186 protein-coding genes, 3 tRNA genes and 3 pseudogenes (2 of these 192 cut by a window edge) are annotated in these 230686 nt (G+C 66.2%); 107 read left to right on the top strand and 85 right to left on the bottom strand.

The window, feature by feature from the left end:
• The 5 genes from ACOOHB_RS09315 to ACOOHB_RS09295 all read right to left on the bottom strand — a co-directional run.
• Positions 1–24 carry the 5' portion of a RidA family protein gene (locus tag ACOOHB_RS09315; RefSeq protein ID WP_420444506.1) on the bottom strand. 363 nt of this gene lie to the left of the window's left edge, so 24 of the gene's 387 nt are visible here — the first part of the coding sequence; it begins with the start codon at positions 22–24; the stop codon falls past the left edge of the window.
• 329 nt (positions 25–353) lie between these two features.
• The gene (locus ACOOHB_RS09310) at positions 354–4625 is read right to left on the bottom strand and encodes a cadherin-like beta sandwich domain-containing protein (RefSeq protein ID WP_420444505.1); all 4272 of its coding nucleotides are present in this window, start codon (positions 4623–4625) and stop codon (positions 354–356) included.
• A gap of 116 nt (positions 4626–4741) precedes the next feature.
• On the bottom strand, positions 4742–4930 hold the full coding sequence (locus ACOOHB_RS09305) for a hypothetical protein (RefSeq protein ID WP_420444504.1): 189 nt from the start codon (positions 4928–4930) through the stop codon (positions 4742–4744).
• 50 nt (positions 4931–4980) lie between these two features.
• A complete protein-coding gene (locus ACOOHB_RS09300; protein ID WP_420444503.1) occupies positions 4981–5268 on the bottom strand; it encodes a DUF1330 domain-containing protein in 288 nt (95 codons plus the stop codon).
• 58 nt (positions 5269–5326) lie between these two features.
• On the bottom strand, positions 5327–6250 hold the full coding sequence (locus ACOOHB_RS09295) for a TauD/TfdA dioxygenase family protein (RefSeq protein WP_420444502.1): 924 nt from the start codon (positions 6248–6250) through the stop codon (positions 5327–5329).
• A gap of 165 nt (positions 6251–6415) precedes the next feature.
• Between ACOOHB_RS09295 and ACOOHB_RS09290 the strand changes: the two genes are divergently transcribed.
• The 3 genes from ACOOHB_RS09290 to ACOOHB_RS09280 all read left to right on the top strand — a co-directional run bounded on the left by ACOOHB_RS09290 (position 6416) and on the right by ACOOHB_RS09280 (position 9541).
• The gene (locus ACOOHB_RS09290; RefSeq protein WP_420444501.1) at positions 6416–7666 is read left to right on the top strand and encodes a mandelate racemase/muconate lactonizing enzyme family protein; all 1251 of its coding nucleotides are present in this window, start codon (positions 6416–6418) and stop codon (positions 7664–7666) included.
• 407 nt (positions 7667–8073) lie between these two features.
• The gene (locus ACOOHB_RS09285; protein WP_420444500.1) at positions 8074–9255 is read left to right on the top strand and encodes an MFS transporter; all 1182 of its coding nucleotides are present in this window, start codon (positions 8074–8076) and stop codon (positions 9253–9255) included.
• Positions 9256–9394: 139 nt separating this feature from the next.
• Positions 9395–9541 carry a hypothetical protein gene (locus ACOOHB_RS09280; protein WP_420444499.1) on the top strand — a complete coding sequence of 49 codons (147 nt, stop codon included), beginning with the start codon at positions 9395–9397 and terminating at the stop codon, positions 9539–9541.
• A 550-nt stretch (positions 9542–10091) separates the two neighbouring features.
• Here the strand turns inward: ACOOHB_RS09280 and ACOOHB_RS09275 are convergent.
• The 5 genes from ACOOHB_RS09275 to ACOOHB_RS09255 form a co-directional block, all read right to left on the bottom strand.
• Positions 10092–10514 (bottom strand): DUF3237 domain-containing protein, encoded by a 423-nt coding sequence (locus tag ACOOHB_RS09275; protein ID WP_419920723.1) that lies wholly within the window; start codon positions 10512–10514, stop codon positions 10092–10094.
• 83 nt (positions 10515–10597) lie between these two features.
• The gene (locus ACOOHB_RS09270; protein ID WP_420444498.1) at positions 10598–11386 is read right to left on the bottom strand and encodes a maleylpyruvate isomerase N-terminal domain-containing protein; all 789 of its coding nucleotides are present in this window, start codon (positions 11384–11386) and stop codon (positions 10598–10600) included.
• A gap of 55 nt (positions 11387–11441) precedes the next feature.
• Positions 11442–12353 (bottom strand): LLM class F420-dependent oxidoreductase, encoded by a 912-nt coding sequence (locus tag ACOOHB_RS09265; RefSeq protein WP_420444497.1) that lies wholly within the window; start codon positions 12351–12353, stop codon positions 11442–11444.
• 47 nt (positions 12354–12400) lie between these two features.
• On the bottom strand, positions 12401–12850 hold the full coding sequence (locus tag ACOOHB_RS09260) for an acyl dehydratase (protein ID WP_420444496.1): 450 nt from the start codon (positions 12848–12850) through the stop codon (positions 12401–12403).
• A 48-nt stretch (positions 12851–12898) separates the two neighbouring features.
• A complete protein-coding gene (locus ACOOHB_RS09255) occupies positions 12899–13390 on the bottom strand; it encodes an FAS1-like dehydratase domain-containing protein (protein WP_420444495.1) in 492 nt (163 codons plus the stop codon).
• Between the two features lie 183 nt (positions 13391–13573).
• On the opposite strand from ACOOHB_RS09255, the gene msrA reads away from it, so the two are divergent.
• Positions 13574–14227, top strand: coding sequence for a peptide-methionine (S)-S-oxide reductase MsrA (gene msrA / locus ACOOHB_RS09250; protein ID WP_420444494.1), 654 nt, complete (start codon positions 13574–13576; stop codon positions 14225–14227).
• Positions 14228–14258: 31 nt separating this feature from the next.
• Here the strand turns inward: msrA and ACOOHB_RS09245 are convergent, their stop codons facing one another.
• Complete coding sequence (locus ACOOHB_RS09245; RefSeq protein WP_420444493.1) at positions 14259–15263, bottom strand: LLM class flavin-dependent oxidoreductase; 1005 nt, start codon at positions 15261–15263, stop codon at positions 14259–14261.
• A gap of 114 nt (positions 15264–15377) precedes the next feature.
• Here ACOOHB_RS09245 and ACOOHB_RS09240 point away from each other — a divergent pair, with 114 nt between their 5' ends.
• A complete protein-coding gene (locus ACOOHB_RS09240) occupies positions 15378–15662 on the top strand; it encodes a hypothetical protein (protein ID WP_420444492.1) in 285 nt (94 codons plus the stop codon).
• A gap of 7 nt (positions 15663–15669) precedes the next feature.
• On the opposite strand, the gene ACOOHB_RS09235 is transcribed toward ACOOHB_RS09240, so the two are convergent.
• The 10 genes from ACOOHB_RS09235 to ACOOHB_RS09190 all read right to left on the bottom strand — a co-directional run bounded on the left by ACOOHB_RS09235 (position 15670) and on the right by ACOOHB_RS09190 (position 25055).
• On the bottom strand, positions 15670–16200 hold the full coding sequence (locus ACOOHB_RS09235; RefSeq protein ID WP_420444491.1) for a phosphatase PAP2 family protein: 531 nt from the start codon (positions 16198–16200) through the stop codon (positions 15670–15672).
• The gene (locus ACOOHB_RS09230) at positions 16200–16604 is read right to left on the bottom strand and encodes a LysM peptidoglycan-binding domain-containing protein (RefSeq protein ID WP_420444490.1); all 405 of its coding nucleotides are present in this window, start codon (positions 16602–16604) and stop codon (positions 16200–16202) included. Before ACOOHB_RS09230 ends, ACOOHB_RS09235 begins: the two co-directional genes overlap by 1 nt.
• Before the next feature lie 44 nt (positions 16605–16648).
• On the bottom strand, positions 16649–16978 hold the full coding sequence (locus ACOOHB_RS09225) for a LysM peptidoglycan-binding domain-containing protein (RefSeq protein ID WP_420444489.1): 330 nt from the start codon (positions 16976–16978) through the stop codon (positions 16649–16651).
• 3 nt (positions 16979–16981) lie between these two features.
• Complete coding sequence (gene map, locus ACOOHB_RS09220) at positions 16982–17983, bottom strand: type I methionyl aminopeptidase (protein ID WP_420444488.1); 1002 nt, start codon at positions 17981–17983, stop codon at positions 16982–16984.
• 106 nt (positions 17984–18089) lie between these two features.
• Entirely contained in the window at positions 18090–19334 is a 1245-nt protein-coding gene (locus tag ACOOHB_RS09215; RefSeq protein ID WP_420444487.1) for a CaiB/BaiF CoA transferase family protein, read from the bottom strand.
• Between the two features lie 29 nt (positions 19335–19363).
• Positions 19364–20161, bottom strand: a complete 798-nt coding sequence (locus tag ACOOHB_RS09210) for an enoyl-CoA hydratase/isomerase family protein (RefSeq protein ID WP_420444486.1) — start codon at positions 20159–20161, stop codon at positions 19364–19366.
• Positions 20162–20172: 11 nt separating this feature from the next.
• A complete protein-coding gene (locus tag ACOOHB_RS09205; protein ID WP_420444485.1) occupies positions 20173–20655 on the bottom strand; it encodes an HIT family protein in 483 nt (160 codons plus the stop codon).
• A gap of 22 nt (positions 20656–20677) precedes the next feature.
• Complete coding sequence (gene coaA, locus ACOOHB_RS09200; protein WP_420444484.1) at positions 20678–21625, bottom strand: type I pantothenate kinase; 948 nt, start codon at positions 21623–21625, stop codon at positions 20678–20680.
• 4 nt (positions 21626–21629) lie between these two features.
• Positions 21630–22910: a geranylgeranyl reductase family protein gene (locus ACOOHB_RS09195; RefSeq protein ID WP_420444483.1), complete on the bottom strand. Its 1281-nt coding sequence runs from the start codon at positions 22908–22910 to the stop codon at positions 21630–21632.
• A 3-nt stretch (positions 22911–22913) separates the two neighbouring features.
• Complete coding sequence (locus ACOOHB_RS09190) at positions 22914–25055, bottom strand: VanW family protein (RefSeq protein WP_420444482.1); 2142 nt, start codon at positions 25053–25055, stop codon at positions 22914–22916.
• Positions 25056–25267: 212 nt separating this feature from the next.
• Here ACOOHB_RS09190 and ACOOHB_RS09185 point away from each other — a divergent pair, with 212 nt between their 5' ends.
• Complete coding sequence (locus ACOOHB_RS09185; RefSeq protein ID WP_420444481.1) at positions 25268–26185, top strand: SDR family oxidoreductase; 918 nt, start codon at positions 25268–25270, stop codon at positions 26183–26185.
• Positions 26186–26253: 68 nt separating this feature from the next.
• Entirely contained in the window at positions 26254–27135 is an 882-nt protein-coding gene (locus tag ACOOHB_RS09180; RefSeq protein WP_420444480.1) for a MaoC/PaaZ C-terminal domain-containing protein, read from the top strand.
• 31 nt (positions 27136–27166) lie between these two features.
• Here the strand turns inward: ACOOHB_RS09180 and nucS are convergent, their stop codons facing one another.
• Positions 27167–27826 (bottom strand): endonuclease NucS, encoded by a 660-nt coding sequence (gene nucS, locus ACOOHB_RS09175; RefSeq protein ID WP_420444479.1) that lies wholly within the window; start codon positions 27824–27826, stop codon positions 27167–27169.
• 4 nt (positions 27827–27830) lie between these two features.
• On the bottom strand, positions 27831–28838 hold the full coding sequence (locus ACOOHB_RS09170; protein WP_420444478.1) for an MBL fold metallo-hydrolase: 1008 nt from the start codon (positions 28836–28838) through the stop codon (positions 27831–27833).
• 348 nt (positions 28839–29186) lie between these two features.
• Here ACOOHB_RS09170 and ACOOHB_RS09165 point away from each other — a divergent pair, with 348 nt between their 5' ends.
• Entirely contained in the window at positions 29187–30986 is a 1800-nt protein-coding gene (locus ACOOHB_RS09165) for a PEP-utilizing enzyme (RefSeq protein ID WP_420444477.1), read from the top strand.
• Between the two features lie 33 nt (positions 30987–31019).
• On the opposite strand, the gene ACOOHB_RS09160 is transcribed toward ACOOHB_RS09165, so the two are convergent.
• Both ACOOHB_RS09160 and ACOOHB_RS09155 read right to left on the bottom strand, forming a co-directional pair.
• The gene (locus tag ACOOHB_RS09160) at positions 31020–31856 is read right to left on the bottom strand and encodes an enoyl-CoA hydratase-related protein (protein ID WP_420444476.1); all 837 of its coding nucleotides are present in this window, start codon (positions 31854–31856) and stop codon (positions 31020–31022) included.
• Positions 31856–32623: a 3'(2'),5'-bisphosphate nucleotidase CysQ gene (locus tag ACOOHB_RS09155; protein WP_420444475.1), complete on the bottom strand. Its 768-nt coding sequence runs from the start codon at positions 32621–32623 to the stop codon at positions 31856–31858. Before ACOOHB_RS09155 ends, ACOOHB_RS09160 begins: the two co-directional genes overlap by 1 nt.
• A gap of 252 nt (positions 32624–32875) precedes the next feature.
• Between ACOOHB_RS09155 and ACOOHB_RS09150 the strand changes: the two genes are divergently transcribed.
• From ACOOHB_RS09150 to ACOOHB_RS09135, 4 genes are all read left to right on the top strand, one after another.
• A complete protein-coding gene (locus ACOOHB_RS09150) occupies positions 32876–34030 on the top strand; it encodes an amino acid ABC transporter substrate-binding protein (RefSeq protein ID WP_420444474.1) in 1155 nt (384 codons plus the stop codon).
• Positions 34031–34199: 169 nt separating this feature from the next.
• On the top strand, positions 34200–35744 hold the full coding sequence (locus ACOOHB_RS09145) for an amino acid ABC transporter permease (RefSeq protein WP_420444473.1): 1545 nt from the start codon (positions 34200–34202) through the stop codon (positions 35742–35744).
• Position 35745: 1 nt separating this feature from the next.
• Positions 35746–37752, top strand: a complete 2007-nt coding sequence (locus tag ACOOHB_RS09140) for an ABC transporter permease subunit (RefSeq protein ID WP_420444472.1) — start codon at positions 35746–35748, stop codon at positions 37750–37752.
• 120 nt (positions 37753–37872) lie between these two features.
• Positions 37873–38595, top strand: a complete 723-nt coding sequence (locus tag ACOOHB_RS09135; RefSeq protein ID WP_420444693.1) for an amino acid ABC transporter ATP-binding protein — start codon at positions 37873–37875, stop codon at positions 38593–38595.
• A gap of 48 nt (positions 38596–38643) precedes the next feature.
• Here the strand turns inward: ACOOHB_RS09135 and ACOOHB_RS09130 are convergent, their stop codons facing one another.
• Positions 38644–38838, bottom strand: coding sequence for a hypothetical protein (locus tag ACOOHB_RS09130; protein WP_420444471.1), 195 nt, complete (start codon positions 38836–38838; stop codon positions 38644–38646).
• Between the two features lie 254 nt (positions 38839–39092).
• Here ACOOHB_RS09130 and ACOOHB_RS09125 point away from each other — a divergent pair, with 254 nt between their 5' ends.
• Genes ACOOHB_RS09125 through ACOOHB_RS09115 form a run of 3 tightly spaced genes read left to right on the top strand, consistent with a single transcriptional unit; the run spans position 39093 to position 42339 of the window.
• The gene (locus tag ACOOHB_RS09125) at positions 39093–39815 is read left to right on the top strand and encodes an HAD-IA family hydrolase (protein WP_420444470.1); all 723 of its coding nucleotides are present in this window, start codon (positions 39093–39095) and stop codon (positions 39813–39815) included.
• Between the two features lie 35 nt (positions 39816–39850).
• A complete protein-coding gene (gene ettA / locus ACOOHB_RS09120; RefSeq protein WP_420444469.1) occupies positions 39851–41542 on the top strand; it encodes an energy-dependent translational throttle protein EttA in 1692 nt (563 codons plus the stop codon).
• A gap of 23 nt (positions 41543–41565) precedes the next feature.
• Entirely contained in the window at positions 41566–42339 is a 774-nt protein-coding gene (locus ACOOHB_RS09115; RefSeq protein ID WP_420444468.1) for an exodeoxyribonuclease III, read from the top strand.
• A 22-nt stretch (positions 42340–42361) separates the two neighbouring features.
• Here the strand turns inward: ACOOHB_RS09115 and ACOOHB_RS09110 are convergent, their stop codons facing one another.
• Positions 42362–44218: an ATP-dependent helicase gene (locus tag ACOOHB_RS09110; protein WP_420444467.1), complete on the bottom strand. Its 1857-nt coding sequence runs from the start codon at positions 44216–44218 to the stop codon at positions 42362–42364.
• Between the two features lie 101 nt (positions 44219–44319).
• Here ACOOHB_RS09110 and ACOOHB_RS09105 point away from each other — a divergent pair, with 101 nt between their 5' ends.
• Genes ACOOHB_RS09105 through ACOOHB_RS09090 form a run of 4 tightly spaced genes read left to right on the top strand, consistent with a single transcriptional unit; the run spans position 44320 to position 47066 of the window.
• Positions 44320–45063: a helical backbone metal receptor gene (locus tag ACOOHB_RS09105; RefSeq protein ID WP_420444466.1), complete on the top strand. Its 744-nt coding sequence runs from the start codon at positions 44320–44322 to the stop codon at positions 45061–45063.
• A gap of 14 nt (positions 45064–45077) precedes the next feature.
• Positions 45078–46229 carry a CaiB/BaiF CoA transferase family protein gene (locus ACOOHB_RS09100; RefSeq protein ID WP_420444465.1) on the top strand — a complete coding sequence of 384 codons (1152 nt, stop codon included), beginning with the start codon at positions 45078–45080 and terminating at the stop codon, positions 46227–46229.
• The gene (locus tag ACOOHB_RS09095) at positions 46216–46698 is read left to right on the top strand and encodes a hypothetical protein (protein ID WP_420444464.1); all 483 of its coding nucleotides are present in this window, start codon (positions 46216–46218) and stop codon (positions 46696–46698) included. The genes ACOOHB_RS09100 and ACOOHB_RS09095 overlap by 14 nt, the downstream gene beginning before the upstream one ends.
• Positions 46695–47066: a hypothetical protein gene (locus ACOOHB_RS09090; RefSeq protein WP_420444463.1), complete on the top strand. Its 372-nt coding sequence runs from the start codon at positions 46695–46697 to the stop codon at positions 47064–47066. The genes ACOOHB_RS09095 and ACOOHB_RS09090 overlap by 4 nt, the downstream gene beginning before the upstream one ends.
• A 46-nt stretch (positions 47067–47112) precedes the next feature.
• On the opposite strand, the pseudogene ACOOHB_RS09085 reads toward ACOOHB_RS09090, so the two are convergent.
• Both ACOOHB_RS09085 and ACOOHB_RS09080 read right to left on the bottom strand, forming a co-directional pair.
• A pseudogene (locus ACOOHB_RS09085) lies at positions 47113–48918 on the bottom strand (phosphoenolpyruvate carboxykinase (GTP)); the annotation flags it as partial.
• 122 nt (positions 48919–49040) lie between these two features.
• Positions 49041–49286, bottom strand: coding sequence for a hypothetical protein (locus ACOOHB_RS09080; RefSeq protein ID WP_420444462.1), 246 nt, complete (start codon positions 49284–49286; stop codon positions 49041–49043).
• A gap of 104 nt (positions 49287–49390) precedes the next feature.
• Here ACOOHB_RS09080 and ACOOHB_RS09075 point away from each other — a divergent pair, with 104 nt between their 5' ends.
• Positions 49391–51277 carry a DAK2 domain-containing protein gene (locus ACOOHB_RS09075; protein ID WP_420444461.1) on the top strand — a complete coding sequence of 629 codons (1887 nt, stop codon included), beginning with the start codon at positions 49391–49393 and terminating at the stop codon, positions 51275–51277.
• On the top strand, positions 51274–53496 hold the full coding sequence (recG, locus tag ACOOHB_RS09070) for an ATP-dependent DNA helicase RecG (protein WP_420444460.1): 2223 nt from the start codon (positions 51274–51276) through the stop codon (positions 53494–53496). Before ACOOHB_RS09075 ends, recG begins: the two co-directional genes overlap by 4 nt.
• An 11-nt stretch (positions 53497–53507) precedes the next feature.
• Here recG and rsmD read toward each other — a convergent pair whose 3' ends face one another.
• On the bottom strand, positions 53508–54053 hold the full coding sequence (gene rsmD / locus ACOOHB_RS09065; RefSeq protein WP_420444459.1) for a 16S rRNA (guanine(966)-N(2))-methyltransferase RsmD: 546 nt from the start codon (positions 54051–54053) through the stop codon (positions 53508–53510).
• A gap of 71 nt (positions 54054–54124) precedes the next feature.
• Between rsmD and ACOOHB_RS09060 the strand changes: the two genes are divergently transcribed.
• The 18 genes from ACOOHB_RS09060 (at position 54125) to ACOOHB_RS08975 (ending at position 68536) form a co-directional block, all read left to right on the top strand.
• A complete protein-coding gene (locus tag ACOOHB_RS09060) occupies positions 54125–54334 on the top strand; it encodes a hypothetical protein (RefSeq protein ID WP_420444458.1) in 210 nt (69 codons plus the stop codon).
• A 116-nt stretch (positions 54335–54450) separates the two neighbouring features.
• Positions 54451–54930 (top strand): pantetheine-phosphate adenylyltransferase, encoded by a 480-nt coding sequence (gene coaD / locus ACOOHB_RS09055; RefSeq protein WP_420444457.1) that lies wholly within the window; start codon positions 54451–54453, stop codon positions 54928–54930.
• A complete protein-coding gene (locus ACOOHB_RS09050; RefSeq protein WP_420444456.1) occupies positions 54927–55673 on the top strand; it encodes a hypothetical protein in 747 nt (248 codons plus the stop codon). The genes coaD and ACOOHB_RS09050 overlap by 4 nt, the downstream gene beginning before the upstream one ends.
• Positions 55670–56245 carry a YceD family protein gene (locus tag ACOOHB_RS09045; RefSeq protein ID WP_420444455.1) on the top strand — a complete coding sequence of 192 codons (576 nt, stop codon included), beginning with the start codon at positions 55670–55672 and terminating at the stop codon, positions 56243–56245. The genes ACOOHB_RS09050 and ACOOHB_RS09045 overlap by 4 nt, the downstream gene beginning before the upstream one ends.
• Positions 56246–56308: 63 nt before the next feature.
• Positions 56309–56599 (top strand): 50S ribosomal protein L32, encoded by a 291-nt coding sequence (gene rpmF / locus ACOOHB_RS09040; RefSeq protein WP_420444454.1) that lies wholly within the window; start codon positions 56309–56311, stop codon positions 56597–56599.
• Positions 56600–56621: 22 nt separating this feature from the next.
• Positions 56622–57614, top strand: a complete 993-nt coding sequence (gene plsX / locus ACOOHB_RS09035; RefSeq protein WP_420444453.1) for a phosphate acyltransferase PlsX — start codon at positions 56622–56624, stop codon at positions 57612–57614.
• 107 nt (positions 57615–57721) lie between these two features.
• Entirely contained in the window at positions 57722–58012 is a 291-nt protein-coding gene (locus tag ACOOHB_RS09030) for an acyl carrier protein (protein WP_420444452.1), read from the top strand.
• Between the two features lies 1 nt (position 58013).
• Entirely contained in the window at positions 58014–58781 is a 768-nt protein-coding gene (gene rnc, locus ACOOHB_RS09025; protein WP_420444451.1) for a ribonuclease III, read from the top strand.
• Complete coding sequence (locus ACOOHB_RS09020) at positions 58774–59604, top strand: DNA-formamidopyrimidine glycosylase family protein (RefSeq protein ID WP_420444450.1); 831 nt, start codon at positions 58774–58776, stop codon at positions 59602–59604. The genes rnc and ACOOHB_RS09020 overlap by 8 nt, the downstream gene beginning before the upstream one ends.
• A 27-nt stretch (positions 59605–59631) precedes the next feature.
• Entirely contained in the window at positions 59632–62781 is a 3150-nt protein-coding gene (locus ACOOHB_RS09015; RefSeq protein ID WP_420444449.1) for a chromosome segregation SMC family protein, read from the top strand.
• A gap of 20 nt (positions 62782–62801) precedes the next feature.
• A complete protein-coding gene (gene ftsY / locus ACOOHB_RS09010; protein WP_420444692.1) occupies positions 62802–63968 on the top strand; it encodes a signal recognition particle-docking protein FtsY in 1167 nt (388 codons plus the stop codon).
• A gap of 3 nt (positions 63969–63971) precedes the next feature.
• The gene (gene ffh, locus ACOOHB_RS09005) at positions 63972–65453 is read left to right on the top strand and encodes a signal recognition particle protein (protein ID WP_420444448.1); all 1482 of its coding nucleotides are present in this window, start codon (positions 63972–63974) and stop codon (positions 65451–65453) included.
• A 165-nt stretch (positions 65454–65618) separates the two neighbouring features.
• Positions 65619–66068 carry a 30S ribosomal protein S16 gene (gene rpsP / locus ACOOHB_RS09000; protein ID WP_420444447.1) on the top strand — a complete coding sequence of 150 codons (450 nt, stop codon included), beginning with the start codon at positions 65619–65621 and terminating at the stop codon, positions 66066–66068.
• Positions 66065–66337, top strand: coding sequence for a KH domain-containing protein (locus ACOOHB_RS08995; RefSeq protein ID WP_420444446.1), 273 nt, complete (start codon positions 66065–66067; stop codon positions 66335–66337). Before rpsP ends, ACOOHB_RS08995 begins: the two co-directional genes overlap by 4 nt.
• Before the next feature lie 37 nt (positions 66338–66374).
• A complete protein-coding gene (gene rimM, locus ACOOHB_RS08990; protein WP_420444445.1) occupies positions 66375–66935 on the top strand; it encodes a ribosome maturation factor RimM in 561 nt (186 codons plus the stop codon).
• 31 nt (positions 66936–66966) lie between these two features.
• A complete protein-coding gene (gene trmD / locus ACOOHB_RS08985; protein ID WP_420444691.1) occupies positions 66967–67701 on the top strand; it encodes a tRNA (guanosine(37)-N1)-methyltransferase TrmD in 735 nt (244 codons plus the stop codon).
• A 99-nt stretch (positions 67702–67800) separates the two neighbouring features.
• Positions 67801–68145 carry a 50S ribosomal protein L19 gene (rplS, locus tag ACOOHB_RS08980; protein ID WP_419553838.1) on the top strand — a complete coding sequence of 115 codons (345 nt, stop codon included), beginning with the start codon at positions 67801–67803 and terminating at the stop codon, positions 68143–68145.
• 46 nt (positions 68146–68191) lie between these two features.
• Complete coding sequence (locus ACOOHB_RS08975) at positions 68192–68536, top strand: YraN family protein (protein ID WP_420444444.1); 345 nt, start codon at positions 68192–68194, stop codon at positions 68534–68536.
• Between the two features lie 12 nt (positions 68537–68548).
• On the opposite strand, the gene ACOOHB_RS08970 is transcribed toward ACOOHB_RS08975, so the two are convergent.
• On the bottom strand, positions 68549–68758 hold the full coding sequence (locus tag ACOOHB_RS08970) for a hypothetical protein (protein ID WP_420444443.1): 210 nt from the start codon (positions 68756–68758) through the stop codon (positions 68549–68551).
• 354 nt (positions 68759–69112) lie between these two features.
• Here ACOOHB_RS08970 and ACOOHB_RS08965 point away from each other — a divergent pair, with 354 nt between their 5' ends.
• The 19 genes and pseudogenes from ACOOHB_RS08965 (at position 69113) to ACOOHB_RS08875 (ending at position 89429) form a co-directional block, all read left to right on the top strand.
• On the top strand, positions 69113–70630 hold the full coding sequence (locus ACOOHB_RS08965) for a YifB family Mg chelatase-like AAA ATPase (RefSeq protein WP_420444442.1): 1518 nt from the start codon (positions 69113–69115) through the stop codon (positions 70628–70630).
• Complete coding sequence (locus ACOOHB_RS08960; RefSeq protein ID WP_420444441.1) at positions 70627–71787, top strand: DNA-processing protein DprA; 1161 nt, start codon at positions 70627–70629, stop codon at positions 71785–71787. Before ACOOHB_RS08965 ends, ACOOHB_RS08960 begins: the two co-directional genes overlap by 4 nt.
• Before the next feature lie 63 nt (positions 71788–71850).
• Positions 71851–72753, top strand: a complete 903-nt coding sequence (locus tag ACOOHB_RS08955; RefSeq protein ID WP_420444440.1) for a tyrosine-type recombinase/integrase — start codon at positions 71851–71853, stop codon at positions 72751–72753.
• Positions 72754–72992: 239 nt separating this feature from the next.
• Positions 72993–73508, top strand: a complete 516-nt coding sequence (locus tag ACOOHB_RS08950; protein ID WP_420444439.1) for a murein hydrolase activator EnvC family protein — start codon at positions 72993–72995, stop codon at positions 73506–73508.
• A gap of 144 nt (positions 73509–73652) precedes the next feature.
• Positions 73653–74684, top strand: a complete 1032-nt coding sequence (rpsB, locus tag ACOOHB_RS08945; protein WP_420444438.1) for a 30S ribosomal protein S2 — start codon at positions 73653–73655, stop codon at positions 74682–74684.
• A 1-nt stretch (position 74685) separates the two neighbouring features.
• Positions 74686–75492 (top strand): translation elongation factor Ts, encoded by an 807-nt coding sequence (gene tsf / locus ACOOHB_RS08940; RefSeq protein WP_420444437.1) that lies wholly within the window; start codon positions 74686–74688, stop codon positions 75490–75492.
• Between the two features lie 20 nt (positions 75493–75512).
• Positions 75513–76268 (top strand): UMP kinase, encoded by a 756-nt coding sequence (gene pyrH, locus ACOOHB_RS08935; protein WP_420444436.1) that lies wholly within the window; start codon positions 75513–75515, stop codon positions 76266–76268.
• A gap of 70 nt (positions 76269–76338) precedes the next feature.
• Positions 76339–76905, top strand: a complete 567-nt coding sequence (frr, locus tag ACOOHB_RS08930) for a ribosome recycling factor (protein WP_420444435.1) — start codon at positions 76339–76341, stop codon at positions 76903–76905.
• Positions 76906–76925: 20 nt separating this feature from the next.
• The gene (locus ACOOHB_RS08925) at positions 76926–78359 is read left to right on the top strand and encodes a phosphatidate cytidylyltransferase (protein ID WP_420444434.1); all 1434 of its coding nucleotides are present in this window, start codon (positions 76926–76928) and stop codon (positions 78357–78359) included.
• A gap of 4 nt (positions 78360–78363) precedes the next feature.
• On the top strand, positions 78364–79518 hold the full coding sequence (gene dxr, locus ACOOHB_RS08920) for a 1-deoxy-D-xylulose-5-phosphate reductoisomerase (protein ID WP_420444433.1): 1155 nt from the start codon (positions 78364–78366) through the stop codon (positions 79516–79518).
• Complete coding sequence (locus ACOOHB_RS08915; RefSeq protein WP_420444432.1) at positions 79515–80756, top strand: M50 family metallopeptidase; 1242 nt, start codon at positions 79515–79517, stop codon at positions 80754–80756. The genes dxr and ACOOHB_RS08915 overlap by 4 nt, the downstream gene beginning before the upstream one ends.
• A 9-nt stretch (positions 80757–80765) precedes the next feature.
• Positions 80766–81983 (top strand): flavodoxin-dependent (E)-4-hydroxy-3-methylbut-2-enyl-diphosphate synthase, encoded by a 1218-nt coding sequence (gene ispG, locus ACOOHB_RS08910; RefSeq protein WP_420444431.1) that lies wholly within the window; start codon positions 80766–80768, stop codon positions 81981–81983.
• A 271-nt stretch (positions 81984–82254) separates the two neighbouring features.
• Positions 82255–82869: a ribosome maturation factor RimP gene (gene rimP / locus ACOOHB_RS08905; RefSeq protein ID WP_420444430.1), complete on the top strand. Its 615-nt coding sequence runs from the start codon at positions 82255–82257 to the stop codon at positions 82867–82869.
• Positions 82866–84107: a transcription termination factor NusA gene (nusA, locus tag ACOOHB_RS08900; RefSeq protein WP_420444429.1), complete on the top strand. Its 1242-nt coding sequence runs from the start codon at positions 82866–82868 to the stop codon at positions 84105–84107. The genes rimP and nusA overlap by 4 nt, the downstream gene beginning before the upstream one ends.
• 87 nt (positions 84108–84194) lie before the next feature.
• Positions 84195–84332, top strand: a pseudogene (locus tag ACOOHB_RS08895) (translation initiation factor IF-2 N-terminal domain-containing protein); the annotation flags it as partial.
• A gap of 534 nt (positions 84333–84866) precedes the next feature.
• Positions 84867–87041: a translation initiation factor IF-2 gene (gene infB, locus ACOOHB_RS08890; RefSeq protein WP_420444690.1), complete on the top strand. Its 2175-nt coding sequence runs from the start codon at positions 84867–84869 to the stop codon at positions 87039–87041.
• 48 nt (positions 87042–87089) lie between these two features.
• Positions 87090–87488, top strand: coding sequence for a ribosome-binding factor A (locus ACOOHB_RS08885; protein WP_420444428.1), 399 nt, complete (start codon positions 87090–87092; stop codon positions 87486–87488).
• 5 nt (positions 87489–87493) lie between these two features.
• Positions 87494–88357: a tRNA pseudouridine(55) synthase TruB gene (gene truB, locus ACOOHB_RS08880; RefSeq protein WP_420444427.1), complete on the top strand. Its 864-nt coding sequence runs from the start codon at positions 87494–87496 to the stop codon at positions 88355–88357.
• Between the two features lie 127 nt (positions 88358–88484).
• Positions 88485–89429: a bifunctional riboflavin kinase/FAD synthetase gene (locus ACOOHB_RS08875; protein ID WP_420444426.1), complete on the top strand. Its 945-nt coding sequence runs from the start codon at positions 88485–88487 to the stop codon at positions 89427–89429.
• Between the two features lie 431 nt (positions 89430–89860).
• Here ACOOHB_RS08875 and ACOOHB_RS08870 read toward each other — a convergent pair whose 3' ends face one another.
• The 6 genes from ACOOHB_RS08870 to ACOOHB_RS08845 all read right to left on the bottom strand — a co-directional run bounded on the left by ACOOHB_RS08870 (position 89861) and on the right by ACOOHB_RS08845 (position 111493).
• The gene (locus ACOOHB_RS08870; RefSeq protein WP_420444425.1) at positions 89861–91534 is read right to left on the bottom strand and encodes a DUF222 domain-containing protein; all 1674 of its coding nucleotides are present in this window, start codon (positions 91532–91534) and stop codon (positions 89861–89863) included.
• A gap of 184 nt (positions 91535–91718) precedes the next feature.
• Positions 91719–92357: a cell wall-binding repeat-containing protein gene (locus ACOOHB_RS08865; protein ID WP_420444424.1), complete on the bottom strand. Its 639-nt coding sequence runs from the start codon at positions 92355–92357 to the stop codon at positions 91719–91721.
• On the bottom strand, positions 92354–97501 hold the full coding sequence (locus tag ACOOHB_RS08860; protein ID WP_420444423.1) for a fibronectin type III domain-containing protein: 5148 nt from the start codon (positions 97499–97501) through the stop codon (positions 92354–92356). The genes ACOOHB_RS08865 and ACOOHB_RS08860 overlap by 4 nt, the downstream gene beginning before the upstream one ends.
• A gap of 331 nt (positions 97502–97832) precedes the next feature.
• Positions 97833–100010 (bottom strand): cell wall-binding repeat-containing protein, encoded by a 2178-nt coding sequence (locus ACOOHB_RS08855; protein ID WP_420444422.1) that lies wholly within the window; start codon positions 100008–100010, stop codon positions 97833–97835.
• 273 nt (positions 100011–100283) lie between these two features.
• Positions 100284–104831, bottom strand: coding sequence for a cadherin domain-containing protein (locus ACOOHB_RS08850; protein ID WP_420444421.1), 4548 nt, complete (start codon positions 104829–104831; stop codon positions 100284–100286).
• Between the two features lie 350 nt (positions 104832–105181).
• A complete protein-coding gene (locus ACOOHB_RS08845; RefSeq protein ID WP_420444420.1) occupies positions 105182–111493 on the bottom strand; it encodes a cell wall-binding repeat-containing protein in 6312 nt (2103 codons plus the stop codon).
• Between the two features lie 359 nt (positions 111494–111852).
• Here ACOOHB_RS08845 and rpsO point away from each other — a divergent pair, with 359 nt between their 5' ends.
• The 15 genes from rpsO (at position 111853) to ACOOHB_RS08770 (ending at position 133256) form a co-directional block, all read left to right on the top strand.
• Complete coding sequence (gene rpsO / locus ACOOHB_RS08840) at positions 111853–112125, top strand: 30S ribosomal protein S15 (protein WP_420444419.1); 273 nt, start codon at positions 111853–111855, stop codon at positions 112123–112125.
• Between the two features lie 143 nt (positions 112126–112268).
• Entirely contained in the window at positions 112269–114791 is a 2523-nt protein-coding gene (locus tag ACOOHB_RS08835) for a polyribonucleotide nucleotidyltransferase (RefSeq protein ID WP_420444418.1), read from the top strand.
• A 94-nt stretch (positions 114792–114885) separates the two neighbouring features.
• Positions 114886–115653, top strand: coding sequence for a 4-hydroxy-tetrahydrodipicolinate reductase (dapB, locus tag ACOOHB_RS08830; RefSeq protein ID WP_420444417.1), 768 nt, complete (start codon positions 114886–114888; stop codon positions 115651–115653).
• 377 nt (positions 115654–116030) lie between these two features.
• The gene (locus tag ACOOHB_RS08825; RefSeq protein ID WP_420444416.1) at positions 116031–116321 is read left to right on the top strand and encodes a hypothetical protein; all 291 of its coding nucleotides are present in this window, start codon (positions 116031–116033) and stop codon (positions 116319–116321) included.
• 251 nt (positions 116322–116572) lie between these two features.
• Positions 116573–117925, top strand: coding sequence for a DEAD/DEAH box helicase (locus tag ACOOHB_RS08820; protein ID WP_420444415.1), 1353 nt, complete (start codon positions 116573–116575; stop codon positions 117923–117925).
• Between the two features lie 38 nt (positions 117926–117963).
• Positions 117964–119808, top strand: a complete 1845-nt coding sequence (locus ACOOHB_RS08815; RefSeq protein ID WP_420444414.1) for a helicase-related protein — start codon at positions 117964–117966, stop codon at positions 119806–119808.
• Positions 119805–121802: a hypothetical protein gene (locus ACOOHB_RS08810; protein ID WP_420444413.1), complete on the top strand. Its 1998-nt coding sequence runs from the start codon at positions 119805–119807 to the stop codon at positions 121800–121802. Before ACOOHB_RS08815 ends, ACOOHB_RS08810 begins: the two co-directional genes overlap by 4 nt.
• A 78-nt stretch (positions 121803–121880) precedes the next feature.
• Positions 121881–122282, top strand: coding sequence for a hypothetical protein (locus ACOOHB_RS08805; protein WP_420444412.1), 402 nt, complete (start codon positions 121881–121883; stop codon positions 122280–122282).
• Positions 122279–123259 carry a hypothetical protein gene (locus ACOOHB_RS08800; protein ID WP_420444411.1) on the top strand — a complete coding sequence of 327 codons (981 nt, stop codon included), beginning with the start codon at positions 122279–122281 and terminating at the stop codon, positions 123257–123259. The genes ACOOHB_RS08805 and ACOOHB_RS08800 overlap by 4 nt, the downstream gene beginning before the upstream one ends.
• Positions 123256–124182: a hypothetical protein gene (locus ACOOHB_RS08795; RefSeq protein WP_420444410.1), complete on the top strand. Its 927-nt coding sequence runs from the start codon at positions 123256–123258 to the stop codon at positions 124180–124182. The genes ACOOHB_RS08800 and ACOOHB_RS08795 overlap by 4 nt, the downstream gene beginning before the upstream one ends.
• Positions 124179–126104, top strand: a complete 1926-nt coding sequence (locus ACOOHB_RS08790; protein WP_420444409.1) for an AAA family ATPase — start codon at positions 124179–124181, stop codon at positions 126102–126104. Before ACOOHB_RS08795 ends, ACOOHB_RS08790 begins: the two co-directional genes overlap by 4 nt.
• Before the next feature lie 100 nt (positions 126105–126204).
• The gene (locus ACOOHB_RS08785) at positions 126205–127662 is read left to right on the top strand and encodes a type I restriction-modification system subunit M (protein ID WP_420444408.1); all 1458 of its coding nucleotides are present in this window, start codon (positions 126205–126207) and stop codon (positions 127660–127662) included.
• Positions 127659–129140 (top strand): type I restriction-modification system subunit M, encoded by a 1482-nt coding sequence (locus ACOOHB_RS08780; protein WP_420444407.1) that lies wholly within the window; start codon positions 127659–127661, stop codon positions 129138–129140. Before ACOOHB_RS08785 ends, ACOOHB_RS08780 begins: the two co-directional genes overlap by 4 nt.
• Before the next feature lie 122 nt (positions 129141–129262).
• On the top strand, positions 129263–130354 hold the full coding sequence (locus ACOOHB_RS08775) for a restriction endonuclease subunit S (RefSeq protein ID WP_420444406.1): 1092 nt from the start codon (positions 129263–129265) through the stop codon (positions 130352–130354).
• Positions 130347–133256, top strand: coding sequence for a type I restriction endonuclease subunit R (locus ACOOHB_RS08770; protein ID WP_420444405.1), 2910 nt, complete (start codon positions 130347–130349; stop codon positions 133254–133256). Before ACOOHB_RS08775 ends, ACOOHB_RS08770 begins: the two co-directional genes overlap by 8 nt.
• A gap of 28 nt (positions 133257–133284) precedes the next feature.
• On the opposite strand, the gene ACOOHB_RS08765 is transcribed toward ACOOHB_RS08770, so the two are convergent.
• The 4 genes from ACOOHB_RS08765 to ACOOHB_RS08750 form a co-directional block, all read right to left on the bottom strand.
• Complete coding sequence (locus ACOOHB_RS08765) at positions 133285–133506, bottom strand: DUF433 domain-containing protein (protein WP_420444404.1); 222 nt, start codon at positions 133504–133506, stop codon at positions 133285–133287.
• Between the two features lie 120 nt (positions 133507–133626).
• A complete protein-coding gene (dapA, locus tag ACOOHB_RS08760) occupies positions 133627–136191 on the bottom strand; it encodes a 4-hydroxy-tetrahydrodipicolinate synthase (RefSeq protein WP_420444403.1) in 2565 nt (854 codons plus the stop codon).
• Positions 136192–136274: 83 nt separating this feature from the next.
• Positions 136275–136952, bottom strand: a complete 678-nt coding sequence (locus tag ACOOHB_RS08755; RefSeq protein ID WP_420444402.1) for a transcriptional regulator — start codon at positions 136950–136952, stop codon at positions 136275–136277.
• A gap of 7 nt (positions 136953–136959) precedes the next feature.
• Positions 136960–138588, bottom strand: coding sequence for a long-chain fatty acid--CoA ligase (locus ACOOHB_RS08750; protein ID WP_420444401.1), 1629 nt, complete (start codon positions 138586–138588; stop codon positions 136960–136962).
• 83 nt (positions 138589–138671) lie between these two features.
• On the opposite strand from ACOOHB_RS08750, the gene ACOOHB_RS08745 reads away from it, so the two are divergent.
• Positions 138672–139439 carry a hypothetical protein gene (locus tag ACOOHB_RS08745; RefSeq protein ID WP_420444400.1) on the top strand — a complete coding sequence of 256 codons (768 nt, stop codon included), beginning with the start codon at positions 138672–138674 and terminating at the stop codon, positions 139437–139439.
• A gap of 56 nt (positions 139440–139495) precedes the next feature.
• Positions 139496–141889, top strand: a complete 2394-nt coding sequence (locus tag ACOOHB_RS08740; RefSeq protein ID WP_420444399.1) for a DNA translocase FtsK 4TM domain-containing protein — start codon at positions 139496–139498, stop codon at positions 141887–141889.
• 13 nt (positions 141890–141902) lie between these two features.
• Here ACOOHB_RS08740 and ACOOHB_RS08735 read toward each other — a convergent pair whose 3' ends face one another.
• Positions 141903–143141 carry a cytochrome P450 gene (locus ACOOHB_RS08735; RefSeq protein WP_420444398.1) on the bottom strand — a complete coding sequence of 413 codons (1239 nt, stop codon included), beginning with the start codon at positions 143139–143141 and terminating at the stop codon, positions 141903–141905.
• 113 nt (positions 143142–143254) lie between these two features.
• Here ACOOHB_RS08735 and ACOOHB_RS08730 point away from each other — a divergent pair, with 113 nt between their 5' ends.
• Positions 143255–144190, top strand: coding sequence for an MBL fold metallo-hydrolase (locus tag ACOOHB_RS08730; protein ID WP_420444397.1), 936 nt, complete (start codon positions 143255–143257; stop codon positions 144188–144190).
• Positions 144191–144278: 88 nt separating this feature from the next.
• Here ACOOHB_RS08730 and ACOOHB_RS08725 read toward each other — a convergent pair whose 3' ends face one another.
• From ACOOHB_RS08725 to ACOOHB_RS08705, 5 genes are all read right to left on the bottom strand, one after another.
• Positions 144279–145202, bottom strand: coding sequence for an SMP-30/gluconolactonase/LRE family protein (locus ACOOHB_RS08725; protein ID WP_420444396.1), 924 nt, complete (start codon positions 145200–145202; stop codon positions 144279–144281).
• Between the two features lie 41 nt (positions 145203–145243).
• Positions 145244–145642: a type II toxin-antitoxin system VapC family toxin gene (locus ACOOHB_RS08720; RefSeq protein ID WP_420444395.1), complete on the bottom strand. Its 399-nt coding sequence runs from the start codon at positions 145640–145642 to the stop codon at positions 145244–145246.
• A complete protein-coding gene (locus tag ACOOHB_RS08715) occupies positions 145639–145902 on the bottom strand; it encodes a hypothetical protein (protein ID WP_420444394.1) in 264 nt (87 codons plus the stop codon). The genes ACOOHB_RS08720 and ACOOHB_RS08715 overlap by 4 nt, the downstream gene beginning before the upstream one ends.
• 90 nt (positions 145903–145992) lie before the next feature.
• Positions 145993–146976, bottom strand: a complete 984-nt coding sequence (locus tag ACOOHB_RS08710; RefSeq protein ID WP_420444393.1) for a hypothetical protein — start codon at positions 146974–146976, stop codon at positions 145993–145995.
• A gap of 4 nt (positions 146977–146980) precedes the next feature.
• Entirely contained in the window at positions 146981–147787 is an 807-nt protein-coding gene (locus ACOOHB_RS08705) for an SDR family NAD(P)-dependent oxidoreductase (RefSeq protein ID WP_420444392.1), read from the bottom strand.
• A gap of 143 nt (positions 147788–147930) precedes the next feature.
• Here ACOOHB_RS08705 and ACOOHB_RS08700 point away from each other — a divergent pair, with 143 nt between their 5' ends.
• Entirely contained in the window at positions 147931–149013 is a 1083-nt protein-coding gene (locus tag ACOOHB_RS08700; protein ID WP_420444391.1) for a DMT family transporter, read from the top strand.
• 199 nt (positions 149014–149212) lie between these two features.
• Entirely contained in the window at positions 149213–150049 is an 837-nt protein-coding gene (locus ACOOHB_RS08695; RefSeq protein WP_420444390.1) for a DUF6159 family protein, read from the top strand.
• A 4-nt stretch (positions 150050–150053) separates the two neighbouring features.
• Here the strand turns inward: ACOOHB_RS08695 and ACOOHB_RS08690 are convergent, their stop codons facing one another.
• The 3 genes from ACOOHB_RS08690 to ACOOHB_RS08680 all read right to left on the bottom strand — a co-directional run bounded on the left by ACOOHB_RS08690 (position 150054) and on the right by ACOOHB_RS08680 (position 153027).
• Positions 150054–150890, bottom strand: coding sequence for an LLM class F420-dependent oxidoreductase (locus ACOOHB_RS08690; protein WP_420444389.1), 837 nt, complete (start codon positions 150888–150890; stop codon positions 150054–150056).
• 70 nt (positions 150891–150960) lie between these two features.
• The gene (locus tag ACOOHB_RS08685; RefSeq protein WP_420444388.1) at positions 150961–152184 is read right to left on the bottom strand and encodes an aminotransferase class III-fold pyridoxal phosphate-dependent enzyme; all 1224 of its coding nucleotides are present in this window, start codon (positions 152182–152184) and stop codon (positions 150961–150963) included.
• Positions 152185–152343: 159 nt separating this feature from the next.
• Positions 152344–153027 (bottom strand): nitroreductase family protein, encoded by a 684-nt coding sequence (locus ACOOHB_RS08680; RefSeq protein ID WP_420444387.1) that lies wholly within the window; start codon positions 153025–153027, stop codon positions 152344–152346.
• A gap of 102 nt (positions 153028–153129) precedes the next feature.
• Between ACOOHB_RS08680 and ACOOHB_RS08675 the strand changes: the two genes are divergently transcribed.
• Positions 153130–154317 carry a CaiB/BaiF CoA transferase family protein gene (locus ACOOHB_RS08675; RefSeq protein ID WP_420444386.1) on the top strand — a complete coding sequence of 396 codons (1188 nt, stop codon included), beginning with the start codon at positions 153130–153132 and terminating at the stop codon, positions 154315–154317.
• 10 nt (positions 154318–154327) lie between these two features.
• Here the strand turns inward: ACOOHB_RS08675 and ACOOHB_RS08670 are convergent, their stop codons facing one another.
• Complete coding sequence (locus ACOOHB_RS08670) at positions 154328–155569, bottom strand: acyl-CoA dehydrogenase family protein (RefSeq protein WP_420444385.1); 1242 nt, start codon at positions 155567–155569, stop codon at positions 154328–154330.
• A 94-nt stretch (positions 155570–155663) separates the two neighbouring features.
• Between ACOOHB_RS08670 and ACOOHB_RS08665 the strand changes: the two genes are divergently transcribed.
• The 4 genes from ACOOHB_RS08665 (at position 155664) to ACOOHB_RS08650 (ending at position 160015) form a co-directional block, all read left to right on the top strand.
• On the top strand, positions 155664–156299 hold the full coding sequence (locus ACOOHB_RS08665) for an NUDIX hydrolase (protein ID WP_420444384.1): 636 nt from the start codon (positions 155664–155666) through the stop codon (positions 156297–156299).
• Between the two features lie 271 nt (positions 156300–156570).
• Entirely contained in the window at positions 156571–157968 is a 1398-nt protein-coding gene (locus ACOOHB_RS08660) for an HNH endonuclease signature motif containing protein (RefSeq protein WP_420444383.1), read from the top strand.
• 297 nt (positions 157969–158265) lie between these two features.
• The gene (locus ACOOHB_RS08655) at positions 158266–159105 is read left to right on the top strand and encodes an SMP-30/gluconolactonase/LRE family protein (RefSeq protein ID WP_420444382.1); all 840 of its coding nucleotides are present in this window, start codon (positions 158266–158268) and stop codon (positions 159103–159105) included.
• A 130-nt stretch (positions 159106–159235) separates the two neighbouring features.
• Positions 159236–160015 (top strand): alpha/beta fold hydrolase, encoded by a 780-nt coding sequence (locus tag ACOOHB_RS08650; protein ID WP_420444381.1) that lies wholly within the window; start codon positions 159236–159238, stop codon positions 160013–160015.
• Between the two features lie 100 nt (positions 160016–160115).
• Here ACOOHB_RS08650 and ACOOHB_RS08645 read toward each other — a convergent pair whose 3' ends face one another.
• Entirely contained in the window at positions 160116–160895 is a 780-nt protein-coding gene (locus ACOOHB_RS08645; protein ID WP_420444380.1) for an SDR family NAD(P)-dependent oxidoreductase, read from the bottom strand.
• Between the two features lie 190 nt (positions 160896–161085).
• Between ACOOHB_RS08645 and ACOOHB_RS08640 the strand changes: the two genes are divergently transcribed.
• Entirely contained in the window at positions 161086–162447 is a 1362-nt protein-coding gene (locus ACOOHB_RS08640; protein WP_420444379.1) for an MFS transporter, read from the top strand.
• Positions 162448–162474: 27 nt separating this feature from the next.
• Here ACOOHB_RS08640 and ACOOHB_RS08635 read toward each other — a convergent pair whose 3' ends face one another.
• Positions 162475–165021, bottom strand: coding sequence for a DNA polymerase (locus ACOOHB_RS08635; RefSeq protein WP_420444378.1), 2547 nt, complete (start codon positions 165019–165021; stop codon positions 162475–162477).
• A 113-nt stretch (positions 165022–165134) separates the two neighbouring features.
• Here ACOOHB_RS08635 and ACOOHB_RS08630 point away from each other — a divergent pair, with 113 nt between their 5' ends.
• Entirely contained in the window at positions 165135–165422 is a 288-nt protein-coding gene (locus ACOOHB_RS08630; protein WP_420444377.1) for a HigA family addiction module antitoxin, read from the top strand.
• Positions 165423–165486: 64 nt separating this feature from the next.
• On the opposite strand, the gene ACOOHB_RS08625 is transcribed toward ACOOHB_RS08630, so the two are convergent.
• The gene (locus ACOOHB_RS08625; protein ID WP_420444376.1) at positions 165487–166560 is read right to left on the bottom strand and encodes an aminotransferase class IV; all 1074 of its coding nucleotides are present in this window, start codon (positions 166558–166560) and stop codon (positions 165487–165489) included.
• Between the two features lie 132 nt (positions 166561–166692).
• Between ACOOHB_RS08625 and pgsA the strand changes: the two genes are divergently transcribed.
• Entirely contained in the window at positions 166693–167292 is a 600-nt protein-coding gene (gene pgsA, locus ACOOHB_RS08620) for a CDP-diacylglycerol--glycerol-3-phosphate 3-phosphatidyltransferase (protein WP_420444375.1), read from the top strand.
• 106 nt (positions 167293–167398) lie between these two features.
• Positions 167399–168862, top strand: coding sequence for a molybdopterin-binding protein (locus ACOOHB_RS08615; protein ID WP_420444374.1), 1464 nt, complete (start codon positions 167399–167401; stop codon positions 168860–168862).
• Between the two features lie 32 nt (positions 168863–168894).
• On the opposite strand, the gene ACOOHB_RS08610 is transcribed toward ACOOHB_RS08615, so the two are convergent.
• Entirely contained in the window at positions 168895–169305 is a 411-nt protein-coding gene (locus ACOOHB_RS08610; protein ID WP_420444373.1) for a PIN domain nuclease, read from the bottom strand.
• Entirely contained in the window at positions 169302–169508 is a 207-nt protein-coding gene (locus ACOOHB_RS08605; RefSeq protein ID WP_420444372.1) for a type II toxin-antitoxin system VapB family antitoxin, read from the bottom strand. The genes ACOOHB_RS08610 and ACOOHB_RS08605 overlap by 4 nt, the downstream gene beginning before the upstream one ends.
• A gap of 95 nt (positions 169509–169603) precedes the next feature.
• Between ACOOHB_RS08605 and ACOOHB_RS08600 the strand changes: the two genes are divergently transcribed.
• Both ACOOHB_RS08600 and ACOOHB_RS08595 read left to right on the top strand, forming a co-directional pair.
• Positions 169604–170506, top strand: coding sequence for a TIGR03560 family F420-dependent LLM class oxidoreductase (locus ACOOHB_RS08600; protein WP_420444371.1), 903 nt, complete (start codon positions 169604–169606; stop codon positions 170504–170506).
• 60 nt (positions 170507–170566) lie between these two features.
• On the top strand, positions 170567–171418 hold the full coding sequence (locus ACOOHB_RS08595) for a TIGR03619 family F420-dependent LLM class oxidoreductase (RefSeq protein ID WP_420444370.1): 852 nt from the start codon (positions 170567–170569) through the stop codon (positions 171416–171418).
• Positions 171419–171447: 29 nt separating this feature from the next.
• On the opposite strand, the gene ACOOHB_RS08590 is transcribed toward ACOOHB_RS08595, so the two are convergent.
• From ACOOHB_RS08590 to ACOOHB_RS08580, 3 genes are read right to left on the bottom strand one after another with little or no spacing between them, the layout of a single operon-like run.
• Complete coding sequence (locus ACOOHB_RS08590; protein ID WP_420444369.1) at positions 171448–172692, bottom strand: CaiB/BaiF CoA transferase family protein; 1245 nt, start codon at positions 172690–172692, stop codon at positions 171448–171450.
• A gap of 41 nt (positions 172693–172733) precedes the next feature.
• Entirely contained in the window at positions 172734–174038 is a 1305-nt protein-coding gene (locus ACOOHB_RS08585) for an MFS transporter (RefSeq protein WP_420444368.1), read from the bottom strand.
• Positions 174039–174049: 11 nt separating this feature from the next.
• Positions 174050–174910: an enoyl-CoA hydratase/isomerase family protein gene (locus ACOOHB_RS08580; RefSeq protein WP_420444367.1), complete on the bottom strand. Its 861-nt coding sequence runs from the start codon at positions 174908–174910 to the stop codon at positions 174050–174052.
• A gap of 336 nt (positions 174911–175246) precedes the next feature.
• Between ACOOHB_RS08580 and recA the strand changes: the two genes are divergently transcribed.
• From recA to miaA, 5 genes are all read left to right on the top strand, one after another.
• A complete protein-coding gene (gene recA / locus ACOOHB_RS08575; RefSeq protein WP_420444366.1) occupies positions 175247–176326 on the top strand; it encodes a recombinase RecA in 1080 nt (359 codons plus the stop codon).
• A 121-nt stretch (positions 176327–176447) separates the two neighbouring features.
• Complete coding sequence (locus tag ACOOHB_RS08570) at positions 176448–178253, top strand: flavin-containing monooxygenase (RefSeq protein ID WP_420444365.1); 1806 nt, start codon at positions 176448–176450, stop codon at positions 178251–178253.
• On the top strand, positions 178247–180010 hold the full coding sequence (locus ACOOHB_RS08565) for an AIPR family protein (RefSeq protein WP_420444364.1): 1764 nt from the start codon (positions 178247–178249) through the stop codon (positions 180008–180010). The genes ACOOHB_RS08570 and ACOOHB_RS08565 overlap by 7 nt, the downstream gene beginning before the upstream one ends.
• Before the next feature lie 196 nt (positions 180011–180206).
• The gene (gene miaB / locus ACOOHB_RS08560; RefSeq protein ID WP_420444363.1) at positions 180207–181673 is read left to right on the top strand and encodes a tRNA (N6-isopentenyl adenosine(37)-C2)-methylthiotransferase MiaB; all 1467 of its coding nucleotides are present in this window, start codon (positions 180207–180209) and stop codon (positions 181671–181673) included.
• On the top strand, positions 181609–182628 hold the full coding sequence (gene miaA, locus ACOOHB_RS08555; protein ID WP_420444362.1) for a tRNA (adenosine(37)-N6)-dimethylallyltransferase MiaA: 1020 nt from the start codon (positions 181609–181611) through the stop codon (positions 182626–182628). The genes miaB and miaA overlap by 65 nt, the downstream gene beginning before the upstream one ends.
• A gap of 42 nt (positions 182629–182670) precedes the next feature.
• Here the strand turns inward: miaA and ACOOHB_RS08550 are convergent, their stop codons facing one another.
• The 11 genes and pseudogenes from ACOOHB_RS08550 to ACOOHB_RS08500 all read right to left on the bottom strand — a co-directional run bounded on the left by ACOOHB_RS08550 (position 182671) and on the right by ACOOHB_RS08500 (position 191202).
• Positions 182671–183825 (bottom strand): aminotransferase class I/II-fold pyridoxal phosphate-dependent enzyme, encoded by a 1155-nt coding sequence (locus ACOOHB_RS08550; protein ID WP_420444361.1) that lies wholly within the window; start codon positions 183823–183825, stop codon positions 182671–182673.
• A 23-nt stretch (positions 183826–183848) separates the two neighbouring features.
• Positions 183849–183950: pseudogene (locus ACOOHB_RS08545) on the bottom strand (type II toxin-antitoxin system RelE family toxin); the annotation flags it as partial.
• A 158-nt stretch (positions 183951–184108) separates the two neighbouring features.
• On the bottom strand, positions 184109–184360 hold the full coding sequence (locus tag ACOOHB_RS08540; RefSeq protein WP_420444360.1) for a type II toxin-antitoxin system Phd/YefM family antitoxin: 252 nt from the start codon (positions 184358–184360) through the stop codon (positions 184109–184111).
• Between the two features lie 23 nt (positions 184361–184383).
• Positions 184384–185637: a GTPase HflX gene (hflX, locus tag ACOOHB_RS08535; protein ID WP_420444359.1), complete on the bottom strand. Its 1254-nt coding sequence runs from the start codon at positions 185635–185637 to the stop codon at positions 184384–184386.
• 119 nt (positions 185638–185756) lie between these two features.
• The gene (locus ACOOHB_RS08530) at positions 185757–186764 is read right to left on the bottom strand and encodes a diaminopimelate epimerase (protein ID WP_420444358.1); all 1008 of its coding nucleotides are present in this window, start codon (positions 186762–186764) and stop codon (positions 185757–185759) included.
• 236 nt (positions 186765–187000) lie between these two features.
• Positions 187001–187960 (bottom strand): SDR family oxidoreductase, encoded by a 960-nt coding sequence (locus ACOOHB_RS08525; RefSeq protein WP_420444357.1) that lies wholly within the window; start codon positions 187958–187960, stop codon positions 187001–187003.
• A 144-nt stretch (positions 187961–188104) separates the two neighbouring features.
• Positions 188105–188181 (bottom strand) — tRNA-Gly (locus tag ACOOHB_RS08520).
• 86 nt (positions 188182–188267) lie between these two features.
• On the bottom strand, positions 188268–188492 hold the full coding sequence (locus ACOOHB_RS08515; RefSeq protein WP_420444356.1) for a hypothetical protein: 225 nt from the start codon (positions 188490–188492) through the stop codon (positions 188268–188270).
• Positions 188489–188698 (bottom strand): hypothetical protein, encoded by a 210-nt coding sequence (locus ACOOHB_RS08510; RefSeq protein ID WP_420444355.1) that lies wholly within the window; start codon positions 188696–188698, stop codon positions 188489–188491. Before ACOOHB_RS08510 ends, ACOOHB_RS08515 begins: the two co-directional genes overlap by 4 nt.
• A complete protein-coding gene (gene metX / locus ACOOHB_RS08505; protein WP_420444354.1) occupies positions 188695–189936 on the bottom strand; it encodes a homoserine O-acetyltransferase MetX in 1242 nt (413 codons plus the stop codon). Before metX ends, ACOOHB_RS08510 begins: the two co-directional genes overlap by 4 nt.
• Before the next feature lie 96 nt (positions 189937–190032).
• The gene (locus tag ACOOHB_RS08500; protein WP_420444353.1) at positions 190033–191202 is read right to left on the bottom strand and encodes a DEAD/DEAH box helicase; all 1170 of its coding nucleotides are present in this window, start codon (positions 191200–191202) and stop codon (positions 190033–190035) included.
• A gap of 156 nt (positions 191203–191358) precedes the next feature.
• Between ACOOHB_RS08500 and ACOOHB_RS08495 the strand changes: the two genes are divergently transcribed.
• Both ACOOHB_RS08495 and ACOOHB_RS08490 read left to right on the top strand, forming a co-directional pair.
• Positions 191359–191429 (top strand) — tRNA-Cys (locus tag ACOOHB_RS08495).
• A 44-nt stretch (positions 191430–191473) separates the two neighbouring features.
• Positions 191474–191547 (top strand) — tRNA-Val (locus tag ACOOHB_RS08490).
• A gap of 208 nt (positions 191548–191755) precedes the next feature.
• On the opposite strand, the gene ACOOHB_RS08485 is transcribed toward ACOOHB_RS08490, so the two are convergent.
• From ACOOHB_RS08485 to ACOOHB_RS08475, 3 genes are read right to left on the bottom strand one after another with little or no spacing between them, the layout of a single operon-like run.
• Entirely contained in the window at positions 191756–193747 is a 1992-nt protein-coding gene (locus ACOOHB_RS08485; protein ID WP_420444352.1) for a hypothetical protein, read from the bottom strand.
• Positions 193744–195033, bottom strand: a complete 1290-nt coding sequence (locus tag ACOOHB_RS08480) for a hypothetical protein (protein ID WP_420444351.1) — start codon at positions 195031–195033, stop codon at positions 193744–193746. Before ACOOHB_RS08480 ends, ACOOHB_RS08485 begins: the two co-directional genes overlap by 4 nt.
• Positions 195033–195293, bottom strand: a complete 261-nt coding sequence (locus tag ACOOHB_RS08475; RefSeq protein WP_420444350.1) for a hypothetical protein — start codon at positions 195291–195293, stop codon at positions 195033–195035. The genes ACOOHB_RS08480 and ACOOHB_RS08475 overlap by 1 nt, the downstream gene beginning before the upstream one ends.
• A gap of 536 nt (positions 195294–195829) precedes the next feature.
• On the opposite strand from ACOOHB_RS08475, the gene ACOOHB_RS08470 reads away from it, so the two are divergent.
• Entirely contained in the window at positions 195830–195958 is a 129-nt protein-coding gene (locus ACOOHB_RS08470) for a hypothetical protein (RefSeq protein WP_420444349.1), read from the top strand.
• Positions 195959–196168: 210 nt separating this feature from the next.
• Entirely contained in the window at positions 196169–197017 is an 849-nt protein-coding gene (locus tag ACOOHB_RS08465) for a hypothetical protein (RefSeq protein ID WP_420444348.1), read from the top strand.
• A 224-nt stretch (positions 197018–197241) separates the two neighbouring features.
• Here ACOOHB_RS08465 and ACOOHB_RS08460 read toward each other — a convergent pair whose 3' ends face one another.
• Complete coding sequence (locus tag ACOOHB_RS08460; RefSeq protein ID WP_420444347.1) at positions 197242–198573, bottom strand: DNA methyltransferase; 1332 nt, start codon at positions 198571–198573, stop codon at positions 197242–197244.
• A 193-nt stretch (positions 198574–198766) separates the two neighbouring features.
• Positions 198767–199831 carry an IS110 family transposase gene (locus ACOOHB_RS08455; protein WP_420444346.1) on the bottom strand — a complete coding sequence of 355 codons (1065 nt, stop codon included), beginning with the start codon at positions 199829–199831 and terminating at the stop codon, positions 198767–198769.
• 294 nt (positions 199832–200125) lie between these two features.
• Between ACOOHB_RS08455 and ACOOHB_RS08450 the strand changes: the two genes are divergently transcribed.
• Complete coding sequence (locus ACOOHB_RS08450; protein ID WP_420444345.1) at positions 200126–200323, top strand: hypothetical protein; 198 nt, start codon at positions 200126–200128, stop codon at positions 200321–200323.
• A gap of 250 nt (positions 200324–200573) precedes the next feature.
• On the opposite strand, the gene ACOOHB_RS08445 is transcribed toward ACOOHB_RS08450, so the two are convergent.
• Both ACOOHB_RS08445 and ACOOHB_RS08440 read right to left on the bottom strand, forming a co-directional pair.
• Entirely contained in the window at positions 200574–203744 is a 3171-nt protein-coding gene (locus ACOOHB_RS08445; protein ID WP_420444344.1) for a cell wall-binding repeat-containing protein, read from the bottom strand.
• 369 nt (positions 203745–204113) lie between these two features.
• Positions 204114–206555 carry a hypothetical protein gene (locus ACOOHB_RS08440; protein WP_420444343.1) on the bottom strand — a complete coding sequence of 814 codons (2442 nt, stop codon included), beginning with the start codon at positions 206553–206555 and terminating at the stop codon, positions 204114–204116.
• 705 nt (positions 206556–207260) lie between these two features.
• Between ACOOHB_RS08440 and ACOOHB_RS08435 the strand changes: the two genes are divergently transcribed.
• The 5 genes from ACOOHB_RS08435 to ACOOHB_RS08415 all read left to right on the top strand — a co-directional run bounded on the left by ACOOHB_RS08435 (position 207261) and on the right by ACOOHB_RS08415 (position 218061).
• Positions 207261–208271, top strand: coding sequence for a transposase (locus ACOOHB_RS08435; protein ID WP_420444342.1), 1011 nt, complete (start codon positions 207261–207263; stop codon positions 208269–208271).
• Positions 208272–208325: 54 nt separating this feature from the next.
• A complete protein-coding gene (locus ACOOHB_RS08430; RefSeq protein WP_420444341.1) occupies positions 208326–209231 on the top strand; it encodes an integrase core domain-containing protein in 906 nt (301 codons plus the stop codon).
• A 198-nt stretch (positions 209232–209429) separates the two neighbouring features.
• A complete protein-coding gene (locus tag ACOOHB_RS08425; protein ID WP_420444340.1) occupies positions 209430–215543 on the top strand; it encodes an Ig-like domain-containing protein in 6114 nt (2037 codons plus the stop codon).
• A gap of 442 nt (positions 215544–215985) precedes the next feature.
• Complete coding sequence (locus ACOOHB_RS08420; RefSeq protein WP_420444339.1) at positions 215986–217038, top strand: transposase; 1053 nt, start codon at positions 215986–215988, stop codon at positions 217036–217038.
• Between the two features lie 54 nt (positions 217039–217092).
• Positions 217093–218061 (top strand): transposase, encoded by a 969-nt coding sequence (locus ACOOHB_RS08415; RefSeq protein ID WP_420444338.1) that lies wholly within the window; start codon positions 217093–217095, stop codon positions 218059–218061.
• Between the two features lie 33 nt (positions 218062–218094).
• Here the strand turns inward: ACOOHB_RS08415 and ACOOHB_RS08410 are convergent, their stop codons facing one another.
• The 5 genes from ACOOHB_RS08410 to ACOOHB_RS08390 all read right to left on the bottom strand — a co-directional run bounded on the left by ACOOHB_RS08410 (position 218095) and on the right by ACOOHB_RS08390 (position 220786).
• On the bottom strand, positions 218095–218487 hold the full coding sequence (locus tag ACOOHB_RS08410) for a VOC family protein (protein WP_420444337.1): 393 nt from the start codon (positions 218485–218487) through the stop codon (positions 218095–218097).
• Positions 218488–218629: 142 nt separating this feature from the next.
• Positions 218630–219262 carry an MFS transporter gene (locus ACOOHB_RS08405; protein ID WP_420444336.1) on the bottom strand — a complete coding sequence of 211 codons (633 nt, stop codon included), beginning with the start codon at positions 219260–219262 and terminating at the stop codon, positions 218630–218632.
• Complete coding sequence (locus tag ACOOHB_RS08400; RefSeq protein ID WP_420444335.1) at positions 219234–219944, bottom strand: MFS transporter; 711 nt, start codon at positions 219942–219944, stop codon at positions 219234–219236. Before ACOOHB_RS08400 ends, ACOOHB_RS08405 begins: the two co-directional genes overlap by 29 nt.
• Positions 219945–219969: 25 nt before the next feature.
• Positions 219970–220380: a protein-L-isoaspartate O-methyltransferase family protein gene (locus ACOOHB_RS08395; RefSeq protein ID WP_420444334.1), complete on the bottom strand. Its 411-nt coding sequence runs from the start codon at positions 220378–220380 to the stop codon at positions 219970–219972.
• Positions 220381–220420: 40 nt separating this feature from the next.
• Positions 220421–220786: a transposase gene (locus tag ACOOHB_RS08390; protein ID WP_420444333.1), complete on the bottom strand. Its 366-nt coding sequence runs from the start codon at positions 220784–220786 to the stop codon at positions 220421–220423.
• Between the two features lie 297 nt (positions 220787–221083).
• Here ACOOHB_RS08390 and ACOOHB_RS08385 point away from each other — a divergent pair, with 297 nt between their 5' ends.
• Positions 221084–221707, top strand: coding sequence for a hypothetical protein (locus ACOOHB_RS08385; protein ID WP_420444332.1), 624 nt, complete (start codon positions 221084–221086; stop codon positions 221705–221707).
• A gap of 593 nt (positions 221708–222300) precedes the next feature.
• Here ACOOHB_RS08385 and ACOOHB_RS08380 read toward each other — a convergent pair.
• A complete protein-coding gene (locus ACOOHB_RS08380; RefSeq protein WP_420444331.1) occupies positions 222301–222504 on the bottom strand; it encodes a hypothetical protein in 204 nt (67 codons plus the stop codon).
• 223 nt (positions 222505–222727) lie between these two features.
• Here ACOOHB_RS08380 and ACOOHB_RS08375 point away from each other — a divergent pair, with 223 nt between their 5' ends.
• Positions 222728–225517, top strand: a complete 2790-nt coding sequence (locus ACOOHB_RS08375) for a SwmB domain-containing protein (protein ID WP_420444330.1) — start codon at positions 222728–222730, stop codon at positions 225515–225517.
• Positions 225518–226052: 535 nt separating this feature from the next.
• Here the strand turns inward: ACOOHB_RS08375 and ACOOHB_RS08370 are convergent.
• The gene (locus ACOOHB_RS08370) at positions 226053–228539 is read right to left on the bottom strand and encodes a SwmB domain-containing protein (RefSeq protein ID WP_420444329.1); all 2487 of its coding nucleotides are present in this window, start codon (positions 228537–228539) and stop codon (positions 226053–226055) included.
• 405 nt (positions 228540–228944) lie between these two features.
• Here ACOOHB_RS08370 and ACOOHB_RS08365 point away from each other — a divergent pair, with 405 nt between their 5' ends.
• A complete protein-coding gene (locus ACOOHB_RS08365; RefSeq protein WP_420444328.1) occupies positions 228945–229586 on the top strand; it encodes an SRPBCC family protein in 642 nt (213 codons plus the stop codon).
• 107 nt (positions 229587–229693) lie between these two features.
• Here ACOOHB_RS08365 and ACOOHB_RS08360 read toward each other — a convergent pair whose 3' ends face one another.
• Positions 229694–230686: the end of a hypothetical protein gene (locus tag ACOOHB_RS08360; protein ID WP_420444327.1), read on the bottom strand. Its footprint extends 2589 nt past the window's final position; 993 of the gene's 3582 nt are visible here — the last part of the coding sequence; its start codon lies off the right edge, out of view; it ends in the stop codon at positions 229694–229696.

Raw genomic sequence — 230686 nt, 5'->3', positions numbered from 1 at the left:
GATCTCAATCGACTTGCGGCCCATGGTTGCTTGCTCCTCTGTGCTGGTTGCTAAGTCTGGCGGCTGGCCTAGGCGCGCCAGCGGATAGGTGGTCAGTGGGGTTGGCGTCGGTTGGGGTGGTCGACGGTCCAGCGCAGCCCGAGGGGCGCGGCGGCTCGATCGCCGTCCAAATGACATCCATCGCCGTCTAGCTCAAAGCGCGCATGATCGACAGGCACCTCCACCACGTCGTTGGTTGAAATCGCACCCGGCATCACAGCCGGACCAACACGACGACCGGTGGAAGGCCGCCTATCCACGCGGCCTGGGAGCTTCGGCGGGCTCTAACTAACAGAGCAAAGACCTCAGGGTTGTCACCCGTCCGGACCGGCCACCGTCACCTCGATGGAGTTCGACAGCCGCTTGCCGAAGAAGCTGCACAGCCCCGACTCGGGAACGCAGGAGGTGCTTGCGGGCAGCGAGATGGTCACCGGACGACGAGAGTCGGTATTTATGCCGATGATCCACAGGTCCGCGCGCCCGTCGACTCGCTTCGCAGTGGTGACCTGGCCGTCAGTGACCTCGAGCGCCGAGTCCCGCAGCCATTTGAAGGACATGCGGATCGCCTCGCTGAATTGGATCTTCACAGTGAACCTGGTGTCGTAGCCCCGGTGCGCTGCGGGCGGGTCGACGAACTGCGCCGTCAGCGGCGTCCCGGGCGGCGCGTCGCCGAAGAACCGCACCCGGTAGGACTTCGCCGCGATCTGGTTGGACTCGACCACGGTGAACCACACGTCGGTGAGGCCGAATTCGTTGAGCTTGACCTGGTGGCCGGCCGTGTCGGGGTCGGCGTCCGCCGCTGACACAGTGACGTTGTGGGCCGGCGTGGTTGCGGCTGGAGTGGCCGACACCGTCACCTCGGCGCCCGGTCGGGCCATCTGGTAGCGGAAATCCTCGGGGTCGAACCCCGCGAGCGCGGTGCCGTCCACGGCGATCGAGGCCAGCCGAGGGCGGGCCACTTGCAAGACGTCGCCCGATACCTGGAATTCGAAGTACCGCTGCCGGTTGCCGTAGTGCTGCACTAACTCGAGGAAGTAGTCACCCTCCTCGAGCGTCGCCTCCAGCACCGGGTCGGGGCTGCAAGCAATGCCGTAGTTGTCGGCGCACCAGGGCTTGTTTGGGAAGTTGACGTGGTAGAACACGTGCTGCAGCTCGGTTCCGTCGGCGGCTCGAAGCACGAAGTGGTGGCTGGTGTCGTAGTCCGTCATCCGGATGGTGACGTCGCCGTCGCTCAGTGCTCGGAATCGATAGAAGCGGGCGTGTCCCCTGTAGAAGAGCGGGGGGTTGGCTTGGGAGTATCCCGAGTAGCGCTGGTAGAGCAGCATGGACTTGCATGCCCGCGTCCACTGGGACTGAGGCTGTTTCCCGTCGCTGGTGTCGAACAGCGGCTCTAGACCGCAGCCCTCGGGCAGTTCCGTCTCCAGGTAGCCGTCATCGTCGAGGATCGGGGCTTGCCGGGTGATCTCGACGGCGTAGGTTTGGGCTGCAGTCCCGTCGACGGAGGTGACGACGACGCCGACCACGGTTTGGGACGGGGCTCCACCGGTGTCGACCGGCGAGAGGTCGACCTGGTGGCCCGCCGTGTCGGGGTCGGCGTCGGCGGGGATCACGTTCACCTCTGCGGCGACGTTGGCGGGCGCGGCCCACACCGTGACCCGGGCGGTGTCGTGGGCCACCTTGGCCTCATATGAGTAGATGGAGTCAACGAAGACGGGGCCGAGGCGGATGTCGACGATCTCGAGGTCGCTCAGGGTGGCGTCCTCGTTGGTCGCGGGCCTGCCCAGGGTGACCACGTAGGTTCGTGTGGTGGCGCCGTCCTCGGCGGTGACCGCCACCAGGATCCGGGTGGCCGCCGCCTCGAGGGTCACTTGGTGGCCCGAGGACCCGGCGTTCGCTGGTTGTTCCGCAGGCGTGACGACGACCGTGGCGCCGTCGTGGGCGGCGGTCGCCGCGATTGTGACCTCGGTCGCGGCGGCGGCGACCACGCCGGTGTAGGCGTATGTGCCGGCCGCGAACGCCGGGCTGAGGGTGACACCGCCGACGCTGAGGGCGCTCAGGTCGGCGTCGTTGGACACGCCGCGGGAAACGTCGACGGTATAGGTCCTGGTAGTCGTGTCGTCGCTCGCAGTGACGGTCACGGTGACCGTGTTGGTGCCCGAACTGAGAGCTACTTGGTGTCCGGTGGTGTTGGTGTCGGCGTCAGCTGGCGTGATGACGGCGGCCGCGTCGGCATCGCTGACGGTGGCGGAAACGGTGGTCCGGGACACGGTGGAGGCCACCGTGACCGAATAGGCGTATGTGCCGGCCGCGAACGCTGGGCTGAGGGTGACGCCGCTGAGGGTGAGCGCGCTGAGGGTGGCGTCCTCTCCCGTTGGTGCTGCCCGGCTGACGCTGATCAGATAGGCGTTGAGCCTGGTGCCGTCGGTTGAGCGCACGATCACTGCCGCGGCGGTCTGCGTGGCTGTCCCGCCAGCTAGCGGCTCAACTAGCGCGACCTGGTGCCCGGCGGTGTCGGGGTCGGCGTCAGCCGGGACGATGATGACGCCCGCGTTTGCTGAAGCGACGCCCGTGACAGTGATTTGGGTGGTGGCGGCCGTCGCCGATGCGGTGTAGTCCGTGGTGGCTGCCGCGAACGTCGCGCCGAGCGTGGCCCCGGTAAGAGTGAGCGACGTCAGCGTCGGCAGCGGAGTGTCAGCGCGCGCCACCGCAAATCTGCCACCACGCTCAAAGGCGCGCTGGAGGCTCGATCCGCCTGCGGTGCCGGCCGCGGCTACGAGCACGACGTAGACCTGCTTGCGTTGACCGTCAGCTGAAGTGACCACAACCAGGATGAGCGTGTCGCCCGTCGATGACAGCTGCGCCTGGTGACCGGCGGTGCCGCCGTCGGCGTCCGCGCTGAGCGCCGCAAGCGCCGGGTCGTCGCTGCGCACGGTGAAGATCTCCACCGTCGAGCCGGGTTCTTCAGCGGTGACCGCCACGGTGGTCTCGGTCGTCGAGGGCATCGCTTGGGTCTCATAGCGAGTCTGCTCGGAGGCGAACGGCACCGGCACGATCGAATCGAGCGTGAGGTCGCTGAGCTGCGGCGGCGCGGGTGTGGCGACCGCGGCCGGGCTGAACGCAATCCAGTATGTGCGATCGGCGCTCCCGTCGGCGGACCGGACCGTGACCGTCATCGTGGTCTGTGTCCCGGCCGCGACCGTCACCTGATGCCCCGCAACGTTCGTATCTGCGTCCGCGGGCGAGATGTCCACCGACGCCGCCGCGTCGCGCGCTAGCACCTCGACGGTCACCTGGGACACGCCCGCGTCCACCTGCGCCGAATACAAAGTGATCTCCGGCAAGAACAGCGGAGCGAGCACAGCGCCGTCCACGCTCAGCGCGGCCAGCTCCACTAAAGCGGCGGGGCCTGCGACGCTCACTGCGATATCCGCGGGCAGGGTGCGACCGTCTGTGGTGCACACCGCCGCCGAGTCAGAACACCCGAGCGCGCCAGCGACGCCCAAGGTCACGTCGCCGTCGCCGTCGGGCTGAACGGTGACGGTCCAGTCTCTGGTCGATCCCGCGCTGACGGCGTTCACCGTGGTGACGGTCCCGCCTGACACCGCCAGCACGCCGTCGCGCAGCGCGGCGGCTGTGGTGTCGACGTCCTCGCCGAATCTCAACCGTGCCTCAAACGCGCCAGTCCCGTCATGAGTGTCGGGCACCCGATGGAAATACGCCCACAGCGGCGCTGCCTCGCGCACACCCATCTCGGCTGCATCAGCTGGGACACGCACTTCGACATCCACGCTGTCCCCGTCGGACCATGGCGAACTCGTAGAGGGCCACCAATAGGCGCCGCGTACCGACAACGCCGGCACCAAACTGTCGGACCCCACGAACTCCCGGCCGCCGATGTCGAGCACGAAATCGGTGCCCATCGCCTGATCGGTCGCAAAGAACACCCCGCCCGGGTGCTCCAACAACACCAACACCCGCGACGACACACCATCAATCTCAAACGACCGCGGCGCCAACGACCCCAACCGCGACCACGTCGAGAATCCCGACATCGCCGGAGCCACCGACCGGTCAGTTCCCACCCCCAATACACCGGACCACACAACCCCGCCAGATCCCGACTCCGGCTCCGTCTCAACTGCGCGCACCACCGGCTCAGGCGTCGCGTACCTCACACGCGCCCTCGCCGAACGCTTTCCCGCCACCGCATCAGACAACGCCACCACCCGATACACGAACAACTCGCCCTCGATCGCAGCAGATGCGTCCACATACGACGTCTCAGACGTTCCCGTGTCAGACACCAGCACCGACAAGGTCCGCTCACCGCGCTCAGGACGACGACGCAGAACCCGATACCCCGACACCGTCGCGTCCGACTCGGGAGCGTCCCAGCTCAACAACACCCCACCCTCGACTGGCGCCGCTGACAAGCCCGACGGCACACCCGGCACTCCAGCAGCACCCACACCAACAGACGGCACCGCTACCAGCACCGACGCCAACACGCCTACCACAGCACCGCAAACACCCACACGACGCCACCCACGCCGCCCGCCGCCGACGCAGCGCACAATCACAGCCATCACGTACCTCCGCGCACCACTGCGACAACAACGTCGCAGCGGCGCAACCCGTAACAATACTTCATATTATCGAATTGTTGGATACTTGGGCTTCCCCCCAAATCGTGGAGGGTTGGTCAGTCGGTGTTGGGGCGCTGCTGTCCGACGTTGCACAGCAATGAGTTGGTGCGCTCGACGGTCCAGCGCAGCCCGAGGAGCGCGGCGGCTGGTTCGCCGTCCAGATGACATCCATCGCCGTCTAGCTCAAAGCGCGCATGATCGACAGGCACCTCCACCACGTCGTTGGTTGAAATCGCACCCGGCATCACAGCCGGACCAACACGACGACCGGTGGAAGGCCGCCTATCGGCGCGGGCTACACGCCCTCGACGACGACCATCTGGAATTCGGCGGCACCGGCCCGGACGTCGCGGGCGTGGCGGTACTTCTCGGAGTCGTAGAACTCCTTCGCCGAGTACATGTCGGGGAATTCCAACACGACCAAGCGCCGGGTCTCCTCGGGGCCCTCGAGGGTCACCGACTCACCGCCTCGCACGATGAATTTCCCGCCGCTCTCGGCGACAGCGGCCGGCGACAGTGCCTTGTATTTCTCGTACTGGTCCGGATCGGTGACGTTGACCCGCGTGATCACGTATGCAGCCACGATGTTCCTTTCGGTGCAGGGGCAGGATCCGCCAGACGACTGCGTGTTGCGTCGTCTGCTAGCCGACCGAGTTCAGGATGGCGTCGCGCCCGTGCTTGAAGCCCGCTGACTCAGGGGTGTGGTTAAGCGCCAGCTCGGATTCGACTTCGCCGGCGATGCGGGAATGCCACATCTTGCGCGGCTGGGACATGTCGAACGGCACACCCTGATGCATGAGGCGGCGGTTGTCCCAGATCACGGCCTCACCTTCGGTCCACGCGTGCTGGTAAATCCGCGGCGGCTGGCAAGCCTCGCGGTTGAGCCGATCCAGCAATGCCACAGACTCGTCCGGGTCCATGCCGACAATGTCGTGGGCGTGGCGGCCGATCAGCAGATTGGGCCGACCGGTGTCGGGGTGGTACTTCACCATCGGCCGGACTGAGATGTCCATGTCGTGGTAGCCGTACATGCCGTAGGTGCCATCGTCCTTCTTGTTCGGCAGCAAGCCCGCCCGACCCTGGCTGTAGTAGAGCGAATGGTGCGTTTCCAGCGTGTGCACCAGCTCGCGGTCTTCATCGGACAGCACCTCATACGCGGCCCGCATGTCGGCCCAGCCGGTGTCGGCGCCGTCTTTGGGCACCAGCTCGGCCGTGAACACGGCGCCTTTGGCCTGCAGCGGCATGTAGGTGCTGTCGTGATGCCAACCCCAATTGCCCTTCAGCGACTTGACGAGTTCGTCGGCGGGCTCGTAGTGGACTTGGCCGTCCTTGCCGACGTTCGAGATTGGCGCCGCGTTGAATTCCAGATTGCCGAAACGCATCGCGAAGGCGTCCTGCTCGTCGTTCGTCAGGAACTGACCCGAGAAAACCAACAGGGCGTATTCCAGCCAGGTCTCGTGCAACGCCTCGAAGGTGACGTCGTCGATGGACCGCAGCTCGATGTCGTGCACCCACGCACCAAACGAGGCATCGAGCGGTTCGATTTTCAGCGTGACAGCCGTCATAGCCGGATCGTACCACCGGGCCCAAAGTGGCTTCAGGGTGTCGATTCAGCCGCTCGAAGCCGGATCACATCAACCGAAGGTGCGTCGACAATCTGGCGAGCGCGCCGCGGGCAGGCAAGACTCTCCCGGGGCCGCTACGCCCCGGAGCACCCGAAGGAGCAGTCCATGGTTGATGTCGCATCGGGCAGTGGTTCCGCCGCCCGGGGGACGACGGTCGAGCGCATCGAAACGCTGTCGTGCGACGCGGCGTGGCGCAACTACTACTTCTTGAAGGTCACCACCGCCGACGGCGTGATCGGCTGGGCCGAGTACGACGAAGGCTTTGCCTCACCCGGCCTCACCACCGCAATCGAGGCCATGGCACCGCTGGTGATCGGCCGATCAGTCTTCGACCACGAGCCCGTCTACCAGTACCTCTTCGCCCGTACCCGCCAAGCGGCGAGCGGCATCATCGGCGAGGCCATCGGTGCCATCGAGAACGCGCTGCTCGACGCCAAGGCCCGCACCCTGGGCGTGCCCTGCTACGACCTGCTGGGCGGCAAGGTGCGAGACCGCATCCGCGTGTACTGGTCGCACTGCGGGACCTGGCGCATCAACCTCCCGCACATCTACGGCAACCGCATCACCGATCTCGACGGCGTGCGGGCGCTCGGCGCCGAGGTTGCCGAACGGGGCTTCACTGCACTGAAGACCAACATCTTCCGCCAGACGCCCGATGGGCTGCGCGGCTGGCTGCCTGGTTTCGGCACGCCGTTCGCGCCCGAGTTGAACGTGTCGCACCAGCTCATCGACGAGATCCGGGCGACCTTGCAAGCCTTCCGGGACGGCGCCGGCGACGACATGGACATCTTGGTTGACCTGAACTTCAACGCCCGCACCGAGGGTTACGCCCGCATCGTGCGCGAGTTGGCCGATTTCGGGCTGTTCTGGATCGAGATCGACTCCGACCATCCCGACGCCATGGCGCACATCCGCTCCAAGGCGGGCTGCACCATCAGCGGGGGAGAGTCCCTGTTCGGCGTGCGCGAGCTGTACCCGTACCTGCAGGCCGGGTCGCTCGACGTGCCGATCATCGACGGCATCTGGAACGGCTTCTGGCAGTCCTCCAAGATGGCCGCAATGGCCGACGGCATGGGCCACAGCGTCGCCCCGCACAACTTCTACGGGCACCTCGCCACGATGATGAACGCCCACTGGGCTGCGGCCACTCCCAACATCATCATCATGGAGACCGACATCGACCGGATTCCGTGGGACGACGAGATCGTCACCGTCGCGCCGAACTATGTCGACAGCCACCTGGTGCTGGGTGATGCGCCCGGCTGGGGAACCGAGCCCATCGAAGAGGCTCTCGCAGCGCATCCTCCTCGGCTCAGCGGTCTGCGCGAGCGCCGCCCCCCGGCGGGCGATGACTGAGGAATCCGCTTCAGCGTCGAACCCCGCACCGCAGGCCTTCCGACTCCGATTTGCTGACGGCGCGCCTCGGGCGACGCCGATGGTCGGGGACCGCCGCGCAGGCGCCGCCGCCCCGCCCCGCATCGAGCGCATTGCGCCTGATCGACCGATCCCGACGCAGACCCCGTCCCCGACGCCGACGCCGACGCGACGCCCACAACCGCAAGACAATGCTGACCAACGCGTCTCGAGTCGAGCACGGCTAGCGCTCGCCACCGGCTCGCTGGCGTTCGTGCTCGGCGCCGTCAACGTCACGGTGACGAACGTTGCGTTCCCCGACATCGTGCGAGCCTTTCCGGGCATCTCCGGGGCGGTCACCGGTTGGATCGTGAGCGGCTACGCCATCGCATTCTGCTTCCACCATCATCGTGGGCGGCCGTCTCGCCGATCGCTATGGCCGCCTCGTGGTGTTCCGAATCGGCGTGCTGGGCCTGTTCGTGTCGTCGATTGCAGCAGGGCTGGCGCCCGGCATCGAGTTGCTTCTCGTTGCCCGAGTAGTGCAGGGGCTGTGCGGGGCGATGACCGTGCCTTCCTCCCTTGCGCTCGTGCTGCCGCAGTTTCCCAAAGCGCGCCAAGCCAGCGTCATCGGAATCTGGGCCTCGGCGGGCATGGCGGCATCGGGCTTGGCTCCTGGCATGGCTGCGGGAATCCTGGAAATCGCGAACTGGCGATGGGTGTACCTCGCAATTGCGCCGATCGCAGCGCTGGCCTTCCTGGGTTCGGTGTGGTTTCTCCAAGAGACAGCGAAACCCGATCGCAGCCGGCCGCTGGACCTGCTGGGCGTCGCAATGGGGAGCAGCGCAGTGTTCCTGATCGTGCTGGCAACCTTGCAGGGGCGTCAATGGGGATGGGGATCGGTCAGCACGCTCGCGTGCTTTGTCGGTGCCGCGGTGCTGCTACCACTTTTCCTCTGGCGCTCGGCCGGCCACGACGAGCCCCTCTTCGATCCACGGCTCTTCCGGGTTCGCAGCTTCGCCGTCGCCAACATGGCGGTGTCGTTGGCGATGGTCGGAGCCTTCACAAGCTGGTTCCTGTGGCCGCAGTACCTGGTGGAGGTCTGGGACTACAGCCGGTGGGCCGTCGGCCTGGCGTTCACCCCGGCCCCGATCATCTCGGCGGTTGTGGCGGTGCTCGGCGGCCGCTGGGCCGACAAGCACGGATTTCGGGGGATGATGGCCCTGGCGTCGCTCATCGCCACCGGCGGCCATCTCTGGCTGCTGTTCTTCCTTGACGAGAACGTGCGTTTCTGGTTTGCGTTCTTCCCCGCAACCGTGTTCTTCGGCCTGGGGATGGGCGTGTTGGCCAGCCACCTGAACTCCGCAGCGCTCGCGGATATCGAGCCGGCCTCCATCGCGACCGCGAACGGCGTGCATCAATCGCTGCGGTACAGCGTCGGCGGCATCGGCGTGGCTGTGTCCATCGCAGTGCTGGGCGGCGCCCACGAGGTGCACCTCTACAACTGGCTGTGGCTGCTGCTCGGCGGCCTGCAAGCGCTCTGCATCCCGCTCATGGGATTTGCCTACCCCCGCAAGCACCCCGCAGCGGCCTGAGCGCCGCTGCCGCCCGCCATCGCGGCACATTCATGGCGCGACCTCCCGCTGGCGCTAGTTTTGTTTGAGAAATACTGATAACCACTGAAAAGTAACAACGAAATCGGGCTGCATCAGTGGTCACTCGAATCGGAGACCGATGACATCGCCGGATGAGCGGTCCACAGGCCCTCAAGTTGTCGATGACGCCAGGCTCATCGCGTTTGTGGACGAGTCGTGCAAGCCGGTGCGGGATCCCTCGACCGGTGCAGCAGATTCCGACCGCTACCACTACGTACTGGCGTAAGCAGTCATGTTCGAGCGAAACTTCTCGAACGCGCGTTGGAGTCACTCTCGGGAAAGTTTGGAGCATCGCAAGTCGTCATCGAGAGCCGGTCGAGGCTGCGATTGGGCCCCAATCAGCTTGACCAGAAGGATCACCAGGTACTGAGGAAGATGCGGGGCCGGGGGCTTGTCGAGCCGATCAACATGGGGCATGCCGACAAGAGTGAGGTCGTGCTGCGGCTGCCCGACCTGCTGGCAGGCGCGCGTACGGACCACCTGTGTGGGGTGGATAGGTCTGCCTTTGCTGCGATCGCGAATCGGGTTCGAGCGGTGGAGCGATGGCCTGAGTCGGCACCGTGATACGCAGAGGCCCCGGAGCTGCCATGCGGCAGCCGGTCCGGGGCGTACTTTCGGCGGGGGCCCTAGGGCTAGCCGCCGACCGCCAACATTATGCACACAGAGTCAGGTCAGGGGCAACCAGGGTTGACCGGCAACGCATCGCCTCTTGAGCGCCCTCATTGGCGGCCGACCTCATCAGGACAGGTGGGTGCTCGCGGCCTGCCGCACGGTGGCTACAGCAGCTCGTACACCTCGTAGACGAGCCCGCCCTCGGGAAACGACCCGATGCCGATCGCCTGAATCTTGTTCAGCCAGGCGTAGTCGCCGTCCATCGACGTCTGGAACGTCGGCGCGGAGCGGGGTGTGCCGTCCTCGACGATCTTGCCTTGGTACTCCATCAAGATGTCGGTGCCGTCGTCGGTGCGGATGGAAATGCGCACGTCGAGATGCATGGTTCCGTCAGCCCAGCGGTACAACCAGTCTCCCGACGGGCCGAGGATCGTGCCATTGATGCGTTCGCCGGTGACGGTGCCGCTGTCGACCGAGGCGATCATGCGGCTGCCGAAGGGACCGCCCTTGATTCGGGTTGCGCTGGACAGGTCGGCATCGATCGCCATGCTGAACAGGTGCCGTACTGGCAGTGAGGTCTCTGGCATCGGTGTGCTCCTTGCTTGTCGAATTGGGGTTGTCGGTTGAGAAATGGATGATGCGGCGGCAGCAACCGCCTCGAGTTACCGAGCTACATCGTGAAGCGCAGGTTGCGGGCGGCGTGCGCTCCGATCTGCTCGTCTCCCGACCAGCTCACGAGACCCGCAGCGATGGGGACCTCAGGGTCGATGCGACCGCAGGTGAGATCCATGAAGGCCATCGAGTCGCAGTGCAGGGTGACCGTCGGGTTCTCGACATGGTCGACTTCGCCGGCGCGGCCATCGACAGCGACGTAGATGTCGCGTTCGATGGCGCCCGTGATCTCGAAGTGCATGGAAGCGCCATCGGCAAGTCCCACCTTCTTGCCGGCGATGTAGCCAACGGACAGGTGGACCTCGGTCATGGCCATCTCGGCGGCGGGACCGCCGTTGTTCGTCGGCAGCCCCAACGGTGTGCGGCAGTCGCGCTCGTGCATCCAGTGGTCGAACTCGCGGATTGCCATGAAGCGGCCGTACGTGCCGGGCCCCACCGGTGTGACTGACCCGCGGGCAAACACCTCGTCGTCAAGCGCTTCAAGCTGCGCCGCCCGTGCAGCCCACGTCTCGTCCGCCAGCGCCACGAGCGCGGGACCCTCCATCGCCATTGCCGCTGTGAAGAAGTCCGCAATCTCGCCAAACGGGTGAGGTGTCTCGACCGACTCGGGGATCCAGCCCGACAGCGCTTGCTCAACCGAGACCTGGTGTGCGAGCACACCCTTGACCGTCCAGTCCGGGCAGTGCGAACCGACATCCCACTGGTCGCCGTCAAGCGAGCCGTAGAGCTCGCGGCAGCTCGCCCAGCACGTCTTCAAGTTGTCGATGATGATTTGTGGATCGCTCATGGTGCCTGTCCTGCAGTGTGTTGTTGGGGTGGTCGTGTCGTGAAGTCTCGGCGCTTCAGCCCGCTTCGGCTCGAATTCGTTCCAGGATCTCGCCCAGCCGCTCGATCATGGCATCCACCGAACGCGCACCGGATTGGAAGATCGCCGTGACGTTCACCGAGGCCCAGTCGAAGCCCATCGCAGCAACGATCGCGGCCCGCTCGCCGATCGCATCCAGGTCTTTGTAGAAGCCCTTGTCGGCGTCGGTACGCGGCGGCGGGGCCAGCATCAGCTGCATGCCGATGGACGCGGGATCTCGGCCGAAGTCCTCTTCGGCTCGACGGCGAATCTCTGCCATGCACTCGAGCGCTCGCTCGTCGCTGACGCCAGACGCCATCCAGCCGTCGCCTTTCTGGGCGGTCCGGCGCAGCGCGGCTGGGCTGTCACCACCGATCCACAGCGGGAGCCCAGCGCCTTGTGGCGATACCGGTTCCATGCCCATGTCATGGCTGTTGTAGTGCTCGCCGGAGAACTCGATGCGGCCGCCGGCCCAGTAGGTCCGCATAAGGTCGATGGCCTCGTCCATGCGCTTGCCGCGCGAGTGAAAGTCTTCCTCGAGAGCGTCGTATTCGGAGTCCTGCCAACCCACGCCGATGCCGAGCCGCACCCGGCCGCCCGACAACGTGTCCAGCGTTGAGATCTGCTTCGCCACCAGCACGGGCTGGCGCTGCGGCAGCACCAGCACCTCGGTCGACAGCGACACCCGCTCGGTCACGGCCGCCACGTTGGCCAGCAGCATTAGCGCTTCGAGGATCGGCATGTTGGCGGGATAGATGGTGTAGCGGCCCTCGCCTGGATGGCCCATCACGACGTGGTCGAATGCAGCGATCTCGTCGTAGCCCAGGTCCTCGATGGCCTTCGCCAGATCGAGCACCCGCTGGGGTCCTTCCCGAAAAACGATCGACGGGAAGTCGACGGCGATCTTCATGCGTGGCTGTCCTCCGGCCCGGGCTCTGTGCTCAATCGGGCCTGTGTTCAATCGGATGCAGGGGGCAGGCGGACCCTAGCTGTCGCCGGCATGAGCAGCCTTCCGTCGGAGGTGTGCTCGGCGATGTCCAACTCCACGACGCCCGACTCCGAATCCACCGATGTGACCGTCCCCGAATACACCAGTTCTTCGCCTGCGAGCGCGCTGGCGCGGTTCTGCCAGGTGACTCCCAGCAGGCGTGCGGTGGGACCGGCCCAGTCGGTCACGTACTGCGTGAGCCAAGCGCCCTGCAAGGGACCGTGCACGATGATGTCCTCGTGCCCTTCGAAGCGGGCATATTCGCGGTCGTAGTGGATGCGATGCGGGTTGTGGCTCGCTGCGCTGTACAGGAAAAGCTGCGCCTCGTCGGGGAACTTGTGCATGGTCGGCAGTGCGTCTCCGACGCTGAGGTCGGCGAGACGGGGTGCTGATGCGCGGTCGCTGTCGAGTGCGCTCATCGTCCGATCCTTTCGTGTTGGATCATCCGGCGATCCATGTTGGTTGGGTCATCTGGCGATGCCGATCATGCGGGAACGGGCGACTTCGTCGCCGAGCTGGTTGACAAAGGTGGTCTCGCGCACATGCAGGACGAAGGGCCCCTTGCGGCCTTCCTTCTGGTCAAGCGCGGCAAGTCGAGTCGTGGCGGTGATCTCGTCGCCGATGCAGACCGGCTCTGCGAAGTCCCATTCCTCACCGCCGAACATCACCCGGTCGACGAGCAGCCGCACGCGGGTGCCATCGGGGTACAGGCCATCTGTGCGCAGGTCCGTCGCGGTTTTGGGCTGCACCACCGCATGGATGACGTAGGTGGGTGGCGCCACCAGCGTCCGGTACCCGCCAGCCTGGGCTGCCACCTCGTCGAAGTAGATCGGATTCTCATCACCAACGGCGAAGGCGTAACGCTGCGCCTCCCGCCGGTCGATGACCACGGTGACCGGCCCCGACAGCACTTCTCCGACGCGAGCCAGCGACTCGGCCGGAATCAGCGATTCGCTCATGTTCCTGACATTAGGTCGCCCGTATGTCGTATCGCCCCGCTGCCCAGCCACCCAGTCACCTCGGGCCGCTGCGCATGAGCCCGGCGGCATCCCAAGTAGCGTTCGGTTTGCAGGGCTTCACGGTCGAAGAACCGACGAACACGGCTTACCGTGAGGCGCCGGGGCGCAGCAGGAGGAACCAGCGTGGCGTTGTGGTCGAGGAAGCTGGAGGTACCGGATGCCGAGGGGGCGCTGCCCGGGCGCAGCCAGACGATGCCGGTGGCCCCAGCGCACGTCGTGCTCGGAACGCCGATGACGTCGCCATTTCCCGAGGGGTTCGGGCACCTCGTGGTCGGCATGGGCTGCTTCTGGGGCGCCGAGCGCATCTTCTGGCAGCTGCCCGGCGTGTACACCACAGCCGTGGGCTACGCCGGCGGGGCCACCCCGAATCCCAGCTACGAAGAGGTGTGCTCGGGCCTGACCGGCCACACCGAAGCCGTGCTGGCTGTGTTCGATCCGGCCATCACCAGTCATGAGGCCATGCTGAAGGCGTTCTGGGAGGGCCACGACCCGACACAGGGCATGCGGCAGGGCAACGACATCGGCACCCAGTACCGCTCGGGCATCTACGTGGCGGACGAAGACGAGCTGGCGCTCGCCACCTCGTCGCGGGACATGTTCCAGGCAGTGCTCGACCGTGCCGTGCTGGGCCGCATCACCACCGAGATCTGCCTGGCCGGGCCCTTCTATTACGCCGAGGACTATCACCAGCAGTACCTGCAGAAGGTCCCGTGGGGCTACTGCGGATTGGGCAGCACCGGCCAGACCTGCCCGGTCGGGGTTGCAACCGCCGACTGAGCAGCCGAGCGCCTGATCGCCCGGTAGACCGTCAATCGAACGCGTTGGCGAACGCTTCCATCGTCTCGTCGGCTACTGCGCGCCTGTCCTCACCCCACGGGAGCGGCATCAGAACCGGGTGCTCCACGCCGGCATCGACATAGGTCCGGGCGAACTCACCGATCTCTGCCGGCGAACCGATGAAGTCGATCGCCTGGATCATCTCGTTCGAGATCGCTGCCAGCGCTCCCTCGCGATCCCGCTCGGACTGGCGGGCGCGTGCCTCGTCCACTTCGTCGCCGAAGCCGGCCGCACGAAAGGCGTTGGCGTAGCCGTCGGCCATTGTGTAGTTGAGCAAGTCGCGCTGGGCCGAGCGCGCCGAGCGTTCCAGGTCGCCAGCGGCGGCGTGCACATAGCAGATGATCTGCGCATCGCCGCCGGCGCGTACCTCCGACACCGTCGCTGGAACGTGCGAGGCCGGCAGGTAGTTGAGCAATACACCGTCCGCCACCTCTCCCGCCAGTCGCAGCATCTGCGGGTTCAGCGCCGCCAGCACGACCTTCGGGCGGCGCTCACCAAGTCGCACTCCTAGGCGGAATCGCCGGACCTGCCAGAAGTCCCCCTCGAATGTGACCGGCTCCCCGCTCAGGCACTCGCGCAGCAGCGCCACGTACTCACGCATCATCGCGATGGGGCGATCCGTCGGCGCCTCGCCGTGCTGGCGGAGGATGCCGGGTGCCGATACACCCAAGCCGACGAGCACGTCGCGATCGTCGCTGAGCGACCCCAGCGTGGCGGCCGTCATGGCCACGACCGTCGGGGCGCGTAGCTGCACCGGAATGATGCCGGTGGCCAGATCGAGACCCGGGGCGGCGTGCGCGACGGCGCCAAGCATGGAGAACGCGTCGGTTCCGGTGGCTTCGACCGTCCAGATTGATGAGTAGCCCTGGGCTTGCGCGGACTGGGCGATGTCGACGATGGCAGCCGGACCCAGCACTCCCAGGCTGCCGAACGTCACGCCCAGGGGCGGGGGCCCTTGTGGTTCAGTCGTGCTCATGGCGGCGCACCGTACCCGCCCCCCGAGCGGGTCGCCGAGTGCTTGAGGGCCGCTCGGAGCAGTTGTGTGACGTGTTGGTGAACTGACGGTGGCGGGCGTCAGGTGCGAGATAGGGTGAGGAACACAACCAGCAGCGACGCCTTAGGAGGCGCCGAGCGCGGGGAGGGATCCGAGATGACCGAGACCACCGAACCGACTCGGACAGCTGAGCCCCGGATCATCTCCGACGCGCTCGAAGTCATCGACAGTGCACTGGGAGACTTCTTCCAACGCGAGTTGGTCTCGTCGGGCGAGATCACCGATGTGCTCCTCGATGTGCGAACGCTGCTGCGTCGCGGTGATGAGGCTGCCGCGGTGGCTGCCATCGGAAAGAGCGATCAAGACGTCGCCCGGGCCTGATCCCCGCTCAGCGCCGCATCAGCCGGGCGGCAATGCGCCCGATTACCTCGCCGACGACCGCCCCGGCAATGACGTCACTCGCATGATGCAGGCGAACGTGTATGCGTGATGTGGCCACGATGGTGGCGAGCAGTCGATAGAGCGGTCCCAGCCGAGACCGGCGCGACAGCACGGCTGCAGCGCAGAACGCAGCCGAGGCGTGCCCCGACGGGAAGCTGGAGGTGATGGGCTGCCGCAACCGGTGGTTCGTCGGGTTCTCGGCGGCTGTACCAGGCCTGCGACGGGCGAACAGCCGCTTGATGCCCTGATTCACGACCAACGATTCGAGCGCTATCAGCGCGCTGAACCGCAGTGCATCGGAGGCCTCCCGGCGTGGCGAGAGTGCCCGAATTGCCCCCAGCACGTGCCACAGCTGGCTGAACTCGCCGACGTCTGAGGCGCCGTACATCATGCGGTCAACCCACTTGCGGCCACGCAGGACTTCCCACCATCGGTCGACGGCATCGTCGAAGCGCGCAATCTGTCGTGCCGCGGTCATCACCCAGATCCCGGAGCGGTGACGGGCGGTGCCGTGGTCGTCGGCAGCAGCGGCGGAAGAATCGGGTCGGTGGCGGGAGCGATCGTGAGCGCCGGACCGGCGTTGGGACCAGGCGGTGGCGGGATCAGCAGGATCTGACCGACGAAGATCTTGGTCGGATCAGCAATGTTGTTCACGCGCACGAGATCGTTGAGGTGAATGCCGTGCCGGTCCGCGATCTGAATCAGCGTGTCGCCACGCACGACGGTGTAGGGCGTCAGCAGCTTCGGCTCTGTGGTCGTCGTCGCCGGTGTCGCCGGTGGGCGAGCCGTCGTGGCGGAGACCTGCGTGCGCGGCTCGCCCGGCAGGAGGGTGCAACCACTCGTCATGCCTGCAGCAGCAAGCGCGACTGCCAGTGCCGTCACGCCTCGTCGCCTTGCTGTGAGAACACCACGCGCCTCCCTCACGGTCAGTTGTCGGCACCGACCACAGTCGGCGGGATGACAAGCTGTTCGCCGATCCGCAGCAACGTGTCTTCCTTGCCGTTCTCTTCCATGAGCGCCCGCACCGAGACGCCGAAGCCGTTGGCGATTTTGCTGAGCGTGTCACCCGGCTGGACGACGTAGATCCGGCGTTGCGGAGGCGGCGGGGCGATCGTCGTGGTCGTGAGCTGCGGACGCAATGTCGTGAGCACGGGAAGCGTCGTCGGGATCGGCTCGCCCTCGGGCTCTGAGCCACAGCCCGCGGCGAGCACCACCGCCGCGCACGCAGCTGCTGCGGTGGCACGCAACCGCCCCATCGCTCAGCCGGCCCGTACGGCCGCAGTGCTCAGTTGCCGGGGCCAGTTGCCCGGTTCGAGCCGAGCGGCGAGATCTGCGGCCATGAAGGGCTGTGGCTCGTCGTCGGCCACGGTCAGCAACTCGGCGCCGCTGGTAGTCACGACCAACGTGTGCTCAAACTGGGCCGTTCGATTGCGATCCGCGGTCATGGCGGTCCAGCCGTCTGGCCACATCTGGGCGCGTGGCGTGCCCATCGTGATCATCGGCTCCACGGTGAAGGTCAAACCCTCAACCAGTTCGGTGCGTGCGCCCGGGTCGTAGTAGTGGGCGATGTTGGGCAGCCGATGGAAGATCTGCCCGATGCCGTGCCCGACGAACTCGCGCACCACGCCGTATCCCGCGGCCTCGGCATGGGATTGGATGGCACGGCCGATATCGCACACCTGGGCTCCGGGCCGCACGGCGGCGATGCCGTGATACATGGCTTCGCGAGTCACCTCCACAAGCCGTCGAGACTCAGCATCGACGTCGCCCACCAGGAACGTCTCGGAGTGATCTCCGTGGACGCCTCCGACGAAGATGGTGACGTCGCAGTTCACGATGTCGCCGTCGCGCAAAGGTCGATCGTCGGGGATTCCGTGGCAGATGATCTCGTTGACCGAGGTGCACAGCGACTTCGGGAAACCGTTGTAGTTGAGTGGGCTCGGGTAACCGCCCTCGGCGATGCAGGTCTCGTGGCACACCTCGTCAAGATGTTCGCTGGTGACACCAGGCGCAACTTGCGCCGCCACGGCTGCCAGCACACGCCGCGCAGCAGAGCCCGCCGATCGCATTGCCTCGATCGTGGCGCTGTCCGAGGGCTCGATGGCGTTCGTGGCCGCTGGGGACCTGCCGCTTCGCGCATAGGGCGGCGTTTCGATATGCGCAGGCACCGCTTTGCGTGGCGAGATCCGGCCGACGACGACCGGCTCGAATCCCGAGGGTCTCATGCGCGCCGCTGGCACCCGACGTTTGCGCCTGCCCATTGTCGTCACGCTACCCGTGAGCCAGTGGTGCTTCGCGAGCGCGCCACCGGGGCTGCGCTTGTCGAACTGGGCGCCCGACTGCTCGGCGAGATCGCCAAGCGCTGTGTCAGCCGTCCTCGGCGAGATCGCCGAGGACCTCGTCGTTGTGCTCGCCGAGCTTGGGTGCGCGCCGGTAGATGCCGGGCGGCGTGGCACTCATGCGAATCGGCGGGGCGATCTGCACGATCGGCCGCCCGGCCGGCTGGTCAACGGCCACCAGCATGTCGCGAGCGGCCACGTGAGGGTCTTCGAACAGGTCGCCGGGGTGATTCACTGGCCCGCAGGGCACTTTGCCGCCGATCGCGGCGAGCACTTCAGCCTTGGTGCGCGACGCTGCCCACTCCGTCAGCGCGCTGATGATTTCCTCCCGGTGGTGGAACCTCGCGCGCAGCGTGCGGGTCTCTTGCGCCCAGGCCCACTCGGGCCGCCCGATGGCGACCGCCAGTTCGCGCCAGTGGTTGTCGGTGGGCGCGCCGATGGCGACTGCGCCATCGGTCGTATCGAATACGTCGAACGGCACGATGTACTGGTTGCGGTTCCCGCTGGGCGGCGTGTCGGGCTGGCCCATCACGCTGTAGCGGGTGACGCCCACTTCGCAGAGGGCCATCACCGCATCGACCATCGACACGTCCACGAACTGGCCCTCACCGGTCCGCTGTGCGTGGAAGAGCGCCGCCAGCACCCCCATGGCGCCGATTGTGCCCGGGTAGGTATCGCCGATGTAGGCACCGACCACGTGGCGGTCGTCGGGGCCGCTGCCAGTGGCTGAGACCATGCCTGACATGGCCTGGGCCACGACGTCGTACGCTGGCCAGTCCACGTAGGGGCTCTCACCCGATCGCGGGTCGCCGAAGCCGCGAATCGCGCCGTACACGAGTCGCGGGTTGCGCTCGTGGAGCACTTCCCAACCCACGCCGAGCGCATCCATCACCCCGGCGCGCATGTTCTCCACGAGCGCGTCGGCAGTGTCGACGAGTTGCATGAACTTCTCGTGGTCGCTGTCGTCGGTGAGATCGAGCACGACGCCGCGCTTGTTGCGGTTGTAGTTGGCGAACCCGGCGCCGAAGTTCCGCTCGGTGTCCTCACGGGTGAAGGGCGCCATCTTGCGGGCAAGTTCACCCCGCGGCGGTTCCACCTTGATGACGTCGGCGCCCAGGTCGGCCAGCATCATCGTCGACCAGGGTCCGGCGAGGGCGTGGGTGCAGTCGATGATGCGCACGCCTTGGAGCGGTCCTGAGTTGCGAGCAGCCATCGGTGCAGCGCGCTCGTGTGCGGTCAGGTGCTCGTTGTCGGGTGGGTCCAGCAGTGCCATGTCGTCGTCCTCTTGGTGCCGCGCTGCGATCAGGCGAAGTTCGGGCGGCGCTTCTCGACGATTGCAGCGTGACCCTCCCGAACGTCGGACCCTGTGAAGCCCAGCATCTCCAGGGCCGCAGACGTGTCGAAGATCGGCCCCGCCATCCGCATCCAGTTGTTGAGGCTGTACTTGGTCCAACGAATCGCGCTCTGGCTGCCCCTGGCAAGCTTGCGGGCAACAGCGAAGGCCTCGTCGAGCACCGCATCGTCATCGGTAACCTTGCTGACGAGGCCCATGGCATCGGCCTCTTCGCCGGTGATGGTGTCGCAGGTCAACAGGTAGTACTTCGACTTGGCCATTCCGCACAGGATCGGCCACACGATCGCCGCATGGTCGCCCGCGGCCACGCCGAGCTTGGTGTGCCCGTCCACGATCCGCGCGCTGCGACCGGCAATGGAGATGTCGGCCATGAGTGCCGCCGCGAGGCCGGCCCCGACCGCCACGCCCTCGATCGCCGACACGATGATCTTGGAGCAGTTGATCATGTTGTAGACGATGTCTCGCGCCTCGCGAAGGGCCCGCTGCCGCGTCTCGAAGTCGTCCATGATGTCCTGGATCATGTCCAGGTCGCCGCCGGCGGAGAACGTGCCGCCCGCTCCCCGGATCACCGCCACCCTCGTGTCGGGATCGGTGTCGATCTCCCGCCACACATCGGCCAGCGCCAAGTGCTTTGGCGCGTCGACTGAGTTCAGACGACCCGGCGTGTCGATCACGATCTCGAGCACGCCGTCGTCGTCAGGGCCCGTGATCTGGAGCGCGGAGAAGGGGGCGTAGCGGTCGTTCATGGAGGCTGACGCTAGTTGCCTTCGCCAGCAGCCGCCCAGGCCCGCGGGTCCGCGGCGCTGAGCATCCGGTAGGCCGATTCGATCTCGCCCGCCGGTGCGAAGATCCGCTCCCACGGGTGCAGCAGCCGGTCCCGCCCATAGCGGGGAATCACATGGACGTGGAAGTGAAACTGCGTCTGGTCTGCTGCGGCACCGTTGTTGTTGAGCAGGTTCACGCCCGCGGGCGCCAGCCGCTCGCGCACCAGGTCCGCCACCCGTCGAACCGAGCGCATTACCTGCGCGGCGTCGTCATCGGTGAGATCCCAGACGTCGGTGATGTGCCGGCGGGGAATGACGAGGCAGTGACCGACGGTCATGGGCAGGCGATCCATGAACGCCACAGCGTGTTCGTCCTCGTAGAAGCGCAAAGCCGGGATGTCGCCGGCCGCGATCGAACAGAACGTGCAGCCCGGCATCCGGTCCGCAGCCGTTTGATCAGGGGTGGTAAAGCTCACCAAGGGACCGGATCGCAGCTGTCTAGTGGTACCGGAGTTCGACGTGGTCGACGACGTGGTCGTGGCCCTTCGCCAGCACCAGGTCGGCACGAGCGCGTGTCGGAAGAATGTTCTCGCGCAGGTTCACGAGGTTGATCGAGCGCCAGATCGTGCGAGCGACGGCATCAGCAGCCGACGGCGGCAGCTCGGCAAACTGAGCGAAATACGCAGACTGCTCGCGGAAAACCGTCTTGCGCAGCTGCTGGAAGCGCTCGACGTACCACTCCTCAAGGTCTTCGGCCTCGGCGTCGACGTAGATGGTGAAGTCGAAGAAGTCCGACACGAACGGCGTGTTCGACGGCGGACCGGTCTGGAGAACGTTCAGACCCTCGACGATGAGGATGTCCGGCTGGTTGATGAGCTGAACCTCATTCGTGACGTCATACAGGATGTGGGAGTACACGGGCGCGGCAACGTCGGGTTCCCCGCTGGAGATCCGCTGGAGGAAGTCCCGCAAGTCGCCACGGCGATAGGACTCCGGGAAGCCCTTGCGCCCGAGAATGCCGCGCGCGGTCAGCTCGGCATTGGGCAACAGGAATCCGTCCGTGGTGACCAGATCTACTTCAGGATGATCCGGCCACGAGGCCAAGACGGCCTGCAGGATGCGTGCAGTGGTGCTCTTGCCCGCGGACACGCTGCCGCCGATGCCGATCAGGTAGGGCCTCGGCGGCAACACCCTTCCGAAGAAGCCCTCGGTGGTGGCGCGAAGTTGGCGCTTCGCTGCAACACGCAAGTTCAACAGGCGCGACAGCGGCAGGAAGATGTCCTGCACCATGTCGTGCGTCACCGGTTCGACGAGACCGGCCAGCGCCTCGAGTTCAGCCTCCGTCAACGACAACGGCGTGGCATCTCGCAGCTTCGCCCACTGCTCGCGGGTGAACCTGCAATGCCGGTCATCGATACCCGGCTCGAGCGTTGCGCCGTCCGTCACCCGCCTAGCTTGGCGAACTTATGGCGTCGACCGCAACCGGTTGGGTTCTGGGACCGTATGCGCCTTGTGGTTTGGCCATGCCCTGGTGCCAGCGCCGAGGCGTCGCGACAGCCGCGCGCGGGTAGTCCTCGAACATCCAACGTGCAAACTGCCTGCGAGTCCAGCCCGACAGATCGACCGCGCCCAGTGCCAGCTCGGCCAGCCGCTCGTGGGCCAGTACGCGGCTGAGGCTTCGCGCCAGTCCGTGGTCCAGGGTGAACTCGGCGTGAGCGTCGCGCACATAGCGCGCGGTCACGCTGTGTGGGGGTCCGCCGCGTGCGATCGCCGACGCCGCCATCCGTCCCATCTGGAGGGCCTGGCCGATACCTTCGCCTGTCAGCGGGTCAGCGGCCGCGGCAGCATCGCCGCACAGCAAGGTGCGCCCTTGCGCGAGCTCAATATCACCCAGCCGCGCAGGAATCGGCCACGCTCGCGTCGGTCCGTCGGTCTCATGGCTCCCGAGCACGCGCGCAATGTGGCAACGCTCGGTGAGGCTCGCCCAGACAGCTGCGATCTCACTGCCGGCGAGTGTTCCCGTGCCGTTGGAAGAGTCCTGGCGGCCGGAGCTTCGCGGCACACCGAAGCCGACATTGACGCGTCCATCGCCGAGCGGGAACGACCAGGCGTAGCCAGGCAGCAGGTCGGGCTCGAACCACACCCACATGTCGCGAGCCGCATCGCCGCTTGCGGTCAGGTAGCCCCGGAACGCATGCCAGTCGCCCCGGTAGCGGTGCGGGCCGATGCCGAGCGCTTTGCGAACACTCGAATAGACACCGTCCGCGGCCACGACGAATCGGGCCTGTGTGTGACTGCCGTCGCTGAGCCGGATCGAGGCCGTGTTCGCTCGCTCGCCGGAGTCCTCGAAGCCATCGAATGCGATGCCGAGGCGGACATCGACTCCTGCGGCTGCAGCGAGTTCGACGAGCGCGGCATCGAGCTCCGTGCGGCGGCACACGGCGGCGAACTGCCCGCGCTCGGCGGGCAGCGGCAGGCGAATGACACGCCCGCGAGGCGTACGCACGTAAGCGGCATCTACACCCATCCACGAGTCCAGCCGTTCGGGCCGCAAGCTGAGACATTCGAGTTCACGCAGCGCGAGCGCTGTGAGGCCGTCCCCGCAGCACTTGTCACGCCCAGGCGCAGCGCGGTCGACGAGCATCACCTCGAGGCCTGCGCGCCGGGCCCACACGGCAGCGGATGCGCCTGCCGGGCCGGCTCCCACGACAAGGACATCGACGTCGGACACGATTCAGGATGCCCTGGGCTCGGCGGTCTCGATGATTCCGTCGTTGTTGCCGGACTGTTCGTCGTCAGAGCCTTCGGGTTCGCCTGGTTCGCCCGTGTCCTCAGGGCCCTCGCCGGGCTCGGTCTCGTCGCCCTCACCGTCGGGGCCCTCGCCCTCGTCGCCCTCGCCCTCGCCCTCGTCGGGTGGGACCAGCGTGGTCAGGTCGACGCCGAGGCAGGGATCGTCGGGATAGCGCGACAGCTCTGAGTCGCGTTCCCCGGGCCGTTCTTCGCACTCGACTGGCAGGCACTCCACGATGGATCCATCCGCGCGCTCGCTGCCGTCATCGACCATTTCAAGCTCGCCCTCGCCGGTGGCCCCCTCAGCGCCCTCTGGCGCCTCTGCGCCTTCGGAGGACCCGGGGGACGCCAGCAGCGGGTCCACGCACTGGCGCGGCACCGAGCGCGTGCCGTCGCAGTCGCGGCCTTCCTCGGGCCGGTAGCGAGCATGGAAGGTGTCATTCACGACGGTGCCGTCTGAGAACACGCGGGTTCGATCCGTGCGCACCCGACGGCAGAAGTCCGGCATGTCCTCTCTGGGTTCACCGATCGTCACTTCGACGTTGCGCGTGGAGTAGAGCTCGACGGTGATGGAGGTGCCGGTGTAGGTCGGCCACACCAGCAGTCCGTACGGCGTGGGATTGGTGAACTTCAGATCAGGCTTGGGATATGAGATCGTCGGGTCCAACCCGAACGGGTAGCGGCTGAGGTACAGCGAGTGCGTCTGGTACTCGTCGATCTCCATGCCTGCCCCGATGAGGGAGTTGAAGATCGTGGTGGCGAACTGCGACACACCGCCGCCGATGTCGTCGACGAGCACGCCCTTGTCGATGAAGCCGCCCTCCACGAAGCCCTTCTCCTCGGTTCGTCTGCCGACGTGGCCGTTGAGCGACAGGCTCTGGCCGGGTTCGACAATCACGCCGCGCACCAGGTCGGCGAAACGGTGGATGTTCTCGACACGGGATTGGCAGCACGAATGCCTCGTGGTGAACGTGCCGACCAGCTCGACGATGCCGAGGGAATCCAGGTATGCGTGCTCCTCGCGGCTCACCGCAGGGCGCGATGGCAGCGCGAGCGGGCCCTCGACACGTGCAACAAGCGCCTGTTCGACCAATGGCCCCACTTCGTCGCCACAGCAGGCGACGCCGCCGTCACTCGCCACCACGGTCGGCACGCCGCTGACGACGATCATGGCGGCAGCGTTGAAGGGTGCCGAGGTTGCGGCGAACACCTCTTCGAGGTACGGCCCGACCGCTGTGTCGTCGAAGATGATCACCGGCGGCGCCGCATTCGGGTCGAGGTTGAGCCAGCCAGCGACCGTTTCGATGGTTAGCTCGTAGGTCACCTCGCCGTACGCCACGACGAGACTGCGCCCGTAGTTCTCATGGGCGGCGTTGACGGCCTGCTGCAGCTCGGATGTGTAGGCGAGCGGTTCGCTCTGTGTCAGCTCGGCAGCGATCTCGATTCGGCTGAACGAGCGGGCTATGCCCTCGAGGACTTGGTCGACGATTGCATCCGCATCCACGACCTGACCGGGCTGGCCGAGGTCGACGGCCAGCGTGTCGTTGACGACGGTGACAGCTGGGGGAGTGGCGGTCACTCCAAGATCGGAGGCGTCGGCCAGCGTGGATCGTGCCTTTGACCGGTCGACGCGGAAGCGGCGCTCGCTGAACTGCGGGTCAGTGGACATCGCGGTCCACGGCTCTTCTGCCGAGCCAGCGACGTCCACCGAAGCAGTTCGCAGTTCCCGGACTGCGTCGTAGGTGACGTCGATCTCCAGCGTGATGCCGAGGTCGGCCACCGTCAGGGCCACCTCGCCGGTGTCGGTGCGCACCACGACCGGAGTGCTCGCCAACTCGGTTGCGAGCATGGCAATGCGAAGTCGCAGCGCATCGGAGCTCACCTCCGATGGCGTGCCTGCGGCCGTCGTCGGAGCCACCACTACGGCGCTGGTTGCGGTGGGTGCATCCGTTGTGACAGGGGCAGTCGGATCGGGCGCATCCGCCGAATTCCTGATGGCAAGCACGGCCGTTCCAAGGATCGACGCAACCAGGATTGCGGCCGCAGTGATGATCGACCAGCGGGGGGCCCACGTCGGCCAGTGCACGACCGATGAGCGTACGTGTCAGTTGCCGCTGCCAAGCGTCAAGCTCGAACACTGCCCGCGGCGTGTCGACGCTCGCCGCGCCTGCAGCGTTCCAACTCTGCGGAATGCACGGCGGGCGTGCGATACTCCGAGCCGCCGGCACTGCAGGGACGGCTGCGCAACGGTGCCGCTTCGCGTCTGCAGCCACACTCACCGAAGGGACTCACAACGTCATGAGCAAGCTGTGCGAAGGTCGGGTCGTCATCGTGACCGGGGGTGCCCGGGGCATCGGGCGCGAGCACTGCCTCATGCTCGCCGAGCATGGGGCGAAGGTGGTTTGCAATGACCTCGGCGGTGCCCGAGACGGCACCGGTGCCGACATCAGTCCTGCCGATGAGGTGGTCTCCGAGATCGAGGCGATGGGCGGAGAGGCCGTCGCCAACGGCGACGATGTATCGGACTGGGAAGGCTCTCAGCGGCTCGTGAACCAGGCCATCGAGACATTCGGCGACCTGCACGGCGTAGTGAACAACGCCGGCATCTTGCGTGACCGCATGCTGGTGAACATGACCGAGGCCGAGTGGGATGCGGTGATCAAGGTTCACCTCAAGGGCACATTCGCACCCGCACGCTGGGCCAGTTCCTACTGGCGGGAGAAGTCGAAGGCAGGCGAAAAGGTCAACGCGTCGATCGTGAACACGACGTCGGTCTCGGGCATCTACGGCAATCCGGGCCAGACCAACTACGGCGCCGCCAAGATGGGCATCGCGGCGTTCACGATCATTGCTGCGCGTGAATTGGCGCGTTACGGCGTTCGGGTCAACGCTGTGGCACCGGGTGCGCTCACGCGCATGACCGTAGACCTGGGCATGGGCGAAGCCTCCGAGGAGGACCAGGCGATGATGCACCCGCGCTACATCGCACCGATCGTGACCTGGCTGTGCTCAGCCGAAGCAGCCGGCGTCACGGGTCGAGTCTTTGAGGCTTCCGGCCGGATGCTGGCGATCGCCGAAGGCTGGGAGCGGGGTCCGAGCGTCGATGCCATCGACGACCCGGCTCAGATCGGCGACGCAGCCCGGCAGCTGGTGCGCGACGCTCGCCTCAACAGCGGCATGAACGGAGCGCCTGCCGACGGCGGCGTGGCCGTCTGAGCCAGCGGCTCCCGCAGACACAGCCGACCAAGAAACTCATCTCGAACTTTTCGGAAAGGACATCGAACATGGGAATCAATCCGGATGCAGTCGGCGCCACCGGTACGCCGACCAAGCGGTCGTGGACCTTCCGCGACTCGCTGCTCTACGCGGTCGGCATCGGTGCAGGCGCGCAGGATCCGTTCGGATCCGAGCTGGAATTCACCACCCACAACTCCAAGGACATCACTCACAAGGCGTTCCCGACTCAGGGCGTCGTCATCGGCTTCGGCGCCGGCGGCGCCATGGCCAACGCTGGTGACCTCGATTGGGGCAAGTTGCTGCACGGCAGTCAGGGGATCACCGTGCACCAGCCAATCCCGACCGAGGGATCGGTCGAGATCACAGATCGCATCGCCGGGATGTGGGACAAGGGTGAGGGCCGTAACGCCATCATCGACACCGAGGCCAGTGCGGTCAACCCTGACACCGGCGATGTCATCTTCGAGTTGCGCTCGTCCGTCGTGATCCGCGGCTCGGGCGGCTTCGGCGGCGAGGCGGGCAGCACGGCGCCGCTGGTTAGTGCACCCGATCGCGACGCCGACTTCGAGGTCGTCTACCAGACGCGCTCCGATCAGGCGCTCACCTATCGACTCAGCGGCGACTACAACCCACTGCACAGCGACCCCTGGTTCGCCACCGAGCTCGCCGGCTTCCCCAAGCCGATCCTGCACGGTCTGTGCACCTACGGCTTCACCGGTCGAGCGTTGTTGCACACCCTGTGTGACGGTGACCCGGCCCGCTTCAGTTCAATGGACTCCCGGTTCTCTGCGCCGGTGTTCCCGGGTGACGAGTTGACCATTCAGGTGTGGGACGACGGCGAGGGCCGCGCGATCTATCGCACGATCTCGGGGCGCGGAACCGACTCCGAGCGCGTCGTCATCGACAACGGTCTGTGCACATACGCCTGAGGGTCGCATCACCGCCCATCGGGCGGCACCTCTAGAACAGTTTCAGTGCGTCGCTGGTGATGCCGCGAAGTTCGTCATAGTCGAGGACGACACAGCGGATGCCCCGGTCGGCCGCGAGCACCCGGGCCTGGGGCTTGATCTCCTGTGCGGCGAAGACGCCGTTCACGGGCGCCAAGCGAGCATCCCGGTTCAGGTACTCGAGGTACCGGCACAGCTGCTCCACGCCGTCAATCTCGCCCCGGCGCTTGATCTCGACAGCCACGGTGCCGCCGTCTGCATCGTGACACAGCAGGTCCACCGGACCGATGTCGGTTGGGTACTCGCGGCGCACCAGCACCGTGCCTTCGGCCAGTGTCTCGGGATGCGCGGCCACCAGCTCCTGAAGGTGGGCTTCGACGCCGTCCCGCTCGAGGCCAGGATCGATGCCCATTTCGTGTGTGGTGTCACTGAACACCTCAGCGATGTGTATTTCGAGGCGCTCGCCCCGGTCGTTCGTGACACGCCACAGATCGGGCTCGCAGACCAGCCGATTGGGCGCGTTCATCCAGTTGAGCGGCTTGAAGGCGCCCCCGTCGGCGTGTATCGCCACGCAGCCGTCGGCCTTCACCATGATCAGTCGCACCGCGGAGGGCAGGTGGGCGTCGAGCCGGCCCGAATAGTCGACCGTGCAGCGTGCGATGACCAGCCGCAACGAACTAAGAGGCTGCAGTCAGCTCGTAGACCGAGGTGAGCTTGGGCTCGCCGCCGTCATCGATCACACGCGCCCGACCGCTCTCGGTGAGATGGAGCATGTGCGCATACACCGAGCTTGCGGCTGGATACCACAGCCGCTTGTCGTAGGCCTCGTACATCTTCGGCACGAAGTCCGCAATGCGGCACGGGCCCGGACGCAGATATTCGATGATCTGGCGTTCCCGATCGCTGCGGTGGGCGATGAACGAGCGCACGTACGCGGTCGGCTCAGGAATGGGCGGACCGTGGGTGGGCCAGTACTGGGTGTGATCGAACTCGAGCAGCTTTGCCAGCGAGTCCAGGTAGTCCTGCATCGATCCGTCGGGCGGCCCCACCACGCTCGTCGCCCAACCCATCACATGGTCGCCTGAGAACAGCGAGTTTTCCTCTAGCAGCTCGTAGCACAGGTGATTCGAGCAATGTCCAGGCGTGTGCACGGCGCGCAGCGTCCAGCCGTCGCCGGCAACGATGTCGCCATCGACCAGCGCCACATCGGGCACGAAATCGGTGTCGGCACCTTCCCGCTTGAGTTCGTCGGGCAGCTCGTCGAACTCGGCCTGGTACTTCTCCTGCTCCCCGGCGCTGATGTAGTCGGAGAAGTCGACGCGGTCGTCGGGATCGAGCTTCCACACGCTCGCGTGCGGTCCATAGCCGTAGCTCAGCGCTCCAGTGGCGGCGACCAGATCACGAGTGAGGGGCGAGTGATCGCTGTGGGTGTGGGTCACCAGTGCGGCGCTGACCGTCTCGCCGGGCTCAAGTGCCCCAAGGACGTCGTCGAGGTGGCTTGCCAGCGGCGGACCGGCGTCGATGACCGCCACCTCGCCGCGGCCGACGATGTATGTGCCGGTGCCGCGATAGGTGAACGGCGTTGGGTTCTTGCAGATGACGCGGCGGATCAGCGGGGATACCTGATCACAGGCGCCGTAGTCAAAGTCGCCGAGTTCCCGGTAGTGCTCGATGGTCACCGGCATCGGCCATTTCTCCTGTGGTTGCTGGCCCATGTGTTGCGTGGGCTTCGGGCGAGCGGGGCAAATCCCGGTCTGGAATGGCAAGGGTAGGCGCGCCGGCCAGCCGACTTGCTGGCGTCGCGCCCCTGGCTGCGAGCGTGCCGCGGCGAAGACGGTACGAAGGCGCCCCTTTCGGCCTAGCATCACATCACGGCCTGGCCGGGCAGCCGCCATGAGGGGGAAGCGGCTGCCCGGCCCGCTCGTTTCCGGCCACGCTGCGTCGCTTCGATCGACGTGGTACGTACCGCGGTGGTGCCGCGCGAGGCTGTGCGGTGCGTTGCGCGCCCACCGAAGGCGCGCGAGGGAGGCGAAATGTCAGGGCAGACAGATGCGAGCGGCGCTTACTTCGTCGGCACCAAACCGTCGGACCGGTTCCCGATCTGGACGCGAGCGAACGTCGGTGAGGTCTTTCCCGACCCGGTGAAGATGAGCACCTTCGACTTCGCCTTCCAGAACGACGAGGGCATCCGCATGTCCGAGCTGGCGTTCCGGGACGCCTACGTGCAAATGGGTGCGTTCACCTACGACGAATTCGACGCCGACGAGTGCGTGTTTCTCGGCGTGTTCGGCGGCTACACGTACCTGAACGCTGCAGTCGGGCGCATCTTCGGTGCCCGAGCACCCGGTATCGACGTAGAGACTGTCGATCGGAACTTCTTCGGCGAACAGCCTGGGATTCCGCCGTACGAGGCGCACCCCGACGATGCCAGCCCTGAAGCCGAGCAGCGCATCGGCGAGACGTTCCTGTTCCTGTTCGCAGCACCAGCGCTGCCGGAGGTCCATGAGGACGAACGCAACATTGCCGAGATCCGCGCGCAGCGGCCTGACTTCTCGCAGATGGGCGATCACGAGATCGCTGACTGGATGATGAATTTCCTCGAGTCGGGCTACGTGGACGGCGCTGGGTTCCGTGAGCTGTTCGCTCGCCACCTGAAGGTGTCGTTCTTGGCAGCTGTGCCGCTGGGCGCGCTCGAGCAGGTGTGCACGGCACTGGGACGACCCGAAGACACGCTCAAGCTGGTGGCGGGATATGGAGACGTCGCCTCAGCTGCGCCGTCAGATGCGATGTGGCTGCTCGGACGGCAGGTGGCGGCTTCGAGCACTCTTGGCGAGTTGTTCGACGGCGGCCCGGCTGGATTGGCCGACCGCCTGAGCGCGGCTGCGCTCCAAGATCCCGATGGCGACGCGGCAGCATTCAGCGGAGCCTTCGCACAATTCCTGTACGACTTCGGCTCGCGGGGTCCTAACGAGTGGGAAATCAGCTGCCCATCGTGGGAGACCAATCCCGACATCGCACTCGCCGCGATCGATCGCATGCGTCTCGCTCCAGCGGACGTAGACCCGGGACGGCGTCGCGCTGAGCTTGCAGCGCAGCGTGAGGCCTTGGGCGCAGAGATCTCAACGGCACTCGCCGGTGATCCGGACACGCAGATGCAATTCGACCTGGCTCGAGGAGCTGCAGCGGTGTACCTGCCGGGGCGTGAGCGCACCAAGACCAACTGCGTGCGCTACGTCAACGAGACCCGCATCGGTTCGCGTGTGCTGGGACGGAGGTTGGTCGAGAGCGGGCTCTTTGCGTCTGAGGTCGACTTCGCCATGCTCCGCTTCAGCGAGATGCACGAGATGATGGACGATCCGGCCGATTGGTCTGACGTCATCGCACAGCGCCAAGCCGCTTGGGATGATGCGAATTCGCGACAGGAGCCCTTCGTCATCGTCGGTGATCCGCCGCCGATGTCGCAGTGGCCGCGCCGTGGGGCCATCACTTTGCCTCAGCTCGCAGCGGGGGAGGTGCTGGCCGGGCTGCCCGGCTGTCCAGGCATCGCTCGTGGACGTGCCCGCGTGGTGCTCGACAGCAGCGACCCGACCGCACTGGGGCCCGGCGATGTACTCGTGGCACCGCTCACCGATCCGTCGTGGACGCCGCTCTTCGTCAGCGCGAGCGCTGTCGTCGTGGACGTCGGCGCTGCGCTCAGCCATTCGGTGATCGTGAGCCGCGAGCTGGGTCTGCCGTGCGTCATCTCCGCGACCGGAGCGACCGGACGCATCCCCGATGGCGCGCTCGTCGAAGTGAACGGTGACACCGGCGTGATCACTGTGCTGGAGGTGTGACATCGAGCGTCACTGTGCTCGAGGTGTGAGCCCTCAGCGGGACTGCCAGTCGGGCAGACGTCGCTCGGTGAGTGCTTGGACACCCTCGAGGTAGTCGGGGCTGGGGATCATCTCGTCGAGCAGTCGATCCGACTCCGCCACGGCGGTACCCACGTCGCGGTGTTGGTCCAGATAGATCTGCCGCTTCGTCGTGGCGAGGGAGCTGGGCGCCACCCGAGCCGCCATGTCATACGCGTACGCGTACACGTGATCCATGAGCTGGGGGCCCTCGAGAATCTCGTTGAACAGACCCCAGCCTTCGGTCTGCGATGCCAGGAACTTGCGGCTGGACAGCAGCAGGTCGTTGGAACGCGTGATGCCGACAAGGCGGGGGAGCACCCATGACAGGCCGTACTCGGCGGGCAGTCCGAGCGGGCCGTGCGCGGTGGTCAGCTTGGCGTCCGCGGCAGCAAAGCGCAGGTCGCAATAGCAGGCCAGCACGAGCCCGGCGCCCGCCGCAGCGCCGTTCACGGCCGCGATGGTCACGGTCTCGAGCGCCATCATGAACGCAAAGTTCTGGTCGAACTGCGGTGCCACGCCATAGCCCGGCATTGCCAGGTCGGGGGCCGTGCCCGGGTCGTAGCCGCCCTTGTCGCCATGACCTTCCAGCGCCTGGGTGTCGGCGCCCACGCAGAAGTCGCGACCCTCGCCGGTGATCACGACGACCCGGACTTGCGCATCTTGCTCCGCCTGTTCCAGCACCCAGCGCAACTCGGTGTGCATCCGGCCGGTCCACGCATTTCGGCGGTGCGGTCGTGACAGCGTCAACGTCGCGACGGGACCGTCGATGGCGTACTTCGTTGCCTTCAGTTCCAAAGCCGGCTCAGACATCAGGCTTCGCCTTCGATCACCTTTCTCAACGCCTCGAGGGCGTCGGTTGCGTACTCGGGGCGGCAGATGAGCAGGTCCGGCAGCCAGGGGTCGGCGAAGTTGTACTCCATCTCCGAACCGTCGCAGCGGCTGGCGTGCAGGCCCGCTGCCCGCGCCACCGCGACCGGGGCGCAGTTGTCCCACTCGAATTGCCCACCCGAATGGGCATAGATGTCGGCCATGCCGAGCACCACCGCCATGGCCTTGGCGCCCGCCGAGCCGAGGGTCATCAACTCGGCGTCGAGGGCTTGGGCAACGATGATTGTTGCCGCCGGCGGGCGCGATCTGCTGACGACCATGCGCGGACGGCCGTTGTGGGGCTCCGGCAACACCGGCTCCGGTTCAGTGCACAGCGTCTGGCCGACCGCGGGCAGTGCCACCGCAGCTGCGGTCGGCACGCCGTTCTCGACCAAGGCGATATGAACAGCCCAGTCGGTGCGGCCCGGTTCGGAGAACTCGCGGGTTCCATCCAGTGGATCCACGATCCAGACGCGGTCTGCGGTGAGCCGATCGGGGTCGTCGTGTCCTTCTTCGGACAGGATCGCATCACCCGGCCGCGCTTGGGACAAGCGGTTCACGATGAACCGGTGGGCCTCGGAGTCGCCGGTGTCGCGGACCTCCCAGGTTCCGGCTCCCGACGAGAAGAGCCGCTCCCGGATCTCCACCAGCAGGGTCCCGGTCTCGGTGGCCACGCTCGCGGCGAGGGCGTGGTCGGTTGACTGGGCCATCGGCCAAGTGTGCCCTCTCGACGCCCCGCCACCACTTGAGACGCCCGCTCGGGAGATGTCCAAGCCCTCTGCGAACCTTGAAGAACTGAATGCTCCTACGACGAATTTCATGTATCAATCTCATGTCTTTTCGTAGACGGTGTCGGGCCGCAATTAGAGGCGGCTAGCCTCGCGGTCCACCGGGTGTGGTTGAGCGCGTAGCAGCGCGTATAGCGCCCGCGTTCTGTACTACCCACGGAGGGAACGTTCCCTATGAATAGACGTATCGCGCCGATTTCCCGGCGATCTGCACTGCGACTCGGCGGCGTGCTTGTTGCGCTCACCCTGGTGGCCGCTGCGTGCGGCTCGGGCGATGACGGCCAAGAAGTCGATGGCGATGAGCCGGCTCCGACGACCGAGGCGGCAGCGCCCGAAACCGAGGTCGCCATGATTCAGGACATAGGCGACTTGCTGGCCACAGTCCAGGAACGCGGAACGCTCAATTGCGGTGTCAGCGGCTCGGCAGTTGCCTTCTCCGAAACGCAGCCTGACGGCAGCACGACCGGCTTCGACGCTGACTACTGCCGTGCAGTAGCAGCAGCGATTCTGGGTGATGCCGACGCTGTCAACTTCGTACCGCTGACCGCGGCCGAGCGGTTCACCGCGGTGGAGACAGGCGACATCGACCTGCTGGTGCGCAACACCACCTGGACCCAGAGCCGGGACACCGACCTCGTGCTCGACTTCGGACCGACGACCTACTACGACGGCCAGCAGGTCATGGCTCGCGTGAGCAGCGGCTTCTCGGCCTCCTCGACGGTGGCGGATCTGGATGGTGCCACGATCTGCACCAACGCCGGCACGACCACCGAGAAGAACATCGCTGACGCGGTTGATGCAGCAGGCATCGAGATCACGCTGTCGACGTTCGAGGACTTCGACATCGTCACCGACAACTTCATCCAAGGTGCGTGCGATGCGGTCACCACTGACGGCTCTGCGCTCGTTGGCCGCAAGGTCAAGCAGGAAGGCGATCAGGACTGGGTGATCTTCCCGGCGACGCCGATCTCGAAGGAGCCGCTGGGTCCTGTCTACCCGCAGAACCAGTCGACCTTCGGCGACGTCGTCAACTGGGCCGTGTACGCCACGATCATCGCTGACGAGAAGGGCATCACGTCGGAGAACATCGACTCGATGCTCTCCGGCGGCAACCTCGACGCCGAAGCGATCCGCATGCTCGGCGGTGAGGGTGAGCTGCAGACCAAGATGGGCCTGACGGCTGACGCGTTCTACAACGTGATCGTCCAAGTCGGGAACTACGACGAGATCTACACCCGCAACCTTGGCCCCGTCGGCTTGAGCCGTGAAGGCTCGGCCAACGCACGCTGGACTGCGGGCGGTCTCATCTACGCTCCGCCTGCCCGCTGATCGTTGAACCTGCCGGCTGGGGAACTCCCCAGTCGTGTGGGTGAGTGAGCACATCTCAAGCGAACGGCCCCCGATCCGACCGGATCGGGGGCCGTCGCGTTTGTCGGTGAGGTAGCGCCAAGGCCCAATAGACCGATGTGAGGGACCTCGTCGCGTAGTGTGGCCTGCGGTGAGCGACCCACGAGCACCGGCCCGTGACGACTCCCTTGCCACGTTGGGGAGCCGTCCGCCGTTCTACAGAGACGCCACTGTCGTGCGCTGGATTGCCCAGGTCGGCACGCTCATCCTGGTCGTGGCAGCGATGTGGTTCCTTGCCACCGAGGCGGGGGACAGCCTGCGCGCCCGTGGCGCGAACATCGACTTCGACTTCATCTCCGACCACATCGGCATCAAGGTCGGCTGGGGGATCGACACCAATCCCGATTCGGGTGGCCGCGCGCTCTGGGTCGGCATGGTGAACACCATCCGCATGGCGGCTGCAGGCATCGCGCTCGCCTCGGTGGTCGGTGTCCTCGTGGGTTTGGCACGACTCTCGTCCAACTGGCCGCTTCGCCGTCTGGCGGGCGTGTACGTGGAAACCCTGCGGAACATTCCGTTGCTGGTTCAGATCCTGGTGTACGCGGCGGTCCTGGCGACGCTCCCGAATGTCACCTTCGGGATGGGGCCGATTCCCGGTTGGGTGCACCTGTCGAACAAGGGCCTGTCGATCCCGCGCGTCTTCGTCGCCGATGGCTTCTACCAGTGGGCCGTCATCTTGGTGATCGGCGCGGTGATCGCCCACTTCGTATTCCGGCGGCTTGCAACCAAGCGAGACATGACCGGCGCGCAGACAAACGCTGGCGCGTGGGCCACCGGAATCGTTGCTGCGTTCGCCATCGTGGGCTGGTGGGTGCATCCCATCTTCGGCTGGTTGGGGAACATCGTGGGCGGTCTGGCCGATGCGGTCGGAGCCATCCCGCAAGGAGTTGTGCAACTCGTCGCTGCAGTCGCTGCCATTGCTGTGGCGGTGTGGTGGATACGCCGCTTTCTGGCTCGGCGCCGAACTCCGGCAGGCCTCACGCGTCTGACCGACGACGACTGGTTCCGCATGATCTTCGCCGTTGTGGCCGCGGCGATTGTCGTGTTCGTCGTCGCAGTTCTGTGGCCTGGACTGTCAAGTTGGGTCGTCAACTCATCGTCCGATGGCCTCGGCGTGCTCGCCGACAAGTTCGGAAACGGCCGAACCGGTCCGCCCATCGATGCACTCCGGCCCGACATCGTGCAGCCAGGCAATTTTGCCAACTACGGACCCGCCGGTCTGAACCTGCCCATCGGTTTCGCGGCCGTCTACTTCGGCGTGGTCTTCTACACAGCAGCGTTCATCGCAGAGATCGTGCGCGGCGGCATCCTGGCAGTGCCCAAAGGCCAGAGCGAAGCGGCACAAGCACTGGGTCTGCGACGCTCGACGTCGTTGCGGCGGGTGATCCTGCCCCAGGCGCTGCGGGTGATCTTGCCCCCAGTGGGCAATCAGTACCTGAACCTCACCAAGAACACGTCGCTGGCGATCGCAGTGGGTTACAGCGATCTCGTCCAGATCGGGCAGACCGTCTACAACCAAACCGGCAAGACGCTGCAGGTCATGGCGGTGTGGATGCTGTTCTATCTGGCGTGTTCGCTGACGATCTCCGCAGTGGTCAACTTCTTCAATATCCGGCTACGGATCGTGGAGCGCTGAGGTGACCGATCCGATGCAGCCCGTCGTTTCTACTCTTCTGGCGGCCGAGCCGGTGGGACCGGCGACGAGCCCGCCTGACCGGCCGAGCCTGCCGCCGGGCCGCTGGATTCGCGAGAACCTCTTTCCCAACGCCCGCAATTCGATTCTCACGGTCGTGGCGGTGCTCATCGCACTGTTCGCATACCGCGGCCTGTTGAATTTCGTCTTTAGCGAGGAGCGCTCCTGGATTGCCGTGCGCACCAACCTGCGCCTCCTGTTCACCCAGGCCTATCCCGAGGACCAGTACGTGCGCATTTGGGTGGTGGTCGGAACGATCATGGTGCTCGCGGGAGTGAGTGCCGGCATCTGGGCGCGCTGGGGCGGCATCACCGTGAAGCGCTTGATGGGCTGGCTGATGTCAGGGGCCATCCTCATCGCGACTGGCGTGGTGCTGCGCGAGCCGAGCGTGCTCACCGATGCAGCGGGCGAGCCGCTGCGCGACGGTTCCGGCGAGCGGGTGCGCGAGTCCTTCGCCTCCGCGTTGGCGGATCGATGGGTGTGGTGGGTCATTGCGCTGGTGCTGTTCGGGATCAGTCTGGCCTTGTGGCAGTCACTCGATGATCTGCGCCGTCGCACGACCGAGGTCCCGGTCTCCTGGCTCATCTTCGGCGTGCCGGGGCTGCTGGTGGCCTCCACCTGGGTGGTTCGCTACGGTCACTACGGATTCACCGAAGGCGAGTTCATCGCTGAGCCCGGCCGCATCGTGGCGATGAGCACAAGGCTGCCCTGGACAGTCATGTGGCTGCTGTTGGTGGGCTGCTTCGCCCTTGGGCGACTCGCACGCGACCGCGCTATCTCGTTGTCACAGACGGCCGCGCACGCCGATGATGCCGAAGACGCCGATGACGCCGCCGCATCGGTGTTGCCGCGCAGATCTTTGGCCAGGACGCGCGCAACGGTCAACCTGATGTGGCTGCTGAGCCCGTTCTTCCTCTATTGGGTTGTCATGCGCGACCCCGAGATCGACTACGCCCATGTGTTTTCGACCATGTTGCCGATGGGGTTGGCGTTCGGGGTAGCGGGCTCGGCGGTGCTGTGGTGGATGACGCGGACCGACGCCGGCGAGACCGGGCGGTTGGCAGCGATTGGCCTGCTTCTGCTGGCCGCGTTCCAGTGGACTGCGGCGTTCTTCGGCTGGTACTCGATGCTGCAGGTTGCACGCATCGGTTTCGTTCTGCTGGCGGTCGCAGGGCTGTTGGCGCCCAACTTCGCAGGCGTTGCCGCCCAACGTCGCAGGCTGGTTGGAGCATGGCTGTTTGTTGTGCTGCTCGTCTTCTACGGCGCCACGGTCATCAACTCGCCGTCCACCGTGGAGACGCCGACCGACATGTTCATCGGGGGGTTCAGCGTCACATTGCTCGTCGCGGTGCTGACGATCATGCTGTCGTTCCCGATCGGTGTGCTACTGGCACTGGCACGAACCTCCCGCCTCCCGATCTTCCGGGTGCTGTCGACGATCTATATCGAGGTGATCCGCGGCGTCCCGCTCATCACGCTGCTGCTGTTCTTCTCCGGTGTGGTACCGCTGTTCTTACCCGACGGCATGGAGCTAGCGGAGCTGGCCGCAGCCATCATCGGCTACACCTTGTTCTCGGCCGCATACCTTGCCGAAAACGTGCGCGGAGGGCTGCAGTCGATCCGCCGCGGGCAGTACGAGGCGGCTGATGCCGTCGGACTGACCACCGTGCAGCGCACCGGCTTCATCGTGCTGCCCCAGTCGCTGCGGGTGTCGATCCCGCCGCTGGTGGGACAGGTCATTGCCACGTTCAAGGAGACGTCGCTGCTCGCCATCATCGGGCTGTTCGACTTCCTGCGAATGGCCAACTCGGTGGTTCCGAACCAGTCGCAGTTCTTGGGTGTTCGACGTGAGGGACTGCTGTTCGTCTCGGCTGTCTATTGGGTTGTCGCGTTCGCAATGTCGAAGTACAGCCAACGGCTCGAGCAGCGAGTGGGGCTGGGCCAGCGATGAGAATGAAGCACCGGCCGACTGGCCGACGATAAGGGGGAGTTGCCCATGAGCTCGAGCGCACAACCGGCCCACGGCGACGCCACCATCGCAGTGTCCGATGAGCTCGCGGCGCGCGACGACATGATCGTGTGCCGCGACGTCGACAAGTGGTTCGGGGACTTCCAGGCCCTCAGCGGCATTACCGCCACGATCAAGGAGCAGGAAATCGTGGTCGTGCTCGGGCCGTCAGGCTCGGGAAAGAGCACCTGGATCAGGTGCATCAACCGGCTGGAGGCCCATCAGAGCGGCCAGATCATCGTGGACGGAATCGAGCTGACCAACGACCTGCGCAACATCGAGAAGATCCGTTCCGAAGTCGGCATGGTATTCCAGCAGTTCAACCTGTTTCCACATCTGACCGTGATGGACAACATCTCAATGGCACCGATCTGGGTGCGCAAGAAGTCGCGGCCCGAGGCCGAGGCACTGGCGGAATCGCTGCTCGAACGAGTCGGCATCCCCGAGCAGGCGCAGAAGTTCCCGGGCCAGTTGTCAGGAGGTCAGCAGCAGCGCGTGGCGATAGCGCGGGCGCTGGCGATGGAGCCCCGCGTGATGCTGTTCGACGAACCCACCTCGGCGCTGGATCCAGAAATGATCAAAGAGGTGCTCGACGTGATGGAAGGGCTGGCGCGCTCGGGCATGACCATGATGGTCGTGACCCACGAGATGGGCTTTGCCCGCGAAGTCGCCGACCGCATCATCTTCATGGAGGGCGGCGAGATCGTCGAGGTGGGCACGCCCCACCATTTCTTCACCGATCCTGCCGAAGATCGCACCAGGCTGTTCTTGAGCCAGGTGCTCTAGCCGCGAAGAGCGGTCTTCGCGGTCTTCTTCTTTGCTGACGTTGCAGGCTCAGCCATCGGGCTCGCCGTAGGGGCTGTCTGCCTCCTCGTAGCACGCCGGGTGGTAGTGCTCGACACGATCCCAACGGTTCTTCACGTAGACGTTGCAGATGATCTGCTCAGCCCGGATGCGCGCCCGGAACTTGATGAGTTCATCGCACACGGCGCAATAGGCCGAATTGCCCGCATCGACGGACCGCGACACCGACCTGCTCTTCAACCGTTTGCGTCTTGGAGCTGGGGCCTGCGTTGGAGTCGATGACGACGTCGTTGTGTCCGTAGCCATGGCGGGACTCTAGCGAACGCTCGCGCGCCCATGGTGGATATTCGCGCGTCTCGCGCGAATATTGGTACGTCGCGCGCGATTTTGGCCAAGCACTCGCGCGCTAAGCGCGAAGTCTCGACCGCCGGCTGTCAGAGGCGCCCGGTGGTGCACAGGCCCAGATAGCGTGCCGGGCCGTGTCCGACCGCCGATCCAGAACCGTCGACACTGCCGAAGTGGCTGCGAGAACTATTGCAGGCGGCCAGTCCGCGCCCGCAGTTGTCGATGCGGTGCTCTTCGACTTCGGCGGTGTCATCACTGAAAGCCCCTTCGAGTCGTTCAACGGCTACGAGGACCGCATTGGTGTGCCTCGCGACACCATCCGGCAGATCAACGCCACCAATCCCGACACCAACGCGTGGGCACGGCTGGAGCGCAGCGAGGTGAGCATCGACGAATTCGCCAGCCTGTTCGAGACCGAGGCTGCCGACCGGGGACACGAGGTGTCGGGCTCACAGGTGCTGGCGTGCCTCAGCGGTGGGCTGCGACCGCAGATGGTGCGCGCACTGGAGATCTTGGCGGAGCGTCTGCCGATCGGCTGCATCACCAACAACGTGCGGGCCGGCCATGGTGCGGGGATGGCCCGGGATGCCGCCACGGCGGCAGCCATAGCGGACGTCATGAAGCTCTTCGGGGTGGTGATCGAATCGTCGGTTGTCGGACTTCGCAAGCCCGATCCGCGCATCTACGAGCTGGCGTGCTCGGAGTTGGGCATCGATCCGGTCCGCACGGCGTACCTGGACGACCTGGGCATCAACTGCAAGCCGGCCGCGGCCATGGGCATGAAGGCGATCAAGGTGACCGATCCCGATGCGGCGCTGCGCGAACTCTCCACGCTCGTGGGCTTCGACCTGCGCTGATGCCTCACTTGTTGACGCGCTGATTGGCTGCTGGCGTGGCTGCCGAGTTCATCTACACGCTGCGCGCCCTCGGGCGCTACTACCCGCCCGACCGCGAGGTTCTGCGCGACGTGACGCTGGCGTTCCTGGGTGGGGCGAAGATCGGTGTGATCGGGCACAACGGCTCGGGCAAGTCGTCGCTGCTGCGAATCATGGCTGGGCTCGACGATGGCTACACCGGTGAGGCCCGCCTGGCCTCGGGAGCCACGGTGGGCCTGCTGCCCCAGGAACCGGAGCTGGATCCAGCGCTCGACGTCGAGGGCAATGTGATGACCGGCGTCGCCCAGACAGCGGCGTTGCTGAGTGCCTATGAGGAGGTCATGGCCGGCTGGGCCGAGCCCGACGCCGACTTCGATGCGCTCGGCGCCCGTCAGGCCGAGCTGGAGGATCGGATTGCGGCCGCCAATGCGTGGGACCTGGACCGGCAGGTTGCCATTGCGATGGACGCGCTGCGCCTGCCACCGCCCGAAGCCGACGTGACGGCCCTGTCGGGTGGGGAACGACGACGCGTCGCCCTGTGCCGGCTGCTGCTGTCGCATCCGGACTTGCTGCTGCTGGACGAGCCGACGAACCATCTCGACGCCGAGTCGGTGGCGTGGCTGGAACGCTTTCTTGCGGACTACTCAGGGACGGTCGTGGCCATCACCCACGACCGCTACTTCCTGGACAACGTCGCAGGCTGGATCCTCGAGATCGACCACGGCCGCACGATGCCCTTCGAGGGCAACTACAGCGCCTGGCTCGAGCACAAGTCGGCCCGGCTGGCCTCCGAACAAAGCGAAGCCGATGCCCGCGCCCGCACCCTCGCGAGCGAGCTGGAGTGGGTGCGGATGTCGCCCCGGGCGCGCCAGGCCAAGAGCAAGGCACGCATCAGCGCATACGAGGATCTGCTGGCCACGCACCAGTCCGCCGCAGACCGGCAGCGTCGGTCTGATCTGCAGATCACCATTCCGATGTCGCGCCGTCTCGGCTCGTCGGTCATCGAAGTGGACGGTCTGGCCAAGGCATTCGGCGACAAGCTGCTGTTCGACGACCTCACCTTCAGCCTGCCGCCGGGCGGCATCGTGGGAGTCATCGGCGCGAACGGTGCGGGCAAGACGACGCTGTTCCGGATGCTGGTGAGTGACGAATCGCCCGACGCCGGATCCATCACGATCGGCGAGACGGTGGACATCGCGTACGTTGACCAGTCGCGGGCACGGCTGGACGACAGCCGGACGGTCTACGAGGAGATCACCGACGGGCACGACACGTTGCGCATCGATGGCGTGGGAGGTGCCCGGGAGGTCAACGGCCGGGCGTTCGTGGCGTCGTTCAACTTCACCGGGGCCGATCAGCAGAAGCGGGTAGGCGAGCTGGCGGGCGGCGAGCGCAACCGGGTGCACCTGGCTCGCACGCTGACCTCGGGCTGCAACGTGCTGCTGCTCGATGAGCCCACCAACGACCTCGACGTGGACACGCTGCGTTCGCTGGAAGCTGCCCTCGAGTCGTTCGGAGGCTGCGCGGTGGTCATCAGCCACGACCGTTGGTTCCTCGACCGGATCGCCACCCATGTGCTGGCGTTCGAAGGCGACAGCGTGGTGCGCTGGTTCGAGGGCAACTTCACCGAGTACGAGACGTTCGCCAAGCGCGAGCTGGGCGCCGACGCGGGCCCGCACCGGATCACCTATAGGCCGCTCGCTCGCTGAGGCGGGCCGTTAGCGTCAGCGGGGTGCGTATCGCGACCTGGAACGTCAACAGCCTGAATGCCCGGCTGGAGCGGGTCGACGAGTGGCTGGACTATGCCGAGCCCGACGTGCTGCTGCTGCAGGAAACCAAGATGTCCGACGAGCAGTTCCCGCACCTGCACTTCCAGGCGCAGGGCTACGCCTCGGTCCACCATGGCGAGGGGCGCTGGAACGGCGTGGCGATCCTGTCAACCGTCGGGATCGAAGACCCGATTGCAGGCTTTGCCGACGGTCGCGAGCCCGACCCCGACGCCCGGATCATCTCGGCCCGCTGCGGCGGTGTGACGGTCAGCACGGTGTATGTGCCCAACGGCCGGGCCGTCGACCACGATCACTACCACTACAAGCTGGATTGGCTGGGGCGCTTGCGGGCACACCTCGAGGCCACCTGCGATCCGGCGGCACCGGTGCTGGTGGGGGGCGATTTCAACGTGTGCCCCGATGACCGCGACGTGTGGGACCCAGACAACCCCGAGCCGCGCACCCACGTCACCGAACGCGAGCGGGCAGCGATCCGCGACGTGTGCGAGTGGGGGCTGCGGGACATCTTCCGCGAGCACTACGACGATGCGGGCCTGTTCAGCTGGTGGGACTACCGCGACGGCGCCTTCTACAAGCGCCATGGCCTGCGCATCGACCTGCTGCTGGGCACCGAGCCGGTGGTGGCGGCCGCCGAGTTCTGCTTGATCGACCGAAATGCACGCAAGGGCACAAAGCCCTCAGACCACACTCCGGTGTTGGTCGACCTCGCTCTGTGAGGCGGCACGCAAGCGGCCCGATTCAGCGCGGCTTGATGGCGTCGAGTGCGGCGCGGGCGGCTCGCACGCGGGACGCGGCGTCGTCGAGCGACAGCGGTGGCGGCTGTGCCGTTGCGTGCTCGATCAGCGCCAGCCAGGGCGACGGACTGCGAAGGCCCCCTGCCGCACCGTGAGCGGAACGGTGCCTCGCCCACGTGATGTGCAGCGTCTCGCTGGCTCGTGAGACGGCGACATAGAAGAGACGCCGTTCTTCTGGATCGTCGCTGCGCAACGGCACCAGCCCGTCCTCAGCACCGGCGATCACGACATGGCGCCATTCGAGGCCCTTGGCGGCGTGAAACGTCGCAAGCGTCACGGCACCGCCGGGCCGGGCGAAGGGATCGATGTCGAAGAGGTCGCCGGTGATCTCGCGGTCGCGCCCGGACAGCAGCCCGATCCAGGTGGCGAAGCCTTTGCCATCGGCACCCATCGAGACATTGCGTCGTCCGGCGGCGCTGCCTTGCTCGTCGAGGTATGCCGCAGCGAGGTCCAGCAATTGCACTTTCGCTGGGTCGCGTGCGGCGGCATCCGCAGAATGCGACTGGCTGCTGGCCTCTTGACGCAGTTCCGCTACGACTGAAGCGAAATCCGAGCCGGAGGCGCGGAGCCCTTCGAGCAACTCGCGCACAGCGGGCTGCTGCAGCGCCGAGCCTCGCTGGCCGCCGATGCGATGCGGGATGCCCCTGGCGCCCAGCGCTGCGGCGATGTCGTGCAGCTGCGCGTTCGTGCGGGCCAGAACGCCGAACGTGCCCCAACGCTTGTTCTGTGCAGTGATCCAGCGGGCGATGCCGGCCGCCTCGGCTGCCTCGTCGTCATAGGCCGTGACCGTGGGAGCGGGCCCGACCTCGTGCGGGCGAGCAGGCTCCTGTCCATGCCCGCCGACGCCGGCGTCGCTGTCGCCATCACCCATTGTGTCGTCGCCCGCCATGACCGACCGCGCTGCTTCGATCAGCGACGGGTGACTGCGGTAGTTCAGTTCCAGCCGTACCACCTCTGCTTCGGGGAAGTGGCGGTCGAATTCCGTGATGTAACGACTGTCGGCGCCGTTCCAGCCGTAGATGGCCTGGTCGGCGTCACCCACTGCGCAGATGTCCGCAGCACCGCTGTACACCGCCTCCGAGCCGCCGAGCCAGGCCCACAACAGGTTCCACTGCAACCGGTTCAAGTCCTGGAATTCGTCGACGAAGAAGTGCCGGTGCAGCCATCGTCGAGCGCTGGCGAAGTGCTCGTCGGTTTGCATCAGCCGAGCGCACTCGGCGAGCAGGTCGTCGAAGTCCAGCAAGCGCCGCCGCGACTTGGTGCGCTCGAAGTGCGCATACAGCTCCGCTGCGGCCTCGGCGCCCCGTCCCAGACGTGCGCGACCGGGACCGTCCCGGTACTCGGCGGCTGAGAGATCGTTGGCCTTGGCCCAGTCGATCTCCCGCAGCGCAACCGCCACGGTGATCGGTGGCCGGGCGCCGAATCGGTCGCGTAGATGCTCCGCGAGGTCGCCGCTCAAATTGGCGCGGCTCGGCAGGATCTTGCGTTCGGATCGACCCCGGTCAATGTCGTACTGGCGGATGTGGGCCAGCGCAATGGAGTGGAAGGTGCCAACCGGACCCATGTCGCCAATGCCCAGGTTTGCCAGCCGCGAGCGCAGCTCGTGTGCAGCTCGCCGAGTGAAAGTGACAGCCACCGCATGGCGCGCTTGAATCGACTCGTCGTCGATTCTTCGGCCGATCCTGTGCGTGAGTACCCGTGTCTTGCCGCTGCCCGGTCCGGCGACCACCAGCAGGGCGCTCGCGGGGGACTCCACCGCAGCGCGCTGCGCAGCGTCGAGCTGGCCTGCTGACGGGTCCACAGGGGCGAACCTAGACCTTCGCCACTCTGCCGTCGGTGCGCATAGGCAGCGCCAATACGCGGCCGTCGGTGCGCATAGGCAGCGCCAATACGCTGCCGACGGTGCGCATAGTCAGCCTGGTTCCGAGCGTGACCGAGACGCTGGCGGCCTGGGGCGCCGACCCGATCGCGTGCACTCGTTTCTGCGAGCGACCCGATCTGGAACATGTCGGTGGGACAAAGAACCCCGACATCGAGGCCATCGCTGAACTGCGACCAGATCTCGTCGTGGCCGATCGTGAGGAGAACCGCTCCGCGGACTATGACGCGCTGGTCGCCAACGGCATCGAGGTTGAAGCCCTGCACGTTGCATCGCTCGACGATGTCGAGCCTGAACTCGGCCGTCTGGCAGCGCGGATCGGCATCGAATGGACGCCCGAGCCGCTCCCGGAGCAGTGTGCGGCGCTCGAGCACCCGTCGGGCCACAGCGTGCGCGTCTTCGTTCCGATCTGGCGCCGGCCGTACATGACGATCGGTGCACGTACCTACGGCGCTTCGTTGCTCGCCTGGTGTGGAGTCGAGGTGGCGTTCTCCGAGAGGGGCACGTACCCGACGCTCGACGCCAAAGACCTGTCCGCGGAGCACTTCGACATCGTGCTGGCACCGACGGAGCCCTATCCGTGGCACCTGCGCCATCTTGACGAACTGGCGAAGATCGCGCCGACGCATGTGATCGACGGTCAGGACCTGTTCTGGTGGGGCACTCGCACGCCCGGTGCGGTCACACGGGTGGCCAAAGCCGTGAAACGGGCGCTGCGGCGCCAAGACCTCCGACAGACAGCGCCAAGTAGCGTGACCGGGGAATGACGAAGGGAATGAACATGGGCACAGGACCCCTGGAAGGTGTGCGAGTCATCGAGCTGCAGGGCATCGGCCCGGGACCCTTCTGCGGGATGATGCTCTCTGACATGGGCGCGGAGGTCATCCGCATCGATCGCTCGGCCACCGTGACCGATCACGACCTCAACACCCCGCCGATCGACGTGCTGGCTCGAGGTCGTGCCTCGATCGGACTCGACCTCAAGCACCCTGACGGCGTCGAAGCGCTGCTGCGGCTGGTGGAGCATTGCGATGCGCTCATCGAGGGATTCCGTCCCGGCGTCATGGAACGGCTCGGCATCGGGCCCGATGAGTGTCTGGCACGTAACCCGCGGCTGGTCTACGGCCGCATGACGGGCTGGGGCCAGGAGGGTCCGTACCACATGGGTGCCGGACACGACATCAACTACATCGCATTGGCGGGAGCGCTCGACCCGATCGGCCGCAAGGGCGAGCCGCCGATCGCCCCGCTGAACCTCGTGGGCGATTTCGGCGGCGGCGGGATGCTGCTGGCGTTCGGGGTGGCCTGCGGCCTTTTCGAAGCGCAGCGCTCCGGCCAGGGCCAGGTGGTGGACGCTGCCATGGTCGACGGCGCCGCAACGCTCATGGCCATGTTCCACTCGATGCGGGCGCTGGGCGTGTGGAACGACGAACGCGGCACCAACTTGCTCGACACCGGCAGTCACTTCTACGACGTGTACGAGTGCGCCGATGGCAACTACATCTCGGTCGGGTCGATCGAGCCGCAGTTCTACGCCGAATTGCTCCGTCTCACCGGTCTCGAGGGGGACCCGGAGTTCGCCAAGCAGAATTCACGCGGCCGGTGGCCTGAGCTCAAAGAGCGGATCGCCGAGGTCTTCAGGTCGAAGACCCGCGACGAGTGGTGCGAGATCATGGATGCCACCGACGTGTGCTTCGCGCCAGTGCTGACGCTGGCAGAGGCCCCGCAGCATCCGCACAACGTCCACCGTGAGGTCTTCTGCGAAGTGGCCGGAGTGATCCAGCCGAGTCCGTCGCCGCGCTTCAGCCGCACCGTCGGGGCCGTACAGGGGCCGCCGGCGCACCCAGGCCAGCACACCGACGGGGTGCTGGCACTTGCCGGCTACGACCCTGACGACATCGCAAAGCTGCGCGACACCGGTGCTGTCGCCTGAGACGGGGGCCGATGCGCCCGCCGCAGCGAGTGCCGGCGAGCCGGAACGCAGGGAGCCGCATGACGCGCCTACGGGGCTCGATCGCAAGCTGGTCCCGCTGTACGAAGAAGCTGCCGCAGTCGCCGACGTGTCTCCGGCGAGTGCCTGCGCGCTAGCGCGCCTGTTGCTGCGCAGCCTCATCCAGTCCCAAGGGCTTCGGGGCCGCCACCTCGTGCGCGACATCGGCGAGCTGGTATCTGCCGGAGCCCCCGTCGGACTGCTGCGTGCGCTCGACGTCATGAAGCTGAGCGACACCGAGGCGCGCCGTCCCGGTGAGCTCAATCTCGCCAATGGCCACGGAGACGCCCAGAACCTGCTGATGTTCATCCACCTGTTCACTCAGCACGTCTCGCCGCTGGAGCGGCGAGACCATCGGCCGCAGTCGCCGCTGGAGCGGCGAGAGCATCGGCCGCAGTCGCCGCCGCAGTGAGCGCCGGGGTCACCTCGACGGTTCACACCGCGCTCGGCTGGGCACTGGTGCTGTCGAACGGCGCTGCGGGGCTCTGGGCGCTCGGCGCGATCCGTTGGGAAACGCTGCGCCACCGCAGTCTGTGGTGGTTCTTGGGGGCCGCTTGGGTCCTGGTCTTCGTCCAGCTCACCGCCGGCGTCGTCCTCATGCGGGTCGCAGCGGTGGAAGCCCCGGCCTTCCATGTGTTCTACGGGGCTTGCTGCGCAGTGGCGGTCGTCTTCGTCTACGCGTACCGCCAGCAGCTGGAACACCGCCGCTACGAGCTGTTCGGCCTCGGTGCGCTGTTCATCATGGGGCTCGCCATCCGGGCCATGTTCCTCGGAAGCTGACGGACCCGAGTACAGCAATCGCCTGCTGTCGCGTCGAGGGGGATCCTCAGACGCCGAGACGTTCCTCGAGCCGATCGAGCTGGCGCCGCATTTCTTTGGGAAGCCGTTCGCCCAGCGCCCGGTAGTGCGTCTCGATCATGTCCATCTCTGCGCGCCAGTCGTCCTCATCGACCGTGAGCAGCGACTTGATCTGCTCGTCCGTCAGGTCGAGTCCGTCGGTGTCGATGGCCTCCGGCGGCGGCACCAGACCGATGGGGGTGGCAATTGCTTCGCCGTGGCCTGCCACACGCTCGAGCACCCACTTGAGCACCCGGGAGTTGTCGCCGAATCCGGGCCAGATGAACTTCCCGTCGGCATCCTTGCGGAACCAGTTGACGTAGAACAGCTTGGGCAGCTGCGCGCCCGGGGTGTTGCCGATGTCGAGCCAGTGCTGGAAGTAGTCGCCGAAGTTGTAGCCGCAGAACGGCAGCATCGCGAACGGATCCCGCCGCACCTCGCCAATGGTCCCCGCCGCGGCAGCCGTCTTCTCCGACGACATCTGGGAACCCAAGAACACCCCGTGCTCCCAGTCCAGCGCCTCGGCCACCAGCGGCACCGTGGTTGCTCGCCGGCCGCCGAACAGGATTGCCGAGATCGGCACGCCGGCCGGATCCTCCCACTCGGGAGCAATGGTGGGGCACTGCGTAGCGGGAGCCGTGAAGCGGGCGTTGGGGTGAGCGGCGGGCGTGCCCACCCCAGGCGACCACTGGTTTCCGCGCCAGTCGATGAGATCGTCGGGCGGCTCAGGCGTCAGGCCCTCCCACCAGACGTCGCCATCGGGGGTCTGAGCCACGTTGGTGAACACGCAGTTGCCCCACATGGTCGCCAAAGCGCTCGGGTTGGTGTCATCACCGGTGCCAGGAGCTACGCCGAAGATGCCTGCCTCGGGATTGATCGCGTGCAACCGCCCGTCGTCGCCGAACTTCATCCAGGCGATGTCGTCGCCGATGGTCTCGATCTTCCAACCCGGCAGGGTGGGAATCATCATGGCCATGTTCGTCTTGCCGCAGGCTGAAGGGAAAGCGGCCGCCACGTACACCGTCTCGCCTTCGGGAGGCGTCACGCCCACGATGAGCATGTGCTCGGCCAGCCAGCCCTGATCGCGCGCCATGGTCGATGCGATCCGCAGGGCGAAGCACTTCTTGCCCAGCAGGGCATTGCCGCCGTAGCCGGAGCCGTAGGACCAGATCTCGCGTGTCTCGGGGAAATGGACGATGTACTTGCGGTCCGCGTCGCAGGGCCACGACACGTCAGGCTGGCCGGGTTCCAGCGGGGCGCCGAGCGAGTGAATGCACGGCACGAACTCGCCGTCTGCGAGCACGTCGAGCGCACCTTGGCCCATGCGGGTCATGATCCGCATGGAGGCCGCTACATAGGGCGAGTCGGTGAGCTGGACACCGATGTGGGCGATATGCGAGCCCAGCGGGCCCATCGAGAACGGAACCACATACATCGTCCGGCCGCGCATCGAGCCGCGGAACAGCTTCAGCACCTCATCTCGCATCTCGTCGGGCGCGCGCCAGTTGTTGTTGGGGCCTGCGTCCAACTCGCGTTCGGTGCAGATGAAGGTGCGATCTTCCACCCGGGCGACATCGCCGGGGTCGGAGCGAGCGAGATAGCTGTTGGGACGTGCTTCGGGATCGAGCGGGATGAGTGTCCCCGACTCCACCATCTGGCCGCACAGCTGCTGGAATTCGGCTTCGGAGCCATCGCACCAGTGGACTGCGTCGGGTCGAAGCACGCGGGCCCAATGATCAACCCAATCGATCAGCTGGCGGTTGGCAGTGGCAGGCAAGTTGTCCTCCGGGTCCGAGTCTCGTACTCGCTTCGCGCTGAGTTGTCGTACTCGCTTCGCGCTGAGTTGTCGTACTCGCTTTGCGCTGAGTTGTCGTACTCGCTTCGCTCATTGGCCAGTGCGGATGCACCGGCCTCAGATCACGCTGTCGGCCCCCCGGTGGTGATCCAGTCAGGTGTTCCCAGGTCCACCTCCGAGCCCAGACGAAGCCGTGTGGCGAGCCCCCGTTCGTCAAGGTCGAAGATCACTCGCTGGCCCTGCCGCACCATCCGAAAGATGGAGCCCTCCAAGGCGTCAAGGGCCAGCTCGTGCTCTAAGCGTGTGACGTCGTCGGTAACGACGCCGACTCCCGATGCAGGGTCGTACGACTTGATGACGCCTTGCACTAGCGCCTCCAGTGGCAGGGAATCTGCAGGACTGGCGTGGCAGCCCGCGCAGCACCCGAAAGCTACCAACCGACTGCTGCGAGCGCGTTGTAGCTTCGGCGGCTATGAGCGAGAGCTGGGGCGGCGCGGCTGCTGCACAGTCTGCAACTCATCCCGCAGCGCGCGTCTTGGACACGAACGCGTTCGTCGAAGCGATTCGCACCTATGGCGAAGCACTCGATCAGCACCGCATCACGATCGATCGCCTCAACGTGTACCCGGTGCCCGACGGCGACACAGGCACCAACATGGCGCTGACGCTTGCAGCGGTCAGCGAGGAGCTGGATCGGGCGGGCTCGCAGCGTGCCGAGGTCTGCCAGGCCATCTCCCACGGAGCTCTCATGGGGGCACGCGGCAACAGCGGCGTCATTGTCAGTCAGCTCCTGCGAGGACTCGCCGCCACGCTGGCTCCCTCCGACGACGAGGGGGCCGAACCGATGATCGATGCCGACCTGCTTGCCCAAGGCTTGGTCGCCGCGAGCGTGGCAGCCGATGGTGCAGTCATGCGTCCGGTCGAGGGCACCATCTTGAGCGTGGCGCGTGCCTCGGCCCACGCCGCTCAGCAGGCCATCGCCACCGACGAAGGCGACAATGGTTTCGAGCGCCTGGTCGGGGTGCTGGAGCAGGCGCGCCGGGCTGGTCAGTCCGCACTCGAGGCGACACCGCAGCAACTGCCGGTGTTGGCCGACGCTGGGGTGGTCGATGCCGGAGCCGCCGGCTATCTGCTGCTGCTCGATGCTCTTCTCAACGTCGTCGACGGGCGACCGCTGCCTGCCGAGGTGGACTTGCCCGCGGAGGTGGCAGCCGTCATCGCACACGGCAACGCCGGCGCGAGCGTGCAGCGCGATGCCGACAATCCGGTAGCCGAACGCCGCGCCGAGATGCACAGCCATCTCGATGCCGGTGACGCTGCCGGCCACGGCGCCTACGACCCATCTGGCACCCGCTACGAGGTGATGTACCTGCTGGCGGCCCCGGACTCCGAGATCGACGCGTTCAAGGCCGCCTGGGACTCCCTCGGCGACTCGATAGTGATGGTCGGCGGCGACGGCCTGTGGAACTGCCACATCCATACCGACGACATCGGTCCCGTCGTCGAGGCAGGGATCGAGGCCGGACGACCGCATCGCATCCAGATCACCGACTTGCACGAGCAGGTCGCCGAACTCGGTGCGCAGGGAGCGCACGCGGGGCACGGTGCGCGCGCTGGGCACAGCGGACACGGTGCCCACGCTGGACACAGCGATCCAGGCGCCAGTGCCGTCGCCGTCGCCACAACCGACGACCGCCCGATGGTGGAATGTGCCGTGGTAGCGGTCTCGCCATCGGCCGGGCTCGACGAGCTCTTCGCCTCGCTGGGCTGCCACGAACTCGTGACCGGGGGACAGACGATGAATCCCTCGACCGCCGAGCTGCTCGCGGCTGTCGAGGCAGCACCGTCGCAGCACGTCGTCGTGCTGCCCAACAACTCCAACATTGTTCCGGTGGCCCGGCAGGTCGGCGAGCACACTTCCAAAACCGTGGAGGTCGTGGCCACGACATCGGTGCCCGCAGGCCTGGCTTCCCTGATCGGCTACGACCCCGGCGTCAGCGCAGACGCCAATGCTGCATCGATGGGCGACGCTGCGGTGGCGGTCACTGCGGGGGAGGTGACCCAAGCCGTGCGCGACACTGCGGCGCCGACCGGTCCTGTCACCGCTGGACAATGGATCGGCCTGGACTCGGACGGCATTGCGGCTGCTGGCGAGACTGCAGCTGATGCTGCCGTTGGCTTGCTCGCACACCTGCTGCAACCCGAGCACGAGATCTTGACGCTGATCGAAGGCGCCGACGCCCAGACCGGAGAAACCGACGAAGTGGTCTCGTGGCTCGCGCAGCACTGGCCCGATGTCGAAGTCGAACGGCACGTCGGCGGCCAAGAGCACTACCCGTATCTGTTCGGCATCGAATGAACGCTCCCCGGCGCGGCCAGCCCATCGGGGGCCGGGCTGAGGGCGCGGTCGGAGCCGATGAGACTGATCCACAGCCCGCGGCGGCGAAGGACCCGCTGACGCTGCGCGAACTGGATGCGATCGACGTCGAGCGACTCAACGGCGTCGGCCCGCACCGCCGCAAGGCCCTGCGCGACGTCGGTGTCGAGTCGGTGTTCGACTTGCTGACCTATTACCCCCGGCGCTATGTCGACCGCACGGCCCAAGCCCCGATCAGCGAGGCAACGGTCGGAGCCGAGATCACCGTCGTGGCCGATGTGGTGTCGACGTCGAGCCGTCGCCTGCGTGGTGGCCGCCAGCTGGTGAACGTCGAAGTCGGCGACGCCAGCGGCTCCATGAGCGTCGTGTTCTTCAACCAGGCGTGGAGGGAGCGTCAGCTCGCCGAGGGTCTCACCGTTGCGCTGTTCGGCAAGGTGGAGAACTACCGGGGGCGCAAGCAGATGACGAATCCTGTGGTCGACCTGCTCGGGGATCGCACCGGCAAGATCGTGCCGGTGTATCCCCAGTCGGAGACCGCGGGCATTGCGACGACCGACGTCGCGAGCTGGGTCGCGGAGGCGCGGCGGCGCTGCTCGCCTCGGGGCATTGCCGATCCATTGCCGAGCTGGCTGCGAACCCGGTTGCGACTCACCGGACGGTCCCGAGCTCTCGCTGACATTCACGAACCAACTTCGATGGCTAATCGCACCACAGCGCGAAATCGTCTCGTGTTCGACGAGTTGCTGCGAGTCCAGCTTGTGCTGCGGAGCCAGCGCTTGGCGCGCGAGGCACACGAGCTCGGCATTGTGCACGACCCATCCGGCAATCTCGTCGATGCGCTCCATCGACGCCTGCCGTACGCCCTGACAGGTGCACAGCAGCGAACGATGGCCGAGATTGACGCCGACGTGAGCACCGTGCGTCCGATGCACCGGCTGTTGCAAGGCGACGTTGGTTCTGGCAAGACGCTGGTAGCGCTGCACGCATTGCTCGTCGCCGTACAGAACAACCATCAAGGCGCGCTCATGGCGCCCACCGAAGTGCTCGCCGAACAGCACTTCATCGCTGTGCGGGCATTGCTCGACGGGTTCGAAGTGCCCGATGGTGCACGACTCGGCGGAACACGGCCGCTGAAGCTGCGCCTGCTCAGTGGTTCGGGCTCGGCAACGCATCGCCGCGAGGTGCTGGTGGAGATAGCGACCGGGGCCGCAGACATCGTTGTCGGAACGCATGCCCTGCTTCAAGAATCAGTGAAGTTCGACTCGCTCAGCGTCGTCGTTGTGGATGAGCAGCACCGGTTCGGCGTGTCGCAGCGTGCCCGGCTCCGCGAGAGCGGGCGCAACGACCTCCGTCTCCCTCACCTGCTGGTCATGACGGCTACACCCATCCCGCGCACCGCCGCGATGACGGTGTACGGCGACCTCGATGTCTCGGTGCTCGACGAACTCCCGCCGGGCCGGACGCCCGTGGTGACTCATTGGGTGCTTGGGCCGCTCGCCGCCGAAGCGATGTGGTCCAGCGTGCGCACCGAGATCGAGGCTGGTCGTCAGGCCTACGTGGTGTGTCCGCTGATCACCGAGAGCGAGAGCCTCGACGCACGCTCGGCCGAGCAGATGCACGCGGAGCTGATGGCGGGCTCTCTCGCCGGCCTGCGGGTCGGCCTGCTGCACGGGCGTATGCCGTCGGCCGACAAGGAATCGGTGATGGCCCGGTTCCGGGCAGGAGATCTCGACGCGCTGGTCGCGACGACGGTCATCGAGGTCGGGATCGACGTGCCGAACGCGACAGTGATGATCGTGCTGTCCGCAGATCGATTCGGCATCGCACAGCTGCACCAATTGAGGGGTCGGGTGGGCCGCGGCAGTCATGCGTCGGCGTGCTATCTGGTGAGCGACGACGATCCGACCCCCACCGCCGTCGAGCGGCTGACTGCGCTCTCCGAGTCATCCGACGGGTTCGAGTTGGCCGAGCGTGATCTCGAATTGCGCGGCGAGGGCACGCTGTTCGACGAACGACAATCGGGACGCAGCGACTTGAAGCTGGCGTCGCTGGCCCGTGACCTGAAATGGGTGCAGGCCGCTCGCGACGCGGCCACTGAACTCGTTCAGGCCGACGGGGATCTTGATGCCCACCCTGCGCTGGTTGATGAGATCGACTGGTTCTCCAGTCGCCGCGATTCCGACTACTTACAGCGCAGTTAGAAGCTGACCGCTCACCCCTCAGTAACAGCCTCGTCGTAACGCAGCAAGACCGTGACGACGGGCGTGCCGTAGCGGCGTACCCGAGAGGTGCGCCAGCGGTGATCGGGAGCGGGCTTGATCTCGTGGCCCGACTCGCACACCAGCACCTGGGCGCTCACCGCACCGAGAAGATCGTTCCAGCCATCGAATCGGTAAGGCGGATCGGCAAATGCCAAGTCCACCGGGTCCCGGGGCCCAGCCAAGAATCTCTGAGCGTCGGATCGAACCACCGTGGCCCGTTCGGTGAGTCCGAGCGCGGCCAGGTTTGCACGAATGGTCCGGCAAGCAGTCGCGTCCGAGTCCACGAACGTGACATGCGTAGCGTTGCGCGACAGTGCCTCGATGCCGAGTGCGCCTGAGCCGGCGAACAGGTCCAGCACGATGGCGCCGTCCGGCGGCTGCAGGCTCACGAGCATGTTGAAGATGGCCTCGCGGGCCCGATCGGAAGTCGGCCGGATCGCATCGCTGCCGGGAGTCTCCAAGCGGCGACCGCCCAACGCCCCGCCGACGACACGCATGGCGTCACCGTAGGCGGCACGCCTACGTTCTGGCAGCAGGCGGCACAACCGGCGCGTGAGACACTGCGGTAATGGCGATCCCCCCGAATGCGCACGGCGATATGGGCGACGTCGAGGTGCCCACAGAGATCATCTGTGTCGACTGCGGCGGGCGCTGCGGCCTCCTGAACCTGCCCGAGCCGGATTGGGGCTTCCAGCCCGGAGATGTCGCCACCTACCGCTGTGCTGACTGCGGCGACCGCTGGGACCTCATCGTCTCCGACGCTGATACATCCGGTTAAGCACATCGGGCTGAGCACTCGCCGCCGGGGGTCCCTCGATTCCCGACCGCAGCGCGGTACGGTCGCCCCACTGGACACGGATCGATCCGGAGGAGCCGTTTTCGGTGGTCATGGCGATGTATCCAGGCTCATTCGATCCTGTGCACAACGGGCATCTTGACGTGATTGCGGCGGCGTCTCGGCTGTTCGATTCGGTCCTTGTGGCGGCCATGCGGAATCCGTCCAAGGCCACGCCCTTGTTCTCTGACGACGAGCGAGTCGCAATGATCACCGAATCGACCGGCTACCTCGGCAACGTCTCGGTGGTGCAGTTCGGAGAACTGGTTGTGGACCTCGCCCAACGCCTTGGTGCCGATGTCATCGTGAAGGGGCTTCGCAGCCAGAGTGACTTCGAGTCTGAACTTCGCATGGCGCACATGAACCACTCAGTCACAGGCGTCGAGACCGTCTTCGTCCCGCCCCGCACTGAGCATCTCTTCATCGCCTCCAACTACATCCGGGAGATCACCAAGTTCGGCGGCGACTGCTCGCATCTGGTCCCGCCCCCGGTAGCCGATCGACTCCGGCAGCGCATAGCGCAGGAGGCAGCCCCATGAGCATCTCTGAGGGTGGCGTCGAGGCGCCGCCGCAACCGTATGCGCACCCGGGAGTGCCACAACCGCGAACCCCGTTCGGGGCGGAAGCTGCGCCTACCGAGGAAACTTCGACGCCGTCGCAGTCTCGCAATCCGGGAACGCTGGCGCCCCGCCGCCCTTCGGTCACGGCTGAGCAGTTCATCCGTGAGGCCATGGAGATCATCGACGCCGCACGGCCGATGCCGCTGTCCACCTCGGTCATGATCAACCGCGACGAGGTAATGACGTTGCTCGAGTCTGCGCTGGCGGCCGTGCCCGACGAGACTCGGCAGGCCCGCTGGCTTCTTCGCGAGCGCGACGAGGTGCTTGCCCAAGCGCGTGTCGACGCCAATCTGGTCATCGACGAAGCACGCAGCCGCGTGGCCCAGATGGTGCAGCGCACCGAGGTCGTGCGCACCGCGGAGCGCCGTGCACGCCAGTTGCTCGACGACGCGCAGATCCAGACCCGTCGTCGCCGCCATGAAGTCGACGAGTACTGCGAGCGGAAGCTCGCGCAATTTGCGAGCGCAGTCGACCAGATCCAGATCGCTGTGCAGGCAGCGCGGCGCAAACTCGGCAAGCGTGTCGCCACGCCGTTGGCGCCCGCATCGCCGAGTGCTCCACCTGTACCAAACGGAGGAGTTGCCGCCGGCACCAGAGCCCCGCTGACGTCCGGCAGCGGTCCCGACACACACCCGGTGGTCTTCGACCAGGATCACACGTGAGCCGCAGGGACCCCAAGCGGTCCCTGTCGGTGCCCCTGCGTCTGGTCGATGACGGGCAGCTCGAGTGGTCTGCGACGGTGACCGCATCGGAACTGGCCGAGCGTGACTCACCAGACACCCTGCGCATTGCCGATGTCGAGGTGCCGCTCGACAGCGACGTACGCGTGAAGCTGGTGCTGGAGCTCATCAGCGGTGAACTCAGCGTTACGGGCCAGCTCACCGCGACCTGGAAGGGTCCGTGCGCCCGTTGCTGGTTACCGCTCGACGGGGAGGTACGGACGACGGTCCGCGAAGTGTTCACCGCTGAACCCCGCGAAGGGGAGCAATACCGACTCGATCCCGAGCACGCCGACCTCGTGCCAATGGTGCGGGAAGCGGTCTTGTTGGAGCTGCCCATCGAGGCGATCCCGTGCCCGCACGCCGATCCATGCCCGAATCTCCCGTCGGTGCTCACACAATTTCACGACGATTCGGCTCACGAAGATTCGGCGCTCGGCGACTCGGCCGAACTCGCAGATCCGCGCTGGGCGGCACTGGAAGCGCTGCGGGGCCACCCAGACGAATCCTCCTGAGGATGCTCACCGGGTCGGCTCGGAGAGCCCTGATGGTTAGGCTGCTTCGATCGCGACCCGCCGATGGCGCCGCAGGGCGGTGCATCACCGTGGGCCGCAATTCTCTCGTCGGCACCAGTGCCGCCCCAGGCTGCGGCAAAGCCCCACAGCCGCCATTGCTCGAGGAGTGCAGCTGTGGCAGTCCCCAAGAAGAAGACATCCAAAAGCAAGACGAGATCGCGTCGCGCAGCAGCGTGGCGGCTCTCAGAACCACCACGGAGCCTGTGTCCTCGGTGCAGCGCCACGAAGCTGCCCCACCGGGTCTGCGGACAATGCGGCTGGTACGGCGGCCGTCAAGCCCTCGACATCGCCTGAACATCGATCGGCGTCGGGGCTGATGACGCTTCCGGTCGCTGTCGACGCCATGGGTGGCGATCATGCGCCCGGCGCGGTCGTCGAGGGGGCGCTGGACGCAGTACGGGAGGGCCTTGACGTCGTCCTCGTGGGGCGTCGCGACGCGATCATTGCGGCCGGGGGGGAATCGCTCGACATCATCGAGGCCTCTGAGGTCATCGAGATGTCCGAGGAGCCGAGCCGCGCCGTGCGGACAAAGAAGGACTCTTCGATCGCCCGCGCTGTCAATGCCGTACGCGACGGCGAGGCCTCGGCGGTGGTCAGCGCCGGAAACACCGGCGCAGTCGCAGCGGCGGCTCTCTTGCGGCTGAGGCGTCTGCCTGGAGTTGCCCGGCCCGCCATCGCGACCGCGTTTCCCGTGCCCGGCGGCGGCACGGAGCGCGTCTTGCTCGACTCAGGCGCCATGGCCGACTGCAATGCCCAATGGCTGCACCAGTTCGCCCGCCTCGGCTCGGCCTATAGCCGCATCCGTTTCGGTGTGGCAGCACCGAGTGTCGGGCTGCTCTCGATCGGCGAGGAGCCCGAGAAGGGCAACCTGCTCGTCAAGGAGACCCACAAGCTGCTCGCGGCCGACAGTGAGATCGATTTCTTCGGCAACATCGAGGGGTGCGACGTCCTCGATGGTCCCGTCGACGTCGTAGTCACTGATGGCTTCACCGGAAATGTGCTGCTGAAGTCCCTCGAGGGCACGGCATCGTTCTTTGTCCGGCAGATTCTTGAACGACTCTCCAAGGGCGGACCAGCGGGTGCCGAAGCGCTCCGTCTGCTTGCGCCGCTCGCCGACGAAATGAGCTCCGACAGCGTCGGGGGCGCGATGCTGCTCGGCGTGCGCGGAGTCTGCGTGATAGCGCACGGCTCGTCGAGCCCCAGAGCGGTGACGAACGCCATCAGGGTCGCTCACCGCATGGTCGAGGCGGACTTGTTGGGCGAGCTCGCAGCCGTCAGCCTCCCATCTCCTTCGGTTGACCGCCGGTAGGCTGACTCGCGCATCCGCAGAACGGATAGCCCGGATAGCCAAGACCTGTCCGTTGTCCCAAGACGACGCCGCAGTGGCATCGGAACGCCCCCGGGGCAGGAGTCGCCATGCCCGCTGAAACTCATGTGCGCCAGAGTCCGCCCGAGCGTGAGGAGGTCTTCGATCTCATTCGCAATCAGCTCGCCGACATCCTGGAGTTGGAACCTTCTCAGGTAGCCGAGTCCGCTTCCTTCGTGGACGACCTCGGTGCAGACTCGCTGGCGCTGATCGAGCTGGTCGAAGCGTTGGAAGAAGAGCTCTCGGATCGCACGGTTGGATTTCGCATCGACGACGAGGACCTCGAAGACCTCAAGACTGTGCGCGATGCCATCGACTACGTGATGGAGCGCGTCGGCTGACGTGGAGATTGCTGTCGCCGAACGTGCCTCCCACGACAGCTTCGCGGAGCGTGTCGGGCATGACTTCACTGACGCCAGCCTTCTGACCGAGGCCCTCTCGCACCGAAGCTGGTGCCACGAGCACAACGGCGCGGCGGACCCTGACCATCACGCCACGTCCAGCGAGCGCTTGGAATTCCTGGGCGACGCCGTCCTTGGGCTCTGCGTCTGCGACGTTGCCATGACCAACTCGCCCGATCTCGGCCCGGGCGAGCTCAGCGCTGTGAGGTCGGCTGTTGTGAGCGCCGAGGCTTTGGCGGACGCCGCCCGAGATTGCGGCCTGGGGTCTGCGCTGCTGCTCGGCCGCGGTGAGGCGGCGAGCGGGGGAGCCGACAAGGCGTCGATCCTGGCTGACGCACTCGAAGCGGTGCTGGGTGCGGTGTATCTCGACGGTGGCCTCGACGCGGCTCGCGGCACCGTGCAACGTCTCCTGGGCCCACGTATTGCGGAGGCAGCTGCCGAACCCGGCGCTGGCGAGGCCAAGACCCGATTCCAGGAACTCGTGGCTCGGTGCTATGGAACCGAACCCACCTACGAAGTGTCGAGTTCCGGTCCCGCGCACAGTCCGCGCTTCGTAGCCGAAGCGCGGATCGACGCAGACGTTTGGGGTCGGGGAGAGGGTCTGACGAAACGAGCCGCGGAGCGTCGAGCAGCACAAGCTGCGTGCCTGCGGTTGATCGCAGGCCGCAGTGACCGACCGACAATTGCGGAGGAGCCCGCCCATGGCTGAATTGCCAGAGATCGAGATTGCTCGGCGCGATCTTGACAAGGAGATCGCGGGCCGCCGGATCAAGATGGTCGATGTCCCCGGCACCAAGAAATCGCTGCCCGCGATGCGTTCGAAGCAGCAGTTTGCCGATCTCCTCGTCGGCAAGAAGATCCTGTCTGTGTCACGAGACGGCACGCTGCTGCTGTTCGACCTCGGCTCAGACGAGGTCATGGTGGTGCGCCTCGGTGCCACTGGCTCGTTGCGACGGGCCACTTCGAGAACGCCGCAGATCCCCGGTACCAAGGTGGTGCTCGGCTTCACCACTGGCGGTCAGTTGCGCGTACTCGACTCGGGTGCCGATGTGACGATGCGCGTGATTGCCAAAGCCCGTTACCACAAGGTGTATTCATCCCAGGGCGACTTGGGATTCGACCCGGTGGACATGCCGATGCCATGGACCGACTTCGCTCTCATGCTGCGAGGTCGTTCTGACAACATTCGGGACCTGCTGCTGGACCCGACGTTCGTCGTGGGGCTGGGGCCGCTGTACTCCGATGAGATACTGCACGCGGCTCGCCTGGGGCATGCGCGCGCTGCGAGGGGGCTGAACACCCAGGAGGTCCGGCGGCTCTACCGCGCCATCGTCGAGACGGTCCACAACTCGATCAAGTACCGCGGCGCCTCGGTCGGGGGCCATCTCGACATTTTCGGCAAGTCTGGGGGCTTCGATTCCTACTTCGAGGTCTATGGGCGGGCAGGCGAGCGATGCCGCAATGGCCGGGGCGACGTCCTCACGGCTGTCATACGGGGTGTGACTCACCACTACTGCGACTATCAGGTGTAGGCGTCCACTTCCGCACATCGAGCTCCTGTGTTCCTCCGCTCCCTGACACTGTCCGGCTTCAAGTCGTTCGCCGAGACCACCACGCTCACATTCGAACCGGGCGTCACCGTGGTGGTGGGTCCCAACGGCAGCGGCAAGTCGAACGTTGTTGATGCCATCGCCTGGGTGCTGGGCGCCCAAGGGCCGCGCACGTTGCGAGGCCAGCGGATGGACGACGTCGTCTTCGCCGGCACAGATCGCCGTATGGCGCTTGGTCGAGCGCAGGTCACTTTGGTTATCGACAACGAATCGCAGACATTGCCGACCCCCACAGCAGAGGTGGCCATCACCCGGACGCTCTTCCGCTCCGGCGACTCCGAGTACGCACTCAACGGGACGCCCTGCAGGCTTCTCGACCTGCAGGAACTGCTGAACGATGCTGGCGTCGGGCGCCAGCAGCACATCATCGTGGCCCAAGGCCAGATCACCGGGGTGCTCGCAGCTCGGCCGGAAGAGCGGCGCGCGCTCATCGAGGAGGCCGCGGGCGTACTCAAGTTCCGCCGCCGCAAGGAGCGGGCTGAGCGGCGGCTGGAAGGCACCGAGGCGAACGTGACGCGCTTGGTCGACCTGCAGCGCGAACTCCGCCGCCAACTGCGGCCGCTCGAACGGCAGGCAGAGGCCGCTCGCCGGCACCGAGAGCTCAGCGCGGAACTGTCTGACCTTCAGCTGTACAACGCTGGGCGCGAGCTGGCGGCGCATCAGCAGGCGCAGAGTGCTTCAGATGCTCGACGGGCCGAATTCGCGGCGCAGCAGGAAGCCACTGCTGCATCGATCAGCGACATCGACGGTGCGATCGACAACGCGCAGTCGCAGCTCGCACAACTGACTTCAGAACCAGCGGACCGGCTCTCGCGTGTGGCATCTCTGTCTGAACGGGCACGCGGCCTCATTGGCCAGACCTACGAGCGGATGCGCTCGGTCGAGCGAGAGCGAAATGTGTTGCTCGATTCCGATGTGGTCGCAACGCTGACTGACGAGCGCACTCGCGTCTCCGCGGAGTTGGCAGACCTTGACGCGGCCGCCGAGGCACCGTCGCAGGGCGACACTGCGAGTGTCCCGACAGGCGAGCAAATCAGCCAGGAACCTGACGCGCCCGAAGCGGCCGCTGAGGAAGCCGACCTGGCAGTCGTCGAGGCCGAGACAGGCGTTGCGGTTGCCGCTGAGGCGCTGGGGTCCGCAGACGAGCGACAGCGTGCGGTGGCGGAGGAGCTGCAGCGCTGGATCGGGCGATCCGAGGCCTTGAACTCCGCAGTGGAAACGGCGCAGGCCCAGTCCGGCATCGCAGCGCTGAATGATGTTGCGGGCCTCTTGGGCGTTCTCGCCGACCTCGTGACCATCGACGAAGGCTGGGAAGCTGCCGCCGAAGCTGCAGCGGACGGCGCATTGGGCGCTGTGGTTGTGAGAGACGACACCGCGGCGGCTGATGCACTCGCCGCGCTTGCCGAGGCCGGTGTGAGCGGGTCGGTGGTCTCGCTCATCGGAGTGCCTGCCCACGACCTCTCGTCCCAGAGTGGCGGCGAACTGCATTCGGAGGCGGAAACGGAGCTCGTTCGGCCGCACGTTCACGTGAGACCTGACGCTCCCGAGTGGAGCCGGCCCGGTTTGGAAACGCTGCTCGATGAGGTGATGGGTTCAGCAGTGCGCGTTCGGGGCGGCTGGGCCAGCGCATTCGAATGCGCAACGCTCGATCGAGACGCAGTATTCGTCACGGCCGGCGGCGACCGATTCGGGCCGGGTCGTTGGCGGATCGGCAGTGCGGGACCGGCAGCGGCCGCCGCGGCACTCGACGAGACGCGCGAGCGCATCAACGAGCTGAAGCGCCAGCACCAGCAGGCCGCCGAGGCCTGGACTTCAGCACACCAGGCGCACCGAGCGGCACTCGATGCGCTCCGAGGCGCCCAGCGCTCGGCCGACGGGCTGCAACGGCAGGTCGCAGCTGCTGCAGCCCGGCGGGCCGCGCAGTCCCAGGCGCGTGAGGCTCGGGCCGAGTCCCAGCTGCAGCGCCGATGGGGCCTTGAGCAACGACTCCGGGCGATCACGGAGCGGCTGGCTGGCCATGAGAACTCTCACGCGGCGGCCGGGGCCCGGCTGGCGCGCGCCGAGGCCATCGTGGCGGCGTTGGATCGGCTCGCACTGCTGCTGTCGGAGAGGCGCCAGCGACTCGACGCTGAGTTCAAACGCTTGCGAGCACGCCACGACGCGCGCACGGAGTTGGTGCGTCAGCTGTCGGACCGCCTCGAAGCGCTCCGGCGCGAGCGCGACGCTGCGTCTGCACGCCAGGAGCAACTTCGCACGGAGTTGGCAGCCCTGGACGTGGCCGATGCCGAGCGGCGAACCAAGCGAGACGCCCTGGTTTCCGTGCTGCGTGCGGATTTTGCTGCGGAGCCGGCAGCGGCGCTCGCAGCACCACCTCCGCCGCTGCCGCAAGGCGTCAGTGCGGGGGCCCACGAGCGGGCATTGCGTGCAGACCTCAATCGCCTGGGGCCGGTGAACCCCTTGGCGTTGTCCGAGTATGAGGCAGCCTCCGAGCGTTTCGAGTTCGTGGCCGCCCAGCTCACTGACGTGCGCAACAGCCGGCGCGAGCTGCACAAGGTGATTCGTGCCATCGACATCGAGATCGTGGCGACGTTTGCGACCGCATTCGAAGATGTCGCTCGGAACTTCGCCGAGCTGTTCGGCATCCTGTTCCCTGGCGGAGTCGGCAAGCTCTCGCTGACCGAGCCCACCGAACTCCTCACGTGCGGTGTGGAGCTTGACGTTCGCCCAGCCGGCAAGCGCATTGGTCGCTTGTCGCTGCTGTCGGGCGGCGAGCGCTCGCTGGTAGCGCTGGCGTATCTCTTTGCGGTGTTCCGCAGCCGTCCGTCGCCTTTCTACGTCCTCGACGAGGTCGAAGCAGCTCTCGATGACGTCAACCTTCAGCGTTTCCTGGATCTCGTGGCGGACTTCCGGCGTGAGTCGCAGCTCATCATCGTGAGCCACCAGCGTCGCACGATGGAGTCGGCTGACGTCCTGTACGGCGTGTCGATGCCGCCGGGAGGCTCCAGCGTGGTCGTGTCGGAGCGGCCCGAGCGCGCTGCGGCGCTCATCGCCGCAGATGGGACCTCTGAGCTCGGAGAGCCCGCAACGACGCCTCGGTAGCCTGCCCGCCAGTGAGCACCATGGCAGTTCTCATCGTCGTCTTGGTCGTTGCGATGGTGCTTCTCGCTTCCGTGCCGTTCGTGCTTCGTGCGATCCAGCGCCGCTCGACTCCTGCGTCGATCCGGACCCCTGAAAAGACGCCTCGGCCATCGGTCCAAGCCGCATACTCCCCGATCACAGGGCTGGCATCATCAGATGAGTCGGTTGCGACAGCCGACGATGAGCCCGAGGGCCCCAAGGCCACCTTTGCCTCGAGTCTGGCCTCCTCCCGCCGGTCGTTGCGTGATCGGCTCACCTCGATCCGGGGACGTCAACCTGACGGAACGACGTGGGAGATCCTGGAAGAAGCGCTGCTCGGGGCCGATGTGGGAGTGGCAACGACGATGGCGACGCTGAAGCGCCTGCGCAGTACCGCTGCCGATCTGGGCATCGTCGACTCGGAGCAACTGGTGAGCGCGCTCGGGGACCAGATGCGCGCATCCCTGGATGCGGATCGTGCGCTGGCCGTGTCGGTCCCAGGGCGCGAAGGCGCGACGCCGGTCTGGCTGTTCGTGGGAGTCAACGGCGTGGGCAAGACCACCACGATCGGCAAGGTGGGAGCCAGGCTCACGGAGGAAGGCCGGAGTGTCGTGATGGCCGCTGGCGACACGTTCCGCGCCGCAGCGACCTCCCAATTGCAGACATGGGCTGATCGGTGCGGGGCTGAGCTGGTCTCAGGCAGCTCGGGCGCAGACCCCAGCTCCGTCGTGCACGATGCCATCACCGCCGCGGCGGCCCGCGATGCGGACGTGGTCCTCGCCGACACCGCCGGCCGGCTGCAGAACCGCAAGAACCTCATGGACGAGCTGGCCAAGGTGCGCCGAGTCGCAGATCGTGAGCCTGGCGCAGTCGCCGAGACACTGCTGGTGATCGATGCCACCACCGGACAGAACGGCTTGAGCCAAGCACGAGCCTTCGCCGAAGCCACCGACGTCACCGGCGTCGTGCTCACCAAGCTGGACGGTTCGGCGAAGGGCGGGATCGTCTTCGCCATCGAAGCTGAGCTGGGACTGCCGGTGAAGCTGGTGGGCCTCGGCGAGGGCGCGCATGACCTCGTCGACTTCGACCCTGACAGCTACGTCGATGCGCTGCTCCCCGCCAGCCCGCAATCAGCATCCCCGCAATCAGCATCCTGGGAGGAGGACTGAGCGATGTTTGACACGCTGACTGACCGCCTGTCCGGCACCCTTCGCACGCTGCGCAGTCGCGGGCGGATGCGCCCTGCCGACGTCGACGAGGCGTTGGCCGAGATCCGGTTGGCGTTGCTCGAAGCCGACGTGAACGTTCGGGTGGTGCGCCGCTTCGTCGAACGGGTCCGCGAGCGCAGCGTCGGCGGCGACGTGACGGCCAGCCTCACGCCCGGCCAGCAGGTCACCAAGATCGTCCACGACGAGCTCATCGACATCTTGGGCGGCAGCCCGCTCAGCGTCCAATTCGCTTCGAAGCCGCCGACAGTCGTGCTGCTGGCTGGGCTCCAGGGCTCTGGCAAGACGACCGCGGCTGCCAAGTTGGCCCAGTGGTGCAAGTCCCAGGGCCGGAACCCGCTGTTGGTCGGAGCCGACCTTCAGCGTCCAGCAGCTGTCGAGCAGCTGCGGACGCTCGCCAGCAGCATCGATGTGGAGGTGTGGAGCGAACCGGGTGACCCTGTCGCCTGCGCAGCTGGGGGCCTGGCGCATGCCCGGCAGGCCGGCCGCGATGTGCTCATCGTGGACACGGCGGGTCGGCTCGCGATCGACGTCGAGCTGATGACCGAGGTGGCCCGTATCTCCGACGCTGTCGGACCTCACTACACGTTCCTCGTGGTCGATTCGATGGTGGGTCAGGACGCTGTTGCCACCGCCGAGGCTTTCCACGCCACGCTCGAAGTCGATGGCATCATCCTGACCAAGCTCGACGGCGATGCTCGTGGCGGTGCGGCGCTGTCGGTCGCTGAGGTCGTCGGCCGCCCGGTGGCATTCGCCTCGGTCGGCGAGAAGATCGACGACTTCGAGCAGTTCCATCCGGATCGAATGGCGAGCCGGATTCTCGGCATGGGCGACGTGCTCACGCTTATCGAGAAGGCGGAACGCGTCTACGAAGAGGACGAGGCGACTGCAGCAGTGCAGCGTCTCGCCGAAGGCACATTCACCCTCGACGACTTCGTGGATCAGCTCAGGCAGCTCCGCAAGATGGGAAACTTGCAGAGCATCGTGCAGATGATGCCGGGCATCTCCGACCAGGTCCGCAATGCCGAGATCGACGACGATCGGATTGCCACCGCCGAGGCCATCGTGCTGTCGATGACGCCAGCCGAGCGAGTGTCGCCGGAGATCATCGACGCTTCTCGCCGGGCTCGCATCGCCGCGGGCAGCGGCACGTCGTCGGCACAGGTCGCGAACCTGCTGAAGCAGTTCACCCAGATGCGCAAGATGATGGGCGGCATGATGGGGTTGGGTTCGAAGCGACGTCCAGCGGGCCGCAAGGCTGCCCGCAAGAAGGGGCGGGGCCCGAGCCGATCAGGGGGCAGCGCCCGTACGAGCGGTGGAGGACGGGTGTCGCCTAAGGGCGCGCCGTCGCTTGGAAAGCTCGACACGAAGACCGCAGGCGGTGCCATTGACTGGGATTCTCTGGACCTGAAGCTGCCTGGCCGCTAAGCGGCGACGATGGCCGCGTCCGTTGCGGGTCCGGGCGGGGGTTGCGAGGCGATGCCCCGTTAGGCTCAGCCGTCGGCGCGGCGCCCATCGGTGCATCAAACCCCTTGTGCTGGTTCGCCCGCCCCCAACGAGCCCCCTTTTCGAAATCACCCAACCGGGAGCAACATGGCCGTACGTCTGCGCCTCAAGCGCACCGGCAAGAAGAAGCAGCCCAGCTATCGCGTCGTCGCTGTCGACAGTCGCAAGCCCCGTGACGGACGTGTGCTGGAGGTCATCGGCACGTACGACCCGCGACAGGAGCCCTCTGCGATCTCGATCGTCAATGAGCGCGCTGTCCACTGGCTCAACCACGGGGCCCAGCCGAGCGAGACGGTCTCCAAGCTGCTGACAATTTCCGGCGCGTGGGACGAATTCCGCTCTCCGGGCTCACCCCAGCCCGCCGACACGGCCACAGAATCGGCCCCTGAAGCTCCAGCGCCGCCGCCGGAGCCCGACTTGGTGCTCGACACCCCTGAGCCGAGCGCGGACGTCCCCCCACAAGATGCGGAGGCGCAAGTCTCGGCAGAACCTGCGGCGTCTGAGCCGAAGACATCCGAACCTGGGGAGGCCCAGTGATCGAGGGCAACACCGGGGCGGACACCGAGACCACCACCGCCGAAGAGGTCCTGCTGTACCTCATTGCCCAGCTCGTCGAGCATCCCGACCAGGTCGAAGTCGAGATTGCCGAGTCGGGATCGAAATTGAGCCTGACGGCAACCGTGAGCTCAGAGGACATCGGTCGGGTCATCGGCAAGCGAGGACGCGTCGCGAACGCCATCCGCACGCTGGTGCGCGCCGCAGCCCACCGCGATGGCGTCCAGGTCGAAGTCGACTTCCGGGACTGAGTCCCGCCGTTCGGAGGCTGAGCCGCAGGGCGAAGCCGTGGCCCGAGCGGCCCGTGAGCGCAGCGAACAAGAGCGGGAGACGACAGGTACCGAAGCAGGCAGGCTCGTCAGTCCGCGCATCCGTTCGGCAGACTTGCTGGAGATCGCAACTATCGGACGCGCACACGGATTGCGCGGCGAGGTTGCCGTGCACCCGGTCACCAACCGATTCGAGCGTTTCGACATCGGTTCGACGCTCGTGACCGCCGCTGGCGAGCTAGTGGTATCGGGCGCCCGCCGTGACGGCAACCGTTGGCTGGTGAGCTTCGACGGCATCGATGACCGTGATTCTGCGGCGGCGCTGACAGGCACGACGTTGTTCGCCGAGCCACTGGAGGATCCCGACGAGCTGTGGGTGCATGAGCTGTGCGGCAGCTCGGTCATCGATCAGCACGGACGCGACGCCGGCGTGGTCACGAGCGTGGTGGCGAATCCGGCAGCGGACCTGCTCGAGCTCGACACGGGCCACCTCGTGCCATTGACGTTCGTCGTGCGCTGCGAACCCGGCACGGTCCACGTGGAGGTACCCGATGGGCTCTTCGAGCTCGACCGGCACTGAGCCCGCTCCGGCACCCAGTCCCGAGATTGGGCTGCGCATCGACGTCTTCTCAATCTTCGCTGCCGAGCTCGATGCAATGTGCCAGCTGAGCGTGCTGGGTCGGGCCCGCAGCCAAGGACTGCTGGATATCCGCTGCTGGGACCTGCGAATGGCGACCACTGACGCCCACCGCACGGTTGACGATGCGCCATTCGGAGGGGGCCCGGGCATGATCCTGATGCCCGAGCCGGTCTTCGCTGCCGTCGAGACGGTCTCGCCGCCGCGGCCATTGCTGCTGCTTGATGCCGGTGGCCGGCGATTCGATCAACCCTTGGCCTCCGAATTGGCGGCATCGGGCGGATTCAGTTTGCTGTGCGGCCGCTACGAGGGAGTTGACGAGCGCATCCGCACCGACCTCGTGGACGGTTCGATCTCCGTCGGCGATGTCGTGCTTGCAGGCGGCGAATTCGCAGCCATGGTCGTCGTCGAGGCCGTTGGGAGGTTGGTGCCCGGCGTGCTCGGCAATGCGGCTTCCAGCGCGGACGAGAGTTTTGCCGCGGGTCTCCTGGAGTATCCCCATTGGACCCGTCCTGCGTCGTTCCGCGGCCTCGAGGCCCCCGAAGTGCTGCGTAGCGGCGACCACGCCCGGGTTCGTCGCTGGCGTCAAGCCATGGCGCTCGTCCGAACCGCACGCGAGCGCCCCGACCTGCTGGCGGTGCGGGGCGTGAGCGACCTCGACAGGGAGCACCTCGCTGAATTCGACCTGGAGCTTGGAGAATCCGGCTGAGCTCATTGCGGCTGCCACGGCACATCGCTGCGGCAATTCCGCGACAGACCACTAGCCTCCAGTGTTCGTCGTCACGCCTTTCACGGGAGTCGGATCGCTATGGGAAGCACCGATCTGGTCGACCAGGCTCGTCTCCGCGACGATCATCCTGACTTTGGCCCCGGTGACACGGTGCGCGTCCACGTGCGGGTCGTCGAGGGCAACCGGCAGCGAACCCAGGTGTTCGAGGGCTATGTGATCGCCCGCCATTCGTCGGGCATCAGCGAGACGTTCACGGTACGCAAGCTCAGCTTCGGCGTGGGGGTTGAGCGGACATTTCCGCTGCACGCTCCCACTATTGCCAAGATCGAGCGCGTGGCCGTGGGCGATGTGCGCAGGGCGAAGCTCTACTACTTGCGCGATCGCGTCGGCAAGGCAGCCCGGATTCCCGAGAAGCGCTTCTAGCGGGCCAGCTTCGATCGCGCTGGCTGGGGCTGGGCGCGATGCGCGTATGACCGCTCGGCGTCAAGCGCTTGGCCGCTACGGCGAGGATCTTGTCGAGCGCTGGTACGTCGAGCGTGGGTACCGCGTTCTGGACCGAAATTGGCGTTGCCCCGCAGGCGAGTTGGATCTTGTCGTCACCGACGGGACACAGCTGGTGGTCTGCGAGGTGAAGACTCGCTCCAGCGATCGCTTCGGGACGGGCTTTGAGGCGATCACCGCTCGCAAGCAACAACAAGTCCGGCGCCTCGCCGCGCACTACGTGCGCCAACGCGGTGGCTGGAAAGGGCCGATGCGTTTCGACGCAGCCGCGGTCATGGGTCGCAACGTCGAGGTGCTCAGCGGGGCGTTCTGACAACCAGGGCGTTCAGCCCACCGGCCGTCGCCGGCCCCGGGCCTGCCAGCATCCCCAATGCCAGTGACGTCGCAGATCGGGGGCATCGATCGGCACTGCGACCACGTGACCCACACCAGCCTCAATGCTGTGAGCGCAGCCGCCGCAGACATACCGCTTGGTTGCCTCATAGGGCTGCACCCGGCGCACTTCGAAACCCGGTACTGGCTCAAGCTTGCGCATCTGGGATCTCAGCCCAACAACGCCCACACCACCAGGCCGGCCGCCACGATCGCAGCTGCGGCCAGGAGCACGTAGTCGAGTCGTGTCGTGCGGTGCTCGCGATACGGGTTGTAGCCCATGAGAGCAGTATCGCCCTCCCAGCGCGGCATCGGCGTGGCGCAGACCGGCAGAAAACCCTTCCTTGGAATGCGCGAGCGTGATCTACGGTCACGAAGAGGTCCACGCGGCAGCGAGCAACACGACTTCGCTGGCGCACCACAGGCCGACTCGATTGTGGCCCCGAGCGGGCTTCCCCGTCAACGCCGGACAGCGCCCTGTGTGGTTGCGTCCGGTCCGAACCGCCTGAGGAGGCCCATGCTGGCTACTGCAACGGCCGCGACGCTTGTCGGCGTCGACGGTCATGTTGTCACCGTCGAGGTACACGTTTCCAACGGTCTGCCGTCGTTCACCATCGTCGGACTCCCTGACGCCGCGTGCCGAGAGGCCCGGGACAGGGTTCGGGCCGCCGTGCTCTCGTCGGGACTCGATTGGCCCGACAGGCGCGTCACGGTGAACCTGGCACCGTCGGGTCTGCGCAAGGGCGGCGCCGTCTTGGACCTGGCGATGGCCGTCGCAGTTTTGGCCGTCACTGAGCAGCTCCCGGCCGAGTCGCTACGCGGAAAGGCATTCCTGGGCGAACTCGGTCTCGACGGCGCAATCCGGGGCGGGGTGGGCGTGCTGCCGCTTGTCGACACGCTTCGTGACCGGGTGGTCGTCGTCGCGTTCGAGTCGTATCACCTCGCTCTCGCTGCGGGTCCCCGCGATGTCCACGCCGTTCAAACGCTGAGCCAGCTGGCGACAGTGCTCGCAGGCCGGGCGCCGTGGCCGGATCCGCCGCCCGATCCGCCTCAACCGCCCTCAGTCCCAGTACCCGATCTCGGTGACGTGATCGGACAGCCACTCGCCCGCCGAGCCATCGAGGTTGCCGCTGCGGGCGGTCACCACCTGCTCATGCTGGGACCACCGGGTGCAGGCAAGACCATGCTGGCTCGACGGCTCGTGGGTCTGCTGCCTGAGCTCAGCCGCCAGTTCGCGATGGAGGCGACGCGCGTCCAATCGGCCGCTGGCTTGCCGTTGCCGACGGGCCTCGCGACCCGCCCCGTACTTCGCAGTCCGCATCACACCGCCACCGTGACTGCACTCATCGGCGGTGGCTCGACGCTCATTCGCCCGGGAGAAATCTCGCTGGCCCATCGCGGCGTGCTGTTCCTCGATGAGCTGGGAGAGTTCGCACCGAGTGTGCTCGACGCCATGCGCCAACCGCTCGAAGAAGGCGTTGTGCGGGTCAGTCGTGCGTCGGGGGCCTGCACCTTTCCCGCCCGGTTCCTGCTGGTGGCTGCCATGAACCCATGCCCATGCGGGCACGCCGGCCGCCCCGGTTCCTGTCGTTGCTCCGACCATGCCCGGCTGAGGTACCTGCGCCGGCTGTCGGGGCCGCTGCTCGACCGCTTTGACCTTCGTGTTCAAGTTCAGCGTCCCGAACCCGATCAGCTGCTCGATGGCGCTCGTGGCGAATCCACCGAGGCAGTCGGCGCACGTGTGACGGCGGCACGTGCCCGGGCCGCTGGCCGCGGCGTGGCGACGAACGCCGAGCTGACCTCCGAGCAGCTGGAGCGTCACGCCCCGATCACTGCGGCCGCCCGGCGAGAACTGCGAACGCGCTTGGCCAAGGGAATGCTCAGTGGCCGGGGATTGCACCGTGTCCGTTGCGTCGTCATGACGTTGTGCGACCTCGACGGCGACGAGCCGGTGGTCGACGCCGAACGCCTGAACGAAGCACTCGCGCTGCGTGCGAGCGTGGGAAGCCTGCACGTTCCCGCGGCAGCCACATGAACCTCGAATCGGCTGATGCCGGCGAGCGGTCAGAGTTGGGAGCGCTGCTCGAGTTGTGCTCCTTGCCCCGAATTGGACCGGCGCGCCTATGGGCCCTTCTCGGCGGCCGCACTGCACTCGATGCCGTCGAGGACCTGCGCTGCGGTCGGGCTGCAACGGTTGCCGCGCTGAGCGCTTGCCGGGGCGTGGACGCAACGTTGATCGCGACGTGGCAGCAGCTCGCGGCCGCAGCGCTTGACCGCGCTGCACGCTGCGAGCAGCCGATCGGGGCGGACCGGCTCGAAACGCACTCGAGAGCGGGCGTCTGGCTGCACGTTCCGGGAATTCACGGCAATGTCGAGCTGTGGGAATCGGAGCCCGAGCCTCCAGCGCTGCTGTTCGGGCAGGGAGCGCCGTTAGAGCCACACCACAGGCGGGTCGGCATCATCGGAACGCGTCGCTGCAGCGCATACGGCCGCACCGTGGCACAGCTGCTCGGAACGGGCCTGGCTGCCCATGGTGTAGCAGTGGTGTCAGGCCTTGCCACTGGCATCGATGGCATCGCGCAGCGAGCGGCGCTGGATGGGGGCGGTCCTGTCATCGGTGTCGTTGGCAGCGGCCTGGATTGCGTGTACCCGGCCGCCAACCGGACGCTGTGGGCGGATGTCGCGCAGAACGGAACGCTGCTCAGCGAGTATCCGCTCGGCACTCCGGCAGTGCCGTGGCATTTTCCCGCTCGCAATCGCATTGTCGCTGCACTGAGCGAGGTACTGGTAGTGGTCGAATCGGGCGCCTCGGGCGGCTCGATGTACACCGTCGACGCTGCAGTTGAACGAGACCGGCCCGTGCTGGCAGTGCCCGGGCCGATCACAAGCGCGACATCAGTCGGCACGAACCGTCTCCTCGCGGACGGATGTGCGCCCGTGTGCGACGTGTCCGATGTCCTGCTGGCTCTGGGCGAACATGCCGGTTCTCCGGCCGGGGCTGCAGTGCCCGCTCCACCCGAAGACAATCTCGACCGTCAGGTTCTGGACGAGCTGATTGGCGGACCCCGCTCGGTCGATGAGCTGGCGTTGCGAGTCGAAGCGACGCTGGCGGAACTGGCATCTTCGCTCGGCCGGCTGCAGTTGTCAGGCTGGGTCACCGAGACGGGCGGATGGTGGGAGAAGTCCAGATGAGACTTCCGCATCGCCGCGATCGCGCTTGCGGACCTATGGGGACTCTTCGGTACTGTGGACTTGGTGGTCCTAGCGCCCCCGGAGTGGCGAGTCGGAGAATTCGTGCTGTCGCTCACTGCGGCATCGGAGTCCACCAAGCGCGCGTATCGGACCGATCTTTGCCAGTTCGCCGATTGGGCCTCCCGAGCCGGCCATGGCAATCCAGGCGACATCAACCGGCGTTGGCTTCGGCGTTACATCGCGTTTCTGACGGTTCGCGGGCTGTCGCGACGGTCCGTGGCCCGCAAGGCATCGGCGTTGAGGCGCTACTACGGCTGGCTGGTGCGCGACGGCGCCATCAACCTCGATCCGACGCTCGGGCTCGCCGCGCCCGCCGGCGCAGGACGCTTGCCGCGCGTGCTCGGCGCAGCCGAAGTGTCCGAGATGCTCGGCGACGGCACGGTGCCCGCAGACCCGACGGAGCTGCGCGATCGGCTCGTGCTCGAGATGCTGTACGGCAGCGGCCTGCGGGTTGGCGAGCTGTGCCAACTCGACCGCGGCGCCTTCCGGCCAGGCGACAGTCACATCAAGGTCATCGGCAAGGGTGCCAAGCATCGGCGTGTGCCGCTCAGCGAGCCGTCCGTGTCATTGCTCACAGCATGGCGGGACGGCCGCAGCGACGAATTCGATGTGCAGCGTCTGCGCAATCGGGCCGATCGCGACCCTGCTGCGCTGTTCGTGAACCTGCGTGGCAACCGGCTCGGTACACGCGACGTTCAGCGGATCCTGGATCGGCGCTCCGTAGTGCCGACCCATCCGCACGCCTTGCGACACACCTACGCCACACACTTGCTCGACGGGGGAGCCGACTTGCGCGTCGTGCAGGAATTGCTCGGCCACCAGCGACTTGCGACGACGCAGATCTATACCCGGGTCAGCAGGGAACGACTGCGAGAGGTGTACGAGTCGGCACACCCGCGCGCGTAGGCACCGCCTTCGAGTTCCTGCTGCACAGCCGGCCCTCGTGGGGTCGGCGCATCAAGCACAGCTGGCCCTCGTGGGGTCGGCGCATCAAGCACAGCTGGCCCTCGTGGGGTCGGCGCATCAAGCACAGCTGGCCCTCGTGGGGTCGGCGCATCAAACGAGGCCTCGGCGGTCGACCGGTGCGCCGCAGCGGCCATCGTTTCGGCACATCAGCTGCGTGCGCTGCTGTGTGCGCTGCTGTCTTGGCCGCCGGAACCGCTCCGGCGTCAGCGCAGGCTGAGTCGGCGCTGACCTACATCTGGCCCGTGCACGGGACCATCGTCGATCACTTCAGGCCGCCAAAGCACGAATACGGATCGGGCAATCGCGGCCTCGAGTTTGCGACCCGGCCCGGCTCATCGTTCTGGGCAGCCGCACGCGGCGTTGTCAGTTTCGCGGGACCCGTGGGAGGCCGGTTGCATGTCACAGTGAGTCACCCTGATGGTCTGCGGGTCTCGTACTCCGGGGTTGCCGACATCGGCGTCAACCGAGGTGAACGGGTGCATCAGGGACAGCTGCTTGGTACCACGGCCGACCGGCTCCACGTCGGCGTGCGCCGGGGTGAGGCCTACCTCGACCCAGCCCTGATCTTCGACGGTGACGCCGGCACGGGCGTGCGACCACCCCTCAGCCGTCCCAGACTCGTGCCCGCGTCAACCTCGGTGTACCGGCTGCAACTGCGCTGGTTACACTCCGGCGCTGGCATTGCGGTGCTCTGAGGCCCAGTCTCCCGGAGGCGGAGTCTCTTCGGAACCGCAGCACCACTACCTATTGACTGACCAGCCGGGGCGACCCCGCGGTCGCCGCTTCCCAAAGCGGCGTCGTCCCCGGCGCAGAGTTTCGAACCGTGGGGAGGAGAACTCATGTCCGCTGTCGTGACCATGTCCGACCTGCTCACAGCCGGCGTCCATTTCGGACACCAAACCCGTCGCTGGAATCCGAAGATGGAACGCTTCTTGTGGGGCGAGCGCAACGGCATCTACATCATCGATCTACGGCAGACGCTGGATCTCCTCGAGAATGCCTACGCGTACGTGCGCGACACCGTGGCGCGAGGTGGAACGATTCTGTTCGTCGGGACCAAGCGCCAAGCGCAGTATCCGATTCAGCGTCACGCCGACGCGTGTGGCATGCCGTACGTGAACCAGCGTTGGCTGGGCGGGATGCTGACCAACTTCCGCACAATCCGCGGCCGTGTCGAGAAGATGCTCGAGTACGAGCGGATGCAGTCAGCCGGTGACTTCAACAACATGCCGAAGAAGGAAGCCCTCCTCCACACTCGCGAACTCACCAAGCTGCAACGCAACCTGAACGGCATACGGGGCATGGACAAACTGCCTGATGCCGTCTTCGTGCTCGATACGCCGAAGGAACACATCGCAGTTGCCGAGGCGGTCCGGCTGAAGCTGCCAGTGGTGGCCGTCGCCGACTCGAACTCCGATCCCGACCCGATCACGTACGTCATCCCGGGCAACGACGACGCCATCCGCTCGACCGAATTGTTGTGCCGGGTCATGGCAGATGCCGCCCGGGAGGGTCGGTACATGGCCGAGCGCAGCGGTGTGACGGTGGCCCCAGCAGGGGAGCGTTCGCCAACCGAAGAAGCGCGTATCGCCGCGCAGCAGGCCGAGGCACAGCGTGCGGCAATGGACGAGGCTGCTGCGCGCGAGGCCCGCATCGCTGCCGACCAAGCCGCCAAGGCGGCGGCCGCCGCGACGGTTCCTGACATGCGCTCCGTGGAGGCTCCTGGGGCACCCCCCGATGCCGCCAGCGACGCCGAGTCCTCCGATGACGCTGCGGCGACCCTCGAGGTCGAGCCTGCCGAACAGACTGCCGCTGAGACTGGCGAATCCGAAACCGTCATCGCGTCAACCGGAACGGAAGGAGCCAGCTGACATGGCTGCGTTCACCGCGAAGGATGTCCAGGCCTTGCGCCAGGCCACCGGCGCCGGGATGATGGATGCAAAGAACGCGCTGACCCGATGCGACGGAGACGCCGAGGCCGCAGCCCAATGGCTGCGTGAGAACGGCATCGCCAAGTCCGCGGCGCGAGCCGGTCGCGACAACAGCGAGGGCGTCGTAGTGGCACGCGTGGTCGACAATGGCAACGGCTCGGTCGGTGCCATCGTCGAATTGCGCTGCGAGACAGACTTCGTGGCCAAGTCCGATGGGTTCTTGTCGATGGCAGATCAGCTGCTGAGCGATGTGATCGCGGGCGGTCCTTCGGCTGTTGCCGATGCGGCCGGAGCGATCGACGACCTCAAGATCACGCTCAAGGAGAACATCGCTATCGGCTCGATCGAGCGCTTCGAGGCACCAGCCGGTTCGTGTATTGACGCCTACGTCCACCAACAGAGCGGCCGTGGCGTCAATGCTGTACTCGTGGAACTCGACGGAGCGACCCCCGAGGTTGCCCACGACGTTGCACTGCACATCGCCAGCAGCCGCCCCACCTATATCCGGCGCTCGGATGTGCCGACCGACGTGCTTGACCGCGAGCGGGCCACGTTCGAGGCCATCAGCCGAAATGAGGGCAAGCCGGAGGCGGCACTGGGAAAGATCGTCGAAGGCCGCCTGACGGGCTATCTGCGCGAGCACACGCTCATGGAGCAGAAGTTCGTGAAGGACGAGAAACGATCGGTAGCCGACGTCGTTGGGTCGGCAACCGTGACGCGTTTCGTCCAGGTCGAGATCGGCCGCTGAGCGCTCCGGTGGCTGCGGCTGTGTCTGACGAGCCGCAGAGGCCCCGTCGTTGGGAAGGCCCGCCGAAGTGGAAGCGGGTAGTGCTCAAGCTGTCTGGCGAAGCTCTGGCCGAACCTGGGGGTCACAACGTGAGCGCCTTGGTGGTCGACGCGCTGGCATCGGAGATTGCCGATGTGTGGGCCTCGTTGGAAGTTGATGTCGCCGTCGTGGTCGGGGGCGGCAACATTTGGCGTGGCATGGCAGGCTCGATTGGCGGCATGGACCGCGCCCAGTCTGACCACATGGGCATGCTCGCCACCGTGATCAATGCGCTTGCGCTGCAAGATGCGCTCGAGCGGCGGGACGTGCCCACCCGGGTGATGACCGCCATCGGGATGGCTCAGATCGCAGAGCCGTACATCAGGCGTCGCGCTGTGCGCCACCTGGAAAAGGGTCGCGTGGTGATCTTCGCGGCAGGTACGGGCAACCCGTTCTTCACAACGGATACCGCTGCGGCGCTGCGTGCCGCGGAAGTCGACGCCGATGTCGTGCTGAAGGGCACCCATTCGGGCGTCGACGGTGTCTACACGGCCGATCCCCAGACGGACCCCGACGCTCAACTCCTCAGCGAGGTCACGTTTCTCGAAGTGCTCTCACGGGAGCTGGCGGTGATGGACTCTGCAGCCATCGCAGTATGCAAGGACAACGCCACTCCCATCGTGGTCTTCGATCTGATGACGCGAGGGAACTTCCGCAGCGTTGTCGAAGGTGAAGCGTTGGGCACGCTGGTGCGTTGATCGGTTCAGCGGCTAGCACTGGGCTTGTGAGTGACGGCGACACTCGAACGGGCCCCGGTACGCTGGTCAGGTGAGCGAATTCGCCGCCGAGATTTGCGGAGACGCTCGCCAACGCATGCGCAGCGCCGTCGAACACGCCCGCGGCAACTTCGGCACGGTCCGGACTGGCCGAGCAACGCCGGCGCTGGTCGAGAAGCTTCAGGTCGACTACTACGGCGCGGCTGTTCCGCTGCAACAGTTGGCGGGATTCTCAGTACCCGAGGCCCGCATGCTGGTCATCCAGCCCTTTGACCGCGTTGCGCTCGACGCCATCTCCAAAGCGATCATGGAGTCTGACCTGGGCATCAACCCATCGAGTGATGGCCATGTGCTGCGCCTCAACTTCCCCCCGCTGACAGAGGATCGGCGCAAGGATCTGGTACGAGTGGTGAAACAGATGGCCGAAGACGGGCGCGTCGCGGTGCGCAACCTGCGTCGCAGTGCTCGCCACGATCTCGATACGCTCGAAAAGGAGAAGGAGATCTCCGCCGACCAGAAGCGCAGCTTCGAACAGGAGCTCGACGCCGCGACTGCGAAGTTCGTCGGAGACATTGATCGGGCGTTGGACGCCAAGGAGCAAGAACTCCTCGAGGTGTGACCGAACAGGTGTGGAGCTAGATGTCCGAGAGCAGCGAGGATCCGCCGACGCACCCTGGTGGGGATCCGAGCGATCCAGCGGCTTCTGATGATCCGCTGGGCGCGACCCGGCCGCTGGTGAACTTCGAGTCGACTGACCCTCCCGCGCCACCAGCTTCGGCTGAGCCTGCGGATCCGCCTGCGCCAGACGCTGCGGCCGCAGAGTCGGCGCGTCGCGGGGGCTCGCGACTGTTTCCGCAGCTGCCCGACGACCCGCGTTTCGCCGGCGAGACGCAAACGCCTACCGATGAACCCGATGCTGCTGGTTATGAGCCGTTGTTCGATTCCCCCGACGATGAGACAGCGCCGCAGATCCCGCGGGCCGATATCGAGCCGACTCCGGCCGAGATGCCGCAAGACACCGGGACTGAGGCCGCTGCCGCATCGGCGCCGGTCGCAACAGCCGCAGCCGCAGCCGCAGCCGAACTACCGTCGGAGGCTGGCGCGGCGACATCTGAACCTGATCGCTTCGCTCAATGGGCCCGGCTCGATGCGTCGGCCTCGCATTGGCGCGAGGGGAGCCAGGACTACGAGGAGCGTGGAGTCGTGAGCGACGAAACCCGAACCGTCTTGCACAACGGCCCCTCTGATGCAGGCCGCAGCGGTCGCAACCTGCCCGCCGCCATCGTCGTCGGATTGGCGTTGGCTGCGCTGTTCTTCGGCGCGCTTCGGCTCGGCGAGGCCGCCACCGTCGCGCTCGTCGTGATTGTCTTGGTTCTGGCCGCAGCGGAGTTCTACCGAGCCGCCCGGCCGCTTGGATACCGCCCGGCGACGCTGGCAGGACTCGCGGGCGTCGCCGGCCTGACCGTCGGGGTGCACCTGCGTGGTGTGGAGGCCTATCCGATCGTGCTGGCCGTGTCCGCAGTGACAATCTTCTGCTGGTTCTTGCTCGGCATCGAGCGGGATCATCCCACTGCGAATTTGGCAATTACCGCGCTCGGTCTGTTGTGGGTGGGCGGATTGGGTTCATTCGCTGCGCTGATCTTGCGCGAACCCAACGGCGACTCGATGCTGATCGGCGCCGTGATCGGGACCGCCGCGTACGACGTCGGCGGCTTTGTCATCGGCCGCACGACCGGCCAGAGCCGGCTTTCACCACGAATCAGCCCCAACAAGACCCACGAAGGGCTCATCGGGGGAATCGTGCTGTCGGTGGTGGTCACCACTCTGGTGCTGAACCGCTTTCCCGGGGTGTTCCCGTGGACCGGAAGCCTGCTTGATGCGTTGTGGCTGAGCCTCGCCGTCGCGCTCGCAGCGCCGCTCGGGGATCTGGCGCAGTCGCTGGTCAAGCGCGATGTGGCCGTGAAGGACATGGGCAATCTGCTGCCCGGTCACGGCGGCGTCTTCGACCGCTTCGACGCGCTGTTGTTTGCATTGCCGGCGGCGTACTTCGTCGGCACATACGTGTTGGGATAGGTCCATGAGCGCGACAACCGTCGCGGTGCTCGGATCGACAGGTTCGATCGGTACCCAGACGCTGGAGGTGATACGCGCCGAGCCGGGCCGGTTCCGGGCCATCGCGCTTGGCGCGAACAGCTCGGTGAGCGAGCTCGCGGCGCAGGCTGCCGAGTTCAAACCGGCTGCCGTCGGCATCGGCGATCCGAGATTGGTTCGGGAGCTGCGGGCTGCGCTGCCTGCTGGCATCGAGGTGCTGGCGGGCCCCGACGCATTCGCCGATCTCGCAGGCCGGGCCGACGTCGTCGTGAACGGCGTCGTGGGTTTCGCGGGCTTGGGCGTCACGCTGGCAACCCTGCGGGCCGGGCGCCGCCTCGCGCTCGCCAACAAGGAGAGCCTCATCGCAGCGGGTCCGCTGGTACAGCCTTTGCGAGCCGTGCCGGGCGCCGAGCTCATTCCGGTCGACAGCGAGCACAGCGCCCTGCACCAGTGCCTCGCTGGCCAAGCGTCGGCGCCGGAGCGTCTGATTCTCACCGGCAGCGGCGGGCCTTTCAGGGGCCGCGGCGCTGAGGCGCTGCGTGAGGTGACAATCGCAGACGCCTTGGCACACCCCACCTGGTCGATGGGACCCAAGATCACCGTCGATTCGTCAACCCTCATGAACAAGGGCCTCGAGGTCATTGAGGCACACGAACTGTTCGGGGTGGATTACGACCAGATCGACGTGGTCATCCAACCCCAGTCGGTGATCCACTCGATGGTGACATTCGCTGACGGCAGCACCGTCGCGCAACTCTCGCTGCCCGACATGCGTCTCCCGATTGGCTATGCCCTGGCCTATCCCGAGCGCATCGGGACACCCTTTGGGGCCGTTGACTGGTCCGCATTGGGGAGCCTCACCTTTGAGCTGCCCGATACCGACACTTTTGGTTGCTTGAACCTTGCCTACGAGGCGGGCCGAACCGGTGGCACCGCCCCGGCGTGGCTCAATGCGGCCAACGAGGAGGCCGTGGCCGCATTCCTGGATGGCCGGCTGCGGTGGCACGAGATCGCCACCGTCATCGACAGCGCGATGCAGCACCATGACGGCGCCGCGGCTGACAGCGTGGATGCCGTGATCGCAGCTGATCGAGCTGGCCGCTGCCGAGCCGCCGACGCAGTGGTGGGAATCCGATCGTGAAGGGCCACATCGACGAGCCAGAACTTCCGGCACCAAGCTCGACGGCGCGCAATGCCGGCGGGATTGCGGCGCTCATGGCGCTGGTGGTGCTGGCTTGGAGCTACCCATTCGCCGTGGGTGCCGCAGCGGTGCTTGCCGGTGTGTTGTTCATGCACGAGCTCGGCCATTACGCGGCCGCTCGTGCCGTCGGGATGAAGGTCACCGACTTCTTTCTGGGCTTCGGCCCCCGTCTGTGGAGCTTCCGACGCGGAGAGACGTCGTTCGGACTGCGCGCACTGCCGCTCGGCGCATATGTGCGCATCATCGGCATGTCGCGCTCCGAACCCGTGGAACCGGGCGACGAGAGCCGGGCCTACCGCACTCAGACCTATCCGCGCCGGTTGTTGGTCGTGAGCGCAGGCTCGCTCATGCATCTGTGCCTTGCGCTCGTCGCGTTCGGAGTGGTGCATGCGGCGCTTGGCGCGCCCGCTCGCGATGGAAACAACTGGCAAGTCGCCGAGGTGATCACACAGCGAGACGGAGTGACATTCCCTGCAGACGCGGCGGGCATCTTGGCCGGCGACCGCATCGTGAATTTGAACGGTGCAGACACCGAGGAATGGGACGTCTTCGTGTCCCAAGTGCAGTCCCGACCCGGCGAGCGAGTGTCGCTGGAGATCGAGCGAGATGGCGTCCTGCGCACCGTTGAGGCAGAGCTGGCAACAGACCCCGGTACTGGGTCAGGGCTCTTGGGTGTTCGGCCCGAGTGGGTCATCGTCTATGAGACGGTCGGTCTGCCGACTGCGGCGGTCCTTGCATTCACCGACCTTGGGCGCTCAATAGTCGACTCTGTACGAGGCATTTGGGGTTTGTTCGCGAATTTTGGCGACGTTGTCGACCGCATCGTGTCGGCGCCCGGTGATCCTTCGGCGAACAGCAACCTGGGCATGCGCCCATTGGGGATCTACGGCATCGTGGACCTGGCGTCGGACACCTCTTGGGGCTGGTCCGAGCGAGCGCTGATGTTCGCCCTGGTGAACGTCTTCCTCGGTGTGTTCAACATGTTGCCGCTGCCGCCGTTCGACGGAGGTCATGTGGCTGTCGCGACCTATGAACGCTGGCGAGAACGCGGGGGTCGCGGCCGATACTTGATCGATCCGAGCAAACTTGCGCCGCTCGCCACCGTCGTGGTCGCCGCACTCGCCCTGCTGGCGGTGGGGCTGCTGTACCTCGATATCGCCAACCCGGTGGATCTGTGAGAGGTGGCCATGACGCTTGAGTCATCCGGCAGTTACGCCCGACGCCACACACGCCAAGTGCACGTCGGCTCGGTCGCCGTCGGGGGTGGGGCACCCATTTCTGTGCAGTCGATGACGACGACGAAGACATCGGACGTTGATGGCACGCTTGCCCAGATCTATGCGCTGGCCGGGGCCGGGGCCGACATCGTCCGCTGCACCGCGAACAACGTTGCGGCTGTGGAGGCGCTTGCGCACATCGTTCCCCGCTCGCCCGTGCCCTTGGTGGCCGATATCCACTTCCAGTACCGGCTCGCACTGGCAGCGCTCGATGCCGGAGTGGCCTGCCTACGGCTGAATCCAGGCAATATCCGCAAGCCTGACCAGATACGCGCCGTGGCGTCTGAGGCCCGAGATCGTGGTGTCCCGATCCGCATCGGCGTGAACGGCGGATCCCTCGATCCCGACATCGAGGCGCGCTATGGCATGACGCCCACCGCGCTGGTGGAATCGGCCAAGCGAGAGCTCGGGTACTTCGAAGAGGTGGGATTCGACGACGTCAAGATCTCGGTGAAAGCCAGCGACGTGACGCTGATGGTGGAGTCCTACCGGATGCTCGCCGACGCGGTCGACTTTCCCTTGCATCTCGGCGTCACCGAGGCTGGACCCCCGCCGGCCGGCCTGGTGAAGAGCACCGCCGGCATAGCGACCCTGCTGAACGAGGGCATCGGCGACACCATTCGCTTCAGCCTGACGGCCGACCCCGTCCAAGAGGCCACTGCCGGCCAGCAGCTGCTCGGGGCGCTGGGACTGCGGGAGCGTTCCGGTACCGATCTTGTTGCCTGCCCTTCGTGCGGCCGGGCGGAGGTGGACGTGATCTCGGTGGCCCAAGAGGCACAAGCAACCTTTGAAGGCTTGGACCTGCCCGTGCAGGTGGCCGTCATGGGTTGCGTGGTGAACGGGCCCGGCGAGGCCCGCAGCGCCGATCTGGGCATAGCGGCAGGCCGCTCGCGCGGTCACCTGTTCGTCAAGGGCCAAGTCGTGGCCGTAGTGCCCGAGGACGAGATGGTCGCGGCGCTGGTGAAGTGGGCCAAGATCGTGGCGGCCGACGGCGTCGAGGCAGCACTTGGGAGAGCCGAGGCCGGCGCAGCAGCAGCAGCAGAAGCTGATCGTGCCGCGCAGGCGAGCGAGCAGGGTGACGATGTCAACCATGCCGCCGAGCGCGTTGCCCTCATTCGGAGCCGCTAGCCGCGCAGCTTGCGGCTGTCACTGACGAGGCTGTTGTCTCCCGCTCTTGTTCGCTGCGCTCACGGGCCGCTCGGGCCCGAGGGCCGCTAGAGGCGCACAAACTCGGCTCCGCGGTCGGGAACCCCAAGGTCGCACTGGTAGCGTTAGGTCCGCAGGACAGTTTCGGCTGGTCGTGGGCTCTGCGCAAGCGCCCTTGCAGTTCGGTTGCAAGCGTTCATTCCGCAGGCACAGCCCCGAGGGCAGCTGGGGCGACGCGGACAGGGAGGTTGCGATGACTCACACCGTTGCGGCCTCGCGCGCCCCCGAAAGTCCTCACCCCTCCGAAATAGCGGAACTCGCTGATCCCGTAGCGACCGAGGTCGGCTGTGCCCTCTACGACGTGCAATGGCGAGGCGGGACTCTGGTCGTGCTGGCTTCTGCCATGGCCGGGGGCGCCATCGGCGTCGAGGCACTCGGCCGACTGAGCCGCAGGCTGTCCGCGGCTCTGGATGCTGCCGACGTGATCGAGGGCCGGTACGTTCTCGAAGTGTCCAGTCCTGGGCTCGAGCGCAGCTTGCGCCGCCCAGAACACTTTGCTGGTGCTGTCGGCGAGCAGGTGGTGATCCGGACCAGTCAATCGCCGCGGCGGCGTATCGTCGGCGAGATTCTGGAATCCGACCCCTCCGGCGTCTCGGTCCGCGTCGTGGAGATTTCCAGTGGTGAGCAGGGCCACACCCAAGCCCGACCGGATGAGATTGGCCAGATCTTGACGGTGCCATTCGACGACATCGCCAAGGCCCGCACGACATTCGAATGGGGTCCGCGCCCGCGGCGCAAGCCTGGATCGCCCAGCGCCCCTCACCCCAAGTCAGGCCCTCGTAGCAAGCCAGGAAGGCAGGGACGATGAACAGCCCCGAGATCATGGAGGCGCTCCAAGCACTCGCCGCCGAGAAGGGCATGAGCACCGAGGTGTTGCTCGAGGCAGTCGCGAACGGCCTCGAATCGGCCTACAAGCGCCGCGAGGGAGCCGCTGAGCAGGCGTACGTCATCATCGACGAGTCCTTCAACATCACGGTCTACGCGCAGGAAGTCGACGAACTCGGAACTGTCTTGCGGGAGTGGGACGACACACCGCACGATCTCGGGCGAATCGTGGCCCAGACCGTCCGGCAGGTCCTGAACCAGCGCATCCGCGAGGTCGAGCGCGACATGAAGTACGACGAGTACGCCGGACGGGAGGGCGACATTGTCACCGGCATCATCCAGCAGAACGATGCTCGGTACACCCTGCTTGACCTCGGTCGCGTCGAGGCATTGCTGCCCCAATCCGAGCAGGTGCCCTACGAGCGGCCAGAGCCGAACAGTCGCCTCAAGGCATACATCGTGGAGGTGCGCAAGACCGCGAAGGGTCCGCAGATCGTCGTGTCGCGCACACACCCGGGACTGATTCGTGAGCTGTTCAAGCTGGAGGTCCCCGAAATCTCCGACGGTGTTGTCGAGCTGAAGGCGTGTGCGCGCGAACCCGGACATCGCACAAAGATCGCCGTGTGGTCGAACGACTCCAACGTCGATCCGGTCGGCGCATGCGTCGGGGCCCGAGGCAGCCGCGTCCGTCAGGTCGTCAACGAGCTGCGGGGCGAGAAGATCGACATTGTCCCGTTCTCCGACGACCTCCACGATTTTGTGGCCAAGGCGCTGTCCCCGGCTCGTGTCCGGGAGGTCCGCTTCCACTCCGAACAGGGTGTGGCGGAGGTCATCGTGCCCGACCACCAGCTGTCGCTGGCGATCGGCCGCGAGGGCCAGAACGCTCGCCTGGCGGCCCGGTTGACCGGCTGGCGGATCGACATCAAGAGCGAAACCCAGATTGCCGAGGAGGAGGCCGGCTACTCAGGAGAGGAATGGGCCGAGGGTGAGTGGGTGACGAACTCGGATACGGGCGAGCAGACCTGGGTTCCTGCTGACGGCGGCGAAGCGATCACAGCGGGCCAGTGGTCCGAGGCAGTCACCGAACAGCAGGAGGTCGACGAGACCGCCGATGGCGTTCCGACCGCCGATGGCGCTCCGATCGGCGATGACGCCGATGAGACCCCTGCAGAGGCCCACACCGACCCCAGTACGCTTCCATCGGACTCGGCGACGCCCTGAGGCCCATGGCCGGTCTCGTCGCGTCCCTGTTCCATTTCCTGAGCCCTGCTGGGCACCGCCTCAACTCCCGAAAGAAAGACCGACCGCTTGCCGAAGAAAGTCCGCGTTCACGAGCTCTCCAAAGAGCTGGGCATCACGCTCACCGAAGTGCTCGACGTATGCGAGTCCCTGGGCATCGGTGTGAAGACGCACTCGTCCAGCATGGAGGATGCTCAGGCTGACCGCGTCCGGCGCAAGGCCGCACGTGAGGGACTGATTCATCAAGAGCCGCAGCCAGGGGCTCGCAGGGCTCGCAAGGCACCTGCGAAGTCCGCCGCTTCGACTGTGCGTGCGCCACAACGTCCAGAGTTCCCAGCGGCGCCCCGATTCACGCCAGCCGCTCGTCCGGTTCGCCCGGCCCGGCCCGCCCCGGCCGAACCGAAACCACCTCCGCAATCTGCGCCCGCACCGGAGCCCGTTCCGCAGACGCCTGAACCCATTCCTGCCGCAGAAGCGCCAGCGCCGACAGAGCCTCGGCCGGCGGCGCCAGCCGAGTCCGCACCACCACTGCCGCGCGAAATGCCTCCTCCGGGCACCCTTCCGCCCGACTTGCCGCCACCGCGGCGTCTGGTCACTTCAAGCGGCCAAGAATCCGCGCGGCCGGTTCTTCCGCCACTTCAGCGACCGGCGGCCAGAACCGACGAACCGGCGGCGCCTTCGAGACCAGTTCCCTCCGACGCGGCCAGCCCGGAACTACCGCCGCCCCCGTCTCGATTGCCGGTGCCTCCGAACGCTGCCGACGGCCGCGCGATTCCGCCCCCGCCGTTGGCGCCTCGCTCGGGTTCGGGCAAGCCGATTCCCCCGCCGCCCGGTCCGCCACGCACCACTCCACGCAGCGGCGGCCCCTATCGCTCGGGTCCCCCTGGCGGGTTCCGCCGTCCAGCGGGCGGTGGCGAGCGTCCCCATGGCGGGCAGCCTGGTGGCGGGCGCCCTCACGCAGGAGCCCCGTCAGCGCCTGGCGGACGCCCAGCAGGTCCGCCCGGTGCACGACCGGGAGGTCCGCGTGGTGCACCACGCGGCGCCCGTGGGCGCCCTCGCCGTCGCCGTCGTCGCCAGCGCGAGGAACTGCAGCCCCAGCAGCTCACCGCCTACACGCCGATCGACGCACCCGTCCCCGAAGGCGAGATCGTCATCGAGCGGGGTTCGACGGCCCAGGAGGTCGCCGCCCGTCTGAATCGCTCCGCAGCCGACATCGTCCGGTTCCTGCTCCAACAGGGCGAGATGGTGACCGCTACGCAATCGCTGAGCGACGACATGATCGAGTTGTTCGCTGTCGAACTCGAAGCCGAAGTGCGCATCACCGAACCCGGCGCCGAGCAGGAAGAGGAGTTGCTGCGGGCCCTCGAGGTCGACCTTTCTGACGTCGACGGGCAGATTCGCCCGCCCGTGGTCACCGTCATGGGTCACGTCGACCACGGCAAGACACTGCTGCTCGACCGCATTCGTTCCTCGAACGTTGTCGATGGCGAGGCGGGTGGCATTACCCAGCACATCGGCGCCTATCAGACCTCTCGCGGCGATCACCGGATCACGTTCATCGACACGCCGGGCCATGAGGCGTTCACGGCGATGCGGGCCCGGGGAGCGCAGGCCACCGACCTCGTCGTGCTGGTCGTGGCGGCTGATGACGGTGTTATGCCGCAGACTGCCGAAGCCATCGACCACGCACGTGCGGCCGATGTGCCGATCATCGTCGCCATCAACAAAATGGACCGTCCCGGCGCCGACGCCGACCGGGTGCGCGCCCAGCTGGCGGAACGGGGCCTCGTGCCCGAGTCCTACGGCGGCGAAGTGATCACCGTTCCCATGTCGGCAATGTCCGGCGAGGGCATCGACGAGCTGCTCGAACAGATCCTGCTTGTCGCAGAACTCGAGGAGCTCACTGCCGAATCATCGGGCCGGGCTGTCGGAATCGTGCTGGAGGCCCATCTCGACCGCGGCCGGGGTCCGGTCGCGACGGTGCTGGTGCAGCGGGGCACCCTGCGCGTCGGCGAACCGATGGTTGCCGGCGCGGCCTGGGGCCGAGTGCGTGCCATGACCGACGATCGCGGTGCTCCGCTCAGCGAGGCGGGTCCATCCACACCAGTGCAGGTGCTCGGTCTCGGCGAGGTTGCACGTGCAGGCGACCTGTTCGTCGTTGCCCCCGACGAGAAGACCGCAGGCAAGGTGGCCGAGACCCGCGAGCATTGGCAGCGCCAGGCCAGCTTGGCCGGCACTGCCGGCGGGAGCGGCGGCGGAGCGAAGCTGGAGGACATCTTCAGGCAGGTGCAGGCTGGCGAGACAGCCACGCTCAACGTCGTGCTCAAGGCCGATGTGCACGGTTCGCTCGAGGCAGTGACCGACAGTCTGCGCAAGCTCGAGCGCAACGACGTGAAGCTCTCCTTCGTCAGCCGTGGCGTCGGCGGGATCAACGAGAACGATGTGCAGCTCGCCGCGGCCTCCGAGGCCACGATTATCGGCTTCAACGTGCGCCCGGACCGCAATGCGCGTCAGACAGCCGAGACCGAGGATGTCGAAGTCCGGCTGTACGAGATCATCTACGACCTCATCGAAGACGTGCAAAACGCCATGGTCGGCCTGCTCGAACCCGAGTTCGAGGAAATCGTGGCGGGCGAGGCGCAGGTGCGCCAGGTCTTCCGCATCTCAGGCGTCGGGCCCGTGGCTGGCTGCGTCGTCGAGCACGGGAACGTGCGCAGCGGCGCCAAGGTCAGGTTCCTGCGCGACGGCACGATCATCTGGAAGGGGTCGGTCAAGTCGTTGCGCCACTTCCAAGACGACGTCGCCGAGGTGTCCGCGGGCATGGAGTGCGGTATCGGTCTGAGCGACTTCACCGACTTGAAGGAAGGCGACGTGATCGAGACGTATACCGAACGCGAGATCGCCCGCGTCGCCTGAGGGAGCAGTCACCCGATGGCTCGTCGCCCCCGCCGTCGGCGACATTCGATGCCGGCTGCGCACCAGTACGAGCGGACCGACCGCGTCGCCCAGTTGGTGCGAAGCGTCGTGGCCTCGGAGATGGAACGGCTCGACGAGGTGTTCGACGGCATTGTGATCACCGGCGTGGACGTTGATCGCGAGCTGACTGCCGCAGTAGTGCACTACGACGTGCGCGATCAGGAATCCGAGGCGGAGGCGGCTGCGGCGTTCGATGAGCATCATCACCGCCTTCAGCGTGCCTTGGGCGACCAGACCAGCTTGAGGCGCACACCAGCGCTCCGCTTTCGCCGGGACCAGGGGCCTATCAACGCCGAGAGGATCGAAGACCTGCTGGCCGGCTTGTCGGGCGAGCCAGATGAGGCGCAGGTCTCCGATTTCGCCGTTGAGCGGGACGAGGAAGCCTGACGGCCATGGCGCGACGCCGTCCAGCGACTGTTCATGGCGCAGTCATCGTTGACAAGCCGCCTGGACCCACCTCCCATGACGTGGTGGACATGCTGCGGCGCCGCTTCGGCGAGCGACGCATCGGCCACGCCGGCACGCTCGACCCGTCCGCAACGGGCGTACTCGTGGTCGGCATCGGCAACGCGACCCGATTGCTGCGATTCGCCACGGCATCTCGCAAGAGCTACGAGTGCGAGATCGTGTTCGGCGTCGAGACCAGCACCCTCGATGCTGCCGGCGAGCCGGTTACGACTTGGCGCATGGACCTGGATCCGACCGATGTTGCCGCTGCAGCTGCGGGCTTCATCGGCACGATCTCGCAGCTGCCGCCGATGGTGTCTGCAGTGCGCGTCGGAGGCCGCCGCTTGCACGAGATCGCCCGCTCAGGGCAGACCGCAGAACGCGCACCACGCGATGTTGAGGTGTATCGCTTCAAAGTGGACCGCACCGACGACCCGCTCGTCTACCGGGCCGTGGTCGACTGTTCTGCCGGCACCTTTGTGAGAACTCTCGGTGCCGACTTGGGCAGTGCGCTGGGAGGCGGGGCGCACATCCGGGCGTTGCGGCGCACGCGCAGCGGCTCATTCACGCTGTCCGAGGCGGGTCCCCCGACCGAGGCCGAACTGCGAACGCCCCTCGAGCTGGTGCGGGATCTGGCGCAGATTCTCATGTCCGATTCAGAGGCAATTCAGGCCAGAAGCGGTGTCCATCTCGTGGACGCTCGCTACGACGGCTCCGGTCCGTGGGTGCTGGTCGACCCCACCGGAGCGCTCGTGGCCGTGCATGAGCGCGTCGACGGGCGACTGCGTGCCACGGTCTTGCCGTCGTGATCCCGCAGTGATCCCGCAGTGATCCCGCAGTGATCCCGCAGTGATCCCGCAGTGATCCCGTAGTGATCCCGCAGTGATCTCTGGGCGGGCGGACTCGCGCGGGCCCGGCGTGAGTAGCGTTGCGCGCATGGAGGTCATCCGCGACTTGGATTGGTGTCCGGTGCTCGAGCACGGCAGTGTCGTGACGGTAGGGGAGTACGACGGCATCCACCGAGGGCACCGCACGGTGATTTCAGAGATGCATCGTTTGGCAGCCGAGCGGGGCTGCGCCACGGCGGTCGTGACCTTCGACCGCCACCCCGCCACCGTGGTGCGGCCAGAATCGGCACCGCTGTTGTTGTGCGATCTCGACTACAAGCTGGAGCTGCTGGCCGAGACCGGCGTCGACTTCACGCTCGTTGTGACCTTCGACAAGAAGCAGTCAGCGGTTCCCGCCGAGCAGTTCGCCCAGCAGATCCTCGTCAACTGCCTGTCTGCGCGAGCCGTGGTGGTAGGTGCCGACTTTCATTTCGGCAAGGGACGGCGAGGCAATATCGAGACGCTGCGACAAGTCGGCGCTGAGTACGGCTACGAGGTGGTCGGACTCCCGCTGGTGAAGCAGATGACCGGCGACGGAGACGTCATCTCGTCCACGTCGATCCGCGAAGCGCTTGCTGCGGGCGATGTGGAGCGAGCGCACCGGCTGCTCGGTCGGCCGTTCGAGGTGCGCGGAGTCGTCACCCTCGGCGACCGTCGCGGCCGCCAGATCGGGGTGCCCACGGCGAACCTGCCCACGACCCCGGATCTGCAGGTTCCTGCTGACGGCGTCTACGCCGCGTGGTACTTGCGTCCTGATGGGTCGCAATACGCTGCCGCAGTCAACATCGGCCGCCGGCCGACGTTCTATGAGTTCGCAGAGCGCTCGCTCATCGAAGCGCACCTGATCGGCTTCCGCGGCGATCTCTACGACGAGACGGCCAAGCTGCGCTTCGTCCGCAGGCTGCGGCCTGAGCGGCGCTTCGACGGCATCGATGAGTTGAAGATCCAGCTCCGCCGCGACATCAATGACGCTGCCAAGTGCCTCGATGCCTGAGTCAGGGTTCGCAGTCGGACTGATCACGGCGTTGCGCCAGCGCAGATAGTCGTGCAGGCGGCGGGCGCAGATATCGCGCAGCGCTGCGAGGGTGTTGGCGGTGGCTTGCGGATGCTCCACGGACACCAACTCACCACACGTATCCGGATGCAGAACGAGTGCCGTGTCAGGCAACGTTTGCGTGGGTGGCCTTGTCTTGAGCCAAGGAGTTCAGCCAAGGGGTTGAGCTAGCCGCTCGCTGACCGCCGAAACGAACTGGGTGGCAGCCTCGCGCCGTAGGTGTGGGTGTCGGTTTGGGTGGGGTCGGTTTGGGTGGGGTCGGTGTGGGTGCGGAGTTTGGTGGTGCGTCGGCGGGTGGCGTCGCCCCTGTCGCCCGCAGCGCTGGCAGCGTCGGCACGGGTGGTGCCGCTGTGGGCAGCGGTTGGTTGCTGTTATGGCGGCTCGGTTTCCTGGGTGTGGGTGTCGGTACCACTGCGGGTGTTGTCGGTGCGGGGCTTGGCGGCCCATTGCCGGGTGGCGTGGTGTTGGTGGAGGCGTTGGTTGTTGTTGTGAAGCTTGTCGTGGCAGTCGCCGCACAGGGCGGCGAGGTTCGGAATATCGGTGGTGCCGTTGTCGGCTTGCCATTCGTCGATGTGGTGGTCGTTGCAACGGTGCATGGGGGCGCGACACAGCACGCAGCCGCGGTCGCGTATGGCGATGGCGAGGCGTTGGGCGACGCTGGCGAGGCGGCGGCTGCGTCCGAGCCATAGCGGTTGTCCGGCTGTGTTGAACAGTGCGCCGCTGATGCGTGTGTCGGGTGAGAGCTGGTTGAGGATCGAAGGGGGCACCGGTCCCGCGCCGAGCATGTCGCAGCGTCCGTCGGGCTTGGTGCCGTCGATGACGCCGATCTCGGCGACGATGATGAGCTGGTTGGGTGCCTGGGCGGCCCGCCACCGCTCGATCGAACGTCCCACCGGCCGCTCCACGACAGCATTGTTGGCGTGGTCGGGTCCGGCGCGGTCGTCGCCTCGGTCCGGTTCGGCATCGCCGTGGTGACGGTGGCCGGTAATGCTGAGGATGTCGTGGTCGGCATTGCTGGTGTGGTCGGGTGCAGTGTTGGGGGTTTGGGCTGCGGGGTGTTCGATGGTGGCCAGGGCGTTGCGGTCGGTGAGCATCTCGAAGACGCTGTCAGCGAGGCGCTGGCGGTTGTCGCGCACTTGGCGCGGGGTTCCGTCGCGTCCACCGTCGAGACGCCACAGAGCGTCGTTGTAATTCTCGACTGCTTGTTGCACCAATGCGAAACTGACCGGGTCGAACTTCGCGTTGAGGACCCCCATGCCGGTGCGCTCGTCGATGAACAGTGCCGCGCTGCGCTCACGGCGCTGACGGTCCAGCACCGTGCGCACGGAATCGGGATCGTGACGGGCCGCGAAGTCTTGGGCGTCGCGGCGCAGCACCTCGGGCGCGACTTGCGCGGCGGCTTCGAGCAGCTCGACGGCGGTGTCGACAGCTTCGGGGCTGGTGCGCCGCGCAGCGTCGGCGAGCACCTCGACGTGCTCTGGCGTCAGATCGCCCACCGACAGTCCGCGTGCCACATTGGGCATCCGGGCGAGCTGCTCGCTGACCTCGACGGTGCGCTTGGCGTTGCGGGAGCCAAGACGCGCCTGGTCGCGCAGCGCTGTGTGGCCTGACCCGGCGCGTTTGGCTTCCAGCGCAGCGGTCGCGCCCAAGAGCAGCGCCTGGGTCACCGACCGTAAACGCGCCGTTGCGGCGATGACCTGGTTCAGCGTCTCGCTGCTCTCGCCGCACAACGACACCCGCGACGCTTCAGCGACCACCTCACGAGCCCCGCACAACACCGACAGCACCGACCCGCCCCCCAACAACGGCACGGCTGGCGGCAGCAGCTCGGCAGGGGGCACCGAAGCGGCCGGCGACCGCAGCTCGCTCAGCGATGGTGGCTCGGATGGTGGGACCGGAACGACCCCCAACAGCGGCACGGTCGGCGACAGCAGCTCGGCAGGAGACGTCGACACCGTCGACACCGTCATAGCCAGGTCGCTCTCCGGCATCAAGCCTGAGGGCACTCCGGCCGTCAGATCGCTGCAATCGTTCGTGCGCTTCATGACAATCACTGTAAACAGGCGGTGTTACACGAAAGCCTCGTGCGAGCCACCGACAGCCGCCTTCGAGACCGCCATTGCCAGCTTCACCGCCAGCGCCCAAGCGCTGCGAGGCATCACGACACCTCCCCCGAGCGACAACGCAAACGTTTGAGGACCCGGAACTAGAGCGTGCCGGAGCGGCCAATCACTGGTTTGCGAGGGTGCGTCGTGCGGCGCGGGCGGCGGTCTCGGTGCGGGTGCTGCCGGTGATGCGCCGGATGTCGGCGCTGTCGGGTGCGGTTTGGGTGATGGCAGTCCGCACCTCGTTGCTGACTGCGGCGCGTCCGCCCACGATGATGACCTGGCCGGCCCGGTAGTCGCGGATCAGCGCCGCGGTCGCCTCGGGCAAGGTGCCTTGTGCGGTGTAGGCGACTGCGGAGTTCTCCGTCGCGGCTGCCAATGCCGCTGCGACGCCGACATCGGGCGCGGACCAGCCGTTCGCGATCACCAAGGTGACCCCGTCGGGAGCTGCGGCGGGGTTGCCCAGCACCCGCCGTGCCCTCTGAGCGGCTGTGGCGACGCGGTCGGCGCCGGTGAGCCGCGAGATGCTCGCATCGCCGCCTGCTGCTGCGGCGATCGCGTCGTGCACCTGCGAGCTGATGGCAGCGGTGCCCCCGATCAGGATCACTCGTGCGACCTGGTAGTCAGCCAGCAGCGCGGCGGTCGCGTCGGGCAGCACATCGTGCTGGGTGTAGAGCACCGCAGCACGCCCGCTGCGCGCAGCCAATGCGGTGGCTGCGCCGATGTCAGGCGGCGACCAGCCGTTGGCCACCACCAGCGTCACGCGGCCCGCTGTCGACGGCGCGCCCAGGATGCGGCGTGCAGTGGCTGCTGCGCTGCGGTGTCGGAACGGCCCTCGCCGGTGATGCGCGAGATGCCCGATTCCGACGACGCGGCACGGATCTGGGTGCGGACGTCACGCGACACCGCTGCGGTGCCGCCCACGATGATCACCTCTGCAGGCAGCGCCTCGCGCAGCAGCGCTCGGGTCTGCTCGGAGAGTTCGTCGCCTGCGGTGTAGAGCACCACCGCACCCGAGGTGCGCGCCGCGAGCACCGACGCTGCGCCCACATCGGCCGGACTCCACCCGTTGGCCACCACAAACGTCGCAACACCCACATCAAAATCACCGCCACCGCCACCGCCCGAACTGCCACCGACACCGCCGCCACCGCCGAGACTCAGCGATGACGGGCGAACGGACCCCGGCGTGCCCGTCCTGCTGGCGGACCAGGGGCCGGCCCCGACGGTGCTGACCGCTCTGACCTGCACGTCGTACTTCACCGAGTTCATGAAGTCGGTGAAGCGCGTGGCCTCGTTCATCCGGTATTGCAGGAGGTCGCCGGGAATCCAGATGCCGGTCCTCTTCGTCCAGTTGGCGTCGGCCTTGTCCGGCGCGTCGCTGCGGATGTAGCGCAGGTCGTAGGAGGTGATGTCGAACCCGCCGTCCCGCGCCGGGGCGGTCCAGGCGATCGACAGGGCGAGGACGCCGGGGGTCACCGCGCCGATGGACGGCATGCCGGGCGCCGTCTGCGCGGTGCCGGTCTCCACCGGGGACCATGGCCCCCCGTCGACGGCGTTCACCGCCCGCACCTGCACGTCGTAGGCGACCCCGTTGGTCAGGCTGCGGAGGGTGTACTCCAGGTCGCCGGAGCGCCAGACGCGGGCCTTCACCGTCCAGTTGGTGTCGGCCTTGTCCGGCGCGTCGCTGGGGATGTGGCGCACGTCGTAGAACGTGACCGCGGACCCGCCGTCATCGGAGGGGGCGGACCAGTCGATGGTGAGCGTCCTGTCGCCGTGGGTCACGCTGTCGATGGCGGGGGCTGCGGGTCTCGTCCGAGGTGTGCCGGAGACGGTGGCGGACCAAGGACTCTCGCGGACGGCGTTGACGGCCCGCACCTGCACGTCGTAGGCGTCGCCGTTGATCAGACTGTCGAGGGTGTACTCCAGGTCGCCGGAGCGCCAGACGCGGGCCTTCACCGTCCAGTTGGCGTCGGCCTTGTTGGGCGCGTCGCTGCGGAGGTAGCGCGCGTCGTAGGACGTGACCGCGGACCCGCCGTCATCGGCCGGGGACGACCACGACACGGCCAGGGCGCGGTCGCCGGGCGTGACCCGATCGATGGTCGGGGCACCGGGCGCCGTCTGGGGAGTGGCGGAGGCTGCGGCCGACCAGGAGCCGTTCCCGACGTCGGTGACCGCCCGCAGCCGCACGTCGTACCGGACGCCGTTGATCAGGCTCTCGAGGGTGTACTCCCGGTCGCCGGCGGTCCAGACGCCGTCCCGCTCCGTCCAGTTGTCGTCGGCCTTGTTGGGCGCGTCGCTGCGGATGTAGCCCAGGTCGTAGGAGCCGATGGTGTCGCCGCCGGTGTCGGACGGGGCGGACCAGCCGATCGTGAGCGTCCCGTCGCCGTGGGTCACGCTGTCGATGGTGGGGGCTTCGGGAATCGTCTGGAGCGTGCCGAAGACGGTGGCGGACCACCGGCCGTCCCCGGCGACGTTGACGGCCCGCACCTGCACGTCGTAGCCGACGCCGCTGGTCAGGCTGCCGAGGGTGTGCTTCAGGGCACCGGAGCTCCAGACGCTGCTGTTCACCGTCCAGTTGTCGTCGGCCTTGTCCGGCGCGTCGCTGCTGATGTAGCGCAGGTCGTAGTCGGTGATCGGGCTGCCCCCGGTGTCGTCCGGGGCGGACCAGGCCATCGTGAGCGCCTGGTCGCCGGGAGTCACCGAGTCGATGGTGGGGGCGCCGGGCGTCGTCCGCGGCGTGCCGGAGAGGGTGCCGGACCAGGGTCCCGCCCCCGCGACGGTCACCGCCCGCACCTGCACGTCGTAGTCCACGCCGTTGGTCAGGCCGCTCCGAGTGTGCTCCAGGGCGCCGGAGGTCCAGACGCTGCTGTTCACCGTCCAGTTGTCGTCGGCCTTGTCGGGGGCGTCGCTGCGGATGTAGCGCAGGTCGTAGGAGGTGACGGCGAACCCGCCGTCTCGGACCGGGGCGGTCCAGGCGAGCGACAGGGCGCGGTCGCCGGGGGTCGCCGCGTCGATGAACGGCATGCTGGGCACCGTCTGCGCGGTGCCGGTCCTCACCGGGGACCATGGCCCCTCGTCGACGGCGTTCACCGCCCGCACCTGCACGTCGTAGTCCACGCCGTTGGTCAGGCCGAAGAGGTCGTACAGCCGCGCGCCGGAGGTCCAGACGCGTCTGTTCACCGTCCAGTTGTCGTCGTCGGACTTGTCCGGCTCGTCGCTGCGGATGTAGCGCAGGTCGTAGGACGTGACGCCGGACCCGCCGTCGTCGGCCGGGGACGACCAGGCCACCGTGAGCTTCTCGTCGCCCGGCGTCACCGAGCTGACGGCCGGCGCGCCGGGGATGGTCTTCGGCGTGCCCGAGACCGGGTCGGAATAGCGGCCCCAGTCGCTCGTCAGCACGCCGTACCGGTTCCGCCCCCGGACCTCGACCTGGTACCAGCGCCCGTTGACCAGGCCGTCGATGGTGTATTGCAGGGGATTGGTCCCGGTGATGTTGCGGACGTACTCCCAATCGTTGCTGTCCGGCCACGGCTCTGCGATGCGGCGGAAGGAGTAGCGCACTTCATAGCCGGTGATCTCGTCGTCGCCGCCGTCGGTCCAGGCGACCGTGAGCGTGCCGTCGCCCTCGGTCACCGAGTCGATCGTGAGTTCGACGGGCTGGCGCCGGGGGATCAGGGTCAGGCTGGACCAGGGGCCGGCGCCGATCCGGTTGCGGGCCCGCACCTGGATCTTGTACTCGACGTGGGAGGTCAGGTTCCCGACCGACCTGATGTTGGTCTGCGCCGGCCCGCCAAGGATCTCCCGAGCGTCCTGCGAATGCTTGACGACGTTGGTGGGATCGCTGGTGGGGTGGTGGTGGATGTCGTAGGAGGTGACGGTGTGCCCGCCGTTGTCGGTGGGGCCTGTCCACTCGATGTAGATGCTGCTCTCGTGGGTCATGGTTCGTTTCAGGCTTCCCACCGCGGCCGGGGCCCTGCCGGGGGAATGGGCCGGCACTGTCACTGTCGGCGGGCTCGTTCTGCCTGCGGAGCTGACCGAGTAGGCGTCTACCGAGTACCGAACGCCGTTCTGCAGTCCGGTGATGGCGTATTCCAGGGTTCCGGACGCGATGAGGCCGCTGGTCGTCCATTCGCTGAAGTCGTCCCACTCCGGATCGTCCAACCGTATGTAGCTCACCTTGTAGCCGGCCACGGTGACCTCCGCCTTGGCCGGGGCGGTGGTCCACTCGACCGTGAGCGTGCCGTTGCTGGGGGTCACCGAGATGTTTCCGGGCGGGTTGGGCCTCTCGTGCTTGGGTTGCAGGGTCACGACGAGGGACCAGGGGCCGTCCCCGCCGCGGTTGGCCGCCCGCACCTGCACCCGGTAGTTGACGCCGCTCGTCAGGCCCCTGATCGTGTACTCCAAGTCGCCGGTCCGGTCGTCCACCTGGAGCCAGTTGGCGTCCGCCATGTCCGGCGCGTCGCTGCGGATGTAGCGCAGGTCGTAGTGGGTGGGGGGCGCCCCGCCGTCGTCGGCGGGGGGTCGCCAGGACACCCAGAGCTGGTTGGGCGTCTCCTCCGAGAATTCCCTGAGGCCGGTAGCGCCCGGGGGGTCGGGGTCCGTGTTGTTGACGGTCGCGGACCAGGACCCCGCGCCGGCGGAGTTGTCCGCCCTCAGCTGGAAGTCGTACTCGACGCCGTCGGTCAGTCCCTCGACCGTGTACTCCAGTGCGCCGGAGGTCCAGACGCCGCTGATCACGGTCCAGTTGGTGTCGGCCTTGTCCGGCGCGTCGCTGCGGATGCGGCGCAGGTCGTAGCCGGTGATGTCGGCGCCGCCGTCGTTCGACGGGGCGGACCACCTGACGTGCACGTTGGCGCCGTCGGAGGTCGCCCGGTCGATGGTGGGCGCGCCGGGCGCCACCGGGGTGCTTCCGGCGATGCCGGTCCGGGGGTCGCTCCAGTCGGACCATCCGCTGGCGCCCTCGCCATTGACCGCCTGAAGGCCCAGCCGGTACCGGACGCCGTTGGTCAGCCCGCTGAGGGTGTACTCCAGGTCGCCGGAGGTCCAGATGCCGGGCGCCTCGCTCCAGAAGAACAGGAAGTTGTTGACCACCAGGTCGTTCTGTACGTACCGGAGGTTGTAGCCGGTGATTTCCGAGCCCCCGTCGCTGGAGGGGGCCGACCACGTGATGGCGAGCGATCCGTCGCCCGGGGTCACCGTGTCGATGGAGGGTATGCGGGGAGGCCCCACGGGGGTTCTGGTCTGGCGTTGGGACCAGGTGCCGTCGCCCGCGGCGTTGACCGCCCGCACCTGCACGTGGTACGCGACGCCGTTGGTCAGGCCCTCGATCTTGTAGCTGCTGGCCGTCCTGCTGAAGTCCTCCCGCAACGTCCAGTTGTCGTCGTCGGAGTCGTCGGCGTCGCTGCGGATGTAACGCAGGTCGTAGGAGGTGATGTAGGACCCGCCGTCGCTCGCCGGGCTCGACCATGTGATGGTGATCCGGCCGCTGCGGGCGGACGCCGACCACAGGTTGGGGGCGGTCGGGACGGTGGCGGGCGTGGCCGTGACGGTGGCGGACCAGGCACCGCTGCCATCGTCGTTGACCGCCCTGGCCTGCACGTCGTAGGAGGTGCCGTTCGTCAGCCCGCTGAGGGTGAACTCCAGAGCGCCGGCACCGGTGGTCCACACGCTGATCTCGACCGTCCAGTTGGCATCGTCGGAGTCGTCGGAGTCGCTGTGGATGTAGCGCAGGTCGTAGGAGGCGATGTCGGACCCGCCGTTGCTCGCGGGAGCGGTCCAGGCAACGGTCAGCGCCTGGTCGCCGACGGTCAGCGACTCTATGGCCGGATCCCCGGGGATCGCGGCATCGTTCGGCGTCTGCGCCGAAGCCGGCGACACCAAACCCGCGAATGCCGCAACCAGCACAAACAGACCGAGCAGCCTCGGCCGGAGCGACCCGACGACACCTGGGGCGTCGGTCCTACGCGGTTGCGGCTGCGGGCCCGTTCCAACGGAGGGGGGGGGCATCAATCAGCCGGCTATGCCGTCCGAGAACGGGAAAGCCCGTCCCTTGCATCTGTGCAGCCGATGGAGCGGGACTGTGATGCAGCTGAGCCGTCGTTGTCATGAACACCATACATATATGTATGTCTATCAACTACGCACGCCAAAACAGATGGCTGCGAACAGGGGGCGGTGCCGCGGGGCAGCGCTGGGCGGGCGGCGCTGCGGGCCGGTCAGGTCGAGGCCGTTGTGCTCAGGAGTCCGCGAGGATGCGTCGAGCCGCGCGCGCGGCGGTGGCGGTGCGGGTCGCGCCGGTGATGCGGCGGATGTCGGCGCTGTCGGGTGCGGTCTGGGTGATGGCAGTCCGCACCTCGTCGGTGACTGCGGCGCGGCCGCCCACGATGATGACTTGGCCGGGTCGGTAGTCGCGGATCAGCGCCGCGGTCGCTTCGGGCAAGGTGCCTTGTGCGGTGTAGGCGACTGCGGAGTTCTCCGTCGCGGCTGCCAGCGCGGCTGCGACGCCGACATCGGGCGCGGACCAGCCGTTCGCGATCACCAAGGTGACGTCGTCGGGAGCCGCCGCGGGGTTGCCCAGCACCCGCCGCGCCGTCGCAGCGGCAGTGGCGACGCGGTCGGTGCCCGTCAGCCGCGAGATGCTCGCATCGCCGCCCGCCGCCGCGGCGATCGCGTCGCGGGTCTCGTCGCTGATCGCGGCGGTGCCTCCGATGACGATCACCCGCGCAACGTCGTAGTCGCGCAGCAGCGCCGCGGTCGCGTCGGGCAGCACATCGTGCTGGGTGTAGAGCACCGCAGCACGCCCGCTGCGCGCAGCCAATGCGGTGGCTGCGCCGATGTCAGGCGGCGACCAGCCGTTGGCCACCACCAGCGTCACGCGGCCCGCTGTCGACGGCGCGCCCAAGATGCGGCGTGCAGTGGCTGCTGCGGTGTCGGAACGGCCCTCGCCGGTGATGCGCGAGATGCCCGATTCCGACGACGCGGCACGGATCTGGGTGCGGACGTCACGCGACACCGCTGCGGTGCCGCCCACGATGATCACCTCTGCAGGCAGCGCCTCGCGCAGCAGCGCTCGGGTCTGCTCGGAGAGTTCGTCGCCTGCGGTGTAGAGCACCACCGCACCCGAGGTGCGCGCCGCGAGCACCGCCGCCACCCCCACATCAGCAGCACTCCACCCATTGGCCACCACAAACGTCGCAACACCCACATCAAAATCACCGCCACCGCCACCACCACTCGAGCCGGAAGTGCCCGAGAAACCGCCGCCCGAGGAGGGCTGCGGACGGACTTCGCTGGCGTCGGTGACGGTGACCGTCACGGCCAGGCGACTGGTGTTGACACCGTCGGTCGCCTCCACGGTGACGTGGTGCTCGTTGTCGCCGGGGTCCGCTGCGTCGAACTCGGGCGGGTTCTTGAAGCTCAGCACGCCACCGTCGAGGCTGAAGTGTTCTGCGTCGGGGCCGTCGAGGCTCCAGCCGACCGTGACATTCTCGGGATCGTCTGGGGTGTAGGTCGCGACAGCCCGGCGCTGTGCGGGAACGCTCACCTCTGCAGGCCCAGTGATCGTCGGCGCCTCGTTGACGTCGTCGACATTGACGGCGACGCTCAGCGTCCCTTCGGACCCACCGTCGTCGGTGGCCTTGACGACTACCGCGTAGCTGTTGTCCCGGTCCCGGGAGGCCGGCTTGTCGTAGTCGGGCGGTGTCTTGAAGCTCAGCTCGCCGCCGCCGACGGTGAACAGCGCTGCGTCAGGGCCGGCGAGATCCCAGCTCACGGTGTCGCCGATGTCGGGATCGCTCTGGGTGAACGTGGCCACGGTTCCGGTGTCGTTCTCGGTGAACCTCACGATCTGCACACCGGACACCACCGGCGCCTCGTTCACGTCGTACACCTCGACATCCACCTGGGTCGTGGCCGCGACGCCTGAGGGATCCTCGGCGGTGACGAACACAGTGTGGTTGCCGGCGGTCTCATGGTCCAGCGCGGCGGTGGTCAGCAGCTGGCCTGTGTCGGGCACGATCGCGAACGGGGCCCCGGCGATGGGGGTCGCCGAGTAGGTGAGGGTGTCGAGATCGGGGTCGGTCGCGGTGACAGGCTCGCCCACCTGGCTGCCCACGGCGGCGTCCTCGGCCACCCGGCGCGTGACCGTCCCGTCGAACACGGGCGGCTCATTCATGACAGGGGCGGCCAGCACCTGATTCTGCGACACGGCCCGTGCCGACTTGGCAGGTCCGTGCTCGTCGCTGTAGGACGCCCGTGCCTGCAGGTACCGGCCGACATCGCTGCCGGCCGGCGTATACGAACTCGACACCGCAGCGTCGATTGCACTCCATTGCTGCTTGTCCGGCGACGCATACCACTGCCAGCTCACCGACGATCCCACCACCACGTCGGGATCTGACAGTGACGCCGCCAAGGGCTCACGCCTCTTGGGGCTGCACCGCGGACAGCCCCGACACCGCCCCTGGCTCTTCGGTCATTGCCGACCGTCACCGACATGGCGAGTCGACGCCGCCAGATCGGGCCATCAGACGACCTCCACCGTGACCTCGTAGACATTGTCTCTGTCAGCGGAAGCCGTCGCCTCGAAATCGGGCGGGTCCTTGAAGCTCAGATCGACCATCGGAGATCATCGAAAAGCAGCCATATCGTCACCCAGCAACAGACGCCAGCCCACATCGAGTCGCCCTCAGGATCGGTCGCCGTGATAGGTCGCGAACGACGTCCAGAGTCTGTCCTCCGGGACGGTCACGGTGCCGGGCCCGTCGATCTCAGGCGCCTCGTTGACGTTCGACACGTTCACCGACACGGCCAGTGTCCCGGTCAAGTCGCCATCTGAGGCTTCCACGACGAGCTCATAGACGTGTCTGCCCTGCGTGTCCGCTATCGACTCGAAGTCCGGGGGCGTCAAGAACCTCAGCACGCCCCCGTCGATCGAGAAGAGGCTCGCATCGGATCCCGAGCCCGACAACGACCAGTCGTCCGCCGTGTCGCCGTCATCGGGGTCGTCGGCGGTGAACACGCCGACAGCCACAGCCGCATCGGTGTTCTCCACGACGCTCAGCACCGTGTCGCCAGTCACCGACGGCGCCTCGTTGACGTCGGTGACGGTGATCACGATGTCGATCGGGGTGCTCACGCCGGACGGGTTCGTGGCGATCACCGTCACCGTGTAGCTGTCGCCGGTCTCGTGGTCGAGCGGAGCGGCGGTGCGCAGCTGACCCGTCGAGGCCATGATCTCGAACAAGGACCAGTCGGACCCGCCCAACGAATAGGTGACTGTCGCCCCGTCGGGATCGGTCGCAGTGACAGGGTCGCCGATGTTCTGCCCAGCAGCGGTGTTCTCATCCACGCTGCGCATGCCGGTCTCGTCGTCCGCGAACTGCGGAGCACTAGCGATGACGTGCGCGGCGGGCACCCCCGACAGCGTCCGCCCATCAGCAGTGCACACACCACCCGACCCGCCCGACCCGCACGCCTGGCCGGCCACCAGGCCGAACGTGATCTTGCCGAAACCGGTGGGCGTCAGCGTGAAGATGTAGGCGTTCGCCGCCTCGCCCGCCACCACATGAGGGCTCACGTCCGTCACCGTCGCCCCCGCCACGCTGACCGACGCCGTAGCAGCCGCGGGATCCACCACCGGCTGATTGAACGCCACCACCACCTTCGGCCGATCGTCCGGACCCCGCGTCCCAACCGACGTATGACTGCTGGCCGGGAACACCGCCGCCAGCGGCTCGGGCACCGCGAACAGCACTACCGGATGGGCCGGAACGGCCCGATACGTAGGCGAGGGGAAGGTGAGCGAGAACTTCTCCTGACCGGTGTCCGGATCGACCTGGGTCACCTTCTCGTCGGGGATCTCCGCGTCCGGGGCGTTGCGCCGGGCGCGGCCCCAGCTGATCAGCCAGTCCCCGTTGGTCGTCGGATCGACGTGGCCGTGGGAGTTGCCGAGGTACTGGCGGGCGCCGTGAAGCGTGTGATCGCGTACGAAGACCGCTTCGCCGTTGTCGAAGTCGAGCGCGTACTCGACGGCGCGGCTGTAGTAGTTGTCGTCGGTGCGGCTCACGAACTCGGTGGTCCAGGGGTTGACCAGGCAGTGGACGCCGTTGTCGAAGAGGATGAGGTTGCCGTTGGGCAGGACCGACACGCCGTGCTGCGCGCAGAACTCGCCGGCAGGGTCGCCGACGATGGCCATGGGCGCGGGGCCGCCGTCGCGGGCTTCCCACTCCTCGGCGGTCAGGTTGCTGCGGCCCACCCTCCAGGCCACCTTGTGGTCCTCGGCGTGGTTCGGGTCGATGGCCAGCACCTTCGAGCATCCCCGGAACGAGCCGATGATGAGCCCGTCCGCCATCTGCAACGAGTTGAGGTGGGCGTAGCTGCGGTGATTCTCTCCCCCCGCGAACCGGTGCTGGGTGCAATCCTCGAGGGGCATGATCCCCCATGAGTTCCACGTGAACACCGGCCGGCCGGCCGGCGTGACGATCTGGACGGCCGCGTCGCTGATGCCCTGCGGCTGGTCCTCTTCGATCTCGGGGTGCTCGAACGTCAGGTGGCTGAGATCGCGGTTTGTGCGCTCGTAGGCGATCAGCAGGTAGTTCCCGTTCTCCAGGACGCGGAAGTCGTGGGGGTCGGTGATCGACGTCAGCGGGGCGACTGTAGTCGCGGTGTCGATCGGCTCCAGCGCCTGGTTCAGGACCGTGTACTTCTCTTGGCCGTGGACGTTTATGTAGTACGTGTATCGGTACTCGGGTTCCTCCCCTGCCTCGCTGGTTGCCGCCTGGACCCGGTCGACCCGGAAGTAGTTCCAGATTGGCTGCCTGACGTCGCGGTGGAACCTGGGAACGGCGTTGTTGTCCAGCATCGAGATCGTGCTGCCCCCGAGCGGGATCAGGATGAGATCTTCGATGATGCCTTCCGCGCCCGCGGTCTTGCTCACCTCCACTTGCCAAAGATTGCCGACGAGGCAGTGCACGACGTAGGTGGTGGCGGCGCCGTCGGCGGTGGTGAGGGTGACATGCACGTCGCTCTCCCGGCTGACCGGCACCGTTGCGGCGGTTCCGCTGGCGGTCTGAGTGCCGTTGACCGCGATCCGCACGCCCGACGCGGCGGCCGGGGTCACGGTCATGGTGTCGCCGCTCGGGGCGCAGCCGACGGCGTAGTGGAGGGTGTCGGCGCTGAAGGCGGGATGCAGCGCGCGATCCGGGTTGGCCGTCGAGTCGTTCGTGGTGGCCGCCAGGCCGGTCAGCAGGCTCGCTGTGACCACTTCGTAGGTGAGAGCGGTGGCCGTCCTGCCCGCGCCGTGTCGGTCCTCATAGGTCGCTGTGGCTCGCAGGAACGTCCCGGTGTCCGCGGCCGCCGGTGTGTATGTGCTCGACGTGGCTCCTGCGATGACTGCCCAGGCGTTCGGGCGTATCGAGCGTTCCCAGACATATGTCGGTGTGCCGGTCACGCCGTCGGGGTCGCTCAAGGCGGTGGTCAGCGCTGTTCCCATCTGGGGGCGCGTGGAGGACAAAGCGAGCGTTCCGGCTTCGTCGGTGTCGGTGACGGTGACGGACACGTTCTTGGTCACGGTGGTGTTCGATCCCAACACCGAGGCGGTGAGGGTCACGGTGTATTCGTTGTCGGTGTCGTTGTCGGCTGGCGACTCGAAGTCGGGCGGTTTCGTGAAGAGGTTCGGCGAGACAGGATCGATGTGAAATCTGAGCGCGCCGGCAGGATCGTCGATGCTGAAGTGGGCTGCGTCGTCCCCCGACAGCGACCACGCGATGCCGTCGCGGTCTTGGGCCGAGGACGCGGTGTAGGTGGCGACGCGGCCTGCGTCGTTCTCGGCGTGGTCGACGCTCGCCGCTCCGGTCACCGCTGAGGCCAGCTCGGCGACGTTGGTCACCTCGATGGTCACCGTGGTGTCGGTGGTGCCGTCGGAGTCCGTAGCAGTGACGGTCACCTCATAGCTGGACTTGGTCTCGTGGTCGAGAGCGGCCTTGGTCTGGAGCTGTCCGGTGGCGGCGACGATGTCGAACGACGCCGCGTCGGTGCCGCCCAGCGTGTAGGCGACTGTGCCGCCGAGCGCGACCGGCGCGCCGATGTCGGTGCCCGCGGCGGTGTTTTCGGCCACGCTGCGCACCGTTGGCCCCGCCGACTGCAGCGTGAATGTCAGTGTCGCGATCGGCTCGGTCGTGAACGGGCCGGTTCCCCGCAGGCTCTCGATGGTTCCTTGGGGGTCGGTCGAGACACTGGGGGAGAGCGAGAAGTCGGTTCCGTCCTCGGTGCCGGCGTCCCACGGATACAGGTTCACCTTGTGCGAGCGCAGCCAGCGGCCCTGGCTGTCAACCAGCGGCAACCCTGCGACGCCCACGAACCAGTCATGGCTGGGGGCGATCATCGTGACCAGCGTCATCCGCGGGTACTCCGTTGTCAGGGCGGCCGTCAGGCTGTGCGAGCCTGTGGGGGAGATGTTGTTTGTGGTGCCGAGCCGCCATGGGGATGCGTCCGGTACAGCGGCCAGGATCTCGTCGCGCAGGCCCGTCACGCGACCCTCTTCCGCCATCGCCTCCACCCCGGCGCTGGCAGTGCCCCCGCTTTCGAGGAACGCCACGTTCGCGTTGTGGACGGCGCCGACCAGGTGAGAGAAATGCGCACCCGCGGGAACGCCGTCGGGTGTGACGGTGCTGGTCCATGCACCCGTGAAGGTCACCTTGTACTGCGCGACCGGCGCGTGCGCGGGAACCGGATCGCTGGCTCGCGGGCTCAGCGAGGTGTCCTGCTCGGTCCGGGTGACGATCACGGTGTAGGTCTCGGTGGTGGTGGTGTCCTGTGCCGTCACCTTGACCTTGACGACGGTGTCGCCCACCGGCAGGTCCACCTGGTGCCCTTCAGCGGTGTCAGCGTCAGCGAGCGGCTGGTCGCTGGCATCGAGGAACGACACCGTGGCGCTGTCGTCGCTCTTGGCCGCAGTGACGCTGACACGCGTGACGGCATAGCCGACGCTGGCCGTGTACATCGTCGTGTCGCTTGCGAACGCCGGCGACAGCGTTCCGGGGCTCAGCGCCAAAGCACTGAGCGAAGCATTACTGCTCGGCGTCTGCGCCGATGCCGGCGACACCAGGCTCAAGAACGCCGCCAAGAGCACAGACAGGACCAGCAGCGCCGACCGCAGCGTTTCGACGGCGTTCTTCTCGCCGGTCTTGCTGAGCGGCAGATGCTGCCGGCTGGTTCCGTCGGTCGGCCGCGGCATCACTCAGCCGGCCATGCCGCAGCAGACCCCCCCCCCCCCCCTCCGTCAATACACAGTCGGCGGTGCGAGGCGTCGACGTATCGGGAGTTCATCGGCATGTTGCAAATACATGTGTGTATGTCTATCGGTCATATATGCGAAAACCTAGACAATCGAGCAAGCGTCGGGCGCGGGATTGTCCAACGACGTTTTGGCTTGAGGCCCCACGAGAGGGGGGTGGCACCGCCCCGGGGCGGTGGAGTTCCGGGGCGGTGCCTGACGACAGCGCTGGGTGGAGCAGCGCTGCCGTCGGATGTGGCTACGGCGTCTGCAAGATTTGGCACGACGCAGTCAGCGCGACTGTTCTGTGCTCAGAGGTTTGCGAGGATGCGCCGTGCCGCGCGGACGGCGGTCTCGATGCGGGTGCTGCCGGTGATGCGCCGCACGCTGGCGCTGCCGGGTGCGGTTTCGGTGATCGCCGCCCGCACGTCGTTGGTGACTGCTGCGCTGCCGCCCACGATGATTACCTGGCTGGGCCGGTAGTCGGTAATGAGCGCTGCGGTCGCCTCAGGCAGCGTTCCTTGCGAGGTGTATGCGACAGCGGAGTTCTCAGTAGCCGCTGCCAATGCGGCCGCAACGCCGACATCAGGAGCGGACCAGCCGTTCGCGATCACCAAGGTGACGCCGTCGGGCGCGGCGGCGGGGTTGCCGAGCACGCGCCGTGCTGCCTGCGCGGCGGTATCGACACGATCAGCGCCCGTCAGCCGCGAGACGCTGGCGTCGCTCGCCGCCGCGGCGATCTGGTCGTACACCTCAGTGCTGATCGCGGCGGTGCCCCCGATGAGGATCACCCGCGTGACGTTGTAGTCGCGCAGCAGCGACGCCGACGCTTCGGGCAGGCTGTCACGCTCGGTGTAGAGCACCGCCGAGCGGCCGCTGCGCGCCGCCAGCGCCGCAGCAGCGCCGATATCCGGCGGGGACCAGCCATTCGCCACGATCACCGTCACACGGCCCGCTGTCGACGGCGCGCCCAGGATGCGGCGTGCTGTGGCCGCTGCGGTGTCGGAACGGTCCTCGCCCGACACACGCGCGATGCCCGATTCCGATGACGCGGCGCGAATCTGCGTGCGCACATCACGCGACACCGCAGCAGTGCCGCCGACAATGACCACCTCAGCGGGAGATGCCTCCCGCATCAGCTCCCTGGTCGCCTCCGACAACGCGTCGCCCGCGGTGTACACCACCACCGCGCCAGTTGTGCGCGCCGCCAGCACCGACGCCACCCCAACATCAGAGGGACTCCACCCATTCGCCACCACAAAGGTCGCAACACCGACATCAAGATCACCGCCACCGCCACCACCGCCGCCACCGCTGCTGCCGCCGCCGCCGCCACCACCGCTGCTGCCACTGCCGCTGCTCGAACGCCCCGGTGTCACGGTCAGATCGAGGCCCTCGTTGGCGATGTCGGCGTAGTCGTCGGGGCCTGTGACCTCATGGACGATCGTGAACTTGGGGATGGCAGCAGCAGCAGCACCTGTGGCGGTCACCCGGACCGTTGTGGCGGTCACCCGGACCGTCTGGGGCACCTCCCAGTTCGATGCCGTGAACCTGAGGACAGTCGGCTCCACCGACAGATCGCCTGCTGCATAGATCTTCACGTCCACGTCCGTTGCCGGTCTGGGGCCAAGGTCGGTCTTCACCTCGGGCGTTTGGAACAGCGGTGGCGAGCTGTTCAGTGTCGCGTCGGGACCCGGTGCGCTGTTGAGACTGACCATGTAGGTCGTTGTCCGCCCGTTGGCGATTGCCAAGGCCTGCGAGCTGATCCTGAGTCCGGGAACGTCGTTGTCGACGATCGCCACCACGACGTTGTCGACGGCGACGCCGATGTACTCGGCGGCGCTGCCCGCAGCGATGCTGTGACTGATCGTGGCCGAGCCGCCGTCCTTGTCGTCATCCTCGTCCGCCGCAACTGTCACCTTGCGCGGCCGATTCCAGTTCGAGGGGGTGAACGTCACGCTGGCAGGGGCGCCGTCGTTCACTGTGACGCCGGCCCCGGCCGTGACCTCGATGGTCACGTCCGCTGTGGGCGCTTGCGCGAGCGACACGGTGTAGGCACCAGTCTCGCCCTCGGTCACCGTCAGCGACCGCGGTGACAGCACCACGCCTGCAGCGTCGTTGTCTGTGACGTTGACGGCGACATCGGCGGTGACGCCCTTGTATTCGGGGGCGTCGTCGTTGGTGGTGTGCGTGAGGGTGGCGGTTCCGCCGGCGGTGTCATCGGCGGCGCTCACGGTGACGGTCGACGGTTTGTCCCACGTCGTCGCCGTGAACGTGAGGCTTGCGGGTTCCACCGTCACCGTCACCGTCCCGCCAGCGGTGATGTCAACCGTCACGTCGGCCGATGGCTCGCTGGTCAGCGCGACGGTGTATGTGCCGGTTCCTTCCTCGAGGATCCCGATGGCGGCGGGCGAAACGCTCAGGCCCGCTGTGTCTGTGTCCGTCACGATGACGAGAACACGGGCGTCGGCAAGTTGGAAGTATTCGTCGGCGCTGCCCTCCACGACGGCGTGAGCAATCAGGACAGGGTCCTTGTTGGCGTCATCGTCGTTGCCGGCGATCACCATGACGGTCTGGGCCGTGTTCCAATTCAACGCGTCGAAGACAAGCTGCGTCGGATTGGTGGTGACGTCACCGTCGCCGGCGATCTCGATGGTCACCTCGCTGGTCGGCGGGTGCGACAGCACGACGGTGTAGGTGCCGATGTCGATCTCATCCACGGTCAATCTCCTGTGCGACACGGTGATCTCGGCAGTGTCGTTCTCGGTGACGGTGACCCTGACCGAGCCGACGCTGACGCCGCCATAATCCGGATCGTCGCTGACGGCCGTGTGGGTGAGATCGACCGGGGTATCTGTGCCGGCGTCGTCGTCCTCGGCGGCGGTCACCGTCACGGTCTGCGCAGCGGTCCAGTCCAAGACCGTGAAGGTCAGCGTGTTGCCGCTCAGGGTCAGGTCGCTGCCGGCGTGCCCGGCGACGGTGACGGTGACTTCCGCGGTCGGCTGCGAGCTCAGCGACACCTCATAGGTGCTCGAGCCTCCCTCGGTCACCGACAGCTCGGGGACCGACACGGTGACTGAGGCGGTGTCGTCGTCGTCGACGACGACGGTGATCGAGTCGACGCTGATGCTGTTGTAGGCCGAGTCCATGCTCTCGGCCACATGGGTGAGCGTCACGTCCGACTCATCGATCGCGTCGTCGTCCTGGTCGGCGGTCACGGTCACGGTCTGCGCGGTGGACCAGTTCGCAGCCGTGAACGTCAGCTTGACGTCGTTGCTCAGCGTGTTGCCGGTGACGCGCACGTCGCTGCCGGCGTTCCCGATGATGGAGACGGTCACGTCTTCGGTCGGCTGCGTGCCCAAGGTGATCGTGTACTCGCCCGAATCGCCCTCGACGAGCTCGAAGGAGTCGGTGGACACAAGCACCACGGCGGTATCGCTCCCGACGATGCCAACGTCGTCGTTGTCGGTGATGGTGACCCTGACGGGATCGCCGGTGAGGTTGTATTGGGTGTCCACGGTGCTGGAAGCGGTATGGGTGAGGTTGACGGGTGCTTCGTCGTCGGCGTCGCCGTCGTCTGCAGCGGAGACGGTGACGGTCTGGGGCGTGTCCCAGTTGCCGGTGGTGAAGGTGAGTTGGTCGTTGGACACGTCGCTGCCCGACAGCGACGCATCGGTGCCGAGGTGGCCGTCGATGTCGACGGTGACGTTCGCAGACGGTTCGGTGGCCAGCGTCACGGTGTAGCTCGCGGAACCTTCCTCTTCCACGTCGATCGCGGTGGGGTCGATGAGAAGCCCGGCTTCGTCGTCGTCGATGACGGTCACGGTCACCGGGCCGATGGCGAGATTGTCGTAGTCGGCACCCGATGAGGTGTGGCTGATGTCAAAGGGGTCGTTGTCGCGGGCGTCGAAGTCGTCTTCGCCCTCGACAATGACGGTCTGGGGTGTGTTCCAGTTGCCGGAGGTGAACGTGAGGTCACGCGTCAGCGCGTCGCCCGGCAGTGACGCGCCGGAGTTGGGCGGGACGGTGACGGTGACGGTGACGTCCGCGGACGGCTGGGTGACGAGCTGCACGGTGTAGGTCGCGGAGCCGTTCTCGTTGACGTCGATCGCGGGGAGATTGATGGCGACGTTTGGTCTGTCGTCGTCGGTGATCGTGACCGTGACTGTGGCGGGATCGCCAGTGGGGTCGGCGCTGAGGTTGGCGTAATCGGTGTCGTCGGTGCTGGTGGCGGTGTGCAGGAGCGTGACCGATTCGTTCAGGGTGTCGGCGTCGTCTGCGGCGTTGACGGTGACGGTCTGGGGCATGTCCCAGTTATCGGTGGTGAAAGTGAGTGCGTCATTGGACACGTCGCTGCCTGACAATGACGCCTCGGGAGCGGAGTGGCCCGAGATGGTGACGGTGACCTCGTCGGACGGCTCAGTGGCCAGCCTCACGGTGTAGTCGGCGGAACTCGTCTCGACTGCCGTGATGCCGGTGGGATCCACAATCACTGCGGGGCTGTCGTCGTCGTCGACGGTGACCGCGATGCTCCTGGCGGCGAGGTTGTCGTAGTCGCTGTCGCCGTTGCCGTCGCTGAGGGGGGAGTTGACGAGGTGAAAGCTGCCGTCGCGCCCGTCATCGTCGTGGTCGACCTCGAAGGTGACGGTCTGGGGCGTGTCCCATTCATCGGGCTCGAAGGAGAGTGCGGACCCCACCACGTCGCCTGACATCGTCAAGTCGGTGGTCGGGGCCGGTTCCACGAACACGAAGATGGTCGCTTGCGGCTTGGTGGCCAGCCGCACGGTGTAGCTCGCGGGTACCTCCTCGGTAACGAAGAGTTCGAGGGGGTCGAGGCTGAAGATCAGCCCGGCTTCGTCGTCGTCGGTGATGGTGACCTCGACCTCGACATCGACGACATCGCCGTAGGCATCATCCACGGTGCTTGTGGAGTGAAGGAGGGCGACCGTGTCGTCGCGGCCGTCGTCGTCGGGACCGGCCACGACGGTGACGGTCTTGTCGGTGTTCCACTCCGCGGGGTCGAAGTGGAGAAGGTTCGACTGCACATCGCCCGTCAGTGACACGTCGCTGCCTGTGAGGCCCGCAAAGTTGACGGTGACGCGCTCTTGCGGCCGAGAGGCCAGCCTCACGGTGTAGCTCGCGACATCCTCCTCGCCAACGGTGAGTTCGCGGGGGTCGAGGGGGTCGGCGGGGTCGAGGCTGAAGATCAGCCCGGCCTCGTCGTTGTCGGTGATGGCGACGGTGACGGTGACATCGCTGCTGGTGAGCCCGCTGTAGTCGTCGTCGGTGCTGCTGGCCTCATGGGAGAGAGTGACCGTTTCGTCATCGTCGTCGTCCTCACTGGCGGTGACGACGACGGTCTGGGCCATGTCCCAATTGCTGGGGGTGAAGGTGAGCGTGTCATTCGTGACACCTGTCAGCACCGCGCTGGTGTCTGCATGGCCCGTGACCTCGACATCGACGTCCGCCTCCGGCTCGGTCGCCAGCTTGACGGTGTAGGTGTATCCCGCCGGGACGAGATAGGTGTTGCCGTCCAGGACCGCGACCTCCCCCTCCTCGATGGCGAGTTCGGTGGGTTCGATGATCAACCCGGCCTCGTCGTTGTCGGTGATGGAGACGGTGACACTGCTACCGGTCAGGTTGTTGTAGTCGGTGTCGTCGGTGCTGGTGGCAGTGTGGGTGAGGGCGATGGCTGCTTCGTTGTCGTTGTCGCCGTCTTCTTCGGCCGTCACGGTGACGGTCTGGAGGGTGTTCCAGTTCGACGTCGTGAAGGTGAGGACGCTGCCAGTGAGGCCAGTGCCCGACAGCGTCGCGTCGGTGTTGTCGTGGCCTCCGATGGTGACCTCGACGTCCCCTTCCGGCGCTGCAGCCAGCTTCACGGTGTAGCTCGCGGAGTCCCCCTCCTCAATGTCGAGCTCGGTGGAGTCGATGATCAACCCAGCAGTCGGGACCTCGGTGTTGATCTCGACCTGCAAGGTCTTGCCGGACACGCTCGTCCAAGATGAGGAAGTTGCGCCGTGAAGGAACCCGCCCGCAATGCTCCAGCCGGCTGCTGCACCATCGTCGAGCGTCGTCGAACCAGTGAAGTCCCAGACGATGGTGCTGTTGGACCTTTGAACACTGCCGTCGAACCTCGAATCGACTCGGATCCGGAGGTAGTAGGTTTCGTTTGCGGCGAGCGTGCACGGATTGTCCGGGTCGACAGTGAAGACGTTGACCGCGTTTTCCACAATGGGCACGGGACTCACCAGATTGCCGGTGCAGTGTCGAGCCCCCGGGACATTGCCGCTCACTTCGGCATGCACAGAGACCTTCAGAGCCAAACGCCGAGTAGTGCCGGGCGGCGTTTCGATATCGCCGAACTCGACGCCGATGGACGACAGCTCGTAACCGTTGGCATCGGTCCCGGTCGTGAACGCCTGGGCAACAAACTCGGGATCGCTGTTGGTGGGACCCATCGTGACGCCGCCGTCCGCGTGCTGGGTCTGGCCGGTATTGCTGAGCAGCGCCTCGGTTACGGTGCTCGCCGCTTGTGCGGGGCCGAGCAGTGTCAGCGACGCCGCGCTCAGCACTGCGATCGCGAGCGCGACTCTGGACAGCACGTGGCGAGACGGCCGCTTCATGGGCGATCGACGAATACGAGGTGCGGGGGGGGGGGGGGTCAGCGCGTGCCGCAAGTGCGCCCGACGGGGGCTGGCGGCGGATGCCTCGAACTGGTTATGCACGATGTGGGCCTACTCCATGAATGAACAAGGATCTAAGTTGCGGCTGGAGTATATGAATTCAGTTCACATTCCTACGCGATCCCCAAGACGGGATCGAACTGACCCGCCGCAACGGTGCAGACGCCATGTGTTGTCGGCGCTGATAGCCTCAGCAATGAGAAAGAGACACATCAGCAGGGCTGGGTCGACCAGCCGCGTCGCGGCAGCGGGCACCTCACCCCCACGTGACGCCACCACAAAGGAAATACAGCAACGGCATGAGTGCCAAGAGATCAAGCCCAGCGGCCTCGACAATTGACGAACATCGTCATTCGGAGGCCGACACCGGATCGCCAGAGGTGCAAGTAGCTCAGTTGAGCGCTCGCATTGAGCACCTCACCGAACATCTCAATACCCACAGCAAAGACCACCACACCCGCCGAGGGCTGTTGAAGCTCGTCGGACGTCGGCGCAGGTTGCTCGATTACCTGGTCGCTAACGACGTCGAGCGCTACCGAGCTTTGATCGCAAAGCTCGGCCTCCGGCGCTGACGCGGGTCTCCGGCCGCATCCGTTCTCACATGCAGCGAAGGCCGCTAGCCGGTCGCTGCAACGGTTGCACGTCGGGGTCGCACATCATCTGATGAACATCAACCAACAGGCGGGAAGGTCCCGTCACCACAACAGGAGCAGACATGGCTGAAGCCATTTCGGTCACCGGTCCCATCGCGGGCACCGACAAGACCATCACCTTCGAGACCGGCGTGCTCGCCGGCCTCGCAAACGGGGCGGTCACGTCCCGCATCGGCGACACGCAAGTGCTCGTCACCGCAACGGCGTCAAGCCGTCCACGCGAGGGCGCGTCGTTCTTCCCGCTCACCGTCGACATCGAGGAGCGCATGTACGCGGTAGGCCGGATTCCCGGTTCGTTCTTCCGGCGAGAGGGGCGTGCGTCCGACGATGCGATCCTGACTTGCCGGCTGATCGATCGCCCGCTGCGACCCAACTTCCCCAGCGATTACCGCCACGACACCCACGTGGTGGGCACGATTCTCGGCGCTGACCACGTCAACCAATACGACATTGTCGCGCTGAACGGTGCGTCGGCGGCCCTGTGGCTGAGCGGCATCCCGTTCGAGTGCCCGCTCGCCGGCGTGCGGATCGCCTACTCCACCGACGGCGAATGGATCCCGTTCGCCACCCACGAAGAGTCCGACGCCGCCACCTTCGAGATGGTCGTGGCCGGTCGCCAACTCTCCAACGGCGACATCGCCGTGATGATGGTCGAGGCCGGCGGCACCGAGAAGTCCTTCTCGTACTACGCGCAGGGCGCACCGAAGGTCACCGAGGAAGTGCTCGCGAGCGGACTTGAGGCCTCCAAGCAGTGGATCGACGACATCATCGAGATGCAGAAGTCGCTGCGCCGCTTGGTCGAAGAAGCCTCCGGCCCGATCCAGCCAATGGAGTACACCTCCACCAAGGACTGCTCCGACGAGGTGCTCGATCGCGTGCGCGAAGTCGCCGGCGATCGCATGCGTGAAGTGATGGCGATCGCCGACAAGGCCGAACGCGAGGCTGCACAATCGGTGACCAGCAAGGCAGTGATTGCCGAAGTGGCCGAAGAATTCGCGGACCTCGACAGCGCCAAGGATCAGATCTCGGCCGCCGTCAGGTCGCTGTCTAAGGAGATCGTGCGAGAGCGCATCGTGGCGGACGGCTTTCGCATCGACGGGCGGGCAACCGACGAGGTTCGGCCGCTCTCGTCAGTTGCGGGCTACCTCGGGCGCACCGCTCATGGCTCGGGGCTGTTCCAGCGCGGCGAGACCCAGGTGCTGAATGTCACCACGCTGGGCATGTCCCGGATGGAGCAGATCGTCGACACCCTGAACCCTCAGGACCGGCGCCGCTTCATGCACCACTACAACTTCCCGCCGTACTCCACCGGCGAGGCCGGATTCATGCGTGGCCCCAAGCGCCGCGAGATCGGGCATGGCGCACTCGCTGAGCGTGCCATCTTCCCGGTCGTCCCGTCCAAGGAAGACTTCCCGTACACCATCCGGCTGGTATCCGACGTGCTCAGCTCCAACGGGTCCACCTCGATGGGTTCGGTGTGCGCATCGTCGCTGTCGCTCATGGACGCCGGCGTGCCGATCATCGATCACGTCGCCGGTGTGGCCATGGGCCTCGTGTATGCCGACGGTCAGTACGTGACGCTCACTGACATCCTGGGCGCCGAAGACGCATTCGGCGACATGGACTTCAAGATTGCGGGTACGCAAGACGCCATCACAGCGCTCCAGCTCGACACCAAGATCGAAGGCATTCCTGCCGAGGTGCTGACCCAGGCGCTGGGCCAGGCCCGACAGGCTCGCCTGCAGATCCTCGAGGTCATGCGCGCAGCGATTCCCGAGCCGAGGCCCGACGTCGGCGAGATGGCGCCGAAGATCACCAGCTTCCAGATCCCGATCGACAAGATCGCTGAGGTCATCGGCCCGCGCGGCAAGGTCATCAATTCCATCCAGGAAGAGACCGGCGCCGACATCAATGTGGACGATGACGGCACGGTCGGCACCGTGAGCATCGGCGCTACCGACCGTGAGGTCGTGGCAGAGGCCGAGCGGCAGATCCGGTTGATCGTCAACCCGCCGACACCCGATGTCGGGGCCACTTACGAGGGTCGCGTGGTGAACATCACCAAGTTCGGTGCCTTTGTAAACGTGCTGCCCGGCACCGACGGCTTGCTGCACATCTCCAAGCTCGGCGGCAAACGCCGGCTGAGCTCGGTCGAAGAGGTGCTCGAACTGGGTGCCGTCATCAGCGTCATCGTCGAGGAGATCGATCCCAACGGCAAGATCAGCCTGTCACCCGCAGACCCCTCCCAGGTCGGCGACGACGGCTCAGGCGGCGACGGCGCTGGTGCAGCCGGCGAGTCTTCGGGGCCACGCCGCGAACGCGGTCGCGAGAACGGCACACGCCGTTCGCGCACGCCCGAGGCTGCATCTGTGCCTGCTGGTGGTAGCGCCGATTCGTCCGCTGCTGGCGGCGATGACAACGACGCGGCCACGGCTGCTGGTGCATCGGCGCCGAGCGGTACTGCCCGCGAGGACGTGTCGTTCGGCGAGCACTTCGAGCAGATTGCACGGGACACTTACGGTGATCTGGGACCAGAGGTCGAGCAGACCGGGCGGGGCTCGGGTCGTCGCCGCGGCCGCCGTTAGCGATTGAGGCCCGGCCCACCAACTGGGCCGGCACACGTCGCATCCACAGCAATTCGTTCCGCCCGCGACGAAGCGCGCTACTAGCGTGACGTCAGTGAGAGTGCTGGTGTTCGGCGCAGGCGGACGCATGGGTGCCACCGTCTGCGAGGCGGTCGCAGCCGATGCCGATTTGGAGCTCGTCGCCGGGGTGGACCCCGGTGCGCCCGGCCAGCGCGATGTCACTGACAGCATCGACATCGTGGCCGCTGCCGCAGCTGTCGATCCGGCGAGCGTCGACGTCGCCGTGGATTTCACGGTTGCTGCTGCGGCGAAGGAGAACCTGGCGTGGTGTGCGGCGAACGGTGTCCATGCCGTAGTCGGCACCAGCGGTCTCGATCCGGACGATTTCGAGCGATGCCGCGCCGAGTTCACCCAGAGCAACTGCCTGATCGCACCCAACTTCGCGATCGGGGCTGTGCTCATGATGCGGTTCGCCGAGTTGGCTGCGCCGTTTTTCCCGACGGCCGAGGTCATCGAGCTCCACCACGACAACAAGGTTGACGCTCCATCGGGCACCGCCATGGCGACAGTGCGCAAGATGGCCGAAGCATCGGATGACTGGGCGCCCGATCCCACCCGCGACGAGGTGCTGCCAGGCGCCCGAGGCGGCAAAGGACCCGGTGGTATCCCCGTGCATTCGGTCCGGTTACGAGGGCTGGTAGCCCATCAACAGGTGCTGCTGGGCACGGCAGGCGAAACGCTCACCATCCGCCACGACAGCTTGGACCGTGTGTCGTTCATGCCGGGCGTGCTCCTTGCCTGCAAGTCGATCCCCGACTACCCCGGCGTCACCATCGGCCTCGATACGTACTTGCAGCTGTAGTAGCCCGCTCGAAAGATCACAGCAGGATGTGCCGCGAGCCGGCTCTCGCTGTTTGGCACGACAGCATCGGCCACGAAAATTGGTTCGCACGAGGAGTGCTTACCTCCGTACTCTCGCTCGGTGCCACATGGAACGGACCGCCATCCCGACAAGGATGTCAACGCCGCCATCGAGGCAATGGGCGAGGCGGGCTGGCGGATCGAGCGATCCCGAGGCCGCTCAGCACACGCTTGAGGCAAGGCGTTCTGTCCTCACTTCGGACAGAGCGGGCACTTGGACTGCGCGGTCTCCGTATCGGGCACCCCTCGAAGCGGCAGCAACGAGGCACGTAGAATCAGGGGACGCATCAGGCGGTGCCAGAGAATCTGTGAGGGGACATGATTCAGCCATCTTCGGCGGACTGCAATGCCGTCCACCACTTTGTGCTGGTCACCGAGGGTTGTGACCTGCTCAACGACGCCAACCTCGAAGCGCTCTATGAGGCGGGTTGTACCGACGCCAGCATCGGACAACGCACGGTTGAGTTCGACCGCGAGGCCCCGACCCGTTGGGATGCCATACAGCAGGCGATTCGGGATGTCGCCGCCGTTTCGGGACTTCGGGTCGTTGATGTTCGCGACAGCATGGACGCCGTGCCCGCCGAACCGACCGCGCCCGCTCTCAGGTAGGCCCAATCTGGATCTCGGCTAGATGCGCTGTGGCTTCCCGCGCCTCCCCGGCCGACCTTGTCAACGGAGACCGGCAATTTCGCGATCGGTCTCCATAGCGTTGACACTTCCTTGTACTGCGCGCCTTCATTCACGCGTGGGCGCTCTAGCGAGGACGATGTGAAACAGTGACGGGCTACCTGCGATACCACCCGGTGGTGGGGGACGCGGACCGCGAGGTTGGTTCCGTGCGGCCGCGTCGGATGTTGGTCGTGGGTGAGCGCGTCCCGGACTCGGTTGCCATCTCCACCACCGCGCGCCGGCGTGACGCCGATGAGGCTCAGCTACCGATGGGCGTCTACGTGTTCGACGATGGAGCACAGGTCGAGGTGATGGTCGTAACCGAAGGCGGTGCCCCGGCCACACCCGCCCAGATCGATTGGACGGCGGAGTCGCATCCGCTCCTCTCTGCCTACGACTGGATGGGTGTCTGGTGGGACGATGCAGACAACATCGCCCGGCCGCTCTTTGAGGTCAACTCGCCCGCCTTCACGCGTGGATCCGGACAGGAGGCGGTCGTGCGCGACCGCGACTACGACCGTGGCCAATGGTGGTACCGCATTCGCGTCGAAGGACGCACCGTCACCGTCGCTGAACGCGATCTCCAGCCTCCGGAGATCGACGACGATCCCTACGAGTGGATCGCCCGCCCACCGGCCCATGCTGACCGCTTTGCGGCCACGCTCACTCGAGCGAAGCTCCGAGAGCAACTCACGGACACGGTCTACTCCTTTCGTGCCACCAAGACGATCTTCCGCGCGTATCAGTTCCGCCCTGTCATCCGACTTCTCGAGACAGGCCACCTCCGCCTTCTGATCGCTGACGAGGTCGGGCTCGGGAAGACCATCGAAGCGGGACTCGTTTGGACCGAACTCGATGCCCGGCGGCAGGCTGACCGAGTTCTCGTCGTCTGCCCCTCGATGCTCGTTCCCAAGTGGCGCGCGGAGATGCGTGAGCGCTTCGACTACGAGCTTCAGGACCTCGACCGGCCCCGGCTCGATGAGCTGCTGGAACGAATCGACGAGGACCGGATGCCATCGCGGTTTGCTGGCGTCTGCAGCCTCGAGCGGCTTCGAGTGTGGTCCGGTCTCGAGGATCTCGCCGAGCTTGCCCCGCGATTCGATCTGGTTGTCGTCGACGAGGCGCACGCGTTTCGCAATTCAGAAACCAGGAGCCACGCGCTCGGAGCGCTGCTGTCCGACTGGGCTGACGCGCTGATCTTCCTGTCGGCAACTCCACTGAACCTGGGGAACGACGACCTCTTCAGCCTGCTCCAGCTCCTTGCGCCCGGCGAGTTCGACAACCGATTCGTCCTGGAGCAGCGGCTGGAGCCCAACGCTGTGCTCCACGCTTTGAGCGCCAGCTTCTTCGACGTCGACGTGACGAATGCCGAGCGCCTTCGGCGGCTGAAAGCCGTCGAGTCACTGGACTTCGGTCCCGCCGTCTCGGCCCGACCGGAGTACAGCGAACTGGTGACACTTCTCCAAAGCGAGACTTTGCTGGCACCACAGATCGCCCAAGCCAAGCGGCTCATCGGTCAGCTCACGCGCTCTCCGCTGTCGTAACGCGCACGCGGAAAGTCGAAGTGCAAGAGCGGAAGGTGGTGAGAGAAGCAGTCCCGATTTCCGTCGAGTGGACCGACCCGGAGGCCGAGTTCTACGCCGCATTCGAGCGGTGGCAGATCGATCGGGCTAGAGCCTTGCGGCTGCCGGTCGGCTTCGTGACCCAGATGCCTCTTCGCCTTGCGAGCACCTGCCTTCCAGCAGCCCGGGACCGGGTCTTGAACTGGCGAGACGAGCTGGGAGACGAAGACCTCGATGGAACAGACGACGACGTTTCGTGGGACATCACGAGTCCCCCGGCCGAGGTGCTCGAGCTAGCGCGCAGCCTGGGCGAGGTCGACACCAAGTTCGATGCCTTCCTCGCACATCTCCGGCCGGTCGTCGAGAGCGGTCGTCGAGTGCTCGTGTTCACCTTCTCTCGGCGAGCGTTGGCGTACCTCAGCGAACGTCTGAGCGCGGGCTTCCGCATCGCGGTCATGCACGGCGGGGTCGGCCGCGAGGCCCGGCACGACATCATGCGAAGATTCCGCGACCACGACTTCGACGTTCTCCTTGCGAGCCGAGTCGCGAGCGAGGGCCTCGACTTCGAGTTCTGCTCGGCCGTCGTCAACTACGACCTCCCTTGGAATCCAATGGAGGTCGAGCAACGGATCGGCCGGGTCGACCGATTCGGTCAGATCGAGGAGAAGATCCTTGTCCTCAACTTCCACACTCCCGGAACCATCGAGTCCGACATCATCGAGAGAGTGCATCAGCGGATCGGCGTCTTCACGGACTCCATCGGTGAGCTCGAACCGATCCTCCAGTCGCGGATGGGAGATCTGCGCCGTGCAATGTTCGACTTCTCTCTGACAGAACCCGAACGCGAACGTCGGCTCAGCGAGATGCTGGCGGCGATCGAGGAACAGCGGCTCGCGATCGACGACGTCGAAGTCGCAGCCTCCTTCCTGTCCTCGACCGACACGGCAGAGATCGACGGTCTGGAGGAAGACCTCCTCGAGTCCGGCCGGTACATCGGCCAGCCCGAGCTAGTCCACCTGCTACGCGATTGGGCTGCGGGCGCACCTGGGGCGCGTTGCGAGGTGGACAGCGGCGGCACCCACCTCACGCTCCGCGGTAACGCAGCGATGGAGCTGCACCTACGAGGTGTGCAGTCTGCAGGTGAGCGATCGCGAACCGAGGTTGACGTGCTGGCCAAGGCGATGCTCGACGAGAGTGACGTGGTGCTCTGTCTTGATCCGGAGCACGCTCGCAAGACGGGCCAGCACCTCCTCTCTGCCACCAATCCGCTGGTGCGAGCGGCGCTTCGCGTTCCCGGTTCATCCCAGGCGCGCTTCGGTCATATCGGAGTCAAGAGCAGCACGGTCACGCCGGGCTCGTACTTCGTCCTCGTGGCTGTGGCCAGATGGGTCGGGCTCCGGCCGTCGGTCGAGTTCTGGACGGCGGCGGTCGACCTCGATGCGGGAGTCCTAACGAGTGAGGACGTGGGGTCGACGGTCTTGGTTGCGCTCGCAGAGTCTCAGCTTGAAGAGCGAGAGGCGCGAATTGGCGTGGACCTCGACGCAAGTCTTGGGCAAGCCGAGCGTTCACTTCGGCAACGACACGAAGAAGAGTCCCATCGTCGCCAGGCAATGAACACCGCGCTCGTTGAATCTCGGCGCATCAGCCTGCGGGAAACCCACGCTCGGAAGGTCGCCCAGATCGAGCGACGCATCGAGACCCTGAGGGAGAGAGGGAGCACCGGGGTGATCCACCTCCAGGAAGCCCAGCGGTCGAATCAGGACCGAATGCTGCGGGAAGCCCAGGAACGACTCGAGCAGAGCCTTCATGGTCGCATGGACGTCGAGACGATCGCAGTCTGCGTTGCAGAGGTGACACCCGAATGACCGATACGAAGCATGACCAAGACCACCGAGCCGAACTGGACGCCGAACGCGCGGTCAACGAGCAGTATCTGGCCGAGATCGAGCGCCTGCTTGACAAGCAGCCCCACCTTGTCAAGCAGATCGCCGTCGTCCAGAGTCAGCAGTGGACCACCTCCTCGCTCCCTCGGCCGGGCATCGACCGCGGCGCGACCGCTGCCGTCATCGGCCGAGTAGCACTCGAGGACGACCACCCCTACTCCGACGTGATGGGCCAGACCTTCTACATCGCCGGCTGGCGCGTGGAGAAGGACGGTTTCGAGACGGTCAACTGGGCTGCACCAATCGCAAGCCTGTATTTCGAGGGCCGCTCATCGGGGTACCCGATAGCGTCATCCGTAACCGGAAGGCGAACGTTCGTACTTCGCCTCGCCGATCTCGTCGACTACACCGATGAGATCGAGACCGCCGTCGCAGACCCGTTCAAGGGCCGGGCAGGTGCCCTCGAGATCCCGGCGGCGCCGATGCGACGCCGGCCAACGGTTGAGCCGACAGAGGAGGAGCAAACACCGCCTGAGCCAGAGGCCGCCGAATTCGACGAACCGCCGAGAATCGAACCGTCCGAGCCATTCGTAGCTGAGATCGCGAGAGAAGTCGACACTCGCCTGGAACACCTTCGTGCGGCCGATGCGGTCGTCAAGGTCATGCAGATGCCGAAGCAGGGCCGCATGGGTGCGGTTCTGCCAACGATGCAGCCCGACCAGTACCAGCTCGTTGCCGCCGCCGGCAACCGAGGGCTGGTGGTGCAGGGTCAGCCGGGCACGGGCAAGACCGTTGTCGCTGCCCACAGGGCCGTCTACCTCACGAGCAGCGAGCGAGAGTCGGAACGGGTCGCCCGTATCGCGATCGTCGGACCGTCCGATCACTACGTCGAGCACGTGGCGCCGATCGTCTCTGAATTGAAGGAGCCGGAGGCCGAGATCCGGGTCCTCAGTCTTCCAGCCCTGCTGCGCAAAGTCGCCGGGCTTCGGTCCGTTCTGAAGCCGGGACCCATCGGACGGATCGAATCGTCCTGGGCCCTCGGCAGGATGATCGACCAGTTCGTGAGATCGATGGATGATCGACCCGCGTCGGGTCGCATCGACCAGCGTGTTCGTCGCGTCGTCGAGGCCATGAAGCACGCCAGCGAATCCGAGATCGGTGACGCCGAGGTCTTGGCTTGGCTTCGAGGTCTGCCCAGCTGGAACGAGATCTCTGGGCAGGTGCGTTACCTGCCGATGCTTGCCACGGTTGCATTGTCGCTCGACCCCAGCGCGATTGGTGAGTGGGTCGGGCACCTGATCGTCGACGAGGCACAGGATGTTCGCCCCCTGGAATGGCGCATTCTCACTAGTTCGCTGCTTGAGCATGGCGGCTCGCTCTCGCTGTTCGGCGAGATGAACCAGCGGCGGTCCGACTGGACTGCGGCGTCTTGGCAGAAGCTCGCAGTGGATCTCGAGATGACCGACGACACGGGGCACTGCGACATCCATGTGCTCCAGATGGGCTACCGGTCAACGCAGCAAATCCTCCGTTTCGCAAACCAACTGCTGCCTCGCGGTGAACGGGGGGAGCAGGCGCTCCGAAACGGACCGCAACCCACCATTACGAGGGTGTCCGCCGACGGACGTACTGCTGCGGCCGTCGACGCGGCTATCGACCTCGCCAACCGCCACACGGGGATGGTGGCGGTCATCTCCACCGAGCCGAGGCCGCCATTGGTCGAGTTCCGAAAGCGCGGCTGGATTCGCGGCCGCTATCAACACAGCTGGACGTGGGACGGGGCGACTGTCGTCATCCTTCACCCAGACGAAGCGCGCGGGCTCGAGTTCGACGGTGCGGTCGTCGTGGAGCCTAGGGACTTCCCCGAGAACGTCGGAAGGCAGGGCGTCCTCTATACGAGCCTGACCCGCGCCAACAAGGAGCTCGCCGTCGTCCATGCCCAGCCGCTTCCCCGCGGTCTCCGCCCGCCCCGCTGATCGCCTCGGAGAGGCGATCCTTCGTGATCACGTGACGTAAGGTCACGCCGGCCATGACGGGCGGTATTGGCGGCAAGGATGGACAGCGACTGGACAAGCATCAGGCGCCAGCTCGGACCGGAGTTCAACTACGGACCAGGACATTGGTTCTGCGTGCCACACGAAGACGTCCGGCGGGAGGACGGCGGCATCTTCTCCGAGAAGCACGGGGGGGCCGGCCGGCGCGTCGTCCTAGCGACCAAGTACGGCCCCAATACCGCCCTCTTCGCGCGCTCCGCCTCGGTCCGTTCGACCTACGCGCACCCGGCCCACGATCACGCATCCGACTTCAGCCGCTGCCAGCTGGACGAAGATGGATGGATCGACTTTCGGATTCGCGTAGTCGTCCCCGTGTCGTCTCTCTGTGACGACAACTACTCCTGTGATGAGCCGCAGGAGTCCACGCTCCGCGCCGAGATGGAACGGACCCTGCGGCTATGAGCTTCGACGAGCTCCGCCGAGAGTGCCGCCGCGACGGCATCGGGCCGTTGTTTTGGGAGCTTTTTCTCGCTGTCTGTGGCCGGGTGGCGCGCAAGTACCCGCCAGCGACGTTCAACAACAGCGAGGAGTGGTCGGAGGAATCGCTACGCGATCTTGCCCAGGAGGTGACCCTGCGGCGCCTACTCGGAGAGAACCAACTCGAGTACGTCCTCGACCTCGCCACGGACGAGGACTCTCTGGCGCGACTGCTTGCATTCCAGGTTCGGAGAGTATTGACACGTCGACGGTCGACAACGGTGGTCGACCGGCTCTTGATGCGAATCGACAAGGCGCTCGAAGGCGACGCAATCGAGACCGTTCAGCTCGGCTCGGACAGGTTTGTCCAGGTCCGGGGCATCGCCCGCGATCCTCGCTCTCTCACGGAGGCAGAGGTCCAGCGGGCTGTCGCGCTTATTGGGCCCGTGCCTCGGATCCCATCCAATCCGAGCGGCGTACGCGAGTCGAAGGTCTACAACGGCGAGAACCTGCGCCTCCTCCTGAGGGAGTTACTCAACGAGTTCGGGGGCATCCTCATCTCCGACCTTCGCAGGATTCTCGAGATCGCGTTGACAGCCTGGCTGCCAACGGTCCTTCGCGAAGGCGAGGAGAACTATCGCTCCCAGTCGACGCCAGAAATCGAGCCCCACCGTGCCGCCATGCCAACCCTGATCGACAACGTCATCGCTCAGCTCGACGACACCCACCGGGTCGTCCTGCTCGGCAAGAGCCAGGACACCTCGGACGGAGAGCTGGCTCGTCGCACAGGCCGTTCGCGTCCATGGATCGCCGACCGCAAGTCCGAGGTTCTCGCGATAGTCGAACGTCAACTCATCGCAGAGCTTCCAGAAGAACTCCACGGCGAAGCTGTGCGCGCGCTACTCGAGGAGCTGGCACGGCTCGAGGACGGGCTAGACGGACTGGAGGAAGGCACGGCATGACCGAAGTCCCCGCCGCCATCCGATCTGCGGTCGAGGCCCACCGCCGCAGCCAAGATCTGGAGCCTGCGCGCTCGCTCAGCGATGGTGCGACGCGTCGAATCTCGAGAGGCGACATGCGCATTGTGCAGCCTCCATGCCGGGAGGGTGCGGCCGGGACGCGACGACTGTGCCTCGTCGTCGGTGTCGATCCAACAAGCGAGTTCGCTGACGTGGTGCTGGTCCACAGCGCTCCGGAACTCGCCACAAGCGTCGACGGCGTCGTTCCGAGTTCCACGAGCGGAGCGCCCTACGACGCCGTCATCCAAACCGACCTTCGTGGTGTCGCCTGGACCTTCCAGGTCGATCGTTTGGTCGGCCGTCTGGGCGAGAGCTCTCTCGAGGCACTGAACTCAATCGCACTCGGCAATCCGGCAACCGAGCGCGCCCAGGGCAACGAGATATTGAGCGGATCTGCTCTCACTGGAGAGAGCGACCGCCGGTGGGCATTCAAGGCCGATGAGGGGTCGGTGTTCCGCACCCTGACTCGCGAGTGCACAGCGGTACTCATTGATGGCGGCACCGTCTGGGAGATCGACCCTGAGCTGCTGCGTCAAGGCCAGCTCGACGGTGCTACCGACGGCCCCGAGGTCGTCCAGGAGTTCTGGGAGTGGCGATCAACACGCCGGTCACGTCGGCTGACGATCTCCGACGACCTCCTGACTGAGATGCTGGCGCAAGATCCCCCGACACCGAGCCCAGAGTCTGATCTTGCCCTCGAGCTTGCCACGCTTGCGTGGGGGCTGGCGGCCGAGGTCTCAACTGAGGCACCAGCCGGTCGCTCCGACGTCACGCGTCGCTGCCTGCTGTCCGCAGGGGCTGTCCACAGACCCGGTCATGAGGCCTTCGACGAGGTGCATCTCCTCGGGGAACGAACAGCAGCATGATCAATCACCCGTACCAACTGCGAAGGATCGAGCTCCAGGACTTCAAGTCGGTTGCGCAGGCGTCGGTTGACCTGCGCCCGCTCACCGTTGTGGTCGGTGCGAACAGCTCGGGTAAGAGCACCCTGCTCCAGGCAATCTTGGCAGTCACGCAGGCCGTGCGAGCTGGTACCAGCACCGCAGAGTTCCCGCTGAACGGCGAGTTCGTCCGCCTCGGGACCTTCGATGAAACTCGCAACTTCCTGACCACGAGACCCAACGAACCGATGCAGGTTGCGTTCGAGCTCGTCGACGCAGGTTCCCCATTTGGAAGGTTCCCGACACAGGCGGACGAGGACGAGCGGCCACTCACACAGCTCCTCTGGCGGGCCTATGTCACTGATGTTCAAGCTGCTGATGGAGAGGACGGGTCAACGAGCGGGTTCGCACACCTGAGCGCTCTGCAGATCGAGATCGGTTCACTCTGGCCAGACAGCGACGGTGAGATCACCCGACTGCTTTCGTGCGACGTCAGCGAGTTCACGACGGCAGCGGATTCCTCGACAGGCCTCCGCTTCATCGGCAGACGGGGCCGTCTGCCGTTCCCGAGTGGACGGGCCATCGGTGCGACGGGGCGCGTGCAGGACTGGGAATCCGGTGCATCAAGCGCCATCGACGCCGTTGTCCTGGGGGGAGGAGTGCCCCACTCCCTGCTGCGACGCGTTGGCCTGTTCGATCGGCGGGCAGAGGTCTGGTGGAACACCGCGCAAGACCTGCTCAGCAAGGAGCTGCAAGAACAGAAGGCTGAGGTTGCCGAGAAGGGACAGCCGAAGAGGCCTTCACAGGCAGCGATCGCTCAAGCCCGAACCGACCTCGAGTCACTCGACTCGAGCGATGCACACGTGGCGAGTAGAGAGCTTCCGTTCACCCGAGGATTCGAAGCGTGGGGTGATGAGTTCGACCGAGTGCTGTATCGGCGGATCGGGCAGTTGTCCGCTGATCAGCGTCGAACGGTCGGCCGAAGCATGGTTCACTTGGGCGAGGCGACGTTCCGGCAGCTGCTGCGCGAGGAGCTGAGTGAGGAACACTGGATCGACGACGAAGTCCTTGTCGAGCAATCGGGTCCAGCGGGCGAGGCCCTTGCTCGGTGCGGCTTTGCGTCCCAGCGCTTCTTCCGCTCGGCGGTGCGCTATCTCGGTCCTCTCCGCGAAGCGCCTCACGTTCTCTACGACCCCGGCCCGTCCAAGCTGGATCTGGGCGTGCGAGGTGAGTACTCCGCAGCGGTGCTCCACGCACAAGCGAATCGCAGCGTGCTCATGCCGACGCCCACGGGTCATGGTGAACAACGCCGACTCGACGCGGCACTGAACTACTGGCTACGCGAATTCGACTTGGCAGAGAACGCTCGATCGGAGGATCGGGGTCGCATCGGCATCGGACTGAGTGTCACGCCGAAGGGGCTCGAGCGTGAAGTCGACCTGACGTCTGTGGGGGTTGGCGTCAGCCAAGTCTTGCCGGTCATCCTTCTCTGTCTCCTCGCCGAGCCCGGCACGCTGGTCGTTCTCGAACAACCAGAACTGCATCTGCATCCAAGGCTCCAGCAGGACCTCGCAGACTTCCTACTCGCCTGCTCTAGGTCTGGCCGTCAGATCGTGCTTGAAACGCACAGCGAGCATCTGGTCAATCGGCTGCGGTACCGGATTGCTCAGGACGAGTCCAATGAAGCGCACGCTCTAGTCGGGCTCGTGTTCGCGGAGAACGAGGATGGCATCACCCGGTATCGCGAGCCGGAGATCAACGTGTACGGCGGTCTCGGCGAGGATTGGCCGGCGGGCTTCCTGGATCTGACCGCACGGGAGGCACAGGAACTCGTGCGCGAAAGCCTCGCCAAGCGGCAGAGAGACAATCCCCGCGACGTAATCGAACCTGGGCCAGCGCACCCTTGACGCCCGTACCCACAGCGCTCCTTCAACCGGATGCAAGCCGGCATCAGACCCCGGAAGGCTGACCTTGGCAACTAACGGCAACGGACGAACTCTCGAATCGATGCTCTGGGATGCGGCCAATATCCTTCGGGGTCCCGTTGACGCATCGGACTTCAAGGCCTACGTGTTTCCACTGCTGTTCCTGAAGCGGATCAGCGACGTCTACGACGAGGAGCGCGCCGAGGCGCTCGCAGAATCGGATGGCGACGAGGAGTACGCCGACCTACCGGAGCAGCATCGCTTTCAGATCCCGAACGGGAGCCACTGGGCAGACCTCCGAAAGCGCACCATCAACGTCGGACAGGCCATCCAGCGGGCGATGCGTGAGATCGAGAAGGCGAACCCGAACACCCTCTACGGCATCTTCGGTGACGTGCAGTGGACCAACAAGGACCGCTTGTCCGATGAGCTCCTGGTCGACCTGATCGACCACTTCAGCCAGCTCGACCTCCGCAACTCCGTGGTGCCCAACGACGTGCTCGGCGATTCCTACGAGTACCTCATCAAGAAGTTCGCTGATCTCACCAACCGAAAGGCCGGTGAGTTCTACACCCCACGCACCATCGTCGAGCTCATGGTGCGCGTGCTCGCCCCACAGGCCGGCGACACTGTCTACGACCCGGCCTGCGGAACCGGCGGCATGCTCCTCGAGACTCTCCAGCAAGTCAGGGAATCAGGCGGTGACGAGCGACTCATGCTCGGCCACCTCTTCGGCCAGGAGCGCAACCTCACCACCGCCGCCATCGCCCGCATGAACCTGTTCCTCCACGGAGCCGAGGACTTTCAGATCGTCCGCGGCGACACTCTGAGACAACCGGCATTCCTCACTGGCGACAAGCTGGCCTCCTTTGACTGCGTCATCGCCAATCCCCCTTTCTCACTCAGCTCGTGGGGTGAAGACACGTGGCCGAACGACCCGTGGGGTCGCAACCTGGCTGGCACCCCACCGAAGAAGTACGGCGACTGGGCCTGGGTGCAGCACATGATCACATCGATGGCGCCAGCGACGGGCAGGATGGCGGTCGTGCTGCCTCACGGAGCGTTGTTCCGAATGGGCGCCGAGGGCAATATCCGTTCGAAGGTCCTCGGCCTCGACCTCATCGAAGCCGTCATCGGCTTAGGCCGGAACCTGTTCTACGGAACCGGCCTCGCCGCCTGCATCCTGGTTGCCCGTCGACGAAAGCCCGAAGCACGCCAGTCCAAGGTGTTGCTCGTCGATGCCTCCGACCTCTTCCGCAAGGGCCGCAACCAGAACACGCTCGAACCAGAGCACGTCAAGACGATCTTCGAGGCATACGAGAAGTTCGCAGCCGAGGAGGGCCGCTGCCACGTCGCAACGCTTGACGAGATCCGCGAGCAGGGCGGCAACCTCAACCTCGCCGGCTACATATCGAAGCCTGACGACGTGGACATCCCGTCAGTCGAAGAAGCAACGAAGGCGCTCGTGGAAGCCTTGGACGCGGCCTGGGCCGCCGAGGACCGCCTGAACCAGCTCCTTGCCGAACGGGGCATCGCGTGACCACCCGCATCAGCCAGTCGCAGCTCGAGTCCTACCTCTGGGGTGCAGCAACGCTGCTCCGCGGGACCATTGATGCCGGAGAATACAAGTCGTTCATCTTCCCCCTGCTGTTCCTGAAGCGGCTCAGTGACGTGTTCGACGAGGAGTATCAGGCTGCGCTCGAGGAGTCCCACGGCGACAAGGACTACGCCGCCCTCCCCGAACAGCACCGCTTCCAGATCCCCGCCGGAGCACACTGGTCCGACCTCCGACAGTCGGCCAACGACGTCGGCCGAACGATCTCCAAGGCGATGCGCGAGATCGAGCGGACGAACCCTCGACTCGACGGCGTCTTCGGCGACGCCCCTTGGACCAACAAGGAACGGCTGCCCGACGCAACGCTCAAGGAGTTGATCGAGCACTACTCACAGGTGACGCTGAGCTTGCGCAACGTCCCCGAGGACGAACTCGGTGTCGCGTATGAGTTCCTGATCAAGAAGTTCGCCGACGACTCTGGCCACACCGCCGCGGAGTTCTACACGAACCGCACGCTGGTCCACCTCATGACACAGCTCCTCGAGATCGAGCCGGGCGACAGCGTCTACGACCCGACGTGTGGCTCGGGCGGCATGTTGCTCTCAGCAGCAGAGGAGCTCCGACGCCAGGGCAAGGAGCACCGGACGCTTCGACTGTTCGGCCAGGAACGGAACCTCACGACTTCAGCGATCGCCCGCATGAACCTGTTCCTCCACGGCATCGAAGACTTCAACGTCGTGCGTGGCGACACGCTCGCCAATCCAGCGTTCACCGAGGGCGACCAGCTCAGGCGCTTCGATGTGGTCCTGGCCAACCCCCCGTACTCGATCAAGGCCTGGGACCGAGATGTGTGGTCGTCCGATCCCTGGGGCCGGAACAGGTACGGCACGCCGCCGCAAGGACGGGCCGACTTCGCCTTCTGGCAGCACATCCTCGCCTCGATGGACTCGAAGACCGGCCGATGCGCCATCCTCTTTCCTCACGGCGTCCTCTTTCGAGACGAGGAACTCGACATGCGCCGACGCATTGTCACCGCCGATCTCATCGAAGCGGTGATCGGGCTTGGGCCAAACCTCTTCTATAACTCCCCAATGGAGGCGTGCATCGTGGTGTGCCGATCGGCTAAGCCAGCCAGCCGCGTCGGCAAGGTGCTGTTTATCGACGCCGTGAACGAGGTCACACGGGAACGGGCCCAGAGCTTCCTGACGCCCGACCACATCGATCGGATCGCTTCGGCGTTCCAATCGTTCGAAGCAGAGGATGGGTTCGCTGCAGTCACATCCGTCGACGCGATCGCTGGCCTAGACAACAACCTCTCGATCCCGCTGCACGTCGACCGCATGGGGGCTCGCCCGGAGCATGACCTCGACGTCGCCCTAGCTGAGTGGCAACAGAGCGCGTCCGAGATTCGCTCCGCCGCTCAGGCGCTGTTTGCACGTCTCGATGCGGGAACCACGCTGTGACTTCGGATCGACCGCTGCCCGACAGTTGGCTTTGGGTTCGCTTTGGTGACGTCGTCCAACAAGTCAAGGACAAGGTCGATCCCCAGACCGCGGGTCTCACGCGCTACGTCGCTGGCGCGCACATGGACACGGATGATCTGAGGCTCCAGCGTTGGGGCGACGTGGATGACGGCTACCTCGGGCCTGCGTTCCACATGCGGTTCAAGCCCGGACAGGTGCTCTATGGAAGTCGGCGTACGTACCTACGCAAGGTCGCCATAGCGGACTTCGAAGGGATTTGCGCGAACACCACATTCGTGCTGGAGCCCAGCAGCGCTGACTTGCTGCCCGAGTTCCTTCCGCAAGTCATGTCGACTGAGAGATTCCATGATCACTCGGTGCAACAGAGCAAGGGTTCGGTCAACCCGTACATCAACTTCAGGGATCTCACATGGTTCGAGTTCGCGCTACCGCCAGCGAAGCACCAATGGTCGATTGTCAAAGTGCTCGAATGTGCGCGTCAGGCTGCCCATGAAGCTGCGCAGGTCCGAACGGCACTGGAGTCACTCAAGGATGCACTGATCGACGACGCTACTTGGGACTCGTCCTGCGGGCGGTGGTCCGTACCTCTCGTTCGAGTTGGAGATCTACTTGATGGAACACCGCGAAACGGTCTGTCTCCGAAGGCCAGTTCAGAGCCCGATGGAGTTCGGTCCGTGACCCTCTCTGCCGTGCGGGATGGACGTTTCACCGCAGACGAAGACACCGAGAAGTGGTGCGAGCCGAGTTCAAAGGCGCCTGAGTTTCGCGTCGACGCAGGCGATGTGTTCATCGTTCGTGGAAACGGGAATCGGAGCCTCGTGGGGAGAGCGGGTCTAGCTCTAGTCAAACCGGAGCCGGCGTGTATCTACCCCGATCTCCTGATCCGACTCAGATTTGACGAGTTACGGATCGACCCATTCTTGGCTACGGCACTCTGGAACTTTAGGCGAGTGCACCGAAGACTTCTGGGTCGGGCGAAGTCTTCAAACGGGATCTACAAGGTGAACGGTAAGGATATTTCCTCACACGAGCTTCCCGTTCCCCCAGCCGCCGAAAGCAGGGCGCTTCTGACTCGCCTTCGGGCTATCGACGAGCTGCAAACACTGTGCAAGGTTCACGCAGTCGCCGCGGGCAAGCTGATGTCGGCGCTTCGCGAGAAGGTGCTACGCCCAGACGGAGTCCACGATGTTTGATGAAGCCAACACCGTCGAGGCGATGGTCCTCGATCGCATGACCAGGCTGGGTTGGACATACTTCGATGGCCCGTCGCTCGAGCGGTCCACATCCGAGGTCCTGCTCGAGTCCGCGCTCGAGGGTGCACTCGTCCGGCTGAACCCCGACATCGCCGCTCAGCCCGAACGTGCCGACGAGGTCATCTACAAGCTTCGAGCCGTAATCAGCGGCGTCCTCGGCGGCGGTCTCGTCGGAGCAAACGAGGAATTCATGTCCTGGGTGCGGGGTGAGCGCACCATGCCGTTCGGTCCGAACAACGAGCACGTCACAATCAAGCTGATCGATTTCGACCCGGCCGAGCTTGAGACGAACACATTCATCGTGTCCAACCAGGTCACGTTCAAGGCAGGGCCCGAGAAGCGGTTCGATGTTGTCGGTTTCGTCAACGGACTTCCACTGGTCCTAGGGGAGGCGAAGTCACCGGTGCGCATGGCGGTGACTTGGGTCGACGGCGCGGCCCAGGTTCACGACGACTACGAGGCAAACGCCCCCGCCTTCTTTGTCCCAAACGCGTTCTCGTTCGCTACCGACGGCAAGGAGTTCCGGTTCGGCTCGATCCGACTCCCCGTTCACCACTGGGCTCCATGGCGGCTTGAAGAGGAAGGCGGACAGGGCCTTCAGGAGGTCGACCGCGCCGTTTCGTCGATGCTGCGACCCGAAGTGGTGCTCGACATCGCCCAGAACTTCTCGGTGTTCGCCACAGATCGAAGCCATCGCAAGATCAAGATCATCTGCCGGTTTCAGCAGTACGAAGCGGCCAACAAGATTGTGCAGCGCGTCGTCGAAGGCAAGATCCGCAAGGGCCTGATCTGGCACTTCCAGGGCTCGGGCAAGAGCCTCCTCATGATCTTCGCCGCCAACAAGCTCCGGCGGCATGAACAGCTCGGTAACCCAGCGGTCGTGATCGTCGTTGACAGGATCGACCTCGACACGCAAATCACCGCCACATTCAACGCCGCTGACGTTTCCAACTTGGTCACGGCCAACAGCAGGCAGGAGCTGCACAACCTGCTCGCCCGTGACGCCCGCAAGGTCATCATCACCACGATCCACAAGTTCGCCGAGGCCGACGGCGTGCTGAACGAGCGAGACAACATCATCGTTCTGGTCGACGAGGCGCATCGAACGCAGGAAGGTGACCTTGGCCGGCAGATGAGGAACGCGTTGCCGAACGCGTTCCTCTTCGGCCTGACCGGTACCCCGATCAATACCCGAGACCGAAACACCTTCTACGCATTCGGGGCCGCCGAGGATCCGGGCGGGTATCTCGATCGCTACAGCTTTGAGGAATCGATTCGTGACGACGCCACCCTTCCGCTTCGCTTCGAGACGCGTTCGGTCGATCTCCGGATCGATCGTGCCGCACTCGATCAGGAGTTCGAGGAACTGACGCGCAACCTGAGCGATGAGGACCGAGCCGAGGTGTCGAAGCGAGCGGGCCGGTTCGCACTCCTGGTCAAGGCGCCGGCTCGGGTCGAGGCGGTGGTTGCCGACATCCGTGCGCATTTCCTCGAGCGAGTTGCCCCTGAAGGCTTCGGGGCGATGATCGTCACCGTGGATCAGGAGGCGTGCGTCCTCTACAAGGACGCGCTCGATGCACTCGCCGACGACGAGCTGCCTGCTGAGGTCAGCGACGTGGTCATGAACTTGGGCCAAGGTGCGCCGCAGGCCTGGCGGAACCGCTTCGGGCGGTCAAAGGACGAGGAAGCCGCGCTGCTGGACCGTTTCCGCGATCCGGCCGATCCCCTGAAGATCCTGATCGTCACCGCCAAGCTTCTTACCGGTTTCGATGCCCCCAACTTGCAGTGCATCTACCTCGACCGCTCGCTGCGGGATCACAACCTTCTGCAGGCGATCTGCCGAACAAACCGAGTGGCTCCAGGCAAGTCCCACGGGCTGATCGTCGACTACCTCGGACTGTTCGATGATGTTGCGCAGGCGCTCGCCTTCGACGAGGCATCGATCGACAAGGTCATCTCAAACATCGATGAGCTCAAGGAGGAGCTCGTACGAGCGATGCCGAAGTGCCTGCAGTGGTTCGAAGGCGTTGACCGCAGTGACTTCAGCTGGGAGGGCTTGCTGGCTGCACAGGAGTGCTTGCCTGACACGAACCGACGGGACCAGTTCGCCGAGGACTTCAGCGCGTTGTCCCAACTTTGGGAAGCGCTGTCGCCCGATCCGATGCTGGTTCCGATCGAGAACGACTACCGCTGGTTGGCGCAGGTCTACGACTCCCTCAAGCCCCCATCGGGGAACGGCAAGCTGCTCTGGCACGCACTTGGAGCGAAGACAATCGAGCTGATCCACAGGAACGTCTCCGTGCAGACCGTGCGGGACGATCTCGACACACTGGTGATGGACGCCGAAGTTATCGAAGAGCTTCTCGAGGACCCAGAGCGCAACACCGTCGAGGTGGAGATCAGGATCGCCGCCCGCCTACGACGACATGGCGACGGTCCCAAGTTCGTGGCGCTGTCGGAGCGGCTGGAGAGCCTCCGGCTGAAGCACGAGCAAGGACTGTTCGCCTCCGTCGAGTTCCTGAAGCAGCTGATCGACCTCGCCAAGGACGTGGTCCAAGCAGAGCGCGAAGAACCAGAGGAGCTCCAGGAGGACCAGGGGAAGGCCGCTCTCACGGAGCTGTTCGAAGAGGTGAAGAACACCGACACCCCGGTGATCGTCGACCGGGTTGTTGCCGACATTGACAGCATCGTGCGTCAGGTTCGATTCCCAGGATGGCAGCGGACCGAAGCCGGCGAGCGCGAAGTGAAGAAGGCGCTGCGAAGGAGCTTGCTCAAGTACAAGCTCCACACCGATCAAGATCTCTTTGACAGGGCGTACGCCTACATCGGGAAGTACTACTGACGCGACAGGTTCTGGTCGAAGAGGAGCTTCACGCAGGCGCGACGAGCCGGCGTTCACGGATGGCTGCAAATGCAAGCGCCGCCCGGATGTGCTGTTCGGTGAGTTCAGGGAAGTCGTCGACAATTTCCTCGCTCGACATGCCAGATGCCAAGTACTCGAGAACGTCGTACACGGTGATGCGAGTCCCGACAAAGCACGGCTTGCCGCTGCGCACGCCCGCACGAGTGTCGATCAGCGAGGAGGTATCCATCGACCTCCATCGTAGTGACAGCAATCTGGGTGCCTGAAGTCGATTTTCTTGACTGATACGCAACCACATCGGATTTGACCGATATTCGGAATGAGCGCGGCGGCAGCGATTTGCGCAGGCTCAGCCGAGCGCAATCACGGCCGCCGAGATGGATGGACGGCGTCTTGTTTGGTTGCCCACGAAACGTCCGGTGGCTCGGCGAACGCGACGTTCGATGCCGTCGGCGTCGTGTTTGGCGCCCTTGTTCTTGTTGGCACCATTCACAACCGTCGTCAGCTCTCCGACTAGCGCTTTGATGATGTCTGCGTGGGCTTCGGTGTCCAGCCAGCCGCTCGAGGCGACGGCGGGAGGTGCCGCGAGTCGTCCCTTGGCGTCGAGCACCACGGTGACGTGGACGAAGCCTGATGTGAGAGCCAAGCGCTCGCCGATGACCTCGGCGTCGGGATCGTCGAGCGCGCCATCCACGTAGTGATACGGAGCCGGGACACCTCGACCCACCGACAGGTTGCCGTCTCGCAGCACTACCTGCGCGCCGTCGGTCAGCGTCAGCGCCCGGTGGTCCCGCATGCCGACCTCGCGGGCAAGCTGGGCATGGCGGGCAAGCATGTGGTACTCGCCCTCGATGGGCACGAACCATCGCGGGCGGCACGCTTCGTGAAGCTGTCGCAGCTCGTCGCGCTGGGCGTGGCCGGAAGTGTGGACCAGCTCGTGGCCGTCGTGGATCACTTCGGCGCCGCGCTTCGCAAGGCTCGATACTGTCCGAAACACAGCGCGTTCATTGCCCGGAATGGCATGGCTGGACAGCACCACAGTGTCGTTCGGCCCGACGTGGATCTCCGGGTGCGTGCCCGCAGCGATCAACGAGAGCGCAGCGTTCGGCTCGCCCTGGCTGCCAGTGCACACGATGCATACCTGCGATGGATCGAAGCCGTCGAGCTGTTCAGCGCTGCGCAGCGCTGGCTCGGGAAGGTCCAGCACGCCCAGCTCGCGTGCGATGCGAACGTTGTTCACCATCGAGCGGCCCACCGGCACGACGAAGCGGCCCTCGTCGATTGCAGCATCGCAGATCTGCTGGACGCGGTGGAGATGGCTGGCGAAGCAGCTCACGATGAGCCGACGGTCGGAGCGCTCGGCGAAGAGCCGCCGCAGCGTGGTGCCGATCTCGGTCTCCGAGGCGCTGCTCCCCGGACGGTCGGCGTTGGTGGAGTCGGCCATCAGCAGAGCGATGCCCTCGTCACCCAGCTCTCGCAGCCGCGCCAAGTCGGTCAGACGACCGTCGACGGGAGCCTCGTCGATCTTGAAGTCCCCCGTGTGAACAAGAGCACCGGCGGGCGTGTGCAGCACGATGCACAGGCTCTGAGGGACCGAGTGCGTGATCGGCAGCGCCTCGACATCGAATGGGCCAATCCGCCGCCGCTCGCCGTCGCCCAAGACATGAAACGAGGTGCGGTCGCCCAGGCGTGCCTCGGTCACCTTGTGCTTGGCAAGCGCCATCGACAACGCCGAGCCGTACAGCGGGACCTCGATGTTGCGCAGGAAGTGGGGCACTCCGCCCAAGTGATCCTCATGTCCGTGCGTCACAACCAATCCGACAACGTCGCTGGCACGAGAGTTCAGCCAGTCCATGTCGGGCAGCACCTGCCGCACACCGGGCATCAGCGCTGGATCAGGAAACATGACGCCGAAGTCGATGACCAGCAGCTTGCCGTCGACCTCGACGACGGTGCAGTTGCGCCCGACGTCGCCGAGCCCGCCCAGGAATGTGACGGTGACGGGCCGGCTCTTGGCCCGGGCGGCGCTCAAGTCTCGCTTCAGTCGGGCGTAGACCTCGCGGGCGCGATCTTCGAGACCTTCGGGCGTCGGGCCCATCGGCAGGCGCGGCTCTCCGACCGGCAGGCCCAGCGTGCGCAGCATCGCCTTGGTCGGCACCGGGTTCGGCGCCGCGTCGCCCGTCTCGTAGTCGAAGCTCTCGAGCAGCGTGGCGTTGATCTCGCGGGCCTTGGTCGCGTCACCCGATTCCCAAGCGTCGAACATCGCCACGTGTTCGGGAACGGTCCAGTGTGCCGCAACGCTGATCACGCCCACTGCTCCGACGGCCAGCAGGGGCAGCGTGAGACTGTCGTCGCCGCTGTACACCTCGAAGCCCTCCGGTGCCTGCGCGATGACCGTGGCGGTCTCGCCGGGATTCCCCGCAGCGTCCTTGACCGCCACGATGTTGGGAATCCGCGCCAGATCCAGCAGCGTCGGGGTGTTGATCTTGCGCCCCGTGCGGACCGGAATGTCGTACATGATGATCGGCAGATCCGTGGAGTCGGCCACGGCAGCAAAGTGCGCTGCGATGCCTGCCTGCGACGGCCGGTTGTAGTACGGGGTCACCGCCAGGATGCCGTCGACGCCCAGCTCGGCGGCCTTGCGGGTCTGACTCACTGAATGCGCTGTGTCGTTGGTGGTGGTGCCGGCCACCACCGGGACCGTGACGGCTTCTGCGACGGCACGCCAGAGCTCCCAGTCCTCCTCGTCGGTGATGGTGGGTGCCTCACCGGTGGTGCCGGTAATGACGAGGCCCTCGGCGCCCTCCGATACAAGCCAGCGCGCCAACGTCACGCCAGCATCCACATCCAGCGAACCGTCTGCCGCGAATGGCGTCACCATCGCCGGAACCACTCGTCCGAATCGCGCGCTCATGGGTTCGAGACTACTGCCGAGGCGCTGCCGCAGCGGTACTGAGATCGGCGGCTTGCGGGCCGTGGGGGTGGCTCGGGTGGGAGCTAGACGCTGCCCTCGTCGGCCCGGTTGATGCCGAGCGTCGCCAGCAGATCTTCGTGCAGCTCGAACCACACCGTGTGATAGCTGGGGATCATCGGCTTGGTGAGGTAGTCCAGGTCGCCGGCCTGCAGCTTGCCCAGCGCTTCAGCGAATCGCAGCGCGTAGTTCTCATAGCGAGCCATCACTCTGCTGAGAGCTTCGAGCACTCCCGCCAGCTCGCCGTGCAGCGTTTCCAGCCGCTCGATGATCGCTGCGTCGTAGTCGGCGTCGCTGTGATCGTTGAGCCGCCCGCCGTCGCCGGGCCCCGCATCGGCCGCTGTCCGATGATCGGCTGGCCACAGCTGCCAGTCGGTGCACAGCTGCAGCATTTTGGGGTTCAGCGCCCCGAATTCCTGGTAGGCCGCAGTGACGGGCTCCCGAGCGGCGGCGGCATCCAGCTCGTCGGCCAACGCGGCTTCCCCCTCGTCACGACCGCTCGGCGTCAGGATGAACTTCGGAACGCCGCCGACCTCGCGAAACATGCAATGCCCGGACGCATCCAGTTCGGCAAGCAGCCACTCGGTCTCGTCGGGTTCAAGTCCGTGGATCGCGGCAACGTCATCGATCTCGCCGAGGCCCTTGAGGCGCAACGCCAGCCAGACCATCAGGCGCGGCTCGGAGCGGTATGGGGTGGCGCTCACGTCTGCCTCACTCCACGACGAGATCTGCGAAGCGGTCCCGCAGGGTCTTCTTGGAGAACTTGCCCGTCGAGGTCTTTGGAACCTCTTCAATGATCTGGGTGGCGCTGGGCAGCCACCACTTCGCCATCCGCGGCGTCAAGTACTCGATGAGCTCGTCGTGGGTGATCGTCTCGCCCTCAACCGGCACGACGCACGCCATCGGTCGCTCCATCCAGCGATCTGATGCCACCGCGACCACCGCGGCCTCGGCCACCTTGGGATGGCTCATGATCTCGTTCTCCACCTCGGCCGAGCTGATCCACTCGCCGCCTGACTTGATGAGATCCTTCGTGCGGTCCACGAGCCGGATGTAGCCGTTCGGATCGCAGGTGGCCACGTCGCCGGTGCGCAGCCAGCCATCGGCCGTGAATGAGTCGGTGGCGTCGGGCCGGTTGTAGTACGAGCCGGTCACGTAAGGGCCGCGCACATGCAGCTCACCGGACGATTCGCCGTCGTGGGGCAGCTCGTCGGTGGAGTCGGGTTCGCAGATGCGGAATTCCACGGTCGGCAGGATCGTCCCCACCGTCGTGCGCAGATCGGCCTTTGCATCGTCGTCGAGGTGTTCCTGGCCCGAGCGGATATGGGCAAGGGAACACAACGGACTGGTCTCGGTCATGCCCCACGCCTGCAGGATCGGCAGCCCGATTACGGCCCGGTACCCCTCCGACAGCGCCTTGGGCACTGCCGAGCCGCCGCACGGGATTGCGCGCAGGCTCGACACATCGCGCCCTTCGAGCTCGCCCAGCACGCCCATCCAGATCGTCGGCACACCGGCGGCGAGGGTGACCCGCTCGGTCTCGATGAGCTCGGCCAGCGGCTTGGGCGCCAGGTTCGGACCGGGATTGACCAGCTTGGCCCCCGCCGCGACCGCCGCATGGCTGAGACCCCAGGCGTTGGCGTGGAACATCGGCACAACCGGCATGATCACGTCGCGCTCGCAGACGCCAGCCGAATCGACCAGCATCGCGGCGAGCGTGTGGATATAGGTGGAGCGGTGGCTGTAGACCACGCCCTTGGGCTCGCCTGTGGTGCCGCTCGTGTAACACATCGACGCCGCCTGGCGTTCATCGGCGACCCGGAAGCCCGATGGGGTCGCAGCGGCGAGCAGCTCCTCGTAGTCGACGATGCGGGGATCGTCGGGAACTTCAGGAGCTGCGTCGCCACCGCCCGAGTCGTCCATGACGACCACATGGCGCACGGTCGTCATCTCGTCCACCAGCGGCCACAGGATCGGCAGCAGCGAACGGTCGGCGAAGACCACTTCGTCTTCGGCGTGGTTGGCGATGTAGGCGATCTGTTCGGCGAACAGCCGGATGTTCAGCGTGTGCAGCACCCGGCCCGAGCACGGCGCAGCGAAGTACAGCTCGAGGTGACGGTCGGTGTTCCATGCGAACGTCGCCACTCGGCCCTCGGCGGAGATGCCGAGGTCGTCGAGTGCGCCGCCGAGGCGCCGGGTCCGTTCTGCCCAGCGCCCGTAGTTGGTGCGCTCGATGCCGGTAGCGGTTGCGGTCACGATCTCCTTGTCCGCGAACAGCGTCTCGGCGCGTTCAACGAAAGGGTCCAAGGTGAGCGGCTGGTCCATCATCGTCGAGTCCATGACGCCGCAGGCTAGAGGGCGAAACCAAGGGCCTTCCGGGCATGCCGGTGCGGTCTCGGCGCGGGTGCGTAGCCTCGGCCGAGGTGGATGACGACGGCCGGGACGATCCAACGACAGCCGATGCCGTCGACGCCGAGGGGGCATCGCCAGACGATGAGATCTCTGACGCGGATCGGCGGCGGATGCAGCTGCTGGCAGCAGTGCCCGTGGGCTTCGCCTTGGCGGCCTACGCCGGACAGATCTTCTTTGCTGCCCTCATTGCGCGGGCGCCGCTGCTGCTCCTGTCGCTGAACGCGACCGACCCGATCCTGCTCGGCGTGGCTCACCAAGCCCCACTGTGGGCATTCATGGCCATCGGGGTGATCCGCCTGTTCATCACCGACCCGTTCCTGTACCGACTGGGTTATGACTACGGCCCGAATGCCAAGGCCTATCTGGCCGCCGAACTGGGTCCCCGCAATCGCATCATCAGGGCTATGGACTGGCTGGAGCGCTGGTTTCCCCGTGTGGGCTGGCTGCTGCTGTTCGCCATTCCTGGTTACCCGATGTGCTTGCTGTCGGGAATTACGCGGATGCGCCAGCTGCCGTTCGTGGTGGTGAATCTGGCCGGCACGGTCACTCGCCTGGCACTTGTGTGGTGGGTTGCAGATCTGTTCTCGGGGCCGCTCGGCACGGTCATCGACTTCGTCAATCGTTATTCGATCCCATTTACCGTCGTGATGTTCGTGCTGGTTGTGGTGCAGACCGCCCGTAACCAGCACCGAGCCGCGAACGCCGAGCGCGCTCGAATCAGGCGTGAGCACGAAGCGGCCGAGCAACGCCGCATCGACGCTGGGCCACAAGACTGCTGAGCGGTCGCCTCGGTGGGTCTCCATAGGTTCAGCTCCGTCTCGGTACTCTCGCAGAGGTGAGTGTGAAGGGCACCGCCGGGGCCGAAGGCTCGAAGGATTCGTCGAAGTCTTCGACGCGGAGTGATTCTCGCAGCGCGTTGTCCCGGGTAGTCCGCAATGCCCTCAGCGGCCGGTCTCGCGAGATCGTGGCGCTGTCGCTGTTCGCACTCGCCGTGATCTGCGCGCTGGGTCTGCTCGGCGACCGAGCGGGCGTTGTGGGCCGACTCCTCGAGAGCGCGCTCTCCGTGCTGCTCGGTGTGTTCCGCTATGCGGTGCCGATCCTGCTGATCTGGATCGGGGTGGCACTCGCACGCATGACCGGCTCAGAGCGCAGCGGCCGTGTTGCGTTCGGGTTGAGCTTGCTGACGGTCGCGTTCGCCGCAGCGGCCCACCTGTCGGGGTCTGCGGACGGCTTCGGACCCGAACTCGAGGATTTGCGCAGCAGCGGGGGAGTGCTGGGCGCTGTCGTGGCCGAGCCGCTTCGACGTCTCATCGAAGACCCCGCGACGTGGGCCGTGCTGCTGCTGGTGATGCTGTTCGCCGTCATGATCGTCGGCAACGTCGGCCTCGGTCAGGTCCTGCGTTGGATGTGGACCGGCGTCGCTGCGCTCGGCCGGACGCTGAGCGGCTTCGTGTCGAAAGGCGCCCGGAGCCTGCAGCGTGTGGGCACCGATCCCGAGCCGCCCTCATTCGATGCGCAGCAGTACGACTTGGACGCGCCCGATGGCGATCTGCTGCCCGCAGGCGAGCTGCCGGATTCGGAGGGGGGCCCGGTTCCAGGTCTGGATCCGAGCGCCTCCGAGCCTCACGACGCATCCTTCGAGCCGTCGCCGCCTTCCTTTATCGAGCCTCCCGGCGGAGACGTCGTACCCCCACCCGTACCGGCTGCGCGCGCGGCACCGCGGGGTACGGGCGCCGGAGGCCAGCGTCCGCGCTGGAAGCTGCCCAAGCAGTCGGTGCTCAAGCGCAGCGGCACCCAGCAGTTCGACCGGGCGCAGCTGTCCGCAGGAGCCGCAGCGCTGGTGGCCGCGCTCGCGAGCCATGGCGTGGAAACGCAGGTGACCGGCTGGGAGCCGGGCCCCACGGTCACGCGTTACGAGCTCAAACTGGGCCCGGGCGTGAAAGTGTCCCGCGTCACTGCCCTGCACAAGGACATCGCGTATGCCATGGCGGCCGCGGATGTCCGCATCCTGGCGCCGATCCCCGGCCGTTCAGCGATCGGCATCGAGGTGCCAAACTCCGACCGCCACCTCGTCGCGCTGGGCGACATCCTGTCTTCCAAGGCGGCGGCCGAGGCGATGCACCCGCTCGAAGTGGCAATGGGCAAGGACATCTCGGGGCGCGAGGTGATGCTCAACCTGGCCACGATGCCCCACGTGCTGATTGCGGGCGCTACCGGCTCGGGCAAGTCGTCGTGCATCAACTCGATCATTAGCTCGCTGTTGATGCGGTCCACCCCCGACCAAGTGCGGATGATCCTCGTCGACCCCAAGCGGGTCGAGCTGGGTCAGTACGACGGCCTGCCCCACCTGCTGACCGCAGTGGTGACCGAGCCGCGTAAGGCAGCGAACGCCCTGGCATGGGCCGTCAGGGAAATGGAGCGCCGCTACGACGTGCTGTCCGAAGCGGGCTTCCGTGACATCACCGGCTACAACGCAGCCGTGCTCGACGGAGCGCTGCACAGCGATGAGAGCGAGCTGCTCGGCCAAGAACAGCAACACGAATCAATGCCGTTCATCGTCGTGGTCGTCGACGAGCTGAACGACCTGATGATGGTGGCGGCCCGCGACGTCGAAGACTCCATCACCCGTCTGGCTCAGATGGCCCGAGCCGTCGGCGTCCACCTGGTCGTCGCAACGCAGCGCCCGAGCGTGAACGTCATTACCGGCGTGATCAAAGCAAACATTCCCAGCCGGCTGGCCTTTGCCGTGTCGAGCCTGGCCGACAGCCGGGTCATCCTGGATCAGCCGGGCGCCGAGCGTTTGGTGGGCCAAGGAGACATGCTGCTGCTGTCCGCCAACTCAAGCACTCCGCGCCGCATTCAGGGCAGCTGGGTGAGCGAGTCGGAGGTTGCCCACGTGGTGGCCCATTGGCGCCGACAGGCACCCGAGGCCAGCTATGTCGAAGGCGTCGAGGGCACCGAAGCGTCAGCGGGTGCGGCAGGACTTCCGGGCGGCACCACAGGCGACGCCGACGACGACGAATTGTTGCGGCAGGCGATGGTCATCGTGGTGGAGACCCAACTCGGCTCTACCTCCATGCTGCAGCGCAAGCTGAAGATCGGCTTCGCCCGCGCCGGCCGGATCATGGACCTGCTCGAGCAGCGGGGCGTTGTGGGTCCCTCGCATGGCTCCAAGGCCCGTGACGTGATGATGACGCCCGAGGAACTGTCTGACGCTCTCGGCGAGTGAGGCGCCCTGAAGCTCAGATGCCGACGCGGATCTGCAGGTTTCGGGGACCGCGTACCTGAACGCCGCCCCATTCCACGCCGCCGCGGCCGACATCGGTCGCGAGTTCGAACTTGGGGAACCGGGCCAGCCACTCCTCGATGGCGACCTTGAGCTCCATGCGCGCCAGATTTGAGCCCAAGCAACGGTGAATGCCCAGCCCGAAGGCGAAGTGCCGATTCTCTGCCCGGTCGATGATGACCTCGTCGGGACGGTCAAACTTCGACGGATCGCGATTGCCGGCACCGAACGGCAGCAGCACCTTGTCGCCGTGAGCGACCGGGCATCCGCCGACCTGTGCATCGTCGGTGGCAGTGAACCGGGCCATCGTCACCGGCGCGTAGGCCCGCAGGAACTCCTCGATGGCGGTGGGAATGAGCTCGGGTTCGGCCACCAGCCGTTCGCGGTCCTCAGGGTGCATGGCCAGGTGCATCAAGCTGGCCGAGATCGAGCTCCACGTGGTGTCGATGCCCGCCAGCAGCAGCAGGAAGCTGGCGCCGGTGATGTGGTGGTTGGCCAGCGGGTCGCCGTTTGGCAGCCGCATGTCGAGCAGCTTTGACGGCAGATCGTCTGCCCGTTCCTGCCTCCGCTGGTCGGTGAGCTCGCCGAAGTACTGGAGCACTTCACGTGTGGCGTTTGCTCGCCGGTCGAACTCGTCGCCCTTGGACTGCAGCACGTCGACGGCCCAGCGGGTGAAGTCCGGCTCGTCGGACTCGGGCAGGCCCAGGATGCGGGCGATGACCCGGACCGGAATGTGCTTGGAGTAGGTGTCGGCCGCGTCAGTGACACCGGAACGTCCTTGGTCCACCCCGGTTTCGGCGACGATGGCATCGATGCGCTCGCGAGCAATGCTGCGGGTGACCTCCACCATCTCGTCGACGGCCGTGGGCCCGAAGAACGGCAGCAGCAGCCGTCGGGCGTCGGTATGGAACGGCGGGTCCGAGGTGATCGGCGGGGCGGTGAGCAGCCCGACGCCTTCGGGCGTCGGCGCCACGGCGATGTCACGGGAGCTGAAGTTCTCGGTGTCGTAGGCGACTGAGGCGATGTCGTCCCAAGTGGTGGGCATCCAGTGCCCACCGTTGTGGCTGCTGTGAGCGACCGGGCACTGCGGGCGCAGATCGTCCCAGACGTCGGCAGCGCCTTGGATGTACTCGTCGCTGTAGACGTCGAAGTCCCGCTCTACCGAAGAGCTGTCGATGTCGGCGGTCGTGCTCATGGCGGCTCCCTTGAGTCCCTGCGGGCGCGATCCGAGGCGCTCCCCAGCGTAGGCGACGGGTCCTACGCTGCGCCGTAGTAGCGGAGCCTGTTCGCCGGATCCGAGGAGGTCACATGTCGGGACATGCAGCAGTCGAGGCAGCGCAGCTGAGCGAGGTGGCACCGGGTGTGTACAGCTACGTGCAGCCTGACGGCACCTGGTTCATCAACAACATGGGGTTCGTGGTGGGGTCCCGCAGCGTCGTGTCCATCGACGCCACCTCCACAGAGCGCCGCACTCGCGCCTACCTCGATGCCATTGCGTCGGTGACCCCCAACCCGGTGACGATCCTGGTCAACACGCACCATCACGCCGATCACACCCACGGCAACTACCTGTTCGCTGACGCCACGGTGGTGTCGCACACGGCATGCCGCGAGGTGATGGTGGCGGCAGGGATACCCGACTACAGCGCAGTGTTTCCTGGCGTGGACTGGGGGGACCTGAGCTTCCGGGCGCCCGACGTGACCTTTGAGGGCTCGACGGTGCTGCACCTCGACGACCGGCGTATCGAGCTGTCGGACCTGGGCTTCGTGGCGCACACCAACGGCGACATCCTGGCGTGGCTGCCCGATTGCCGGACGTTGTTCTGCGGCGACCTGATCTTCCACGGGGGCACGCCGTTCGCCCTGTTCGGCTCGGTTTCAGGGACGCTGGACGCTCTCGATGTCATTGAGGGCTACGGCGCCGAGGTGATCGTGCCGGGTCACGGTCCACACTTCGGCGGCGGCGACATTGAGCGGGTTCTCGGTGAGCAGCGCTCGTACCTGCGCTTCGTGCAGGACTGCGCGGCAGAGGGGATCGCAGCCGAACGCTCACCGCTGGAGCAGGCACAAGCAAGCGACCTCGGTCCACATGCCCGCTACACCGATCCCGAACGGCTGGCCGGCAATCTCCATGTCGCCTACCGAGAAGCCGCCCCCGACAGCTACGAATTCCCCGGCGTCGAACGGGCGATCATGGACATGGTCGCCTACAACGGCGGCGCCATGCCCCGCTGTCTGGCATAAGAGCCGCCGCCGGCAGGAGGCGACCCATCAGACACGTCGCCTACAACGGCGGCGCCATGCCCCGCTGCCTGGCCTGAGGATCGCTCTTCTAGAAGGGGAGCTTGAGGCCGGGGCGGGGCCAGTCGCCGACGGCAAGTCGCCCGCTGCCTGACAGGGTGACGTACGCGGTCCGCATGTCGTCGCCGCCGAAGCAGATGTTGGTGGTGGCCGCGTCGTCGGTGGGAGCGAACTCGAGTTCTTCGCCGTCGCGCGTGAACGTGCTAATGCCACCCGTGAGAATCGTCGCAACGCTCACGTTGCCGTCTGCATCCATCGCCAGCGAGTCGAAGTACTTGCGACCTTCGGGCCGCGCCAGGAACCAACCTCGTGAGGGCACGCCAGCGGCCACCTTGCCCGGCCCCTCGAGGTCGAAGGCGAACATGGCGCCCTGGAAGGTCTCAGCCACGTACACGCGGTCTTCCTCGGGTGAGATGCCGACGCCGTTGGGTCCGTCCATCGGGAAGGCGATTTCCTCGATGTGGCTGCCGTCGGCCTTGGCGTAGTACAGGCCGCCACGGTCTCGGTCTCGGGCGCGGGTCTTGCCGTGATCGGTGAACCAGAAGCCGCCAGTGGAGTCGAACATGATGTCGTTCGGGCCCTTGAGGGAGACGCCGTTCACGTCGGCGTAGAGGATGTCCACTTTGCCGGTCTCGAGATCGATCCGCTCGATCCGTCCGGTGGTGTAGTCCTTCGCCGATTCGCCGGGGACGGTGCGGCCGCGCACCGTGATCCACTCGAAGCCGCCGTTGTTGCACACGTAAAGTGCTCCGTCGGGACCAAGCGCTGCACCGTTCGGCCCCCCGCCGGGAGTGGCCAGGAAGTCCTTGCGGCCATCGGACACGTCGACGCGGGTGATCGTGCCACGCCCGATCTCGACGACGGCCACCGAGCCGTCGGGCAGCACTACCGGTCCTTCAGGGAAGATCAGGCCGTCGGTGATGGTCTCGAAATGATCAGGTCCGAAGAAGCTCATGGCCGCCGACGCTACTGCGCGGCACTGGGTCGGCGAAGGGCTCAGCTCACCGAGATCGGCACCCAGACAAGCCCGTCGATGTACTCGAAGTGCCGATCTGCTGAGACAAGGTCTGCGCCGGTCTCCATTGCGTGTGCGGCAATCCACACGTCGTTCGTCGGGATGGGGCGGCCCTTGGCCTTCAAGGCTGCGGCGATTCGCGAATAGCGGTCGGCGGTTGTTTGACCCACCTCGACAAGTGTCGAATAGGGGCTCTCGAGAAAGGAGCGCAGATCCGCGGCATTCCGCTCGAAACGCGATCCCGCCCGGAAGCCATACATCAATTCGCCAACCACAATGGCGGAGAACAGCAACTCCTCGGCATTTCGCACCAGCTCCGCAGCGCGTTCGTGTCCTCGCATGAGCAGCGAGTACGCGTTGGAGTCCAGGAGGAGCCTCACGCCCAGGAGGCCTCGTCGACGGTCTCGAAATCCGCGAGCGCCAGGTCGATCTCGTCGGCTTCAGCCGGCGTCCAGCTACCGATCAGGTGGTCTAGCGATGTGCCGACCGTGTGGGCTCGTTCTGCGCCCTCAGACAGACCCGCTCCTTTTCGGAGCAATCTCAGCGCAGCCTTGTTCAACGACACGCCCTCGCGTTGCGCGAGACGACGCATTGCAGCTTCGAGGTCGTCTTCAAATCCGCGGACGGTGAGTTGGTCCATTGCGCACCTCCGTCACGACTCAGACATGACTCTATATGCAGCATAAACCGAGTCACAACATTTGCACTGTAGAGACCGCGTCTCGGACGGTCAGGGCAGTGCGTCTCGCCAGGGGCTGGCGTCGATTCCGAGGTAGCGCCGTTCGAGGGCGTCCACCAACTCGGGGGTCCAGTACGGGTGGCCGGGCAGCGGGGCGCCGAACAGCGCCAGTTCTTCGGGCGTGCAGGTGGCGGCGAACTTGGACCATGGCGGCGCCGTCGAGACCGGTTGCACGTTGTCGTAGCCCATCCAGTCGGCACCTGCCGGCTTGAATGAGGCGCTCATGAGGAATCGGCTGCCGCCGGGTCGCGTCAGGTCGACACCTCGGTGCCACACGTCGGGACGGTAGGCCAGGTACGAGCCCCGGCCACCGGCGGCGGAGAACCGCTCGCCCTCGGGTGGCCCGTCGTAGGGTCGTGACGTGTCGGCTGGGCCTCCCGCGATCTCGGTCGGCGCCACCTCAGGCTCGACATCGCTGAGGTACAAGAACCCCTCCAGGTTCCACCAGCCGGGCTCGAGGCGGTCGGGCACGACGTTGTGGTTCCGGTCTTGGTGGAAGGGCTGCTCGTAGTTGGTGACGCCGGTGTACTTGCCCCAGATACGAGCCTGGTAGATGCGGATGTCGTCGATGCCCATCGCCAGTCGAGTGAACGCCGTGACGTTGGGATGGACCTGCAGCCGGTTCAGCCGCGGCGACGTGTAGGGGAACAGGATGTGGCCCAGGAATTGGTTGGGCCGGAAGGCGGCTCCCTCAGCGTCGGCCTTGGGGAACTTGTGCCCTTGGTTGAAGCTGCTGCCGACAAAGCGGTCTCGCACAGCGGGGTCGTCGGCGTGGAACTCATCGGGGTGCGGGTACAGGTCCCACAGTTCCTCCACCGCATGATCGATGTCCGCGGTCGGCACGAGTGCGTCCACGAGCACCCAACCGTGCTCTTGCCAGTGCTGCGCCGCTGCTTCGAGGTCGGCAATGCCGACGCTCGTGGCGTCGGCATCAGTGCGATTGCCGACGCCAGCCGTGGTGTCAGCCGCGCTCACGGCCTCAGCCGGCTCCTTGCGCGTCGTCGACGGTGATGCAGGTGCCCGACACGAAGTCCGACAGCGGCGACACCAGGTACAGCAGCGTCGAGTCGAGCTGCGAAGCCTTGCCGAGGCGCCGACGCGGGAACATCTTGGTGATGTCACCCATGCGTTCGAGCATCCCGTCCATCATCTCGCTCTCGAACGCGCCCGGGGCAATGGCGTTGACGTTCACGTTGTAGCGGGCGAATTCCTGCGCCAGCACTTCGGTCATGCGCACGACAGCACTCTTGGTGATCGCGTACATCGAGGTCCCGATCGGTGCTCTGAAGGCGGCTCCCGAGGAGATGTTGACGATCCGGCCCGGCAGCTCAGCCGCGATCAATCGCCGGGTGACCTCACAGGACAGGTGGAACAGCGACGTGAGGTTTGTAGCGATCATCTCGTCCACAAACGCCGGGTCCATCTTGAGCGCCAGGCGGGCATCGGGCTTGCCGGCGTTGTTCACGAGGATCTGCACCGGACCCAGCTGTTCTTCGGCGGTGGCGACAGCCCCGAACAACGCCTCAGTGTCGGTGACATCGAGCGGCATCGGCAGCACTGTTGCGCCGTCGGCCTCCAACTCGGCTGCCAATGCGTTCAGCCGCTCGACGCGCCGGCCGCAGATGACCACGCTGGCACCGCACGCAGCAAGCACAGTGGCGAAGCGCCTGCCCAACCCTGAAGTAGTGCCCGTGACGAACGCCGTCTGGCCACTGAGATCCGCCGACCACTGCGGTGCAATGCTCCCCGCCGTCCCCGGGCCTTCAGTGTTGGCGTCGTCGTTCATGGTTGCCTCCTCGGCTGCGGGCCGGGCGGCCCCAGACCGCTCATGGGCTCAGCAACGCAGCGTATTGGGCCGTTGCGACGTGGCTCACGGACGGGGCCGACGAATCTGGGTCCGGATTGCTCAGCGGCCCTAGCCTCACTCTGGTGAGGGGTGTGGGCCGGCCGGCTGCGGTACGTGGCAGTGCGCCCGCCATTCCTTCGGCCGAGGCCGGCGCTGTCTTCGTCGTAGCGCCAGCCATCGGTCGAGCGGGCGGCATCGAGGTACCTCTCAACGGTGCCGTAGCCCCGGCGCAGCGCCCGTCTGCCGAGGACCCTGCAGCGGTCAGAGCGGTCGGAGGCGCATTGCCGCTGCTCATCATGGGTCTCGTGGTCGTCTCGTGGGGGATGGGACCACCGATCTCGAAGCTGCTGAGTGCTCCACCGTTGGTCAGCGCCGTCATCCGCTTCGGCATGTCGACGCCGTTCCTGCTGGCAGTGCTGGCGCTTCGCGGCCGCTGGCTGTCTCGGCGGGTGTTCTGGCAGACCGCCCTGCCGGGTCTGTCCTTCGGCATCAACATGGTCTTCGTCTTCGCCGCAGTGCAAGTGGTCACCATCTCGGTGATGTCGGTGATGATGGCCTTGCAGCCAGCCATGCTGCTCGCGCTCGTGGGGCCTCTGTTCGGCGACCGCGTCAGCTTCCGCCAGATTGTGCTCACGCTGCTCGGCGTGGCCGGCGCCGTGGGTGTGATCGCCGGCGCGGGCGGTGAATTCCGTGCAAGCGCATTCGGACTGTTTCTGACCGCTATGTCGGTCCTGACGTTCACCGTCTATTTCGTCCTGACACGTCTGGCGCGCTCGTCCAGCGCTGTTGACCCGATGGAGTGGATGGCTGGCATCAATTTCTGGTCGTTGGCTGCTGCAGTCCCGCCCACGCTGTTGTGGGTCACCCCGGCGGGTTGGCGTGAGTTCGGCGGCTACGACTGGCTCTGGATCGTTCTCGTGGCGTTCATCACCGGGGTATTCGGCCACGTCCTGATGACGTGGTGCCACGGGCACCTTGAGGTCGCCCGCTCGTCGCTGTACGTGCTCGCCATGCACATCGTGGCAGTGGGCATGGCGTGGATGATCCATGGCGAGTCGGTGACGCTGACCCAGTTCGCAGGCGCCGCCGTCGTGCTGGTCTCGGTGGCGATGGTGATACGCACGCCAGCGTCCGCGCGACGAGAAACCGCGGCGGCGAGTCGCTGAGAGCGGCCCGGCGTCGGTGCGACGCGAGGCCGAACGGGCAGAACCTGTCCGCTCACCGTTTCAACGGGCCGACGGAGCGGCACTGTCCGAAGGCGACCCTTGGTGTCACAGGGCGTCTGTACGCTCAAGTCGGACCGGGCTCGCCGCGGCGATCGGAGAGCCTGAACTCTCGACTCGCCGACGTTAAAGGAGCATCCCGATGGGCCGAATGGCGAATACCTGGCGACTGACGAAGACCTCGTGGTCATTGCTGAAGCAGGACCGGGAACTGCTGTGGCTGCCAGTCCTCAGCATGCTCGCGATTCTCGCCCTCGTTGCTGCGGCCTGCGTAGTGGGCTTCGTCGTCGGCGATGTCGAGGAAGGCAGCGTCAGCGGCAGCATGGCGGTACTCGGCTTCCTGTTTGTCGTGGCTGCAACAGCCATCGGCGTCTTCTTCGAAGGGGCGCTTGTGGCGGGCGCCTATGACCGGATGTCGGGTGGAGACCCCACAGTGCGCAGCGCCATGGGTCGGGCTGCGATGCACCTGCCGAGCCTGTTTGGCTGGGCTGTCATCACTGCCACCGTCGGCATCCTGATTCGAATGCTCCGAGAGCGCCTAGGAGCGCTCGGAAGCATCCTCACGTGGTTCGCCGAGGCAGCCTGGGCCATTGCCACCTATCTCGTCGTTCCCGCCATCATCGTCGATGATGAAGGGCCGATCTCCGGCATCAAACGGTCGGGCGGTCTGGTTCGACAGACCTGGGGCGAGAACCTGATCTCTCAAGCGGGATTCGGCCTGCTCGGCTTCGTGCTGATGCTCCCCGCGGTCATCGTCGGCGTGCTGATTGGTCTGATCGTTCCGGGCGCTGTCGGCGTCGTCGTCGGTACAGCCGTCGGCCTTGCGGGTGTCGTGACGGTGATGGTCGTAGTAGGTGCGCTGGGCATCTATTTCAAGACGGCGCTCTACGTATATGCCACCGACGGCCAGGTGCTCGGCGGCTACGACGCCGACCAGATGCGCGACTCGTTCCGCATGAAGGGCAGGGGCCGGCGCTAGGCGCTCAGCTGCGAAGGCCGTGGTCGCTGGCGAAGGCAGCGAGGCCCTCGCTGATCACTCCGATGTCGCCGGTGTTCCACGAGATCACCAGCTCGGTTACGCCGACGGCTGCGTACTCGGCTGCCCGCTCTGGCGTCAGTGCATCGGCGCCGAGGCGGACCGATATCTCTGCAGGAATTCCTGGTCGTCCGGCGGCATCCGCAGCTTCTCGAATGGTCGGCAGTCGCTTGGCCACACTCTCGGGCGACAGCATCATCGGATGCCAGCCATCTCCCAGCCGGCCAACGCGTCGCAATGCCGGCGGGCGGTTGCCGCCGATGAGGATCGGCGGGCGGGGTTGTTGCAGCGGCTTCGGCGAGCTGACGACGCCTTGAAATGAGTAGTACTGCCCCTCGAAATCGGCGCTGGACTGGGTCCACAGCAGATCCAGCACCTCGATGAACTCGTTGCTGAGCGCACCGCGGTCGTCGTAGCCCACGCCGAGCAGCGCGTTCTCTTCGGGCAGGCTGCCAACGCCCAGTCCAACGACGAGACGGCCGCCGCTCAACCGGTCCAGCGTTGCGAGCTCCTTGGCCAGCACCATCGGGTGCAGGTACGGCATCACCAGCACGCTGGTGCCGAGACGGACCCGCTGAGTGCGTGAAGCAATCCACGTCAGCGTCACCAGCGCATCGTGGTAGGGCCGCTCGCCGAGGCGGCCCCACACGTAGCCCACATTGAGCACGTGGTGGTTCACCCACACCGAGTCAAAGCCGAGTTGCTCGGCCTCAACGGCCAAGCCGACCACCTCGGCAGGGTCGTCAACCCCGAAGTTGTTGGGCACCGTGAAGCCGTATTTCATGCGCGTTCCTTCCAGGCCATCGGGTGGGCAGTCACCGGAATAGTTCCGGATCGGTTAGGCGACTCCGACCTCAGTTGAGCGCGGCGAACGCCGCGTCGGCGATGTCGCAGGTGCGATCGACGTCTTCGTCGCTGTGCGCGAGCGACACGAAGTTGTTGTGGTAGCTGAGCAGGAAGGCGCCCCGCTGCAGGCACTCGGAGATCCAGCGGGCGTGAAAGCGCGAGCCGCCGTCTCCGATGATGCGCAGATACGGCATGGCCGGAATGCCGGTAACCCGCAGGTCGTGGCCGTGCGCCGCTGCCACGTCCGCCAGGCCCTTGCCGAACCGTTCGCCGATCTCGGTGATGGCGGTAGCGGCATCTGCGGCCTCGAGTTCTTCGAGCGTCGCCAGCGCGGCTGCCATGGGCGCCGCGTTGAAGAACTGCGTGCCCGTGAAGAAGGTGTCCCCAGCGGCCTGCTTGAACGCGTCGCTGCCCGCCAGCGCAGCGATCGGATGGCCGTTGCCGAGCGCCTTGCCGAAACACATGAGGTCGGGGGTGAAGCCGTAGGCGGCATGCGAGCCAGCCAGGTCGATCCGGAATCCGGAACGGACGTCGTCGACGATGATCGCAACGCCGGCCGCTCGGCAGGCCTGCTCGACGTCGGCCCAGTAGCCATCGTCAGGCAGTGCGTTGTCGGCGAAAACCGGGTGGTGGTACGGCGACGAGATGAAGCAGGCGATGTCGTCACGGTGCTCTGCGATCGCGGCTCGGATCGCGGCAGCGTCGTTCCACGGCACTTCGATGACGAACGCCTGGTCCTCGGCGATCGTGCCGGTGTTGCCAGGGGTTTGCATCCACGGCGCAGATCCGTGGTAGCCGCCCTGGATCTTCAGGATTCGCTTACGGCCTGTGGCGGCACGGGCGACCATCACCGCCAACCCCGTCGAGTCAGCGCCGTTCTTGCCGAACAGTGCCCAATCTGCACCATCGACCATGTCGACGAGCCGTTCGGCAAGGTCGACGAGCACGGGTGCGGCGATGCTGACTGTGTTGCCCTGTGCCATCTGCCGGACGGCCGCCTGCTCAACCTTCGGATGGTTGTAACCCAAAATCATGGGCCCATAGGCGCACATCCAGTCGATGTAGGTATTGCCGTCGACGTCAGTGAAGTGGGCTCCGTTGCTCGAGGAGAAGAACACCGGCCCGGCACCCTGCGCCGCAGGCCCGTAATGCCCGTACACGCCCTTCGGTATCACCGCCTGCGCACGTTCGTACAGCGCTCGAGATGTCGGAGTCGCCAGTGGTTCGCTCATGACTTACCCCCTGTGAACACGGTGAGAGCCTGACATACCGGATTCCGGAACGCAGCCGCCGCAACAGGTTGTTGATCCGGGTTCAGCCGCTCGTATAGGTGGCGTCGAGGCGTCGGCGTCCACATCACACCTTGACCATTACGTTGCCAGAAGACCAGTTCAGCTCGTCCAGGCCTGACCGAACATGTCGCGGTAGGCCATGTCGGCCGGCGGCAGTCGAGTTATCGGGCCGTTGCCCTTGCCGACCGGGTACCCGATCGGCACCATCGCGACCGTGGCCCATCCGTCGGGTATACCCAGCAACGACTTCACCTCGTCCTCGCGGAAACAGTGCAGCGTCGTGAGGGTGCAACCCAGCCCCTCGGCCGCGCACGCCAGCATCAGGTTCTGCACTGCCGGGTACACCGAGCCGCCGCCGACCATGCTGATCCGATCCAACTTGGCGTCGGTGATCGCCATCATCTTTGGGTTGGCGCAGAACAGCAGGATCGCTGGGGCCTCATGCAGATGATCGGCGAGGTAGTCGCCCGCAGCTATGACCCGCTTCCACTTGGCGATTTCGTCGGAGGGGAGGCCTTCGAGCCGCTTCATGAATCCGCCGGTGTACTTCGCCCACTCTGGCCCGTAAACGTCGGACAATCCTTGTTTGACGGCCGGGTCGGTAGCGACGACCACTCGCCATGGTTGCTGGTTGCCGCCAGTCGGGGCCCAGCACGCCGCCTGCAGAACCCGTTCAAGGACATCGGGGGGAATCGGGTCGGTGCGAAGACGGCGCACGGCCCGCAGCGTGCTCATCGTCCGATAGAGATCAGCTGAAGCTGTCTGCGCTGATGCGGCTGACATGGTCACCGTCCTTTGAGGTGTGGTCTACGTAGTTTGGCAAGCCAGAATCGAACGGCGAGACGTCGAGAGTCGTCTTGCGTTGGTGGGCGTTACCATCCGGCGATGGGAGCGCTTGACGATTACACCGTCCTCGACTTGGCCGTGTTGGTGCAGGGTCCGCAAGCTGCGGCCACCCTGCACGACATGGGAGCCGCGGTCATCAAGATCGAATTGCCGGGTATGGGTGACCTGGGGCGGGTCATCCCCGTTGCCGCGGACGATCTCCGAAGCCCGTACTACGAAGCGTGCAACCGAGGGAAGCGGTCGGTCACCCTCGACCTTCGCACCCCCGGCGGGAAGAGCACCATCGAGCGGCTCGTCTCCGAAACCGACGTCCTGATCCACAACTTCGTGCCCGGAACCATGGAGGCCTGGGGCCTGTCATACGAACACCTGTCAGCCATCAATCCCCAGCTCGTCTACGCCGCCGGTTCGAGCTTCGGGCCTATCGGCCCCAAGTCCGCCCGCGAAGGGGCTGACATGACCGGTCAGGCCGAAGGCGGGCTCATGTTTGCGACCCGGATCGACGGCAGCCCTCCGATCATCAACGGGGCGGTCATTTCCGACCACGTCGGCTGCCAGAACATGGTCGCCGGCATTCTGGCCGCGTTGCTCCATCGGCACAAGACCGGCGCAGGGCAGCGGGTCGACGTGTCGCTCGTGGGCGGCATGATCTACGCCCAGGCGTCGGAGATCACCTACACCCTGATGACCGGTCGCAACCCGGAACGGAACCATTCGGGCCACGCCATCGTTCCGACCCTGCTCCACACCGTCGGGGCGGCCGACGGCTGGATCCACCTGCTCAGCGGCACCGGACCCCAATGGCCCGATTTCGCCCAATTGCTCGACCGACCCGATCTTGCCGAAGACGAGCGGTTCCTGGCCCTCATGCTGAGCGCCGATGCCAGAGCCGAGTTGGTGGCCATCATCGACGACGTGTTCCCGACCAGGACCCTCGGTGAGTGGGAGGCGACGCTCGACGAGGCCGGGGTTCGCTACGGGCTGGTCCGCGACTACGAGACGATCGTCGCCGATCAGTCGATGTACGACAACGGCTACCTGAAACGAGTGGAACACGCCGACGGCAGCCGTGTGGTGATCGGCACCCCGATCCGCATGTCAGCCACCCCGCTCGAACCGGGCGCCGTCGCGCCAGAGCTCGGTCAGCACACCGAGGAGGTTCTGCTCGAGCACGGCTACACGTGGGATGACATCACCGAATTTCGCGAGCAGGGCGTCTTCGGCTGAGCGAGTCCGATCAGTCCTGTGCGTAGGTGGCGGCGAGGGAGCGAGCGATTCGGTCGGTCTGGATCTCGGTGCTGCCGTCCACGTAGTTCGCGATACGGGCGCCGACGAGGTGATGGCCCCATGGGTACGTACTGCGCAGGCCTTCCGCACCCATGGCCTGGATGCATGCCGCAATGTCGGCTTCGGCGGTCTCGGTGGCGAACTTCTTGGCGTGGGCCGCCGGCAGGATCGCTCCGGAGGCATCGCCGGTGCGAAGCGATTCGGTGACCGCGTCGACGGCCCGCCCGGTGAGCAGCTGGGCCGCCTCGAGGCGGTTCTGGACGCCGGCGAGTTTCCAAGCCAGCCCTTGGTGGCCGAGGATGGGTTTGCCGAATGCTTCGCGCTCGGTGCCGAAGCGCACGGCGCCCGCGAGCGTCGCCTCGACCATGGCGCAGCACATAGCGGCGACGTACGTCCGGGCCCCGTTCACGCCTGACATGGCTGCGATGAAGGCCTGTCCGGGAGGACCAATGAGATCGTCGGCCTCGGCGATGTAGCCATCGAGGCGGAAGCCGCCGGTGCCGATCAGGTGACCGCCCGCCAGCTCGTACGGCGGCAGTCGTTCGAAACCGGGCCGGGTGCCGTCGACGAGGAACGATGCAATGCCGCGGCCCCGAGAGCCCGGCTCGGTCTGTGTGTAGCAGAAGATGACGTCGGAGTGCGCTGCGTTGGTGATCCACGCCTTGGCGCCGTCGAGCCGCCAGCCGCCGTCGACGGGCGTTGCGGTGGTGGCGATATTGGCGAAGTCACTGCCGGCTCCTGGTTCGGTCAGCGCGGTGGAGCCGAAGCGGCGCCCCGCCATGAGATCTGCCAGGTAGCGGTCGCGGTGGGCGTCGTTGCCGAGCTGCGCCACACGCGCTGCGACGTTGCCGGTGTTCACCAGGCTGAAGGCGAACGGCATCGATATGGCGCTGAGCACCTCGACGATGCGGCACTTCTGGGCAAAGCTCATCCCGAGGCCGCCGAGCGCTGTGGGAACTTCCATCGCCAGCAGACCGAGCCCCGACGCTTCCCGCAAAGCTTCGGGCGCCATCCGCTTCTCGCCCTCCCAGCGAGACACATTCGGTGCCACCACCGTGTCGCGGAACTGCGTGACCTCGCCAACGAAGCCTTCGAATGACGCAGCGTCCATGCCGCTGGCTGGATCGTCGAAGTTGCCAGGCTCAGGATGCGAGGCGTCAGGGCCCGCGGTGTCAGCGTCGGCGGCGGTCATCGCGGGGACGGTAGCAGCGGCCATCGCGGCCGAGTCCGCTGCCGTTGGGGGCGAACCCGGAGCCGTCACGCACCGCCGACCTACGCTTCGCCATGTGCTGGGGGTTCCGAGTCTCACCGACGCCTTCGCGGCGCAGCCCCTGGGCGAGGCGCTCAACCACACTCTCGACACCCCGCATCACGGTCCGACCGCCGCAGTCGCCGCGGTGGTGCGAGCCAACGGTGCCAGCCCCGAGATGCTGTTCATCGAGCGGGCAACCCATGACGGCGACCCGTGGTCCGGCCACATGGCATTCCCGGGTGGCCGCACCGAACCCGACGATGACGACACGTTCGACACTGCCGTTCGAGAGAGCCGCGAAGAAATCGGATTCGACATCACTGCGCACGCCGGGGTTCGCTGGCTCGGTCGCCTTGACGACATCGAAGGCAGCCCACGCTGGTCGAACTCCGGGCTGCGCGTGACCCCGCATGTGTGCTGGCTCGACGGTGAGCGCCCGCCGCTGACGTTGAACTACGAGGTGGCCGACGCGCTGTGGGTGCCAGTGGACGAGCTGGCCGATCCCTGTCACCACATCGACTACCACTATCCGCCTCGCCCCGACATGCACTTCCCCGGCATCGAGGTCGCGCACGGCCGGGTGATCTGGGGCCTCACGCTGCGGATGCTGCAGGACCTCTTCACTCGGGTCGGCCATCCGCTGCTGATCGATCTCAGCCCGGCCCGGTGACCAGCCCGGCCCGCTGACCAGCCCGGCCCGCTGACCAGCCGAGCGATGCGGTCAGTGCGGCTGTCGCCGGTCGCGGCGGCCGAGATACCAGCGGCCTTCGCGCGAGCGCTGTGTGGACGTTCAGGTGTTCGACCGCAGACGACGGCCACAGGATGAGATTGAGATAACTTGAAAACTCATAATTAGCTAGAAAAACTTATGTAATAGATCTGTAACAGTTCTCAAGGTACGAAGACGTTCGTAGGGGGCTCGTTACCCGTAGAATGAACGTATGTTCTCTGAGGTGCGGCAGGCGCTTGACTCGCTCGCAGCAGCGCTTGACGGCGTCGATGCGGCGCCCACTGGGGAGCTGCGCGACGCGCTGGGGCTTGCCAAGCCGCTGCGCGCCAAGCTCGAGACGCTGGAGACCGCCGTGGCGTCTCAGATCGCACAGCGCGAGCGACACGGCGACGGCGGTGCCGGAGTGCTGCACCAGATTGCCGCAGTCCCGCGCTCAGACGCGGCGCGCAATGTGCGCACCGCCGCCGAGCTCGAGCAGATGCCCGCTGCCCAATCTGCGCTGACTCAGGGCGAGATGTGCATGGCGAACGCCGCCCGTCTGGCCCGAGCAGCGCGCGACACCAGCCCCGAAGCGGTGCAGGGCGATGCTGATCTCGTGAACCTGGCCAAGACGCTGCCGCCCGACGAGTTCGCCCACGCTTCCAAGCGCTGGACCGCGCAGCACCAGAGCGCCGCGGACCTCGCCGAGCGGCATCGCCGCAACCGGCGCAACCGCAATGTGCGCTTCTGGAACGGCGACGACGGGACCGTGCAGATGCGCGGCTCATTCGATGCAGAGATGGGTGCCCGCATCCAGGCCCGCATCCGTGACGAAGCCGAGCGCCTCCGCCAAGCCGACTGCCGCTTGATGCGCACCCGCCCGGCCGCGAACACCGACGACTCAGCTCTCCGCGATGCAGCACGCAGCAGTTCGACAGGCCACCGCGCAGTGCGCACCCGCGATCAACGCATGGCCGACGCGCTCGACCGCATCCTCGCGCACGCCGCCCCGACGCCCGCCACGGCCTGCGACACAGCCTCGGGCGACACCGCTGCTGGCGACAAGATGCCCGGAAGCACCGAATCCGGCGCTGGCCACGCAGCCCCGAACGGCACTGCGGTATCCGGTGGCGCAGGCTCGGTGGGGCACAGGGGACCGTCCACGGAGATCATCGTGCGAGCCGACCTCGGGGACCTGCTCGACGAGTGCGGCGGGATGGGCGAGATCGCCGGTGCAGGCCCAGTCCCCGCCAGCGTGATCGACCGGCTCAGCTGCAACGCCGACATCTCGGTCGTGCTGTTCGGCAAACAGCTCACACCCCTCTATGAGGCCGCCGCCGGGCGGGCGCCCACCGCGGCGCAGCGCCGTGCCCTGATCGCCCGCGACGGCGCGTGCATCGGCTGCGGCGCAGTGCCCACCGACTGCGAAGCACACCACATCGTCCCTTGGAAGTGCGGCGGCGCGACGCGAGTAGACAACCTGGTGCTGGTGTGCTGGTCCTGCCACGACCGCATCCACGACCACAACTGGCAGGTCGTCGTCTGCGACGGCCGCTACCGGCTGGTGCCCCCCGACGCCTCGTCGCCGCCCAACCCTGCACCCTCCCGCAAACCCGTCCTGTTCGCCTAGTACATGCCACCGCAGCACGGCTGGTGCCTCCCGATGCCTCGCCGCTGCGCAATCTCTCGCTGCGCAATTGCGCAATCTTCCGCTGCGCAATCTTCCGCTGCGCAATCTTCCGCTGCGCAATCTCTCGCTGCGCAATCTCTCGCTGCGCAATCTCTCGCTGTCCCGCAAACCCGCCCCTTCTTGCTCGGGCAGTCGCGATGCGCCAGCACCCGTCGTGTTCGTTAGGGTCCGCACACCGCTGGCCTGCGGGCCGGGGTCGATGGCCGAGCGTCAGGACTTGGAGTGGGGGAGATGTTGATGAGTGCTGATTTCGAGTTGGAGTTGCTGAGTTCGGGATGGGGGCTGATCGAAGGTCCCCGGGTTGACGAGCACGACAGCTTCTATTTCTCTGACGTTCCTAACGGCGGCGTGCGCCGGCGGAGGCCCGACGGCGAGATTGAGGTCGTGGTGCCCAAGCGCCGGGGCGTGGGCGGCATGGTGCTGCACGCCGACGGCGGCGTGGTGGTGAGCGGCCGCAATATCCAGCACGTAACCGATGCCGGCTCGGAGGTGCTGTTCGCCCCTGACGTTGCCGGTTTCAACGACATGCACACCGACGCGCTGGGCCGTGTCTATGTCGGATCGCTGCGCCGCAACCCCTTCGACGAGTCATCGGCGGACGAGCCGGGCGAGCTGTATCGCATCAACCTCGACGGCTCGGCAGAGGAGGTCTACGGCGACGTGCGGCTCACCAACGGCATCGGCTTTTCTCCTGATGGCACGCGGCTGTATCACTCCGACAGCATCCCCGGCCGGGTGTGGGTATCCGATGTGGACGGCGACGCTGTGTCGAACAGGCGGGAGTTCGTGCGGGAGCGCCAGGTGCCTGACGGTTTGGCGGTGGATGTCGAGGGCGGCGTGTGGGTTGCACTGGCCGAAGGCGGCCGGGTGCAGCGCTACACGCCCGACGGCGAGCCGGACGTCGCAGTGCCAGTTCCCGACCAGTTCGTCACCAGCGTCTGCTTCGGCGGCGCCGACATGCGCGATCTGTACGTCGTGACCGGTGGCGGCACATCCGACGGCGGCTGCATCTTCCGGACCCGCGCCCCTGTGGCTGGCGTGCCAACCCCGCTGGCGCGGGTTCGACCGAAGCCATGAGCTCTCAGCACACCGGCTCGATTTCCTGCTCATCCTCCGTCAAGCACGGCGTGCGCGTGCCGACTGGTCCCACGCTGCTGAGCAGGCCCATGAGCGTGGTCGGCGACTGTTCTGTGGTGAGGGAGGCGGCATGAGCAACGTCTTTCGCTGGTCATACGGTGCGCACGACGCACCTGTGCTGGCGTGCCTGCACGGCATCGGCTCGTGCGCCGATGCCTTTCTGGGGCAGCGTCCGCTTGCCGAGCGGCTCGGAGTGCGGCTGGTCTCGTGGGACGCTCCCGGATACCGCTATTCGGCCGATCCCGACGACGCCCCTGGCATCGACGGCTGGGCCGATGCGGCTGCGTCGCTGATTGCCGCTGAGTCCGACGGTCCGGTTGCCGTGCTGGGTGTCTCGTGGGGCGGTGTCACCGCGACCCGCCTCGTCCTGCGGCATCCCGATGCTGTGTCGTCGCTCATCTTGGCCGATTCCAGTGCCGGCGGCGGGACCAAACCCGAACAGGCCGAGGCCATGCGAGCGCGGGCCGCAGACTTCGTCGACCTGGGCGCCGAAGGCTTCGCCGCCGCACGGTCGCAGCGACTGGTGAGCCCCAGTGCGGGCGCCGAGCTGCGGGCGCATGTGGTGGAGATGATGATTCCTTCGATCCGCATGCCCTGCTACCAGTGGGCGTGCGACTCGATGGCCGAGTCCAATCACTACCCGGAACTTGGTCGCATCGCGGTGCCGACGCTCGTGGTGGTGGGGGAGCACGACGAGGTCACCCCGCCACGGGCATCCCAACGGCTCGCGGAGGGGATCGCCGATGCTCGCTATGTGGAGATCGCCGCCGCCGGCCACCTCGCCAACCAGGAACAGCCCGACGCGTTCAACGACGCCATCGCCGAGTTCATCGAGGGCGTGACCGGCTGAACGCTCGGCTTGGAGCGGTCGATCGAAGCGGTTGATCGAAGCGGTTGATCGAAGCGGTTGATCGAAGCGGTTGATCGTCGCGGTTGATCGCAGGGGTGATTCAGCGAGGGGGCAGCCGGATGCCGCCGTCGACGCGGATCACCTCGCCGTTCATGTACGGGTTGGTGATGCACTCCATGACCATGAACGCCAGCTCTTCGCCATAGCCGAGTCGCTTGGGAAACAGCACGCTGCGTCCGAGGTGGGCCTTGAATTGGTCGGATTGCTCACCTTCGCCATAGATCGGCGTGTCGATCAGGCCGGGAGCGATGGTGTTGACGCGAATGCCGGTGGCGGAAAGGTCGCGGGCGATGGGCAGCGTCATGCCCACCACACCGCCCTTCGAGGCGGAGTACGCGGCCTGGCCAATCTGACCGTCGAACGCGGCGACCGAGGCCATGTTCACGACGGCGCCGCGGGATCCGTCGCCGTCGACGGGTTCGGTCTTGGCCATTGCGGAGGCAGCTTGGGCCAGCATGTTGAACGAGCCGATCAGGTTCACGTTGATGACGAAGCGGAATTGCTCAAGATCCATCGGCACGTTGTTGCGGTCGATGGTGCGCCCAGCGCGGCCGAGCCCAGCCGAGTTGACGAGCGCCCGCAGCGGCCCCATCTCCGACGCGGCATCTACCGCTGCGCTTGCGTCGTCAACGCTGGTGACGTCGCATCGCACGAACAGCCCGCCGACCGACGACGCCACCTCGGCGCCGAGGTCTTCCTGCAGATCGGCGACAACGACGTGCGCGCCGGCATCGGCCAGTTGGCGTGCACTGGCCTCGCCGATTCCCGACGCTCCGCCGGTGACGATGGCTGAAGCTCCGCTGAGGTCAAGACGGGGCATTTGGTCACTCTCCTGGAATGGTGGTGTCGGCTGTGGCACGTATCACGACGTCAGATCCGAGCCAGATTGAAGCTAGCGCCGGCTGCGAGACGCTTGCCCGCAACGCTGGTCACACCACGTCCGCGCCCCATTCACCGACGCAGACGAACCGGTAGCGTCGTCATCCGGCTTGTCCGAAGGGGCCTGAGGTATGAGGGAATCACGGGCGACGACGGCGCCCGGCGGGCATGCCCAGCCCCCTGCCGATAGCGACGGCCAAATCAGGGCACCGTCGGAGCCCGGACCGAACGATCGCACTGCGACGTTCGCAGCGCTGCATGTTCCGGCGTTCCGAGCACTGTGGCTGAGCGGGGTGTTCTCCTTCATGAGCATCCAGATGCAGTTTCTGCTGCGGGGGCTGCTGGCGTGGGATCTCACCGAGAGCGAAGGGGCTCTCGGCATCGTGTACTTCTTCTTCGGGCTCACCTTGGCGGTGTCGACGCTGTTCGGAGGGGTGGCCGCCGATCGGCTCTCGAAGCGACGCCTCATGATGGTCGGTCAGTTCTTCCTCGTGCTGACGGCGCTCGGGATGGGCACGGCCCTCGCGACCGGTGTCATCCAGTTCTGGATGCTGCTCGTCTCCAGTGCCCTGCAGGGCCTGATGTTCGGCCTGATCGGTCCGGCTCGCATCTCGATGACAACCGAGCTTGTGGGCCGGGAGCGCCTGGGCAACGCCATCACGCTCTCGTCGCTGTCGTTGAGCGGGAGCCGCGTGATTGCTCCGTCGCTGGCGGGAATACTGGCGGGAATCGCGCTGTTTGGCCTTGCAGGCGCGTACTTTGTCTCGACCGCCATCGCGACGCTGAGCTTCGTCTTGCTCTTCCAACTCCCTGAGACACATCGATCGCGGGCAGCCGAAGGCGACGAGTCGCAGATCGCCCGCTATTTCCGCGCCAAAACGCTGGCAGAGATCGGGGAAGGAGTCCGGTATGCGATGAGCCGCCGCGAGCTCCGCCGGCCGATACTGACGTCGATCATCGTGGTCATGTTCGGCTTCAACTACGTCGCATTCATGCCAGCGCTTGTGGAAGGTGTCTTCGGCTACGGCGATGCGTACGTCGGGTTCATGTCCGGGGTTGCGTCGGTCGGTGCTGTTGTCGCTTCGATACTGCTTGCGTCGCGCGCTGACTCGTCGAGTGTCGGGACCATCTTGATCGGTCTGGGATTTGGCTTCGGCGCCTCGGTCATCGCCCTCAGCTGGGCACCGAACTACGCAGTGGCGATGCTGATCGCGGTGGCCGTCGGCGCGGCATCCACCGGGTTCATCTCATTGATTCAGACAATCGTCATGCGTTCCACCGATGAGGCCTACCAGGGCCGCGTCCAATCGCTGGTACAGCTGCCGTTCGCGGCGTTCGCCATTGCAGCTGCGCCCTTGGGTGCGCTGGCCGAATGGGTCGGCGTGCAGCGCATGTTCTTGACCATGGGCATTGCCGTAACGCTTGCCATGGTGGTCTATGCGATGACTCGTGTCGGCAAGAGCCAGCGCTCGCAATCGGTGGACGTTGCATAGGCGTCGCGCGCCGAGCCGGTTGCGTCGTCAGTCGATCTGTTCGAGGATTGAGGTCTCCGACAAGCTGGTACGGATGTCGGTGTCGGCCACCGTGGGCACGTCGGGGCACCAGCGCGACATCGCTTCTTCCAGCGCTGACTTGACGTGGGCGGCGAGAGCAGCAGCATCGTGTTCGTCGCACTCGATGACGACGCTGTCGTGGACGGTCTGCACAGCGACGGCAGACCGATACTGCTCCAAGACCTCACCCAGCCGCCCATAGGCGTCGAGCATGACGTCGGCCACGCCGCCTTGGATCGGCGCATTGCGGTAGGCGTTTGCCATCTGGCCGACTCGGGTGTGCAGCGCGCGCTGCAGCAGAAAATGCTGGTCGGCTTCACCCATCGAAACGCCGACCTCAACGACCACCGCGCGCCGCACATGCCTCTGCTCGAGCACCTTGTCAACGGCTGGGCGCAGAGTCCCTCCCGACGAAGCTGTCGGGGGCGCGAGCTCGAGTCGCTCCAGCACCCGGCGCCACACCTCCGCGGGGCGAGGCTTGGTCGAGCAACCCACGACGGCTGCGGCTTCGCCCAGCACCCAGTCCACCGAGAACGTGAACTGCTGACGGCGCCCAGCCGGCGTCCGGGAGCTGAACGTCAGCGGCGAGCCATCGGACCGAACGATCACCGGCGCCGCGAACGACAGCGCCCATGCCACCTCGGCGACATCGACGTCACGCAGGTCAATCTCCCCGCTCTGTGCGAAGCGACCTGCGTCGATTGCAGCTGCCTGATCCGCTAGGAGCACTGCCTCGTGAACCTCTTCTGCGCTGTGATGCCGACGCTGCTGGTTGCGCAGCGCGCGGCGGGCCCCATCGGTTCGAGGCCACAGCCCATGCAGTTGCAGCGTCAACGGCCAATCGGCATCGAGCGAGGTGGCTGCGAAGTGCCCGATGAAGCGGTCGCGCTTGTCCACCCACCGCGCGATGCCGGGGTAGGCGCCCAGATACGCCTTGATGAGCGCGTCGGCTTCACCGCGACTGGTGGGCACACCCGCATCGGTGAGCCCACGCGACAGCCCCGCTCCGCGCTGCCCGTACAGAATGCCGAAGTTGATGCGCTTGGCCTTGGTGCGAAATTCCTCGTAATTAGGCCGGTCGAGGGCGCCGAGTCCCGCAGGACCGTCCATCTGCACGCCGAACATTCGCTCGGCGGTGGCGGTGTGAATGTCGTGCCCTCTCTCGAATGCGGCCCTCAAGCCCTCGTCGCCGGCGAGCTGGGTGGCGAATCGCAGCTCGGCTTGGCTCAGATCGGAGTACACGAATACCCGCCCTGGCGACGGCTTCATGTACGGCTTCAGGCGCGGAGTGAAGTTCTGAGCGTTGGGATTGCGGCTGGCCAGCCGACCCGTGTTGGTGCCCACCACCTGCAAGTACTCCGGATGGAGACGGCCGTCGGACCACAGATGTTCGCCCATTGTGTGCCCATAGGTGCTCAGCGTCTTGGACAGGTCGCGGTAGGCCAGCAGCGCGGTGCAGAGTTCGCCGCCGATACCTGCCAGCACCGACGCGCCCAGCGAGTCGGTGGCCGCCAGCGGACGGGCGCGGCCGTCGGTCTTTGCGGTCCACGCCTCGACCCGGTCGGCAGCGAAGCGACTCAGCACGTCGCGGGCTTGTTGCTCGCTGTCGGGATTCCAGTTGGGCTCCAGGCCTCCGCCGAACAAGTCGGCCTGCCCGCCGCCGGTCAGGTTCGCCAAGTGGGTGAGCACTTCGACTCGCCGAGATGCCAGCTCGGCCAGCTCGGCCTCCCACCCTTGGATGTCAAACGGCAAGCCCGCCCGCTCCATGCGGTCGAGGAACGGGCGGGCTGCCTGCTCCAGCCGGCACACCTCTTCCAACTCCGCCTCGCGCAACCGGTCACGCAGGACTTCTGACACCCACAGGGTCTCTACGGCGTCTGCCGCGGCGTACGCCACCTGGCGGTCGCTCAGCATTGCGTCGGCGGAATAGGACAGCTGCGTGGTGGCCTTGCCTTCGACGCTCAGTCCCAGATAGCGCTCGGCTGCCCAGGCCAGCCCGTGAAAGAAGCTGAACCCGGTCAAGCCTTGGTGGAGCAGAGCATCAGCCAACTGCGCGTCCCACCATCGCAAAGATCCGACTGCTGCGCCAGCCGCGGCGGCTGGCTCCATGAGATGCGTGTCGATGACCCGATCGTCAAAGGTCGCGTTCCAGGCGTCCGACGCCAGATCTGGCACCCGAAGACCCTCGTGCAGTGCCGTGGCCAGCTCAGACCCGTCGTGCCGAGCGACATCGACCACCCAGGCGCACTCGGTGCCATCGGGAGCACGGGTCGCCGCAGAGATCACGCGCAGCTGGGGGACCTTGCCGCGCGGGCCCGATTCGCGAGGCTCGTACACCGTCTCGGTGTCCATTGCGCGCGCTGCGGATCCGCGGAGCGCATCGACGAACTCGCCCAGGTTGTCTCGACCCACGACCGTGATCGGCACCGCGGCGGGATCCTTGGTCGGCGCCGGACGCGGATCGAGCCGTCGGATGTCGGTTTCGGCGACGGCGACATCGGCAGCGCGGTCCACGAGCGCACCCTAGGACGGCCCTGTGACAGCCACCCGCCGGGCCGAGGCCAATAGCTTCGAGGACGGATACGCGGCTGAAGTGAACTATGTCGACTATCACTGAGGAGCCAGTCATGCCGATGCAGAATCCGCCCCATCCGGGCGAGATCGTCATGTGGGAGTGCTTGGTGCCGCTGGGCCTGACCGTCAAGCGGGCAGCGCTCGGGTTGGGCGTCACCCGGCAAGCGTTGTCGAGTCTCGTCAATGGCCGCAGCGGCGTGTCGACCGAGATGGCCTGCCGGCTGTCCGCTGCGTTCGGCTCGACGCCCGAGACATGGCTGCGTTTGCAGATGGCCAATGACCTCTGGGAAGCCCGAGAGCGGCTCGCGTCGGTCAAGGTGGAGCGCTTTTCGGCCGCGTGACTTCATTCCGTGACCGCTAACAGCACCACACGCGTTCAGTCAGCAGATCGCTTGTGCACCTCGTTCAGCCGCGGTACTGCACCTCGATGAAATCATCTGGCGGGCCAGTGCCCGATGCAGTCTCGGATTCGATGATTTCGTGCAGTCGTTTCGCCACCGGACCCACCTTGCCGTCGCCGATCGGGGCGCCGTCCCACTCCACTACTGGGAAGACGTGCGTGTCGCCTCCGGTCATGATGAGTTCGGCGCCGGCGCGAGCTTCGGTCGCCCGCAACGGCCGCTGCTGCACGTCTCGCAGCAGCCCGTCCTCGTACAGGGGCCCGCGGCCCAGATCCAGCAGGCGCCGCATGGTGGTGCCATGCAGGATTCCCTCGAATGGGGGAGTGACGAGCACGCCGTCGTGGCTCACGCTGCACACGTTCAGCACGCACGCTTCGGCGATGAAGCCGTCGTCGTCGACGATGATGCCGAACGTGCCTCCGCCGTCGGCCGCCTCAAGGTGGGTCAAGACGTTGAGCAGGTAGTTGTTCGACTTGATCTGGGCGAGCAACGGCGGCTTCATCGGCGTATCGCGCACCGTCGCCTCGCGGAAGCCGTCCCTCATCGGATCGAAACCGCCTGCGCCGAAGCTCATCGGGTCGAGCACGACGCAGTAGAAGCAGGGCTCCTCGCACTCTGCCGGCATGAACGAGAACCCACCGGGTCCGGCTGTCAGCCAGTAGCGGACGATGCCGTCCCGAGCGCCCGATGATGCAGCGGTGTCGGCAACCATCGCAATGAGTTCGTCGCGAGACCACGGGACCTCGAGGCGGGCTCCCGCTGCACTCGCCAGCAGCCGGTCGATGTGGATGCCGAGCCGGTACAGCCGACCGTTCACGAGCGAGCACGTGTCGAAGACACCATGTCCGCGGTGGACCATGTGGTCATCGAGCGGCACGGTCATCACCGTCGGATCGGTGACGACCCCACCGAGATAGGAACTGAACATGGCGTAGCAACCGCGCTTGCCCTGGCGCTTGGCGGCCATCCGTTCGACGGCTTCGGAGGCACTCAAGATGCGCTGGGCCGGACGCAAGGCGGTGCCTGACTGGTCCGGCGTGGCGGTGTCGCCGTCCCCCGAGACCGTCCGCAGCGCCACGTGCCGATACTACGTGGACTGCCTCACCCGGCTCAGGGAGCCTGTGCCGACCTCACCGCCGCAACACCCAGCCGGAGGGGAATGTCCCCTCGACGTCCCCCTTCTGCTCCGCTCGCGTAGCCTCGCAAGGCGATGGCGGTTCCGGATGGGCCCGATGCGCCCCCGACGTTCGGGCCGACGGCACTGGTGACCCCGGCCAATCTCGTGACGGTCGCCCGTATTGCGGCCTCGCCAGTATTCATCGCGATGATCGTGTCGTGGGGGGCTCGGTGGAGCACCTTTGCTGTCGGTTTCGCGATCGCCATGACCGACTACCTGGACGGATGGCTTGCTCGCCGTCACGGCAAGACGCGCGCTGGCGCCTTCCTGGATCCGCTGGCGGACAAGGTGCTGGTGCTCGGCGGGCTCGCCGCGCTCGTATGGAACGGCCAATTCCACGCAGCGCCCGTCATCATCATTGCTGCGCGGGAGCTGTTGATCAGCGTCTACCGGTCACGTGCCAGCCGCAAGGGCATCACGATTCCCGCCACCCAGCTCGCAAAGTGGAAGACGTTCACCCAGTTGTGGGCCATCGGATTCGCCGTCATGCCACCCTTGGCGACTCACGTGCACTGGCTTGCCACGCTGACGCTGTGGATCGCCGTGGCGCTCACGGTCTGGACCGGCGGGGCCTACCTGCGCTCGGCCCGCAGCGTGGCCGCGGCACAGCTGGGCGAAGAACCCGCATCCTGAGACGCAGGGCGCTGCGCTGGACAGCACCGCCCGGCATCCAGCGGTCGTGTATGCGTGCGTACCTTCGCACTGTGCCGGTTGCCCCCTGCGCCTAGGGTCACCCGATGTGAAGACCGAGATCATCGCCGTCGGCACTGAGCTCTTGCTGGGTCAAATCGTCGACACGAATTCCTCGTGGATGGGTGAACAACTCGCCTTGGCCGGTATCGACAGCCACTATCAGACGAAGGTGGGCGACAACTTCGACCGCATCGACGCGTCACTCCGGCTTGCGCTCGATCGCAGTGACGCCGTCATCGTGTGCGGCGGTTTGGGACCCACCCAGGACGACATCACCCGCGAGGTGCTTGCCACGGTGATGGACGCCGAGCTGGTGCTCGACGAGCAGATTGCCCAGCGCATCCGGGCCATGTTCGCCAGCCGCAGCCGTCCGATGCCCGAGAACAACTTGCGCCAAGCCATGGTGCCGACCGGTACGACGCCGATCCCGCAGCAGCCCGGTACCGCACCCGGCTTGGTGGCGCCGATCCGGTGGGTGCCCGGCGTGGGAGCGGTGCCGCCTGGTGCCGCACCTCCTGACGGTGCTGAGGTGCTTGACCGGGTGGTGTACGTGGTGCCGGGTGTTCCCTATGAGATGCGCGAGATGCTCAACGGCACGGTGCTGGGCGATCTGCAGCGACGCGCCGGCGTCAGCGCCACCATCGAGAGCCGGGTGCTGCGGACGTGGGGCCAGAGCGAGTCGGGGCTTGCCGAGATGCTGGCGGGTCGCATTGACGAACTGGACGAGGCCGGCAACCCGACACTCGCGTTTCTCGCCAGCGGCATCGAAGGCATCAAGGTACGGATCACCGCCAAAGGCGCTGATTCGGCCGAGGCATGGCGCCTCATCGAGGCTGAACAGGCAGTGCTGGAGCCGCTGCTCGGGGATCTGGTGTTCGCCTATGACGACGACACCATGGAGACGGCGGTGCTGGCCGAACTGAGCCGGCTCGGATTGACGCTCGGCGTCGCAGAGACGATCACCGGCGGCCGCATGGCGAACCGCCTGTCATCGGCAGAGGCCGCCATGCGGGCCGGTACCGCGCTGGGTGGCGCCAAGCTGGGCGACCCCGGATTGGCAGCCGCGGCCGGCGGCGATCATCCGGATCTGTCGGGCCCACGCACCTTCGCTGGAGGCATCGTGGCCCGATCGGAGCACTTGGCCGAGTACCTGCTCCATGCCGGTTCGTCGGAGGTGTCGCCGCTGGGCGACGATCTCGTACCACCGCTTGCGTCGACCGCCGGTGCCCAAGCGCTCGCACGGGCTGCCCGCTTGCGCACTAGCGCCAGCGTGGGATTGGCCGTCACGGCCGTCGAAGACCAGGCCTCGGCGACGGCCGAGCACCCCTTCGGCACCGCCTTCCTAGCCGTATCGATCGCCGCGCAGCCCGCGCATGGGGATGTGCCTGCGGTGGCGCACCGGGACAAGGCGGACGAGATCCGCCTGCCGGGCGACCGCGAGCGTCTCGCCGACTACAGCGCCATCTCGGCGCTGAATCTGCTGCGACTGATGCTGGCTGGCCGCCGCTAGCCCCGGTCACCCGAGGACGACCGAAGTGGTTTTCAGACGGATCCTCGCGGGACAACCCATTCGGTCGTCTGGCCGGTGATGTCGGCGATCCGGTCGTAATCAGCGTCGTAATGGACGAGGGTGAGACCGTGTACTTCGGCGACCGCCGCGATCAGCAGATCAGGCAGCGGAAGACGATGCTGGCTGCGCCGAGCGAGGAGGTGCTGGATCTCGAGCGCTCGATCGGTGACCGATTCGGTGATGGGAAACGATGACAGGGCGCCTCGCTCGGCACGGATCTCCTCGTAGTCCGTACGGGACCGCGCGCTATAGAGCACCTCTAGGTCGATGATCGGACACGTCGCCACGTATCCGTCGACCAAGAGCGGAGTCAGCCGGGCCGCGACCGCAGCGTGATGCATGCGCGCGTACGCGCTCTTGTCCACCAGATAGAGAGGTTTCAACGCCAGGCACCGGCCATGACCTCATCATCGGCGATGTCGGTGCCGTGACGGCCAGCAATTCGGCGGGCGTGTCTCAGTCGCAACTCGGCTTCGACTGTGTGCTTCAGTGCTGCGTTGACCGTTTCCTTCATGGTTGACGCGCCAGTGATGCGGCGCGCCTGCTCCAGCAGTTCGTCGTCGATGTCAACCAGACGCTTGGTCATGTACCTGAGTATATCCAAGCTACGTTGCTGGTATATCTCGACTGCCTCGACTCGTTATCGTGCGCGCCTGACCGGTGCGGTGGCAGGCTGGTCCGATGCGATTCGGATTCTGGACCAAGAACGACCAACAGACGTCAGCCATCATCGAGTGCTGTCAGCACGCTGAGGCCACCGGCTGGGACGGTCTGTGGTTTGCAGATCACTTCATGCCCAACGAGGAGAACGTCGACCAGCCGGTCCACGAGGCCTGGTCGGTGCTGGCCGCGCTCGCAGTGGCTGTACCGCGGGTGCGCCTCGGTCCGCTGGTGGCGGGCAACACGTACCGCAGCCCGGCGCTGACGGCCAAGATCGCCGCCACCATCGACCACCTCTCCGGTGGCCGAGTGGTGCTGGGCATCGGCGCGGGCTGGCAGGAGAACGAGCATGAGGCGTACGGATTCGAGTTCGGGACGCTGCGCAGCCGCATGGACCGCTTCGACGAGGCGGTCGAGATCATATGCTCGCTGCTCGGCAACCACCGCACCAACCTCGACGGCGAGCACTACACGGTTACCGAGGCTCCGCTCGACCCCAAGCCGATTCAGTCGCCCATCCCGCTGCTCATCGGCGGAGGCGGGCGGCGCCGCACGCTGCGCACGACGGCCCGCTGGGCCACCGAGTGGAACTACTGGGGAATGCCCGAAGACATTGCCGAGCTGTGCAGCGTGCTGGATGGGCACTGCGAGGCCATCGGTCGCGATCCCAGCGAGATCAGCCGCTCGGCGTGCGCGCTGCTGTTCATCGGTGAGGACTCGGCCAAGCTGGAGCGTTTCCGTGCCATGGACCTCGGTCGAGCCACCATCGTGGGCACTCCGGCGGAGGTCTGCGAGGTCGTCGAGCAGTACCGCCAGGTGGGGGTGGACGAGCTGATCATTCCCGACTTCACCTTCGGTCCGATGGAAGCCAAGAAGCACTCCATGGACCTGTTCATCAAAGAGGTGGCGCCCAACTTCCGCTGATCGCATCGGCGGAGCGGCGAACGAGATCGTCACCACGGCAGGCAACGAGAGGGGAACACAGTGAAGATTGGACTGTTCCAGATAAATATGGGGGCGCTGGGCGACGCAGCTGGCCCAGCGGGAGCTGGGCGTATCGCAGTGGCCGCTGAGGCAGCGGGCTTCGAGTCCGTGTGGACGGGGGAGCATGTGGTGCTGCCCGATCCGCAGGCGCCGCCGTCGCCGCTGCCGCCGTTGCACCCGATGCTCGATCCGGCGGTGGCGCTCGCCTATGTTGCGGCGCTCACCAGCGAGATCAAACTGGGCACCGGCATCATCATCGTTCCCCAGCGCAACCCGCTGGTCTTGGCCAAGGAACTTGCGAGCGTGGACGTGCTGTCGGGCGGGCGGCTCCTGTTCGGCGTCGGCGTCGGCTACTTGGGCCCGGAGTTCGATGCGCTGGGCATCCCGATGGCCGACCGGGCCCGCCGGACCGAGGAATACATCGAGGCCATGCGAGCCATCTGGTCGATGGACGCGCCCGCCTACGACGGCGAGTTCGTGAGCTTCTCGAACGTGCAGGCCCGCCCCCGGCCGGTCCGCCAGCCGGGCCCCCCGGTGGTCATGGGCGGCCACACAGCGCCGGCATACCGCCGCGCCGTCACGATGAGCGAAGGCTGGTACGGATTCGCGCTCGACTACGACGGCACCCAGAACTGCATCGAAGGCTTGTCCGAAGCCGGCACCCGCTACGACCGCCCCACCGAGCTCGGGCGGCTCGAGATCACCGTCACGCCCCGGGTGCGGCCGACGACTGAGATGGTGGAGCGCTTCGCCGAGATGGGCGTCGACCGGCTCGTGCTGCTGCCCAACGGCCAGACCGTCGACGAGATCGCTGCCTTCGTCGACCACATCGGCGACACGCTCCTGTCCTGAGAGCGCGATGTCGTCGCTGGTGCGTTTCGTCAGCGGCGTGAAGGGGCGGACTGACGGAAGATGGGCGGTCCGGCCGAAACCACGCCGTCGGCTTCGAGTTTGTCGATCGCCTCGTCGTCCAGACCGGCCAGCTCCGTCAGCACTTCACGATTGTGCTGCCCGCGGTCGCCAGCGACGGCTCCAGGGCGGGCACCGGAATCCGCATCGGCAAAGCGCCACGGCGACTGCGGGACGGTAAGCGGCACCCCCGCTTCGCCGGCGGCAACGTCTACGAAGGCACCTCGTTCCCGGGCCCATTCGGTTTCGGCCAGCTCGGCCACAGTGCGCACCTCAGCGGCCATGACAGACTTCACGCCGATCGCGGCTTCCACGGCCTCAGCGCTGTCAAATTGGATTACCCACTCGGCGAAGATGGCCTCGATCTCGTCTCGGTGATGCACCCGGTCCTCGATGCGAGCGAAACGGGGGTCGACGCGAAGATCTGGACGATCCATCGCTGCAGTGATCACCTTCATGCCGAAGTTGGCCGTGAGATCCAGCGTCACGGTGACGTGCCGGCCGTTCGACAAGGGGTAGACCGCTGCCCAGTTCTGCCCGCCCTTAAAGCCGATCTGCGGGTCCTGTCCGGTCAAGTCCGTGGCAGCCAGGTCATTGCACATGAGCGTGCTCTCTGCCATGGACACCTCGACGGTCTGCCCGTGCCCGGTGCGGTGCCGCATGTGCAGGGCGGCCAGCACTGCGCCGAGCGCATGAAGCCCGGCGTAGGTGTCGGCATGTGACATCGGATCGTTGCGGTAGGGCTCGTTGCCGCGTCGGCGCGCCACCATCTCGGTGACGCCGGCCTCGGCGTGCAGGATCCCCGCAAAGGCGCCGCGGTGGCTGCGGCTGTTGCCATGGCCCCAGCCCGACACGGAGGCGACGATGATCCCGGGATTGACCTCGGCAAGCGCATCGAACCCCAAGCCCAGCTTGTCGAGCACGCCCGGGCGGTAATTCTCAAGCACGATGTCGGCCTTGGGGACCATTGCCAAGAGCACGTCGCGGCCAGCGGTAGTCGTGAGGTCGAGCGACACGCATTCCTTGCCGGCATTGAACTGTGCGAAGTAAGCCGAGTGGCCATCTACCTGGGGCACGATGAAGCGGGTCAGATCGGCGTCGGGCGGCTCAACCTTTACCACCCGGGCACCGAGATCAGCCAGCAGACGGCCGGTGATCGGCCCGGCGACCGCACGGGTCAGATCCAGCACCAATACATCTTCGAGCGGCCGTTCCACGGCGTCTGACGATAGAGCCGAAAGGAGCCGGCTGCCCGGCCTCAGCGTACGCGGCTTCCGCCTAGCGGCACGAGCGTCCAGACACTGGGCGGAGACAGCTGCTGCGGCGACTGCCGTGCCACCGTGTCAGCGAGCGGCTCGAGCGGCACAGGGTCGTGCGTCAGCCTCCAGATGAAGAGCACGCCTGCGAGCGCCGCACCCGTCACGACCGCGATCGGCAGCAGTGTCCCACCTGAGCGCTCGTGGAGCGTGAGCATGACGATCGGGCCGATCATGCTCCCGATCCCGTAGCAGAAGAACAATCGCCCGAGCACGGTGCCGATTCCCGCCACGCCGAACAGGTGAGGTGTCACATCTCCCTGCAGGGCAACGAATCCGCCGTAACCGACGCCCAAGAGAACGGCGAACACCACGATCTGCGCGTAGCGGTCCGATGCGAAGAACCAGATCACATACGCGATCGGCAGCAGCGCAAAGGAGATCTTCAGCAACCGCACCGATCCCAGGGCTCGGGCGAAGCTGGTCAGCAACAGCCGGCCGAAGATGCTCGAGGCGCCGACGATGGAGACCAGCAAGGCCGCCGCGCTCGAACTGATGCCGACGGAGCGAGCGAAGGGAATGAGGGCTGCCAGCGAACCGATGACCGGCACCGCAAACAGCGTGGAGCCGATCGTCAGCTGCCAGAACGCCTTGGTCCGCACGACCCGGCGAACGTGCTCGCGCGGATGCGCGGTCGCGACGATGGGCGTGCGTCGTACGAGCAGGAGACACACCAGCACCGTGACCGCTCCGATGACTGCGAGCCATCGGAACGCCTCACGCCAACCCAGATATTCGATCATCCGCTCGGCGAGCGGTACCAGCACCATGGTCCCTAGGCCCGGTCCGGTCGCGACCAAGCCTTGAGATACCGCCCGATGCCGCAAGAACCACGACGCAGCAGTCGCGAACAGCGGCGAAACGAACAGGCCCGAGCCCAAGCCGCAACCGATCCCGTAGACGAGGTAGGCGTGCCACAGCTGCGAGACCGACGAGGTCGCGATTAAGCCGGCGACGAACATCGCTCCGCCCACTGCCAGCAGCGGCCGTGGCCCGACGTGATGCAGCAGCGGCCCTGAGATGATCCCGGTGCTGAAGAACAGGAACGTGGCGATCCCGATCATGATCGAGGTGCCGCCCTGGCCGGTCCCGAATTCTTGGGACATCGACTCGATGAACGCGCCGAAGGTATAGATGGTGCCGAACGCCACGCCGGTGGCCAGCCCGGCACCGATCGCCACCAGCCAGGCGCGCCACGAGTCGATGAGTTCTGGATTGCCCTCAAGTGGGGAACCGGTGGCTGCCACTGCCGCGAGCTTCAGCTGTCAGTACTGATGTCGGCGACCAGGTCGGCCACCCGCATTTCGCCCTCGCGGGTCTGCCCGCCGAGAGCCAGGAACTGCTCCATCGCCGGACGAGCCTCGGGCGTGCGCATGAGCTGCTGGAACAGGTACTGCTCGGTGAACAATCCCTCTCGCAGCGGCAGATCGTCGGCGGCGTTGACCGCCTGCTTGGCCAAAGCGACTGCTTGGGGCGGGAACTTCGCAATGCGATAGGCCAGATCGGTTACGAAGGGTCGCAGCTCGTCGGCGGGGAGTGCCCGGTTCAGGTAGCCCCATTGCTCGGCGGTACGTGCGTCGAGGTCGACGCCGCCCAGGATCACCTCCATGGCGCGCCCGCGTCCCACGAGCCGGGGGAGACGTTGTGTGCCGGTCCCGCCGGGCAGGATGCCGATGGGCACCTCCATCTGGTTGATGAAGGTGCGATCGATGGCGCCGAAGCGCATGTCGCACGACATGGACAGCTCGCTGCCACCGCCGCCGACCCGTCCTCCGATCTCGACGATGGTGGCCTTGCCCATCGTGCGGTAGCGCTCGCACATGGCGTGAAAGCCCCCGAGTTCAGTCGGGCGCTCAGCCGGTCCCTCGGTGGGGAAGCCGAGAATCGCCTCCACGTCGAAGTGCGCGATGAAGAAGTCCGGATTGTCGCTGCGCAGCACGACCACCCGCACGGAGGCGTCGTCGGCAACGTGCGCGCTGAACTTGGCCAGCTCGCGGAAAAGCGCCGGCGTCATGACGTTGATCGGCGGGGCGTCAATGGTTGCGAACACGACGCCGGCATTGCGTTCGATGTGCAGCAGCCCGAAGTCGTCGTCGGTGATCTGAGATGGGGAGCTCATGGGGCGCAGCGTGCCACATGGGTGCGACGCGATGACGTGCCGGCCGCTCGCGCGCACACACGAGACGTGACTGAGTACTCCAATCTCGGCCTCTGGCCTTGACACGAACTGATGTTCGGAACTACATTGCTGTCATTCGCAATGGTTGCTGCAACAGCGCACGGCGCTTGAGCAGAGGCCGCCAGTGCAGCGACGTGCGGCGCACTAAGCGCGACCGCCGTCCGAGGGAGATCAACCGGCAGAAAATCACCCGTGAGTTGTCACACCCCGCTCCTACGGTGCCACCAGACGGCATCGCACACCGGGTGCGGCCGGCGGGTGTCCGAGGAGGACGACATGGATAAGCAGGATCGGGAACGAGCACTGGATATGACGCTCACACAGATCCGACGCCAGTTCGGCGACGGGTCGGTGATGAAGATGGGCGAGAAGCATCACATGGCTGTCGAGGCAATCTCGTCCGGCAGTCTCGCGATCGACCTGGCGCTCGGCATCGGCGGCTTTCCCCGCGGCCGAGTGGTGGAGGTGTACGGGCCTGAGGCGTCGGGCAAGTCCACGCTCGCCATGCACCTGGTGGCCGAGGCCCAGCGAACCGGCGGCGTCTGCGCCTATGTCGACGCCGAGCACGCGATGGATCCGCTGTACGCGAAGAACATCGGCGTCGATGTGGACGAGCTGCTGATCTCCCAGCCCGACACCGGCGAGCAGGCGCTCGAGATCACCGACATGCTGATTCGCTCGGGAGCGATCGACGTGGTGGTGATCGACTCGGTGGCAGCGCTCACGCCGCGGGCCGAGATCGAGGGCGAGATGGGCGACCACCATGTCGGCTTGCAGGCGCGTCTCATGTCGCAGGCGCTGCGCAAGCTCACCGCCAACCTCAGCAGGACCAAGACGATCTGCGTGTTCATCAATCAGCTGCGCGAGAAGATCGGCGTGATGTTCGGCAGCCCCGAGACCACGTCGGGTGGTCGGGCGCTGAAGTTCTACTCGTCGATCCGCATCGACATCCGCCGCATCGAGGCCATCAAGATCGAAGGCGAAGTCGTGGGCGGACGCACACGCGTCAAGATCGTCAAGAACAAGGTGGCGCCGCCGTTCCGCCAAGCCGAGTTCGACATCATGTTCGGGCAGGGAATCAGCCGCGAGGGCTCGCTGCTCGATGTGGGCGTCGAGCACGGCATCGTGAAGAAGTCCGGTGCTTGGTACACCTACGAGGGCGAGCAGCTGGGCCAAGGTCGCGAGAACGCAAAGAAGTTCCTGATCGCCAATCCAGAGGTCACCGTCGAGATCGACGGCCGGATTCGTTCGACGCTCGGCATCGGAGTCGATGGTGAGGCTGACGACGATGCCGATGTGCTTGACCGTCTCGACGATGCGCAGGCGACCCGGGCCGAAGGTGCCAGCGTCGACTGAGCCAATCGGACGGCGCAGCGCGCAGGCCGCCCTGGCGAATCGGCACCGCACGACGGCGTTGCCCTAGCCTGATCCGGTCATAGGCGAACGGGGCGATCGGTCTCGGATCGGGGAGCGACGGGTGGCGCAGAAGACCGGCAAGCAGAAGATCGAGAAGCCCCAGAACGTCTTCAACTTCGATTACTCGCGCGACGCCGACGGCCGCCCGCCGCAGTCGTACTACGACGACATCAAGCAACGGTTTGCCGAAGAACGTGACCTGCGACTGAGTTATCGGCCTCCGGGCACAGCGATTTACACCTCCGACCTCGTCGACGATCTGGCCCGCTACTCCGAAGATCCATACGCAACCGAGCGCATCGAGCGGCCGCCCGTGCGCGATGACGTCGAAGTGCTGTTCATCGGCGGAGGCTTCTCCGCACTGCTCACCTCTGCCCGGCTGCGTCACAAGGGCGTCGAGAGCATCCGGATCGTCGAGCGCGGCGCAGATGTCGGCGGCACGTGGTACTGGAATCGCTACCCGGGCGTGGCGTGCGACGTCGTCTCCTATGACTACCTGCCCTTGCTGGACGAGACCGGCTATGTGCCGTCGCGTCACTACGCGACCGGCGACGAGATCTTTGAGTACTGCCGCCTGATCGCTCGCAAGTACGAGCTATACGACCTGGCGATGTTCCAGACGACGGTGACGTCGACGGTTTGGGACAGCCAAGCCGAGGTGTGGCGCATCAGCACCGACAGAGGCGACGAGATCACCGCCCAGTTCGTTATCTGCGCGAACGGCACCCTCGCGAAGCCCAAGCTGGCGGTCATCGAAGGGATGGAGCGGTTCACGGGCCACTCGTTCCACACGTCGCGCTGGGACTACGACTACACCGGCACCGATCTCGAAAACCTCCGGGACAAACGTGTGGGCATCATCGGCACTGGTGCCACCGCAGTGCAGGCCATCCCGCAGCTCGGCGAGATGGCCAAAGAGCTCTACGTCTTCCAGCGCACGCCGTCGTCGATTGACATCCGAGACGATTGGGAAACCGATCCGGAATGGGCGGCGAAGCTGAAGCCGGGCTGGCAGGCCCGCCGACGAGAGCGGGCGATGGCAGGCCCGCGCTTGAGCGAGGAGCAAAAGGCGCGCCGTGCGGCGATGTCACGCGAGGAGAAGATCCGCCGGCAGGAGAACGCCAACATCGATGCGATGATGCGCATACACCGGCGCATCGACGAGGTTGTGGACGACCCGGTGACGGCTGAGGCGCTGAAGCCCTGGTACATGCTCATGTGCAAGCGGCCCTGTTTCCACAACGACTACCTGCCCACGTTCAACCGGCCCAATGTTCACCTCGTCGACACAGAGGGCAAGGGCATCACCCAGATCACCGAGGCGGGCCCGCTCTTCGACGGTGTCCAGTACGAGGTCGATCTGCTCATCTATGCCACGGGCTTCGAGGTGCAGCAGACCGGCATCTACAACCAGATTGCGGGCGAGGGTGGCATTGAGCTCAACGACAAGTACTCCGAGGGCATCCGCACATTGCTGGGGATTCACACGGCCGGATATCCGAACCTGTTCATCATGGGCGGGTATCAGGCCTTCTTTGCGTTCAATCTGACTGACGTGCTCAACAGCCAGGGCGAGCACATCGCTGAGTGCATCGACTTTGTGCGAACCAACGGCTTGCACACGATGGATTGCCAGCCCGAAGCCGAGGAGTGGTGGGTGCAGCAGGTCATCGCGAACCGCGGCAAGACCACCCGCAACCGTGACTGCACGCCTGGCTACTACAACTTCGAAGGCGCCGAGAACCGTCGCCAGGACGGCAACTACAACGGCAACATCAAGCAGTACCTAGGCTTCATGGCGCACGCCCGCGACAACATGTCGCAGAATTTCGCCTTCACACACGAGAGAGTATCAAGCGCATGTTGACTGAAGAGAAGAAGACCCAGATCATCGAGGCGGTCGACCAACTCAATCAAGAATTTGGCACGAATTCATATACGATCTTCGCAGCGGGGCTCTTATTGGCGAGCGGTGATTATGAACAGTTGATGCGTGAGGGCCTTCTCGATGGCCACGACGATAAGAAAATTGACTTTTGCTACATAGATCGTGAGAGCGGACGCGCAATTATAATACAAGCCTATACACGAGATGGTTGGAAAGATGATACACCCAAAGCAAATAAGGCGAGCGATCTAAACGCCGCATGTGCATGGCTCTTGGATTCTGACATCAATCTGATTGCTAGGTCGGATGTAAGAGCCGCTGCCGAAGACCTTAGAGATGCATTGAGCTCTGGCGATCTACATGAAATTGCAGTGTACTTTCTGCACAACTCAAGCCCAAGTACGATCGCACAGCAGGAAATGCGAACCGTCGAAGACTCTCTAAGGAACAAACTCAAGCAATGGGCCGAACAATCGGGATCTCAAATAAACGGAGTAGCGAGAGAGCTAAGCCTCCATGACGTATCGGACCTCTATGACCAGCGTCATGCCGCAATTACTATAACCGATGAAATCAGGCTTCCGATAGAACACAACGCGCACGAGGCGGAAGGCGACAATTGGCGCGGGCTATCGGTAACAGTACGTGCCTCCGAGCTGGTGAGACTCTCCGAGCAGTTCGGCGACGCCTTGACGAGCGCGAATATTCGAGACTACCTCGGTCGGAGATCATCTTCGCGCAATATTAATCAGCAGATTCGGCGCACAGCGAGTGAGGAACCGCAGAATTTCTGGGTCTACAATAACGGCTTAACTCTCATAACGCGCGGGTTTGAGCTGAAGCGATCGTCAGTACTGTGTCAGGGCCTTGCTGTAACGAATGGTGCACAAACCTTAGGAAGTCTGACAAGCGTGGATTCTAGAGAAACACTCAATGATGTGCTGCTGCCAGTGCGGATCATAGAATCAGCCGATCCAACGCTGATTGAGAATATCATACGCTATAACAATACTCAGAATCCGATTAGGCCCTGGGAGCTCCGCGTATTAGACCGCACTCAGGCGCGGATACAGGATGAATTCGATCAAGAACTTGGAATTGCCTATCAGTTTCGCCGCAGCATCGTGCGGACTTCGAGCCAAGATATCCATCTCTCCAAGCTCGCACCCTGGTTAGCGGCCTTTCGCGGAGAGCCAGTTCTTGCTCATCGAAATAGCCCTCAATTATTCGAGAATGAGCGTACCTATCGAGCCTTGTTCAACGACGAGACCGATATTCATCAGCTTCTCCTAGTGTATCGTCTTGGTGAAGCTGTCGGGGCAACGAAAGACAAGCTACGTAGAACAGTGCAGGATGGCCGTGCGACCGAGTTTCAATCCAAATCGTATGGATACTTTCGATATGGAGCATTTGTTACGGCGGTAATCTATTTTGCGTCTGAAGTCTTGTCGGAATCCTTAGGCATCCAAAGGCAGTCGAAGGATCAGCTTCGACTGAAGCCAGATCTGGCCTCGGATCGAGCGTTGGCGATTGCCTATTTCCAAAGGTTGGTTGAGTTTACGATCGCGCCAATTCCAACGTCTTTGGATGGTAGCGAGGCCTATTCGCGTCTCCGCAGTGAAGAAGGAATTGCCGCGGTACGTGATCGAGTCTTGGTTACGGTGGCTCAAATGCGCGCTGCTCAGCAAGATGCGGCACTGGATGCGCTCACGGAGGGTGTCTTAGTGCTGCCATAGGTTATCGAAGCTCGGCGCGATCTCATTGAGGTGGGCAACGCGAGCAATCATTTTCTTGATTGGTGGCGGATTGTGTAACTGTCTCCGGGCGCATGCGATGCTTTCTGTGAACAATTGTGCCGCTCTTGCCTTGGATCGTTCGAGATTGGGTTCGGTAGCGTCCTGAGATCGATGCGGCGGCTCTAGCCTTGAGGGCGTGAAGGACAGCGAGTACGGCGTCCAGCGCAGTTACTTCGTGCGCACCTACGGGTGCCAGATGAACGTGCACGACTCCGAACGGATCGCCGGCCTGCTGGAGGCTGACGACTTGGTGGCCGCGCCGACGATGGCCGACGCGGACATCATCGTGCTGAACACCTGTTGCATCCGCGAGAACGCCGACAACAAGCTCTACGGGCAGCTCGGGAACCTCAAGCGTCTCAAAGAGGAACGACCCGAGGTGCAGATCGCCGTTGCAGGCTGCCTGGCACAGAAGGACCAGGACCTTGTACGCGAGCGGGCTCCCCACGTCGACGTGGTCTTCGGTACCCACAACGTGAGCCGCGCCGCCGAACTGCTGGCCGATGCGCGGGTTTCAGGGCCGGTGACGGAGATCCTCACCGAGTCCGAGGAGTTTCCGTCGGCGCTGCCGGTTCGCCGTGAAGCCCAGCACGCAGCGTGGGTCACGATCCAGATCGGCTGCGACAACTCGTGCGCCTTCTGCATCGTGCCGTCGGTTCGGGGCCGCGAGATCTCCCGGCCGTTCGGCGAGCTCATCGACGAAGTGTGCAGGCTGGCGGCCGACGGTGTCAGCGAGGTGACCTTGCTGGGGCAGAACGTCAACAGCTACGGCCGAGACGTGACCCTGGCGTTGCGCGGCACGAACGGTGAGATCGATGCCGCATGGCGTGCCGGCGAGACCTGGGCGGGTGGACGCCGCACGGCACGGCCGCTGTTCGGTGATCTGCTGCGCACCGTCGGCACAGTCGATGGCATCGAGCGAGTGCGGTTCACCAGCCCGCACCCGAAGGATCTGCGCACCGACGTCGTCTCCGCCATGGCACAGACGCCGGCGGTGTGCGAGCACCTTCACCTTCCACTGCAGTCCGGCAGCGATGAAGTGCTGGCCGCCATGCACCGGGGCTACACCGCTCAGCGCTACCTCGAGCGGCTCGGCGCAGCCCGTGACGCTGTTGCGGACTTGGCAGTGAGCACCGACATCATCGTCGGCTTCCCCGGAGAGTCCGAAACGGACTTCGCTGCGACGCTCGAACTCGTCGCAGAAGCCCGCTTCGACAGCGCGTTCACGTTCGTCTTCTCGCCCCGACCCGGCACCGAGGCTGCCGAACTGACCGATCAATTCGTCGAGCCGTCCGTGGCAGCCGAGCGCATGGAGCGGCTGCGAGCCGTTGTCGAGCGTTCGGCACGACTGGGCAACGAGTCGCGTGTCGGCCGGATCGAAGAGGTGCTGATCGAGGGGCCGTCCAAGCGGGATCCGAGCACATTGACGGGGCGTACCCGCCAGAACCGCCTGGTGCACTTCTCGACGCCCGAAGTGCTGCGAGTCGGCACCTATGCACGGGTACACGTGCGCCAGGCCGCCACGTTCCACTTGAGCGGTGACCTTGTCGAGGTCACGGCGCCTGCGCGGTACCGCACCCGCATCCCGGTTGCTGCGCGCTGAGGTCAGCGCCATGGGCGGCGACAGCATCAGCCTGCCGCTGGTGATCGTGGGACCGACTGCGTCGGGCAAGTCGGCGCTGGCACTGGAACTCGCACGTCGCGACCGCGCACGGCAAGGGGGCGGGGCCGCGGTGGAGCTGGTGTCGGTCGACTCCATGGCGGTGTACCGGGGGATGGACATCGGCACTGCCAAGCCCACCGCAGCCGAGCAGGCTGAAGTCCGGCACCATCTCATCGACCTCGTCGATCCGGCGGAACGTTTCACCGTGGTCGACTACGCCACGGCGTTCGAAGCGACCATGGCCGACATCGCTGCACGTGGCGCCGTTTCGCTGCTGGTCGGCGGCACCGGTCTGTACCTGCGCGCCGTCGTCGACGGCTTGACCCCGCCGCCGGAGTTCGGATCGATCGCGGCGGAGCTGGAAGCCGAGGCGCAGGCGACAGCGGACGGTGTCGTCGCTCTGCATCGCCGCCTTGGCGAACTGGATCCGCTCGCAGCTTCACGTATGGAGCCGACGAACGTACGACGTGTCGTGCGGGCGCTCTCGGTCTGCCTGGGTACCGGCCGGCCGTTCTCGTCGTATGGGCCGGGTCTGCAGACCTACCCCGAGGTGCCCTTCCGGATGTTGGGCGTCGACCTTGACCGGGACACGCTCGACGAACGCATAGCGGACCGCTATCGCCGACAGATCGAGGAAGGTTTCGTGGACGAAGTGCGGCGGCTGATGGAAAGCCCAATGTCGCGCACGGCCGCTCAGGCCCTCGGTTACTCCGAGCTGCGTGCCAACCTTGCAGGGGAGTGCTCGCTGGACGAAGCGCTCGAAGCTGCCATCGCACGGACCCGACGCTTCGCTCGCCGGCAGCAGCGTTGGTTCGCCCGAGACCCGCGGATCACTTGGATCCCGTACGGAAGCACCTCAGAGATGGCAGACCGAGCACTACAACTTGAAGCCTGATGGCTCCGGATCGCGCTGAACCCTCAAGTTCAGATCGAAGGTCTAGCTGAGGCGGGATTCAACCATGTCGAGTGCATCGTCGGTCAGCACGGCGGCTATCCGCACACGATCCGCCCCGGACGGGCCGTAGAACTCGCCTGGGGATACGAGAATCCCCGCCTCCGCCAGCAGGGTGCGGGTAAACGCCCACGCGTCACCGTCAGGAGCCTCAGCCCACAGGTAGAACCCGCCACGCGGAAGGGGAGGCTCGGGACCGAAGCGACCCACGATGCGTGCGAGACGCCCGAGCCGCGATCGGTAACGGTCTCGTTGTTCGGCCACATGGACTTGGTCGGCCAGCGCCGCGGCTGCCGCTGCCTGGGCGGGACCGGGAACCATGAATCCGGCGTGCTTGCGAAGCTCCCGCAGGTAGTGGACGAGTTCGGGGTCGCCCGCGTAGAAGCCCACCCTCACACCGGCCAAGTTGGACCGCTTGGAAAGGGAATGGACGGCCACAACGCCGTCCACCTCTGCGCGCCGGGATTCAGCTGTCGCTGGAGCGGCGTCGGTCGGTGTCAGGATCGTGCGAGGCGGTCCGTCCCAAGTGAACTCGGCATAGCACTCGTCGCTGAAGACCGGCACGCCCCGTTCCCGACCCCACCGAGCAGCCGCACCGAGATCATCGAGGCCGCCAGCGGGATTGCCAGGCGAGTTGACCCACAGCACCAATGCCCTTTCGGCATCGGACTCAGTGATGGCGTCGAGCTGGATCGACCAATGCTCATCCGCCGGCACGGGCACCGCCCGACAGCCGGCCAGCTCAGCCCCCATGGCATAGCTGGGGTAGCTGACCTCGGGGTACAGGACGGTGTCGCGATCGGGGGTGCGCAGGCGCAGCCAGTGGGGCAGCCCGGCCACGAACTCCTTCGAGCCGATCGTTGCTGCAACCTCAGCAGCGGCATCGACCTGCACACCGAAGCGTTCCTCGCACCAACGTGCAGCGGCCTCTCGCAAGTCAGGCGTGCCGATCGACGGTGGATATCCCCGCTCGGAATCCGACCCGCCGAGTGCGGCCAGCACAGCGGGCGACGGCGGATCCACCGGCGTGCCGATGGACAGATCCACCAAGCCGCCTCGATGGCGGTCAGCCAGCGGCTTCAGTTCGTCCAGCCGGTCGTAGGGATAGGGCGGCGGGACGAACCCGGTGCCTGAGGTCACGATGACATCATTGCCCGATTCAGTCAGGGCCGATAGACGTCGCGGCGATGGCCGACACGGATTACCTGGATCAGCAAGCGGTCGTCAACGACTTCATAGACGATGCGGTAGTCACCGACTCGGACCCGGTATACAGAGACCTCGTCGGCGAGAGCGAGTTAGCCTGGGGGACGGGGCTCGTCGGCGAGCAGGTCCACCGCTGCGCGAACGCGCAATTGCTCTCGGCGTGGCAGGCGAGCGATCGATTTCACGGCTCGGCGCGCGATCTCGACCTTGTATTGGCTCACCCAAGTCCCAGCTCGGCCTTGACCTCGTCCCAAGGCACGTAGTCGTCTTCGGCGCGTGCGGCGTCGAGTTCACGGCGGTCCTGCTGATCGTCCGCGCTGTCGACGAGTCGGTCGAAAGCCTCCGGGCCCAAGATCACTGCCACCCTGCGGCCGCGCCGTGTCACCGTGACCGGCTCACCCGACCGACGGGAGTCCTCGATCACTTCGGCCAGCCGATTTCGTACCTCGCTGACTGCAAGCTCTGTCATGTACGAATCGTACATATGGAAGGTCACTGCAGTGGAGCGTCTTCTCGTTCTGAGCCTCGCGTCACGAATTCTGCGAACACGCTGCGCGAAACGTCGTCCAGGCGTGCATGGACGACGGTGCCGTCGTCGTCGTGGGTCTCGGTGAGCACCTCGCCTTCGCGGTGCACAGCGGCCAGGGCGTCGCCACGGGAGTAGGGGATGCGCAGCTCGGTGACCTTGGTGAGGTGCCTGAGCCGGTCTCCGACAGCAAGCAATAGCTCGTTGACGCCATCGCCGCTGTTCGCCGAGATCGCATGCGAGCCCTCGTAGCGCGCCAGCAGCGGCCGGACCGTGCCGTGGTCGGTCGCGTCGCTCTTGTTGAACGCGATGAGCTCGTCAATATCGCCGGCACCGATCTCGCGCAACACTGAGCGCACGACGTCAATGTGCATCTCTGGTTCTGCCGCCGAAGCGTCCACGATGTGCACCAGCAGATCGGCCTCGGCCACCTCCTCGAGGGTCGACATGAACGCTTCGATCAGTGAGGTCGGCAGCTTCTTGATGAACCCGACCGTGTCAGTGAGCAGCACCGTCTCGCCGCCGGGAAGCTGCAGGCGCCGCGTGGTGGCGTCGAGCGTCGCGAACAGCCGGTTCTCCACCAGCACATTGGCACCGGTGAGACGCCGAAGCAGGGTCGACTTGCCGGCATTGGTGTAGCCCACGATTGCAACCGTGTGATAGCGAGAGCGGCGGCGCGACTTGCGCTGGTTCAGCCGGGTCCGCCGCAGACCGCGCAAGTCCTTCTCCAGCCGGGCAAGGCGCCGCTGAATCCGCCGGCGATCAACTTCGAGCTGGGTCTCGCCCGGCCCCCGGGTGCCGATGCCGCCGGCCTGCTGGGACAGCTGCCGCCCCCGGCCACGCAGGCGGGGGAGCCGGTAGCGGAGCTGGGCCAGCTCCACCTGGGCCTTGCCCTCGAGCGTGGTGGCGTTCTGGGCGAAGATGTCGAGGATCACCGCAGTGCGGTCGAGTGCCGTGCGCTTGAGGATCCGCTCCAGATTGAACTGCTGCGCCGGCGAGAGCTCGTCGTCGAACACCACCGTGTCGGCGTCGTGTTCGAGCGAGGCATCCAGAATCTCGTCGGCCTTGCCGCGCCCGACAAACGTTGCAGGGTCCGGCGAGTCCCGCCGCTGAACGATCCGGTCCACCGCGTCGGCCCCGGCGGTGTCAACCAGCCGCTCCAACTCGTCAAGGTTGGCATCCACCTCATCAGCAGTCCGCGCAGCCAGCTGCACCCCCACCAGAACGATCTGCTCCCGGAAAGCCCGGTCAATAAGCCCAGACTCAGCCCCCCCAAACTCCCCAAAACCCCCCCGATGGGATTCAGCGGACGGCGCCGCCGACTGTTCAGAGTCAGCCATCAAGCATCCAGCCAAGGCCCACGCAACGGCCACCCAATATCCGCGACGTGATCGGCCCACACCTGGAGCACTGGGGGCTTGTCAGCCGCGACCTGGGCAATTGTCGCCAATCCGCCTGGCATCGAAACGCTTGTGAAGATGTCACTCGTGATCAGACCCCATTCACGGGCTCGGGTCACGGCGACCACGGCGCCGGTTCCGCAGGCGTCGGTCAACCCAGCACCACGTTCCCACACTGACATTCCTAGGCTCGATTGAGGCTGGCCGGCGGCCTTCGATGGCCCATCGTTGGGCCAAACGAATTCGACGTTGATGCCACCGTGGAAGTGTCCTTCGTAGAGAGCTCCTAGACGAGCGGTCTCGTCAGCCGTCACCCTGCTCTCGGCGGCAATGACGAGATGCGGATTGCCGACATCTCCGGTGCTGCGCGCTGCATCCCCGAATGAGCCGGATATGAGCTCGTCGAGCGCAGGGCAAATCTCGGGACCAGCCATGACCGGTGGCAGCGTGATGTCGATGTGTGTGTCGATCGGAATCGGTTCGCCGTCGACGGACTCGACATAGGGGCTGTGCCACCGAACGTTTCGAGTCCCTGAGTCGGTCGCGATCTTCAGGTCAAGAGAGGCGTCGCGAAGATCATGGATATGCGATGACCAGGGTTCTTGAGCGCTTGCAACAGCATTCGCGAGACAGGCCGAGCCGTTCCCACTCATCGCGGCGCGGCTCCCGTCGGAGTTGTACAGCACCATCCGAACTGTCGCGTTGCCATCTGGATAGCTGGATCCACTGTCGGTATTCTCGTGCCACGTCGGATTCGACCAAACGGGTTCGATTCCCAGAAGCAGGCCGTCGGCCCCGACACCGGTTCGCCGATTGCAGGCTTCCCGCGCCAGCCCAGGCCAGTCGAGTCGAAGCGCATCGAGTTGGGACTTCGCCTCATCGCTGAGCAGCGCGATGAGAAAGTCATTGCCGAGGCCGTGATGCTTAGTGAGCTGCAACGTCTCCACAGGTCCATTCTCACACCTCGCCGCTCCGATGCACGTACGGAATTCACCCAAGCAGCGGCACCAGCGACGACCGGAGAACCGAACCGAAGAGGGGTGGGCGGGGGCAGGGGTGCCCACGCGCAGTTCGCAGCGCCACAGCCCATCCACCCTGCAACGGGCGGCGCTGCGCATGTTTGAGCATGGGTGCGCCTGCCCCCGTCCACCCCGGGGGCAACAGCGACGGACACCCAACGCGCCTACACAGTGGCTTCGCGCCTGCCGAACCCCTTGAAAGTGTCACCAATAGCAGTAGCCACCGAAGCCAGCTTCGACCGACCCTCATTCAGCCGAGGCGCAATCTGCGTCAGACCATCGACCGTCCACCGCCCATCCGTGGCGATGATGTCGTCGTTCGACAAAGACCAGCCTTGGTACAACCCCACCTCGTTGCCGCCGACGTGGAACACGCCTCCGGTGAACGGGCAGCTGTCCATGGCCAGATAGGCCACCAGCGGGCTGATGTTGGCCGGGTCGTACAGGTCGAAGTCGGCCGGATCTTCCGGTGCGCGCACCACCTCTTCGAGCCCCGGCGTCTGCAAGGTGAGCCGAGTGCGTGCGATCGGCGCCAGGCAGTTCACTCGCACGCTGTAGCGCGCCAGCTCGCCGGCGGCCACAAGCGTCATGGCGGCAATGCCGGCCTTCGCGCCCGAGTAGTTGAGCTGGCCGAGGTTGCCGAGCATGGCGCCCGATGCGGTGTTGATGACCGAGCCGCTGACTTCCTTGCCGGCTTTGGACTGCTCTCGCCAGTAGGCAGCGGCCCAGCGGGTAGGGCAGAAATGCCCCTTCATATGGACGTCGACGACAGCGTCCCATTCGGGCTCGGTCATGTTGACCACGACTCGGTCGCGCAGGATGCCGGCATTGTTCACGAGAACGTGCAGGTCGCCAAAGGCCTCGACAGCCTGGTTCACCATCCGCTGAGCGCCCTCCCAGTCGGTGACGTTGTCCCCGTTGGCGACGGCCTCACCGCCCATGGCTTCGATCTCAGCGACAACTTCGTCGGCGGGACCCTGGTCGGCACCGGTTCCGTCGGTGGTGCCGCCGAGGTCATTGACAACGATCTTCGCCCCTTCCGAAGCCATCAGCAGGGCATGTTCACGGCCGATGCCGCGGCCCGCGCCGGTGATCAGGACGACACGTCCGTCGAGTGCACCCATGTTGTTCTCCCGTTCCTGATGATCGCTGGGGCGCGCCACAGACGCAGCCTTGGGTCATGAATGGCCGAAAAGCCGCACAAGGTTGGCACATACGGACGCTCGACGCGACGGCAACTGCTGTCGCGGAGCACCCAAGAGGCTGCGTGGAGCGGATGACCGGGGTCGAACCGGCGACCTCAACCTTGGCAAGGTTGCGCTCTAACCAACTGAGCTACATCCGCGCGGGCGGATCACTGTAGCAAGCGGCCACCGCAGAGACGCGTGGATTCAGCGGGCCGTTACGGCTCCGAACGGCTGAGAAACGCTGCTACTCCCCAGGGGAGCGCAAGTCGATGCGCAGGGTCAAGATCCCGTCGACGAGCGTCGCCTCGGCGTCGCCGATCATCGCGTAGTCCATGAAGTCCAGTTCGGCCTGACGGATGAAGTGCAGCCGCTCTTCGCCGCCGACTGCGGGCAGATTCCGCTTGCGCACTGCCTGGGCGCGCTCTGCGAATCGGGTGATCATTTCTTGGGGATCGAAGGTTTCACTCATGAAGTCCCCCTTACGGTGCTTTCTTCACCTTGCCACGGCTGCGGGGCCGTCCGTCGCAGGTACAGCACGAATCCCGTGGCGCATGCCACGGTGAGCACGCCGAGCAGCGTCACGAGCAGCCACCACACCCCCAAGCCCGATCCGACGGCCTCGGACGGCACGCTGGTGTGCGCATCGGCCAGCAGTGCCGCGGCGCTGCCGGTCAACGGGTTGCCCCCGAGGGTCCCGCGTCGCTCTTGTAGACGTCGTCGATGAACTCGCCCATCGGGGGCCCGGTCTGGTCGGGCTCGGTGAGGAAGCCGTCGTGGCCGTTGTCGCTGTCGATGTCGATGTGTTCGACTCGCATCGTCGGGCGGCGCGCCAATGCTTCCACGATCCTCAACTGCTGGGGCCGCGGATACAGGAAGTCTGTGCGAACGCTCATCACCATGGTCGGCGCGACGATGCGGTTGAGCGCTGCATCGATGCCTCCGCGACCGCGGCCGACATCGTGGAGATCCATCAGCTTGTTCAGCACCAGGTACGTGTTGGCGTCGAAGCGGGGCACGAACTTTGCGCCCTGGTAGTCCAGGTAGCTCTCGACGTCGAAGCGTTGCTCAAGCCGCAGGGGCAGCACCGGATCTTCGCTGTGGCGGGCGAACCGGCGATCGAATTCGTCGCCGGAGCGGTAGTGGATCATGGCGATGCGCCGTGCATTGGCAAGGCCTCGATGTGGTCCGTCCCCGTCGGCTGCGTCGTAGTAGCGGCCGCCTCTGAACTTGGAATCGTCCAGGATTGCCTGGCGGCCGACATTGCTCCAGGCAATCTGCTGCGCAGAAGCATCGGCTGCCGACGCGATCACCACCAGCGAGCCGACCCGCTGGGGATAGGTGATGCCCCACTCCAGCACGGTCATGCCGCCCATGGAGCCGCCGACCACCGCAAGCCAGCGGTCGATACCGAGGTGACGGCCCAGCGCCCACTGTGACCGCACGATGTCGCGGTTGGTGACGACGGGGAAGTCAGGCCCGTAACGCTCGCCGGTGGCCGGGTTCACCGACGAGGGGCCGGTACTGCCTTGGCAGCCACCAAGCACGTTGGCGCACACCACGAAGTGCCGGTTGGTGTCGAGTGGTCGGCCGGGACCGATGAAGTCGTTCCACCAGCCTTCAGTGGGTTGCGATGGCGGATGCGCGAGGCCATGCGCGTGGGCGTCGCCGGTCAGTGCGTGGCAGACCAGCACTGCGTTGGCTGCGTCGGCATCGAGGGCACCCCAGGTCTCGTATGCAAGCACGGGGCCGGCCAGGGTGCCACCGCCTTCCAGCGTGAACGGTCGATCCGGTGACAGCTCGAAGAACCGCCGCCCGGCCGCGCCAAGGCCCGGGTGCCATGCACCCGAGGCGGGCAGCGGCCAGGCCGCCGCATCGCCGCTCAGGGCGCTTGCGCGCCTCGCCGCACTGTCCACAGCTGAGCCTTCGTACCTCGGTGCCTTCGTCCAGCGGTTGATCTGCCGCTGGAATGGCAAGGGTACCGGTCAGTTCGCGCCCGTCTAAAGCGGATTTCAGCGGCCGCTGTTGTCACTGCCGGCGGCGAATGCCAGGAGGTCGTCGAGGCGTTCATCGTTCGAGAACATGTCGTGCAAGGGCAGCCGCAGTCCCAGCCGGCGCTGAAGCTGGCGGACTTCGAGTTCTTCGTCCCAGAGGAACATCGTCACCGCTGTGCCGCCGCGTCCTGCCCGAGCGGTACGGCCCGAGCGGTGCAGATAGGTCTTGTGCTCGGCGGGCACGTTGTAGTGCACCACGACGTCGACCTCGTCGATGTGCAGGCCGCGGGCGGCGACATCGGTGGCCACGAGCGCGGTGATCTTGCCCTTCATGAAGTCCGAAAGCGCCCGCTCTCGTTTGACTTGCGGCAGATCGCCGTGAATGGCACCGGTCTTGACACCTTCGTCACGCAGGTCTCCGCAGAGCCGGTCGGCACCGCGCTTGGTTCGCGTGAACAGCAGTGTTCGGCCGTTGGCACCGATGATGCGCGCAGCCACCCGGACCCGGTCCATCTTGTGGACCGAGAGGAACAGGTGGCCCATTTCCGCGACGGTGACCTCTCGTTCTTCGACTTCGTGGAAGACGGGGTCGCGGAGGTAGCGCTTGACGAGGGTGTCGACCACGCCGTCGAGCGTGGCCGAGAACAGCAGCGTCTGGTGCCGGCCGTCGATGTGCCGCAGCACCCATTCGACCTGGGGCAGGAAGCCCATGTCGGCCATGCGGTCGGCCTCGTCGACGACGACCCGCTGGATGCCGCCAACGTCGACGGCGTTTCGCTCGATGAGGTCGATGAGACGGCCGGGCGTGGCGATGATGACATCCATGCCGGCGCCCAGCAGCTCGATCTGTCGCTCGATGTTGGTGCCGCCGTAGGTGGCAATCGACCGGATGTCCATGGCCTTTGCAAGCGGCTCGACGACCGTGGCGATCTGGTTCGCCAGCTCTCGTGTCGGCGTCAGCATGAGCGTGGTCGGTCGGCCGTCCGCAGAGCGTGGCGTGAGCGCGAGCGTCGGCAAGCCGAACGCCAGCGTCTTGCCGGAGCCGGTCTTGGCCTTGCCGCACACGTCTCGACCGGCGAGAGCTTCGGCAATGGTCAGTTCTTGGATGGCGAACGGTTCGGTGATGCCTTGATCAGCCAAGGTGTCGCACATGGACTCGGGAACGCCGAGTTCACTAAAAGTTGTCACAATAATCTTTTCAGAGGGCGTGACCCGCGAGGTGCGCACGTCGCGACGACTCGTGCGACAACGCTGGGCAGTGAGGCCACGCGGCGAACTGCCTTGGCGGACGAGTGTACGGCGGGTAACCCCGCGCACGTCGGACGGTACCCTCACCCGGACTCGGGCGGAGTGGCCGAGTGGTTAGGCAGCGGCCTGCAAAGCCGTGTACGCCGGTTCGAATCCGGTCTCCGCCTCGGCTGCGCACTGCACCCGCAGTGCTACCGTTTAAAACCCTTTCGGGCGATTGGCGCAGTTGGTTAGCGCGCTTGCATGACACGCAAGAGGTCACAGGTTCGAATCCTGTATCGCCCACGACGGGCTTGTTTGCGAATTGTTGGGTCTGATGTTTGCGATTTGGCCCGAGGTGCGCGTCTGGGGGCCGTTTGAAGGCGCGCGGCGGGGATTTCTGGGTTTGTCAGCGTTTCAGTGGGGCTAGAGGGCGCCGATCCTTGTGTTCAGAGAGTTTTCGGGCGCGATAAGGCAGGCGGCTAGCAGCCGCCTGCCTTGATTTGGGGTTCGCTCAGTGCTTCGGCGGGCTTCTGCTGTTTGGCGGGGTTCCGCGAGGGTGCGCTTTCTGTTTGCGTTGGTGGTTGCGCCGTTGCCGGTTGCTCTTGCCGGAGCGCGCTGGTGCGGTGGTGTGATCGTTGTTGACAGCGGCGTCTGGTTCAGGGGTCGATTCGTCGGTGTGTGTTGATGCCGCGGTGACTGTGTCGTCGGGTTCGGGTTTCTTCAGGTCATCTCGTTTGGCGTCAGTGGGCTGTTTGTCGCGTGCTTGCGTGCCGTCGTTCTTGTCTGTGGCGGTTGAGATCTTGTTGGCTTGCTCTTGGGTTTCTTGGTGTTCGAGTTCGTATCGGCGAACTTCTTCGAGATTCAGGATGACGAGGTTGAGCGTCGCGGCAATGATGTGGGCGACGAAGTCGTGGATTCGACAGGTTTCTTCGTCGAATCCACCCTCGTTCTTGGCTCTGGAGTTGCCGGTCTCGACGATCGAGCGTCGTCCGTAGTCGGCATCCCATGCGGGTGTGGACCATGGTCTGTCTTGCAGGCGGACGGCTTGTTCGGGTGGCACTTTGAAATAGCGCTCGGCGTACACGATGTCGGTGGGGTACTCGGCGGCGTCCTGGTTGGCGGTGTGCATGGTGTGCTCGGTGCCGATGCGTCCGGCTGCGAGGGGGGTCTGGTACTGGTAGCCGCCGCCGGGGAGTTTCCTGTTGACGCTGCATCGGAGCTTGGCGCGCTCGGTGTACCACGCGTTGACGTCGTCCTCGGTGACTTCCTCGCCGGTTTCCGGGTCGACGGTGCCGATTTCGGGGGGTTCCACGATGGCGGGGTCGAGCCAGCCGGGGAACAGCGCTCCGACGTGCTGGTAGTAGAGGTTCTGGTTGCGCCCGAATGTCGGGGTCTTGGGATTCGCGACTTCGGTGGTGGTGTAGTCCATCGTGGCGTTCAGGCCGAGTGCGTGGCATGCGAGCACGAAATCAGGGCTGTTGGTGATGATCCGGTCAGCGAGCACGTCGCGTGCTCGGGAGAAGCCACGCTCGAAGTTGCGTGCCAGGACTGCGGAGGATGGTGCGGCATGCGTTGAGGCAGGAATGACGCGCGTCCCGACAAAAAACTGCGGCACGTCGGGTCCGTGCTGGTAGCGCTCAGGGTCGCCTTGCCAGCAGAAATCGCGTACTGCGACGGCGGTGATGAGATCGTGCCCGTCGAATTTTTCGCGTTGGTCCTTGCGGGTCTTGGTGCGGCGCCCCCTTCGCACGGTGGGGCAAAGGGTCGGGATCGGCCGTCCGTCTGGTCCGAGTTCGCCGGGTCTGGTGCCGCACGGGTTCTTCAGGTCCGACAGGTCGGGTTCGTCGAGCCCGAGTTCGTCGGCGCGTCGCTGTGCGAACTCGGCGACGATGTCCTTCTTGGGCGTGAAGATCCTGTTCGTCGCCCAGGCCGGCCAGCAGGTGCCGTCTATCGCCACTGCCGTGATCTTGTCCCGCCACTCGGGGGGTATGGACGCTCGGATCATCTCGTCGGACCACCAGTACGCCAGCATGTACATGCCGTCCTCGTCGAGCCATCCGTAGTCTCCGTAGAAGGGGTGTCGTGCGTGGTCCACGAGCGCTTTTTCGAGTTTGCGGCACAGCGTCGCGACGGTGGAATAACTGATCGGGCTTTCGTTGCGATCCGCGATGCCGACCTCGGCGGCAGTCTCGTCGGTGATCTTGGCGACCTCCGCTGTGATTTCGCTGCGCTTGTAGGTGCGGCGCTCCGCCAAAGCGCGCAGCGCCGCGACCAGAGCGCCTTCGATGCCGAGTCGCGACTGGCGTCCGCGGTGGCCGTGCAGCATCTGCTTGAGCAGCGGCAGGGTCCCCGAGCGCTCGATGACCTCCCGGTACTGCGCCTCTTGCACATGCTGAGGCTGGTGGCGCTGGCGGTGGCGGCTGGGATGATCAGGAGGCAGCCCTGAGTAGTCGCGTTTCCAGTCAGGGACCGTTGCGTCGTCGGGTTCGGCCGCGGTGCTCATGCCCCGAGCGCCTGTTCGACTGCATCGGCGTCGGAGAGGTCGGCTGCGACATGGCGGATGAGCTGGGTGATGGTGTCATGCGTGACGGACCCGGTGATCCGGGACAGCGCCGCGGGCGGCGTCCCGGCTTCGATGTGTGCAGCCACAAAGGTGTTGCGCGACGCGGTCAGCGACAGGCTCCGGTCGCCGACGCGGATTCGCTGCGCGATCTGGCTTGCTGCACCCGGCTTGTCGGACGCGACGAACTGTGACCGGTCCTCCAACGCGACAAGCTCGTGGATGAGCGATTCGTAGTCGCTGCGCACAGGCACTCGGCGTGCCTTGTCTCCCCGCACACGAATCTCCCAGCGCCCGTCGGGACGCTGAGTGAGGTCGCCGTATTCGGCGTCGGCCATCTCGGGTCCGCTCAGTCCCGCTCCCGGCGCTGCGATGGCGACCCACAAGCGCGCCCTGCGGTCGCGGCGCGGCAGCAATGCCGCACGGCGGAACTGCACTTCGGTCTTCGCGTCGTAAGGGGCGGCGACACTGCGTGCTGGCATCGGCTGCGGCGGACGCGGCCACGCTGCAGGATTAATGATTGGCCCGAAGCGTCGCAGCACGCCTCGTGCGCGGTTCTTCCAGTTGGCGTCGTGGTCGGCGTTGACGCGCATCACCCAGGTCTCGGTGTTGTTCGGGGTGTGCATCGTCACCGGGTCGCTGTGACGGTCGTCGACAGCCCACAGCGCGAAGCCCGCCAGTATCCGCAGCCACGTGCGTGCCTCGTCCACATCGGCGGGCTCGGCTTCCAGCACCCAAGCGCGCACTTCAGGCAAGACCGTTTCCAAGTTGCGCGGGCTGCCGTGCCGCCAGCGCTGAGGTCGCCACCGGGCAGCCATCGCGGCGATCTCCTCAGGATCGGTCTTCGCTCGTTTCGGGCGCGGCGGCGGGTTTATGAATCGAGCCATTTCGCTGTCGAGCAGCGGCACTGGTGCTCCCAGCCGGATCGCCGAGGCGACGATGTGTTTCGCCTTCCATCGCCGGCGGCGCATCTCGTCCGGGTCGCGGTCGCGCACCACCTCGCCGTGGCGGTCGCGCAACGGCTCCGAAGTCCACTCCAGCAGCACCGCGATGTCCGTTTCCGGCCATGTCGTGATGCCGTGCAGACCCGAGAACGCGAACAACGAAGGCGCCGCACCCGCCACGCTCTTGGCGGACTCGACCGCCAGGCCGCTGTTCGTTCTGACGTCGGCACGGATCGCCGCCGCCCAGTCCGACAGCGGAGCGCCCGGATCAGGCGGTACCGGCATCACCGGCGATCCTCTTTGTCCGGTTCCGCTGGCAGCGCGACATCGGCCGCGGTGCGCACGTGGACGCACTCGGCCATGTGCACCGTGACGTGATTGCGGCGCAGGTCGAAGCCGCTTGCGGCCTCTTCGGGCGCCACGTGACCGGGTGCCGGGAACGGCGCCACCGTGATTAAGGGCGTCGGACGGCCCGTCAGGGCGCGCCGGTCTGGTTGCCTGGCGGTCGGCCGGCTCGGCGGCGGGACGTTCGGTTTAGGTTCCATGTTGTTGTTGGAGCCAGCCGCGGTGCTGTTCGCAGTTCGGGTGTGCGGTGCCGCGGCTGGTCCATCTGAGAATGGGAACCCTGCGAACTTGCAGTCGCGCCGGATCTCTCCGAAACCGTCGATTTCCCAGCACCCATGCGGGTTTCCGCGTTTTTGGACTTGTCGCGGTTTCGCGCGATCCGGGCCGTCGCTGAGCGCGCGGCGGTCCGTTTGCCTGGCGGTTGGCCGGCTCGGCTCGGTGGCGGGGGTCGTAGTGTTCATTTCGTCGTAGTGGTCAGCCGCGGTGCCGTTCGCTTGGTCGTGGATCGGTGCCGCGGCTGCTGCGGCGAACAATGGACGACGCCACCTGGTGGCAACCCTGTGCGGAGCGGTTCGGTGCGCGATTCCCCAGCACCCATGCGGGTTTGCGGGGATCGGGAATCGGCGCGACTGTGCGCGGCGCCAGCCGTGACGCAGCGCGCGGCGGTCCGTTTGGCTGGCGGTTGGCCGGCTCGGGATCGGGGTGCGTGGGGTACGTTCCATGTCGAGTTGTTCTTGTGGCAGCCGCGGCGCCGTTCGATTGGTCGTTGGGCGGTGCTGCGGCTGCTGCGTTCGAGATTGCGCTCTGGGACCTGGTGGTGGGCCAAAAGGCCGTGCGAAAAATCAATACGTCCTGGTCAGAATGATCTGAAGTCATGGATCACCAGCACGTTCGGACGCCCGGAGAGTTCCCGCACCGAGCGGCACGTGCTGGGCGGACGGCCCCGAGCACTGCGTGTCTCAGGTCCGTGACGGGCGTGCGCTATGGCGACAGCGAACGTGCAGCAGCGGGACAGCGGTGACGCGTACTGTCGTGGTCGGCGCTGACGCGTTCGACGAGCCGAGGAGCCGTTCTGGTGCCGCAGATCGTTCCCGAGCCGACCGTGCAGATGTGGGCAGCGCTCAGCATCGTTCGCGCGTTCGGAGGCAGAGCCGGCGGCGGTCCTGTCGGCACAGCGGCGGTGTTCACCCGAGCGCACCGGCGGCGGCTGCCGGTGTGGTCCGACGCGTTGCGGCAGTGGTTCGTGGTCGTGGCTGTCGCACCCGAGACGGCCGCCGCGACCAAGTCGGTCGCTGACCCGGACGCGCCGTGCTACCGCATCGACCGCCGACAGCTCGAGTACCTGGCCGACGCCTACGACGACCGCAGCCATCCCGACGTCGTCTACGTGCTGCCCGATCCCCGCGAACGGCCCGCCGTTCGGGACGGCGCGCAGCCGCCGTGGTGGCATCCCTCGGTCGGGGCGAGGTTCGGCGAATGGGCGTACGCGATCCGAGGCACCGACCTGCGGGCTCTGGTCGGCACGAACCAGACGAGCGCGTCAGCGAGGCTCCGCTGGGCCAAAGACCTCGACCCGAGGCCCTTGCGCGACGACAAGTCGCAAGAGCAGGGCGATGTGAGCTGCCTGCCCCATCCCACCGTGTCGCCGGAGACAGAGGGGTCACAGCTGTGGAGCGACTTGCTCGACGAGATGCGCCGAGGCGAGGAACCCATGGGGCTCGCATTGCGCTCTTCGCGGCTCCCCAGGGAGCGCCGTCCCTTCGGCGACAACAGGGACCGCGGCCACGACGATCTGGGCTACACCCATGACGCCGTCGTTGCTGCGCGCGAGGTGCTCGACGACAAACGGGCCCGCAGCCCGCTTCACGCCGGGATCATCTGGGGCCCGAACGACCCGTTGCGACGCTCTGAGAGTCCTCGCTGACCCCGACTTCAGGCGTCGAGGTCGACATCGCACCTCACGAGTCCTGGCCCCAGCCGGCAATCGGCAGCGGATCGCGAGCCACGCGCCCTGCCGGCACCCCGCCAAGGCGCAGGCGCTGCGAAGCCCCTCGAAAGCTCCGCGCACTGCTCAGCGGCTTGCCGCGGCGCGCTTGCGCAGCAGGAGCCTCCCCAGGGCCAGGTGGAGCGTCGTCGGGGTCCGCGGCTCTATCGGCTTGACGGCGTCACGAACACGAGCGAGTCCTCTGTGGCCATCATCGGAGCGTGCTCATTGCGAGCAGCCATACGACGCTGCGAGGGCAGCATTCGGGTGATCGCTCCCTTCTTGTCGAGCCCCCGCGATGCGGCCAGCTCAGAAAAGATCTTGCGCAGCGGCACACGCCGACCGCCGACGTGGCGGTCGCCGACGGTCCACACATGAACTGCCCCAGGTGCCGAGGCAGCGACGATGCGTTCGAGGCAGTGGTCGAGATCGGCGACGAAACGCAGTACACGCTTGGCCCGGTCAGCCGGACGATCAGCCAGCTTCCGCAGCGTCACAGCGAGAGCCTCCGACTCGGGCGCCGCTCGTCCCACCGGTGCTCTCATCGACCCTCCCAGGCTCCCGGTGTCGGTCTCGTAGGCGGTTGCTGGGTGGCGGCAGTCGGTGATACGCGCCAGCTCGCTCGCCGGTATCCACCGCAAGGGCAGATATGAGGCCTGACCGTAAGCGACGGTGGTCTGGTTGTCACCATATGGCGGGGACGTGACCACCAGATCGAAGCCGCGGCGCGGCAGTACCTTGTCGTCAGCGGTCCGCACGTCGTCGCACGCCAGCCGCACCTGCCGACACCTGCCGCCTCCTGAGTCGGACAGGTCCCGCCTGTACTGCGCAAGCCGCGCAGCGAACCGCTCGGCAGTCTCGACGAACACATCGATCACCGCCAAAGGTCGGCGCACATCGCCCAAGAGGCGGATGTGGAGCTTGCAAGTCGACATCCGCGAGTTGCTGACCCGGCGGACAGTCTCCGCAAGACACACCCACAAGAAATCCCGAGCCGAATCGTCGCCCACCCCAAGAACGGCTCGACGCAGGCGCCCCAGATCCATAGCCACATCCTCTCGGAACCACTTCTCCAAACCGTTGAACCGGCAGTCCGGCCGCAGGCGCCAGTCCGATCCTGCGACCATGCCGACCTCCACAGCCCGCCACACGAACTCAGCGGCGCGCAACGAACCGGCCTTGACCGCGCAGATCAGCACCGCAAGCGGATTGATGTCGATGCCTGTGAACTCCAGCGATCTCATCCGCGCTGCATCCAACGTGGTGCCCGACCCCACAAAAGGATCCAGCACCGCCGCCCCATCAGGCAGCGCAGGCAGAACCGCGTCGAAGATCGCCGACTGCACCGAAGGGACCATCATCGCCGGGTACTGAAACAAAACAGGACCCGACGACGCCCGACGACCGTCAAACTCGCCGCGCTTCGAAAGCTCCGCCACAGCCTCGATGCGCGCCTCGAGTCCCTCGAATCGTGATGCGCTCGACGAACTCCCCATCACCCGACGGCGTAGAGAGAGCGAATCGCCCCGGCGCGAATAGCGGGGGCAAGCCGCAGCGAATGGTCCAGCGGCCTCGCCTCTCGCAGACCATGCGCCGCCCGAAGCACGCCTCGCACAAGCAGTCTCGCAACGGATCCGCAGACACCTCACAGCCCACAACCTGAATCGCCCCGGGACGTTCCTATAGGTGTCAAGTGCGGGTTGTGAGGGTGGAGAGGTCGGCTCGGAGGGTGCGGTAGAGCTCTCGGGCGACGAAGCGTTTGAGGCAGCGGATGGCTTCTTTTTTGGTCTTGCCGTCGGCGAGGCGGCGGTCGGTGTAGCTGCGGGTTCGTTCGCAGTAGCGGAGCCGGACGATGACGATCATGTGCAGGGCTCGGTTGGCGTCGCGGTTGGGTGCGAAGTTGAGTCGGTGACGCTGGGTGCGCCCGCTCGATGCGGGGACCGGCGCGGCTGCGCACAGGTGAGCGAAGGACGCTTCGGAGCCGAACCGGTCGATGTTGTGGCCCGCGGCGAGGGGCAGGGTCGCGGTGTGGTGAGTGCCGCACCCGAGGCGCGACAGAGTTGTGGGTGCTGCGGTAGCGACGAGCCGGTCGAGCCGGCGACCGAGCTCGTCGGCCTCAGCGCCGAGCTGGGCGACGCGGCGCCCGAGGCTGCGCAGTGCTGGGTTGGCGGCCTGGGCGGGATCGGCGAGGCGGTCGGTGTCGGGCCGCAACCGAGCGCACACAGCGGCGGTGCCCTCGAGGGTCCGGCGGGTGTCGAGCTGGTCGCGCAACGCGGCGGGAGCGGTGACGAGCAGGTCGCCGATCTGGCACAACGCGGCGGCGCGGGCCTTGACGGCGCTGTTTCGGGTCACGCTGAGCTGGCGGATCGCCTCGACGATGCCGGTGGTGTCGGTGGCGGCTGCGGTCGCTTCGCCCGAGAGCACCTTGCGCGCAGCGGCCTCAGCGTCGATGGCGTCGTTCTTGGCGCGACGCGAGCGCAGATGGGGGTGCGGCTGGTTGACCTCGATCACTCGACAGCCCTGATCGATCAGCGACCGGGTCAGAGCCGCACCGAACGATCCGGTGGACTCCACACCGACCGTGGCGACCGGGCCGAACGACGCGAGCCATGTGTGGGTCAAGCGGTAGCCGGCACGGGTCGCCGGGAACGATTCTGTGCCCAGTACTCGCCCGAGCGGGTCGAGCGCCGCGGCGACGTGGAAGTCGGTGTGGCAGTCAATCCCGCCGATCACCGCCTGTTGTGGATCTGGCATGCTGTTGTCCTTCATCTCGGAGCGGCTGTGCCGGGACGGGACGGACATAACAGTGATGAGGCATCTGTTGGCGCAGATTCCTATGAGGTCACGTCGCTCGTTCCGGACCGGCCGCAGCTGACAAGTCCGAGAAGCGGGCCGGCGACGTCGACGCGTCTCGGGCAAGGCACCCGCAAAACACGGGGCCGGTTTCGCGGCAAGTCAGATGTCGACGGCCCGCTCCCCGCGCACATCTTCACTGTTTGGTGGAGGCGGGTTGTCGGATTCTGTTGCCTTGGCCGTCTAGGCGGGCTGATGGCACGGAGGGGTTATTCGCCGGAGTTTCGGCGTCGGGTCGTGGATCTGGTCGAGGCCGGCGGCAAGTTCGCTGCGGTCGCTACTGACTTCGGGATCAGCGAGCAGCCGGTCTGCATCGTCGTCGGTGATGGCCAGCAGTTCGGCCTATGCCGTGCCACTCGCGGCACGTTCCGGAAATGGTCGAAACCGGCCTGAATCTCGTTCTCCGCGCCACCCTGACCTGCGGTTTTGTCCAAAACGCGTTCTGTAGACAGGCCAAATGCGTTCTGTAGAGACCTGTGCGAAATTCGCTGACCTGGGGAAACCCAATTTCGCACAGCCGCCAAGGCGATCTATATGAGTCTCGCTCTCCAAGGCTGGCTGCCAATCTCACCGGGCACATGACATTGCATGATTCCCACAGCCCATGTCCGTCGCTGGCGCGTCGGTGAACGCCTGCCGGTTGTCAGCCGCCAATCTGCCGCTTGTGTGTGCCGTCGGCATTCATGACCCAGAGCTGATGACCCTCCTCGGGGTATGCGATGTACATGCCGTCAGGCGACCACGCTGGAACGGTGCCCGAGTCGGTCAGCTGTTGCTTGTTGGTGCCATCAGCGTCGATGACCCAGATCCCTTCTCTGCTGGTGCCGTAGGCAATCTGGGTGCCGTCAGGCGACCACGCGGGCCAACCTCCGCCTGCATTGAGGTCGCGTTGGTTTGTCCCGTCGGAGTTCATTACCCAGACGCCTCCCGGACCTTGGTACGCGATTCGTTTGCCGTCAGGCGACCACGCCGGATCGAACCCGGAACTCGTGAGTTGCCTGAGGCCGGTGCCTTCGGCATTCACCAGCCAGATCCCTTCTCTGCTGGTGCCGTAGAGAATCTGGCTGCCGTCAGGCGACCACAGCGGCGTAGCGACGTTGGCATCAGAAAGTTCCCGGTGATTGGTGCCGTCGGCGTTCATCACCCACAAGCCGGTAACTCTCCGCCACCTAGTGCCCCAACCGGACCGCCACGTCCCGTCGGTGGCCTGGTACGCGATGCGCTCACCGTCGGGTGACCACACTGGGCCAAAACCCAGGTCGGTGAGTTGCCTGAGGCCGGTGCCGTCGGCGTTGATTGACCAAGTTCCGCCGTCGACCGAGTACGCGATTCGCTTGCTATCGGGCGACCACGACGGTGCGGAGCCAGTTTCGGAGAGTTGTCTGCCAGCGGTGCCGTCGGCGTTCATCGCCCAGATTCCGCTGGTGGCGACTCGGGTGCCATCGGGCGACCAAATGCCCGCACGACCGAGTGCCAACGGACGCTGGCCGACGCCGTCGACGTTCGTCAGCCACCACAAGCCATCTCGGAGGAATTGGACACGGCTTCCGTCCGGAGACCATCTGGGCATGGCGCCCTTCGAGACATATAGGCCCCCGCTGAGCTGTTCCTCCAAGTCGAGGAGGCAGGTGGCGTACCGGAATGGCGTCTCGGCGATGTTGTCGATCTTCACGTTGCTGACGGTGATCGAGTAGCAGAAATCTCCAGCCGTGGGATCGAAGAGCTCTTGGGAGTTCGAGTCTCCATAGACGGACCAGACGATCGCCGAACCCTGTCGACTGATGACGACGGCCGGCACGGCTCCATGGCTGTCGGTGACCGCCACGGTTGCCTCGCCGAAATCGGCGCCGGGCATCTGGAACGACCATCTGCCCCAGACGGCCGCTGCTGGCACGTAGCCGGCGGGCGGCCATGAGATGAAACCGCGTGCTTCGCGTACATCACGGTGAGCACCCAAGACGCCGGTCCCCACCACGTAGAGAGCATTCGTCGCACTATGGCGGGAATCGGGCTGGTAGGGGATGTTGCCGGTGCCCATTGCGCTCGACGACGGACGGAGAATCCAACGACGATGTCCGACGGGTTTGTTGTTCTCGCCTTCGTCCCTTATGTAACGGTTGATCCCCCAGACTCCGGACGCTCCCAGTCCGAGGTTGCTTGATCTCGCACCTAGTGCACCGGCGCTGCTGTAGCAAGCCCATTCCGAACCCGGGTAGTGCGACAGCTTCCCTCCCGCTGCCATTATCAAGGCGGCCGCTTGCGCTGCTGCCGAATATCTCGGATCCTCCGAGACAGCTTGAAGGCCAGCCATCTGCCGGTACCAGTTGACGCGTTGAATGACGCTGTCGCGATAGTCCTGACTGGTCGAACCGGCGTTGCACTCTTCCACGTTGCCGGTGAATTGCGGGTCGGGTTCTTCGCGTTCGAATTCGGCGCGATAGTTGGCCACGATTTCGGCGCGGTTCCAAGTGTCGAAGCCCGGCCGGTCGACGTAGGCATCGGCACCGAAGGTCCGCACCAGGACTGTCGATGCCTCGCTGGGCTTGCCGGAGTAGTCGCGCGCTGCACCTCGGGGCACCCAGATCACCACCGTGCCCGCAGCGGCGGGCGTGACGGTCATCTGGTAGCTGGCCGCGGAGCCGCGCAGGCCGCTGATCTGACCGTTCGCGATCCGGATGTCGTCGGCCGCGAGTCCGGTAACCGGACGGGTGAAGTCGATGTCGACTTCGAAGGGGCCGCTGACGGTGCGCCCTCGCGTTGACCGCAGCGTCACCTCTGCGGGACCGTCCGTGTCAGGACTTGGCGCCGAGAAGAAATCGCTCGCGATGGTGCGCTCCACGTCGGCGTTCGGCGCGAGCTGGGCGATCTCGTCCGCGATCGGTGCGGGCAGCGATGCAGTGTCGCCCACGAGGATGATCTCGCTGAGCGTGCGCCCCGCGATTGTCTCGCTTGCGGCATCGCCCAGGCTGTCGCGCTGTGTGTACAGCACAGCGGCATCGGTCCGCGCTGCGGCCAGCGACGCGGCAATGCCCACGTCGGTGAGCGACCAGCCGTTCGCGACGACTGCGACCGACGCGCCCCGGCCGAACGCGGCGCCGGCGAACATTGCAGCCGTGTCAGTGCGGTCCGAACCGCCGATGCGTTCCACGCTCGCCGTGGAAAGCGCCGACGCCAGCTCGGAATCGACGCTGGTGCTCAACGCGGCGGTGCCGCCCACCAGCAACACCCGACTGGGTCGAACAGCGCCCAGCACCTCGCTCGTCGGTGCTCCGAGGCCGTCCGCAGCGCTGTACAGCACAGCGTCCGCCGCGCCTGACGCCACCGCCGAGGCTGCAGTGCCTACATCCGACAACGACCAGCCGTTCGCGATCACCACAGTGGAGCCACGCACGCCCTCCAGCACGCGATGCGCGGCCAGCGCCGCAGTTTCGATTCGGTCGGCACCCTGCAGCCGCTCGATCGTCGCCTGTGGCGCCAGACGCCCGATGTGGGTTTCGATCGGCAACGCCAGCACAGCCGTGCCACCGACGAGCAGTACGCCATCGGGAGCACGGCGCGCGACGGCACGCGTTCCAGCATCGCCGAGCGCGTCCGCGGCGTATGCGAACACCACCGCATCGGCCTCGCCTGCAGCCACCAGCGAAGCCGCAGTGCCAATGTCCGACAGGGACGCGCTGTTGGCCACAGCCACCACGCCGCCCGAACTCGCAGATTGTGCAGCGGCCTGTACCGGCATCAGCGTTGCCGCGCAGACCGCCAGTACCACCGCCATCCACCACTCGGTTCGGCGCAGCACCCTCTTGGTTGCCATCATCACAGCCATCTCCGATATGGGCTCGGGATCGAAATTCTGCTGACCGAGATGTGCTCACAATGGTCGTTCGGGTGGCCCACGACAAACGGAACTGTACGAGGCGAGGCACCCAATGGGTCTGATCCACGAGTGTCCCGCCACGACGCTGTGCGTCGCTGCTTGGTCACGTTGATTCCGAATCTCATCAGTAATTCGCTGCCACGCTTGAACAGAGAGGGCAAAGCAACTGCCGAACGCTGACGGTGCCGCTGATTCTGTCGGTGAATGTGCCGCCGCCGGCGACTCAGACCCTCGGCTTGATGCCCGCAGCGAGTCACACGGCGGCGCAGCGGGCGAGCGCTGCGGCGCAGCTGGCGGCGTTCATGCTCGTCAATGCACAACCGAAGCCCCCGAGCCCCAGCATTGGACGCTGCCGTTGCTGCGCAGCCCGCACGTATGGGTCCAGCCGGCGGTGATGGCGGTGAACGTGCCGCCTGGAGGCGTCGCCTGCCCGGCGCGGTTTTGGCCCCAGCATTCGGCGGTGCCGTCGCTGCGCAGCCCACACGTATGTTCACTGCCGGCGGTGATGGCGATGAACGTGCCGCCTGGAGGCGTCGCCTGCCCGTACTTGTTGTAGCCCCAGCATTCGGCGCTGCCGTTGCTGCGCAGCCCGCACGTATGGGTCCAGCCGGCGGTGATGGCAGTGAACGTGCCGCCTGGAGGCGTCGCCTGCCCGTACTTGTTGTAGCCCCAGCATTCGGCGGTGCCGTCGCTGCGCAGCCCGCACGCATGCAACCCGCCTGTGGTGATGGTGGTGAACGCTCCGCCGAGTGGCGTCGACTGCCCTGCGCGGTTTTGGCCCCAGCATTCGGCGGTGCCGTCGCTGCGCAGCCCGCACGTATGTTCACTGCCTGCGGTGATGGCGGTGAACGCGCCGCCGGGCGGCGTCGCCTGCCCGAAGTAGAGGTCGTAGTCTGGCAGGCCGTTGCTGCCCCAGCATTCGGCGGTGCCGTCGCTGCGCAGCCCGCACGTATGTTCACTGCCTGCGGTGATGGCGGTGAACGCGCCGCCGGGCGGCGTTGCCTGCCCGTCGCGGTTGGAGCCCCAGCATTGGGCGGTGCCGTCGCTGCGCAGCCCGCACTTATGGCGGTGGCCGGCGGTGATGGCGGTGAACGCTCCGCCGGGCGGCGTCGCCCCCCCGTCGAAGTTGGAGCCCCAGCATTCGGCGGTGCCGTTGCTGCGCAGCCCGCACGTATGGGCCCGGCCGCCGCTGATGGCGGTGAACGCGCCGCCGGGCGGCGTTGCCTGCCCGTAGTCGTTGTTGCCCCAGCATTCGGCGGTGCCGTCGCTGCGCAGCCCGCACGCATAGCCCCCGCTGGCGGTGATGGCGGTGAACGCGCCGCCGAGTGGCGTTGCCTGCCCGTCGCGGTTGGAGCCCCAGCATTGGGCGGTGCCGTCGCTGCGCAGCCCGCACGTAAGGGCCGAGTCTGCGGCGGTGATGGCGGTGAACGCGCCGCCTGGAGGCGTCGCCTCGCCTTCGTGGTTCCAGCCCTCGCGCGCGCCGCCCCAGCATCGGGCCGTGCCGTTGCTGCGCAGCCCGCACGTATGGCTCAAGGCGACGGTGATGGCGGTGAACGTGCCGCCTGGAGGCGTCAACTGCCCGTAGTCGTTGTTGCCCCAGCATTCGGCGGTGCCATTGGTGCGCAGCCCGCACGTACGCTGCGCGCCTGCGGTGATGGCGGTGAACGTGCCGCCTGGAGGCGTCGCCTGCCCGGATTCCTTGCGGCCCCAGCATTGGGCGCTGCCGTCGTTGCGCAGTCCGCACGTATGCTGCCAGCCTGCGGTGATGGCGGTGAACGTGCCGCTTGGTGGCGTCGCTTGCCCGTAGTCGTTGTTGCCCCAGCATTGGGCGGTGCCGTCGTTGCGCAGCGCGCACGTATGCTGCTGGCCCGTGGCGATGGCGGTGTACGTCGGGGCGGTATCGGCGTCGGCGTCGGCGTCGGCGTGGGTGTCTTGGACTGTGCGACCGATCAGGTCGATCGTCGCCCAGCGGTCCGCGCCGCCGATGCGCTCGGTTCCTTGTCGGTTCGCGACCTTCGAGGCGGGCACCGCGGTGGTGCCGCCCACTACGTACCCGCCTGCTTGCGCGACTTCGAGGCGGGCTGATTGGTCGGCGGGCATGGGTTGATCGCGCGGCCCAGCGAGCACAATGCAGTCGGTGCCGATGGAGGCTGCCAGCAAGGCAGCGGCGTAGATGTCTGACTGCGCGCCCGCGTCGCTCGCGACGACCACCGCCACGTCACCGGCGCAATCAGCCCAAGCCTGCGGGGGCAGCGCCACGCCGGGCGGACGCTGCGCCGGGGGCGTGTCGGGCATGACTGTCACGGCGGGCGGAGTCGTGCCGGTGAGCACAGACGCGACCGCCTGGCCGATCAGGTTGATTGTCGCCCAGCGGTCCGCGCCGCCGATGCGTCGAGTGCCTTGCCGGTTCGCGAGCTTCGAGGCGGGCACCGCTGCGGTGCCGCCCACGACGTAACCGCCCGCCTGTGCCGCATCGAGACGAACCGTCTGATCGGCGGGCATCGCTTGATCGCGGGGTCCGGCCAACACGATGCAATCAGTACCAATGGACGCCGCTAGCAGCGCTGCGGCGTAGATGTCTGACTGTGCGCCCGCGTCGCTCGCGACGACCACCGCCACGTCACCGGCGCAATCAGCCCAAGCCTGCGGCGGCAACACCGCCGCCGAAGCTGCCTGCGCGCCCGCAGGAACCACCGCCAGCAGCGACGCCGCAACCAGCACACCCAACGAACCAACAAGCCTCTTAGACATCAGCGTGCTCTCCTCGCCTGCGGATCGACACGAACAGCGGCGATAATACGCAGTACAACTTGACACACAGCACTACGAGGCGGGGTTGCGAGCAACGGTCCAGCCGTTGCCGCTTCCCGCGCAAACGCTTCCCCGCCTAAACAGCGCCAGCCAGCCAAACACGCCGAAGCGCTCACCCTCAGCCGGACCTCGCGTCACCGTCAAGGCCCGCAAGCAGGCAACTTAGGCGATCATCGGGCGCAGGTCGCCTCCAACGGTGCTGTGCGGCGCCGCGTGGACCCCATCCGGTGGTCTCCTTATCGGGACAGCCTGAGACACCCGAGCTGTGGTCATGTGGCGTGACAACGGGTCGTGGCACGGAAATTTGCTGGCGTGCCTGCACCGCAACATCAGTAACTGAGACTTGGGCGAAAGTCGCTGACCTGTGGCTTTATGACCAAAATGGCGGCCAAAACACGGGTCCAGGCGATTTACGCAACACATCTTGGAATCACTGCGCGCAAGATGCACCAGCGCAAGCGACCTGCCCATGCGATGCGACCAGGCCGGGCTGTTGACAGTGCCCACGTCGCGGCCGCCAACCCGCAGGGTCTCGCCCCTGTGAGTGCCCAAAATGTGGTCGTGTGCGTTGAACAGGCACGATGCGCCTACATCCTGGGTCCTATGTGTCGGATTCTGTATCGGTTGCTCGTGTCGTTGGCCCGCATGGCTGTTCGCTCGGGACGCTCAAAGGACCTTGAGGTCATCGTGCTGCGCCACCAGCTCACAGTGCTGCACCGCCTGAACAACCGACCAGCCCTCGCAGAGGAGGACCGAGCCCTGCTGGGTGCGGTCGCGGCGGCCCTGTCGCGACCGCGGCGAGCGGACTGGCTCGTCACACCAGAGACCCTGTTGCGCTGGCACCGACAGCGGATCGCCCGCCACTGGACCCAGCCCTGCCGGGCGCCCGGCCGGCCCCGCACCTCTGTGGAGCTGCGTCGTCTCATCATCGAGATGGCCACCAGCAACCCCACGTGGGGCTACCGCCGCATCACCGGCGAACTCGTCGGCCTCGGCCACCGCGTTGGAGCCTGCGCTGTGTGGAGAATCCTCAAACACCACCACATCGACCCCGCCCCGCAGCGCACGAGCGTGACCTGGACCCAGTTCCTGGGTTCCCAGGCCGCCGTCGCATGTGGCTTCGCGACCGTCGACACAGCCCTGCTGCGCCGCTATTACCTGCTGTTCTTCATCGACATCACCAACCGCGAAGTCCTCTATGGCGCCATCACAACCAACCCGACCGGCGCATGGACCACCCAAGCCGCCCGCAACCTGTTCGTGCGTCACCCACAGCGGCTCACCCACACCCGAGCCCTCCTTCGAGACCGCGCCAGCCAGTTCACCGGCGACTTCGACGAGATCTTCCGAACCGAAGGCCTCAAGATCCTCAAGACCCCGGTCCGCGTCCCAGTGGCCAACGCGTTCGCCGAACGCCGGATCGGCACCCTGCGCCGAGAGCTCCTCGACCGCACCGTCATCTGGAACCAACACCAGCTCGAACACCTCGTCACCGACTACATCGACCACTACAACAGCCACCGGCCCCACCGCTCGCTCAATCAACGACCCCCAGCGTCGACGCAACCGCCAAACGCCAACGGACAACAGCAGCTTCGAATCATCCGAGCGACACGCTGCGATGGCCTCATCAACGAATACCGAAGAGCCGCCTGACCAGCCACGACAGGGTTTCGGGCACCCACACGCTCGAAGGACCTTGAGATCATTGTGCTGCGCCACCAGATCGCAGTCCTTCACCGACAGAACAACCGACCAGCGCTCGCCGACGAGGACCGGGCCCTGCTAGGTGCGGTCGCGGCGGCGCTGTCGCGACCGCAGCGAGCCGGCTGGCTCGTCACACCAGAGACCCTGTTGCGCTGGCACCGACAGCGGATCGCCCGCCACTGGACCCAACCCTGCCGGACGCCCGGGCGGCCCTGCACCTCTGTGGAGCTGCGTCGCCTCATCATCGAGATGGCCACCAGCAACCCCACGTGGGGCTACCGCCGCATCACCGGCGAGCTCATCGGCCTCGGCCACCGCGTTGGAGCCTCCACTGTGTGGAGAATCCTCAAACACCACCACATCGATCCCGCCCCGCAGCGCACGAGCGTTTCCTGGACCCAGTTTCTGCGCTCCCAGGCCGCCGTTGCCTGTGACTTGGTAACCGTCGACACAGCCCTGTTGCGCCGCTATTACCTGCTGTTCTTCATCGACATCACCAACCGCGAAGTCCTCTACGGCGCCATCACAACCAACCCCACCGGCGCCTGGACCACCCAACCAGCGCGCAACCTGTTCCTGCGCCACAACGAACGACTCGCCGATGCCCGAGCACTCGTCGGTGACCGTGCCAGCCAATACATCGACACCTTCGACAAGATCCTCCTGTCCCGTGTCAAGGTTCTCAAGACCCCCGCCCGCACCCCGGTGGCCAACACCTTCGCCCAACGCTGGATCGGCACCCTGCGACGCGAGGTCCTCGACCGCACCGTCATCTGGAACCAACACCAGCTCCAGCGACTCGTCACCGACTACATCGACCACTACAACGCTTTTCGAGAAAACCGGTTACCCGAGGAATCCAGCGCGACGCTGCGACCAGGGACTTTGGGATTTCGTTCCAGCGCCTAGTCATTCATATTACTATCTTCGACTGTAGGTGTGGATTCTCTGAAGGAGTGCGGCGTCAGCGGACCCGGAGACGGCACAACAGCAGGAGATGCCTGAATGGATCGATCCACATCCTGTGTGCCTGCGCTGAGTGTGCACCGGACCGGAGCGATCCCGACTCAGGCGTGGCGGCTTCTTTGTGGGGGGGGAGCGGGATTGATGCTGGTCGCCGCGACCGTGGGTGGGGTCGGCACGGCGGGGGCGCAGACCGAGAACACCCCGCAGGTGAGCAGCACGGGTCCGTTCACGGTGGCCGAGGGATCGGTGAAGGTGGCCCAGATGACGGCGGAGGGTTTCAGCGAGGACGCTGAGGCCCTGTTCTGGTCGATCCTCACCGACGCCGGCTCCGGTGCCGACGGCTACAAGTTCAAGCTGCGGCTCGATCATGTGCTGGAGTTCGTAGAGCCACCCGATTTCGAGCAGCCCACCGACGACGACGACGACGGCACCTATGAGGTGACGGTCAAGGTCAGCAACGGCGCTGGCACTGACCCGGCCGAGGCGACCGCGGATATCAGCGTGACGGTGAGCGATGTCGGTTTCACCGCTTTTGATGTGAGCACGCTGTCTGTGGACTTCGACGAGAACCGCCATTTGCGGGTGGCGACGCTGAACGCGGGCGATCCGGTGGTGGAGTGGTCGTTGAGCGGGCATGACGCGGGCTGGTTCCGCATCGCGGGCGGGGTGCTGAGGTTCAGGTCTCAGGAGGCGGGGGGTCCGCCGGACTTCGAGTCGCCGGGCGACGCCGACGCCGACAACGTGTATGTGGTGACGGTGGCCGCCGAGGAGGACTCCACCGACGCCGACACCACCGACGCGAGCTCGGTGGCGGTGTCGGTGACGATTCTCAACGTCGACGAGCCCGGCACGGTGACGCTGTCGGACACGGTGCCCACCATCGGCGAAGAACTGACCGCGTCGCTAGGCGATCCAGACGGCGGCGTCACCGACATCGAGTGGGTGTGGGAGCGTTCGGTGGGCCGCTCAGCGTGGGAGGTGATCGACGCCGCGACCAGCGCCACGTACACCCCGACGGCGGCGGACTCTGAGGACTATCTGCGGGTGACGGCCACCTACACCGACGCCCACGCTGCGGCAAAGACGGCGCATGCGGTGGCGTCGAGCCCGCCGCTGGGCGAGCTGTTGAGCAGCCTCAGCGTCGCGACATCGTCGACACGCCAGATGTACCCGGCGTTCGACCCCGAGGTGCTGCACTATGCGGTGGGCTGCGATTCGGAGGTGACGTTGTCGCTGTCGGCCGCGAACCCCGACGCGCGCGTCTCCGTCGACGGCATCCAGCAGCCTGCAAGCACGGCCGAAGTCACGGTGTCAGGCTTGCACGACGGCGTCAACGTCGCCGACAGGAACCACAGCGGACCCGACGCGAGCGACATCGAGATCGTCCTCAGCGACGCCGGCGGGTCGAGCACCACCTATGTGGTGCACTGCATCCACGACGACTACCCCGAGATCACGCCCATCCGCAATGCGACCTCCGACGGCGTGATCGAGGACCTGATCCTGCTGCACCTGCAGCCCACCCTGGAGGCCGGGGTGTACCCGTCCATAGTCGACACGAACGGCGTGCCGCGCTTTCACCGCCACACGTCCGGCAACGGCCCGTTCTTCCGGGTGTTCCAGATCGACGGGCGCTACCGGTATGCGTGGGCGCAGGCCAACCCTGGCACGGAGAACAAGTGGATCATCCTCAACGAGTACTTCACCGTGCTCGACAACAAGGTCACCACGGCACCGCCGCTGGTAAAGACCAACGCCCACGATTTCCGCATTCTCGACAATGGCAACTATCTGTTGATGTCCTATGAGCCGGCTTATCTCGACCTGCGCTTCATGGAGACGTTGATACCGGAGATCTCCGACCCTGCACGGGTGCTGACGGACGATTCGGTCGTCCAGATCATCACGCCCCGCAAGCCGAACGGCACCGCTGTGTTCACTTGGAACTCATTCGACCAGATGGACGTGAGGGACTGCTTGAGCCATCGTTTCCCGAAAGACTACGCCCATGGCAACAGCCTCCAGTATTGGGAACCGGAAGGCCGGGACCAGGACTGGGTCGTGGTCAGCCTCCGGGGCTGTTCAGCGGTCGCGGTGATCGACGCCGACACCGCGGAGACGGTGGCGAGGATCGGTCGCACGAATCTCAGCGCAGATGAGTGGGCCGCGGCCGGCAAGGGCGATCCGCCGCTGACGGTCCTCGACGACCCCCATGGCGAGTTCTGCGGGCAGCACAGCGCGTGGATGCTGCCGCATGAGCATCTCGTGCTGTTCGACAACGGCAACTCTTGCGTCAGTGATGCGCGCACCGGCGAGACGGTCAGGAACAGCAATAGGCCCGACCGGTTCAGCCGGGTCGTCGAGTACGACTTGGATCTCGACAACGGCGAGGCGGTCTTCGTGCGCCACCACTCGCTGCACGGTGCGGAGAACCGGGAGGGCCGTTCGTCGGGCCATGTCGATGTGCTCGACAACGGCGACTGGCTGATCGGCTGGGGCCGAGCCTCTCACGACACCGATCCCGAGACGGCATGGGGACCCGACGAGGCGGTCACCCAGGCCGATCCCGACACCGGCGAGGAGAAGTTCGCGCTGCAGATCTCCGAGCCCGCCGGCTTGCTGCTCGACGTCGACGGCGACGGCGACACCGAGCGGGAGCAGATGAGGGTGAGGCCGATCCCGGTGAGCCCGGTCGCTCTGGCGCCCGACCGGCTCGAGCTGGAGTCAGGGTTCGCGGCGGGCAGCGAGCACACCGAGGGGTTCTTCACCAGTGCGCTGGCTCGGCCCACGGTGGTGGTGAGCTTCAACCAGCCGGTGGTGGACTTCGACGAGACCACTGCGTCGATCACGGTGTCGGGCGGCTCGCTGGAGTCGGTGGCGCCCCATGTGGTTGCGGGCGAGCCGGCGCACTCGTACCTGCTGACGCTGGCGCCCGCCGGCGAGGCGGCCATCACCGTGAGCCTTGTGACCTCGCAGGCCTGCGACGCGGGCGGCGTGTGCACGGCGGACGGCTCGACGCTGTCGGAGGCTCCCGCGGCCCACCGGCTGCGCTTCAGCAGCCCGCCGGCGGTCGACGACGCTTCGCTGGTCTTCGATGTGGACGAGAACACCACCGCGGTCGGGCGGCTGAGCGCCACCGACGACGACACCGCAGCGAGCGGGCTGGTGTGGTCGCTGGCGTCTGGAGTGACCGGTCGTGACGACGCCGAGTTCACGCTGAACTCGGCCGGGGTGCTGAGCCTGAGGGTGGGCAAGGACTTCGAGGCTCCCGACGACTTCGACGGCGACGGCACTTACGAGGTGATGGTGCAGGTCAGCGACGGCGACACCACGGTGACCGCGCTGGCCGAGGTGACATTGTTCGATGTGGACGAGCCGGCGGATATCTCGCTTTCGGCGAGCGGAGGCGTGACCGCGACGAACAACGCGCTGGCGGTGGATGAGAACCACGACGGCTCGCTGGCGGTGTTCAGTGCGAGCGACCCCGAGAACAAGGCGGGCCTCACCTACACGTGGTCCCTTGGGGGGACCGATCGGGGCGATTTCGCGATCACATCGGCTGGTGTCCTGTCGTTCGTGAATGTTCCCGATTTTGAGCGTCCGGTCGACTCGGGCGGCAACAACGTCTATGGCGTCACGGTGAGCGCCCGAGACAGCGACGACAAGACTGGAACCATCGCGGTCACCGTCACCGTCGACGCCGTCAATGAGCGGCCCGCCATTGCTGGCGACGCCGCGGTCAGCATCGAGGAGGAGGGCGCGCTGCTGGTCGGCACGTACCGGGCCGCAGACCCCGAGGGCGCCCTCATCGCGTGGCCGCCGCTGGCTGGGGTCGACAGCGACAAGTTCGACTTCACCGCCTCGACTGGCAGGCTGGTGTTCAAGGCGTCGCCGGATTATGAGGACGCCGCCGACTCTGGTGGCGACAACGTCTATGACGTGACGCTGAGCGTCTCCGCCGGCGGACACACCACGGCGCTCGATGTCGCGGTCACTGTCACGAACAAAGACGAGAACGGCACGCTCGGTTTGTCGTCGCCGCGGCCGCAGGCCGATGCGGACTTCACCGCCACGCTCGGCGACCCCGACATTGTGTCGTCGTCGGCGTGGACCTGGGAGCGCTCGATGAGCCGCAGCGGACCGTGGACCGTCGTATCGGGCGCCCGCGGCGGCGTCTTGACGAGCACTTACAGGCCCGTCGCGGGCGATGTCGGCTACTACCTGAGGGTGACCGCTGATTATGCCGACGGGCACGCGCCGGACAAGAGCCGCGCTGTGGTGTCGGCCTACACTGTGAGGGCGGCTCCGGTCGCCAACGTGGCCCCGTCGTTCGACGAATCGGCGCCGACGCGCAGCATCGCGGAGAATGCTCGGGCGCATGCAGTCGTGGGGGCGCCGGTGACCGCCACTGACACTGACAGCGGCGACGTGGTGACCTATGAGCTGTCAGGGTCGGACCTGTTCACGGTCGACAGCACCAGCGGACAGATCCGCGTCGTTGCCGACGAGTCGCCCGATTTCGAGGCGGCACCCTCTCACAGCGTGACCCTCAAGGCCAGCGACACCTCCAACGCGAGCGACACGGTGACTGTGACTATCGAGGTCACCGACGTGAATGAGCCCCCGGACGCCGTTGGGGACACCGCGACCGTGAGCGAGGACGGCGCTGTCATCATCGATGTGCTCGCCAACGACGAAGACCCAGAGCACGACCGCAGCGCTCTGACGCTCAGGGTGACCGCCAGCCCGCGCCGGGGGAGCGCGACGGTGAACGAACCGGCCAATGCCGGCGAGAGGCGCACAATCACCTACACGCCCCGAGCCGACTATCACGGGGCCGACACCTTCACCTACGAAGTCCGAGACGCCGGCAGCCCTTCGCTGTCGAGCACCGCCACCGTCTCGGTCGTAGTCGACCCGGTGAACGACCCGCCGTCGTTCGCGTCGCCGACTCTGACGCGCAGCGTGCGTGAGAGCGCGACTTCCGGTGCAAAGGTCGGATCGCCCGTCGCCGCGAACGACGTGGACGGTGATGTGCTCACCTACCGCATGTTCTCTGCGGAGTTCGAGATCGATTCGTTGACGGGACAGATCACCGTCAGCGACGGGATCAGCTTCGACATCGGCACCCAGGACGCCTACACCGTCACCGTCGACGCCGACGACCCCGACGGCGAAGGAGCGACTGTTGAGGTGGCCATCACCGTCACGAGCGGGACCACCGGACCCACCGGACCCACCGGACCCACTGGACCCGCCGGTCGCGGTGGCGGTCGTAGCAGCGATTTCGATGTGGGTGTTGCGACTTTTGTGGTGGCCAATGGGTGGTCGCCGGCCGATGTGGGTGTGGCGTCGGTGTTGGCGGCGCGCACTGATGGCGCGGTGGTGGTGTACACCGCGGGGGACATGCTGTCGGCTGAGACAGCGATGCTGCTGCGCGAGGCGTCGCCTGCTGAGGTGGTCATCGTGGGCGGCAACGCGGCGGTGTCACGCGGCGTGCGCACCCAGATCGGTGCCGCGTCGCCTGAGTCGGGCATATCGCGTGTCGCCGGCGCTGGTCGTGCCGACACCGCGGCGCGCATCGCACGGCGCATTCTGGGCGCGCCTTCGCACGCCGGCCGGGTCACGCTGGTGGTGGCCAACGGCTGGTCGCCGCCCGACATCGGCGCGGCAGCCGCGCTGGCTGCGCGCAGCGGCCGCTCCGCGGTGATCTACACCTGGCCCCACAGGCTGCCCGAAGCCTCAGCGGCGCTGCTGCGCGATTACCAGGTCGCCCGGGTGATCCTCATCGGCGGCACAGCAGCGATCAGCCAAAGCACGCAGGACACGATCGCCGCGGCGACCCAGGCCAGTGTCTCGCGGCTCACCGGCGCCGATCGTGTCCACACAGCCGCCCAAGCAGCCAGACGCGTGCTCGGCAGCCCCGCCGCAGCCCCCGACGGCGTCACCCTGGTGATCGCGAACGGCTGGTCCGCGCCCGATGTCGGCGTCGCCGCCGCACTAGCAGCAGCCACCGACAACTCCGCAGTCGCCTACACCTCCCAAGGAACACTGCCCGCTGCGACAGCGGCGCTGATCCGCGACTACCGGCCCAGCCACATCATCGTCGTGGGCGGCCGCGCAGCAGTCACCAACGACGTCCGAGAAGCCATCACCCAAACCGCACCCCCCAGCACCGACGTCCGACGCATCACCGGCAGCACCCGCACCGACACCGCCGCACGCGCCGCACGTCGCATCCTCGCAAACCCCTGACCGTTGACATCGCGAGCCCACACTTCGACTCATGCGCGGTGCTTTCGACACGGTTGAGCCCGACAGAACTGATGTCGGGTCGTCACGTCGAGGCTCATCAAATCATCAGCCGCGAACTCTCGGCACCAGTTGACGCGACGGGCAGGGACCAGACGAGCCGGCTGCCCCGAAGACACGAACCGGACACCCTCGCAAGCCGCGCCGTTCGATCGCGGTACACCGGCGCTGCCGCCCCAAATACACGACACGCATGTCGGTGCGCGTGAGGTTGTATGCACGTGAAGCGGGTGGGCCGCCCACGGCGGAGTGGCGCTGGCGGCGGCCGTAGTCGTGGACCCGGCCAGGCGAAACCCAGCCAGTCCTCGTTGTGCTGAGCGTGTGGGTGCCCAATATTCGGTCGGGTGCGCTGACCAGGCATGATGCGCTTGCATCCTGGGGTCCTATGTGTCGCATTCTGTACCGGTTCCTCGCTTCGTTGGCCCACTTGGCTGTTCGCTCGGGACGCTCAAAGGACCTCGAGATCATCGTGTTGCGTCACCAGCTCACAGTGCTGCACCGCCTGAACAACCGACCAGCCCTCGCGGAGAAGGAGCGAGCCCTGCTGGGCGCTGTCGCGGCGGCGCTGTCGCGACCGCAGCGAGCCGGCTGGCTCGTCACACCAGAGACCCTGTTGCGTTGGCACCGACAGCGGATCGCCCGCCACTGGACCCAACCCTGCCGGGCGCCCGGGCGGCCCTGCACCTCTGTGGAGCTGCGTCGCCTCATCATCGAGATGGCCACCAGCAACCCCACGTGGGGCTACCGCCGCATAACCGGCGAGCTCGTCGGCCTCGGCCACCGCGTTGGAGCCTCCACTGTGTGGAGAATCCTCAAACACCACCGCATCGATCCCGCCCCGCAGCGCTCGAGCGTTTCCTGGACCCAGTTTCTGCGCTCCCAGGCCGCCGTTGCCTGTGACTTGGTAACCGTCGACACGGCCCTGTTGCACCGCTGCTGCCTGTTGTTGTTCATCGACGTCGCCAACCGCGAGGTCTTCTACGGCGGTATCACCGCCAATCCGACGGGCGCATGGACCACCCAAGCCGCCCGCAACCTCTTCGTGCGTCATCGCGACCGGTTCACCCACACCCGGGCACTCGTTCGTGACCGCGCCAACCAGTTCGTCAACGACTTCGACGAGATCTTCCCAAGCGAAGGCCTCAAGATCTTGCGCACCCCGGTCCGCGTCCCCGTGGCCAACGCGTTCGCCGAACGTTGGATCGGCACCCTGCGCCGAGAGCTCCTCGACCGCACCATCATCTGGAACCAACACCAGCTCGAACACCTCGTCACCGACTACATCGACCACTACAACGCCCACCGGCCCCACCGCTCGCTCGATCAACGGCCCCCAGCGCCGACGCAACCGCCAAACGCCAACGGACAACAGCAGCTTCGAATCATCCGAGCGACACGCTGCGGCGGACTCATCAACGAATATCGAAAAGCCGCCTGACCAGCCACGACAGGGTTTCGGGCACCCACACGCTCGAAGGACCTTGAGATCATTGTGCTGCGCCACCAGATCGCAGTCCTTCACCGCCTGAACAACCGACCAGCGCTCGCCGACGAGGACCGGGCCCTGCTAGGTGCGGTCGCGGCGGCGCTGTCGCGACCGCAGCGAGCCGGCTGGCTCGTCACACCAGAGACCCTGTTGCGTTGGCACCGACAGCGGATCGCCCGCCACTGGACCCAACCCTGCCGGGCGCCCGGGCGGCCCTGCACCTCTGTGGAGCTGCGTCGCCTCATCATCGAGATGGCCACCAGCAACCCCACGTGGGGCTACCGCCGCATAACCGGCGAGCTCGTCGGCCTCGGCCACCGCGTTGGAGCCTCCACTGTGTGGAGAATCCTCAAACACCACCGCATCGATCCCGCCCCGCAGCGCTCGAGCGTTTCCTGGACCCAGTTTCTGCGCTCCCAGGCCGCCGTTGCCTGTGACTTGGTAACCGTCGACACGGCCCTGTTGCACCGCTGCTGCCTGTTGTTGTTCATCGACGTCGCCAACCGCGAGGTCTTCTACGGCGGTATCACCGCCAATCCGACGGGCGCATGGACCACCCAAGCCGCCCGCAACCTCTTCGTGCGTCATCGCGACCGGTTCACCCACACCCGGGCACTCGTTCGTGACCGCGCCAACCAGTTCGTCAACGACTTCGACGAGATCTTCCCAAGCGAAGGCCTCAAGATCTTGCGCACCCCGGTCCGCGTCCCCGTGGCCAACGCGTTCGCCGAACGTTGGATCGGCACCCTGCGCCGAGAGCTCCTCGACCGCACCATCATCTGGAACCAACACCAGCTCGAACACCTCGTCACCGACTACATCGACCACTACAACGCCCACCGGCCCCACCGCTCGCTCGATCAACGGCCCCCAGCGCCGACGCAACCGCCGAACGCCAACGGACAACAGCAGCTTCGAATTGTCCGAGCGACACGCTGCGGCGGACTCATCAACGAATATCGAAAAGCCGCCTGACCAGCCACGACAGGGTTTCGGGCACCCACACGCTCAGGACGAGTAGCTAAACAGCTCAACCTCGTTGCCGTCGGGATCGCGGACGTACACCGACGAGCCCCAGCCTCGGGCCCCGAACAGCCGCTCGGCTCGACTCACCACCTCCATGTCTGGGTGGGCCACGATCGACTCCACATCGCCGACGACCCATAGGGCGAAGTGCGCTAGGTTCTCGCCGCTTCGGTCCGCCTCGACGAGGTCGATGATCGTGCCCTCGTCGATCCGGACCGACACGAAGGGCGCCTCACCCGCCTTCCACTCCTCGTACCGCACCGGCGCCAGCCCCAGCCGATCGCAGTACCAGCGCAGCGAGCGCTCTGCGTCGGCCACGTTCAACACGATGTGGTCCAGCCCCCGCACCTCGGCCATGCCCCCAATATCAACCATGTTCCCAGTATGCGTCATGGCCGGCTCGTCCGCGTCAGCGCGTTTCCTTGACCCACTGCCCGCGCGCCGAACTTCCCGTCGCCAAGGGAAAAAATCCCCCTTCAAGTCCAGGAAATCCGTCCGGACGGGGCGAGGTCGAGGGTTAGGTGTCGGGTTGCACTTCAGCGAAGCGGTCGATGCTCCGCAACTCGGGGAACCACAACAACCAGATCGCAACCACGGCCAGAGTGCCCACGCCGCCGAACACCACCGCTCCAGCCACGCCGAGCAGCGCGCCGGCTACGCCCGACTCGAAGGCGCCCAGCTCATTCGATCCCCCGATGAACACGTACTCCACGGCCATGACACGTCCCCGCATCTCCTCCGGCGTGGCCAGCGGGACGATCATGCCGCGGACGAAGATGCTCACGGCGTCCGCGCCGCCCAGAACCAGCAGCGCTACGAAGGCGACAATGTACGACCGGGTCAGGGCGAGCGCGATCGTCCCCACGCCGAAGGTGGCCACCGCGGCCATCAGCGATGGACCCACGCGCCGCTGAAGCGGTCGCACCGACAGGGTCACCATCACTGCTGAGGCCCCGATGCCGACCGCAGCCGCCAACCAACCGAGACCCACGGCGCCCACGCCGAGGCGCTTCTCGGCAATGGCGGGCAGAAGCGCCATCGCGCCGCCCAACAACACCGCGAACAGATCGAGAGAGATCGCTCCGAGCAGCACCCGGTTGCGCCGGACGTAGCGCAGGCCCTCAAGGGCGTGTGCGAGCGCGGACCGCACCCCGGCTCCGGCCGCGCGCAGCCCGTTGCACGTCGCCCGACGGCACCAGCATGAGCAAGCCGATCGCGGCTGCCGAGGACCCGGCGGCCAGCAAGTACGGGAGGGCCGGATCGATTTCGAAGGCGAAACCGAACGTCACTGGACCGACGATGAAGCCCGCCTGCCACCCCGCAACGTTCAACGCCACCACCCGCTCTCGGGCCCCTTCCGGTGCCAGGTCCACCGGCAAGGCCCGGCTTACCGCCATGAGGAAGGCCCGAGCGGCGCCAAACGCGACGACCAAGCCGTATATGGGAAGCACCGACGTCGGATCCGACGCGACGTAGAAGTACAGGCCGACCGAGGCAAGTGCCTCGCCGCGCCGTGCACGGCGAGCGCGCTGTCGGCGGTCGTCGGCGTGGACGTCGGGCGAGGCGATGTGACGCTGGCGGTCCGACGGCGTGTCGTCCACGTGGAGCACGTCGGGCTCGACCACCCGCCACGGCCCGGTCGGCTCGTCGTCGGCGGCGAGTCGGATCGACTGGCCAATGTGGTGCGCGAAGAACATCAGGTACCGGCCCGGCGGGTCCGGCATCCAACCGGGGGCGGGCAGAACCGACGGCCCATTGACGTTGAACCGGTCGTGGTCGCGGGGCACTCTGGGCGTAGTGGCGTCGATGATGCGGCTGCGGGACTGCGTCATGGGATCGGTGTGGCCGGGCCGGGGCTCACCGGTCAGGCCCGAAGCCGTGGGCGCCGATGAGCGGGACGAATCGCACCGGCGTGAGCCGCTCCGAGCGGTAGTCCTCGGCGGGTGCGGGGTCCCCGTCCTCGCGGAGGTCTCCAGTAGCGGGCCGGGTGTAGCGCATCAGGAACTGGTCGTGGTGGCGTGAGCCCACGGGCATAACCGGGCGCCCTCTCGGCGCGGGCTGCTCCAGCAGGGGTGGCGGCGGCGCCGGACCGGCCGCGGTGACCACGATGGCGTCGTAGGGAGCCTCCTCGGGCCAGCCCAGCGTCCCGTCGCCCACCACGACCTTGACGTCTCCCAGGCCCTGCCCGGCCAGCGCGGCCCGGGCCTTCTCGGCCAGGCTGGCCCTGCGCTCTATGGTCACCACCCGGCCGGCCAGGGCTCGCAGCACCAGGGCGCCGTTGAATCACCCCGTGACGTTCCTATAGATGTCAAGTGCGGGTTGTGAGGGTGGAGAGGTCGGCTCGGAGGGTGCGGTAGAGCTCTCGGGCGACGAAGCGTTTGAGGCAGCGGATGGCTTCTTTTTTGGTCTTGTGTTCGGCGAGGCGGCGGTCGGTGTAGCTGCGGGTTCGTTCGCAGTAGCGGAGCCGGACGATGACGATCATGTGCAGAGCTCGGTTGGCGTCGCGGTTGCCGGCGAAGTTGAGTCGGCGACGGATTGTGCGCCAGCTGGATGCGGGGACCGGCGCGGTCGTGCACAGGTGAGCGAAGGACGCAGCGGATCTCGTGATCAGCGAGCAGCCGGTCTGCATCGTCGCTGTCGGCAATAGCCAGCAGTTCGGCCCATGCCGTGCCACTCGGGGCACGTTCCGGAAATGGTCGAAACCGACCAGGATCGCGCCCTGCGCGCCACCCTGACGTGGGGTTTTGTCCAAAACGCGTTCTGTAGACAGGCCAAACGCGTTCTGCGGAGACCGGTGCGAAATTCGCTGACCTGGGGACACCCAATTTTGCACAGCCGCCGTACTTGGACGCGACTTGGAGGGGACGATTGACAGGCGACCGTCGAGTCCTCCACTATTACGCCCGGCCCGGCTGGTCCAGATGTGGGCCAACGCGTTCGGGCACGGCCCACATGACAGAAGGACGGCCACATGCTTGATGCAGCCATCATCGATCCCATCGAGGAGCGGCTCGAAAATCACCGAGGACCACGATCACGGGCGACGGTCGCGGCGCTGCTGGCCGCGGTCATCCGCAACGCCGAACTAGGCCGGCCCTACACCCGTCGTGCTGTGACCGAGACGCTGAACAGCTTCACCCGCGACGAACTGGCCGAGCTGGGGGTGCGGTCTGCCGACCAATCCCCGGAGCCGTTCAGCCAGGAATCAGCGCTGAGACGCATGAAGCAGCTCGAAGGCGCACCCGAGAAGGGCTGGGCCGTGGACGGCGTCGAGTACGGCTTGGACTGGTTCGCCCGAGCGATGATCTCGGCTTCCCTGCCGGACGGGAACGAACCGGCAGTTCTCGCAAAGGCGGACGACTCGACGGTATTCCCCACCTTCGCCGAGGCACGCGAGGTTGCCTCAGACCGAGGCTTCACCTCCCAGACGTACAAGGACGGCATGGACCGCCGCGACACGGCCGAAGCCACATCTGAGGCACTCCGAAGCGACAGCGGTCTGCCTCGCGGGCGCGCAGCAGCCCAGATCGCAGCGACAGCCGCTGCAGTCGCGCACAATCGGCGAACAGCCGCGCAGAACGGCGACGCCGACTGAGTGAGTCAACCGGAGGACGAACTGTCCGAGCCGAGCTGCGAACCACCAGAGCGAACACAGTGCGCCATCGTGTGCATCAGGCCACGAGCTGAAACCGACGCTGACCGCATTCGATGCTCGTGTGTTCCACGAAGCCGTGGCGCAGCCCCCTGACCTGGGATTTTGCCCAATGGTGCCAATTCCGTCGACGTAGCAGCCTCAAGCAGCTACACCAAAAGTGGAGTACCCCCCCCCCCCCCCCCCCCTTCAAAAGTGGAGCCCTAGTCTTGAGGCTCATCGGGACGAACAAAGCCGCAGGTCAGAGGCACCGGGCGCTAACTCGCAAACAAGCCACGACGGGCTTGTTCGCGACATCGACGGCCCACTCCCCGCACACATCTTCACTGTTGAGTAGAGACTCGGGGTGATTCACCCACGGCCTGGACTTTCCGCAGAAATGCCGCTGTAGGCGGCAATCTTGCGCAGAGAATTGCTTGGCATCGGACTTTGTGCACAAATGCCGCCACAGACAGCAAATTTGCACAAAGAAGGCGTGACAGCAGCTTTCCGAGACGTCACCTATCCGCGCGGCCGCTAAGAACGGCCCGGAGCACTCAGGTTTGGCGGCGCTGTCGCATCCACAGCCACACGGTCAATGAGACTTGCAGGCCGGCTATCAAGAGCACTCCGCCCGACACAGCGCTGCCGAAAGGCAACGGAACCGACATCGATCCTGCATAGGCGAGCAGGAACAGACCCGCGGTGACAGCCCAGCCTGCGAGCAGCACGATCAGAAAGCCCCGGGGGATGCCTCGCAACGGCGAGGCTCGCAGCGCTGCCCAGTCGTCGCGCGAGTCGCGGCTGCCGGTCCTTGCTCGGTGCAGCCATCGATGCCGTTGGACTCGGGCTGAGACAGCATGCCCGATGCGAGTAGTGGCAACTATCGGCGGTTATCTTGTCACCGTTTGCGGGCGGACTCGAGACCGGGTCACATGGATCGGCGCGACGCGGGGATCCCCGGTCGGGGCGCCAAGGGAGACGATGACGTACGAGAAGCGCGGCGAGCGGACCCTGCGCGTTGATGCGGCGGCGGTGAGCATGGGGGCGCCTGCGCGCACGCTCAGGTCTGTTCGTAGCGTTCGTTGTTGCCGCCGTGTGGGTCGGTTCGCTGTCGCTGCGGTCATAGCCGGTGCAGCGGTCGTCGCGGGCGTGTTGCCCGTGTCGGCTCAGGTTCTGTCGCCGGCTCTGAGCAGCGTTTCGGTGAATGGCTCGGCGCTGTCGTTGATGTTCAGCGACAGCCTCGATGAGGCATCGCTTCCGCCGGCGACGAGTTTCGCCGTCACGGTCAGCGGCGCATCGCGCGATGTCACTGGTGTGGGCATCGGTGGTCATGCGGTCACGCTGACGTTGGCAGATGCGGCGCAGGCAGGCGAGGTTGTGCTGGTCTCGTACACCGTTCCTTCGTCGAATCCGGTCCGAGGCGCCGGTTTGGTTGCGGTTGCCGCTTTCGCGGACGCCGCAGCAGTCAACGGCACGGCGCCTCGGGCGCCGGTCCTCAGCGGTGCGGTGATCGACGGGCACTTGGTCAGGCTGACCTATGACGAATATCTTCTCGACCTCGGCACCAACTCGCTCGCTTCAGGCTTCACGGTCACCGTCGGCGGCGTAGACCGGTCCGTTCTGTCAGCGACGGTGACCCCGTCGGCGGGCATCGACTATGTGACCTATGTGAACCTCGTCGTGGCTATTGCGGTGCAGGTGGGCGAGAGCGTGCTCGTCTCCTACGACCCTCCCGCATCGGATCCGATCCAAGATGTCGGCGGCACACCCGCCGCTGCTTACACCGACCGCTCCGCGACCAACACAACGAGCCAGACCAAGCCGGGACTCCTCGCCGCTGTAATCCGCGGGTCAGCGGTCACGCTGACCTTTAGCGAAACGCTCGACACCGGATCCGTCCCGCCCGCGGAGAGCTTCAGATTCGAAGTCGAAGGCGTGGAACGAGACGTCACTGACGTCACTGTGGGCGCGACCGAAGTCTCGCTCACGGTGGCTGGTGAGATGCAAGCGGGCCAGCACGCGCGTATCTCCTACACCGATGCGTCGTCGGGTCCGATCCGAGACCTCGAACACGCCATACCCGCCGTGGTATTCACCAACTACGCGGTGATCAACGGCACCGCAGCGCGAGCACCGTTGCTCGTGACGGCGACGGTGAACGCCTCGACGGTCACGCTGACCTACGACGAGGATCTCGACACAGCGTCCACTCCGCCGGCGACCAGCTTCGAGGTAACAGTTTCGGGCACCGCGCGGCCTGTGCAGTCGGCGGCGGTGCGCGGGCGAACCGTCGTGGTCGTCTTGGTATCGCCTCCAGTGGAGCCAGACCAGGAAGTGCGTGTCGAATACGACGCTGCCGCGTCGAGTCCGATCCGAGACATCGGCGGCACCCCTGCTGCCATAGTCGACCGCTTGGCGACTCGCTCCACGTCATCGCCCGCACCGGAGCTGCACACAGCGACGGTGAACGCCTCGACGGTCACGCTGACCTACGACGAGGATCTCGACACCGCATCCGCCCCGTCGGCGACCAGTTTCGAGGTAACAGTTTCAGGTACCGCGCGGCCTGTGCAGTCGGCGGCGGTGCGCGGGAAAACGGTCGTTGTCACCTTGGAAACGCCGGTGCAAGCAGGACAAGCCGTGCAATTGTCCTACACAGTGCCGACGTCGAGCCCGATCCAGGACCTGGGCGGAACTCCTGCAGGCCCGCTGACGGACCACTCGGTCGCCAACACCACGACTGCGGTCACGAAACCGACGACCAGACCCACCGGTGGTGGCGGCGGTAGCGGTGGCGGCGGTCTTGAGGAGAGCACTGCGGTGGTGATTGTGGCGAATGGTTGGAGTCCGGCTGATATCGGTGTGGCGGCGGCGTTGTCGGCACGTACGCCGGATTCGGCTGTGGTGTACACCGCTGGTGATCGTTTGTCGGTCGCGGCACGCGATCTGCTGGTGGATTACCTGCCTGCGGGAGTGATCGTGGTGGGCGGCGAGGCCGTGGTGAGCGACGCTGCATTGGTGTCTATGCGTCGGGCGTCGGAGTCCGATTCGGTCGAGCGCATCACCGGGGCGACGCGCACCGATACCGCCGCTGGCGTCGCGCGGCGGATCCTCGATGCGGCCGAGGAGGGCGGGGCGACCGTGATCATCGCGAACGGGTGGAGCCCAGCGGACATCGGCGTCGCCGCAGCGCTGTCGGCGCGCACACCTCGCTCGTCGGTCGCCTACACGGCGTCTGGCGCGCTGTCGGCCGCTACAGAGCGCTTGTTGCGCGATCATCGGCCGGCGCGGGTGCTGGTTGTGGGAGGCGAGGCCGCGGTCAGCCCTGCAGCGGTTGCTGAGATACGCGCTGCGGTGCCTGGTGCGACGGTGGAGCGAGTCAGCGGTGCTACCAGGACAGGAACAGCGGCAGGAGCGGCTCGCCGGTTCTTGGGTCCGCACCAAGGCGCAGCAACCGATGAGCTGACCGTCATTGTGGCCAACGGGTGGAGTCCGCCCGACATCGGCGTCGCAGCGGCGCTGTCGGCACGCACAGCGGGTTCGGTGGTGCTCTACACCGAAGCAGGACGGCTCTCCGCCGAAGCCGCCGAGGTGCTGCGCGATTACCAGCCGACGAGAGTGGTGTTCGTCGGCGGGCCTGCCGCGATCACCGCCGAGGCCAAGGCTCAAGCCAGCGCGATCGTGCCCGACGCAACTGCGCCGCGCTACAGCGGAGCCACCCGAACCCACACCGCCGCAGCCGTTGCACGCCGAACCCTCGGACGCCCATAGCCACTCACGCAACGAATACGCCGGACTCGTCCTCTCGGGATTCCAGATGCCCACTGTCGACAGCGGTGCAATCAGCGGCACTCCGGAGTTGAAAGGGGAGCGGCGCCATCAGCGAGTCCAACTGACCGCTGGAGGCGGCCGCCACGCAGTGACCCTTAGAGGCCGCGCGGACAGGCGACCATCCACCAGTCGTCGTGTTGGGCCCGCTGTGATGCGGGGTGCTTTCCGAACCGACGACATGGTGGAGGCGCCTGTTCATCATGCGCGCTTTGAGCAAGGCGGTGGTGGATGTCATCTGGGCGGCGATCGAGCCGCTGCTGCCCAGGCCGCCCGACGGTCATCCGTTGGGCTGTCACCGGCGCCGAATATCGGACCGGTAGTGCCTGCGGGGCATCGCCATCGGGCTGGACACGGCGTTGCCGGCCAGGTGCCGCAGGCCGCTGCAACAAAGCACAACACGACCAGGAACCCGAGCAACCTCTTCACGGCCATTCGCCGCCCCGAACCGGTCGATTCGACGTGCCACAGCGGCCGCTCAAGAGTTCGTGAGGATGCGTCGAGCGGCGCGGGCAGCGGTATCAGCACGATTGCCGCCGGTCACGCGCCGCACGTCGGCGTTGGGGAAGGCTTGGCCAATGGCTTCTCGCACGCTGTCGGCGACGGCTGTGCGACCTCCGATGATGATGATCTGGCTGGGCCGGTACTCGCGTATGAGCGTGGCCGTCGCATCGGGCAGTGTGTCTCGGGCGGTGTAGACGAACGCGGCGTTCTCGGTGGCGGCTGCCAGTGCCGCGGCGACGCCGACATCGGGCGGGGACCAGCCATTGGCCACCACGAGGGTCACGTCATCAGGCGCAGCGGCCGGATTGCCCAGCGCACGCCTTGCTGTTTGCGCGGCGGTGTCGACACGATCAGTTCCGGTCAGCCGTGACATGCTGGCCTCGCTTGCCGCCGCAGCAATTGTGTCCGCCACGTCTGTGCTGATCGCGGCAGTCCCGCCCATCAGGATCACTCGAGCGATCTGATAGTCGCGCAGCAGCGCAGCCGACGCTTCTGGCAGTGCGTCAGTCGAGGTGTAGAGCACTGCGGAGCGTCCGCTGCGCGCAGCCAACGCCGCCGCCGCGCCGATGTCGGGCGGGGACCAGCCATTGGCTACGACCAACGTGACCGGGCCGGCTCCCGGGGGTGCCCCCAGGATGCGACGCGCAGTGGCCGCCGCCGTGTCGGCACGGTCCGCGCCGGAGATGCGCGTGAGGTCGGACTCGGGCGACGCTGCGCGGATCTGCGTGCGGACATCACTCGATATCGCAGCATGGCCGCCCACCACGATCACCTCTACGGGCGAGGTTTCCCGCAGCAGCATCGCTGTCTCGGCCGACAGCGCCTCGCCCACGGTGTACACCACGACCGCACCCTCCGAGCGCGCCGCCAGCACTGATGCCACCCCCACATCGGCCGCGCTCCACCCGTTTGCCACCACAAGTGTTGCGACGCCAATGTCGAGATCGCCGCCGCCGCCGCCGCCGCCACCACCACCGCTGCCGCCATTGCCGCCTTGTTGCGACCGAGGCTCAGTTGTCGTCGGCTCCGTCGTCTTCGTCCCGGGGATGATGGCGGTGCGATCGACCGATCTGCTCGTCAGCGCGGACGCAGGGGTGCCGCCGATGTCTCGAATCGGACTCGATGACGGAGTGGCGTACGAGAAATGCACACGCCCTTGCGGGCTGTACACCGCCGGCGCCTCCAGGACCAATACGACGGAGCGGCCGCGTACCGCCGCAGACGCGATGGATCGCAAGGAGTTTCCGACTGTTGCCGAGAAGCTGGTCGCGGGCGGAGTCGAGCCGGTGTCGAGGTCTTCGTGATATGTGAGCGTGATCGTCGACCCGGACGCATCCAACACGGCTGTCCGGAACATCGGCGCTCCCGGGTCCGTGTGATTGGGAATCGCCCGATTGGTGTACGCGTCGGCCAGTAAGCCCCCGTCGCTCTGAATCGGGCTTGACGAGGGCACTACGTAGGAGAGACTCAGAGATTGGCCGGCTTGAACGCCGCCGGCCGTCGTCAACGAGACCGTCGTGTCGTCTAGGGCGACCCCGGTGACGGCTCGTTCGGTGCCGTCGACTTCGAGAGTGAAGCTTGACGTCGGCGGGGCTGAGCCGGTGTCGAGCGGTTCGCTGTAGTGCAGCCTGACCGTTGACTCGTTGTAGGACGTCCCACGCAGCGCTAGCGCGCTCAAGGAGGTCCGGTTGTACACAGCTCGGCTGGCGAACCCGGCTGCAGGAGTGCCGCCGACGTCTTGAACAGGACTCGACGACGGGACGGTGTAGGAAAGCTGCACACTCTGGCCCGCCTGCACTGCAGGAGTAACGATCAGCATTACAGAAGTCGAGGACATCATCGGAGAGACGACATCGTGGGCGGTACCGTCCACCATGATGCCGAAGCTCGACGCGGACGGGGCGAAAGCTGTGTCAAGGTACTCGTCATAGGTCAGCCAGACGATCAACTCGTTGACCCACACACCGCTGAGAGACGGCGCCCGCGCCGAAGTGCCGTTGGCGACCGCTTGGGCCGCGAAGGCCGCGACAGCGCCCGAGCTGGTGTCTCGGATGGGATTCGAGGCGGGCACCGAATATGAGACCTGCACGCTCTGACCCGCCTGCACCGCAGTCGCCAAAGTCAGCGTGACGGTGCGCGACGCCAGGCTCACGCCCCGAACGGCTCTCTCGGTGCCGTCGACCGTGACCGCGAAACTTGCCGCGGAAGGGGCTGAGGAGGTGTCGAGGTCGGTGCTGAATATCACCGTCAACATCAAGCCATCCACCGCAGCACTGTTCACGATCGGCGGAACCTGAGCCGATGCAGGCCAGACACCCACCAACACCGTCAGTGCCGCTACGGCCAACGCGGCTCCGAGCCGGCCCGGGCGGCGGCGGCCGCGACCTGCCGACACATGCGTGCGCGCTAGGGCTGCGGAGCTCGCGGCCGCGCAGCCCGGCACAGACAGATCTCGTTCCACCGTTTGTCCACCTCATGGCTATGGCCGAAACCCTGCATGAGGGCCGCACCAGCGTCGGAATGGTCACATGGGGTTGCACGGCGCACCATCCAAGACGGCGCCAGAACCTACCAGTAGTTGGAGTTACTACAGCGATACACGGTGCTGTTCGGCGACGATTGGCAGGGCTCACTCGCGTTGCCGACCGGCCCGCCGGCGTTGTACTACCCGATACGCAACCCAGACCTGCCCATCGCACCACGGCCATGACCACACACCGCTTGCACCCCCAGACGCTGCGGTGCCCTGCGCTGGACTGCCGCTGCCTCGACGCTCACCACGCTGAAGTTCGTGGACACAGTCGAGGTCCGATGTCGTCGAACCTCAGTTGCACGGCACATCAGATTCGACTGAAATAGTCGCGCCATGAAGTTCACGGTTGCTGATCACCTCGGCGCAGTCCAGCGCTCACTGTCCACAAGAACCCGTGAGGGCCGGCCGATGCGGGTGCTGGCTGCGGTTCGAACGTTCGACGCTGCGCCCGAAGAGTTGTGGGACGCGCTCACTACGCCCGAGCGGATCCAAATCTGGCTTGGCTCGACGAGCGGGGACTTCCGAGTCGGCGGCCGGTTCGCCATCGAGCACAACGCCAGCGGCGACATCGTCGCCTGCGACAAGCCACGACTCATCGGAGTGACCTGGGAATTCGACGGAGACATCAGCTGGGTGGACGCAACCCTGACTCCGTCCGGGGACGGCACCGCCCTCACCGTTGAGCACACTGCTGCGATACCGCCAGAGTTTTGGGAACAGTACGGCTCAGGAGCTACCGGAATCGGGTGGGAAATGGCGCTCCTGGCCATTGCCGAACACCTGGCAGCACCGGATGCACCGCCGCTTGATCCAGCGGACCCCGAACTCCAGGGCCCGTTCAACGAATTCATGGCCGCAAGCAGCATTGGGTGGGCCGACGCTGACATCGCCGACGGAGGCGACCCTGACCAAGCGCGGGCCGCGGCAGAGCGCACCCTCGCCTTCTATACCGGCAGCGACGGCCCCGAAGCCTGAGGCCAGGCACCCCTTCGAAGTACTCGGCGGTCCGGTAAGGCGAAGCTGAGCCCGGCGAAGCCCCCAACCGACGATGACGACTCGGGCGGATTCATCGACGAATGAGGTCAGCTCGGACCGCTGACGGTCAATTCGAGCTGATTGGAGAGTTTCCTGCCGTCGTGGGTGCATATGGCCCCATCCGCGTCGCAGTCAGTCGTGACAGGAAGAACAACGGTGACATCACCGTTGCCGTCCGGATGCACCGTGATGCGCCAAAGGATGTTGCTCGGCTTGTCAATCCGTTGTGCCCTCAAGACGTCGCCGTCGGTCACCACGAAGGCGCGGTCCCGCAAGGTGACATAGCTCAGGCGGAGATTCTCGCTGAACCGCAACTCGAAGGTGAATGCAGCCGAGCCGTCGTGGGTTGTCGCGGCATTCTCCAGACCGACGGTCAGTGGCGTCTCAGACCCAGCATTGACCTCGTCGGCGATCTTGGGCGTGTCCGCCGTCGTTGACTCGTCCTCCTGCGGCGTCCCGCTGATCGGGGAATTTACCGTGCCCGGACTGTCGATCGCCTGAGAAGAACGCGCTGTCCCGAGTTCCGGCTCGGCGTCGGTCGAATCGGACAGGACGAGGCTGACGTTCACCTCGTCTCCGACCGACAGGCTCAACTCTCCCGCGGCCCACCTGTACCTATTGAGAATGTCAGTCTCGGTGACCTCGGCATCTCGCGAAGAGAAGTGGAATCCATCGATACTCAGCGTGAATTCCGTCGGCCTGGGATTGTTCACGACGAAGTACAGGTAGTTGTCCTCGTATACGTAAATCGAGCCGACGATATTTCCGAAATTCCGACCATCGATCCAGAAGCTGCGGGAGGAGAGGCTGCCCAATCCCGTGAAGAGATCGAATCCCGCAGCGGACTCGACGCCTCCCACGGTCAGCGTTGCTGACCAGAACGGTTCGTCAACGGCCGTCTCCTCCGTGAGTTCGGTGGCGCCGATGTCGGTGGCTGCGGGTATTTTGCCCGGGTAGCCGACGAGCTCGATCTTCACCTTCCGCTCCGTCTCGGTTCGCCACATGTCGTGGGTCCAGTAGTTGTGGTAGTCGGCGATGGA

This window comes from Candidatus Poriferisodalis sp., assembly GCF_965215815.1.
Classification (GTDB): Bacteria; Actinomycetota; Acidimicrobiia; order Acidimicrobiales; family Poriferisodalaceae; genus Poriferisodalis.
Note: the sequence above shows the minus strand (reverse complement) of the source record. Positions and strands in the feature narration are given on the sequence as shown.

Coding starts and splice junctions, on each gene's coding strand:
- ACOOHB_RS09310 (WP_420444505.1), bottom strand. CDS start 4,625: ATGGCTGTGATTGTGCGCTGCGTCGGCGGCGGGCGGCGTGGGTGGCGT.
- ACOOHB_RS09305 (WP_420444504.1), bottom strand. CDS start 4,930: ATGCCGGGTGCGATTTCAACCAACGACGTGGTGGAGGTGCCTGTCGAT.
- ACOOHB_RS09295 (WP_420444502.1), bottom strand. CDS start 6,250: ATGACGGCTGTCACGCTGAAAATCGAACCGCTCGATGCCTCGTTTGGT.
- ACOOHB_RS09290 (WP_420444501.1), top strand. CDS start 6,416: ATGGTTGATGTCGCATCGGGCAGTGGTTCCGCCGCCCGGGGGACGACG.
- ACOOHB_RS09280 (WP_420444499.1), top strand. CDS start 9,395: ATGACATCGCCGGATGAGCGGTCCACAGGCCCTCAAGTTGTCGATGAC.
- ACOOHB_RS09275 (WP_419920723.1), bottom strand. CDS start 10,514: ATGCCAGAGACCTCACTGCCAGTACGGCACCTGTTCAGCATGGCGATC.
- ACOOHB_RS09270 (WP_420444498.1), bottom strand. CDS start 11,386: ATGAGCGATCCACAAATCATCATCGACAACTTGAAGACGTGCTGGGCG.
- ACOOHB_RS09265 (WP_420444497.1), bottom strand. CDS start 12,353: ATGAAGATCGCCGTCGACTTCCCGTCGATCGTTTTTCGGGAAGGACCC.
- ACOOHB_RS09260 (WP_420444496.1), bottom strand. CDS start 12,850: ATGAGCGCACTCGACAGCGACCGCGCATCAGCACCCCGTCTCGCCGAC.
- ACOOHB_RS09255 (WP_420444495.1), bottom strand. CDS start 13,390: ATGAGCGAATCGCTGATTCCGGCCGAGTCGCTGGCTCGCGTCGGAGAA.
- ACOOHB_RS09245 (WP_420444493.1), bottom strand. CDS start 15,263: ATGAGCACGACTGAACCACAAGGGCCCCCGCCCCTGGGCGTGACGTTC.
- ACOOHB_RS09235 (WP_420444491.1), bottom strand. CDS start 16,200: ATGACCGCGGCACGACAGATTGCGCGCTTCGACGATGCCGTCGACCGA.
- ACOOHB_RS09225 (WP_420444489.1), bottom strand. CDS start 16,978: ATGGGGCGGTTGCGTGCCACCGCAGCAGCTGCGTGCGCGGCGGTGGTG.
- map (WP_420444488.1), bottom strand. CDS start 17,983: ATGGGCAGGCGCAAACGTCGGGTGCCAGCGGCGCGCATGAGACCCTCG.
- ACOOHB_RS09215 (WP_420444487.1), bottom strand. CDS start 19,334: ATGGCACTGCTGGACCCACCCGACAACGAGCACCTGACCGCACACGAG.
- ACOOHB_RS09210 (WP_420444486.1), bottom strand. CDS start 20,161: ATGAACGACCGCTACGCCCCCTTCTCCGCGCTCCAGATCACGGGCCCT.
- ACOOHB_RS09185 (WP_420444481.1), top strand. CDS start 25,268: ATGAGCAAGCTGTGCGAAGGTCGGGTCGTCATCGTGACCGGGGGTGCC.
- ACOOHB_RS09180 (WP_420444480.1), top strand. CDS start 26,254: ATGGGAATCAATCCGGATGCAGTCGGCGCCACCGGTACGCCGACCAAG.
- ACOOHB_RS09170 (WP_420444478.1), bottom strand. CDS start 28,838: ATGCCGGTGACCATCGAGCACTACCGGGAACTCGGCGACTTTGACTAC.
- ACOOHB_RS09165 (WP_420444477.1), top strand. CDS start 29,187: ATGTCAGGGCAGACAGATGCGAGCGGCGCTTACTTCGTCGGCACCAAA.
- ACOOHB_RS09160 (WP_420444476.1), bottom strand. CDS start 31,856: ATGTCTGAGCCGGCTTTGGAACTGAAGGCAACGAAGTACGCCATCGAC.
- ACOOHB_RS09155 (WP_420444475.1), bottom strand. CDS start 32,623: ATGGCCCAGTCAACCGACCACGCCCTCGCCGCGAGCGTGGCCACCGAG.
- ACOOHB_RS09150 (WP_420444474.1), top strand. CDS start 32,876: ATGAATAGACGTATCGCGCCGATTTCCCGGCGATCTGCACTGCGACTC.
- ACOOHB_RS09135 (WP_420444693.1), top strand. CDS start 37,873: ATGATCGTGTGCCGCGACGTCGACAAGTGGTTCGGGGACTTCCAGGCC.
- ACOOHB_RS09100 (WP_420444465.1), top strand. CDS start 45,078: ATGGGCACAGGACCCCTGGAAGGTGTGCGAGTCATCGAGCTGCAGGGC.
- ACOOHB_RS09075 (WP_420444461.1), top strand. CDS start 49,391: ATGAGCGAGAGCTGGGGCGGCGCGGCTGCTGCACAGTCTGCAACTCAT.
- recG (WP_420444460.1), top strand. CDS start 51,274: ATGAACGCTCCCCGGCGCGGCCAGCCCATCGGGGGCCGGGCTGAGGGC.
- rsmD (WP_420444459.1), bottom strand. CDS start 54,053: ATGCGTGTCGTCGGCGGGGCGTTGGGCGGTCGCCGCTTGGAGACTCCC.
- ACOOHB_RS09060 (WP_420444458.1), top strand. CDS start 54,125: ATGGCGATCCCCCCGAATGCGCACGGCGATATGGGCGACGTCGAGGTG.
- coaD (WP_420444457.1), top strand. CDS start 54,451: ATGTATCCAGGCTCATTCGATCCTGTGCACAACGGGCATCTTGACGTG.
- ACOOHB_RS09050 (WP_420444456.1), top strand. CDS start 54,927: ATGAGCATCTCTGAGGGTGGCGTCGAGGCGCCGCCGCAACCGTATGCG.
- rpmF (WP_420444454.1), top strand. CDS start 56,309: ATGGCGCCGCAGGGCGGTGCATCACCGTGGGCCGCAATTCTCTCGTCG.
- plsX (WP_420444453.1), top strand. CDS start 56,622: ATGACGCTTCCGGTCGCTGTCGACGCCATGGGTGGCGATCATGCGCCC.
- ACOOHB_RS09030 (WP_420444452.1), top strand. CDS start 57,722: ATGCCCGCTGAAACTCATGTGCGCCAGAGTCCGCCCGAGCGTGAGGAG.
- ACOOHB_RS09020 (WP_420444450.1), top strand. CDS start 58,774: ATGGCTGAATTGCCAGAGATCGAGATTGCTCGGCGCGATCTTGACAAG.
- ftsY (WP_420444692.1), top strand. CDS start 62,802: ATGGCAGTTCTCATCGTCGTCTTGGTCGTTGCGATGGTGCTTCTCGCT.
- ffh (WP_420444448.1), top strand. CDS start 63,972: ATGTTTGACACGCTGACTGACCGCCTGTCCGGCACCCTTCGCACGCTG.
- rpsP (WP_420444447.1), top strand. CDS start 65,619: ATGGCCGTACGTCTGCGCCTCAAGCGCACCGGCAAGAAGAAGCAGCCC.
- rplS (WP_419553838.1), top strand. CDS start 67,801: ATGGGAAGCACCGATCTGGTCGACCAGGCTCGTCTCCGCGACGATCAT.
- ACOOHB_RS08975 (WP_420444444.1), top strand. CDS start 68,192: ATGACCGCTCGGCGTCAAGCGCTTGGCCGCTACGGCGAGGATCTTGTC.
- ACOOHB_RS08970 (WP_420444443.1), bottom strand. CDS start 68,758: ATGCGCAAGCTTGAGCCAGTACCGGGTTTCGAAGTGCGCCGGGTGCAG.
- ACOOHB_RS08965 (WP_420444442.1), top strand. CDS start 69,113: ATGCTGGCTACTGCAACGGCCGCGACGCTTGTCGGCGTCGACGGTCAT.
- ACOOHB_RS08960 (WP_420444441.1), top strand. CDS start 70,627: ATGAACCTCGAATCGGCTGATGCCGGCGAGCGGTCAGAGTTGGGAGCG.
- rpsB (WP_420444438.1), top strand. CDS start 73,653: ATGTCCGCTGTCGTGACCATGTCCGACCTGCTCACAGCCGGCGTCCAT.
- tsf (WP_420444437.1), top strand. CDS start 74,686: ATGGCTGCGTTCACCGCGAAGGATGTCCAGGCCTTGCGCCAGGCCACC.
- ACOOHB_RS08925 (WP_420444434.1), top strand. CDS start 76,926: ATGTCCGAGAGCAGCGAGGATCCGCCGACGCACCCTGGTGGGGATCCG.
- dxr (WP_420444433.1), top strand. CDS start 78,364: ATGAGCGCGACAACCGTCGCGGTGCTCGGATCGACAGGTTCGATCGGT.
- ispG (WP_420444431.1), top strand. CDS start 80,766: ATGACGCTTGAGTCATCCGGCAGTTACGCCCGACGCCACACACGCCAA.
- rimP (WP_420444430.1), top strand. CDS start 82,255: ATGACTCACACCGTTGCGGCCTCGCGCGCCCCCGAAAGTCCTCACCCC.
- nusA (WP_420444429.1), top strand. CDS start 82,866: ATGAACAGCCCCGAGATCATGGAGGCGCTCCAAGCACTCGCCGCCGAG.
- ACOOHB_RS08885 (WP_420444428.1), top strand. CDS start 87,090: ATGCCGGCTGCGCACCAGTACGAGCGGACCGACCGCGTCGCCCAGTTG.
- truB (WP_420444427.1), top strand. CDS start 87,494: ATGGCGCGACGCCGTCCAGCGACTGTTCATGGCGCAGTCATCGTTGAC.
- ACOOHB_RS08875 (WP_420444426.1), top strand. CDS start 88,485: ATGGAGGTCATCCGCGACTTGGATTGGTGTCCGGTGCTCGAGCACGGC.
- ACOOHB_RS08870 (WP_420444425.1), bottom strand. CDS start 91,534: ATGAAGCGCACGAACGATTGCAGCGATCTGACGGCCGGAGTGCCCTCA.
- ACOOHB_RS08850 (WP_420444421.1), bottom strand. CDS start 104,831: ATGCCGCGGCCGACCGACGGAACCAGCCGGCAGCATCTGCCGCTCAGC.
- ACOOHB_RS08845 (WP_420444420.1), bottom strand. CDS start 111,493: ATGAAGCGGCCGTCTCGCCACGTGCTGTCCAGAGTCGCGCTCGCGATC.
- rpsO (WP_420444419.1), top strand. CDS start 111,853: ATGAGTGCCAAGAGATCAAGCCCAGCGGCCTCGACAATTGACGAACAT.
- ACOOHB_RS08835 (WP_420444418.1), top strand. CDS start 112,269: ATGGCTGAAGCCATTTCGGTCACCGGTCCCATCGCGGGCACCGACAAG.
- ACOOHB_RS08825 (WP_420444416.1), top strand. CDS start 116,031: ATGATTCAGCCATCTTCGGCGGACTGCAATGCCGTCCACCACTTTGTG.
- ACOOHB_RS08810 (WP_420444413.1), top strand. CDS start 119,805: ATGACCGATACGAAGCATGACCAAGACCACCGAGCCGAACTGGACGCC.
- ACOOHB_RS08805 (WP_420444412.1), top strand. CDS start 121,881: ATGGACAGCGACTGGACAAGCATCAGGCGCCAGCTCGGACCGGAGTTC.
- ACOOHB_RS08800 (WP_420444411.1), top strand. CDS start 122,279: ATGAGCTTCGACGAGCTCCGCCGAGAGTGCCGCCGCGACGGCATCGGG.
- ACOOHB_RS08795 (WP_420444410.1), top strand. CDS start 123,256: ATGACCGAAGTCCCCGCCGCCATCCGATCTGCGGTCGAGGCCCACCGC.
- ACOOHB_RS08790 (WP_420444409.1), top strand. CDS start 124,179: ATGATCAATCACCCGTACCAACTGCGAAGGATCGAGCTCCAGGACTTC.
- ACOOHB_RS08785 (WP_420444408.1), top strand. CDS start 126,205: ATGCTCTGGGATGCGGCCAATATCCTTCGGGGTCCCGTTGACGCATCG.
- ACOOHB_RS08775 (WP_420444406.1), top strand. CDS start 129,263: ATGGACACGGATGATCTGAGGCTCCAGCGTTGGGGCGACGTGGATGAC.
- ACOOHB_RS08770 (WP_420444405.1), top strand. CDS start 130,347: ATGTTTGATGAAGCCAACACCGTCGAGGCGATGGTCCTCGATCGCATG.
- ACOOHB_RS08765 (WP_420444404.1), bottom strand. CDS start 133,506: ATGGATACCTCCTCGCTGATCGACACTCGTGCGGGCGTGCGCAGCGGC.
- dapA (WP_420444403.1), bottom strand. CDS start 136,191: ATGAGCGCGCGATTCGGACGAGTGGTTCCGGCGATGGTGACGCCATTC.
- ACOOHB_RS08750 (WP_420444401.1), bottom strand. CDS start 138,588: ATGGACTCGACGATGATGGACCAGCCGCTCACCTTGGACCCTTTCGTT.
- ACOOHB_RS08735 (WP_420444398.1), bottom strand. CDS start 143,141: ATGAGCACGACCGCCGACATCGACAGCTCTTCGGTAGAGCGGGACTTC.
- ACOOHB_RS08730 (WP_420444397.1), top strand. CDS start 143,255: ATGTCGGGACATGCAGCAGTCGAGGCAGCGCAGCTGAGCGAGGTGGCA.
- ACOOHB_RS08725 (WP_420444396.1), bottom strand. CDS start 145,202: ATGAGCTTCTTCGGACCTGATCATTTCGAGACCATCACCGACGGCCTG.
- ACOOHB_RS08715 (WP_420444394.1), bottom strand. CDS start 145,902: ATGGACCAACTCACCGTCCGCGGATTTGAAGACGACCTCGAAGCTGCA.
- ACOOHB_RS08705 (WP_420444392.1), bottom strand. CDS start 147,787: ATGAACGACGACGCCAACACTGAAGGCCCGGGGACGGCGGGGAGCATT.
- ACOOHB_RS08695 (WP_420444390.1), top strand. CDS start 149,213: ATGGGCCGAATGGCGAATACCTGGCGACTGACGAAGACCTCGTGGTCA.
- ACOOHB_RS08690 (WP_420444389.1), bottom strand. CDS start 150,890: ATGAAATACGGCTTCACGGTGCCCAACAACTTCGGGGTTGACGACCCT.
- ACOOHB_RS08685 (WP_420444388.1), bottom strand. CDS start 152,184: ATGAGCGAACCACTGGCGACTCCGACATCTCGAGCGCTGTACGAACGT.
- ACOOHB_RS08680 (WP_420444387.1), bottom strand. CDS start 153,027: ATGTCAGCCGCATCAGCGCAGACAGCTTCAGCTGATCTCTATCGGACG.
- ACOOHB_RS08675 (WP_420444386.1), top strand. CDS start 153,130: ATGGGAGCGCTTGACGATTACACCGTCCTCGACTTGGCCGTGTTGGTG.
- ACOOHB_RS08670 (WP_420444385.1), bottom strand. CDS start 155,569: ATGACCGCCGCCGACGCTGACACCGCGGGCCCTGACGCCTCGCATCCT.
- ACOOHB_RS08660 (WP_420444383.1), top strand. CDS start 156,571: ATGTTCTCTGAGGTGCGGCAGGCGCTTGACTCGCTCGCAGCAGCGCTT.
- ACOOHB_RS08655 (WP_420444382.1), top strand. CDS start 158,266: ATGAGTGCTGATTTCGAGTTGGAGTTGCTGAGTTCGGGATGGGGGCTG.
- ACOOHB_RS08650 (WP_420444381.1), top strand. CDS start 159,236: ATGAGCAACGTCTTTCGCTGGTCATACGGTGCGCACGACGCACCTGTG.
- ACOOHB_RS08645 (WP_420444380.1), bottom strand. CDS start 160,895: ATGCCCCGTCTTGACCTCAGCGGAGCTTCAGCCATCGTCACCGGCGGA.
- ACOOHB_RS08640 (WP_420444379.1), top strand. CDS start 161,086: ATGAGGGAATCACGGGCGACGACGGCGCCCGGCGGGCATGCCCAGCCC.
- ACOOHB_RS08630 (WP_420444377.1), top strand. CDS start 165,135: ATGCCGATGCAGAATCCGCCCCATCCGGGCGAGATCGTCATGTGGGAG.
- pgsA (WP_420444375.1), top strand. CDS start 166,693: ATGGCGGTTCCGGATGGGCCCGATGCGCCCCCGACGTTCGGGCCGACG.
- ACOOHB_RS08605 (WP_420444372.1), bottom strand. CDS start 169,508: ATGACCAAGCGTCTGGTTGACATCGACGACGAACTGCTGGAGCAGGCG.
- ACOOHB_RS08600 (WP_420444371.1), top strand. CDS start 169,604: ATGCGATTCGGATTCTGGACCAAGAACGACCAACAGACGTCAGCCATC.
- ACOOHB_RS08580 (WP_420444367.1), bottom strand. CDS start 174,910: ATGAGCTCCCCATCTCAGATCACCGACGACGACTTCGGGCTGCTGCAC.
- recA (WP_420444366.1), top strand. CDS start 175,247: ATGGATAAGCAGGATCGGGAACGAGCACTGGATATGACGCTCACACAG.
- ACOOHB_RS08565 (WP_420444364.1), top strand. CDS start 178,247: ATGTTGACTGAAGAGAAGAAGACCCAGATCATCGAGGCGGTCGACCAA.
- ACOOHB_RS08540 (WP_420444360.1), bottom strand. CDS start 184,360: ATGACAGAGCTTGCAGTCAGCGAGGTACGAAATCGGCTGGCCGAAGTG.
- ACOOHB_RS08525 (WP_420444357.1), bottom strand. CDS start 187,960: ATGGGTGCACTCGACGGACGTGTCGTCCTGATCACCGGCGCGGGCCGC.
- ACOOHB_RS08515 (WP_420444356.1), bottom strand. CDS start 188,492: ATGAGTGAAACCTTCGATCCCCAAGAAATGATCACCCGATTCGCAGAG.
- ACOOHB_RS08485 (WP_420444352.1), bottom strand. CDS start 193,747: ATGAGCACCGCGGCCGAACCCGACGACGCAACGGTCCCTGACTGGAAA.
- ACOOHB_RS08480 (WP_420444351.1), bottom strand. CDS start 195,033: ATGCCGGTACCGCCTGATCCGGGCGCTCCGCTGTCGGACTGGGCGGCG.
- ACOOHB_RS08475 (WP_420444350.1), bottom strand. CDS start 195,293: ATGGAACCTAAACCGAACGTCCCGCCGCCGAGCCGGCCGACCGCCAGG.
- ACOOHB_RS08460 (WP_420444347.1), bottom strand. CDS start 198,573: ATGGGGAGTTCGTCGAGCGCATCACGATTCGAGGGACTCGAGGCGCGC.
- ACOOHB_RS08455 (WP_420444346.1), bottom strand. CDS start 199,831: ATGCCAGATCCACAACAGGCGGTGATCGGCGGGATTGACTGCCACACC.
- ACOOHB_RS08450 (WP_420444345.1), top strand. CDS start 200,126: ATGGCACGGAGGGGTTATTCGCCGGAGTTTCGGCGTCGGGTCGTGGAT.
- ACOOHB_RS08445 (WP_420444344.1), bottom strand. CDS start 203,744: ATGATGGCAACCAAGAGGGTGCTGCGCCGAACCGAGTGGTGGATGGCG.
- ACOOHB_RS08440 (WP_420444343.1), bottom strand. CDS start 206,555: ATGTCTAAGAGGCTTGTTGGTTCGTTGGGTGTGCTGGTTGCGGCGTCG.
- ACOOHB_RS08435 (WP_420444342.1), top strand. CDS start 207,261: ATGGCTGTTCGCTCGGGACGCTCAAAGGACCTTGAGGTCATCGTGCTG.
- ACOOHB_RS08425 (WP_420444340.1), top strand. CDS start 209,430: ATGCTGGTCGCCGCGACCGTGGGTGGGGTCGGCACGGCGGGGGCGCAG.
- ACOOHB_RS08420 (WP_420444339.1), top strand. CDS start 215,986: ATGTGTCGCATTCTGTACCGGTTCCTCGCTTCGTTGGCCCACTTGGCT.
- ACOOHB_RS08410 (WP_420444337.1), bottom strand. CDS start 218,487: ATGGTTGATATTGGGGGCATGGCCGAGGTGCGGGGGCTGGACCACATC.
- ACOOHB_RS08400 (WP_420444335.1), bottom strand. CDS start 219,944: ATGACGCAGTCCCGCAGCCGCATCATCGACGCCACTACGCCCAGAGTG.
- ACOOHB_RS08385 (WP_420444332.1), top strand. CDS start 221,084: ATGCTTGATGCAGCCATCATCGATCCCATCGAGGAGCGGCTCGAAAAT.
- ACOOHB_RS08375 (WP_420444330.1), top strand. CDS start 222,728: ATGACGTACGAGAAGCGCGGCGAGCGGACCCTGCGCGTTGATGCGGCG.
- ACOOHB_RS08365 (WP_420444328.1), top strand. CDS start 228,945: ATGAAGTTCACGGTTGCTGATCACCTCGGCGCAGTCCAGCGCTCACTG.